192 protein-coding genes, 7 tRNA genes, 6 pseudogenes and 1 riboswitch (2 of these 206 running past the window's edge) are annotated in these 230,686 nt (G+C 43.3%); of the genes and pseudogenes, 154 read left to right on the plus strand and 51 right to left on the minus strand.

Annotated features, from left to right (window positions below; all coding sequences use genetic code 11):
* From pyrF to MKX60_RS11375, 7 genes are all read left to right on the plus strand, one after another.
* Positions 1–232: the 3' portion of an orotidine-5'-phosphate decarboxylase gene (pyrF, locus tag MKX60_RS11345; RefSeq protein ID WP_076284747.1), read on the plus strand. The gene continues 515 nt to the left of window position 1, outside the view; the window shows 232 of its 747 coding nt (coding positions 516–747); its start codon lies beyond the left edge, outside the window; the stop codon is at positions 230–232.
* A complete protein-coding gene (pyrE, locus tag MKX60_RS11350) occupies positions 229–867 on the plus strand; it encodes an orotate phosphoribosyltransferase (protein ID WP_042190802.1) in 639 nt (212 codons plus the stop codon). The genes pyrF and pyrE overlap by 4 nt, the downstream gene beginning before the upstream one ends.
* 545 nt (positions 868–1,412) lie before the next feature.
* Positions 1,413–2,900, plus strand: a complete 1,488-nt coding sequence (locus MKX60_RS11355; RefSeq protein WP_340972139.1) for an ABC transporter substrate-binding protein — start codon at positions 1,413–1,415, stop codon at positions 2,898–2,900.
* 112 nt (positions 2,901–3,012) lie between these two features.
* Positions 3,013–3,177 carry a hypothetical protein gene (locus MKX60_RS11360; RefSeq protein ID WP_019909365.1) on the plus strand — a complete coding sequence of 55 codons (165 nt, stop codon included), beginning with the start codon at positions 3,013–3,015 and terminating at the stop codon, positions 3,175–3,177.
* Positions 3,178–3,259: 82 nt separating this feature from the next.
* Positions 3,260–3,336, plus strand: a tRNA-Met gene (locus tag MKX60_RS11365).
* Positions 3,337–3,380: 44 nt separating this feature from the next.
* Positions 3,381–3,454 (plus strand) — tRNA-Ile (locus tag MKX60_RS11370).
* 542 nt (positions 3,455–3,996) lie between these two features.
* Positions 3,997–4,401, plus strand: coding sequence for an HNH endonuclease signature motif containing protein (locus MKX60_RS11375; RefSeq protein ID WP_341059809.1), 405 nt, complete (start codon positions 3,997–3,999; stop codon positions 4,399–4,401).
* A gap of 96 nt (positions 4,402–4,497) precedes the next feature.
* Here MKX60_RS11375 and MKX60_RS11380 read toward each other — a convergent pair whose 3' ends face one another.
* Positions 4,498–4,881, minus strand: coding sequence for a hypothetical protein (locus MKX60_RS11380; protein ID WP_340972134.1), 384 nt, complete (start codon positions 4,879–4,881; stop codon positions 4,498–4,500).
* Between the two features lie 433 nt (positions 4,882–5,314).
* On the opposite strand from MKX60_RS11380, the gene MKX60_RS11385 reads away from it, so the two are divergent.
* The 6 genes and pseudogenes from MKX60_RS11385 to MKX60_RS11410 form a co-directional block, all read left to right on the plus strand.
* Positions 5,315–6,010, plus strand: a complete 696-nt coding sequence (locus tag MKX60_RS11385) for a hypothetical protein (RefSeq protein ID WP_340972132.1) — start codon at positions 5,315–5,317, stop codon at positions 6,008–6,010.
* Positions 6,011–6,273: 263 nt separating this feature from the next.
* Entirely contained in the window at positions 6,274–6,816 is a 543-nt protein-coding gene (locus MKX60_RS11390) for a hypothetical protein (RefSeq protein WP_341059811.1), read from the plus strand.
* Between the two features lie 238 nt (positions 6,817–7,054).
* Positions 7,055–7,300, plus strand: coding sequence for a hypothetical protein (locus MKX60_RS11395; RefSeq protein ID WP_340972126.1), 246 nt, complete (start codon positions 7,055–7,057; stop codon positions 7,298–7,300).
* A 763-nt stretch (positions 7,301–8,063) separates the two neighbouring features.
* Positions 8,064–8,915 carry a hypothetical protein gene (locus MKX60_RS11400; protein WP_340972122.1) on the plus strand — a complete coding sequence of 284 codons (852 nt, stop codon included), beginning with the start codon at positions 8,064–8,066 and terminating at the stop codon, positions 8,913–8,915.
* 74 nt (positions 8,916–8,989) lie between these two features.
* Positions 8,990–9,523 carry a ParB N-terminal domain-containing protein gene (locus MKX60_RS11405; RefSeq protein ID WP_341059813.1) on the plus strand — a complete coding sequence of 178 codons (534 nt, stop codon included), beginning with the start codon at positions 8,990–8,992 and terminating at the stop codon, positions 9,521–9,523.
* Between the two features lie 98 nt (positions 9,524–9,621).
* Positions 9,622–9,955: pseudogene (locus tag MKX60_RS11410) on the plus strand (DNA cytosine methyltransferase); the annotation flags it as partial.
* A gap of 516 nt (positions 9,956–10,471) precedes the next feature.
* Here MKX60_RS11410 and MKX60_RS11415 read toward each other — a convergent pair.
* On the minus strand, positions 10,472–11,254 hold the full coding sequence (locus tag MKX60_RS11415; RefSeq protein WP_341059815.1) for a hypothetical protein: 783 nt from the start codon (positions 11,252–11,254) through the stop codon (positions 10,472–10,474).
* Positions 11,255–11,655: 401 nt separating this feature from the next.
* Here MKX60_RS11415 and MKX60_RS11420 point away from each other — a divergent pair.
* A tRNA-Met gene (locus tag MKX60_RS11420) sits at positions 11,656–11,721 on the plus strand.
* Between the two features lie 291 nt (positions 11,722–12,012).
* On the opposite strand, the gene MKX60_RS11425 is transcribed toward MKX60_RS11420, so the two are convergent.
* Positions 12,013–12,294, minus strand: coding sequence for a site-specific integrase (locus tag MKX60_RS11425; protein WP_340972113.1), 282 nt, complete (start codon positions 12,292–12,294; stop codon positions 12,013–12,015).
* A 213-nt stretch (positions 12,295–12,507) separates the two neighbouring features.
* Between MKX60_RS11425 and MKX60_RS11430 the strand changes: the two genes are divergently transcribed.
* The 5 genes from MKX60_RS11430 to MKX60_RS11450 all read left to right on the plus strand — a co-directional run bounded on the left by MKX60_RS11430 (position 12,508) and on the right by MKX60_RS11450 (position 15,504).
* Complete coding sequence (locus tag MKX60_RS11430) at positions 12,508–12,771, plus strand: GNAT family N-acetyltransferase (protein WP_076284744.1); 264 nt, start codon at positions 12,508–12,510, stop codon at positions 12,769–12,771.
* A gap of 76 nt (positions 12,772–12,847) precedes the next feature.
* Complete coding sequence (locus MKX60_RS11435; protein ID WP_341059817.1) at positions 12,848–13,324, plus strand: GNAT family N-acetyltransferase; 477 nt, start codon at positions 12,848–12,850, stop codon at positions 13,322–13,324.
* Positions 13,325–13,540: 216 nt separating this feature from the next.
* Positions 13,541–14,143, plus strand: a complete 603-nt coding sequence (locus MKX60_RS11440) for a restriction endonuclease (RefSeq protein WP_341060296.1) — start codon at positions 13,541–13,543, stop codon at positions 14,141–14,143.
* Between the two features lie 453 nt (positions 14,144–14,596).
* Positions 14,597–14,683, plus strand: a tRNA-Ile gene (locus MKX60_RS11445).
* Positions 14,684–15,000: 317 nt separating this feature from the next.
* Entirely contained in the window at positions 15,001–15,504 is a 504-nt protein-coding gene (locus MKX60_RS11450; protein ID WP_341059819.1) for a hypothetical protein, read from the plus strand.
* 337 nt (positions 15,505–15,841) lie between these two features.
* Here the strand turns inward: MKX60_RS11450 and MKX60_RS11455 are convergent, their stop codons facing one another.
* The 6 genes from MKX60_RS11455 to MKX60_RS11480 form a co-directional block, all read right to left on the minus strand.
* Positions 15,842–16,831 carry a hypothetical protein gene (locus MKX60_RS11455; RefSeq protein WP_341059821.1) on the minus strand — a complete coding sequence of 330 codons (990 nt, stop codon included), beginning with the start codon at positions 16,829–16,831 and terminating at the stop codon, positions 15,842–15,844.
* Entirely contained in the window at positions 16,828–17,322 is a 495-nt protein-coding gene (locus MKX60_RS11460) for an RNA polymerase sigma factor (RefSeq protein ID WP_042190786.1), read from the minus strand. The genes MKX60_RS11455 and MKX60_RS11460 overlap by 4 nt, the downstream gene beginning before the upstream one ends.
* Positions 17,323–17,499: 177 nt before the next feature.
* Positions 17,500–17,832 (minus strand): hypothetical protein, encoded by a 333-nt coding sequence (locus MKX60_RS11465; RefSeq protein ID WP_042190784.1) that lies wholly within the window; start codon positions 17,830–17,832, stop codon positions 17,500–17,502.
* Positions 17,833–18,152: 320 nt separating this feature from the next.
* A complete protein-coding gene (locus MKX60_RS11470) occupies positions 18,153–18,314 on the minus strand; it encodes a hypothetical protein (RefSeq protein WP_179085777.1) in 162 nt (53 codons plus the stop codon).
* A gap of 76 nt (positions 18,315–18,390) precedes the next feature.
* Positions 18,391–18,933 (minus strand): ImmA/IrrE family metallo-endopeptidase, encoded by a 543-nt coding sequence (locus tag MKX60_RS11475; RefSeq protein ID WP_231573332.1) that lies wholly within the window; start codon positions 18,931–18,933, stop codon positions 18,391–18,393.
* A 140-nt stretch (positions 18,934–19,073) separates the two neighbouring features.
* On the minus strand, positions 19,074–19,250 hold the full coding sequence (locus MKX60_RS11480; RefSeq protein ID WP_076098563.1) for a YjfB family protein: 177 nt from the start codon (positions 19,248–19,250) through the stop codon (positions 19,074–19,076).
* Positions 19,251–19,399: 149 nt separating this feature from the next.
* On the opposite strand from MKX60_RS11480, the gene MKX60_RS11485 reads away from it, so the two are divergent.
* Complete coding sequence (locus tag MKX60_RS11485; RefSeq protein WP_156113170.1) at positions 19,400–19,546, plus strand: hypothetical protein; 147 nt, start codon at positions 19,400–19,402, stop codon at positions 19,544–19,546.
* A 78-nt stretch (positions 19,547–19,624) separates the two neighbouring features.
* Here the strand turns inward: MKX60_RS11485 and MKX60_RS11490 are convergent, their stop codons facing one another.
* Positions 19,625–20,056, minus strand: a complete 432-nt coding sequence (locus MKX60_RS11490) for a NucA/NucB deoxyribonuclease domain-containing protein (protein ID WP_076284862.1) — start codon at positions 20,054–20,056, stop codon at positions 19,625–19,627.
* Between the two features lie 107 nt (positions 20,057–20,163).
* On the opposite strand from MKX60_RS11490, the gene MKX60_RS11495 reads away from it, so the two are divergent.
* Both MKX60_RS11495 and MKX60_RS11500 read left to right on the plus strand, forming a co-directional pair.
* Positions 20,164–20,580 (plus strand): cytidine deaminase, encoded by a 417-nt coding sequence (locus tag MKX60_RS11495; protein ID WP_042194350.1) that lies wholly within the window; start codon positions 20,164–20,166, stop codon positions 20,578–20,580.
* Between the two features lie 173 nt (positions 20,581–20,753).
* A complete protein-coding gene (locus MKX60_RS11500) occupies positions 20,754–22,229 on the plus strand; it encodes a glycosyl hydrolase (RefSeq protein ID WP_076284740.1) in 1,476 nt (491 codons plus the stop codon).
* 80 nt (positions 22,230–22,309) lie between these two features.
* Here MKX60_RS11500 and MKX60_RS11505 read toward each other — a convergent pair whose 3' ends face one another.
* Entirely contained in the window at positions 22,310–22,798 is a 489-nt protein-coding gene (locus MKX60_RS11505; RefSeq protein WP_076284739.1) for a PH domain-containing protein, read from the minus strand.
* Positions 22,799–22,915: 117 nt separating this feature from the next.
* Here MKX60_RS11505 and MKX60_RS11510 point away from each other — a divergent pair, with 117 nt between their 5' ends.
* On the plus strand, positions 22,916–23,476 hold the full coding sequence (locus MKX60_RS11510) for a hypothetical protein (RefSeq protein ID WP_076284738.1): 561 nt from the start codon (positions 22,916–22,918) through the stop codon (positions 23,474–23,476).
* Between the two features lie 382 nt (positions 23,477–23,858).
* Positions 23,859–24,194: a YolD-like family protein gene (locus MKX60_RS11515; protein ID WP_042130171.1), complete on the plus strand. Its 336-nt coding sequence runs from the start codon at positions 23,859–23,861 to the stop codon at positions 24,192–24,194.
* Here the strand turns inward: MKX60_RS11515 and MKX60_RS11520 are convergent.
* A complete protein-coding gene (locus tag MKX60_RS11520) occupies positions 24,191–24,355 on the minus strand; it encodes a hypothetical protein (RefSeq protein ID WP_179085776.1) in 165 nt (54 codons plus the stop codon). The two genes, MKX60_RS11515 and MKX60_RS11520, sit on opposite strands and share 4 nt — an antisense overlap.
* Before the next feature lie 298 nt (positions 24,356–24,653).
* Between MKX60_RS11520 and MKX60_RS11525 the strand changes: the two genes are divergently transcribed.
* The 9 genes from MKX60_RS11525 to MKX60_RS11565 all read left to right on the plus strand — a co-directional run bounded on the left by MKX60_RS11525 (position 24,654) and on the right by MKX60_RS11565 (position 30,269).
* Positions 24,654–25,340: a M15 family metallopeptidase gene (locus MKX60_RS11525; RefSeq protein WP_076284737.1), complete on the plus strand. Its 687-nt coding sequence runs from the start codon at positions 24,654–24,656 to the stop codon at positions 25,338–25,340.
* Positions 25,341–25,416: 76 nt separating this feature from the next.
* Positions 25,417–25,887, plus strand: a complete 471-nt coding sequence (locus tag MKX60_RS11530; protein WP_076284736.1) for a WGxxGxxG family protein — start codon at positions 25,417–25,419, stop codon at positions 25,885–25,887.
* A gap of 161 nt (positions 25,888–26,048) precedes the next feature.
* A tRNA-Leu gene (locus MKX60_RS11535) sits at positions 26,049–26,134 on the plus strand.
* Positions 26,135–26,175: 41 nt separating this feature from the next.
* Entirely contained in the window at positions 26,176–26,421 is a 246-nt protein-coding gene (locus tag MKX60_RS11540; protein ID WP_179085775.1) for a TipAS antibiotic-recognition domain-containing protein, read from the plus strand.
* A gap of 30 nt (positions 26,422–26,451) precedes the next feature.
* On the plus strand, positions 26,452–26,883 hold the full coding sequence (locus tag MKX60_RS11545; RefSeq protein WP_076284734.1) for a MarR family winged helix-turn-helix transcriptional regulator: 432 nt from the start codon (positions 26,452–26,454) through the stop codon (positions 26,881–26,883).
* Between the two features lie 125 nt (positions 26,884–27,008).
* Positions 27,009–27,362, plus strand: coding sequence for a carboxymuconolactone decarboxylase family protein (locus MKX60_RS11550; RefSeq protein ID WP_060626660.1), 354 nt, complete (start codon positions 27,009–27,011; stop codon positions 27,360–27,362).
* Between the two features lie 104 nt (positions 27,363–27,466).
* Positions 27,467–29,161, plus strand: coding sequence for a dihydrolipoyl dehydrogenase (lpdA, locus tag MKX60_RS11555; RefSeq protein ID WP_341059828.1), 1,695 nt, complete (start codon positions 27,467–27,469; stop codon positions 29,159–29,161).
* Positions 29,154–30,098, plus strand: coding sequence for a lipoate--protein ligase (locus MKX60_RS11560; protein WP_076284732.1), 945 nt, complete (start codon positions 29,154–29,156; stop codon positions 30,096–30,098). Before lpdA ends, MKX60_RS11560 begins: the two co-directional genes overlap by 8 nt.
* An 85-nt stretch (positions 30,099–30,183) precedes the next feature.
* Positions 30,184–30,269, plus strand: a tRNA-Leu gene (locus MKX60_RS11565).
* 107 nt (positions 30,270–30,376) lie between these two features.
* Here MKX60_RS11565 and MKX60_RS11570 read toward each other — a convergent pair.
* Positions 30,377–30,595 (minus strand): DUF6809 family protein, encoded by a 219-nt coding sequence (locus MKX60_RS11570; protein WP_341060297.1) that lies wholly within the window; start codon positions 30,593–30,595, stop codon positions 30,377–30,379.
* A 76-nt stretch (positions 30,596–30,671) separates the two neighbouring features.
* Between MKX60_RS11570 and MKX60_RS11575 the strand changes: the two genes are divergently transcribed.
* Positions 30,672–30,980: a hypothetical protein gene (locus MKX60_RS11575; RefSeq protein WP_341052373.1), complete on the plus strand. Its 309-nt coding sequence runs from the start codon at positions 30,672–30,674 to the stop codon at positions 30,978–30,980.
* Positions 30,981–31,338: 358 nt separating this feature from the next.
* Here the strand turns inward: MKX60_RS11575 and MKX60_RS11580 are convergent, their stop codons facing one another.
* From MKX60_RS11580 to MKX60_RS11600, 5 genes and pseudogenes are all read right to left on the minus strand, one after another.
* Positions 31,339–31,737, minus strand: coding sequence for a nuclear transport factor 2 family protein (locus tag MKX60_RS11580; RefSeq protein WP_076284730.1), 399 nt, complete (start codon positions 31,735–31,737; stop codon positions 31,339–31,341).
* A gap of 4 nt (positions 31,738–31,741) precedes the next feature.
* Positions 31,742–32,563, minus strand: coding sequence for a cytoplasmic protein (locus MKX60_RS11585; protein WP_341059830.1), 822 nt, complete (start codon positions 32,561–32,563; stop codon positions 31,742–31,744).
* Between the two features lie 26 nt (positions 32,564–32,589).
* On the minus strand, positions 32,590–33,219 hold the full coding sequence (locus MKX60_RS11590; RefSeq protein ID WP_341059831.1) for a DsbA family protein: 630 nt from the start codon (positions 33,217–33,219) through the stop codon (positions 32,590–32,592).
* Between the two features lie 100 nt (positions 33,220–33,319).
* Positions 33,320–33,500, minus strand: a pseudogene (locus tag MKX60_RS11595) (FMN-dependent NADH-azoreductase); the annotation flags it as partial.
* A 121-nt stretch (positions 33,501–33,621) separates the two neighbouring features.
* Positions 33,622–33,825 (minus strand): annotated as a pseudogene (locus MKX60_RS11600) (transposase); the annotation flags it as partial.
* A gap of 159 nt (positions 33,826–33,984) precedes the next feature.
* On the opposite strand from MKX60_RS11600, the gene MKX60_RS11605 reads away from it, so the two are divergent.
* Together MKX60_RS11605 and MKX60_RS11610 are read left to right on the plus strand one after the other, a co-directional pair.
* A tRNA-OTHER gene (locus MKX60_RS11605) sits at positions 33,985–34,077 on the plus strand.
* 435 nt (positions 34,078–34,512) lie between these two features.
* Positions 34,513–34,935, plus strand: coding sequence for a hypothetical protein (locus MKX60_RS11610; RefSeq protein ID WP_149646653.1), 423 nt, complete (start codon positions 34,513–34,515; stop codon positions 34,933–34,935).
* Between the two features lie 148 nt (positions 34,936–35,083).
* Here MKX60_RS11610 and MKX60_RS11615 read toward each other — a convergent pair whose 3' ends face one another.
* Positions 35,084–36,157 (minus strand): Gfo/Idh/MocA family oxidoreductase, encoded by a 1,074-nt coding sequence (locus MKX60_RS11615; RefSeq protein ID WP_341059832.1) that lies wholly within the window; start codon positions 36,155–36,157, stop codon positions 35,084–35,086.
* Between the two features lie 327 nt (positions 36,158–36,484).
* A complete protein-coding gene (locus MKX60_RS11620; RefSeq protein ID WP_341059833.1) occupies positions 36,485–37,327 on the minus strand; it encodes a DNA-binding protein in 843 nt (280 codons plus the stop codon).
* Between the two features lie 364 nt (positions 37,328–37,691).
* Here MKX60_RS11620 and MKX60_RS11625 point away from each other — a divergent pair, with 364 nt between their 5' ends.
* The 3 genes from MKX60_RS11625 to MKX60_RS11635 all read left to right on the plus strand — a co-directional run bounded on the left by MKX60_RS11625 (position 37,692) and on the right by MKX60_RS11635 (position 45,004).
* Positions 37,692–41,582, plus strand: coding sequence for a X2-like carbohydrate binding domain-containing protein (locus MKX60_RS11625; protein ID WP_341060298.1), 3,891 nt, complete (start codon positions 37,692–37,694; stop codon positions 41,580–41,582).
* Positions 41,583–41,666: 84 nt separating this feature from the next.
* Entirely contained in the window at positions 41,667–42,512 is an 846-nt protein-coding gene (locus MKX60_RS11630) for an NAD-dependent epimerase/dehydratase family protein (RefSeq protein WP_341059835.1), read from the plus strand.
* Positions 42,513–42,793: 281 nt separating this feature from the next.
* Entirely contained in the window at positions 42,794–45,004 is a 2,211-nt protein-coding gene (locus MKX60_RS11635) for a helix-turn-helix domain-containing protein (protein WP_341059837.1), read from the plus strand.
* A 179-nt stretch (positions 45,005–45,183) separates the two neighbouring features.
* Here the strand turns inward: MKX60_RS11635 and MKX60_RS11640 are convergent, their stop codons facing one another.
* Positions 45,184–46,107, minus strand: coding sequence for a helix-turn-helix transcriptional regulator (locus MKX60_RS11640; RefSeq protein WP_076284721.1), 924 nt, complete (start codon positions 46,105–46,107; stop codon positions 45,184–45,186).
* Between the two features lie 407 nt (positions 46,108–46,514).
* On the opposite strand from MKX60_RS11640, the gene MKX60_RS11645 reads away from it, so the two are divergent.
* The 7 genes from MKX60_RS11645 to MKX60_RS11675 all read left to right on the plus strand — a co-directional run bounded on the left by MKX60_RS11645 (position 46,515) and on the right by MKX60_RS11675 (position 58,216).
* Positions 46,515–47,399: an ABC transporter permease gene (locus tag MKX60_RS11645; protein WP_143759569.1), complete on the plus strand. Its 885-nt coding sequence runs from the start codon at positions 46,515–46,517 to the stop codon at positions 47,397–47,399.
* 15 nt (positions 47,400–47,414) lie between these two features.
* On the plus strand, positions 47,415–48,311 hold the full coding sequence (locus MKX60_RS11650; protein WP_042190759.1) for a carbohydrate ABC transporter permease: 897 nt from the start codon (positions 47,415–47,417) through the stop codon (positions 48,309–48,311).
* A 111-nt stretch (positions 48,312–48,422) separates the two neighbouring features.
* Complete coding sequence (locus tag MKX60_RS11655; RefSeq protein ID WP_445670757.1) at positions 48,423–50,075, plus strand: extracellular solute-binding protein; 1,653 nt, start codon at positions 48,423–48,425, stop codon at positions 50,073–50,075.
* Positions 50,076–50,173: 98 nt separating this feature from the next.
* Complete coding sequence (locus MKX60_RS11660; protein ID WP_341059839.1) at positions 50,174–51,307, plus strand: SGNH/GDSL hydrolase family protein; 1,134 nt, start codon at positions 50,174–50,176, stop codon at positions 51,305–51,307.
* A gap of 64 nt (positions 51,308–51,371) precedes the next feature.
* Positions 51,372–53,075 carry an alpha-1,3-galactosidase-related protein gene (locus MKX60_RS11665; RefSeq protein ID WP_341059841.1) on the plus strand — a complete coding sequence of 568 codons (1,704 nt, stop codon included), beginning with the start codon at positions 51,372–51,374 and terminating at the stop codon, positions 53,073–53,075.
* A 146-nt stretch (positions 53,076–53,221) separates the two neighbouring features.
* Complete coding sequence (locus MKX60_RS11670; protein WP_341059843.1) at positions 53,222–55,603, plus strand: glycoside hydrolase family 95 protein; 2,382 nt, start codon at positions 53,222–53,224, stop codon at positions 55,601–55,603.
* A 552-nt stretch (positions 55,604–56,155) separates the two neighbouring features.
* Positions 56,156–58,216, plus strand: coding sequence for an alpha-galactosidase (locus MKX60_RS11675; RefSeq protein ID WP_341059845.1), 2,061 nt, complete (start codon positions 56,156–56,158; stop codon positions 58,214–58,216).
* A 71-nt stretch (positions 58,217–58,287) separates the two neighbouring features.
* Here the strand turns inward: MKX60_RS11675 and MKX60_RS11680 are convergent, their stop codons facing one another.
* On the minus strand, positions 58,288–59,157 hold the full coding sequence (locus MKX60_RS11680; RefSeq protein ID WP_341059847.1) for a helix-turn-helix domain-containing protein: 870 nt from the start codon (positions 59,155–59,157) through the stop codon (positions 58,288–58,290).
* Between the two features lie 252 nt (positions 59,158–59,409).
* Here MKX60_RS11680 and MKX60_RS11685 point away from each other — a divergent pair, with 252 nt between their 5' ends.
* From MKX60_RS11685 to MKX60_RS11695, 3 genes are all read left to right on the plus strand, one after another.
* On the plus strand, positions 59,410–61,734 hold the full coding sequence (locus MKX60_RS11685; protein ID WP_341059849.1) for a glycoside hydrolase family 95 protein: 2,325 nt from the start codon (positions 59,410–59,412) through the stop codon (positions 61,732–61,734).
* A gap of 227 nt (positions 61,735–61,961) precedes the next feature.
* Positions 61,962–63,503, plus strand: coding sequence for a response regulator transcription factor (locus tag MKX60_RS11690; protein WP_341059850.1), 1,542 nt, complete (start codon positions 61,962–61,964; stop codon positions 63,501–63,503).
* A gap of 286 nt (positions 63,504–63,789) precedes the next feature.
* Positions 63,790–68,598 (plus strand): S-layer homology domain-containing protein, encoded by a 4,809-nt coding sequence (locus MKX60_RS11695; protein WP_341059853.1) that lies wholly within the window; start codon positions 63,790–63,792, stop codon positions 68,596–68,598.
* A 396-nt stretch (positions 68,599–68,994) separates the two neighbouring features.
* Here MKX60_RS11695 and MKX60_RS11700 read toward each other — a convergent pair whose 3' ends face one another.
* On the minus strand, positions 68,995–70,749 hold the full coding sequence (locus MKX60_RS11700) for a cache domain-containing sensor histidine kinase (protein ID WP_341059855.1): 1,755 nt from the start codon (positions 70,747–70,749) through the stop codon (positions 68,995–68,997).
* 227 nt (positions 70,750–70,976) lie between these two features.
* Between MKX60_RS11700 and MKX60_RS11705 the strand changes: the two genes are divergently transcribed.
* From MKX60_RS11705 to MKX60_RS11715, 3 genes are all read left to right on the plus strand, one after another.
* Positions 70,977–71,933, plus strand: coding sequence for an ABC transporter permease (locus MKX60_RS11705; RefSeq protein WP_042190740.1), 957 nt, complete (start codon positions 70,977–70,979; stop codon positions 71,931–71,933).
* A gap of 27 nt (positions 71,934–71,960) precedes the next feature.
* On the plus strand, positions 71,961–72,851 hold the full coding sequence (locus tag MKX60_RS11710; protein WP_042190738.1) for a carbohydrate ABC transporter permease: 891 nt from the start codon (positions 71,961–71,963) through the stop codon (positions 72,849–72,851).
* A 137-nt stretch (positions 72,852–72,988) separates the two neighbouring features.
* On the plus strand, positions 72,989–74,602 hold the full coding sequence (locus MKX60_RS11715; RefSeq protein ID WP_188114672.1) for an extracellular solute-binding protein: 1,614 nt from the start codon (positions 72,989–72,991) through the stop codon (positions 74,600–74,602).
* A gap of 68 nt (positions 74,603–74,670) precedes the next feature.
* Here the strand turns inward: MKX60_RS11715 and MKX60_RS11720 are convergent, their stop codons facing one another.
* Positions 74,671–75,522: a helix-turn-helix domain-containing protein gene (locus MKX60_RS11720; RefSeq protein ID WP_339243035.1), complete on the minus strand. Its 852-nt coding sequence runs from the start codon at positions 75,520–75,522 to the stop codon at positions 74,671–74,673.
* A 131-nt stretch (positions 75,523–75,653) separates the two neighbouring features.
* Here MKX60_RS11720 and MKX60_RS11725 point away from each other — a divergent pair, with 131 nt between their 5' ends.
* Together MKX60_RS11725 and MKX60_RS11730 are read left to right on the plus strand one after the other, a co-directional pair.
* Positions 75,654–78,119, plus strand: coding sequence for a beta-mannosidase (locus tag MKX60_RS11725; protein WP_341059857.1), 2,466 nt, complete (start codon positions 75,654–75,656; stop codon positions 78,117–78,119).
* A 267-nt stretch (positions 78,120–78,386) separates the two neighbouring features.
* The gene (locus MKX60_RS11730; protein WP_341059858.1) at positions 78,387–80,570 is read left to right on the plus strand and encodes an alpha-galactosidase; all 2,184 of its coding nucleotides are present in this window, start codon (positions 78,387–78,389) and stop codon (positions 80,568–80,570) included.
* Positions 80,571–80,614: 44 nt separating this feature from the next.
* Here the strand turns inward: MKX60_RS11730 and MKX60_RS11735 are convergent, their stop codons facing one another.
* The gene (locus MKX60_RS11735) at positions 80,615–81,493 is read right to left on the minus strand and encodes a helix-turn-helix transcriptional regulator (RefSeq protein WP_042190729.1); all 879 of its coding nucleotides are present in this window, start codon (positions 81,491–81,493) and stop codon (positions 80,615–80,617) included.
* A 318-nt stretch (positions 81,494–81,811) separates the two neighbouring features.
* Between MKX60_RS11735 and MKX60_RS11740 the strand changes: the two genes are divergently transcribed.
* The 13 genes from MKX60_RS11740 to MKX60_RS11800 all read left to right on the plus strand — a co-directional run bounded on the left by MKX60_RS11740 (position 81,812) and on the right by MKX60_RS11800 (position 98,927).
* Positions 81,812–82,009, plus strand: a complete 198-nt coding sequence (locus tag MKX60_RS11740) for a hypothetical protein (RefSeq protein ID WP_042190727.1) — start codon at positions 81,812–81,814, stop codon at positions 82,007–82,009.
* Positions 82,002–83,264, plus strand: a complete 1,263-nt coding sequence (locus MKX60_RS11745; RefSeq protein ID WP_341059859.1) for a DNA polymerase IV — start codon at positions 82,002–82,004, stop codon at positions 83,262–83,264. The genes MKX60_RS11740 and MKX60_RS11745 overlap by 8 nt, the downstream gene beginning before the upstream one ends.
* Positions 83,261–83,734: a hypothetical protein gene (locus MKX60_RS11750; protein ID WP_042190722.1), complete on the plus strand. Its 474-nt coding sequence runs from the start codon at positions 83,261–83,263 to the stop codon at positions 83,732–83,734. Before MKX60_RS11745 ends, MKX60_RS11750 begins: the two co-directional genes overlap by 4 nt.
* 151 nt (positions 83,735–83,885) lie before the next feature.
* On the plus strand, positions 83,886–86,816 hold the full coding sequence (locus tag MKX60_RS11755; protein ID WP_341059861.1) for an insulinase family protein: 2,931 nt from the start codon (positions 83,886–83,888) through the stop codon (positions 86,814–86,816).
* Between the two features lie 258 nt (positions 86,817–87,074).
* A complete protein-coding gene (locus MKX60_RS11760) occupies positions 87,075–87,506 on the plus strand; it encodes a MarR family winged helix-turn-helix transcriptional regulator (RefSeq protein WP_042190718.1) in 432 nt (143 codons plus the stop codon).
* 18 nt (positions 87,507–87,524) lie between these two features.
* A complete protein-coding gene (locus MKX60_RS11765; protein ID WP_076284706.1) occupies positions 87,525–88,907 on the plus strand; it encodes an MATE family efflux transporter in 1,383 nt (460 codons plus the stop codon).
* A 297-nt stretch (positions 88,908–89,204) separates the two neighbouring features.
* The gene (locus MKX60_RS11770) at positions 89,205–90,104 is read left to right on the plus strand and encodes a carbohydrate ABC transporter permease (RefSeq protein ID WP_042190714.1); all 900 of its coding nucleotides are present in this window, start codon (positions 89,205–89,207) and stop codon (positions 90,102–90,104) included.
* A gap of 63 nt (positions 90,105–90,167) precedes the next feature.
* A complete protein-coding gene (locus tag MKX60_RS11775) occupies positions 90,168–90,950 on the plus strand; it encodes a carbohydrate ABC transporter permease (protein ID WP_042194330.1) in 783 nt (260 codons plus the stop codon).
* Positions 90,951–91,089: 139 nt separating this feature from the next.
* Entirely contained in the window at positions 91,090–92,454 is a 1,365-nt protein-coding gene (locus tag MKX60_RS11780; protein WP_340972007.1) for an ABC transporter substrate-binding protein, read from the plus strand.
* 105 nt (positions 92,455–92,559) lie between these two features.
* Positions 92,560–94,359 carry a cache domain-containing sensor histidine kinase gene (locus MKX60_RS11785; RefSeq protein WP_256716403.1) on the plus strand — a complete coding sequence of 600 codons (1,800 nt, stop codon included), beginning with the start codon at positions 92,560–92,562 and terminating at the stop codon, positions 94,357–94,359.
* Positions 94,334–95,932 (plus strand): response regulator transcription factor, encoded by a 1,599-nt coding sequence (locus MKX60_RS11790; protein WP_341059863.1) that lies wholly within the window; start codon positions 94,334–94,336, stop codon positions 95,930–95,932. The genes MKX60_RS11785 and MKX60_RS11790 overlap by 26 nt, the downstream gene beginning before the upstream one ends.
* A gap of 24 nt (positions 95,933–95,956) precedes the next feature.
* A complete protein-coding gene (locus MKX60_RS11795) occupies positions 95,957–97,822 on the plus strand; it encodes a DUF2264 domain-containing protein (protein ID WP_341059865.1) in 1,866 nt (621 codons plus the stop codon).
* Complete coding sequence (locus tag MKX60_RS11800; protein WP_341059867.1) at positions 97,812–98,927, plus strand: glycoside hydrolase family 88 protein; 1,116 nt, start codon at positions 97,812–97,814, stop codon at positions 98,925–98,927. The genes MKX60_RS11795 and MKX60_RS11800 overlap by 11 nt, the downstream gene beginning before the upstream one ends.
* A 175-nt stretch (positions 98,928–99,102) precedes the next feature.
* Here the strand turns inward: MKX60_RS11800 and MKX60_RS11805 are convergent, their stop codons facing one another.
* Complete coding sequence (locus MKX60_RS11805) at positions 99,103–100,113, minus strand: LacI family DNA-binding transcriptional regulator (RefSeq protein ID WP_076284701.1); 1,011 nt, start codon at positions 100,111–100,113, stop codon at positions 99,103–99,105.
* Between the two features lie 345 nt (positions 100,114–100,458).
* On the opposite strand from MKX60_RS11805, the gene MKX60_RS11810 reads away from it, so the two are divergent.
* The 11 genes from MKX60_RS11810 (at position 100,459) to MKX60_RS11860 (ending at position 115,079) form a co-directional block, all read left to right on the plus strand.
* Positions 100,459–101,772 carry an ABC transporter substrate-binding protein gene (locus MKX60_RS11810; protein WP_076300769.1) on the plus strand — a complete coding sequence of 438 codons (1,314 nt, stop codon included), beginning with the start codon at positions 100,459–100,461 and terminating at the stop codon, positions 101,770–101,772.
* Between the two features lie 2 nt (positions 101,773–101,774).
* Positions 101,775–102,653 carry a carbohydrate ABC transporter permease gene (locus MKX60_RS11815; protein WP_179085781.1) on the plus strand — a complete coding sequence of 293 codons (879 nt, stop codon included), beginning with the start codon at positions 101,775–101,777 and terminating at the stop codon, positions 102,651–102,653.
* Positions 102,640–103,479 carry a carbohydrate ABC transporter permease gene (locus tag MKX60_RS11820; RefSeq protein WP_076284699.1) on the plus strand — a complete coding sequence of 280 codons (840 nt, stop codon included), beginning with the start codon at positions 102,640–102,642 and terminating at the stop codon, positions 103,477–103,479. The genes MKX60_RS11815 and MKX60_RS11820 overlap by 14 nt, the downstream gene beginning before the upstream one ends.
* Before the next feature lie 23 nt (positions 103,480–103,502).
* Entirely contained in the window at positions 103,503–105,158 is a 1,656-nt protein-coding gene (locus tag MKX60_RS11825; protein ID WP_341059869.1) for an alpha-glucosidase, read from the plus strand.
* 17 nt (positions 105,159–105,175) lie between these two features.
* Entirely contained in the window at positions 105,176–106,120 is a 945-nt protein-coding gene (locus MKX60_RS11830; RefSeq protein ID WP_445670748.1) for an MTP-1 family protein, read from the plus strand.
* Positions 106,121–106,156: 36 nt separating this feature from the next.
* Entirely contained in the window at positions 106,157–107,218 is a 1,062-nt protein-coding gene (locus tag MKX60_RS11835; protein WP_042190695.1) for a BtaManbiosPhlase, read from the plus strand.
* Between the two features lie 67 nt (positions 107,219–107,285).
* On the plus strand, positions 107,286–109,835 hold the full coding sequence (locus tag MKX60_RS11840; RefSeq protein WP_341060300.1) for a beta-mannosidase: 2,550 nt from the start codon (positions 107,286–107,288) through the stop codon (positions 109,833–109,835).
* Between the two features lie 31 nt (positions 109,836–109,866).
* The gene (locus tag MKX60_RS11845) at positions 109,867–110,880 is read left to right on the plus strand and encodes a zinc-dependent alcohol dehydrogenase family protein (RefSeq protein ID WP_341059872.1); all 1,014 of its coding nucleotides are present in this window, start codon (positions 109,867–109,869) and stop codon (positions 110,878–110,880) included.
* A 202-nt stretch (positions 110,881–111,082) separates the two neighbouring features.
* Positions 111,083–112,267 (plus strand): MGDG synthase family glycosyltransferase, encoded by a 1,185-nt coding sequence (locus MKX60_RS11850; protein WP_341059874.1) that lies wholly within the window; start codon positions 111,083–111,085, stop codon positions 112,265–112,267.
* Entirely contained in the window at positions 112,254–113,465 is a 1,212-nt protein-coding gene (locus MKX60_RS11855; protein ID WP_341059876.1) for an MFS transporter, read from the plus strand. Before MKX60_RS11850 ends, MKX60_RS11855 begins: the two co-directional genes overlap by 14 nt.
* A gap of 321 nt (positions 113,466–113,786) precedes the next feature.
* The gene (locus MKX60_RS11860) at positions 113,787–115,079 is read left to right on the plus strand and encodes a C1q-like domain-containing protein (protein WP_341059878.1); all 1,293 of its coding nucleotides are present in this window, start codon (positions 113,787–113,789) and stop codon (positions 115,077–115,079) included.
* A gap of 220 nt (positions 115,080–115,299) precedes the next feature.
* Here the strand turns inward: MKX60_RS11860 and MKX60_RS11865 are convergent, their stop codons facing one another.
* Complete coding sequence (locus MKX60_RS11865; RefSeq protein WP_341059880.1) at positions 115,300–116,691, minus strand: MFS transporter; 1,392 nt, start codon at positions 116,689–116,691, stop codon at positions 115,300–115,302.
* A 110-nt stretch (positions 116,692–116,801) separates the two neighbouring features.
* Here MKX60_RS11865 and MKX60_RS11870 point away from each other — a divergent pair, with 110 nt between their 5' ends.
* The 6 genes from MKX60_RS11870 to MKX60_RS11895 all read left to right on the plus strand — a co-directional run bounded on the left by MKX60_RS11870 (position 116,802) and on the right by MKX60_RS11895 (position 122,479).
* Entirely contained in the window at positions 116,802–117,686 is an 885-nt protein-coding gene (locus tag MKX60_RS11870; RefSeq protein ID WP_042190664.1) for a LysR family transcriptional regulator, read from the plus strand.
* 421 nt (positions 117,687–118,107) lie between these two features.
* Positions 118,108–118,731, plus strand: a complete 624-nt coding sequence (locus tag MKX60_RS11875; protein ID WP_341059882.1) for a hypothetical protein — start codon at positions 118,108–118,110, stop codon at positions 118,729–118,731.
* A gap of 74 nt (positions 118,732–118,805) precedes the next feature.
* Positions 118,806–118,994 carry a hypothetical protein gene (locus MKX60_RS11880; protein WP_042129995.1) on the plus strand — a complete coding sequence of 63 codons (189 nt, stop codon included), beginning with the start codon at positions 118,806–118,808 and terminating at the stop codon, positions 118,992–118,994.
* 482 nt (positions 118,995–119,476) lie between these two features.
* Positions 119,477–120,460, plus strand: a complete 984-nt coding sequence (locus tag MKX60_RS11885) for an ABC transporter ATP-binding protein (RefSeq protein ID WP_341059884.1) — start codon at positions 119,477–119,479, stop codon at positions 120,458–120,460.
* Positions 120,438–121,211, plus strand: a complete 774-nt coding sequence (locus tag MKX60_RS11890; RefSeq protein ID WP_076284690.1) for an ABC transporter permease — start codon at positions 120,438–120,440, stop codon at positions 121,209–121,211. Before MKX60_RS11885 ends, MKX60_RS11890 begins: the two co-directional genes overlap by 23 nt.
* A 128-nt stretch (positions 121,212–121,339) precedes the next feature.
* A complete protein-coding gene (locus MKX60_RS11895) occupies positions 121,340–122,479 on the plus strand; it encodes a 5-methyltetrahydropteroyltriglutamate--homocysteine S-methyltransferase (protein ID WP_076300776.1) in 1,140 nt (379 codons plus the stop codon).
* Between the two features lie 593 nt (positions 122,480–123,072).
* Here MKX60_RS11895 and MKX60_RS11900 read toward each other — a convergent pair.
* From MKX60_RS11900 to MKX60_RS11910, 3 genes are all read right to left on the minus strand, one after another.
* Positions 123,073–124,014 carry an NAD(P)H-binding protein gene (locus MKX60_RS11900; RefSeq protein WP_341059886.1) on the minus strand — a complete coding sequence of 314 codons (942 nt, stop codon included), beginning with the start codon at positions 124,012–124,014 and terminating at the stop codon, positions 123,073–123,075.
* A gap of 78 nt (positions 124,015–124,092) precedes the next feature.
* Positions 124,093–124,992, minus strand: a complete 900-nt coding sequence (locus MKX60_RS11905; protein WP_341059888.1) for a LysR family transcriptional regulator — start codon at positions 124,990–124,992, stop codon at positions 124,093–124,095.
* An 89-nt stretch (positions 124,993–125,081) separates the two neighbouring features.
* On the minus strand, positions 125,082–126,272 hold the full coding sequence (locus tag MKX60_RS11910) for a coenzyme F420-0:L-glutamate ligase (RefSeq protein ID WP_341059890.1): 1,191 nt from the start codon (positions 126,270–126,272) through the stop codon (positions 125,082–125,084).
* A 204-nt stretch (positions 126,273–126,476) separates the two neighbouring features.
* Between MKX60_RS11910 and MKX60_RS11915 the strand changes: the two genes are divergently transcribed.
* Both MKX60_RS11915 and MKX60_RS11920 read left to right on the plus strand, forming a co-directional pair.
* Positions 126,477–127,424 carry a helix-turn-helix transcriptional regulator gene (locus MKX60_RS11915; protein ID WP_341059892.1) on the plus strand — a complete coding sequence of 316 codons (948 nt, stop codon included), beginning with the start codon at positions 126,477–126,479 and terminating at the stop codon, positions 127,422–127,424.
* 64 nt (positions 127,425–127,488) lie between these two features.
* The gene (locus MKX60_RS11920) at positions 127,489–128,034 is read left to right on the plus strand and encodes a DinB family protein (RefSeq protein WP_445670749.1); all 546 of its coding nucleotides are present in this window, start codon (positions 127,489–127,491) and stop codon (positions 128,032–128,034) included.
* A gap of 61 nt (positions 128,035–128,095) precedes the next feature.
* Here MKX60_RS11920 and MKX60_RS31675 read toward each other — a convergent pair whose 3' ends face one another.
* From MKX60_RS31675 to MKX60_RS11935, 4 genes and pseudogenes are all read right to left on the minus strand, one after another.
* Positions 128,096–128,380: a helix-turn-helix transcriptional regulator gene (locus MKX60_RS31675; protein ID WP_445670758.1), complete on the minus strand. Its 285-nt coding sequence runs from the start codon at positions 128,378–128,380 to the stop codon at positions 128,096–128,098.
* A complete protein-coding gene (locus tag MKX60_RS11925) occupies positions 128,377–129,702 on the minus strand; it encodes a response regulator (protein WP_341060302.1) in 1,326 nt (441 codons plus the stop codon). The genes MKX60_RS31675 and MKX60_RS11925 overlap by 4 nt, the downstream gene beginning before the upstream one ends.
* Positions 129,703–129,716: 14 nt before the next feature.
* Positions 129,717–130,163, minus strand: a complete 447-nt coding sequence (locus tag MKX60_RS11930; protein ID WP_445670759.1) for a sensor histidine kinase — start codon at positions 130,161–130,163, stop codon at positions 129,717–129,719.
* Positions 130,149–131,295, minus strand: a pseudogene (locus tag MKX60_RS11935) (sensor histidine kinase); the annotation flags it as partial. The pseudogene MKX60_RS11935 and the gene MKX60_RS11930, both read right to left, overlap by 15 nt.
* 542 nt (positions 131,296–131,837) lie before the next feature.
* Here MKX60_RS11935 and MKX60_RS11940 point away from each other — a divergent pair.
* The 4 genes from MKX60_RS11940 (at position 131,838) to gnpA (ending at position 137,379) form a co-directional block, all read left to right on the plus strand.
* Positions 131,838–133,316, plus strand: a complete 1,479-nt coding sequence (locus MKX60_RS11940) for a carbohydrate ABC transporter substrate-binding protein (protein ID WP_341059897.1) — start codon at positions 131,838–131,840, stop codon at positions 133,314–133,316.
* Positions 133,317–133,406: 90 nt separating this feature from the next.
* A complete protein-coding gene (locus MKX60_RS11945; RefSeq protein ID WP_341059900.1) occupies positions 133,407–134,372 on the plus strand; it encodes a carbohydrate ABC transporter permease in 966 nt (321 codons plus the stop codon).
* A gap of 2 nt (positions 134,373–134,374) precedes the next feature.
* The gene (locus MKX60_RS11950) at positions 134,375–135,199 is read left to right on the plus strand and encodes a carbohydrate ABC transporter permease (protein ID WP_341059902.1); all 825 of its coding nucleotides are present in this window, start codon (positions 134,375–134,377) and stop codon (positions 135,197–135,199) included.
* A 26-nt stretch (positions 135,200–135,225) separates the two neighbouring features.
* The gene (gene gnpA / locus MKX60_RS11955) at positions 135,226–137,379 is read left to right on the plus strand and encodes a 1,3-beta-galactosyl-N-acetylhexosamine phosphorylase (protein ID WP_341059904.1); all 2,154 of its coding nucleotides are present in this window, start codon (positions 135,226–135,228) and stop codon (positions 137,377–137,379) included.
* Positions 137,380–137,812: 433 nt separating this feature from the next.
* On the opposite strand, the gene MKX60_RS11960 is transcribed toward gnpA, so the two are convergent.
* The gene (locus MKX60_RS11960; RefSeq protein WP_076284683.1) at positions 137,813–138,718 is read right to left on the minus strand and encodes an AraC family transcriptional regulator; all 906 of its coding nucleotides are present in this window, start codon (positions 138,716–138,718) and stop codon (positions 137,813–137,815) included.
* Positions 138,719–138,891: 173 nt separating this feature from the next.
* On the opposite strand from MKX60_RS11960, the gene MKX60_RS11965 reads away from it, so the two are divergent.
* Positions 138,892–139,746: a sugar phosphate isomerase/epimerase family protein gene (locus tag MKX60_RS11965; RefSeq protein ID WP_042190633.1), complete on the plus strand. Its 855-nt coding sequence runs from the start codon at positions 138,892–138,894 to the stop codon at positions 139,744–139,746.
* Between the two features lie 124 nt (positions 139,747–139,870).
* Positions 139,871–140,884, plus strand: coding sequence for a Gfo/Idh/MocA family protein (locus MKX60_RS11970; RefSeq protein WP_042190630.1), 1,014 nt, complete (start codon positions 139,871–139,873; stop codon positions 140,882–140,884).
* Positions 140,885–140,972: 88 nt separating this feature from the next.
* Here MKX60_RS11970 and MKX60_RS11975 read toward each other — a convergent pair whose 3' ends face one another.
* The gene (locus tag MKX60_RS11975; protein ID WP_042190628.1) at positions 140,973–141,191 is read right to left on the minus strand and encodes a hypothetical protein; all 219 of its coding nucleotides are present in this window, start codon (positions 141,189–141,191) and stop codon (positions 140,973–140,975) included.
* 266 nt (positions 141,192–141,457) lie between these two features.
* Between MKX60_RS11975 and MKX60_RS11980 the strand changes: the two genes are divergently transcribed.
* The 4 genes from MKX60_RS11980 (at position 141,458) to MKX60_RS11995 (ending at position 144,438) form a co-directional block, all read left to right on the plus strand.
* On the plus strand, positions 141,458–141,988 hold the full coding sequence (locus tag MKX60_RS11980; RefSeq protein WP_341059907.1) for a hypothetical protein: 531 nt from the start codon (positions 141,458–141,460) through the stop codon (positions 141,986–141,988).
* A 16-nt stretch (positions 141,989–142,004) separates the two neighbouring features.
* Positions 142,005–142,652, plus strand: coding sequence for a hypothetical protein (locus MKX60_RS11985; protein WP_341059909.1), 648 nt, complete (start codon positions 142,005–142,007; stop codon positions 142,650–142,652).
* A gap of 100 nt (positions 142,653–142,752) precedes the next feature.
* Entirely contained in the window at positions 142,753–143,865 is a 1,113-nt protein-coding gene (locus MKX60_RS11990) for a hypothetical protein (RefSeq protein WP_341059911.1), read from the plus strand.
* Positions 143,866–144,438 (plus strand): type 1 glutamine amidotransferase family protein, encoded by a 573-nt coding sequence (locus MKX60_RS11995; protein WP_341059913.1) that lies wholly within the window; start codon positions 143,866–143,868, stop codon positions 144,436–144,438.
* Between the two features lie 56 nt (positions 144,439–144,494).
* Here the strand turns inward: MKX60_RS11995 and MKX60_RS12000 are convergent, their stop codons facing one another.
* On the minus strand, positions 144,495–145,067 hold the full coding sequence (locus MKX60_RS12000) for a hypothetical protein (protein ID WP_042190616.1): 573 nt from the start codon (positions 145,065–145,067) through the stop codon (positions 144,495–144,497).
* Between the two features lie 310 nt (positions 145,068–145,377).
* Between MKX60_RS12000 and rnhA the strand changes: the two genes are divergently transcribed.
* The 3 genes from rnhA to MKX60_RS12015 are packed head-to-tail and all read left to right on the plus strand — an operon-like array spanning position 145,378 to position 147,189.
* The gene (rnhA, locus tag MKX60_RS12005) at positions 145,378–146,040 is read left to right on the plus strand and encodes a ribonuclease H (RefSeq protein ID WP_341059915.1); all 663 of its coding nucleotides are present in this window, start codon (positions 145,378–145,380) and stop codon (positions 146,038–146,040) included.
* A gap of 44 nt (positions 146,041–146,084) precedes the next feature.
* Positions 146,085–146,753, plus strand: coding sequence for a uracil-DNA glycosylase (gene ung, locus MKX60_RS12010; RefSeq protein WP_076284675.1), 669 nt, complete (start codon positions 146,085–146,087; stop codon positions 146,751–146,753).
* Between the two features lie 31 nt (positions 146,754–146,784).
* Entirely contained in the window at positions 146,785–147,189 is a 405-nt protein-coding gene (locus MKX60_RS12015; protein ID WP_042190609.1) for a hypothetical protein, read from the plus strand.
* A 93-nt stretch (positions 147,190–147,282) separates the two neighbouring features.
* Here MKX60_RS12015 and MKX60_RS12020 read toward each other — a convergent pair whose 3' ends face one another.
* Both MKX60_RS12020 and MKX60_RS12025 read right to left on the minus strand, forming a co-directional pair.
* Positions 147,283–148,392 (minus strand): AI-2E family transporter, encoded by a 1,110-nt coding sequence (locus MKX60_RS12020; RefSeq protein ID WP_076300786.1) that lies wholly within the window; start codon positions 148,390–148,392, stop codon positions 147,283–147,285.
* Positions 148,393–148,597: 205 nt separating this feature from the next.
* Positions 148,598–148,885: a hypothetical protein gene (locus MKX60_RS12025; RefSeq protein ID WP_341059917.1), complete on the minus strand. Its 288-nt coding sequence runs from the start codon at positions 148,883–148,885 to the stop codon at positions 148,598–148,600.
* Positions 148,886–149,194: 309 nt separating this feature from the next.
* Between MKX60_RS12025 and MKX60_RS12030 the strand changes: the two are divergent.
* The 6 genes and pseudogenes from MKX60_RS12030 to MKX60_RS12055 form a co-directional block, all read left to right on the plus strand.
* Positions 149,195–149,377 (plus strand): annotated as a pseudogene (locus MKX60_RS12030) (DeoR family transcriptional regulator); the annotation flags it as partial.
* 3 nt (positions 149,378–149,380) lie between these two features.
* Complete coding sequence (locus MKX60_RS12035) at positions 149,381–149,968, plus strand: DeoR/GlpR family DNA-binding transcription regulator (protein WP_341060304.1); 588 nt, start codon at positions 149,381–149,383, stop codon at positions 149,966–149,968.
* Between the two features lie 146 nt (positions 149,969–150,114).
* Positions 150,115–151,026, plus strand: coding sequence for a 1-phosphofructokinase (gene pfkB, locus MKX60_RS12040; RefSeq protein ID WP_341059921.1), 912 nt, complete (start codon positions 150,115–150,117; stop codon positions 151,024–151,026).
* A 38-nt stretch (positions 151,027–151,064) separates the two neighbouring features.
* Positions 151,065–152,993: a PTS fructose transporter subunit IIABC gene (locus MKX60_RS12045; protein ID WP_341059922.1), complete on the plus strand. Its 1,929-nt coding sequence runs from the start codon at positions 151,065–151,067 to the stop codon at positions 152,991–152,993.
* A 274-nt stretch (positions 152,994–153,267) separates the two neighbouring features.
* The gene (locus tag MKX60_RS12050) at positions 153,268–153,768 is read left to right on the plus strand and encodes a Crp/Fnr family transcriptional regulator (RefSeq protein ID WP_076284669.1); all 501 of its coding nucleotides are present in this window, start codon (positions 153,268–153,270) and stop codon (positions 153,766–153,768) included.
* A 317-nt stretch (positions 153,769–154,085) separates the two neighbouring features.
* Complete coding sequence (locus MKX60_RS12055) at positions 154,086–154,757, plus strand: YitT family protein (protein WP_076284668.1); 672 nt, start codon at positions 154,086–154,088, stop codon at positions 154,755–154,757.
* A 258-nt stretch (positions 154,758–155,015) separates the two neighbouring features.
* Here the strand turns inward: MKX60_RS12055 and trhO are convergent, their stop codons facing one another.
* Positions 155,016–155,912 (minus strand): oxygen-dependent tRNA uridine(34) hydroxylase TrhO, encoded by an 897-nt coding sequence (gene trhO / locus MKX60_RS12060; RefSeq protein ID WP_076300830.1) that lies wholly within the window; start codon positions 155,910–155,912, stop codon positions 155,016–155,018.
* 481 nt (positions 155,913–156,393) lie between these two features.
* Here trhO and MKX60_RS12065 point away from each other — a divergent pair.
* A pseudogene (locus MKX60_RS12065) lies at positions 156,394–157,199 on the plus strand (TIGR00266 family protein).
* A 194-nt stretch (positions 157,200–157,393) separates the two neighbouring features.
* Here the strand turns inward: MKX60_RS12065 and MKX60_RS12070 are convergent.
* Positions 157,394–157,885, minus strand: a complete 492-nt coding sequence (locus tag MKX60_RS12070) for a hypothetical protein (protein WP_341059923.1) — start codon at positions 157,883–157,885, stop codon at positions 157,394–157,396.
* Positions 157,886–158,480: 595 nt separating this feature from the next.
* On the opposite strand from MKX60_RS12070, the gene MKX60_RS12075 reads away from it, so the two are divergent.
* From MKX60_RS12075 to metE, 7 genes are all read left to right on the plus strand, one after another.
* On the plus strand, positions 158,481–159,182 hold the full coding sequence (locus MKX60_RS12075; protein WP_042190586.1) for a response regulator transcription factor: 702 nt from the start codon (positions 158,481–158,483) through the stop codon (positions 159,180–159,182).
* On the plus strand, positions 159,179–160,177 hold the full coding sequence (locus tag MKX60_RS12080; protein ID WP_042190583.1) for a sensor histidine kinase: 999 nt from the start codon (positions 159,179–159,181) through the stop codon (positions 160,175–160,177). The genes MKX60_RS12075 and MKX60_RS12080 overlap by 4 nt, the downstream gene beginning before the upstream one ends.
* Before the next feature lie 85 nt (positions 160,178–160,262).
* A complete protein-coding gene (locus tag MKX60_RS12085) occupies positions 160,263–161,033 on the plus strand; it encodes an ABC transporter ATP-binding protein (protein WP_076300832.1) in 771 nt (256 codons plus the stop codon).
* On the plus strand, positions 161,008–162,957 hold the full coding sequence (locus MKX60_RS12090) for an ABC transporter permease (RefSeq protein ID WP_341059925.1): 1,950 nt from the start codon (positions 161,008–161,010) through the stop codon (positions 162,955–162,957). The genes MKX60_RS12085 and MKX60_RS12090 overlap by 26 nt, the downstream gene beginning before the upstream one ends.
* A gap of 17 nt (positions 162,958–162,974) precedes the next feature.
* Complete coding sequence (locus MKX60_RS12095) at positions 162,975–163,598, plus strand: DedA family protein (RefSeq protein ID WP_076300834.1); 624 nt, start codon at positions 162,975–162,977, stop codon at positions 163,596–163,598.
* 49 nt (positions 163,599–163,647) lie between these two features.
* Positions 163,648–164,508 (plus strand): undecaprenyl-diphosphate phosphatase, encoded by an 861-nt coding sequence (locus MKX60_RS12100; RefSeq protein WP_042190575.1) that lies wholly within the window; start codon positions 163,648–163,650, stop codon positions 164,506–164,508.
* A gap of 160 nt (positions 164,509–164,668) precedes the next feature.
* A riboswitch (cobalamin riboswitch) is annotated at positions 164,669–164,874 on the plus strand.
* A 133-nt stretch (positions 164,875–165,007) separates the two neighbouring features.
* Positions 165,008–167,329 carry a 5-methyltetrahydropteroyltriglutamate--homocysteine S-methyltransferase gene (gene metE / locus MKX60_RS12105; RefSeq protein ID WP_076284442.1) on the plus strand — a complete coding sequence of 774 codons (2,322 nt, stop codon included), beginning with the start codon at positions 165,008–165,010 and terminating at the stop codon, positions 167,327–167,329.
* Positions 167,330–167,467: 138 nt separating this feature from the next.
* On the opposite strand, the gene MKX60_RS12110 is transcribed toward metE, so the two are convergent.
* Entirely contained in the window at positions 167,468–167,620 is a 153-nt protein-coding gene (locus tag MKX60_RS12110; protein ID WP_076120659.1) for a DUF1540 domain-containing protein, read from the minus strand.
* A 651-nt stretch (positions 167,621–168,271) separates the two neighbouring features.
* Between MKX60_RS12110 and MKX60_RS12115 the strand changes: the two genes are divergently transcribed.
* Complete coding sequence (locus MKX60_RS12115; protein ID WP_076284443.1) at positions 168,272–169,402, plus strand: DUF4349 domain-containing protein; 1,131 nt, start codon at positions 168,272–168,274, stop codon at positions 169,400–169,402.
* Between the two features lie 172 nt (positions 169,403–169,574).
* On the opposite strand, the gene msrA is transcribed toward MKX60_RS12115, so the two are convergent.
* Positions 169,575–170,561 (minus strand): peptide-methionine (S)-S-oxide reductase MsrA, encoded by a 987-nt coding sequence (gene msrA / locus MKX60_RS12120; protein ID WP_341059928.1) that lies wholly within the window; start codon positions 170,559–170,561, stop codon positions 169,575–169,577.
* Between the two features lie 99 nt (positions 170,562–170,660).
* Positions 170,661–171,281 carry a TVP38/TMEM64 family protein gene (locus MKX60_RS12125; RefSeq protein WP_341059931.1) on the minus strand — a complete coding sequence of 207 codons (621 nt, stop codon included), beginning with the start codon at positions 171,279–171,281 and terminating at the stop codon, positions 170,661–170,663.
* A gap of 165 nt (positions 171,282–171,446) precedes the next feature.
* Between MKX60_RS12125 and MKX60_RS12130 the strand changes: the two genes are divergently transcribed.
* The 10 genes from MKX60_RS12130 (at position 171,447) to MKX60_RS12175 (ending at position 180,534) form a co-directional block, all read left to right on the plus strand.
* Entirely contained in the window at positions 171,447–172,382 is a 936-nt protein-coding gene (locus MKX60_RS12130) for a Gfo/Idh/MocA family protein (RefSeq protein WP_076284446.1), read from the plus strand.
* Between the two features lie 25 nt (positions 172,383–172,407).
* Complete coding sequence (locus MKX60_RS12135) at positions 172,408–172,731, plus strand: hypothetical protein (RefSeq protein WP_076300857.1); 324 nt, start codon at positions 172,408–172,410, stop codon at positions 172,729–172,731.
* Between the two features lie 124 nt (positions 172,732–172,855).
* Positions 172,856–173,173, plus strand: coding sequence for a winged helix-turn-helix transcriptional regulator (locus tag MKX60_RS12140; protein ID WP_042129916.1), 318 nt, complete (start codon positions 172,856–172,858; stop codon positions 173,171–173,173).
* A gap of 250 nt (positions 173,174–173,423) precedes the next feature.
* Positions 173,424–174,155, plus strand: coding sequence for a hypothetical protein (locus MKX60_RS12145; protein WP_341059933.1), 732 nt, complete (start codon positions 173,424–173,426; stop codon positions 174,153–174,155).
* A 202-nt stretch (positions 174,156–174,357) separates the two neighbouring features.
* Entirely contained in the window at positions 174,358–175,107 is a 750-nt protein-coding gene (ric, locus tag MKX60_RS12150; RefSeq protein WP_076284448.1) for an iron-sulfur cluster repair di-iron protein, read from the plus strand.
* A gap of 227 nt (positions 175,108–175,334) precedes the next feature.
* The gene (locus MKX60_RS12155; RefSeq protein ID WP_341059935.1) at positions 175,335–175,775 is read left to right on the plus strand and encodes a hypothetical protein; all 441 of its coding nucleotides are present in this window, start codon (positions 175,335–175,337) and stop codon (positions 175,773–175,775) included.
* A gap of 209 nt (positions 175,776–175,984) precedes the next feature.
* Complete coding sequence (locus MKX60_RS12160; protein ID WP_042190553.1) at positions 175,985–176,695, plus strand: hypothetical protein; 711 nt, start codon at positions 175,985–175,987, stop codon at positions 176,693–176,695.
* A gap of 218 nt (positions 176,696–176,913) precedes the next feature.
* Complete coding sequence (gene nirB / locus MKX60_RS12165; protein ID WP_341059937.1) at positions 176,914–179,337, plus strand: nitrite reductase large subunit NirB; 2,424 nt, start codon at positions 176,914–176,916, stop codon at positions 179,335–179,337.
* A gap of 32 nt (positions 179,338–179,369) precedes the next feature.
* Positions 179,370–179,690 (plus strand): nitrite reductase (NAD(P)H) small subunit, encoded by a 321-nt coding sequence (locus MKX60_RS12170; protein WP_042190549.1) that lies wholly within the window; start codon positions 179,370–179,372, stop codon positions 179,688–179,690.
* Between the two features lie 52 nt (positions 179,691–179,742).
* Complete coding sequence (locus MKX60_RS12175; protein ID WP_076284451.1) at positions 179,743–180,534, plus strand: formate/nitrite transporter family protein; 792 nt, start codon at positions 179,743–179,745, stop codon at positions 180,532–180,534.
* A gap of 272 nt (positions 180,535–180,806) precedes the next feature.
* Here the strand turns inward: MKX60_RS12175 and MKX60_RS12180 are convergent, their stop codons facing one another.
* Positions 180,807–181,532: a Crp/Fnr family transcriptional regulator gene (locus MKX60_RS12180; protein WP_042129903.1), complete on the minus strand. Its 726-nt coding sequence runs from the start codon at positions 181,530–181,532 to the stop codon at positions 180,807–180,809.
* Between the two features lie 418 nt (positions 181,533–181,950).
* Here MKX60_RS12180 and MKX60_RS12185 point away from each other — a divergent pair, with 418 nt between their 5' ends.
* The 16 genes from MKX60_RS12185 to MKX60_RS12260 all read left to right on the plus strand — a co-directional run bounded on the left by MKX60_RS12185 (position 181,951) and on the right by MKX60_RS12260 (position 207,226).
* Entirely contained in the window at positions 181,951–184,257 is a 2,307-nt protein-coding gene (locus tag MKX60_RS12185; RefSeq protein WP_341059940.1) for a glycoside hydrolase family 65 protein, read from the plus strand.
* A complete protein-coding gene (locus MKX60_RS12190) occupies positions 184,254–186,536 on the plus strand; it encodes a glycosyl hydrolase family 65 protein (protein WP_341059943.1) in 2,283 nt (760 codons plus the stop codon). The genes MKX60_RS12185 and MKX60_RS12190 overlap by 4 nt, the downstream gene beginning before the upstream one ends.
* A 32-nt stretch (positions 186,537–186,568) precedes the next feature.
* Positions 186,569–187,204 carry a beta-phosphoglucomutase gene (gene pgmB / locus MKX60_RS12195; protein WP_076300843.1) on the plus strand — a complete coding sequence of 212 codons (636 nt, stop codon included), beginning with the start codon at positions 186,569–186,571 and terminating at the stop codon, positions 187,202–187,204.
* Between the two features lie 556 nt (positions 187,205–187,760).
* Complete coding sequence (locus MKX60_RS12200) at positions 187,761–189,554, plus strand: cache domain-containing sensor histidine kinase (RefSeq protein ID WP_445670750.1); 1,794 nt, start codon at positions 187,761–187,763, stop codon at positions 189,552–189,554.
* A 19-nt stretch (positions 189,555–189,573) separates the two neighbouring features.
* A complete protein-coding gene (locus MKX60_RS12205) occupies positions 189,574–190,902 on the plus strand; it encodes a response regulator (RefSeq protein ID WP_042190532.1) in 1,329 nt (442 codons plus the stop codon).
* Positions 190,903–191,019: 117 nt separating this feature from the next.
* Positions 191,020–191,940 (plus strand): carbohydrate ABC transporter permease, encoded by a 921-nt coding sequence (locus MKX60_RS12210; RefSeq protein ID WP_042129891.1) that lies wholly within the window; start codon positions 191,020–191,022, stop codon positions 191,938–191,940.
* Between the two features lies 1 nt (position 191,941).
* Complete coding sequence (locus MKX60_RS12215; protein WP_042190530.1) at positions 191,942–192,814, plus strand: carbohydrate ABC transporter permease; 873 nt, start codon at positions 191,942–191,944, stop codon at positions 192,812–192,814.
* A gap of 132 nt (positions 192,815–192,946) precedes the next feature.
* Complete coding sequence (locus MKX60_RS12220) at positions 192,947–194,410, plus strand: ABC transporter substrate-binding protein (protein ID WP_341059945.1); 1,464 nt, start codon at positions 192,947–192,949, stop codon at positions 194,408–194,410.
* A 400-nt stretch (positions 194,411–194,810) separates the two neighbouring features.
* Positions 194,811–197,432, plus strand: coding sequence for a bifunctional acetaldehyde-CoA/alcohol dehydrogenase (gene adhE, locus MKX60_RS12225; protein ID WP_042129885.1), 2,622 nt, complete (start codon positions 194,811–194,813; stop codon positions 197,430–197,432).
* 253 nt (positions 197,433–197,685) lie between these two features.
* A complete protein-coding gene (pflB, locus tag MKX60_RS12230) occupies positions 197,686–199,947 on the plus strand; it encodes a formate C-acetyltransferase (protein ID WP_341059947.1) in 2,262 nt (753 codons plus the stop codon).
* 215 nt (positions 199,948–200,162) lie between these two features.
* Positions 200,163–200,900, plus strand: coding sequence for a pyruvate formate-lyase-activating protein (gene pflA / locus MKX60_RS12235; protein ID WP_042190523.1), 738 nt, complete (start codon positions 200,163–200,165; stop codon positions 200,898–200,900).
* Between the two features lie 422 nt (positions 200,901–201,322).
* Entirely contained in the window at positions 201,323–202,732 is a 1,410-nt protein-coding gene (locus MKX60_RS12240; protein ID WP_076284460.1) for an extracellular solute-binding protein, read from the plus strand.
* Positions 202,733–202,859: 127 nt separating this feature from the next.
* A complete protein-coding gene (locus tag MKX60_RS12245; protein WP_042190519.1) occupies positions 202,860–203,744 on the plus strand; it encodes a carbohydrate ABC transporter permease in 885 nt (294 codons plus the stop codon).
* Positions 203,744–204,574, plus strand: coding sequence for a carbohydrate ABC transporter permease (locus MKX60_RS12250; protein WP_042129876.1), 831 nt, complete (start codon positions 203,744–203,746; stop codon positions 204,572–204,574). Before MKX60_RS12245 ends, MKX60_RS12250 begins: the two co-directional genes overlap by 1 nt.
* 29 nt (positions 204,575–204,603) lie before the next feature.
* Positions 204,604–206,460, plus strand: coding sequence for a cache domain-containing sensor histidine kinase (locus tag MKX60_RS12255; protein WP_076284461.1), 1,857 nt, complete (start codon positions 204,604–204,606; stop codon positions 206,458–206,460).
* Positions 206,435–207,226: a response regulator transcription factor gene (locus tag MKX60_RS12260; RefSeq protein WP_340971878.1), complete on the plus strand. Its 792-nt coding sequence runs from the start codon at positions 206,435–206,437 to the stop codon at positions 207,224–207,226. The genes MKX60_RS12255 and MKX60_RS12260 overlap by 26 nt, the downstream gene beginning before the upstream one ends.
* Positions 207,227–207,250: 24 nt before the next feature.
* Here the strand turns inward: MKX60_RS12260 and MKX60_RS12265 are convergent, their stop codons facing one another.
* Positions 207,251–207,385, minus strand: a complete 135-nt coding sequence (locus MKX60_RS12265) for a hypothetical protein (protein WP_341059950.1) — start codon at positions 207,383–207,385, stop codon at positions 207,251–207,253.
* Between the two features lie 337 nt (positions 207,386–207,722).
* On the opposite strand from MKX60_RS12265, the gene MKX60_RS12270 reads away from it, so the two are divergent.
* The 3 genes from MKX60_RS12270 (at position 207,723) to MKX60_RS12280 (ending at position 211,370) form a co-directional block, all read left to right on the plus strand.
* The gene (locus MKX60_RS12270) at positions 207,723–208,700 is read left to right on the plus strand and encodes an ABC transporter permease (RefSeq protein ID WP_256721637.1); all 978 of its coding nucleotides are present in this window, start codon (positions 207,723–207,725) and stop codon (positions 208,698–208,700) included.
* Positions 208,701–208,715: 15 nt separating this feature from the next.
* Positions 208,716–209,678, plus strand: coding sequence for a carbohydrate ABC transporter permease (locus tag MKX60_RS12275; RefSeq protein WP_231573325.1), 963 nt, complete (start codon positions 208,716–208,718; stop codon positions 209,676–209,678).
* Between the two features lie 93 nt (positions 209,679–209,771).
* Complete coding sequence (locus tag MKX60_RS12280; protein WP_341059952.1) at positions 209,772–211,370, plus strand: ABC transporter substrate-binding protein; 1,599 nt, start codon at positions 209,772–209,774, stop codon at positions 211,368–211,370.
* 82 nt (positions 211,371–211,452) lie between these two features.
* Here the strand turns inward: MKX60_RS12280 and MKX60_RS12285 are convergent, their stop codons facing one another.
* From MKX60_RS12285 to MKX60_RS12295, 3 genes are read right to left on the minus strand one after another with little or no spacing between them, the layout of a single operon-like run.
* Positions 211,453–212,730 carry an ABC transporter substrate-binding protein gene (locus tag MKX60_RS12285; protein WP_341059954.1) on the minus strand — a complete coding sequence of 426 codons (1,278 nt, stop codon included), beginning with the start codon at positions 212,728–212,730 and terminating at the stop codon, positions 211,453–211,455.
* A 23-nt stretch (positions 212,731–212,753) separates the two neighbouring features.
* Positions 212,754–213,998, minus strand: coding sequence for a response regulator (locus tag MKX60_RS12290; protein WP_341059956.1), 1,245 nt, complete (start codon positions 213,996–213,998; stop codon positions 212,754–212,756).
* An 11-nt stretch (positions 213,999–214,009) separates the two neighbouring features.
* Positions 214,010–215,779 (minus strand): sensor histidine kinase, encoded by a 1,770-nt coding sequence (locus MKX60_RS12295; RefSeq protein ID WP_341059958.1) that lies wholly within the window; start codon positions 215,777–215,779, stop codon positions 214,010–214,012.
* 351 nt (positions 215,780–216,130) lie between these two features.
* Here MKX60_RS12295 and MKX60_RS12300 point away from each other — a divergent pair, with 351 nt between their 5' ends.
* The 8 genes from MKX60_RS12300 to MKX60_RS12335 all read left to right on the plus strand — a co-directional run bounded on the left by MKX60_RS12300 (position 216,131) and on the right by MKX60_RS12335 (position 225,601).
* Entirely contained in the window at positions 216,131–218,383 is a 2,253-nt protein-coding gene (locus MKX60_RS12300) for a copper amine oxidase N-terminal domain-containing protein (protein WP_042190505.1), read from the plus strand.
* A 223-nt stretch (positions 218,384–218,606) separates the two neighbouring features.
* The gene (locus tag MKX60_RS12305) at positions 218,607–219,068 is read left to right on the plus strand and encodes a Fur family transcriptional regulator (RefSeq protein WP_042190503.1); all 462 of its coding nucleotides are present in this window, start codon (positions 218,607–218,609) and stop codon (positions 219,066–219,068) included.
* A 2-nt stretch (positions 219,069–219,070) separates the two neighbouring features.
* Positions 219,071–219,334 carry a membrane protein insertion efficiency factor YidD gene (gene yidD / locus MKX60_RS12310; protein ID WP_042190501.1) on the plus strand — a complete coding sequence of 88 codons (264 nt, stop codon included), beginning with the start codon at positions 219,071–219,073 and terminating at the stop codon, positions 219,332–219,334.
* 350 nt (positions 219,335–219,684) lie between these two features.
* Entirely contained in the window at positions 219,685–221,697 is a 2,013-nt protein-coding gene (gene metG / locus MKX60_RS12315) for a methionine--tRNA ligase (RefSeq protein ID WP_076284468.1), read from the plus strand.
* A gap of 210 nt (positions 221,698–221,907) precedes the next feature.
* Positions 221,908–222,906, plus strand: coding sequence for a metal ABC transporter solute-binding protein, Zn/Mn family (locus tag MKX60_RS12320; RefSeq protein WP_076284469.1), 999 nt, complete (start codon positions 221,908–221,910; stop codon positions 222,904–222,906).
* A 34-nt stretch (positions 222,907–222,940) separates the two neighbouring features.
* Positions 222,941–223,690: a metal ABC transporter ATP-binding protein gene (locus MKX60_RS12325; protein WP_042190495.1), complete on the plus strand. Its 750-nt coding sequence runs from the start codon at positions 222,941–222,943 to the stop codon at positions 223,688–223,690.
* Positions 223,691–224,020: 330 nt separating this feature from the next.
* Complete coding sequence (locus tag MKX60_RS12330; protein WP_042194307.1) at positions 224,021–224,824, plus strand: metal ABC transporter permease; 804 nt, start codon at positions 224,021–224,023, stop codon at positions 224,822–224,824.
* 63 nt (positions 224,825–224,887) lie between these two features.
* Entirely contained in the window at positions 224,888–225,601 is a 714-nt protein-coding gene (locus MKX60_RS12335; protein WP_042129852.1) for a cytochrome c biogenesis CcdA family protein, read from the plus strand.
* On the opposite strand, the gene splB is transcribed toward MKX60_RS12335, so the two are convergent.
* Positions 225,598–226,674, minus strand: a complete 1,077-nt coding sequence (splB, locus tag MKX60_RS12340) for a spore photoproduct lyase (protein WP_076284470.1) — start codon at positions 226,672–226,674, stop codon at positions 225,598–225,600. The two genes, MKX60_RS12335 and splB, sit on opposite strands and share 4 nt — an antisense overlap.
* 193 nt (positions 226,675–226,867) lie before the next feature.
* Between splB and mntR the strand changes: the two genes are divergently transcribed.
* The 3 genes from mntR (at position 226,868) to MKX60_RS12355 (ending at position 230,267) form a co-directional block, all read left to right on the plus strand.
* A complete protein-coding gene (gene mntR, locus MKX60_RS12345) occupies positions 226,868–227,293 on the plus strand; it encodes a transcriptional regulator MntR (protein WP_042190488.1) in 426 nt (141 codons plus the stop codon).
* A gap of 303 nt (positions 227,294–227,596) precedes the next feature.
* Complete coding sequence (locus MKX60_RS12350) at positions 227,597–229,246, plus strand: family 10 glycosylhydrolase (protein WP_341059960.1); 1,650 nt, start codon at positions 227,597–227,599, stop codon at positions 229,244–229,246.
* Between the two features lie 91 nt (positions 229,247–229,337).
* Complete coding sequence (locus tag MKX60_RS12355) at positions 229,338–230,267, plus strand: patatin-like phospholipase family protein (protein WP_076284472.1); 930 nt, start codon at positions 229,338–229,340, stop codon at positions 230,265–230,267.
* A gap of 79 nt (positions 230,268–230,346) precedes the next feature.
* Here the strand turns inward: MKX60_RS12355 and MKX60_RS12360 are convergent, their stop codons facing one another.
* Positions 230,347–230,686: the 3' portion of a hypothetical protein gene (locus MKX60_RS12360; RefSeq protein ID WP_042190481.1), read on the minus strand. Its footprint extends 2 nt past the window's final position; the window shows 340 of its 342 coding nt (coding positions 3–342); only part of the start codon is in view: it crosses the right edge, with 1 base visible at position 230,686; the stop codon is at positions 230,347–230,349.

The raw sequence follows: 230,686 nt of genomic DNA on the forward strand, positions 1-230,686 counted from the left end.
ATCGCCACAAGAGTCCGCAGCTATCGCAGAAGCTTGCGGCCCAGCATTTTGCACGGTTACACCGGGTATCCGGCCAGCAGGTGCTTCCTTGGACGATCAGTCCCGGGTTATGACACCTGGAAAAGCCATTCGTCAGGGTAGTCACTACCTTGTTGTAGGACGGCCGATTACAGCTTCACCAGATCCACGTCAAGCAGCACTAAACATTATTGAGGAGATGACCCTAGCATGAGCTCATTAAATAGAAGTGAACAAGTAGCAAGTTATCTGTTGGAGATTGGAGCAGTAGCACTGCGTCCCCAGGAGCCTTTTACATGGACCTCTGGTATCAAATCGCCGATCTATTGCGACAATCGTCTGACTATGGCTTACCCAGAAGTTCGTAACTATATTGCAGATGCCTTCGCGCAGCTTATTAAGAGCGAGTATCCGGACGCTGAAGTGATCGCAGGTACAGCAACCGCAGGTATTCCACACGCGGCTTGGGTAGCAGATAAACTGAACCTGCCAATGGCTTATATCCGTGATAAAGCTAAAGGCCACGGCAAGCAGAATCAGATCGAAGGTCTGATTAAGCCGGGACAAAAGGTTGTTGTTATTGAAGATCTGATCTCCACAGGTGGAAGCTCCATCAAAGCGGCTCAGGCCGTGCAAGAAGCTGGCGCAGAAGTGCTGGCTGTACTCGCGATCTTCAGCTATGAGCTGGATCGTGCAGTGGATGCTTTTGCTGCAGCTGAAATGCCATTACAAAGCTTGTCCAACTACAGCACGTTGATTGATGTGGCTCTTGCACAAGGTAAAATTGAATCGACGGACGTAGAAGTACTGAAGTCTTGGAGAAAAGATCCTTCATCATTTGGTGTTTAAGCTTAAATAAATGATTATAGTTTAGGCGAGCCTCTCACTTTTTAGTGAGGGGCTTTTATTTTTTAACAGACACAACATACTCAACTGTCATTCAAGACACGAATAGTTGTATTTTGTACACTTAAACTAACTTTTCTTAGAGGAATTGGCACTATAGTTGCACTTTGTGCAATTATAATCAGCCTAGTATCCACCGAAACCTTCTAGTAACGGTTTTTAACTGTACAGAGTGCAATTAAAAGGAAAAATAAAATAAATGTAGCTCTAATAGTTGCAGAAAGTACAACTATCCAGTCGTGGAGGGTAGGATTGTGTCGGTCAGCGGAGATGTAGCAAGTGAGCAAGTGTGAGTGGGAAAGTGGAGATTGTGTATCTGCAAAAGTTCCTAGTAACATTTTTATGAGAATAATATGAAGAAATCGTAGTATAACTTTAAACGTCCTGTAACTTCCCCTCTTGATTAAAGCTTTATACTGTTACTAGGATTATGGATTATTTATCCATAAGATGTAGAAGAATCAAGTATTTTATAGGAGGATATAATAATGAATCATATAAACAATAATAAACGGCTGTGGCGCCGCTGGTTAAGCCTTGGGGTATGCGCTGCGCTGATACTACCACTAATCTCTGATGGGTGGAATACGGCTTGGGCTGAGCCTTCTAAGGCTTCAGTGGAGCAACGTGTATTGCGTATTGGGAGTCTATGGTCTGGGGAGGACGATTCGTTTTTTCGTCAGCAGTTTACGGATATGTATGAGTTGCAGCATCCAGAAATCAAATTGGAGATTATTCCCGCTATAGATACGAATGACCTTCGGTACAATAACACCTCCTCAGACGCAAGCTCTGACAATTTGGAAAATATCCGGGCGATTATGGGCGGGGATAAGCCTGTTGATGTGATCGTCGGTGATAGCGCATTAGTGAAGAGTTTGGTGGATCATAATCTTGTCCAATCGCTGGAGCCGCTTATAGCGCGTGATCAGTATGATTTAAGCAATATGGCGCCTACGATGCTGAATGGAGTTCGTGAACTGGGTAGAGGAAGTCTTTTTGCGTTGGCACCGATCTTCTCGTCTAGTGCGCTTTTTTATAATAAGGAAATCTTTGATGCTGCTGGTGTGGGCTATCCAACGGACAAGATGACTTGGAATGAACTGTTTACGCTGGCAGATAAGGTGACGAAGAAGTCATCTAATAAAGAAACTCGGATATACGGGTTCTCGATGAACCGTTACTTAAGTGATCCATTCTGGGATATGCAGAGCTATGTCGCACCGCTAGAACTTACGATGTACGATAATAAGGGTCAGCACATGACTGTAAATACCACACAGTGGAATCAGGCTTGGACTACTTACAGCCAGTTGGTTAAGAAACAAATTGTACCTGAGTTAAATGGGTTGGATTTTGCAGGAACAGAAGGGAATGCCTACAGTCCAATCCAAGGCGATCTGTTCCTCACAGGAAAAGCAGCAATGGTCGTTGGAGAATATGGTTATCTCAATGAACTGGCGGGAGTGGCCCGTAATGCTGCTAAGATCAAAAATTACAGTCCCATCAAATGGGGAGTGGTTACTGTACCTACCTTTCAGGAAAAACCGGATGTTGCCATTGGAACATGGCTTGGTAATATGATGGCTATTAGTTCTACGGCTACTAATAAGGAAGATGCCTGGGATTTGATTAAGTTCGTCAACAGTAATGAGGTTGCGAAAATTAAAGCCCATAACAAGAGTGAACTGACTTCCCGTAAGGATTATATTACCGCTCAGACCCCTTCTGTAAATTTGGAAGCTTTTTATACGCTTAAGCCTTTACCTGCAACGGATCCTTTATTGATCAGTTTACAGATGCAGAAGCCTGGGATTAGCCGAATTAGTGATGTTGGACGTCAATTATTCATTGATGTTTATCAGGGTAAGAAAACCGTCGAGAATGCACTCAAAGCCTGGGAGAAGCAAGGGAATACCATGCTGGATACACTTGAAAAAGATCCCACGGTCTATTTTGACTCGATCGGTGAATGACTCTGGAATATGCCCTTAGCCACCAGTTTTCTGGTGGCTTATTTTGTGGAACTTGGGCATGATAAGTTCAGAGCGGTGTATCATAAATTTGCGAAAAGGAGAAGAGGGCATCATGAATTGGATATACTTCGCGAAACTGTTCAGGACCAGATTTCAAGCAGGTTGTTTGGCTAAAAGATTGGAGCAAGATGGCTGGATTTACGGTTATCATGACCCGCGTTTTGTAGAAATTTATCGATCCCGTAAGGGAAGGTACGGGGTTAGATTTCTGCCTTGAGAACTTTTATAAATTCTTCCTTGACGTAGACCCAATTTGTAATGTATATTATTTATTGTCGCTGTTTGAATATTTTTTCTGACGCGGGGTGGAGCAGCCCGGTAGCTCGTCGGGCTCATAACCCGAAGGCCGCAGGTTCAAATCCTGCCCCCGCAACCAATTTATTTACAACAGCAATTCTACATTCGGATATTTTTAGATCCGGGCCCTTAGCTCAGTTGGTTAGAGCGGTCGGCTCATAACCGATTGGTCGGGGGTTCGAGTCCCTCAGGGCCCACTTATCAAAAACCCTTACTTTGTAAGGGTTTTTTGCTGTCTACAGGATTAGTGATATAAAGAAAATAGGATGGGGAAAGACCAGAATTTTGCGCTTGCTAACGGATTTGCTAACGGAAATTATTTTTCTGCAGTTTCGAGCTGTTTTTCAGCGTATTTATTCAGTTCTGCTTCAATTTTGTCAACGGCCTCTTCCTGCATGATTGGGAGTAGGTGTGAGTATCGTTTGTTGAACAACGCTGGAGTCATACCCAGTGGTTCAGCAGAGCGAAGGCAGTAACAAGCGTTGCTTCCCAAATCATTGCAAACGGATCTCTGGTGTTGGATGCCATCAAGCTGACTGACGACAAGATGAATGCTAATATGGCTATCCCTAAGATGCTGGAGGGATGATTGATGTTTCGATACAGTTTGGAGCACAAGGAATTTATCAGCACCAACATTCATGGACGATATGTTCTGGAATTGACTTCAATGTTTAATGAGAAGTTCGAAGTGTAGATCCAGCCTTCGCAAATGCGAGCCTTTATCAAAAATAACGGGTTGAAGAGCGGAATCGATGCCAGGATCAAACTAGGTAGCGTTCCACCCAATAAGGGAAAGAAGAAGTTATGGACCGGTGGCGAGGATACTCAATTCAAGAAGGGCCATAAGCCGCACAATTATGTTCCTGTAGGCTCTGAGAGGGTTAACGGGGATGATTATGTAGATATAAAGATTGCTGATCCGAATATGTGGCGCGGGAAGCACCTACTAATTTGGGAGCAGCAATGCGGGCACGCCGTTCCGTGGGGACATGCTGTCATATTCGGGGATGGGGACAGGCGAAATTTCGATTCGGATAATTTGATTCTGGTTACCCGCGGACAGCTGGCCATCATGAATAACAGAGGGTTTATTCAAAAGGATGCTGAGCTCACGAGGACCGGTATTATTTTGGCTGGGTAAAGGTGCTGAACTTATTGAAATGCACCTGCAGTAAGACTGGAATTGGGAGGGGCATGAAAGTCAGCCTCATGAAGATGAATGAGGCCGATCAAACCATTACCCATAAACTGTTGCAGTAGCGTTAATAGGACCACCTACAATAAATTCATTAGCTGTATCCGCGTAACCGAATACTTGGATAACATGGTGGCCTGGAGTTACATTCGACACTATCGTTGAAAAAGTAATCTGTTGGGATTCGTTCACGGCCTCAATCATCGTTTGTCCCGTAAGCACACCATCAAGGTAGACTTCAAAAGTTGCAACAACTGAATTAGTGGGTGGATCGGAACCAATACACGAAAGAATGTTTAGAACGTTTATTGGTGTTGCTACGAATATACCAAACTCGAGTAATAACCCCGGTACGGTAGTAAGAGAGATTCCAGTGTCGTCCAAATTCGTAAGCAGAGAACTATTAAAGTTGATAACACTAAGCATTTTTGTTCCTCCTTCTTTTAGTTATATAAAATAATATGTTTGGATATGAAAAAAAGAGTGGTTAAAACGGAAAAGAAAAATATCAAAACGCAACCTAGGTTGAAGTAGAGAGCTTTTGGCGAGGTCCGGGTGACCCTGAGAAAAAGGGAAGAGGAGAAGACAGATATACAGTGCAGATAAGTGTATGGAATGCGGAAAACCCATCGAATATGAGCCTGAATACTGTTGCGATGGACGGGAGTGCGGATGCAGGGGCTTGCCTATTGAACCACCATTATGTAATACCTGCTGGGATAAGTTCTTGATAAATAAGGGAGGAGGAGGGAGTTATGACAATCAGAGCATTAACGAATCGTCATAAGTGGTCCTTATTTTCATTAGTTGATTTCCGATATATAGTAATATAGGGAAATAAGTACTGAGGAGAAATAAGATGACAAACTCAACGATCAAGAAGTACAAAAACATTGAAAGCTACTTTAAAGAGGAATTTGGAATAAAGATGATTTCATGGAAAGGAATAACAATAAAGGGGTTAGAAGCAGCCAAGAAAAATTTGCTGGATAAGGAAGTTAGTGAGCTTAGAGTACTGAAATCCGATGCCAGTTCGTTAAGTGAGTGGATTAAAACTTTAACAATCTTATTCACGGTTTTGGGTCTTGTTTTTACAATGGTTGCAGGAGTAATTACTAATACTAATCAGAGTTACGACAACATTGATAACTCTATAACCGATGCTGCTAGAGATATGACTATAGAACAAATCAAAGAAGCTAATGTTCCTAATCTAAAAAATAAACAAATCGCCAACGCTTATGATGAAGCGGCAAAGATTAAGCGTGAAAGAACTGCTGATACTTACTTTTTAACCGCTGTAATGTATCTTGTTTTTATTATATTTATTTTAATATGTTTAATGTATTTCAATTTCATGGCAAAAAAAATTTTTGCTATGAATAACATCATTAATGAAGCTATAGAGGAGAAAAAGGAAATACTTCATATTGTAAAGGAATTAAAAAGAGAAGATGATGCACGTAATAAAGAAATCGAAGCTGAGACGGCAAAAGAGAAACTTAGAATTGTAAAACTGAGACAAGAACGTCTTGATATGAAATATAAAAAATAGCCGCTTTTTGACCGTTATTTGACCGCACATTGACCGTTCATTTGGCTTTGATCATGATATATTTGTATTGTGAAAATTAGGCGAGAGTGACACGCACGGCTACAGAAATGTAGCAGTAACCGGGGCGTACCTCCTCTCGCTTTTTGTATTTTTGATTTTCTCAAAATAGTGGGTAAAACATAGAAATAGAAAGGAATGCACTATCAGAGTGTCTCTTTTCGAAAACAGCAAGTTTTCTGACAGTTTGTGATTACAGCGCACTCTTGTTAGGATTATTTCAACAATATTCCAGAAAGAAGGCGAAGAAAATAACTGTCCAAAATATAACTTTAAACGAAATACTACCAAATACAAAGCTAGGAATTAAATGGGCCATAGAGTGGTTGAAGTCCCAAAAAGCAAAAGAAGTAAATAGCACTGGATCATTGGTTACGGGCCTTATTGGTGATATTTCATATGGTTTTTGGATAATTCCCCGTGATCATAAGGATATTAAAAACCCTCTAGAACAGGTCACAATCAAAAAAACAGAGTACAACAAGTTTAAAGAAAATTTAATTAGAGTTGATAAGGCTTTTTTACTAATACCACGAACTTACAGACGGCTAATAAGCGAGGGGAAAAGCGAATATTGGAAGGATATATCCTATTTCGTTCAAATTCCACACCAAGTATTAGTAGATGAGATCGTAAATAAAAAACCAAGAACTCCAACATCTGAAACTACAATAAATATTGGATTCTCTGAGAAGCAAATTGATAAATGGGAGGCAAGAGGGGTTTTATATTTCCCCTTCTTCGAATAGCGAGAGATTAAGAGTTTTAGATACAACCATAGTTAAGACATTTCTTTGATCTTTTCTACTTGACTCTAAATTATATCTAATATTAAAATGGTCTTGTTCTCCTTTGTAACAATGGAGATAAAGATTTTAAGCAAAGAGCACAGCGCATTTGCTACGGACCGGAGCGGACGCCATGCTTTTATTTTGTATTGCAGGAATTTTATTCCTTCTGTCGAAATTCAGTGGCAGGAGGTGTTATATGATCAATTTTGGAGATTCAGTGGGAAAAACTTTTAATGCGATGGCTTGGGCAATAGCTGAAGGATTAGGTTTGTATTTGGTTTTTCCTATGCTGGTAACTGCGATACTCTTACGGATTTTGAGAGTAAAAGGTGAAGCGCATAAGTTTTTAGTTGGGATTGTTGGTCTAGTAGGGCTTTATCTCTTCTTCCAATATGGAATAGATGATTTTGGCGCAAAAATACAGCAAGTTAGCACACAATAATACATATTCGTGAAGTCGCTCATTACTGGGCGGCTTTTTTTCTATTGGGGGTAATTAATTTGAAGAAGCAACAGCAGCGGCGTTTAAAAGATCCGCCTCGGCAGCCAACTAAGTGTAAGGGTTGCATATGGGGGCGCTGGGAAGGAACTGCACAGTTTTGTTCTAGGGTGAAATGCCAGAAGGGAAAAACTCCCTGAGTGTCGAAATATGATGTCGAAAGGAGATGCAGTGATGCAAGCAAAAAAGCCTATTGAACTTTTAGGGAAGATGATCAGAGGAGTATTTACATCGTTCAAAGTAAGCTGAAGAATGGAACTGCTGATTTTTCTGACCTTGGAGAAGTAATGAGAGTTGTACAACAAAATCCAACTGCTTTAAATTCTTTCGGGATAACTATGATTGTAAGAATAGCAGAACTTCATTTCAAAAGACCGGATTTCGTGGATTATGGATACACTCTCGATAATTTAAATTCAGCTTTTGGAATCCGATAATAATTAAGAGTAGCACCTAATGTAGAGTTGGGTGCTTTTTTCATGCTTAGAATTGACCTTCTGTGAGCCATTCTCAGGCTTTATATCAAGAACGTGTGTTTGTGTGGTGAAGCTCAGAAAAAAGCATGATGAGCAGGTTCTCTTCGTCTCCGACTGAGTTTGCGCCAATCCCTAGATGGAAAACCAACTCAACACAAATAATTGTAAAAAGAATTAAAAAAGGATATTAGGAAACGATAATTCCATTACGATATGGAGGTAATTTGATAATGGGATTTCGAAGTTTAAAGATATCTACCGATGTTGTTACACATGCAGCGAAAAACCTCGTGCAAAGTACAAATGATGCTGCTGCAAAAGCTGCTTCAAGAGCTGCTGCAAGAGCCGCTCGAATAGCTGAGAGAGAAGCACGTAGAGCTATAAGAGAAGCGGAGGAAAGAGCAGAACTTGAAGCAAAACGAATAGCCGAGGAATTGGAAAAGAAAGCACGTGAAGCTGAAGAAGCAGCGAAAGCTCAGGCAGCAGCTCAACTTGAAGCTGCTGCAAAAGAATTAAGGGAAAGAACAGAGGCCTTGATTAAAAACCAAGTAAATAGTGCACTATCAAATATTAATCAAAATCTGGAAGGCCTTAATGAACAAGGAAAACAATTAGTAGCAAAGCTTCAGGAGTTACGAGACTTAACTGATTTAGATAAGCTAAAAGCTGAAGTGCTTAACAGAGCGGAAGAACTCGGTGAAGAATATTTAAAAGAAAAATTAGCACCAATTGAGAGTCAACTTTCAATTAGTGCTATTCCGGATCTGGAACTCAACTTAGATAAAGCTACTTTATTAGTGCAGCTAAACATTTACTTTTTATTACCAGAAGACAAAGATAAATCTACCTCTGAATTTGCTATTGCTTCAATTAATTCGGAAATTTCACAATCAATATCCCAACTAACTGCTCCAAGTGTTTCTGCTAAGTTTAATTTTAATAAAGAAAGAATTTCAGACGTAATACAAAATAAAATTGAATCAGAGAAGGACCAGCTTGTACAAATGTTTTTTGAAATGTTTTTCTCTGAATATTTAACAGTATTCAAAAAAATACAAGAAGTATTGCCTGACCTTTTTTAATAAGGATAATCGTGTGACAGTACCCTAATTTGGGTGCTGTTTTTTAATTTGTTTTTATTTAATTGGAGGTTTCTATGGACATCAGAATTATTCCGATCGAGCAGCTCAATGCAGCTGTCTATAACCCCCGGGACCTTAAGCCAGGCGACTCAGAGTATGAAAAGCTTCGACGCAGCCTAGACGAATTCGGGTATGTAGACCCGATCGTTTGGAACGAACAGACCGGCAACATGGTCGGCGGCCATCAGCGGTATAAGGTGCTTGTCAGTGAACAGGGTCTCACAGAGTTGCCCGTATCCGTGGTCAATCTGGATCCTGAGCGTGAACGGCTACTGAATCTGGCACTGAATAAAGTGTCTGGTCGCTGGGATGACGAGGCGCTGGCGCAATTACTAGGTGAGCTGCAAGAGGGTGGGGCTGATCTGGCGCTGTCCGGTTTTGATGCGGGAGAAGCCGAAAGATTAATTGCTGATTTCACAGAGCCGGCTGCCGATCAGCTTGGAGACTTTCAGAACCGTGAGTTAGATGTCAGTGAATTCGATGAGTCACGCTTTGACTGCAAGTGTCCTCGTTGCGGATTCGTCTTTGATAAAGAGGATGTATCATGAGTCGCCCAGCATGGGATTGGCGGTTATCAGATCTTGCCAGCGTGCCGAAGCATGGACATACCGTGTTCTCTTGCTTCAGCTGCGGTGGTGGCTCAACGATGGGATATAAGTTGGCTGGATACACGGTGCTGGGTAATGTAGAAATCGACCCGCAAATGATGCGGATCTATCGGCAGAATCATAATCCCCGTTATCCGTACCATATGCCTATTCAGGACTTTTAAGGAGGTGTCAGATTCAGAGCTGCCGCCGGAATTATTTGACCTGGACATTCTGGATGGTTCGCCGCCATGTAGTGTGTTTTCCATGGCAGGAGATCGAGAGGACAAGTGGGGTGGGGTGCATGCTTTCCGCGAGGGACAGGCAGTGCAGCGACTGGATGATCTTTTCTTTGATTTTTTGGATGTTGCAGAGAAACTCCGACATAGGTTAAAGAGAAGAAGGAAAAATGAGCAATTTCAACACGATTCTGCTTAAAGATCAGAAGGTAGCAAACACTTATTTTTTCTTAGTCTTAATATTAAAATGTAAGGTTGAAATAACAACTATTAATAAAATCACACCTACTACATTAATAAATATAGGCTCATTATTCGAAAGTGACCTTATTAAAATTTTTATATTGATTCCTAGAGCAGCGAACCAACATAAATATACAAATAATTTATTGGTTTTTTTCATACATTTACCTCTCGCTCGTGTGATTACATTAATTATATAAAATTTCGAAAAAATATACATTAAAATAGTCAGGTTGTCGAGAAAACCTGGTTTTACGCAGGGGGGTTAAATTCATCTTGTTATTCTAAAAACTAAGATCCTTAGATCGTTTTAAATCAATTTTTGTTTTGAAAGATGAATCTACCCATATAAAAATCGAAGTGCCGAAAAGTCCTACGGACTTTTTCGGCACTCTAACTGCATTGAAAATACAGTTTTTTTTAAAATCTAAAGAAGGGAATAGGCATTTGCCATGGCTTGATTCATAGAACTCCAAGCGCTATATCCTTGGTAGGCAGTCCATACCACAACACCCCCAGCAGCTATTGCGGCTATTGCATTTGCAAAAGGTATAGCTCCAACTACCCCAAGAATTTCTAAGGCATACATTCCCCCGTAATTATTATAACTATCATAAGAATTTGAAACTTGTGTGGCATACATTTTGAAATCTGAAATCTTAGGATTGTTAGTAGTATTCTTCATTAAGTATACCTCTTTATATGCGTTTTTGACGTCTCTCATATCAAAAGAAACGCCTGAGCCAGTATACATGTAGACTTGAGTTGATGGGTTATCACCATTGTAATATGTATACTTCCAATGCCCGCCTGAGTCCCTTGTAGAAATTTGGGGTTGCTCATAAGGTTCTTGTACCACTAATTCGTTGTTAACATAGTTGTTACCATCTTTATCTACAGAGAAAACAGTTACGATGGTTTCACCTTTTATTTTATCTTTAAATTCAAAATCATTGTCAAAATTATAGGAAACAGTTTCTGAAATAGTAATACTTTTTGTACCTTCGGAGTCATATACAGGGGTATCTATTGTGATTTTTTTAGTCTCTGTGCCCACAATATTCCCATCATAATCCTTGTAATCAGAAGTGAATACTTTTGTTCCCGAATCAACGCTTGTCTGTGCTTCTGCAGCTGAAACTGGAATACTGACACTTAATAAAAATACGACTAGAGCAAGTGGCAAAATACGGTAAAAAAACCTAAACATAATTAAATCCTCCTAATATTTTATTTTTGGAACAAATTAACTATACATATTTTAGGAGAATATAGCAAATTTATTAGAAAAATATTTTATCGTGTAAATAATAGAATATATAGGAATTTTTCTGAAATCTAGTGAAAATAGAGCTTTTTGCAGTAGTGATTATAATAGAATTCTGAAATGTAGTTAAGCACTTTAGTGTTTTGCTAATATTAACTTAGCGACGTTTATTATTTGTTTTGGAATCTATGATAAAGTAGTAAGTATAGTTAAGATCCGGGGATCAAGCTGCAAATGGAATATGGCTATGATTGGATTAAGATCGACGATGGTGTCTCAGTTATAGGTAATTTTTTCTATAGAAGAAATAGAAACGCAGTTAAGCTCATTTTAACCTTTCCCCAAGCTCAGTTGGTTAGAGCGGTCGGCTCATAACCGATTGGTCGGGGGTTCGAGTCCCTCAGGGCCCACTTAGAGAAAACCCTTAATTTGTAAGGGTTTTTTGCTGTCCATAGGTTCCCTTGTAAGTAGAAGTAGAAGTAGAAGTAGAAGAGTTGGAAAAGCGATAAAATTGGAAATGGTCACATTTTGGTCACGGCGTTGTTTGATCCTCTGGTTTCTTGCTCATTTTCATCTTCGTATCTATCAGGTCTGCAGCATCTCTTTGCATATCGGGGAGTAGATGGGAATAAAGTTAGTTTAACATCGCTAGAGTCATACCCAGCCGTTGAGCTACCTTGGATCTATATAGCCTCCACCAGCTAGCAACATACTAAGTGATTTTCCCCGAATAATTTCCCATATTCTTTTTTTATAATCCTCGATTTGTTTGTAGCGTTCTTAAGGTCATCAATAATATTCTGAAAAAGTTTTACCCGTCGTATGGAATCATTCGTCTTCGGGCGTTGAATGACTAAACCATCACGTGTCCAGTTGGCCGTCTGAATCACCTTGAGTTCTTTCTTTTCGAAGTCGATATCACCCCAGCGAAGTCCAAGGATCTCACCACGTCTCATTCCAGTATAAATTGCCAATGAAAACACAATAGACTGGCGGGCGCCTCATCAAGCTAACAGGCAGTAAAGTTTAACTTAAAATAAACTTTCCGTTTCCCGCAGTTAACTTAAGGTGTAATCTGAAAGCACCTTTTTTTGAAGGTGATACTCATCAAGAACCGTATTTATGAAGGAGTGACTTAATGCAAGCTATTAAATCTATAATAGAGTGTCCAGAGCGTCATATAGAGATTGCTGAATATGTTAAAGAAAAATAAAATTCGAAAAGATTTATCGCCATGGATTGCTCCTTTGTTCATTGACGAGAATGAGCGAGGGCAAGGTTTAGGTTCAGTATTGTTGGAGCATGCCAGAAAAATGGTGGGGCAATTGGGATATACGAAGGTTTATATAACGACTGACCATATTCGTTACTATGAGAAATATGGATTCAGAGAAATCGGTTTGGATAATTTCGAATGGGGACGACCCACCAAAATCTATGAGCACGACACTATAAAATAATTTATCGCAACATGGTTTGTTTGGGACTTAACTAATGGGAAACGATAGTTGAATCTACAGAGGGATGGTATCAAACATGGACTATGAAATCAAAATAGCAACCTTGGAACATAAAGAAATACTCAGCAACCTGTTACAATTCTATATTTATGATTTCTCAGAATTTATGGAGTTGCAGTTTGAGGCAAACGGTAAGTATGCTAATTATCCAATTGATGAATATTGGTCTAAAGACCCCAATTATCCATATTTAATCAGTCTCAATGGGAAAATTGTTGGATTTGTCTTAGTCAAATTAAAAAATTGGGAAGAAGATGACGCATATTTTTCTATTGCTGAATTTTTTATTGCGAAGAAGTATCGTAGGCTGGGATTAGGGAGATTGGTTGCTAAAGATATATTTGATATGCACCAGGGAAAATGGGAAGTTTACCAAATAGATAACAACAAGCCCGCTCAACTCTTTTGGAAAAAGGCAATAGAAGAATATACAGGAGGAAAATTTACTGAACGAATTGAAGTAGGAAGAAGAACACAAGTATTCATTAGTTAATGATATTCAGGACTAGCAAGGGCTTAAGCTAACGGGAAACGTGAGTCCAAAAACCAACAGTAGTCTAGGACTTTTTCTTACCAGTCATATATACATAATGTTCCAAATAATTTATATTAAGGTTCTAGGGTTTGGGAGTAATGGCATTGCAATTTGGAAGAACCTCGCCGGCATTGGCGAGGTTCTTATATTAATGGGGGTTGCTGGTTGACAAAAATGATAATTTTGTTGGTTATTCTTGCTATCATTACTGCTGTTTTTGTATTCAAAGTTTTATCTAGAAAGAAGAGTTACCCTCCCCAAAGTATAGTAATTGATCCACTTAAGATTACGATCCAGGACATAGACCGAATGGAAGACGGAACTGGCTTTGTAGAATATCTGTATCGTTTATTTTTGGCCATGGGTTATAGTGATGCATATAAAACGAGAGGAGGCAGAGACTTTGGATCTGACTTAGTGTTTACAGACGGGGAGGGGGTTCGAAATGTTGTTCAGGCAAAGTGTTATTCTTATCCAGTAGGGTTAGAAGCTGTTCAAGAGATCTATAGTTCCATGAGATATCACAGGGCAAAAAAGTCCATGGTAATATCCTCAAATCAATATACCTCAGCGTGTGAAGAACTTGCTAGTTATAACGCCGTAAGATTACATAGTAGAAGTGACCTTATAGAAATTATAAACTTTTTCAAGTCAGGGCAGATTGATAAAGCAAAGGATATCCTTGAGTCAGAGCCCAGGATTATACTGGAGTCATGGGATAATAAAGTAATTAAGAAGGACTTCAAAGTTGAAAAACGATGGGTTGCGAAGAAATAGATAGTTCGTAGAACAAGGAGTTTTTATACTGATGAACAATGAAGATTTTCAATACAGAAATACATACTTTTTCGTAGGGAATCCAACGATTCTATGGATCACCATACTTGGCTTGGTGTTGTTAGGATTTGTATTGTTTTATTTGATTAAGAAGTACATAAAGCAGAGAAAATGAAACCAGGTATTTCATTATTGTTCAATAATTATGATGTTGCGAATGAGGAACGACAATCTTTGATGGTTGTAATGATGTGTGGAGCCCTCATATCTATTGGTGGATATAACTATTTGAAAAACAGAAAATGTTGAGTTTGTAGTTGTGCTTAAAAGCCCATAAAGAAACCCAAGACAAACTCCAGGTCTAATGGGCACATTGGTCACAAACTCATTTTAATTAAGTTTAATCGATATTAGCTAATCCCAATAAAAACAAGAGTTCTTAAATAGAGTTTAAGGCATTTATCCCTTTCCTCTATATCAGTTGGTTAGAGCGGTCGGCTCATAACCGATTGGTCGGGGGTTCGAGTCCCTCAGGGCCTGCTTATCAAAAACCCTTACTTTGTAAGGGTTTTTTGCTGGCTATAGGTACATAAATGAAGGCTGGAATTTTGAGCTTGCTAACGGATGCACTGATACCAGATTTATCGCCATGCGCTTGCAGGGATAGTTTAAATCTTTTGAATGCACTAAAGAGCAGAGGGATTTAATAAATCTTAAATAGAGGTCTGACATTCATTTGAAAAAAGTGCTATAATTATTAAATCAGTGTGTAGAGATATTGGTCTTTTTATTGGGCCAAAAATATATGTCTCATGATACGTCTGCCATCTGAAATATGATTCACGGAGATGACAAACATGCATGGAGACACAAGACTGCCCAGAAACGGAAAAGAAGGTATATTATTTTTACTCATTATTTCAATCATTTCAGTAAACACTATTGCCCCTATTATTGTGGGGTTGGAACGGGGCTTCAGTAAGGAAGTGTATATAGATACACTAAAGGTTATTCCGTTTATGTGGATGATCGTAGTTTTATCCGTAAGATTAGTTGCCGGGCCGATTGTTGGGAAAGTGATGCCGAAATTCATGGGACAAACCGATGGATTTAATGCTAGGGTGCTGTTGAATACTTTATTGAATGTTACGGTGTTATCTATTTTACTATCGATAATCGGTACATGGGTTGGGACGAAACAAATAAGTCTAAAGCCACTTAAAAACTTCCTTCATATCTGGCCAAGAAACTTTGGTATAGCATTTTGGATTGAACTGTTGGTTGCTCAGCCGATAGCAAGATTTGCGATGAAAACATTACACACAAGACAGGATCGTAAAACAGAAAGTGTAAATGCGTAACTTGCTGAAACGTTGTATACGAATAAGAATCTCAGGAACGTCCATGGTGGGCGTTCTTTTTTTGAGTCCCGTTATCATAGCAGTATTGAACATGTAAAAGAGCCATCATAGGATTAATCTACAACGGCTCTTTTATACTTAGAATCTGATATTCTGACATGACGCAATGTAAACCATACAGCCAACACAAAAAGGGCGCTATCGCAAAGCCATGAAATGGTTTTGCAGCAACGCCTTTTTTTTGTATCCAGCTAGACTTTTCTAATGGGTATGGTGCCCGAAAAGTTGTCCCAATCGTTGTTCCTATCGCTGTACTCTCGGTTTTCGACCATCATTTTTATGGTTTCATACTATCCCATAGCTGCTGGAATGCCCCGGACTCAACCTCGAAGAATACAGGTGCCTGACCGTAACGTACTAGCCCTTGACCAAACAGCGTCAGCTCTACCCTGGCGTTGTCTTCCAGCTGGAGATAGAGAACCTTGCGGTCTTCGCTGTCGTAGATGCCTTGCGCGGTAAGAGGCTCTGCTGCCAGAGGTTTGGCCGCTTGGAGCGCCTTCACGAAGCCATTAAGGGCCTCGTCGTCAGCGAGCGGTGTGTACTGCTGCTGTCCGTTGTTCCAACTGTCGAAGCTTTCCCACTGTGCGGAAGTAATTCGACCTTCAAGATTTAGCTTGCCAAATAGATCAGCGCCGCTGTTTACGGTGATCCCGTTTGTATGCTCATACAGTTCGGCGAATACCTCGCCGTTGATTTCCGAATAGGACATAATCAGGAAATTGGAGTCATATCCCTTTACGGAATAGATATCTGTTTCGCCGATGTTAGAAGCTAACTCAATATATTTGTCTTTACCGCTCCACTCATCGATGCCACCTGTAGTACGTCCAAGCTTGTCACCGCGCAGAGCGGCAGCATCGGCTGCGTTGATTCGAGTCGCAGACTGTGTATAAATGTTATCTTTATATACGACTAGAGCGATCATATCTGCCATAACGCCAGATTTGGTATCCGGCAGTTCCAGCTTGGGGATGACAATGCTTCCGGACGCATTTGTGCCAGAATTGCCTTGTTGGCTTGGACCTGGAGTTACCTGAGCGATTTGCCCTTGAGTACTCTGGCCGTTTAACTGCTGCCATATATTAGGTGCAGCTAAGCCGATCCCGGCGGCGAGGACGATACTTGCCGCGATATAAACCGTCTTGCGTGGACGTTTCCGTTCCTGCTGTTGCTCCAGTTTGTCTATCAATTCTTTTTTCATCTCTTCACCTGGTTTCATAGAATCCACCGCTCTCTTGTATGATGTTCGAAACTGATCTTCTTTCATTGTGATTCCACTCCTTCCAGCTCTAGTTTTAACAGTTGCCGTCCCCGTTGAAGTCTCATCTTCACGGCAGACTGACTAATCTGCAGAATCTTGCTGATTTCCTGGATGGGATAGTCCTCGTAATAATAAAGATGGATTACGGTTTTATACTTCATAGGCATCGCCATAACTAACTGCAGTAGAGCCAAATCCTCGGGGGTGTCTACCGCAATCGGCTCAGCATTTTCCAGCTTAACCTCGCGCTTGCGCCAGCCTCTGCCCAGTAATGTTTTACAATGATTGGTGATTACTCGGATCAGCCATGCTTTTTGATGTTCAGCGTCTTTGAACTTTGGTGCTTTTTCTATCAGTTTGATGAAGGTATCCTGAGTGGCCTCTTCGGCATCTTGGCGGCTGCCTAAATGGACCAAAGCAATCCGGAACAGCATATCTGCGTAGATTTCGTAACTCTTTATCACATGATTTCCCGGCCGGGTCATGGATCGTTGCATGATTCTATGCCCCCTTTACCTATAACACCATTTAGGACGGCATTTGGTCACATTATGTTCCTGAGAAAATTTGTTAGCGTCTAGATCAAGGGTTAGAATCTAAAAAAGGTGCGATTGCCCCAGCAGCCATATCATGACTGTTGAGACAATCGCACCTTTATAATAGAAGTTCCCCCTTTACGGGAGGGTCTCCTCACTATGTTTATATGTATAGTTTGGATCAAACCTTTTTACAAGAGCCATGCTATATTGATAAATCCGATCCTTCTCTTTTCGATAAAAGTATCTTGCGTTAGGTTCATCTGCAAAAATCACCGTTGTACTTACGACGGGAGCCTTACCAATCTGGGTATAGACTTTATAAAGATCTTCATTCTTATAATCTCTCGTAGCTACCAAATAATGAATCACTTCATTATCCATATGATTTCGGAAGGCCTGAAGCGCTAAAGAAGCGACTCCATATACAATAACGAAGGTAATAAGGATTATTTTTGTTCTTTTCTTCATTAATTCCCTCCATTTAGCTAAAATGTATATATTATAAGATAATATATTGTGACTGGTATGTCATATCTATTGTATCTTGTAATCTACAAATTAGAAGGGTACTACCAGGTCTCAGAATCTTATGGTTTATTATTTGGGGAGTTGTGGGTATGTTCCTCATTCTAATTCTTATTGGTTTGATTCAATTTGTCGCATAACAGAGCTTATAATTACATATAAGGCAGCAAATTTCCTGCCGATAGTTAAACCCGCGTAGGTAAAGAATTGCCTGGGTATACTATACTTGCTGCCTTTTTATTATGAACTTACACAAATCATCTTCAGTCTTCTTTGGGTTCTTGCAATAAAATGGAGAAGGTCCCCGTTTCATGATCCACTTCAATCGACTCGATCCCAACAAAATCCGGAATTTCGGGGTGTACTGCATCTACGTTATAATCTGGATGAGTCATCAATAATTCAATTACTTTAATGGCTTCCATATCGATCCCCCTTGCGAGAAATTCCACCATAATTAATGGTCCTTCATTGCGACTACCCTTATTATCTCCGCAGTCATTATTGAATATGTGTTAATCGTTCTTCGTTTCTTCCCATCACGGCCAATAATTGCCCCTGAAAAACACGTCTTTGAATTTGATCAATCCGCTGTAAAGCCAGCTCGCTTGGCACTTGAAATTCTGCTGCAAGATAGCTGATTGCATCTTCCCGTTGCTCAGGCAATGTCATGCGGGAGATCATGGAGTAGGGCATAGCTGCATAAAGAATAAATCGCTCAGATTCATCCTCCTGTGCCCGCGTAAAATGTTCTGGCATCAATATTTGATCAGTACCATGGCGGAGCAGATGACAGAGCTCATGGAGAAACTCTAGCCGCTGCAGACTGGCTGGAAGCCGGTTGTCTATAAACATGGTGTACATCCCCGCTGATGCTTCGATGCTCTTGCTTCTTACATCCAAATAATGAACCCAAATATTAAGCCGTTCTGCAATATAAGCAATCGAAATTTGCGAAGGCTGAGTAAGGTTCAGACGCTTGTATAAATCTTCTGTCCACTTCTCCAGCGCAGTCATTTGATAATAGGATTTCATGTTATTCATATCATTCACCTCATTCAGAATCAGTTATAGGATCGTATGTTCGCATAAATGAGCAAAAGAAAAGCCCGAAGGCTATGTAAAGTAAAAAACATAAGGACACATAAGAACGAGTGTTCTCGTGTGTCCTTAGCATAAAGCAATTAAACACTAATATCAAGTGTTTTTCCTAAATTCGGAGCAACGCTTTTGCCCAGCATTTCCACCATCGTTTGACTCTGGGTTTCAGCCTGATTTTTGGCAATATTCATGACTTGTATTCCTACATTTTGAGCTAAGGATGCCTGGCTCATTGCCATTGATAATGCGGCTATATCCATATTGCACCTCCTTTGTGTATATCCTGTTTATCGACAGTGCCTACCTAATTCATTAGGTGAATAGCATTTGTTTGCCAGTTCGCCCAAACGGCTTATCTCCTTTTTACATATCTTGTGCTGTAGTCATTAATCATTAGGAGGAATTAATTATGGGAATGGAACATTGTGGTTGTAACGTAGGTCCTGTAGTAAGCCCAGTAAATGTAGGTCCGGTGTGTAGTCCTTTTACTTCAACAGGAGCTATTCTGGTACTCTTCATCTTGCTGGTTATCATCACTAAAGCTTGCTTATTCTAAGCTAGCTGATGCACATTGTAGCCCCATCCGGTATACCGGATGGGGCTATTCTTTTGAAGCACTGTTCACGTTAGCTTATTATTTGAACATAAATTCTACGCGGGTTCCATCCGCATAATCTTCTAACTGATTGCCAACCCAGCTTCCTGCGCCGCGGTTATCTTTTGGGGTTATGTATTCAATGTCGGCCCCTTTGCCGCCTTCATTACACATGGCCATGGGCCATTCATCGCGGTCGTAGCCTTTTTTGGTGGGGATCCCTTTTAAGGATTCTTTGCGGTTGTCTTCAGCCTGCTCACGGTTAATCGTGCACGTCGCGGACTCCCCTTTGGCAATCGCGTCCTGAATGTGCTTAGCGGTCTCAGGATAACGATCAGCTGGGAAGATCAGCTGAACAACTTCTGAATCGGATGTGGACGAGGGGGCTGCCGGATCTCCGTTCTGTTCATACCAGTAACCGCCCAAAGCAAGTAACACAACAATGATGAGACTGGTGAGTAATTTCTGTATTTTCAAATCTGCTCCTCCTTTTTTGGAACTTAAAATAGTATATCTTATATCATAATGCAGTGCGATTTAATATACTTAGGAAAAATAAGAGGAGGACGGAATTGGATATGGAGTATTTGATTACGATTGAAGATCAGACGCTTATAGCCTCTGCTGAAGATATTATTACTAGACGCTATGAATGGGGAAGACACCATGTAGGGGCGGCGCTCCGTACTAAGACGGGGGAAATCTTTACAGCGGTACATGTAGAAGCTAGCATGGGACGAATTACAGTCTGTGCAGAAGCGATGGTGATTGGAAAAGCGATATCCGAAGGTTACAAGGAATTTGATACGATTGTTGCGGTAAGGCATTCTGATCCGGACAGCGAGGAAAGAGAAATTAAAGTAGTTTCTCCCTGCGGGATGTGCCGTGAGTTAATTGCTGATTACGGGAAGGATTGCAAAGTTATTGTATCCGAGGACGGCCGGTTAGCTAAATATGATATTTCTGAATTACTACCGCTGAGATATACAAGGTAAATTGGAGATATAGTCAGGAGCCGCCGGGCTCCTTTTTTTATTGAGCCGTGAATTTATTCAGCAGTTCCTTACACTGTCCTAAATTAATTTACAACTTCATGTCCATTCGCTGAGTTCATGTCACTATTGTCCCCATACTATAACTTAAAAAAGTTAAAAGGATGTGAGAGTGGATGGAACAGCGCAATCTTCGAAATATGGTTGATTCGGCATCGAGGTTTGTGAGCGATGTTCAGTGGCAAATCGCGTATCGTAAATTGCAAATGGCTCCGGCGGATTCGGAAACGGTACCTTCTGCTCAGAAATTGTTGAATACCCTTTATTTTCTGCAAGGAAAAGGATGGATTAGTGGACAACATGATTATTTGGAGAGCGCGGATGAGTTCAATGGGAAGCTGAAAAATACTAGCGGGCAATTCGCCGCCCTTCACGGCTATGAGCTGGGGGCAATCAATAATCAGACGGCGGCACTATTAGACAATCAGCGGGATTGGGTCGTTAGCAGTGCTATTCGCTGGTATAAAGCCGGTGGAATCGTAACGATTAGCTATCACGCTCAGTTGCCAGGGACTGCGCCAGCTTGGGATAACGTATCTACGAGCATAAGCAACGCTGATTTTGACAAATATATAACCCCGGGTACCTCTCAGTACAACGCACTGATCGCTGATTTGGATAAGATAGCCCTTTCTTTAAAAAAACTAAATGATGCAGGTGTTCCTGTGCTCTGGCGGCCGTATCATGAAATGAATGGCGGATGGTTCTGGTGGGGGAAGAAGATCAACTACGTGGGACTGTGGAACCTTATGTTTGACCGTTTCACCAGCTATCATAAGCTGCATAATTTATTGTGGGTCTGGAGCCCAAACGCCAAAAATCAGTGGAGTGATGACCCTGCCGAATACTACCCAAGCGGTGACAAAGTAGATGTGCTGGCACTAGATATCTATGATGGGGATTTTAAGGGGAGTCACTATGATAGTCTATGGGATCTGGGTCGTGGAAAAGTGATCGCGATTGGAGAAAATGGAGAGCTACCGTCCCCTGCACTACTATCTAAATCACAGCCTAAATGGTCTTATCAGATGACCTGGGGCAAGCTTCTTTATGAGAAGAATACCGATGCGGTAATTAGAGCCTTTATGAATGACAGCTTTGTATTCACGCGGGAAGAGTATGCTGCTGAGGCGGCAATTGTAGCCGCTAAGGGAGACAGTGTGCTGCAGAGTGGACTATGGGGGCAATATTACAATAACATGACTCTTAGCGGCGCACCTGCGCTGACGCGAACCGATGCTAACATCCAATTTTCGTGGAAACAGGGTTCGCCTGATCCAGCCATTCGTGTCGACGCTTTCTCTGTACGGTGGAGTGGAAAACTGACTGCAGCCTATAGTGAAACCTATATCATTTACTCCTCCTCTGATGACGGGGTGCGGGTGTGGATTGATGGAGGGCTGATCATTGATAGCTGGGTGAATCAGAGTGGACAGGAGCGAAAAGGCAGTGTGAATCTGATAGCTGGCAAGCTACATGAAATAAAAGTGGAGTACTATGAGAATGAGGGGGACGCGCGAATTGTATTGCAGTGGGAAAGTCCTAGCCAACCCAAAGGGATTATTCCAGCAGGAGCTTTTTATCTTCCATAAGACGATATCCGAACTGATTCGAGCATCGGAAAATTAGCGAAAAAGCCCCGGATTTCGGGGCTTTTTAATGTGAAAGGTTCTTAGATTTGTTCACGGTAGCTAATGTTGTTGGCGATCTTCTCGTCACGAACAGCTTTGCGCAGAACATCTTTGACGGTTTGGGCATCATGGATTTTTCGGAAAAGAAGCTGAGGTGCTGAGGCATCATCAGAAAATACAGTTAATGTACCGATGCCGAGCATCCGGTCCATGATAGATTGTGCTACGGATAAATCGCGTACACGCAGTAATTCGATTTCTTCGACATTTTTACCGATAAGTCCGGTCTTTACCATAATGCGCTGGCTTGTAATGGTGTACGTAGTCGTGTTTAGGCGTACGATTCCTTTGAGGCGATCAGAGATACTGGCTGGTTTGCCTTTCCAGAGAACGACTTCTTGAGTAGCATTTTGATTTGCTGATGGACGGCGGGCGATCACTGGAGCAGTGCCGTCAATGCTAGATCCGCATTCTCCACAAAATTTAGCGCCCTGCTTATATTCTGATCCGCAGGTTGTGCAATAAGGCATAAATACTCTCCTTCCCTGATTACAATTGAAATAATTATAACATAATAGTCATTTTACATAAATTTCATTTGCGCTTTACACAAACCGACATTATTCTGTTAAGTGGAGGGATAAATAATGAAAAAAATGTTACTAATAGGAACGCTAATGCTGACTGTCATCCTTAGCGCCTGCAGCAATAATAATTCAACTTCATCGGCTCCTGCCTCGGAAGAAGAAGTGCAGGAAACCGTGCAAAACTTCTACAATGAAATGTCTAAACTTGATGAATTAGGAAAATCATCTTTAGCGGAGTTCAACGAAGCTATTGCTGCTTATTCAGCAGGAGAACTTTCGGACAAGCAGTTGGAGAAGAAGATTAACGAATTCCAAAAGACCGCAACAGACCTATCCAATCAGGCTGAGAAAGTGAAAATTTCCTCTAGCTTGCCCGAAGACATTCGTAAACTGCTTGATGAGTCCAAAATTGCTTTTCAAAGTGCTTATTCTCTAAAAGAACAGGCCTCTCAAGGTGCTGATTCCGCAGAGGTCACTGCTGAGAAGTTCGAGGAATTGAATCAGAACGCTGACGTCGCGATGCTATACGGCATTTCCAAGCTTAATGAAGCAAGAGAAGCAACAGGACTCATCGATGCTGATGGTCAGTCCACCGCTGAATCAGAGAAAGTTCAAGAATAGATCGAAATTTAGACGCTGAACAGTTCAACTGTCAGCGTCTTTTTGATGCGATTTTGAGCTTGAGTAGAGGTAACACTGCCAATCCTATAAATAAGCCAGCTACGATTCCTTTTGTGAGGTCTGAGAGGGTACTGCTTCGATATACGAGGGGGTATAGACATAGGAATAATACGGGAATTAGGATGAGCAGGGCATTGTTTTTTTTCAAGTGGAAAGCTCCTCTCAATTAGATATTCAATATTATACAACTTTTAGATAAAAGAGGAGGATTTTAAAGTGGTATCTTTTTCCTGATTATTGATTATTCAGCGAAGGTGTGGATATAATACAAACATACGTTCGTATGTAGCGGAATAAGTATAGAAATTAGGGAGGGGTTACCATGGGCAAAAAGCTGGAGAAAAACGGACTGTGGGAAAGTAGTCGAATGATGCTGCCGGAGCACAAGGTAAGAATTATTAGGGATGAACGAGAGACGCTGCGCCGCATTAAGCCTATTCTGGATGAGCAGAAGCTGGAGGAGATCGAATGTACACTTGCTTTATCGTTACGGAGTCATGTGCGCGTCACTGTTGTGCTGTTTGATCCTTTTGAGAATACGACAATTAGTGGTTTTGTGACTTCCATTCACACCCACTCGCGTGAGTTTAAGCTGCAGTGGGCGGAGGAATGGAAGTGGATCAATGTAGATGATCTAGTGGAGGTTTACATCGTCTAATGCTGAGAACCGCTGACTTCACTTTTTTCATAAGCAATTAGGGTCACCGTTGGGTTGCCGGTCAGATGTGCAATGGAAGCTTCGGCATTTCGAATAATTTCGAGTGCTTCTTCCTGCTCGCTCAGGGCAGCAACTTTATAGCTATCACTATGAATGTCCATATGTGTTCCCACCTTTCGCTAATATTTTGCCCTTTTTTGTAGAAATGATCCAAGGTGAAGAAGCTATGAGTAGGTGCTTTTCAGGGGAGATCTCGGGGATACCGGGGTCTTTTTTTAAAATATAAGAAAGTATAAGTTATACACCTATCCTTTATGTCTTATATTTCTCGCTTAAACGCTTATCGTCCTTCCTTATAGGGACGCCGAAGACGTTTATGCTTGTATGCTAAGGCAAGGAGGGGTATTAGTACAAGCGAATGGGGAAGCGGGATCATTGATTATACCAAGGGGTGATTCTATGCTGACTTTAGATCAAGTGAGGGACAAATCGGCAGCGAGGCTTGCTGGGCTTCATCCTGTTTTGGCAGCAGGGGCGAAGGCTTTGATTCAGCAAAGCTATGCCAGAGGAGTGCCCATCGTTATTACTCAGGGATTGCGGTCGATTGCTGAACAAAATGCCTTGTATGCGCAGGGGAGAAGTAAGCCTGGACCTATAGTTACCAACGCCAAGGGTGGAACCAGCTATCACAATTATGGCCTTGCGTTTGATTTTGCGCTTTTGCTGCCGGATGGAAATAGTATTTCCTGGGATATGAATCGTGATGGTGATAAAGATAAAATAGCGGACTGGCAAGAGGTTGTACAGGTGGGAAAACAGCTAGGGCTTGAGTGGGGAGGAGACTGGACGTCTTTTAAAGATTATTCACATCTGCAAATGGCCTTCGGCTTAACTACGACTCAACTTCGGGCAGGTAAACGTCCTACGACGGATCAGGTCAATGAAGCTTTAAAAAGAATTACTGGGGAGGATGACCAGGTGAACAAAGACGTTAAAGTAACGATAACCTTAAACGGCACTAAACTTACGGATGGTGTTCTTGATACCGGCGTAACGTATGTACCCGTGCGTGCTCTGGCTGAGGCGCTTGGAGCAAAGGTTACGTATGACGCAGCGAGCAAGACAGTGAATGTTGTACAAGAGTAAAGCTATTCATGTATAGACAGTGCCACCCAAGGGGAAATTATCAGTGATAACTAACCATAAAGGGAGGCATAACACTGTGAATAAGCTGATAACAAGCCTTGCATGCGGTACTGTACTGTCAATGAGTATAATGGGAGCTAGTTACGCTAATCCAATCGGGTCAGCCGCTTTAGGCGGTATCCCGAACGCGAATACGGGCATGGATGGTACCGTGAATAACACTCGGATGATGAATACGGAAGGCAATCTAATGAACGGCACCACGGGAACGATGAATCAGCATGAGAGCATTATGAAAGATAAGATTCGCACAGGGGAAAATTATAGACCTAACACCAATAACTACAATGAAAATTACACCCGGGATAACTACAACAGAAATACGATAACTCCACTATCCAACACTACAACGGACGGTAGATATCGGGCAACCAGTACAACTACAAATACTGGGACTACCAGCAGAGGATCTAACTGGGGCTGGCTCGGATTGTTTGGACTCTTGGGCCTTGTCGGAATGAGAAGCAGAAGTGACGAACGCAGATAATTCACATGCCTATTAACCCGTGTCGGCACACGCTGAAGCGGGTTATTTTTAATGTGATAAAACTTTTTTTGAAAAAGGGATTGCGCGTTATCGATATTCATGATATTATATTTCTTGTCGCGTTATACGTAAACATCGTATGAAGCAACAACACATAATATGCCGGGGTGGCGGAACAGGCAGACGCACAGGACTTAAAATCCTGCGGTACGTGAGTACCGTACGGGTTCGACCCCCGTCCTCGGCATCACAGTGAAAACCTTGAGAAATCAAGGTTTTTTTTCTATTATGATACTTATAGAAACAAGAGAAGCAGTTCTTGGTAACATGGAGAATGTATTTCGTGAATTGGCGAAACATAAAGATAAGTCTCCTGCTTCTCCTGAGGTTCAAAATTTAATAAGTAAATGGAAAAGCTGCCTTGAAGAATTTATGGTCGCTTTATCAATGACTTTAATCATTTTGACAAGCATTGGCGATTATGGCCATATATCAGATAGCCTATCTCATTTCTATGGTATAATTCCATTTTAGAACATCAATCCATTTTGGAAGGGACATTATATGTTTAATTTGAATGATTGTATTGGTTTCATAACGAATACTGCTTCAAAAAAAATAGTAGACGAATTCAACAGGAGACTTAAAGACATTGGAATTACGAAAGTGAAATGGACGGCCCTTTTTTTTATCGGGGAAAAAGATGGAATATCCCAAAAAGAACTATCCCAAAAAATGAATGTTAATGAATCGTCTATAGCCAGGCTTCTTGATCGCATGGAAAGAGAAAAATTATGCTCAAGAGTCAGAGATTCTCAAGATAGAAGAATAATCAGAATTAATCTAACGCAAGAGGGCGAAGCTCTAAGAGCTGAGTTGCTTCCGATAGGTCAAAATTTTCATGATGATGCAACAAATGGAATATCCCAGGAAGAACTGCATATTTTTACGACAGTATTAGATAAGATGGTTCATAATTTGTCAAAAATCCACTAAATCGTTCGATATTATTATAAGGAGGGTTTTTTTTACGTAAATACTTTACATAGCAACTATTGCAGTGTAAAGTATTATTATGAAATCATAAGTGAAATAATTCACATGAAAAGGATGGGATTCAATTGAAGAAGGATGTAAGACAAATGCTTCATGATTTTACAAGCGGGTTAGCTACTCTAGCTGAGACTAATGGGGACAGCGTAAATGCATTTATGAATTTGCTGGGAACCAATTATGCTGATGGTGCCTTAGACACCAAAACAAAAGAACTGATCAGTGTAGCGATTGGCGCGTATAATCGTTGCGAGTACTGCATAGTGTTTCACGTTTATAAAGCCTTGGAAGCAGGAGCGACCAGGGAGCAGATCCTTGAATCTGCTATGGTTGCTGTTGCCTTCGGCGGTGGACCTAGCATGGCGTATTCAGTCACATTACTTAAAGATTCTATTGATGAATTTGAACAAGATTTCAAGTAATGATGTCATTTCATTGGCAATCTCTGCGCAATTGGCGGAGGTTGCCAAATTAATGGATACGGTAAATGTGAATAAAACTACACAGCAGACTAGGGGGAATTTATGTGGATATAAAACTTGAACAGCTTACTGGGCATGAAAAAAAATCAAGAGTGGGAAAGATCAACATTTCTGTCGGAGAATCAGTTTCGGTGGGCCAGACCTTATTGCAATTGGAGAGTAAAAAGGGCAATTCCCCGTTTAATTCAAAATATAAATGCGTTATAAATGAGATTCTGGTTGAAGAAGGACAAGAAATTGAGTTAGGCCAGTGTTTATTTAAAGTTACTGCTGAAAATGCAGGAAAAGAAAAACCTAAGCTGGATTATTTTGGAGGAATGATTTACGGTAAAAAGGAGCAGTTGCAAGCAGACCTGTTAATTATTGGGGCGGGACCAGGGGGGTATGTGTCGGCCATCTATGCTGCTAAACGTGGAATTAAAACGGTTATTGTAGAAAAATTGTCTATGGGTGGAACCTGCCTTAATGTAGGTTGTATTCCGACCAAGGCTTTGATTAAATCCTCGGAGGTCTTTCATAATATAATGAAGGCCGAAGATTTTGGCATTACGGTTAAAGATATTCAGCTTGATATGGCTAAAGTAATTGATAAGAAGGATGAGATCAAGAATACATTGGTTTCAGGGATAGATTACTTGCTTTCAAAAAATAATGTGAGAATTATCAGAGGTAGCGCATCCTTTGTAAATGACAAACAGGTTCTTGTCAAGAATGGAAAAGATGAGTATACCATAGAAGCGACGGATACCATTATTGCAACAGGTTCAAAAATTGCCAATATTAATTTACCGGGGATAGATCATAATTTTGTTCTAAACAGTACATCGGCCCTTAAACATAAGGAGAATATAAGTTCTATCACCATTATTGGCGGTGGTGTAATAGGCATGGAGTTTGCCTTCATCTATTCCAATTTTGGAATTCAAGTAAATGTCATTGAGTTTTGTGATAGGCTTTTGACCATGGTGGATGCGGAAGTCTCAGCAGAAATAAAAGAAATAGCTATGGACAGAGGGATTGGAGTCTACACTGGGGCTAAGGTTACAAGAATTGAAAAAGACCAGAGTGGCAAGGCTATTGTTATATTTGAAATGGACAATGCTGAAAAATTTATCACCAGCGAAAAAGTCTTGGTTGCTATTGGAAGAACGCCAAATATAGATGATCTGGAAATAGAAAAGGCGGGTATTGCTTTAAATGAAAAAGGCAAAGGCATATCTGTTAATGAATACCTCCAAACGTCTGCAGAACATATATATGCTATCGGGGATGTAACAAATCGTATTCAGTTGGCGCATGTAGCCTCTCATGAAGGAATAGCAGCTGTGGACCATATTTTAGGGACGCCTTCTCATGTAGACTATGGTATGGTGCCCAATGTAATATTTACATCGCCAGAAATTGCGTCTGTAGGTTTAACAGAAGAGCAGGCTGTGCTTAAAAATATGGACATATCGATTAGCAAGTTTCCTTTTCAGGCTAACGGAAAGGCGTTAACAATGAGAGAGGAAAAGGGCTTCATCAAATTAATTAAAGATTTGTCCAGTGGCAAAATAGTGGGTGCTTCCATTATTGGGCCGGAGGCTTCTGCACTAATAAGCACACTCACAATAATGATGAACAGCAATATCACTGAGGAAGAAATAATACACACTATATTTGCTCATCCTACTACTGGGGAAGCCATTCACGAGGCTGTTTTAGGTTTTAGCATAGGAGCACTCCACTTCGATGAATAAAATTGTCCTTTCCCAAGAGAATGATCCCTATTTTAATTTGGCCTTGGAAGAGGAGCTGTTGAGAAACGCCTGCCACGACGAAGTTGCGTTATATCTATGGCAAAATGATAAGACTGTAGTGATCGGCAGAAATCAAAACCCATACACCGAATGCGACATCGAACAATTAAAGAGTAATGAAGTGAGTCTGGCCAGAAGAATTTCGGGCGGGGGCGCCGTATATCACGACTTGGGGAATCTGAACTTCACCTTTATTTTCAAAAAGGAGCAGGAAAACCTCGAAAAGCAATTAGAGGTCATTAAAGGTGCCGTTGAGAGCTTTGGATTAGAGGTAGCGTTATCTGGTAGAAACGATATAACTTATCAGGGGAAAAAGTTTTCTGGGCATGCTTTTTACGCAGAAGAAGAAAACGGATTTCATCATGGAACATTAATGGTGGAGGTCAACCTGGAGCAGTTGGAGAGAATATTAAAACCGTCAAAATTAAAGCTGGAAGCAAAAGGAATAAGCTCTGTAAAAAGTAGAGTCATCAATCTGAAGGAACTGAATAATGACATATCTGTTGCCAGCTTGACGGAAGCGTTAATAAAAAGCTTCAAGAATGTTTACGGCAACGTTGCTGCTCCGGTGAGATATAGTAAAATGACATATACACCTTTACTTATGGAAAAATATTTTGATAACAAATGGATTTACGGAGAGAGCCCTAAATACAATGTTATTGTAGAAAGAAGTACGCCTTCAGGCAATATTCAGGCTTTTTTTAACGTGGAGCATGGAGTTGTAAAATTTTTGAAAATTTATTCTGACAGCTTAGCTATTTTGAATTTCGAAGAGTTTGAAAATAAATTCATAAATATAGATTTCCATCAAATCATGGAAAAAAATCTTCTTGAAGAAATTTTTCGGGATTTGTATGAGAATAGTTTTATATAAATTTGGCGGCGCTGATACGCTTTGATGCGATTGTGCCGTCCTTCGCCTAAAAAATTAATCATATAAAGCTTCAGTACATTTCCACCCGGGGTGGCGGAACAGGCAGACGCACAGGATTTAAAATCCTGCGGTACGTGAGTACCATACGGGTTCGCCCCCCCGTCCTCGGCATCTCAGTGAAAACCTTGAGAAATCAAGGTTTTTTTGTTTTTTGGATTAGTTTCAAAAGAGATTTTTATTTAGAACAATTATTAAGCGCACAGGATTTACGCCTTAAATTATGGAGTTTTGTCATGAAAGGTACCCAACTTACTAGCAAGTTCCTCTTCCCCGGTTAAGACCTCGACCATGATGCCCGCCCCCAAGCGAAATCCATACTTGAAAATAGATGTTAACTCCATGCCATGAGTTTGAGCATATAAGTCTAATAACGCTTCCAACTCGTCGAACTCCTCCTCTGAAAGTCGCTCCTTCCAAATCTCTATGATTTCAGATATTTAGCGCCATTTGAAACAATATTTTTTTGAAATTTCTTGCCAACGCATTAGATAATCAGAATGAGAGGCGACTTAATTGACAAAGAAGAGATGGCTAACTATTTTTATGTTGTTTATAGTCTTATTATCGGGTTGTGAAAAAAACAACTCAGATACTTTAAGTGATACACCAACAGCTAAGGATGAAGAGTATAAACTGATGATTACTAATAACAGTTCGTTGGATTTAAAAAGCGTAGTTGTTACTGTTGATGAAAAAGATACCATCCAAATGGACTCTTTGATCGATAGTAATATTAAGCTTGGAGAAGTTGCAAAGTTCCAGATGAAAAATGGAAAACATGTATTTAAGGTTACACTCAATCGAAAAAAAATTACTCAGTAAGTAGAGAATTTACCAAAATTATTGTCATCAATAACTTAGTCTCTTCTGAACAGAACACTAACATAAACGATATAGTCATTAATCTTTCAGATTTTCTAGAGGGTATGACAGGAGAGCTCCTTGTTAAGAATCCGATAGATTACTTGTTCAACTCTACTTTTGATTTAACAGGCATCGAAGATCAAATCGTTGCCCTATATGCCAAAAAAACGCCATCCTTTCCTATAATTCTACAGAAAGAATAACGTCTTTTTTTGCTTTATGGGTAGTGTAAAACCTTAGCTTGATAGCGATGGGTAGCGTCAGGAAAATACGGTTATCCTGACGCTACCCCGTATACAAGTTAAGTTACAAACAACTAATTTGAACTTAATGCATTATTGACAGTTGCGCTGTCCACGATTTGAATAAATTTTTTAACCTTATCATTCTCATCAAATTCATATAGATGGCAAAAGTCTGCTATAAATGATTTTCCTGTTGCTTTATACGTCCCACTATATTTTCCGTAGACGATAACAGTGTGATTATTAAACGCATAGATTTCATCTTTTGCAGAATAGCCATCCCATTCGGTTCCAAGGCGTTCATGTACGTTTTTCACTACTTCATCTGGACCTACATAAGTACCCGCATAAGGAAATCCAGCAGCTTCTGTCCAAGATACATTATCACTTAAATACATTTTGAAGGCATCCAATTTTCCTTCACCGGTTAATACATACGTTTCATGTAATAATTTTTGGTATATATTCATAACATTACCCCCAAGGAATTTCTTTCGTTACAACTTTTGCACTTAATTCTAATACGCCTTTATTTGCATAGCCTGGATATGCTGCTTCAAGCTTTGCAACAAAATCCGTAGAAGTTTTACTTTCTTCAGAAGCTTTAATTGCAGTTTTTAGATAATTGATAGTTGCAATAAGTGCTTGATTATCTAAGGATTTTTCAATTGAACCATGGCTTGGTACGATTATGTTAGCATTTAACCCTTGTAACACTTTCAAGTTCTCAATCCAAGCTTCCATTGCTTCTTTTGAGCTAGTATCTGCTATGAAAACATGTATTTCGTTGAATATATCAATGCCACCAATCAATAATTTCAATTCTCTGTTAAATAAGCTAGTTCTGTAATTATCTAAACCTACAAGTTCAAATGTTAAACCTTGAAAGTCAATAGTTTTTTCTGCAAATACTTGAGGAAATACAACATTACTTGGTGCGTTTTCTCCAAGTGCATCTTTCCAGACTTTTAATTTACCTAAGACAGAATGAACAATATGTTCAACAGTAGATTCTGTGGCATACGCAATGGCTTCTGGATACGCTGCTTTAATACTTTCTAACCCAAAGTAGTAGTCCGGATCTCCATGAATAATAAAAATTTTATCTAAATATAAGTTATTTTTATTTAGGTAATCAACAATTTCTTTCGAATCGGATTGAGTGAATTTCGCATTTATTAAGAATGCATGTCCTGCTTTTTCAACTAAGGTTGCAGTCACCATAAAACTATTTTCTTCAGAACTAAATATCGTCAATTTCACATCATTTTGATTCATTTCGAATGTTTTAAACATAGAATTTTATCTCCTTTTTGGTGAAATTATTTAATAATATAACAATCTTTAAAACGTGCTTCAATTTTATCCGACGTCATTACTCCGCCACCAATAGGAATTAATTGGTTATCCTTGTGTAGAAGTAAAGAGGGATAGCTATTTATACCAAGTTGTTGAACCGTGTTGAAATCATTTTGAACATCTATTATAGTTTCTTGAGATTTTAGTCGCTCTAGTACTTGCTCAGGATCCAAATGATGATCAATAGCTATCTTACGATATGTTTCAGGGTCACTCAGACTTTTTCCATTATAATAAAACGCTTTTTGCATGGCAGAAGTAAATTCTAACAAATGGTTCGGTGCTAATGAACGTAAAGCTGAAAAGCCAATTGCAGCATCTTTTGAATTCATTGTAAAAGTACCTTCTGACAACAAAGCCTGATATGAAGGACCAAATTCTGCACCAGTAAGTTTATTAATTCTTTTATTACCTTCTGATATATATGAGAATTTTTTTATTGGCAGATTATCTAAAAATAATCCTCCGGATAAAACAGTTAACGGAATTTCAGGGTGATTTTTGTAAAAACCTCTAATACTTTCTGAAAATCCATAGCACCATCCACAATATGCATCCCATACATATATAAGGGTGTCTTGTTTTGTCTCCATTAAAAACGCCTACCTTTATTTTTTTATTATTAACCAATCTCGCTGTTACTTAGAAATTCTCAGCTAACTTTTTAGAGCGTAGAATTGCATCTTCTTTAATCTATTGTGCTTTTTCAGGCGCCCTAATATGCCCTTCAACATCGATTGCTTCAAAAGAAGGGACGCAAAAAAAAAATCATCATTACCAAAAGATGGCGATGCTCCATTTCTAGTTCTTCAGCTGGACCTTCAGAGTAGAAAGCACCATGTACTTGAATATGCAGTGCTTTTTTATCTGTAACAGGTACTGTTACTACTAGTTGTAACCATTGTAGTTACAACTAGAATGAAAGTCAATTCTTATTGACGAAAAAATTAACTTCCTATTATTGGGCTCAATCTAAAAATTAGTGGTTGATATGTTCAACTCAATAAACGGTGTCGATTGCATTCAATTAAAATGCCCGTCATATAACAACCACGATTGCGTGTGAAGTAGTGCCGGCGTTGGTAAGCTTTGATACGATTATGTCGTCCTTCTACGGTTGCACTCGTCCAACGGCAATGATGGTAGTTCACGATCTCATCCTGCCAATTACGCATGGTTTTCAAGGTGCTTCGCACGGCGCTTTCATACACAAAGGGCAGTAACGCAAAGCGTCTGCCCTTCATTTTGCTAACATTTTTGTTAACATGGCTACATATACAAATTTCTGAACGCAGAAAGTACAGAACACAAAAAAGTGCCGTCAACCCGCGTGGTTAAAGGATTTGTGTTCGTGCTTTCCGTGGTGTAGAAAAGGGGCTATAAAGGTTGTTTCAGGACTTAAAATCCTGCGGTACGTGAGTACCGTACGGGTTCGACCCCCGTCCTCGGCATCACTAAAAACAAGGGTTTCAGCTCATTTGAGCTGGAACCCTTGTTTGATTTTAAGCGGGTTTGCTGGCATTTTGCTAACGCCGGTTCATTCTGGTTTTATAACGGCAGCCTCCTTTACTGAATTTCCATCAAAGGAGCCGGATGCCAACAATATGCAATGTTCCCTTTTCGTACTCGTTTCTTTCGGTTTCCGCAAAAGGGCGTGTACAAAGATTTAAATTCATCAGATCCAATGAAAGCGCATATTTATAAGGGTTACCAGGTTAGATACAGTCCGGATGCAAGCATAATAACCATCGTATTATCAAGTGCAAACTTGAGCGGAGTCAGATATGATGTTTTCAATTCAAACAACAACTCTGTTTTGAATGGTCTCATTTCCATAGCCGGAAAAGCAGCAGTTGCATGCGCTGGGGTAATAAAAGGAGGCAGTTATGCAGGATTTTGCAATGTCGATGTTATGGTTATGGATTTGCTATTTTATAGTGACTATTATTGGAGTTTTACATACCGTATTTAATATTTATGTGTTAAAAATGAGTCCAATGGACGAAAAAGGTATGGGGGAGGGATATGAAAAAACAAAGCCTTGGCATCCTCTTTATAATGTCATTCTGTTTTCTATCTTTGGTTGGCTATATATGCGGGGGTTATCTGTACCCAACCTTGAAGAAGCTCTTATTACAGGGGCGATATGGGCCGGAGTTTGCATTATAATTGATGTTTTGGGCTGGGTGATCATTAAGCATCCTTGGAGTCTTTCTTTCAAAGAATTCTATATTCATTATCAGCCATGGATTACACTTATATATTTGGTTATTTTTATGGGTCCTGTAATCGGATATTTGTTCGTTTAATTAAATTTCATATGGAGCATGAGGGCATGGCATTGAAATCGGGCGGTCATTGATTTCTGTTTTGCATGCTACACTTGTTCGAGTCATTGAATCGTATACAATTGTTCAGGCACATGAGAAGGCTCTTAACTTTCTCATGTGTTTGTTTTTATTTGGCAGGCCTGATCTCATCTTGCAAAGTTATAGTACTTCCAAGGGTGATGGCTTCATCGACCGCGAATGATAGTCTGATGTCTGTTAAGGCATCCGCTAATGAGTAGGCTGAAGTTCCCGTGTGCAGGAAGCGGGACATATTCAATAAGGCTTGTCCTATCCCAATCTCTTCATCAGAAAGGGGAGAGGGATGAAACGGGTTCTGAAATAGACTAAGCTGTCCTGCACGCAATTCATGCAAGGAGAGACTTTCCAGACTGCCTTCCTGTCCGCCTTGAATCCGACTAATGTTCATATACTCGGTCTCTTCGGTTCCCAGGCGACGGATAATCTCATTATCGCGAATTTCTCCATGTGATCCGCGGATGAGTACCCGGTTGGTACGGAGGGGCGAGAAATATTGGGAGCGAGTGAAGTCAAGCACAGCGCTTTTGCCGGAGGGAAACACCATAATTGCGATATCCTGCTGCTCTGTCTTCAGGTCATCTTCGGCCTCCCTCCCCCTATAAGAGAAGTCCATGATTGGAACCTCTAGCCGGCGAGCTGTGATTTCACATGCTGTGCCAGTGATCGAGAGCCATTTACGGATCAGACTGATTCCATGATAACCATGCGCAACAGAGACTTGAACATGACCTACCTCGCCCAAATGTCCGGTTTGAATATAGGCGGTTCTAGCCTGATGGTGGGGCAACAGCGGATATTGCTCGGCTATTTGAATCAGAGGGAAATCAATGGCGCTGGATCGAAGCAGTTCATATTCAGCCCGCGTAGAGGCGGTGGGTGTTTCGGCCAACACAGGTACTTGCAGCGCTGCAAGCTCCAACAGCAGTGAGGCGGCAGCGGTCTTGGACACCGCCAGGACCACAAAATCGCTCTCGGCCGCAAGGCGTTCTATCGAGCTGTATACGGTCAGTTTCCATTTGTCGATCAGTTGCTGGTATTTGGCAGGGTTGCGGATCAATACACCGGTTACCTGAAATTGCTGCGGAAGCAGGTGAGCCAACTTAAGATACATTTCCGTCCGCCAGCCGCTTCCGATTATTCCAAAACGAATAGGTCTGTTCATCTTTAAAATACACCTCTAATGGTTGATTAGTATGTAAATACCTTCGTAGCACAGGCATCAGTTGTCTCTTATTATTGTATATAAAAAAATGATAGAGTACATAGGATTATGTATAATGTGAAACTATTACTTTTTATTGTCCTTAGCTAAGCTATCTTATGCATTTACATACAAAGGAGCGATTATCCAATAGCCGGATGATCGCTCCTTTGTATAATCCACTTCTGAAATTTCAATCAATGACCCATTCCGTGATTGTTAACGGTGTAAATTGTGGAACCCGAATCGACAGCGGAAGCACTTGCAGAGGCGATCATTAAGCTGGAACTAATCAAGACTACGACTGTAAGTAAGAACATTTTCTTTTTCATTAGTAAACTCTTTGACTATTATTTTTTCCATTATGTTGTGATACATTTGAAGTTGTGATTGATGAGCATGTTCTCTTAGGAGCTCAAAGAGTGCTACTGATTTCTTGAGGTTTGTATCGTTTTCAATTTTGATACTAAAAATCAGAGTTTCTAGAATAGTGTTGATTGCTTCGTTCATATTCTCTTGTTCGTAGTAATACATCACCAGCAAATAAATGTATTCCTCGTAATATCTTATATCCACATTAGTCACATACTTTTCTATGTCATTTACGTTGTTTTTAAGATCACTCAGAATCCAATCTACGGAATAGTTATATTTTATCGAGGATTCCAAGATGGTAATTAGTCCCGGTAGTAACTCTTCCTCAGCACTGTTTCTAATAAATTCAACATACTCCTTTAGGACTCCTGTCTTGCCTTCCAAAAGGTCGAGCACGTAGGTATTGGCTTTTGCAATATTACAGTAGTATTTGACTTCATTAATTCCTTCATCATCTAGTCCTTTGATCCAGCCCAATTCAGCATATTTTTGAATACACATTCTAGCCTCAGGATACTTACCGAGCTTTTGCAGTGCGATTCCTTTTGAACATAAGCTAAATCCAAAATAATAGGGAATACTCCGCTTCAGGTTTTGTTCTCTCAATGTGTCACTGCTTGTCTCATATATGAATGCAATCTGGGTAATCAATCTATCTGCAATTTCAATCATAGCACCCCAATTTTCCAATGAAAAAGATGCCTTAAGCATACTAGTTAAGAAATCAGCATTTAATCCATCCAAATCCAACTTCAATGCGATCTTCCTTTCTTCTGTATATCATTCATCTGTTATTGCTATGTCGTTTGTATCTCTAGACTATTCTTTATTTTACCAATAAAGTAAGTGGTTTTCATCACTGGAACGAGGAAACAAGAGTTTGTTTTGTGATTGTCCAAATATAACTAAGGTACAGTGTTCTCACTAAGTTCCATAGAATCGAGGGAATTATGTTTGTTAGGCTGTTTATTTGCCCCTCTATTTAGGGGTTATTTGTACGTAAAATACCGAAATGTACCTATCTTGGAAATCCATATTCAATTATGATCTTTCCGAAAGAAAGCGCTATCAAAGTAATTTTGACCACATTTCATGAGGGGGTAAGGATGATTTGAAGCGAATGGGAAAAAGATTGGGTATGAGTCTGCTAGTATTCATTATTGCAGCAGCACAGTTCGGTTTTACAGGAATGAAAGGCAATGTTGCGCAAGCGGCGGAAAAGAGTATGGCTCAAAAGCCGTATATGGGCTGGAGCAGTTACAGTATGCAAGTTTATGATGGGGCAGGAAACTGGACATCGGCGGAGAGCGTTAAGAAGCAATCGGATGCGATGCATGAGAAGCTGCAAGCCCATGGATATGAATATATTAATATTGATGCGGGCTGGAATGGAGATATGGATGAATACGGGAGACCTATTCCTAGTGAAGTCCTTTATCCGAACGGATTTCAGGAGGTCATTGACTATGTTCATAATAATGGACAAAAGATTGGGATCTATCTGATCCCGGGGGTATCTATCGATGCATATAACCGAAATCTTGAGGTGTATGGGACAGGCGGCGAATGTCGTATTCAGGATATTACGGCCAAGCCGCTTACCATTATGGATTATTGGAATTCCTACACCTATAAAATTGATTTCACGAATCCCTGTGCCCAGAAGTATGTGGATTCCATTGCAGATATGCTTGGTGAGTGGGGGATCGATTTCGTCAAATTCGACAGCGTAACCCCTGGGTCGGGGATTGACAACTTGAGCCGGGATGCACGCGGCGATGTAGAAGCATGGTCCAAGGCTTTGGATAGAAATAACATCTGGTTTGAGCTATCCTGGGCGCTCGACCACAATTACGTAGAATTCTGGAAAAAATATGCTAACGGTTGGCGAATTGATTGGGATGTTGAATCTTATGACGGCAGTGGGTTGACAGCATGGCCGAGTATTTCCCGATTATTCCCCAAAGCAGCACTTTGGTGGCGGGATGCAGGCCCTGGCGGTTGGAACGACTTCGATTCTCTGAACGTTGGTAACGGCTCCATGGATGGTCTGACCAAGGACGAGCGAAAGACCGCGATGACGTTCTGGTCCATTTCTTCCGTGCCGCTCTATACAGGGAATGACATGACACGGCTGGACAGTTATGGACTAGAACTGCTTACCAATGATGAGGTTATTGCCGTAAACCAAGCCGGACGTCCTGGTCATCCGGTATCGATGGATACCCAGCAGCAGGTATGGTATGCCAATAATGGAGATGGGACTTACAGCGTTGCTTTGTTCAATCTGGGTAGTCGGGGTGCGGAGGTTAAAGTCAAATGGAGTGATCTTGGCCTTGATGGTCCGGCTTCAGTGCGCGACCTATGGAGCCATTCCGAGCTGGGAACCTTTGAGAAGGAATTCAGCGGTGGCATCCTTGAACCCCATGCCTCTCGCATGCTTAAAGTAACCGCGCTAAGCGGCACATCAGCTGTCAATAACGATGATACAGGGATGCGCTACAGCGGAGATTGGAAGCGAAATGGAGGCAAGGAGCTGTTAGAGGGGAAGCAGGATCTGAGCATTACAATTAAGGATTCCTCGGCTGCTGCTACCAGTACTCCTCAAGAGGATGCTCTTAACTCTGGGGCTGACCCTGCTGCGGATTCAGCTTCGGCAAGCAATACCACTGTTACGGATGTGGTTTACATTAATGATAATGACAGCGGCATTAAATACAACGGCATATGGCAGGTAAGCTCATCCCGAGAACATGGAGATTATAATGGCGATGTGCATTATACAGAGAAGGACGGTGATTCTTTCGAGTACACCTTTACGGGAACAGGCATTGAGCTGCTGACGGAAAAGCATGAATCGCAAGGAGAAATGATTGTTACATTAGACGATGGGGTTGCACAGACTGTAAATGCGTATACAAGTGGACCGAGAGAGGTACAACAATCTCTTTATAGTGTATCAGGACTTTCTAACGGCCCTCACACGCTTAAGGTGAGCAAGGGATCGGGAAATTATATGCTGCTCGACGCGCTGAGAGTGACAACAGAAAGTCCGGCTGGGGGTCAGAACAGTTCTATCACTCCGACTTCCGCTGGTTTTGATAAAGCAACGGAACAACAGAAGGATGTCACAGTCACGCTTAATCTGCATGGTAATACGCTGAGTGGTATTGAGAATAATGGAGTGGCACTCCGCGAAGAAGATTATACGGTGACTAATGACAAATTGACCATTAAGAAGGAATATCTTGCACAGCAATCTGCTGGCATAACAAGTCTTAACATCATCTTTAACGCCGGTGATCCACAGACGCTAGCGGTACACATTAGCGATTCTACAGGCATCCGTTATGTGATGGTTAATAATGACGATCCGGGAATCAAATATAACGGTACTTGGTCCCGCAGTAGTGGAAGAGGAATGGGCGACTACAATGACGATGTGCAGTATGCGGAGCAAAATGGTGATTCTTTTGAATATACCTTCAGAGGAACAGGGATTCAACTGTTCACTGAGGTAGACGAATCACAAGGGGATATGGATATCTATGTAGACGATCAATTCAAGGGCACGGTAAGCGCTTATCGAAACGGGCGATTGTCACAGCAGATTCTGTACAGTATCTCTGGGCTTACAGATGGACAACACACACTCAAGGCTGTGAAAAAATCAGGCAGATTCATGCTGCTTGACATGCTCAAGGTAGAGATTCCGAATATGATTAATCCGGTCGCAGCGAGCTTTGATAAATCGCTTTCTGCTCAGCAGGACATTGAGATTACACTTCTACAACAGCCGGAAAGCTTTATAGGCATTACGAATGGATCATATCATCTGGTTCCTGGGACCGATTATACGGTAGCTGGTGACCGTGTTACACTGAACAAATCTTATCTCGCATCACAACCAGTGGGAAAGCTGAACCTCAGCTTTACTATTGGTGGCGATTATCTTAATGATGTGCATTCAACGACAGTGGAAGGCGATTCCTTTGAATATACCTTCAAGGGCACTGGAATCCGCTTGATCACACCTACGGGTCCAGATCAAGGTGAAGTAGATATTTATGTGGACGGACAATGGATTCAGACCGTGAATACTTATAGTCAGAGTCGACTGACACAACAGGAGATTTACAGTATTTCTGGATTGGCAAGCGGCTTACACACACTTAAAGCTGTGAAGAAATCAGGTAATCTCATGCTGACAGATCAATTGAAATTCACAGTCTCAACCAGTGATGGCGGAACAACGAACCCTACAGAACCTCCAACACCAACGCCGACAGCAACACCTACACCGACCGATGCAGGGGGGCCGTCTATACCAGCTCAGCCTTCATCCACACCTACCCTGACTCCGACGCCAACTCCGGCATCTGGAACTGATGGGAAGGATGATGCCGAGACGATGCGACATTCGGCGTATATCAACGGATATCCGGGAGGCTTCTTTAAACCCGATGCTCCCATTACCCGTGCTGAGATGGCAACCATCCTAGCGAAGGTTGCTGAGAAAGAGGCCACTGGATCAGGCGTAACATTCAGTGATGTTCCCTCCAGCTATTGGGGGGCAGATGCTATTGCGAAAGTAGCTAAGATGGGACTAATGAACGGTTATATTGATGGTACTTTTAAGCCTAATCAACCATTGACGCGTGCAGAAATGGCTAGTTTAACAGCCATGCTGAGCCCGAATTCTACAACATCGGGTCGCGGCTTCTCTGACATCACCGGTCACTGGGCACAGGCAGCGATAAAGAAAGCCCAAGATATAGGCATAATGAATGGCTACAGTGACGGAACTTTCCGCCCGAATTCCAAGCTTACTCGTGCGGAAGCCGTTACAGCTATCAACAGAGTTTTGGGCAGGGGCCCGCTTATGGGTGTCACACAGTCAGGGTGGAACGATGTTCCAGTCTCCCACTGGGCATTCGGTGATATTGAGGAGGCATCGACCGACCATATCTCGAAGCCTAGTACACAAGGCGGAGAACAGTGGACAGAATAAGTTGAGCGATGAATGAACGGAGGGGCCTTCTTTGGCCCCTTTTTTCTGAATGATATGAGATGAGAAAAAGAAGGGGAGATGAGCATGAATATTCTAATTACCGGAGCAAGTGGATTTATCGGAACGGCTCTAGCCAAGTATTTGGCAGATAAACATACAGTGATTTGTCTGTCACGCCAAGCTCCGGAAGGGGCTTTTGCGTATGTTCAGGGTTCTTTTGATTCGGCGGAGGATTTGAGCAGGCTGGACTCGTATGATATTCAGGCGGTGATTCATCTTGCCGCAGTTACTGGCGGCTCTACTGAGGAGGAAAGCCTTGCTGTTAATGTGCTGGGAACAAGGAGATTGTACCGATATCTGCTTGACCACGGTTGCCAAAAGTTCATCACAGCGAGCTCCATTGCCGTGGTGGGTGGACTCACTGAGGATTTTATTTCGCTTGAGCTGCCTATCCCAGATGATCATCCCTGTTTGGCAGCGGATGCCTATGGGCTAAGCAAGGCTATGGTCGAGGAGTTGACCCGGTATTTTCATCGCAATCATAAAGATACCGACTTTATCAATCTTCGCTTTGGAGCTGTAGCCTCCCCAGGTTGGATTCCTCCTGTCTTGAAGACAGGATCCAAGCCAACGCTCCCGTTCATCACACTGGGGCATGTCCATGCTGAGGATGTGGTGGAGGGAATTACTGCGGCACTGGAATCTCCACTTAAGCCGGGGGTAAGAACTCTCAATCTGGTTGGGCCGGATGCTAGCAGCAATTTGCCAGTGGCTGAGCTCCTTACCCCGTTGGTGGGGAATGATTATAATTTGGATTATTATCATTTTTCCGGTCAAGAATATAAGCCTTTGTATGCTATGGATCGTTTCAAGGAGGAATTCGGTTTTGTGCCTTCACGTTCTACCCGCCATACGATGGGTACAACTTAGAAGGGTTAACACACTGGAAAGATAAAAAAATTCGGATGGTGAATAAAAAGCAGTGATAACGGCGTATATCGGTGCTTTTTATCCAGTTCTGAAAGTTTTAGCACCTGTAAAATTGGGTTTGCACACTTGACTATTAAGTAAAATGTTTTAATCTATGGTAATGATAGCGCTATCGAAATGATATTAGGGGAGGGGTCACTACGCTTAAATATTCCAATATCTTTCGTAAATTCTTAATCTCCTATGTAGTCATTTTGGTCATTCCCAGCATTGGCGGATATATGTCCTATCTGACTTCGATTTCTGTGACAGAGTCTATCTCTATTGAGAACGGGATCACCCAGCTCCAGAAAAGTCAGGAAATATTGGAGCGCCGCATGGCGGAAGTAGAAGGGTTTACCAGGCAATTGGCAGTCAACCAAGAGCTAAACGTTCTGATGAATGAAAGAGACAATGAGACGAACGTGTATGGCATTTGGAGAACGATGCGGAATGTCCTGACTTTCGGTCAGACGAATGATTTTTTGCAAAACTATTATATTTACCTCGCCAATTATAATCTTATTCTAACCCCAGGTTCTTCTTACCGGCCGGAACATTACTACTCTAATTTCAACTATAAGGATCTTTCGCTACAGGATTGGACCAAAGAAGTGCTTGAGAAAACCCACCGCAGTGAAATCAAGCCACTCAGTGACTATGTTAGCAGGGGCATGCAAACCTCCGTTATTACCTATATGCAGTCACTCCCTCTGGATAGTTTCAACGATTCCTCACCAGCTGTCGCGGTAGTGATCATAGACGAGAAAATCATTTCTAGTCTATTATCTGGTCTAACTGAGCGATACGGAGGCTGGGTTCATATCAGCGATGCTGAAGGAAATACGATTGTTCTGCAGGGAAGTGATGAGCAGAAAATGGCCCATATGACCGCTGATTCGGATTTTGATAAAAACAAGGTTAGTCAGTTCTATGAAGACGATCTAGTGATCACGACTCGTTCTGATTCGAACGGCTGGGTATACCAGACAGGGATTCCCCGGCATATTTTGATGGAGAATGCTAACAAGATCAAGCAAATGTCCATACAAATTACGGGAGGAACATTACTCATCGGCTTGATAGTTGGACTAATATTAGCTTACCGTAACAGCGCTCCAATCAACCATATGCTTAGCGTCATGAAGGAGCAATTTGGCAAGGAAGAGGCCTCCGCCAAGAATGAATTTGACTTTTTAAGCGGAAATATTGCCAATATGATCACCAAGAACAAGTTGCTGGAAACCGAACTTAATCGTCAGCTGCCGTTGGTCAGGGATGCATTTCTGAAGCGGTTATTAGCAGGTGAATTCAAAACGCATGATGAGATTCTCACTGCCGCCGAGCAGGTGGGGATTAACTTGAAACAGAACACTGGATATGTAGGAATTGTTCAGATTAACGGCTATGCCGGTATGGACAGCGTTGAGATTCTCAATGAGCTGAATGCTTCCCGTTTGCTGCTGAAGCAGTCCCTATCGGATCTCGGAGTGGATGTACTAATGACGGATATGGGCTCCGACAAAGTGGTAACTCTGTTTTTCTCCAAGGAAGAAGAGACCGACAAAGCGTATGAGGCAGAAAATATCACTAACATTCTGGAGAATTTGGCGCAGTACGTTTTTAATGAGTACCGTATTACTACTCAGGGGGGCTTCGGTGATCTTTTCACAGAAATAACGGAGGTTAGCCTTTCCTTTGACCAAGCCAAGCAAGCTCTGGAATATGCCGTCTACATGAATAAAAAAGGAATTGTATGGAGTAGCGAAGCCCAAAATGAGAATACGACCTACTATTATCCACTGGATACAGAGCAACGTCTGATCAGTACCATTCGGGCTGGAGAGCTAGAAGAGGCTAAACGGATTGTCCGTGCGATTGTTGCCCAGAACATGGAACAGCGTGAATTATCCATGGAAATGAAGCAACAGCTTGTTGGTGAAATAAAAGGGACGTTTCTTAAGCTTCTGGATCAAAAGGCTTTTACAGAATACCCGGACATCGAGAGTGTGAAGCGGAGGGTCATAGACATTGGTTCATCGGAACGACTCGAAATGATTCAGACCGAATTTTTTGTCATTATGGAAGAACTGTGCGGACTTATTGCAAATAAAAAGAAGGATGTTCATATTCAGATTATTAAGCAGATCAAGGAATATACCGTAGAAAATTATTCGGATACAGAGCTGAGTCTGTACCGGGTAGCTGAACAGGTGGAACGGCCTGAAAAATACATTTCTCAATTGTTTAAAGAGGTTACCGGTGTCAATTTCTCTGATCATCTGATAAAAGTGAGAATGGATCAGGCTGTGATTTTGCTCAAAGATAGTCGGTATACGGTCGATGAGATTGCTATGCGGGTGGGCTATAACAGTTCACATTCTTTCAGACGGGCCTTCAAGCGGTTAATCGGCGTTTCACCGAGCGCTTATAGACAGTCTATTGATGAATAAACAGTTGTTTGGTGAAAATTAAGTATTAGACTGATTCATTAAAAGAAGCAGCGGCGGACCAAGACTTGATAAATAAAGTCTTAGACTGCCGCTGTTGTCGTTCAACTAACGTTTCCCGATAGCTTTGAGGATCGCCGACGGTCTATGGATCACCGATCTCTGATCTCCGATATACGTGTCTACTTTACTTTATTTAATAAGCTTGTCACCATTCTGCTCAATGTCCCTTGATCGACGAAAGGAGCAAGACTTGCCAGCAGATCTGGGCTAAGATGTTCAGCTTCGACTCCACCAATCAACTTCTCGAGATTCTCCCTGTCCAGAAAAGGTGTGAGGCTTATGATCTGGTCCGCATCGATAGTGCCGTCTGCAACCCGGTCTACCAAGCGGTTTAATGTTTCTCTGCTAATAAAGGGTGCCAGCCCTTGAACGGAATGCCAGCTCAAGCTGCTCTCTTCTGCTTGTTGTACCAAGCGATCTACATGTTCTCTTTCCAGAAATGGGGCAATCCCAACAAGATTGTGCACTTCTAAGGAACCGTCAATCGATTTATCTACCAGTCGACTTAATGTGTCGCTGCTGACGAACGGAGCGAGTCCAGTAATGGTATTCCACACAATTTCGCCCTCTTCTGCCTGACGAACCAGTTCATCCAATGTACCTGTTCCAAGGAACGGAGCCAGCTTCATGATCACGTCTAACTTAAGGACGCTGCTGTCTAATCGTTCTGTAACCTTATGCAGAGCGCTTGCTTTTACAAATGGCGCTACTTCTACAAGCTCCTCCACCTCCGCCTCTCCGGTATTGACCATCTCTGCAACTTGTTCCGGCCTGTTCTCTGCGATCTCCTCAACGATCGTTCCTAGGTGCGGGTGCTCCCGATTTTCTGTATTGTCTCCTGCATTTAAAATGTCGTCTACCGTTTTGCCGAATAACCTCGCAAACTTCGGAAGCGTTCCGATATCGGGTAGCGAGTCGCCCCGTTCCCATTTCGATACCGCTTGATGACTTACATTCAGTTGATCGGCAAGTTCCAATTGGGTCAAATCCTGGTCTTTGCGAAGCTTCGAAATATAAGCTCCAATTTTACGCAAGTCGAGCATTGTATACCTCCAATAAAACAAAATGTACAGTGCGCACTGTCAAAAACAGCATAGCATTTCTGCAAACGCAATCCTATCAAGCGTTGGTTGAATTGTCTCATGCGCTTTATTCAACTGCCGGTAGAATTGTCCAGATTGAAAATCTCCAGAGAGGGGCCTGATTCCGGAAAAATGGCCGTTCTACAGCTATTTTGTTCTCCCTGAATAGGGTTATTTGTACGCTGAAATGCCCAAGTGTACCTTTTCTTTGGGGATAAAAGTCAATTATGATCAACTCGTAGAAAGCGCTATCATAAACTACTGGCGGTTGCTTAGGGGGGATTGTTCTGGAGAAAGAAATAGTATTACATCACAAGTCGTTACCGAAGCGTAAGGGCTCTGTATTTTTACAAAATGCTCGTAGAAGTATGAAAAAGCACTGGCAGCTACATTTGCTCGTGATTCCACCTCTGTTATTTTTCCTCATTTTTAAGTATTATCCAATGCTGAACGCGGTTCTAGCCTTCAAGGACTACAACGTGATTAAAGGTATATGGGGAAGTCCATGGGTTGGATTTCATAATTTTCGTTTATTTTTTGATAATCCGCAGTTTTGGACGCTGCTCAAGAACACCATCATGCTTAGTGGTTACCTGCTGCTGGCGGGATTTCCAATTCCGATTATCCTTGCGCTCATGATTAATGAATTGCGCGGGGGAAGGTTCAAAAAGTTCGTCCAGCTGGTCTCTTTTGCGCCTTATTTCATCTCGACGGTTGTCATGGTGTCCATTATTATGCTATTTATGGCACCTCGTCTTGGATTTGCGAACATCGCTCTCAACTTCTTCGGTTTGGAGTCGATCAATTTCCTTGGAGAACCGGGAATGTTTCGTTCGATTTATGTCTGGTCTGATATTTGGCAGACTGCGGGTTATAGTGCCGTTATCTATTTAGCAGCGCTTGCCGGTATAGATCCTACGCTTTATGAGGCAGCCAAAGTCGATGGCGCTTCACGCTTTCAAAAAATTCGTTATATTGATCTGCCAGGTATTGTGCCTACCATCGTCATCATCCTGATTTTGAATGTTGGGAATGTCATGGCTATTGGCTTTGAGAAGGTCTATCTTCTGCAGAACCCGCTCAATCTGGCGAATTCCGAGATCATTGCCACTTATGTCTACCGGGTCGGTTTGCTGAACGCCAATTATAGCTTTGCAACTGCGGTTGGTCTATTCAACTCGGTAATCAACCTTATTTTGTTGCTTACGGTGAATGGCTTGGCTAAACGCATCACAAACAACAGCATCTGGTAGGAAAGGAGCAACCACATGGCAGCAGTTCAACAAAAAATTAAAGAATCAACTGGCGATAAGCTATTTCTGACCACTATTTATATTCTACTCAGCCTCGTGGTCATCGCGGTGATTTATCCGCTAATTTTTATCATCAGCAGCTCGATTAGCAGTCCAGCAGCCGTTACCTCCGGTCGAGTCTGGTTATGGCCTGTAGATATTTCCTTCAAAGGTTTCAAGGTTCTGCTAAATACACCCGAGATCATTACAGGCTACGGCAACTCCATTTTTTATACAGCCGCAGGGACGTTCATTAGTGTTGTGCTTACGATCATGATCGCGTACCCTTTATCACGCAGAGGTTTCTTCGGACGCAACACTTTGATGATGATCATCACCTTTACGATGATATTCAGCGGCGGGCTGATTCCGACCTATATGGTCGTGAAGGAACTCCATTTGATTGATACCCGCTGGGCACTGCTGATACCAAACGCGATTTGGGTATGGCAGGTCATTATTGCCCGGTCATTCTTTCAATCCTCCATTCCGGAGGAGCTGCTGGAAGCCAGCGAAATCGACGGTTGCAGTGATATGCGGTTTGTCTGGAGCGTTGTCATTCCATTATCGAAGCCCATTATCGCGGTGTTAGTCCTTATGTATGCGGTAGGACAGTGGAATGCATACTTTGACGCTTTGATTTATTTGAAATCAGCGAATTTGTTCCCGCTTCAGCTTGTCTTACGAAGCATCATTATCCAGAACAACAGTGCAGGTACAATGGATGCGATGAAAATGGTGGAGCGGCAGCAGCTTGCTGAGCTACTCAAATATGCACTTATAGTTATCGCTACTCTGCCTGTACTTGTTATCTATCCGTTTGTTCAGCGTTATTTTGTCCAAGGAATGCTGGTCGGTTCAGTTAAAGGCTAATTCACAGCTTTCAGAATCTGGAGAGGGGGAGAGGCACGCAGTAAAATGACAGAAAGATATCGTACCTGCCTAAATTATAAAAGGGAGTGATCGGATTTGAAGAAAAGTGTGATGACCTTGTCATTGGTGCTGGTATTAATTCTTACGGTGGTGTTAAGCGGATGTGCTAATAAAAATACAGATAACACATCCTCCGCACCTGCTGACTCAGGTAACTCGGAATCAGCAAGCAAACCGGTGGAAATCAGCGTGTTCTCGGTTCAGGAATCCGGGATCGATGTTCCTACCAATAAATTTTCGAAATTTGTGGAAGACAAATTCAATATTAAATTCAAATGGGAAATCAACCCTTCAGACGGAGCCAAGGAAAAGCGCCAAATCTCACTTGCTAGTGGCGATTACCCTGATGCTTACCTGCTCACTCACTATATCGATCAGTTCTCACAGGCAGATCTTTTGAAGTATGGCAAACAGGGCGTACTGATTCCTCTGAACGATCTAATTGATAAATATGCTCCGAATATTAAAGCGGCTATGGAAAAGAACGATAATTTGAGAACTCTTAACACAGCGCCTGATGGTAATATCTACGGGCTTGTCGCTTACACAGAGTGCTTTCACTGCTCCTATCCGAGCAAAATGTGGCTCAATACCGAGTGGCTGAAGAAGCTGAATCTGGAAATGCCGAAGACAACCGAAGAATTCAAAAAAGTGCTGGAAGCTTTCAAAACACAAGATCCGAACGGGAATGGAAAAGCAGATGAAGTGCCGCTAAGTGGCTCCATTGAGGAGTTTGGTGTACGCATTGTACCATTCCTCATGAATGCATTTGTATACGATGATGACCGCAATTATCTGAACATGATGGATGGAAAAGTTCAATCGGCGGCTGTCACACCGGAGTGGAAGGAAGGCCTGACCTATATCAAATCTCTGTTTGACGCAGGTTTGATTGATCCAGGGGCATTCACACAGAATGCGGAAGCCTTTAAGAAAATCGGTGAAAATGCCGATGCGGAAATTCTGGGCGCTGGTGCGGGCATGCACCCTGCGATTTTCGTCAATATTGATCCGGGCAATAGAAGCTCGGCACACTACAATCCTGTACCACCGATTAGCGGACCGGAAGGTATCTCCTATGCGACTCATGATGCAGGTGGCGTATCCCCAGGAGCGAAATTTGTCATCACCAACAAAGCTAGCGAGGAAGCACAGATCGCTTTAATTAAAATGGTAGACTACATGTTTACTTCTGAAGGACAGACCAATGGTGGCAGCGGTATGAAGGGCATTGATTGGACTGATCCAGAAGAAGGCGATGTAGCACTGGACAAAGATGTTAAACCAGTGATCAAGACCATTCCTATGGCGGAGGGCGAAGCGCCGCGCAATGCGGGCTGGAGCGGCATGGGTCACTTCTATATGCCAAAAGAGTACCGTGATACCTTCGTTCAAGCTACTGACATCTACGCTTCCAGCGGTTATGAACGTAGATTGTATGATGCGACTCTGCTGTATGAGGGACATGAGCCTAAAGAATTATTCCCGATCTGGTCGATTTGGATTGATCCAAGCGAAATCGATGAAGCGAGCTTACTGCAAACCAACATCAAGAATTACATTGAGCAAAATCAGCTTCAATTCATCACGGGCAACAAGGATCTTAATAAAGATTGGGATGCTTATATAAAAGGTCTGAAAGACTTGAAGCTAGATCGTTATCTCGAAATCTTGCAAAAGGCTTACGAAACTTCTAAAAAATAAAATATTGAAATCAGAATCAGGTGCTGTAAGATATACCCCAGCACCTGATTTCTTGATTTCAAGGAAAAATATACATTTTTATTTACGGAGGATCAATCATGACAGAAGAGAAACATTGCAATCATCAATTTGTGGTTCCAAGACGGGGACTACCGAATACAAGCGTAAGACTTGCGGGAAAGGAGCCGGTGACTGTCGCCTTTTTGGGTGGTTCCATTACAGAAGGGGCAGGTGCTTCCGACGCGGACACATTTAGCTGGAGAGCGCTGACTGGTAAGTATCTGCAGGTGCGATTTGCGAATCATGAATTCCGCTTCATCAATGCGGGAGTGGGTGGAACGAATTCCACGCTGGGCGCTCACCGATTACAGTCGCATGTCCTGCAATACGGCAAGATTGATCTTCTATTCGTTGAATTTAGCGTCAATGACGGCAACGACCGGGAAGAATCCATTAGAGGTCTGGAAGGAATTGTGCGCCAGTGCAGACGGTTGTCGCCCGGCACTGACATTTGCTTCTTGTATACGGCAGCAGAGAAGAATCTGTCAGGGAACAATCCCTTTAACATTGCCGTCCACGAAGAAGTAGCTGAGCATTACGATCTTCCATCTGTTAATTTTGCAGCTAGAGTTTATGCACAGACCCAGGCCGGACAAATGGAGTGGACTGAGCTGGCTCCGGATGGATATCACCCCAATGATGACGGACATGCGCTGTATGCTTCTTTTTTACAGGAATATTTGGATGCAGCTCTTGTTCCTGACAACACACATTCAAATACCGGAAGCGCGTTAAGTATTGCTCCTCTGGAGGAGCAAAATTATGAATACGGTAATTTACTGGATTTCAGAGGCGCTGATCATGCAGATGGGTTCGAGCTACGCGAGCTTACCCCTGATGATCCACTGATGAACTGGCGATTTGGAACGGAGCATTTATATACAGATAGCAAAGAGGCATCTTTTTCTTACACAGTAACCGGACAGAGTGTGGGTCTGCTGCTGCTCTACGGCCCGGACAGTGGGATATTCGAATATTCGCTCAATGGCGGTCCCTTTCATGCGGTTAACTTATTCGATGAATGGTGTCCGCTTGCGTTTCGGCCTATTATTGCTATGTTCGGAATCGAGGAACAACGTCAGGAATTGCAAGTAACCGTGCGAATTACAGGGGAAAAGGATGAACAGAGTAAAGGCACCAGTCTGCGCATTTTGCAGCTAATGTACAATTGATTATTCTAACCTAGAGGATTATACTGCCTCTTATTAAGCGTTTATAATTCTAAGAAAGTTGGTGTTGATCATTTCTTTTACAGAACACAGCGTCGATTCTTCTCCTATCGTAATCCGCCTGACTGATTATGGTGTTCTGCCAGATTCCGGCTTGGATGCTCAGCCAGCCATGACAAGAGCTATTGAGGCAGCCGCCGAAATAACTGGGCCGGTCCTGCTGGATTGTCCAAAAGGCTGCTATCATTTCTATCCGGAAGAGGCCATCCGAGCACCCTACTACATTTCCAACACTACCAGTGAAGAAGAGAATCCGGATGTCACCAAGACTATAGGAATTCTCTTAAAGGGGCTGCACAATTTAACATTTGAGGGCAATGGCTCTCTATTTATCTTCCATGGCAAGCAGACTATGTTCTTGCTGGATGGATGCAAAAATGTAGAGATTCGTAATTTACATACCGATTATGCTCGGCCGACTGTGACAGAGATGGAGATTACTGAAAGCGGTACTCATTATTTCGATGTCCAGGTTCACCCCGATTCGCGTTATGAGATCAGGGATGGCAAGCTGGTCTGGATCGGTGAGGGCTGGAACTTCTCGGAAGGACCAATGCAGACCTATGATCCATTGCGCAATACGACTTGGCGGGTGGACAACTGGTCGGAGCTGGCTGATTCGGTTGAAGAGCTGGAGCCGATGAAGCTCCGCTTGCATTTTGATCATCAGCCTGAGGTTGTCCCCGGGCAGGTCCTGCAAAGCCGTGATGGTATTCGCGATCAGGTAGGTGTCTTCATTGTGGAAAGCTCTAACATCACCTTCAGCGATGTGGGGCTGCATTTTTTACACGGACTTGGTGTTGTAGGGCAGTTCAGCGACAATCTCACCTTTCAACGCATGGATATTTCGCCGCGCCTGGAGACAGGCCGAACGGTTACTGGCTTTGCGGATTTCATCCACATGTCCAGCTGCCGAGGTAAAATAACTGTTGCGGACAGCCGTTTTGCCGGTTCTCATGATGACGTCGTCAATGTCCATGGTACCTATCTACGGATCGTGGAGCAGCTGTCTGCGAATAGGGTGAAGGTTCGGTTCATGCATCCGCAGACTTACGGTTTTACGGCCTTCCATCCGGGAGACGAAATTGAATTTGTTCGTTCTGGCTCTCTGACTACCTATGCGGCTAATGAAGTGATAGAGGTTACGCGTCTCAATCCACGCGAGCTAATATTGACTTTAGCACAGCCTATTCCTGAGGCGATTGGCAGCCATGATGTGATCGAGAATGTAACCTGGACACCGAAGGTTGAAGTCGTAAATAATCACCTTGCGCGGGTACCGACCCGCGGTATCCTTGTGACAACACGGCGTAAAGTAGAGATTAAGGGGAATGTTTTTGATCGGATGCAAATGAGTGCGATTCTGGTTGCCCTGGATGCGGAGTCTTGGTATGAGTCTGGCAAGGTGGAGGATGTAACCATCGCTGAGAATCATTTTATTGAATGCGGGGGCATCGAGCATCCGATTATTTTCATTTCGCCAGAGAACACAGAGGTTGATGAGAGCACTCCTGTTCATGAGGGTATAGTTATTAAGAACAACAGGTTCGAGACTGGTGAAACGTTAGTCCTTAGTGCCAAGAGCACCCGCGGACTGGTCTTCAGTGCTAACGAAATTGTCATGGGTGGGGAAAGTACGAACTGTCTTTCCGGTGTTGAGGATGCGATACGTTTAACCGCCTGTAGCGAGGTCGATATTCAGGATAATTAATTCAATGAGCTAGGGCAGGTTGTGTTAGATCGCGATATGGATCGGTAGATCGATGTATAGAAAACGCTTTATCTGATCTTTATAATGATGGCAGACTTGGGGGAATACATTATTTAATTCATGACAGATCGTGAGGGAGAGAACCAATGAAACTTCAATATGACAAGCCAGCAAATGTATGGACCGAAGGGCTTCCGATTGGGAATGGCCGTCTGGGTGGTATGATCTTCGGCGGTGTGGAGCAGGAGAAAGTCAGTCTAAACGAGGATACATTATGGTCGGGATTCCCGAAGGATGGGAACAATCCAGGTGCTAAGGAAGCTTTGCCAAAGGTTCGAAAGCTGATTCAGGAGGGCCGGTGTACAGAAGCGGACACCCTGACTAGAGAGATGCTAGGTCCGTACACCCAATCATATCTGCCTTTCGGAGATTTACTACTTCGTTTTGAGCATGGTGGTGTTTATCAATCGTATCGGCGGACATTAGATATTGAACATGCGGTTCACCGCATTGAATACAAGATTGGTAATGTTACTTATACCCGTGAGATGTTCGCTTCACATCCTGATCAGTTGCTCGTGCTGCGTCTGACTGCAAGTGCACCGGGAGCGCTGAATGTACATGCTACACTAGATAGTTCGCTTCGGCATAGCCTTCACGCTCAGGGTGATAACTTTGTACTCTCGGGAACTGCACCGGAGCATGTTGATCCAAGCTATTTTTGGAGTGACAATCCGATCCAATACGGAGAACCTGGCAAGAGCAAGGGCATGGCCTTTGAAGGACAACTCTCCGTAGTAGCGGAGGCTGGGGAAGTTACCGTTGACGGTAGTGGAATTCATCTGTTGGGAGGAACGGCTGCAACCTTCTATTTCAGCGCGGCTACAGGCTTTAATGGCTTTGACAAAATCCCGGGAACTGAGGGGAAAGATGCTTCTGCTATTGCAGCTTCTTACTTGGCAGATGTGAATGGAAAGTCTTACGACAGCTTGCTTCAAGCGCATGTCGAGGATTATCGATCACTTTTTGACCGAGTGAAGCTTCAATTAGGTAAGACGCAAGCCCCGGAGTCGATGTCCACGGAGCAACGGATTACGACATACGCGGCACAAGACCCTGGTCTTGTCGAGTTGCTGTTTCATTACGGGCGCTATTTGATGATCGCAAGCTCGCGCCCCGGAACACAGGCTACTAATCTGCAGGGAATATGGAATGCGGTTACCCGTCCGCCGTGGAGTAGCAACTATACACTGAACATCAATACAGAGATGAATTATTGGCCAGCTGAAATTTGTAATCTGGCGGAATGTCATGAGCCGCTGCTGGATATGATCGGAAATTTGGCGAAGATGGGTGCAGAGACTGCTCAAGTCAACTATGGTGCCCGAGGCTGGGTGGCTCATCATAATACGGATCTATGGGCACAGACAGCACCGGTGGGGGATTATGGTGACGGAGATCCAAGCTGGGCTTACTGGACGATGAGTGGCGTTTGGCTGACACAACATCTCTGGGAGCATTATGCTTTTGGCGGGGACGAGGAATATTTACGGACTTCCGCTTATCCTGTGATGAAGGAGGCGGCTCTGTTTGCACTGGATTGGCTTATTGACGATGGTAACGGAAGGCTTGTGACCTCCCCATCCACTTCACCAGAGCATAAATTCCAGACAGCGGAGGGCTTGGCTGCAGTCAGCGCAGGTGCTACTATGGATATTTCGCTCATCTGGGAGCTGTTTACGAATTGTATCGAGGCTTCGGAAACGCTTGGAATGGATGAGGATTTGCGTGCAGAATTGGTAAGTGCTCGTGAACGTTTATTGCCACTGCAGGTTGGTAAGTACGGACAGTTGCAGGAATGGTCCTTAGACTTTGAGGATGAAGATATGTATCACAGACATACCTCGCATTTGGTCGGTATCTATCCGGGCCGGCAGTTGTCAGAAGAAGAGACCCCTGAGCTGTTCGCTGCCGCCAAAACTTCGCTTGAACGGCGTGGGGACGAGAGCACGGGCTGGAGTCTGGGCTGGAGAGTTGCGCTCTGGAGCCGCTTCCGGGATGGCAACCGCTCAATACGACTGCTCTCAAACATGCTGCGGCTGGTGAAGGACGGGGAGTCCGAACAGTATAGTCACGGCGGGGTTTATGCCAATCTGCTTGGCGCACATCCACCGTTCCAAATTGATGGTAACTTCGCCGCTTCTGCCGGAATTGCTGAGATGCTACTGCAATCTCACCTCGGGTATCTCGATCTGCTGCCTGCACTGCCAGATGAATGGCAGGAGGGAAGCGTGGCGGGGCTACGTGCCCGCGGTGGCTTTGAAGTTAGCATTCAGTGGGATAGAGGCCATCTCGTGGAAGCACAGATTACCTCCCTTCTAGGCAATGAATGTGTGATCCGCACAGATGCTTCGCTTATGGTGAGTAATGGCGGCAGCGAGATGGAATATGACCGCTCCGTAGATGGAACGGTGAGCTTTCCAACGACCGCAGGTCAGACCTACAAGCTTATAGTTGGTAAGCAATAATAGTCAGTTTCATACGAATATGGACAGCAGCAGGGACCTGAAAAACAGGATCCTGCTGCTGTTTTTTTGTACGAATATAATGCTGATCAACAATTAGGGAAAAACTCCCTGAAATTCGGAGATTTTTGCTCGCAAGACTAACAATCAGGGAATTTCTCCCTGAAATTCATCCGATCTGGTGGTGAATTTGGAATTCACTCTGTTTTTTAGGGAGGAATTCCCTCATTACATTGAAATATAGTGTTTTCTGGCTTTTTTTAGGGAGGTTTTCCCTAATCTATCTCTTCTAGCTGCCCGAAGGTGAAAACGGAGTGTGGATACGAAATTGTTGAGCATGAGTAGTATTTTATGTACATCCTCTTCTTCTTGTCATCGACATGAATACTAGGGGGATTTAGGTTTGTGCTAGATGTGTTAGATCGCGGTATGGATCGGAAGATCGTTGTATAGAAAACGCTTTATCTGATCTTTATAATGAGGGCATACTTGGGGGACACAGGTACAGAGCCTGCCGCCTTCAAGGTCCAAAACGCAGTAACAAGGAGGCAAATCATGCTAACTGATAGTGCTACAACGGTAAAAGTGAATACGGACACAGCATCTCTTATCCGTGTAACCAATGATGAGGTGAATCTAGAGATTGATCTCGGGACGGGTGAAGCATCCGTTGCCCGCGGAAACACTTCTCATGTAAAAGGGATTCGCAGTGCATTCCGCTGGCAAGGTCGGGAATATAACACTGAACATTATCAGAGCCACACACTGAAGTCTCAGGAAGTGGTAGTTCGTGAGGGCTTTGGAAAAGGTGTTCACGTAGTCATTTTGCACGAAACGTCCCTGCTGCCACAGCTGGAGCAGCATTTCTATATTTATGAATCTTCATCATTTGTATTGATGCAAATCGTAATCGCAAGCGATGAAGAGATCAAGGCAAACCGGATGGCTGTCCTTCAGACCAAATCGGTGTCACTTGGCGGGGAGTCAGGGCAACCCGAAGAACCAAGCATTCTGCGTGTGCCGTACGACAACGACAAGTGGGTCAGATATACAGTAGTGAAGCCGCCGATGGATACGGAAAGCTATGAAGTAACTGCATTGTTCGCGCCGGAAAGCCGGCAGGGAATTATTATGGGTTCCATTACGCACAAGGTGTGGAAGACAGGGATTCGTATCAAAAGCGAACGGAGCGGAGGGATCGAGGAGCTGGATCTTTACGGCGGCGCTGTAAGTGAAATGACCCGCGATTTCCAGCCACATGGTTATGTGAAAGGAACAAGAGTAGAGTCACCGCTCGTTTTCGTAGGGTTCTATGATGATTATAGAAAAGGGCTTGAAGCGTACGGTCAGGCTAATACCTGGATAGAGGCTCCTCTGTCATGGGATGGCGGCGTTCCTATCGGCTGGAATAGCTGGTCTGCGGCAATGGCTGAGCTTGATTATGATCTGTATACATCCACCAGTAATTTTCTGAAAAATGAAGTGCAGCCGCTAGGATTCCAGAATGAGGACACACTGTACATCAACTTTGATGCTTTCTGGGACAATTTCACACCAGAAGAAATGAAGAATGCACTGGACCTGGTTCGGGAGAATGGTCATAGACCGGGAACTTACTGGACGCCTTTTGCCTTCTGGGGAAGTCCGGCTCAGTTTGGAGATCTCGTGGAAGGTACAAACGGCAAATACACTTATGGTGATATCTTGCTGCGAGACAGCGAAGGAGAAATTTTGCCGGATGTTGATGGAGGGCTGGCCATTGACCCGACACATCCAGGCAACCTGCAAAGAATAGATTGGTATACGAATAAATTCATCTCGGAAGGCTTCGAGTATGTCAAGCTAGACTTCTTGGCACATGGTGCACTGGAAGGGCAACATTACAATCCGGAAATTACGACGGGAATTGCGGCATATCACTATGGGATGACTTACTTGCAGAACAAGCTCTCACCAGAGGTGATCGGTCGGCCGTTCTTTATCAATCTATCCATCGCGCCATTGTTCCCTTATGCATTTGCGCATAGCCGCCGGGTATCCTGTGATGTCTTCGGCACGCTACACGATACAGAATATCTGCTGAATTCGTTGACACATGGCTGGTGGATGAGTCATACCTTGTACCATTACAATGACCCGGATCATTCCGTGCTCTACAAGAGCCACAACCAAGATGCCACTGGCTGGCATGAAGGACGGAGCCGACTGACTGCTTCGGTCATTGCTGGAACGGTACTTCTGCTAGGCGATGATTTCCGAAAAGAAGAAGCAGCCGCACGGGCCAAAGCGTGGCTGGGCAATAAAGAGATTATGGATGTCGCCCGCCTAGGGAAGACTTTCCACCCTGTCGAAGGGGATCTTGGCAAGCAAGCTTCCGATACTTTCGTACTTGATGATGCAGAAGATGATGTATTCTATCTTGCTGTCTTCAACTATGATGCTGTGAATTCTGCTCATAAATCTATCTCCTTGGAGCGTGCAGGGTTGAAGGGTCAAACAGCTTACCAACTGCTTGATCTATGGGAAGGCACACAAGGGGAAACAGCGGGAGAGCTTGTAGTAACGCTCGAACCGGCAGAGTCCAAAATCTTCAAATTAACGGCAAAAGCCAACTGATTATACACATTGAAAAAAGAATACGCGTAACCGCTTCTCGCGGATAGCGCGTATTCTTTTTTGTTGGAGTCTTACATTCGTATTCGGCTTTGCGGATTAAGGCGGTATTGTGTTGGATTAATGCCGTAGCAGGTACTGAAATGTCTGGAGAAAGGATGGATGGAAGGATAACCCAGCTTCTCAGCGATCGCAGTCACACTAAGCTCACTCTCCAGAAGCAGTCCTGCCGCCCGCCTCATGACTAAATTATGATGATAGACGCGTGGCGTCATTCCGGTCTCCCGTAGAAACAGCTCATGGAAATATGTCCGCTTGAGCCCACAGAACCGTGCCCAATCTTCGATAGACTTACCACGCTCGGGGTGGGTGTTCAAATATTCCAGCAGGCGGACAATACGATAATCACTTGGCTGATGCTGATGGAGGGCATTATACCAGCTCAAGATCCAGCCGTACAGATAGCTATTGGCCGTCTCATTACGATAGAACAGCGCGTCATTGTAAGACTTGGCAATCATCACAAGACTATCGTATAGTAGGGGATATTTAGCTAGTGGAAATACGCAAGGCAACTCATTCAGCTCGGCACAGGGTGCTTCGGTGGCTTTTTTTTCAAATTGTAAGACTTCAGGGGCATGGATAAATGAAAGGTTATTGGATACTGGAGAGCGGTTGTCCCATAAATCAAAATAGATGTTGTAGGACGACAGTGGATGAGAAGGCATGATATGAAAAGCATGGGGTTGACCGGGACGGAGAAAGACCAGCGTCCTCCGTTCAATCGGATAACGTATTCCGTCGATTTCCATCTCACCGGGGCCATCTGTAAACAAGTGGAACGCATATGCATTACCGACTCTCAGATGCTCATTGCTGCTGCCGTCGTACACATAAGGCATGATTGCGCCGACATACGGAGTCATTTCAGATAGTTTATTCATGCGGCCCCTCTTTTCTTAACTTACCGTACAAATCATCAAATAATCGAACAGGTCAACAAAGACAGTAGTTCATCCAAATGATACGATAAATACAATAAATCCGCAACATATTGGATAGGTTTAAGAAAGTATGATTCATCTTGAAAGAGATGGGATTAGGAATGGTTTTACACTATATAGCGGATTAATTAACAACATTTTTAGAGGGTTATCGCGCTTGCACAGATTCTACTATGGACAGGAGAAAATAAAATGAGCGATTTTAGATTATGGTATTCTACCCCTGCAACGGATTGGTCACAAGGATTGCCACTGGGCAACGGAAGAATAGGTGCAGTAGTGATAGCTGCTCCGTATCGTGAGGTATGGAACATGACCGAGGTTACCTACTGGTCGGGTCAAGCTGAGTCAGAGCCTGCTCCTTTCGGCGGCAAAGCTGCGCTGGAAGAGATGCGGAAGTACTTCTTTGCTGGCGATTATAACGAAGGTGACCGTCTAGCCAAACAACATCTGCAGCCGAAGAAACGAAATTTTGGTACGAACCTTGGTTTATGCGAGGTTGTCATTGACTTTGCAGAACAGGACACGGATTCCGGGTCAGCAGCGGCTATCGAGCGAGAGCTGGATTTGACCTGTGCGGTGGCCCAGACAGTGGTTCGAAGTAGAGGAACAACGCTGCATCGTGAGATTTTTGCCTCCCATGCTGATGATCTGGTGGTCTCAAGAATTTGGAGCGATGAACCGGGAGGAGTATCCTTTACGATCGGTCTGGAGGGGGGTTCAGAGTCGTTTACGACTGAAGTCGTGAATGATAACACCATTGAATTCAAAGGACAAGCCACAGAGAATGTGCATAGTGACGGCACTTGCGGGGTATGGGCAAAGGGACAAATTAAGGTAAGAATTTCCGGCGGTACAATGTACAGAGGGGACGGCCAATTGAGAATTGCGGGAGCCAATGAGGCTCGGATTTATTTTGCGGTCAGCACTGATTACCACCGTAGTAACTCGGAGTGGGAAATGGAGAGCAGCAGCACATTACAGCAGGCTTTGATTAAAGGATATGCGCAGTTAAAAGAAGATCATATCGAAGATTATGAGCAAGAATATGGTAAGGTGGATATCCAATTAGGTACCACTGGGAAGGTGAATCTGCCGACTGACCAACGTATTCGATTACTGGCACAGGGCCAGGAGGAAGATTCGCAGTTGTTCGCGTTGTTCCTGCAGTACGGACGTTACCTGACTATTGCTGGAGCACGTGCAGACTCCCCGTTACCGCTGAATTTACAGGGAATATGGAATGATGGTGAGGCTTGCCGTATGGGGTGGAGCTGTGACTATCATTTGGACATCAACACGCAAATGAATTACTTTCCGACGGAAGTCGTAAATCTTGGGGATAGTCATTTACCATTAATGCGCTATATTGAGGGTTTGTCTCATGCTGGAAAGTCAAGCGCTCGCGATTTCTATGGCAGCAAAGGCTGGGTAGCGCATGTATTCTCGAATGTCTGGGGATTCACGGCTCCGGGATGGGAGACATCTTGGGGGCTAAACGTTACAGGTGGACTATGGATTGCGACGCATCTGATGGAGCATTATGAATACAGTCAAGACCGTGTGTTTCTGGAGCAACAGGCATATCCAGTGCTAAAAGAAGCCGCAGCATTCTTCCTAGATTATATGACCATTCATCCAAAATACGGCTGGCTGGTGACCGGACCTTCGAACTCGCCGGAAAACCATTTCTATCCTAGGGATAGCAGCGATGGGGCACAGCAGCTGTCTATGGGTACCACTATGGATCAGATGCTGGTGAAAGACCTTTTTGAGTTCTGTTTGAAGTCTGCGAAACTACTGAATACGGACGAGGAACTACAGGAGCAGCTGGAGCAAGCGATATCCAAGCTGCCACCGTTTCAGATCGGCAAGAGAGGACAGCTGCAAGAATGGCTCGAGGACTACGAGGAAGCGCAGCCGGAGCATCGGCATTTGGCCCATTTGTTCGCGGTATATCCAAGTAATCAGATCACACCAGGTAAGACACCTGAACTTAGCGCTGCGGTGAGAGTAACACTTGAGAACCGGATGGTTCAGGAAGAACTGGAGGATGTGGAATTTACCGCTGCATTGTTCGGTCTCGGCTTTGCCAGATTGTATGACGGGGAAAAGGCCTTTAATCATATTTCTCATTTGATTGGTGGACTCAGTTTCGATAATTTATTTAGCTTTTCCAAATCGGGCATTGGAGGAGCGGAGTGCAATATTTTTGTGATCGATGGGAATTTCGGGGGTACGGCTGTTATTGCCGAGATGCTGCTGCAAAGTCATGAGGGTGAGATTCATCTGCTGCCTGCACTTCCAAAAGCATGGGGTACAGGATCGGTATCTGGACTGCGGGCCAAAGGAAATGCTGAGGTTGATGTAGCTTGGGACAATGGTCAATTGGTGGAAGCTACGATCCGTACCTACTCACCAGGAACCGTGACACTTCGGTTGGGAGATAGAAGAGCTACTGTTCAAGGAGAAATAGGAGGAAGCTACTATTTTAACAGTCAGTTAGAGTTGGTATAATGATTCAGCGGGGGTGATATGAACCCCCGCTTTAATTATGCTGGGTTATTAGCGCATGATTAAAGGGCTATCCGGTCTGTTATGGACCGGATAGCCCTTTTGCCGATGTCTGCAAATTAACGATTTATGCCTGAAAATAACTTTCATTTATTTGGATCATAGTAGCCTAAGGGGAAAAGAATATAATAGAAGAAACAGATGCAGACAACAAAGAGGAGGGGACATCAGTGTATAGTATTTTTCTAGTTGATGATGAAGAAATAGGCCTTGAGATGATGAGAGATTATATCCGCTGGGGAGAAATGGGTATTTATGTCGTCGGAACTGCGAGTAATGGTAGAGAGGCTCTAGAGAAGATAGAGGCCATTAGACCTGATATTATTCTTACAGATGTCCAGATGCCGATTATGAACGGTATTGAAATGGCTAAAAAAATACATGAAAGCTATGACTGGATGCAGTTAATGTTCCTGACTGGGCATGACGAATTCAACTATGTAAAATCGGCTCTAAATGTAGGTGCTGTTGGATATTTACTGAAGCCCCTCGACTTGAATGAAATTGGAAGCGTTATCGCAAAGGTGAAGCAGCGCTGTGAGGAAGTTCAAATGAAGAAACGTTCCATGGAGGCGGCTAAAACGAACCTTCTTAAGGAGCTTTCCTATGAAAAAAATGCGGAACATGCCGCTGATCTGGCGACCAGCTATTGCAAGCTTACCCGTGAGTCTGAGAGGAATCGCTACGCAATGGCGCTGTTCAGTATCGATCCGATTGAGGCAGAGGGGGAACAGCAGAGTCTGGAGGATTGTAAGAACCGGTTGGTAGCTTTTCTGGATCATTTCTTCAAGTCGAAGAATATAGAGACGGTATTTGTGCCCTACAAAGATGGGGAGGTAGGTGTGTTTATGGAAGCACTCCAACAGCCTGGGTATTATGCGTGGGAGGATTTGGCCGCGGCTATCCGAAGTGGACTAGATTTCACAGTGACGGCAGCAGTCGGTGCGCAGGAAACCGAATTAACGGAGGTACATTGTCTGTACAAGCAGACGCGTGAAATCCTAAACGAGCGTTTCTATAAAGGTACGGGTTCAATTATTCATGCCTTGGCGATTTCAAACCAGTTTGATAGTGAGTATGTGCCACCTTTTAATAGAAAAGAGTGGTTTGAAGCTATCAATCAGCTAGATTTCGAGCAAGCCGCACAGCAGCTGCATCAGTATTTCGAGGGGCTAGCCCTACTAAGAATCAAGAAAAAAAATATCTGCGATTGGGCGATTGATCTTGTCGACGAACTGCTGGAGCAACTGCATCAACCTGTTCCTGAGGGGGTTAAACGGGCGGAGTTATATCATTCCATCTATAATGCACTGACTTTAAATGAGATTGAGGATTTGATCCTGGGCACTGCAGGCAATGCCATGAGCTTGCTGGGTGAGCGTCTTATGGACAAAAACACGAAGCTAGTTCACAAGGTTCGCAGTATGATCGACCAGAATTTTGATCAGCCGATTACGATCAATAGCTTATCTGATCAGGTTTATTTGTCGCCCAACTATTTACGCTCCATCTTTAAAGACAAGACTGGTATCACGATTCACGATTATTTAACACGTATCCGGCTCGATAAGGCTACAGAGTTGCTGGCTGACGGCTCGCTCAAAATTCAGGATATCGCCCAAAGAGTCGGTTACGAAAGCACATCTTATTTTATCTCCCTATTTCTGAAGAACCAAGGGGTTACACCTAACGAGTATAGGAAGAGTCTATAATTGTGCCAGCGCTTCAGTTCGGCAAATAGGAAATAAAGTTACTTTCCCTTACGAATAGTAAACTTGCGATATGGATATTAATCCCTCTGCTTTTTACAATTAAGCATGTATTATAACTAGCACATGTGAGGGGCTTCATTCATCAAGGCAATCAAAGGAGTTTTAGTTCATCGAAAATCGGTAGCGCTTTCAAGATGCTTCTTAACCAACTCCTTTAATGACTTGATGGACAGATATAGCCCGAATATCACAAAAGTGCAAGGAGACCTACAAACGGAGGGATTAAATGTTTGGGAAAGCAATGAAAAGAGGATTTTTGTTCTTTGTCATCATCTGCTTGGTAATAGGCAGTGGCGGTCAGTTTGTCAGTACGGTTTTTGCCGATGATACGGAGAATACTACCTATGAAGCTGAAGCTGATGGAAATGCTATGACTGGCAATGCTTCTATTTCTGAACACCCAGCGGCTTCCGGGGGGCAGAAAGTCGGAGGCATGTATCAAGGAAGCACTTTGCAGTTCAATCATGTGACTGTAAGTGAGAGTGGGAATTATAAAATTACAGTGTACTATATCTCTGGCGATTCGCGGCCATTCAATATCAGTGCCAATGGCGGCGATAAGCAGTTTGAAGAACCACCCAAGACAGTGGACTGGGATACGGTGGGAACTTATGATGTGACACTTCCGCTGAATGCTGGAGAGAACAGCATCCTGATTGATGACAACAACTGGTATTCTCCAGACATCGACAAGATCGTAATTCGTGGACTGGACGACAGCGACCCAGGTGAAGGATCTGGAGGCGACTGGAAGGAGAAGCTGCATGGTGCAATCATAGAAGCTGAGGCGCCTGAAAATATAATTACAGGCAACGCCAAAATAGCGGACAGCAGCGTGGGTTCCGGTGGAAAAATAGTAAAGGATATGAATAAAAACAGTACTTTACAGTTCACAAATGTCACTGTGCCGGCAGCGGGAACGTATTTGATCCGTATTTCCTATATTTCCGGTGACCAGCGGCCTGTCTATATGCAGGTGAATGATGGACTGGATGAATTGGTTGATCTGCCAAAGACAGTAAGTTGGGATACGGTAGGAACTTATGATGTAGAAGCCTCCTTGCAGGAAGGGCTGAACACGATCACTTTCTCGGATCATGACTGGTACTCTCCAGATTTCGACCGGATTGAAGTCATTCCGTATACGATCAGTTATGAAGCGGAGTCTCCGGTCAATGATTTAACTGGAGAAGCGCGAGTTGGCGATAGCCCGAATGCTTCCGGTGGACAGAAGGTAGGGTATCTGAATGGCGGCAGTTCCTTAACTTTCAATAAGATTACGGCTCCGATGACAGGGGATTATCGGATCACGGTAGCTTATTTCTCAGGTGACCCGCGCAGCTTATACCTCAGCGCTAATGGTGGGGCAGAGCAGTATTATGAACTGCCAAAGACACCAGACTGGGATACGGCGCTCACATATGAGCTTACACTGCCTCTGAACGAAGGCGAGAATACAATCAAATTCTCAGACGGCAACTGGTACGCGCCAGATCTGGATCGAATTATTGTAGAACCGGCATTGGGTACAGATCCTAATCCTCCAGTTGAAGAGGATGGTGATCTGGGGACACCAGGGACTTCGAATAACTACGGGGCCATCACCGTTACCGAATATACTTATGGAACGCTCGTATCGAATGGACAATATGAGGTTTCTTTTAATACTAAGTCTGGATACGCAAGCTACAAGTGGACGGATGGTCAGAAGCTGCAAGGAATCTATAGCAGCATCAAACTCGGTGATACTCTCATTGAGACTACAAGCTATGAGAATCATGCAAGTGCTGGTGCTCCAGTAGAAATTCAGGATGGCTTTGGCAAAGGAGTGAAGCTTACTTTTGTTCATACCTCAGCTGGACAGCCAACGCTCAAACAGGTTTACAAGTTTTATGACGATCAGAAGTATTTCTTAACTCGTCTGGATGCCATTAGCGATACGGCGCTACAGACTAATTATATGTCGCCTATTACCGTAAAACGTTCAGGTGGAGTAGATATCGGTGCCAGTGCAGATAACCGGGTACTGACCGTTCCTTTTGACAATGATGCTTGGATTCGTTATAAATCTCAATCTATGAACCGAGCGGATACCAGCTATGAAATGACGACTATTTTTAATAACTCGACACGCAGCGGCCTTGTGCTCGGGTCGGTAACTCATGATACGTGGAAGACCGGGATCGATTGGAAAGGTTCTTCTAATCGGCTGAATGAGCTAGCGGTTTATGGCGGGGCAGCCAGCGACGTTACACGGGATACCCAGCCTCATGGCATGCTTACAGGTGCAGAATTGTCTTCGCCGATGATTATGGTGGGGGCATTCAGTGATTACCGCACAGGACTCGAGGAATACGGAAAAGCTAATGCGATCATCACACCTCCACTGTTGCTGAATCCTGAGTTGCCGCAAGGCGTACCTGTTGGTTTTAACAGCTGGGGAGCTTACGAAGGTACACTTTCATACCAAGACGTTGTGGATGTCTCCAATTATTATAAGGAGCACCTAAATGATTTCAATAATAACGGTAATGTATTTATTAATATGGATTCCTATTGGGACAATTTGAATGATAAGCAGCTTGCTGACGCTGTATCAGTAATTAAGGGCAATGGTCAGCATGCAGGTATTTATTGGGCACCATTTGTATATTGGGGCAACAATATGAGCCAGCCGGTAGAGGGTACCGACAATAAGTATACGTATGGCGATATTGTCCTCAAAGATGCCGAGGGTAAACCGCTGCCGACGCTGGATGGGGCTTTTCCTCTGGATGTGACACATCCAGGTGCTAAATTGCGCATGAATTATTTTTTGGACAAATTTAAGGATCTGGGCTTTACCTTCATCAAATTGGATTTCTTGACGCACGGTTCGCTTGAGGGACAACATTTCGATCCAACCATAACGACAGGGATTCAAGCTTACAATGAAGGAATGCTTTATGTGAAGGATCGTTTGGATGGAAAAATGTTCATTAGCGCATCTATTGCGCCAATCTTTCCAAGCCAATATGCACACAGCAGACGTATTTCCTGCGACACCTACGGCAAGATCAATGAAACGGAGTACATGCTGAACTCGTTAACTTATGGCTTCTGGCAAAATGGCACGATCTACACCTATACGGATCCCGATCATTTGGCGTTGGCCCGCGCTTCCAGCTTAACTGAAGCTCGAAGTCGAATGAACTCTGGCGTCATCGCCGGTACCGTACTTCTCGGCTCTGATGATGTTAACGATCCAAAGGCACAGGAGTACATGACTGCCCTGTTTAACAACAAGGAGGTTCTCGAATTAGCATTAAAAGGAAAAGTGTTCAAGCCGCTGGAAGGAAATACGAATGCAAATGCAGCGGATACTTTTGTGATGAAAGACGGCAACGATTATTATCTGGCTGTATTCAACTATAGCGCCAATGCTTCTGCAGACAAAACGGTGAATCTTGGTAGAGCCGGACTGGACGCAGCGGATTCGTACACGATGCAAGACCTATGGACGGGAGAGGTTTCGACTATTTCAGGAACACTCGCGTTGTCTTTGCAGCCGACTGAATCGAAACTGGTAAAATTGACAGCTGCACCTAAGAAAGTAACAGGTGTATCGCTAGATAAGACAGAGCTAACATTAACCGCTGGTGAAACCGGAAAGTTGACGGCAACGCTATCTCCGGAAGAGGCGGCGAATAAAGCAGTACACTGGACTTCGAGCGATACATCTGTAGCTACCGTAGTGTATGGAACGGTAACGGCTGTAAATGCTGGGAAAACCACAATTACTGTGGAAACAGTAGACGGCGGCTTCAAAGCTACGGCAGAAGTTACAGTCAAAGCAGCCTCCACTGTAGAACCGGAAAATCCTGAAGTTCCTGCGAATCCGGGTAATAACAACGGTACTCCTGGTAGCATTGTAGATCAAGAGAATGGCACGGGCACTCTAATCCTTACACCAGAGATGCTGAAAGTGGATCGTGCATCTGGTAATGTCATCGTGGAGATTAAGGGAGATACACAGCAGATACAATTATCCTCTGATGTAGTTCGCCAGTTGGCGAATCACACGCTGGTTCTGAAGTCCGGTAAGTTCTCCATGAAGGTGCCGGCGGATCTGCTCCGCCAGTTGCAGAGCAAGCTACCGGAAGGTCAGCGGGATGATAGCACGATAACCCTGAAATTAGCACCACTCAGCAGCAAGGCTAATGAGATCATTGCTGCAGCGGAGGGAACTACTCAAGCACAGGTTAGACTCATGGGTGATATCTATGAGTTCAGTCTGTCGGTGACCACGAAAACTGGCACATCAGAAACGCTTTCTGCGTTCGATCAACCCATTACGCTAAGCCTCTCAGTAGGAGAAGGTTTTGATTCCAAGCGTGGAGGCATTTACTATATTGCGGATAACGGTAAGCTGGAATATATCTCTGCGAATTATGCTGATGGTGTATTGACAGCACAAGTTAACCACTTCAGTAAATATGCTGTGCTGGAGCTCAAACGGACCTTTGTCGATGTGCCAGCCAATCACTGGGCTAGTCCTGCAATCCAAGAGCTGGCGGCGAAGCTGTATGTTCAAGGGACTGGCAAAGACAAGTTTGAACCAAACCGTGCGATTACGCGTGCCGAGTTCACCTCTATGCTCGTTCATTCCCTAGGGTTGACCACAAGGGGAGATGTTAGCTTTGCTGATGTTGCACCGTCTGCTTGGTACGCGGAGTCCATTTCTATCGCTTACAAGGCGGGCATCGTGAGCGGCAGGAGTGCGACCAAGTTCGAGCCGGCTGCACAGATTACCCGTGAAGAAATCACGGTCATGTTAATGAAAGCCTATGAGCTGAAGAATGGCAAAGTAACTGTTGCTTCAACTGACGTGGCATTCAAAGATATGAAGCAGGTCTCCTCTTGGGCAGCCGCTTCTGTAAAGGGAGCAGCCAGCCTAGGACTGGTTCAAGGTCAAAATGAAGGTCTATTTGCACCAAAAGGGATCGCTTCCCGAGCAGAAGCGACCCAAGTGATTTATAACTTGATTATGAAGTAAAACATTGCAAATATACAAATGAACGAAGGAGTTAAGCAATCTCTAGATGCTTAGCTCCTTCGTTTTTGGTGTTCACTGAAGCTTTATTAAAATGATAATGGTTATATCGAGGGGCTCGTGGCAAGCTCGTGGTAACTAGGCTAGGTGAGAGCGATTAGGGAAAATCTCCCTAAAAATAGCCAAAAAATTCTTGGATGCGATGTAATTAGGGAAATCCTCCCTAATAATCGGGCGAATTCTGAATTTACCTCCAAATCAGCAAATAATCAGGGAGGATTTCCCTGATTATCAGTATAATGAGCAAAAATCGCCAAATTTCAGGGAGGATTTCCCTAATTGTTAATCAATATTTCTGATTTCTCAATAAGCTTTGCGGTTATTCAGATGCGTCGTTCCCTACATTTCCTTTTGCGGCAAACGAATTTGCACAGTGGTTCCTATTCCGAGCCTACTAAACACTGTAACGCCGTAATGCTCACCAAACCTCAGTTTTATCCGTCGATCTACGTTTGAAATCCCATACCCTCGCCCGGGTTTATCGTCAAGTAAAGTGTGAAGTGTCTCACGACTCATCCCCATGCCATCATCAATTATAGATAGAATAATATCACTATTTTCGACTATGCCTTTGATATGAATATTTAGCGGGCTTTCCTGATTCCACACCGCATGAAGCACCGCATTTTCTACAAAAGGCTGCAAGGCTAGCTTGACTGTAGAGTAAGGTAAGATCGCTTCATCAATATTGTAGGTGATGTTCAGTTGTCCTTTGAATCGGATCAGTTGAATGGCATTGTAACTTTGCGTCAGCTTCAATTCTTCATTAATAGTTAAGATGCTCTTTCCTTTATTCAGGGAGATGCGATAAAACTTGGCGAGATGAAGCACCAAATCCTGAATGCGAGTATCTTGATGTTTTAGGGCAAGAGACGAAATGGAGCCCAATGTATTGTACAGAAAATGGGGGTTGATCTGGGCCTGAAGCAGGTCAAGCTCTGCCTCCTTATTCTGTAGCTCCTTCTGATACACTTCGGTGATTAGACTCTTTAAGCGTGTAGTCATTTGCTTGAAGGCAAAATGAAGCTGGCCAATCTCATCATTGCCTAAATATTCATCATTCGTAGGGTTGAAGTCACCACGTTCTAGCCGCCGGATCATTCGGATTAACATTCGAATACGCTTGCTAAACATCGATGCAGTAATATAAATCAGCAATAATGCGACGACTATAAAGCCTAAAGAAATTTTGATGATGAGCTCTGACAGTGATTTCGCATCCTGAATGATACTGTCATAAGGGAATATAGAGACGGTTTTCCATCCATTTGTGAGCGTGTTATAGACGGCGAAAGCCTTTTCCCCTTTATATGTAGTATCAAATCTGCCAGAAGGCAATTCATCAAAGTTCTGATCAAGCATTTCCGGCAGACTTGTATTTAATAATTGTTTGTCGGCGGCTGATAAAATAAGGCCCTTGTCATTAACAATAAAAATATCTTTGCCGCCTGCTTCTTTCTCCATTAAAGAATAGATCACCGATTCGGATATTTCGAAGACCAGAATACCGTAGGGATATTGGTTGCGATTATTGTTCAGTAACCTAGCCAGTGTAAACATTGCGGGATTATCTTGTGACTGTGGTGAGGACAGATGAATAATATTCCCATGAGACTGCATCAGCTGCTTGTACAGCTCTGTCTCTTTCACTTCGGGTGTAACCGGCTTGATATAATAATTATCCTTGGGCAGTGATGGATTGTCGGAATAAATGAAAACGCTACCAAAATCGGGATAGGCAGCCATTACCGTGTCTATACGATTGCCAATATATTGATAGACGTCTAGATAAGATGGATCATCTTGATATTCGCTCGTGAGGTAAGTGGCTAGCCTATTATCCAAGTAAATAGAAGCGGAAATATGCTCATAGCTGTCCAGTTTGTTCTCCAGGTTCTTGTTGATCTGGGCCGTTGAATTCATCATATTGATGTAGATTTGATCGGTCAGCTTTGATTTTGTAAGTTCGAATGAAAAATAGACAAAAAGCATCATTGGAAGAATGGTGACCAGAACGAACACGAGGAATAGCTTGGAGCGAAAGCTAAGGTCGATAAAAGGCATATAAATATACTTTTTGTAAAAATGACGCATCGTAGAAGTCCCTTCTTTACTGTGAATTCACGGAAAGCCAAGTTTATCATATCAGACTGAATATCGAAATCCAATGCTCGAATGTTAAGAAACTCCTTTAAAAAGCGCTATCATTCGGAGGATTGAAGTATAGAAAGGAGCCCTATACGGACTTAAGATAAATAGGAGAGAAGCTGAATCGAGATGTAGCAGGGCATGCTGCACTAAATAAAAAGGGAGGGTATTTGATGCATAAAGCAAGCGCTATCAAAACAGTCAGGGGCAATAATTTTTGGTACAGATTAAAAGAGCAGAAATGGTTATTTTTGCTAATGCTCCCTGCCATAATTGCGACATTGCTATTTTCCTATGGACCTATGTTTGGTATGTATATGGCATTTACAAACTATCAACCGGGTGGAGGAACATTTTTTCAACAATTTTTCCATGCTGACTTTGTTGGCTTTAAGTGGTTTGAATATTTCTTTACCACAGGAGACTTCTACCGTGTAATGCGTAATACGCTTGCGACAAGCCTCTTGACCTTGTTATTCGGGTTTCCTGCGCCGATCATACTCGCGCTTGTGCTGAATGAAGCCAAACAGGGATTTTTCAAACGCTTTACGCAGACGGTTTCTTATCTACCGCATTTTATCTCATGGGTTATCGCCGCTAACATTGTAATTACGCTGCTAGCTTCCGATGGGATGTTCAACAATCTTCTAGTAACGCTCGGCATTGTTAATGAACCAGTAGCTTTTCTACAAAACGGACCTTTATTCTGGTGGATTATCGCCTTGTCTAATATGTGGAAAGAAATGGGTTTTAGCGCCATTATGTACCTAGCTGCAATATCCGCTATTAACCCGGAGCTTTACGAAGCCGCAAGAGTAGATGGAGCTAGCCGATTCAAGCAAATGTGGAATATTACGCTCCCTGCTTTACGTCCAACTATCGTGATATTGGCCATTCTTGCAGTCGGAGGTATTTTGAATGCCGGCTTTGAACAACAATATCTGTTGCAAAATAACACTGTACTTGAGTACTCGGAAGTTATCGATATTTATGCATACAAATACGGGTTACAAAACAGCATGTTCTCATACGGGGCTGCCGTGGGGGTATTCAAATCCGTTATTGCCTTCATTCTTGTTGTAATCGTGAATCGAATTTCTAGAAAAGTGAACGACCAAGCGTTGTTCTAAATAACAAAATGGAGAGGAGCGCTTGAGATGTTTTTGAACAGATACGGAGATCATATCTTTAAGTGTTTTGTATATTTGATTCTTATCCTTGTATTGCTAGTTACCTTCTTACCTTTTTGGAATATTCTCGTTCTTTCATTAAATGCTGCTGAGGATACTGTTCGTGGTGGCGTCTACTTTTGGCCAAGAGATATCACCTTTGATAGCTACAAACAAATTTTGAAAGATACCGAAATTATGAACGGGATATGGGTAACGGTTAAACGGACCGTAATTGGTGCACCACTATCAGTTCTTGTGATTACGATGCTTGCTTATCCGCTAAGCCGGCGGAATTTGATGGGACGCAAGGGTTGGAACCTTTACTTCGTCTTTACGATGTATTTCGGAGGCGGGCTGATTCCTTATTACATGGTGCTTAAAGCCCTGAATATGATCGACACTTTCTCCGTTTTTATTCTGCCAGGCTTGATGAATGTCTTCTATATGATTATTGTCCGTACGTTTATGGAAGGATTGCCTGGTGAGATTGAGGAATCAGCGAAGGTAGATGGAGCGAATGATTTAATGATTTTCTTCCGGATTGTACTGCCGTTAACAACACCAGTACTCGCTACGGTGGGCCTCTTTCAGGCAATATCGCATTGGAACTCGTGGTTTGACTCCTATGCATTTACTTACAGCTCAGACCTGAAGACCTTGCAAGCGGTCCTCGTCAAAATACTGAGTCAATTCCAGACCGGAGGTATGGTATCGCAATCGCAAATGCTGGCTAACTCCGCTAAGCGAAATGCTGTTTCAAGCGATACGATCCGGATGGCAGCGACGATGGTTGCAACATTGCCTATCGTTCTAGTATATCCGTTCCTGCAAAAGTATTTTGTTAAGGGTATGACTTTAGGAGCTGTTAAGAGTTAATATGATTAAATAACCGAACGCCAGCAGGTGAGGAGTTGTCCAGCTGGCGGCCCTGAAGGGGGGTGAGCGGATAGACTTGCTTGGTTGCTTGATAGACTTGTGACGTAACTTAATTAATGGGAGGAATTAGGGTGTCTATGATAAAGAAAAACAAATTGTTGAGCGTAAGTATAACTGCTGCATTATCTGCTTCACTATTAGCGGGCTGTGGCTCTAATGGTGGAACAGACAATACAAACAAAGCGGCTGGAGACAATACAAAACAAGAGCCGATTACACTTACATGGTTTGATTCGAATACTAAGGGAGAGCCTTTTACTGATGCTGTCGCCCAAGAAATCACTAAAAAGACTGGCATTGAGATCTCCATTCAGCAGCCAACAGGAAATCCGACAGAGAAGCTAAGCTTGATGCTTGCCAGCGGTGACTATCCAGATGTGGTCGTGATGAGCCGTGGGGATGCTTCACTTGATAAATACATCACAAGCGGTGCCTTCATTCCACTCGATGAATTGATTGAGAAGAATGGCCCTGATATCAAGGAAATGTATGGCGACACACTGACCAAGACTCGTTATAAAGACGGAAAGAACTATTACTTGGCTAACTGGTATGGACTAGATAGTGATCCAGTCTTCGGGATGCTGATGAGAAAAAATCTGCTTGCAGATCTGGCTCCGGACAAAGCAGATGGCAGAGCACCGCTTACAACAGATGAATTAGAAGCGATTTTGAAGGATTTTAAAGCAAAAAACAAGACGATTGATGGAAAAGAATCCATTCCAATGACCATGAACGGCGAGAATATGGGCGCCAACCTTGGAACATTCAAAGGCATGTGGGGTCTGAAAACTTACTATGATAACAATGGAACATTGCAATATGATGTTAAGGATCCAAAGTATCGTGAAATGTTGCTCTACGTAAATAAATTATACAGAGAAGGTCTGATTGAGAAGGAATTTGCGATTAGCAAAACGCAAACTTGGGTTCAAAAGCTGGCTACTGGCGCAGTATTCTCCACACCAGGCGCTTACTGGGATCCAGGTAACGGGAACGGAACTTTGAAGAAGGATGGCGGAGAAGATAATCAGCTCTTCCCATACAAGGTTGTTGCCCCTGGAGTAGACCCTGCCCAAACGACATTTGGACCAAGAAGCTCACTTGGATGGGATGCTATCGCTATTACGAAGAACAACAAGCACCCTGAAGAAACAATGAAGCTGTTCAATTTCTTGGCAAGTGATGAAGGACAGCATTTGCTGCTGTGGGGCCAAGAAGGCGTTCAATACACCATGGTGGATGGCAAGAGACAACCGGACCCTGCATTCTTGGATAGCTTCAAGGAAAACTGGGACGACACAGTCAAGAAGAGCGGTGTCCGCAAATGGTTGTGGTTTATCAAGAATGGTCTGGATGCAAATGAACAGCCTTACGATATGGCCGTTAAATATCAACGCAGTGAAGTAGATCAGATGGCAATCAAGAGTCTTGGGGATTCCGTATGGGATACAGCGGCATATGACAACTTGAGCCCTGATGGCGGAACACCTGAAGCACTGACTGCACAGAAGGTAAAAGATATTATGGATCAAAGCATTACGAGAGTAATCATTGCTCCTACTGAAGCCGAAGCCAACGCGACATTCGATAAGATGCTTGCGGAAATGAAAAAGGCTGGGGATGAGAAAGTAGAAGAAATCATTAACCAAAAGTACGCAGAGCGTATGGAGCTGTGGAATTCAAAATAATTATTGTAAGGGCTTCCTCTCTGCATTCAGGCAGAGGGGGAGCCTTTTTCTATGTTTTCAAATGTTAATTAAACTAGTCTATTAGCATGCGCATTTTTGCGGAAATCCAGCGGGGCCTGGTGATAGTACTTTTTGAATTGATGATAGAAATGGCTGACATTGTCAAAGCCGGACTCCAGAGCAATTTCGACCACACGTAGTTCTGTAGTAAGTAGCAGATTACGTGCCACGTTGAGCCTAAGTTGGTTGATATATTCTGTTGGTGTCTGGTTCAAGTACTGGCGAAAGGCCCGGTTGACATGACCGGCGCTTCTGCCCGATAACTCGTACAGGGCATGAAGGCCTTTGTTTAAGTTTTCTTTTAGATGCATCTTGGAAACGGCATGTTCGAGCCACAGTGGGAATTCTGGCTGCTCGATGGTTTCTGGAGAGAAAAAATGCTGGGTAAGTGTATCTACGAGTATTCCTTTCAGATAAATCCTGGACTTTACTTTGTCTAAGGTAGAAAGCATTCGGATGCGTTCGAAAGAACGAATGAAATCATCCATCTCCATTTGAGATAACATGGCGATTCTAGGGAGCGGAGTATGTAATAGCCCGTGCAGGAATTCTTCTTCATTCAGGTAACTAAAGGCATCATTAATGAGGCTTTTTCGGCAGGGAATGTTCAGAAAGCGGCAATCGCTATCCCCGTCAGCTTCATAGCGATGGGTATCATCGGGCCGGATGAAGACAAGGCAGCCAGATTGAAGAAGCTGGGCAGCCCCGTTGACGATATGCCGGCATCGGCCTTCAGTGAGTATGAAAAATTCATAAAAATCATGCGTATGTTCTGGGGATACCTGACTCAGAGATTCTACCCAGAAGGGATCAGCTAGCAATTCGGGGTTTATATGGCTTGCCTCAGTGTATTTGATCATGTTTTTCCTCCAGTGTTAGTGATGTCAAAATAGCACACTATTTTTGCGAACACAATAGAAGAAATGTATACATATTATTGTTAAAATTTTAATACAAGAAGTCAAAATAGCACATTTGTGGAGGCGGAAATATGCAACTTGTCAATCTAAACGGAAAATGGGAAATGAAACGGCTTCATGAACCGAAATGGCTGGAAGCCAGCGTGCCAGGCTCTGTCTACCATGATTTGTTGAATGCCGGTGAAATGCCAGATCCGTTCTACCGCGAGCAGGAGTATGAGGTTCTGGAACTGTCCAATTACGATTACGAATATAAGCGTAGTTTTCAGCTGGAAGCAGGCGTACTAGAGCATGACCGAGTATTTCTGCTGTGTGAAGGGTTGGATACGCTTTGTGAGCTTTCCCTGAATGGAACTAATATTCTGAACAGTGACAATATGCACCGGACGTATGAAGTGGATATCAAGGCTGTATTGACGCCTGGTGATAATACTATCCACGCCATTTTTCGCTCCCCAGTAGAATTCACTCTACGGAAGCAAGCAGAATTGCCGCTCAGTGGATGTGCTGATGCGGTAGAGGGGATATCGCATCTGCGCAAAGCGCACTCCATGTTCGGCTGGGACTGGGGTCCAAAGTTACCCGATCTAGGAATCTGGCGTAGTCTCTCTATTCAGGGTTACAACAGTGCTCGCCTTGATGATGTTTATATTACGCAATTCCATGAGAAGGATAAGGTCATGCTGGATGTTCGAGTTAGAACAGAGAGCTGGCAAGCGGCTGATCGAGAAATTGTGGTTAAAGTTCACACACCAGCGGGTCTGTGCATTGAGCATCGTGTGTCTGAAATGATTGGGACGGATCAACATATTGCACTGGAAATTATGGAGCCAGAGCTGTGGTGGCCGAATAATCTCGGTGCTCAGCCACTGTATATCGTAGAGGTTGTAATTGAGGAAAAGTCACAGGAGTTAGATCGTAGAGAATTTCGGATTGGACTTAGAACCATTACTGTGAAGCAGGAAGAAGATCAGTGGGGAGAATCGTTTGCTTTTGAAGTCAACGGTGTGCTTATTTTCTCTACAGGTGCCGACTATATTCTGGAAGACAATCTTCTACCTCGCGTGTCTAGGGATCGCACGGATCGCTTGCTCCAAAGCTGTGTCGCTGCCAATTTCAATACGATTCGCGTATGGGGTGGCGGGTATTACCCGGATGATTATTTCTATGATCTCTGCGATGAATATGGCCTCATTGTCTGGCAGGATCATCTGTATGCCTGCGGCATTTATGCTCTGACGGAAGCCTTCGAGGAGAATATCACTCACGAGACCATCGATAACATGAAACGTCTTCGCCATCATGCTTCGCTAGGCTTGTGGTGCGGCAACAACGAGCAGGAGCTGGCTTGGGACGAATGGGACTGGGAGAAGCATTACTCACTGCAGCTTAAGGCAGATTATATTAAGCAATATGAGGTGCTTCTACCGGCAATCGCTAAAGAAATTGATCCGAATACCTTCTACTGGCGTGCTTCACCATCCTCCAAAGGTAGCTTTGACAAGCCAAATGACGAGAATTACGGAGATATGCATTATTGGGGAGTCTGGCATGGGAAGGAACCGTTTACCGATTACCGGAAGCTATATCCGCGCTATATGTCTGAATTCGGGTTACAGTCGTTTTCGGGCCTGAAGACCATCGAGTCGTTCACGCTGCCGGAGGATCGCAATATCTTCTCTTATGTCATGGAGTCCCATCAGAAGAACAATACCGGGAATGAGAAAATTCTCTATTATATTGGGGAGACCTACAAATATCCGAAAGATTTTGATTCTGTATTGTATGCCTCACAGCTGATCCAAGCAGAAGGGATGCGTTGCGGCGTTGAGCACTGGCGTAGACATAGAGGTCGCTGCATGGGTGCATTGTACTGGCAGTTGAATGACTGCTGGCCGGTAGCTTCTTGGTCCAGTATCGACTATTATGGCCGGTGGAAGGCTATGCATTATGCGGCTAAACGTTTCTTCGCGCCGATTCTTGTTTCTGCCCATGACGAAGGAACGAAGGTCTCCCTTCATGTCTCTAACGAAAGCAGAGAACAAGTTATTGGTGAACTGAGTTGGAGACTGCTTACTACGACATCGGAGGTCTTGCTGGAAGGCACAAAGCCAGTGGAGATTGCCGCGTTAAGTACTGCTGAGTTCGAACAGCTTGATTTCGGCCACATACTGGATACGAAAGGGAAGAAACGTGAGACTTATCTGGAATATTCTTTTGAGGTAGAGAGCGAGACAAAGAGTGGCGGCACGGTCCTGTTTGTTAAGCCGAAGCATTTTAGCTTCGTTGACCCTGAGCTTGAAGCTATGCTTACCGAGGAAGAAGAAAAATTTGTCATTACCGTGAAGGCTAAGACGTATGCTCGTTTTGTCGGCCTAGACTTCAAGGAGAGAGATGCCATCTTCAGCGACAACTATTTTGATATGTCGGGTGGTACAACTAGGACCATTACCATCGCTAAAAAAGATCTCGACAAGCCAGCTACGGTGGAAGAACTTCGTGCACAGCTTACTGTACGTTCCGTATTTGATATTTAATTAGGAAGATTCACAGGAAGTAGGCCCTTATCTTGGGGCCTCTTTTTTTATGTATTTTTTTTACTATAGCCGCTAATAATCATTTATTGGTCTGCAAAGCTTAATAACATGAAATTGAATTTTTTATAGATCAATATTTTACTACTTAAGGTATAGATATTAAGATTGTATCCCCTTCCAATTATCTTTAAAATAGACTTCAAACAACAAGATAAATTAAGTCAGTTATATTACAACAAGATCTGATAAGAAGAGTAGGAGGATATTATGAGCATTTATTATGATGACAGCCGCAAGGTGTTTCATTTACAGTCTGAGCAGTCCAGCTACGTTATTGAAGTCGTTAGAGGTGAGCTTCCAGCGCATGTCTATTGGGGTCCTAAATTAGAAGGAATAGTGCAACCGCTGAATTTGGTGGAACGTTGCTCTTTTAGCCCGACCTACACAATGGAGGACAAGAGAATCTCCCTCGACACTATTCCGAGTGAATTTCCGTCTTATGGGAATGGTGATTTTCGGGAACCAGCGCTTGAGGTTCATTTGGTAGATGGTACGACCGTTACGGATTTCCTTTATAAGAGCTATAAGATCAATAAAGGGAAGCCTGAGTTAAAGGGATTGCCTTCCACTTATGTTGAAAGTGAAGAAGAAGCAGAGACACTGGAGCTTTTTCTTCAAGATGACAAAAGCGGGCTGATTGCTGTATTGAGCTACACCGTGTTTAATAATGAGGATGTGATCACACGTTCTGTACGGATTGAGAATCAAGGTAAGGACAATGTGGTGCTGAAGCGTGTGTTAAGCGCAAATGTTGACTTCCATGATTCTGATTATGACATGCTGCAATTATCTGGTACTTGGACAAGAGAACGTCATATCCACAAAAGACCACTCGTGCCTGGTATCCAACGAATTGACAGTAAGCGCGGCGCTAGTAGCTCCACGCAGAATCCTTTTATGGCTTTGCTTGCAAAAGATGCAACAGAGGACCACGGTGAAGTATACGGGTTCAGCCTTGTGTACAGCGGAAGCTTTCTTGCGCAAGCAGAAGTGGATCCATACGGTATTTCCAGAGTGGGCATCGGCATTCAACCGTTTAATTTTCAATGGTTGCTTGAACCGGGAGAATCCTTCCAGGCTCCTGAAGCAGTGCTGGTAAGATCCAGCCAAGGCCTTGGCGGATTATCAAGAACATATCACCGTCTGTACCGGACCCGGTTATGCAGAGGTGAATTCCGTGATCGGAAGCGCCCTATTCTCATCAACAACTGGGAAGCGACCTATTTTAATTTCAACGCAGATAAAATCAAAGAAATTGCTCAAGCAGGTAAAGATCTTGGCCTTGAACTGTTTGTCTTAGATGACGGCTGGTTTGGGAAACGAGACAATGATGATAGCTCCCTCGGAGATTGGGTAGAGGATCGCCGCAAGCTTCCAGAGGGTCTCGGAAAACTCGGGGAAGACATTACGGCAATGGGCATGGAGTTCGGATTATGGTTCGAACCGGAAATGGTGTCGCCAGAAAGCGATCTTTATCGCGAGCATCCGGATTGGTGTCTTCATGTACCAGGTCACAAAAGAACGTTAGCTCGCCAGCAGCTTGTTCTGGATTTATCCCGTAAGGATGTATGTGATTATATCGTAGATTCGGTTAGCTCCGTGCTGTCATCGGCTCCGATTACTTATGTGAAATGGGATATGAACCGGAATATGACGGAGATTGGATCTGCTCTTCTGCCAGCGGAACGTCAACGCGAAACGGCTCACCGCTATATTCTTGGACTTTATGATGTGCTGGAGCGTATCGTCACCCGTTTCCCTCATATTTTGTTCGAAAGCTGCTCCGGCGGCGGCGGACGATATGATCCGGGAATGCTGTACTATATGCCACAGACCTGGACCAGTGATGATTCGGACGCGATTGAAAGATTGAAGATCCAATATGGAACAAGCATGGTGTATCCTGCAAGCTCTATGTGTGCTCACGTATCGGCTGTTCCTAACCATCAGGTGCACCGTATCACACCACTCGAAACACGCGGTCATGTTGCGATGTCTGGTAACTTTGGCTACGAACTAGATATGACCAAGCTAACTGATGATGAGCGGGAGGATATCCAGAAACAGGTTTCTGAGTACAAGGAACTGAGAATGCTGATTCAGTTCGGTGATTTCTATCGACTGCTTAGTCCATTTGAGGGGAATCAGACGGCGTGGATGTTTGTTTCGGATGATAAAAAGGAAGCTTTTGCCACGTACTTCAGAGTTCTGGCCGAGCCTAATGCACCTCTCTGTAGATTGCGGTTGAAAGGACTCGACCCAGCTAAGAACTACAAACTTGAGCTTAACGGTGAAGTGTACAGAGGGGATGAGCTGATGCACTTCGGACTCTCACTTCCACAGCTTGAGGGCGATTTCAAAAGCTTATTATTTGTACTCAAAGAGGTTTAATAAGAAAAGGAGTAAGCCACTGGCTTGCTCCTTTGTTATATGGATCAATTTTCGAAAAATACATGTTTGGTTTGGAACGCCAGATCCTGTTCGCGGTAAGTCGAAGGATTGACCCCAAAATAGGACCGAAAAACCTTTCCGAAGTAGCTGGCATTATCAAATCCGCTCTCCGTCGCAATCTGGTTGATACTCAAATCTGTTGTTTTAAGCTTGGAAGCTGCCAACTCGATCCGCCGTCTTTTTAAATATTCAAAGGGTGAAAGATTGATGTTTTTTTGAAACAGTCTGCAAAGATGATGTTTGGAAACACCAACATGAGCGGCAACATCGTCTAAGCTTAGATTATTATTATGCAAATCATCTTTCATGAATTGAATAGCGGCGTGAAGCTTGTCATTTTTTATATAGGTGGTTAACAAATTTGGTTTCTTGAGGTATTTCTCCATGGACAAGATCCACTGAAAGACTTTTCCCGTTAAAAGATGCAAATCCCTTTCTTCATGAACCTGAATGTCCTTGAATGTACTCCACAATAAATCTATCGAAACCGATTCTTGGGGGAGTTCTACAATTGGACCACAATGAGCAGCGAGTTGGTTCCAAAGTGAAATCGCTAAAGGCCCCCGTAGATTGAGCCATAAAACTTCCCAAGGCTCGGTGCCTTCTTCCGGATAATAGTACCTGTGTATGCTGGGGACAGTCACTAGAAAAGCTTTGCCCTTCGTTAACCGATGAACAACCCCATCTATTTCAATTCTACCCTCTCCCGATAATGTGTACTGAAAAATAACACAACTTCTCTCCGTCCGGTTCTGGCCGTTGAAGGAGTAGGCAGGTGAATCGAGTTGTTCCCAACCGATAGAATCAAACAGAAGCATGGAAGCTTCTTCTTCCGAGCGAAAGGTGTAGGAGGAACGGAACATTAGCAAAATTCCTTTCTAGAAAAAGCTTTTGAGTACAGATCAATAATTTACTACTGTTGTTTACTCTATCAAAGTGTAAACTTTTTTCGTTGTCTGTTCAATCTCTGTTGAATACGCAAGTCTGGATACTCATTTTTTATAGCACATGGATGCAATCTAATGAACTGTGATCTCGTTCGGTCTGGATTAGATTATTCTCAGCTTTAAAAAATCAGATCCGGTATGGTGGGGGAAATTACCTCACCTTTTTTGTTGCTTAAAATTCCCGATTACGCATATAATACAAACAAGTGTTCTTATTTTTATGGAGGCGATCGCATGCAAATCAGCATCGGCCAAATAATTGAAATTATATATCAGGATAAGGCGAGAAATATCAGCCAGCGGAAAATTGAAATACACAGTATCCGTGACGGACGCATACGAGCAAGCTGTCTGACTACAGGAACGCCTCGCATGTTCTTGGCAGCAAATATTCTTTCATGGCAACCCGTGCAGGAACAACGCCATGCCTAAGAATCGCGTCATTCTACTGTCTGATTGCCAGGCATTTTACGCCTCTGTGGAGAAAGCTGCCCACCCTGAATATCGAGATAAACCTGTTGCAGTGGGGGATCCAGCAAGAATGAACGGTATTGTGTTGGCGGCCTGCCCGCTTGCTAAAGCGAAGGGGGTAACAACGGCTTCGCGTGTAGGTGAAGCTTTAGCAAAATGCCCAGAGCTAATCGTAATAAGGCCACGCATGGGGACTTACATTAAAGTATCACTCTTGATATCAGAGATTTACCGAACATATACCGATCTGGTAGAACCCTACAGTATCGATGAGCAGTTTCTGGATGTCACAGGATCTCTTGCGTATTTCGGAGGAACGCTGCAGGATATGATTCATAAAATTCAGCACCATGTTTTACTTTCGACGGGAGTCTGGACACGGGTAGGTATTGGATCTACAAAGGTTATGGCAAAGATGGCGACAGATAACTACGCCAAAAAGATGAAGGATGGGATATATGAACTTTCTTTTGACCAATTAGAGACGACCCTTTGGAAACTTCCCGTACAGGATATGTTTATGGTAGCGGCTAGAATGACCAAGAATTTTTGGCGTATGGGTATATCCACAATTGGAGATATTGCGCGAATGGAACTGTCAGAATTTAAGCGACGAATGCGAACTACCATGGGTAAGCAAAGTGATATTCAAGCGGAATATTATTGGCAAACTGCGCGCGGGCTAGATCCTAGTCCAGTGGTCACAGGAATGCGTCATCAAATCAAATCAGTGGGACATGGTAAGGCTCTGCGCTGGAATTTATACACCAGGCATACGGATATTGAGGTTGTGCTGCTTGAGCTCGTCATTGAAGTATGCCAGCGAGCCCGGCGGTATGGTTATATGGGATCGGTAGTATCTATTTCAGTTTTAGAGACGGACGGAGAGCGTTCAAATGCTTACGAGCGTCAGATGACATTGCCCGAACCAACATCACTAACCCACGAAGTAGCTGCTGCTGCGCAAAAATTATTTGCAGACAACTGGTCGGGCCTTCCCATAGGTCGATTAGCGATTTCCTTGACTAACCTATCAGATGATAGCGTCATCCAACTTACACTCTTTGATGACAGGGTTCGGGCTTACAACAAAGAACGTGCAATCGATCAAATAAAAGCTCGTTATGGCAGTAAAGCTCTAATCAGAGCTTCATCTATGCTTGAATCCGGTGTTGCCCTAGAAAGAGCTGAACAGATTGGAGGTCACTATAAATGAGTAAACTTGAGGGTAATGAACGCTGGAAAACGAAAATGATCATGACCGAGCATGTTGAGCAGTATGAGGAACAGCAGCGTGAGAACCCAGATAAAATGATAACTATGGAGGAACGTACGATGGTTCGAGACCTCATTTTGCTTCCTTATATAGATACTATGGTTAGCAAGAGCCTGAAAGAGATCGAGCCCTCCAGCAACATTCTTAAACGTGCCTATCTGATGGCTGGTCAAGCCATTCAACGCCGGATCATGCAGGATACTTATCGGCTGCAAAAAGAGCTGAAACAGCGGAATATCAGGGTGCTGGCAGATGAACAGGAGGAATTCTTGGTGTATTACAAAATCTTTTGCCGTGGATATCAGGAACGCTTTGGTTTAACTCGAGATGTTATGCGTACAGAGATAAGCTTAAGGTTGACTAAATACACAGCTGAACTCGGAGCAATATTAAAAGATCATTTGAAATAAAACAAGGCTTTGTCAGTAATTATACTGGTGTGGTCTTGTTTTGTGTGAACCAGAAATTAATCCCGGAGACCTTCTACTGATGGAATAATCGCCCAGGGATATGATAAGCTCATGTAGAGTTATCATATCCCTAAACAGAGGAGGGAAATCTATGAGCCGTTTGATCACAGGGAACACTTATTATGGATTTCAGGTTGTTAATGAGGAATTTATCCCGGAGAACGAATCCAACGTATTCACGCTGGAACATCTGAAGAGCGGCGCCAGGCTGCTGTTCGTGCAGAATCAGGATGACAACAAGGTATTTAGTGTAAGCTTCAGGACCCCGCCTGAAGATAGTACGGGGGTCTTTCATATTTTGGAGCATTCCGTATTATGTGGTTCAGAGAAATATCCGGTCAAGGAACCTTTTGTAGAATTACTGAAAGGCTCGATGCAGACGTTCCTGAACGCATTTACGTTTGGGGATAAGACGATGTATCCGGTAGCGAGCCGGAACGATCAGGACTTCTCTAATTTGGTGGAGGTTTATCTGGATAGTGTTTTTCAACCGAATATTTATAAGCAACAAGAAATTTTTGAGCAAGAGGGCTGGCACTACGAGCTTCAGCATCCCGAAGATGAGTTAATCTATAAAGGCGTGGTTTACAACGAGATGAAGGGTTCATATTCCTCGCCGACTACGGTATTGATGGATAGAATCAAAAAGTCATTGTATCCGGACACGATTTACCGTCATTCTTCAGGTGGAGATCCACAGGAAATTCCTGCGCTAACCTATGAGCAGTTTCTCAAGGCGCACAGCAACTATTATCATCCGTCCAATAGTTATTTTTATCTCTACGGAGACGTTAATATTGAAGAGAAGCTGCAATTTATAGACCAGGAATATCTTGGTTCTTATGAACGAAATAGCTTCGATACTTCCATTGCCCTACAACAGCCCATTGGAATGACGGAGCTGGTAGCGGATTATCCGATTCTGGAAGCAGAAGCAGCCACTGATAAGACTTATTTGAGTCTGAATTATGTGATTGGAACTTCTACTGATCGGGAACTGAACCTCGCTTTTGATATTTTAAAAAGCATGCTGATGGAGAGCAACGCAGCTCCGCTCAAGCAAGCCTTGCTTGAAAGTGGACTTGGCAAAGACGCGTTTGCTTTTTATTCCGACAGTATGGTTCAACCGCTGCTAGGTATTACGCTGACGCATTCCAATGCCTCCTCCAAAGATGCCTTTGTGGAGCTGGTGAAGACTACATTAAAGCGTTTGGTCCAGGACGGACTAGATGAGAAGCTGGTGCTGGCAGCGGTCAACAGTAAGGAATTTGAACTGCGGGAAGCGGACTTTAACCAGTATCCGAAGGGTCTTACTTACAATATCGAAGTGATGAAATCCTGGCTCTATGACGGTCAGCCGACTACTCACATGCGCTATGAAGAGGTGCTCACGGCCATTCGGGAAAAGCTTGCGGACCGTTATTTTGAGAAGCTGATTGAGGACTATTTGCTGAACAGTGATCATTGCAGTGTAGTGGTACTGAACCCGTCCAAGACGATCGCAGCGGAAAAGGAAGCATCTACTCAGCATCAATTGAGTGAATACAAAGCGTCACTGCAACCAGATCAGTTGGAGCAGCTTGTTCAGAGTACACAGCATCTTCTGGCGCGGCAGAGTCGTGCGGATGCAGCCGAAGATTTACAGAAGCTACCGAGCTTGTCTTTACAGGATATTAACCGCAGCGTAGAACCTCAGGTGCCGACCCATGAACAAATCCATGAGGGCATAAAGGTGATCCACCATGAGGTAGCTACCCATAAGATTGCCTACTGCAAGCTTTATTGGGATACGGGTGTTATAGCTCCTGAACGAATTCCTTATTTGGTGCTATTGGCAGAGGTATTGGGCCAAATGGAGACTGCCTCTTACAGCATTGAAGAGCTCACCAGTGAAATCGGGATCAAAACCGGGGGCATATATTTCAGGAATGAGCTCTATGGCGCTGCAAAAGTTACGGGGGCGAGTTATCAGCCTAAATTCTCTGCGCTGGTGAAGGTGATGGCGGGGCATATTGGTGAATCACTGGACCTACTGCGAGAGATACTCTACACAAGTGCGCTCGACAATCTGACCAAGCTGCAGGAAATCGTCCGCCGGGAAGCCTCGCAGATGGAATCGATTCTGAATCAAAGAGGGAATGAGATTGCGGCCAGCCGCCTGATGTCCTATTTCTCGGATATGGGAGCTTATCAGGAACAACAGGGCGGTGTTACTTATTACCGCTTTATCCGCGAGCTTGCGGAGACGTTCGATCAGCAGGGAGCTCAGGTGGCAGACACACTGAAGGGCATCTGTGGGGATTTGTTCAATAAAAACAATTTGATCATCAGCGTGACTGGTACGCCTGATTTGTATGAAGAATTCATAGCTAATGCAGCGAAGCTGGGTATCCAGGATCGGCCAGTAGTAAATAGGCCTAAGATTACGGCACAGGGACATGCGGACAATGAAGGATTCATGTCTTCCAGCCAGGTGCAATATGTGGTTAAGGGATACGACTTCACTAAGCTAGGATTCACATATTCAGGCAAAATGCAGGTGCTCAAGAAAATCATGAGCCTTACCTATCTGTGGAATGCCGTACGTGTGAAGGGCGGTGCGTATGGCGGAAACCTGGTTCTGCGCAGAGATGGGATAATGATGTTCACCTCCTACCGTGATCCGAATTTGCAGGAGACGCTGGAGGTTTATGATCAGGCTTATCGATTTGTTGAGGGGTATGAAGCAGATCCCGATGAGATGACCAAAGCGATCATTGGCACCTTATCTATGCTGGATCAGCCTCTTAGTCCCAGCGCACAGGGACGGCGGGCGGACCGACATTATTTTGAACAGGTGACAGAGGCCGAACTGCAGCGAGAGCGGGATGAAATCTTGTCGACAACACCAGAAGATATCAGACAGTACACCGATTTACTTAAGGCTGTGACGGAACAGAACTATTTCACTGTAGTCGGCAATGCTTCAAAGCTGAAATCGAAAACCGCTTTATTCGGAAAGCTGGAAGAACTTGTGAAGTAAGTTTCTCTAATCGCTCCTTTTCAGTATATGTCTACGGGCATGTGCTGGAGAGGGGCGTTTTTTAATAAGGTGAACTAAAAAAATATTCTACAAAGGAACAGCGGCCGGAAGTCCAAACATTCACCGCAGTCATGTACTTACCTTAAAGGAAGAATAAAATCAGTTTATTTAGTTAGAACATTGACAGTTAGAGTTCTAACTATTATGATAATGATGTTACTTAGAGTTCTAACTAATACGAATGCGGAGGAAATAATAATGAGCAAACCCGTTGAAAATACACCATTTTCTAATTTGATTCGAGAGATCGGGATGAAACTAAAAAGTACAGCTGACGCCAGGCTGAATGAGCTAGGGCTGAATTCACAGCAAGGACGCATGATCGGTTATATTTTTGAGCATCAAGAAAAAGGTGTAATTCAAAAGGATTTGGCGGAAGTCTTTAATAGAAAAGGGGCGAGTATCACCAGCATGCTTCAAGGGTTAGAAAAGAAAGGCTATATCAAGCGTGTCACACCTGAAAATGATGAACGGCAGAAGAGCATTTTTGTTTTGGAAAAGGGCGCTCTTTTGGTCGAAGAGTTCAATGAGATTTTCTCAGGGGTAGAAGCAAGCATTACAAAAGCACTCAGTCCGGAAGAAACAGCAAACTTAAAGTCTTTACTGCAAAAAGTTAATTCAAGTCTATAAACGTTCGGAGGGTTAATCATGGAAACAGAAGTCTCCAATCAATATTATTTAGAATCGGCGCCGATCAAGAAGGCAATTGCTCATTTATCCATTCCTATGATGATCGGGATGTCTGTTGGTACCATCTATAATGTAATCAATGCTTATTTCATTGGCTTACTTCACAATACTAGTATGCTGACTGCCATTACGCTGGGTCTACCCATTTTCACAGTCTTAATGGCCTTTGGGAATATGCTTGGCGTAGGTGGCGGAACATTTATTACAAGGCTCGCGGGGCAAAAGGATACGGAGAAGGGAAAGAAGGTTGCCGGATACACTTTTTATGGAAGCATTATAGTGGGTATTCTTATTGCTCTAATAGCGATGTTAGCGATTGATCCAATTACGCGATTACTAGGCGCAGATGCTGCTACTCTAGACTTTACTAAGGCTTATGCTTTGACTCTTTTTGCCGGTGGATTTGCCATTGTGCTTAATTTTGCCTTGGAACAGCTAGTCCGTTCCGAAGGTGCCTCCAAAGAATCGATGTACGGTATCTTTATTAGTACGGCTTTAAGTTTAATTTTTGATCCACTCTTTATTCTTGTGCTGAAATGGCATGTGGCAGGTGCTGCGTTGGCGATGGTTTTAGCGAATGTGGGTTCCGCGATTTATTATGTCTATTTTTTAGAAACGAAAAGTGAGCATTTAAGGGGATTTTTGAAGCATTTCAAGATATCTGTTCGAGATCAATTAGAAGTATACAAAATAGGTGTATCGGAGTTATTACAATTCAGTTTTGTGATTGTGAGCACGCTTTTGTTAAATAACTTCGCGATTCAATATGGAGAAAATGTGGTTGCCGGATTTGGTGTGGCCTTAAGAATTGTGCAAGTTCCGGAGTTCTTATCAATGGGCCTATTCTTAGGTTTAATTCCACTATTTGCGTTTAACTTTGCTAGTCAAAATATGGCGAGACTTAAATCAACGATTAAACATGCTTTTGCCTATATCGGAGGTATTGCTTTTGTCTTTGTAGGTCTAGTGTTTCTGTTTAGAGGAACGATCCTGCACTTCTTCTCGAATGACCCTTCAGTGTTAAGTATGGGAACTTATATTTTGGTAGCCATGCTGATTTCCGCTTTATTTAATGGATTTACAGGTTTGTTTATGAGTATTTTTCAAGCGACAGGACAGGGAGTACCAACCAACATTATGGCCATCACACAAGGCGTATTGTTTATTCCTATGATTATCGTGTTACATTCTGTTTTTGGACTTCATGGCGTGATCTGGTCAATGACCATAACAGAAGTTATAACGAGCTTAATGGGCGTCATCTTGTTTATGATTTTTAGTAAGAAGCTGAAAAGCACGGGTGGGGATGGAAAAGGTGTTGTAGAGGTTGCGTCCGTGTAAAACGATCTTTACTTTACGTGGAAAAATAGAAATGTAGTGGATGGCGGGAGCTTGGCTCGCGCTTTTTTTGCAAATATAAGACATAAAGTATAAGTTTTACAATATACTTTATGTCTTATATTTCTCGCATAAACGCCTTTGGCGTCCTTATAAGGACGCCAAAGGCGTTTATACTTGGTTGTCTAGAAAACTTCGCAACTAAAGGATCGGTAAAATTAGTTCCAAAATGAACAATTCTAGTTCTTATGATTACGGCTTACTTTTTCTACAATTATGGATAAGTAAAGGAGGAGAACTATGATACGAAAATTTCATCTTAAAATGGATACGCGCGAAGCAATCGCTGGGTATTTATTCGTCGCTCCACTGATGTTGGGGCTGATCATCTTGACGTTGATCCCAGTGCTGGGCTCACTGCTGTTAAGCTTCACGAACTGGAACTTTGTAGCTGGGTTAGGGGGGATTAAGTTCGCGGGCGTGGATAATTTCATAAGACTGTTTCATGATGATGCTTTTATGAAAAGCTTGCTGAACAATCTGCTCTTTATTATCACGGTGCCGGTTACGATCATCGTTGCTCTGCTGTTAGCGATCCTGATTGATAAACAGGTGTTCCTGAAGGACTTGTTTAAAGTGATTTACTTCCTTCCCTACATCTCCAGTGTAGTTGCCATCGCTATGGTTTGGCAGGTAATGTTTCATCCCTCACTAGGACCTGTCAATCAATTCCTGATGTCACTGGGGTGGAGTAATCCGCCAAAATGGTTAGCTGATATCCATTATGCTTTGCCGTCGCTTATGTTGATCCAGATTTGGATTCAGCTCGGTTACAACATTATTATTTTTATCGCTGGGTTACAGAGTATTCCGAAGGACCTTTATGAAGCAGCTGATATTGATGGGGCCAATAGCTGGCGGAAATTCCGCAATATCACGGTTCCCTGCATTTCGCCAACTACCTTTTTCCTGCTGGTTACAGGGGTCATTGGTTCATTTAAAATCTTCGATCTGATCCAAGTGCTGACACAGGGTGGACCGGCCAATTCCACGACCGTTATCGTTTATGAGCTATATGACACAGCCTTCAATCAATTGAAGACTGGTTATGCCTCTAGCATGGCACTTGTCCTGTTCCTCATCTGCCTGATCATAACAGCCCTGCAGATGTTAGCGCAAAAAAAATGGGTCAATTATTAAAGGCAGAAAGGAGAAATTACAGTGAGAAAAGAGCTTCTATCCAGAACGTTCTGGACAATCGCAATGGGACTGTTAGGTATCGCATTTCTTTTACCGTTTCTATGGATGTTATCCACTTCCTTTAAACTGGAGAAAGATGTGTTTGATTTTCCGATACAATGGCTGCCGCAGCAGTGGAACCTCATTGAGAATTATAAACAGGTTTGGTCAGGTGATTTCGCTCGTTATTACGGAAATTCCATTTATATTACGCTGGCAACGACTATAATTAATGTGCTGATATGCGCACTGGCTGCTTATGGGTTCTCCAAGCTGCGTTTTCCGGGTAGAGATGCGATGTTTGTAGTTGTATTGGCCCTTTACATGGTTCCTCCGCAGGCTTCGCTGGTTCCACAGTTTCTACTATTTAACTGGCTAAATCTGATTGATACGCATTTAGGATTGATCTTAATTAACAGCTTTAGTATTATCGGTGCATTTATGCTCAAGCAATTTTTTATGGGGGTAAACAACGAGTATCTTGAATCGGCGCGGATGGATGGAGCAGGTCATTTTCGTTCTTTTCTACAAATTGCATTTCCTCTGATCCGTCCCGCTGTAGCTACTTACGCTATACTGCGTTTTATCTGGACCTGGAACGACTATCAGTACCCACTCATTTTTTTGAAATCTAAAGAGCTGTTTACTATTCAGTTAGGTATTCGGTTGTTTGGGGACCAATACGGGGATGTTTATTCCCTCATGATGGCTGGTGCGGTATCTGCAATTCTGCCACTGCTGATTATTTTTGCTCTCGGTCAGAAGCAGGTTATTGAGGGGATTGCCCTCGGAGGCGTGAAAGGATAATAAAAGTCAAAATAGTTTCTCTTCGGTAGAATATGAGAACTTTACTCGTCTATCCTGCATGTTAGGATGTTCTTGTAAGCAGTTACATAGCTTTGGCTGTAAAGCGAGGTATACCCAACACATTTATAGGAGGGTCTATATGAAAAAGAAATTATTATCCGTGCTTATGATCACATCTATGGCGTTGTCATTGGCCGCTTGCGGTGGAAATGCGAAAACAAATAATGCAGGAGCAACAGATGCGCCTGATGCTGGTGGAAATAAGGAGCCTGCAGCAGAGAAGGTTACGCTGAAGCTGAGTACTTGGCAGACGGAAGCCAAAGCGAAGTGGAGCACGATTATCGCAGAGTTTGAGAAGGCGCATCCCGACATTCATGTAGAAGTGGATCTACTGAATGAAAAAGGGGATTCTGTAGCCTCTATGCAGAAGCTGGATTTGATGGCCGCTGCAAGTGACCCGCTGGATATTGTCGAACTGCCGTATACCAACTATTCGCAGCGTGCAGATATCGGTGTGTTAGCGCCGATGGACGAATATATTCAGAAAGAAGGGTATAAGCTCTCCGATGAATATCTAGTGGACACTACGGTCAATGGCAAAGTCTATGCGTTACCGTCATCTATGCAGCGCTGGTTCGTGCTTCTTAACAAAGAAATGCTAGATGAGGCTGGTCTGCCGGTTCCGACCGACTGGACATGGGCGGATTTCGAAGAGTATGCCAAGAAATTGACCAAGGGTGAGGGCGCAACGAAGCGTTTTGGCGCCTATCTGCACAATTGGCCGGATTATTTCCAACTCCAGCTGATGAGTAAACCTGAGGATAATACTTTTCTAAAATCTGACGGAACCTCCAATGCCCTAGACCCGCAATTTAAGGCTAATCTGCAGATGATGAAGAAAATGATGTACGAAGATAAGAGTGCTACTCCTTACGAGGATATTATTTCGCAGAAGCTTGCCTACCGGAATCAGTATTTTAATGGTTTAGCAGCGATGCTTCCGATGGGTGACTGGATGGTTGCGGAATCGGGTGGAACGGATGCCATTCCAGCAACCTTCGTTACCGCGTTTGCGCCGATCCCTCGACTGGATAGTGAGAGCAAACATTACTCACCTGTTCAGCCAACCTACATGGGGATCGCTGCTAAATCCAAGCATAAGGAAGCTGCTTACACCTTTGTACGCTGGTATACCTCAGAAGGACTGGAAATTGGCGGACGTGTCTTCTCTGGCTGGGCGAAATCGGATACGAACAAATTGGTGGATACGATTGTGAGTGGTTCTAAGGATCCATCTATGATTGATGTTGAATCCCTGAAATATACGATGGAGAATTCGGCACCTGGTGCGACGCAAGTTCCGGCTAAATATGCGGATGAAGCTAAGAACAACGTTATTCCAGAAGCGGAAATGTATCTCCTTGGCCAACAGGATCTGGATGTCACCGTTACCAATATCGATAAGAAAATTACGGAAGTCGTTCAGAACAACAGCGGAAAGTAGGCGGAGACTGATTGTACGCTTCCCCAAGGGGGCTTATAATGTGGGGGCAGGAAAGCATTTCTGCCTCCTGCTCCAAATTTAAAACAGATATGGGGCCTGTCATCCGTGTTTAGAAAGCATCAATCACTTCGAATGAAACTTGTCTGGTCTTCAATGATTTGCGTACTGATCCCGCTAGTCTGCATTTACATGGTTACAGATTATTTAACCCGGGATCTGATTCTGGAGAAGGCCGTTGGCAGCGCAAGAGAATCTCTCAATGCGTCCAGTGCCAATATGAATGCCATTTTTGAACAAACGCTGGAGCAGTCCAATTTTGTGCTTCAGAACAGCGAAATCAGGCAGATGATGTCTGCTGTTCCAGAGTCGCTCCATTCAGCGAAAGAGATCATCCAGTATAACCGTATGTCGCGGATGCTGGATGATATGTTCGTTCTTTCAGAGTATTTGAAAGTGACGCTGATCGGTAAGAATGGATTTATTTATACGAGTTATCCTTATAGCGACTTTAATCCGAAAACCTTTTATAGCGAGCGTTGGATGTCACTATTGAAACAAACTCAGCCGATTTCGACTTTCTGGAGAGCGGAGCACGACACATACTACAACTATTCTGATAAGGGCTCAGCCAATTGGGTAACTATTGCGAGACCTATACAATCGACCTCCAGCAGCACGATCGGATATATGATTATCAACATCAATGAGCGTAAACTCCGCCCTTATCTGAACAATGACAATGGCAAAGAGATGATGCTTTTGGATGACAAGGGAACTGTAGTCTCACATGCTGATCCAGCCCGAATTGGTGAAACAATGACGTGGTGGAAAAAGGAAGGTCGGCTTGATACTGTCGAGATCAGTGGGGAGAAATTTTTGTATGTTGACCAGGAGCTGAGCAGCAACAGATGGCAGATGGTGAGCATTATCCCTATGAAGGCGGCATTGTCAAAGAATAAACAGATTTTATTTATCAGCTTAGCCGTGCAAATTCTATTCTTTACCTTCTTTTCCGTTCTCTTAACCGTTCTAATCTCTAAGCTGACTCAACCCATCGTGAAATTAAGTGCTTTTGTAAAGCGAATAGGTCGTGGTCAATTGGACGAACGTTCGCTAATCCGTGGGAATAATGAGGCGGCTCAACTGGCCCGTACCATCGACCAAATGCTAGATCGAATCGAATCCATGATTGAACAAATCACCTATGAGCAAACAGGAAAAAGAAAAGCTGAACTGGAAATGCTGCAGGCACAGATTAATCCGCACTTTATGTTTAATCTGTTGAATTCGATCCGGTTAAATATTCTGATGCAAGGAGACAAGGAGAACGCCGAGTTGATTGGTTCGTTGTCGTCTTTGCTCCGTATGACCTTTAACAGAGACAATGAGTTTATCCCGCTTCGTGAGGAGACAGATACGATATCTCATTATGTGACTTTGATGAATTTTCGTCATGCCAATCAGGTCAGGCTGGAAATGAATTTAGCAGACGGAACTGCTGAAGCACTGGTGCCTCGGTTTATGATTCAGCCTATGATCGAGAATGCCATCATCCATGGTTTCGAGCAGTTTGGTGGTGAGATCTTTATTGAAGCTCGTATTATTGCAACTACAGGAACCTTGGTTATCACCATTAAGGATAATGGCATCGGAATGTCACAGGAGAATTTAAAAAGACTTCGTGAAACCGCATACAGTAGTGAGCAAATTGCAGAAGAGGACAGAAAAGGATTCTCTGGCATAGGCTTACGTAATGTGGCCCAACGCCTCAGTATGATTTATGGTGCTTCATTTAAGTTGAATATATCAAGCGAACCTGATGTGGGTACGGAGATTTGTTTGGAGTTTCCACTGAACTACGGAAAGGTGGGTATAGAGAATGCTGACGGCAATTTTGGTGGATGATGACTATCCGGTTATCCGTTATTTGTCGCAAGCCGTGTCATGGAGTGAGCTCGGGATTGAACTCACCGGATGTTATTATAGCGGTCTTGAGGCTTGGGAAAAAGCACGGCAGAATCCACCGGATCTGATTATCACCGATATTGGTATGCCTAAGATGAACGGACTGGAGATGCTTGAGAAATTCAGAGCGATGAAGCCCGGAATTCGTGCGATTATTCTGTCCTGCCACAACGAGTTCAAATACGCTCAGCAGGCGCTGAAACTAAACGTAGGAGAATATATTTTAAAAGAATCACTGAATATCGAGCAGCTGGAACATGCACTCAGAACACTTGTGAAGGAAGTGGGTCTGAACAGGCAGCAGCATACCGAGATGCTGGTATATAAGCAAAAGCAATCACAAAACCGTGCTGCGCTAAAAGAAAAGTTTCTAAAAGATACGTTATACCAATCTTGGGACAAGGTAGCTTGGATCGAGCAAGCCCGGTCAAACGGAATTATGATCCATGCCAAGACCTACATTCCAATGCTTATAGTGATTGACCGTCCAGAGGAAGCCTCACGGGTGCGGCGTATGAGTGAATATACGATTTCTTTTGCCGTCGAGAATATTATGCAGGAAGTGCTTGAGGCTGATCACAGTTTATTTATTTCGAGATACAGCCATAAGGAGATTGTTATTCTTTTCTGCAGCGATCAGTCTTCCAGAGACCACCAAGCGATCTATCATTCCATTCAAAATGCAGCCTCTGCAGTACAGAAATATCTCAAGCTGTCTGTCTCCTGCATATTTGGTGCTGAGGCGCGCAGTCCTGAGGAAATTCGCGGAACACTGCAGCGGATGCTAAAGGAGAAGATCCAGCGGTTTTATTTTCCGGCGGCGGGCATTCACCGTTTTGAAGAGATTAGCTTTTCGCGGGATGATATTTATGCCGAATATGGAAGTCTGTACGCTGTTATTAATGATGATATTGCCCTGAATAGGGAAACAGAGCTTCGTGTTCATGTAAAGGAATGGCGAGAATGGGTGGCAATGCAAAAGTTTCATCCAAATGAGGTTAAGGAATGTGTTCTCCGGTTGCTGATGGACTTGCAATTGAAGACGAAACAGCTGCTCCAGTCTCCATTGCCTATGGCCGAAGAAAAGCTGTTTAGCGTGGTGAGTGACATTGATACCCTCGAGCATTTGGAAGAGTGGCTAGTTCAGTACTTGGAAGAATTAGCGCGGAAAATAAGTATATTCTCTATTAAGTCCAAACGGAGCGAAGTTATTAAAGCCCAGCAGTTCGTGATCAGTCATGTAACGGAGAAAATAACGCTGGAGGACATGGCTGGACGCTTGAACTTGAATGCCAGCTATTTCAGCCGCTTGTTTAAACGGGAAACAAACCAGAATTTCATCGAATATGTAAATATGCTAAAGCTTCAGAAGGCAAAAGAGCTGCTTAATCAGTCTGGAAAGACTGTGGAAGAGATCTCCGAGTATCTGGGATATGCCAACAAAAGTTATTTTATCAAGCTGTTTAAACGGGAAATGGGCATGAGGCCTAGTGAATATGCGGCTTGGCATTGAGTTTGGATTGGAGGAGCCATTACTGTGGAACTGAAGGGTACTAAAAATGAATTACAAATGTTCTTAAATGACCTATATGCTCCGCTGGATAGTCGATTTACTTCTGGATGTGCAGGAATCGATATGGGAGCTACAGGATCAATATACAATGAAGCTACCGCACTTATGGAAGCCTTCGCTCGTCCGTTATGGGGGCTTGTTCCCCATGCCAGCGGGGGAGGGGAGAGTGCGCTTTGGCCGAAGTTCCTCGAGGGGATCGTCAATGGGACTGACCCTGAACATGAAGAATACTGGGGTGAATTCTCAACCAAAGACCAGCGTATGGTGGAACAAGCTGTGCTGGGACTGGGGCTTGCTCTTGCGCCGCATAAGCTGTGGGAGCCGCTGAGTGATGTTCAGAAAATGCAGGTATATAACTGGTTGAACCAGATCAATCATGTGGATCGTTCGAACCCGAATAACTGGCTGATGTTCACGGTTCTTGTGAATGTGGGCTTTAAGAAAGTCGGATTGCCCTACGATCAAGAGATAATGAATCATTATTTGGAGAAGATTGATACCTACTACTTGAGTGATGGCTGGTATTCCGATGGGCTGACCGATCAGAGAGACTATTATATAGCTTTTGCTATGCATTATTATACGCTGATATATGCTAAATTGATGGCGGATGATGATCCTCAGAGGGCTGCAGTTTACCGGGAAAGATCCGCGCAATTTGCCAAAGATTTTATGTATTGGTTTGCTGAGGACGGAAGTGCGATTCCTTTCGGACGTAGTCTGACCTATCGTTTTGCGCAGGTCTCTTTCTGGAGTGCGCTGGTGTATGCTGAGGTCCTTCCTTTTTCATATGGCGTTCTCAAAGGAATTATAATGCGTCATTTTCGTTGGTGGTTTGAGAAGCCTATTGTGGGAATAGACGGATTACTAAGTATCGGATATGCTTACCCGAATCTGGTAATGACGGAGAACTACAATGCCCCCGGATCACCGTATTGGGCCTTTAAAGCTATGCTTATTCTTGCCTTGCCGGACGATCATCCTTTTTGGCAAGCGGAAGAAGAACCACTGCCTGTATTGAAAGAGATGTTACCACTCGAAGAGGCACGTATGCTGGTGAGTCGTCCGGAAGGAAATAAGCATGTTATTGCCTATACCTCTGGTCAGATGGCTAACTTTGATATGGCCCATAGCGCAGCTAAATATTCCAAGTTTGCTTACTCCACGCTGTTCGGATTCAGTGTGCCGAAGGCGGGTTATGGCTTAGTTCAAGGCGCTTACGACTCTACATTAGCATTGTGTGAATGCGATGAACATTACCGGGTACGCAGATTCTGCGAGACGTGGGAAATTGGAGAGAATTATGTATATTCACGCTGGCATCCCTGGAGCGATGTACATGTGAAGACATGGATTATTCCAGCGGGTCTGTGGCATGTCCGTATTCACAGCATTCATAGCGCCCGGTGTCTCGACGTAGCGGAGGGTGGATTTGCCATTGGCCAGTCTGCTGGCTTCTCACGCAGTGATCGGGAAATCATTCATGTATCTAACACTGCTGTCTCGGTGCAATTGCCCTGGGGAATCAGTGCCATACATATGCTAAGCGGTTTTGACCGGGGAGAATGCGTGCTACCCGAACCGAATACTAATCTGCTGAAGCCTCGGACGTTTCTTCCGAGCTTGATCTCCAGATTGGAGCCGGGAGATCAGGTACTGATATCTGCTGTCTTTGGAGCAACGAATACTCCGGAGAATCAGGCCAGTCTGGCTTCGCCGCCGCTTATTCAGTGGCAGTCAGACGGAAGGATTGCTGTATACGATCCTAGTAACGATGCACTTTTGCATACTGTTGATTTATTGGAAAGGAGCAACAAAGATGTGGACTAAGGCCATTGAGGATGCGATTCACAAAATTGGGAGTAACATTACTAACCATCCGGGCAAACTGCCCCATATCGCCGAGGGGCAACAGTACGAATGGGGAGACAATGATGATTGGATAGAGGGATTCTATGTGGGCATGATGTGGCTTGCCTACGAATATGGTAAAGATTCATTCTTTAAGGAGGCGGCAGCCTCATGGCTAGGGGACTTCAAGCATCGTTTGGATCAGCACATCGCTTTAGACCATCATGATATTGGCTTTTTGTACTCACTGACTGCAGTAGCAGAGTGGAAAATAACAGGCAGCGAAGAAGCCCGAGCTGTCGGTCTACAAGCTGCGGATACACTATGTAAGCGCTGGCGTGAAAACGCTGGAATCCTCCAGGCCTGGGGTTTAGAGAGTGACCCCGAGAATGCGGGACGTATCATTATTGACTGTTTGATGAATTTGCCTCTGCTGTTCTGGGCTGCGGAGGAAACGGGGGACAATCGCTATTATGATATAGCACTCGAACATGCGTTAAAGAGCCGGAAATTTCTTGTGCGCGGGGATGCTTCCTCTTATCATACTTTTTACTTTGATCCAGCTACAGGAAGTGCAATTCGTGGAGGAACACATCAAGGCTATGAGGATGGATCGACCTGGACACGTGGTCAAGCGTGGGGAATATACGGATTTGCCCTGGCTTATCGTTATACACGAGAGGAAGACTTTCTTAATACCTCTAAAAGTTTGGCTCATTACTTTATCAGCCATCTTCCAGAGGATAATGTGGCATATTGGGATTTTGATGTGCCGGTGGAAGCGAGTCCCCCTCGTGACAGCTCAGCTTCTGCGATCGCGGCTTCCGGCCTCTTGGAACTGCTGGACATTCTGGACGCAGATGACCCGGACCGGGTTATTTATGAAGAGGCACTACTCCGCAGCATGAAATCTCTGCTGGAACATTATGCGACATCTGGAGATCCAGAGGCGGAGGGACTTCTAAAGCATGGCTCCTATCATGTCAGAGGCGGACGCGTGCCTGATGGCCATATGATTTGGGGAGATTATTATTATTTAGAAGCTTTGATCCGCATGCAGACCGGAATCCGAGGATATTGGTAGTAGGATGAATGGAACAACGGTCCATTCACGTAGTGACCACAACGAGCGTCAACATACATCCTAATCTGAAACTAAAGGGAGAGTTCCACAGCCATTTCATGGCTTGTGGGACGCTCCCTTTTTGTGATGTGCGTGTATTTATTCTCCATACAACATTCCTGTCTATATGAACTGATTATGTATTTGGATGTTGTGTGGATTCCCGAATGATCAGATGGGTAGGAAGGAGAACTTCTATAAAAGGCTCCTCGGGATGATCAATGCGCCAGAAGAGTTGTTCTATAGCTTTTCGTCCAAAGTAAGACAAATCTACATCCATCGTTGTAGTCAAAGGAGTTGTTATCCGCGATAACTGTCCATTATCAAAGCTCACAATAGATACATCTTGGGGGATCTGATACCCAAGCTTGTACATCACGGAATTGATCAAGAACCCAAAGCCGTCATTGACACAGAACCAAGCCGTAGGCTGCTTATCCAACTTTTGTACAGCGTTGAACACATCATCCATTTCTTCAATGGCACGATCGAACACCCATATTGGGTTGTATTCAATGGCAGATTGGTATAGAGCCAGGCGATAACCTTCTAAACGCTCGTAATAGCTTGGTGAGAATTGAATATTGCCGATGAAGCCAATACGGGTATGTCCCAATTCAATTAAATGCTGCACCGCTGTATAAGCGGCATAACGATTATTGGTAAGAATACTATCGGCCTTAAGATCAGGGTGATGGTGATCAATTAACACGGTGGGAATCCCTGTGCCCGTCACTGCTTGAATATATGGGGTCGTAATATGGGACAGAATCAAGATTCCTTCTACGGAAGGATCAAATAATATAGGAGGCAGAATCAATTGTTCGGAAGCGTGATGATCAATAGATTGAATAACCATACGCTTATTTCGCTTCGCTGCTTCCTTCTCAATACTCAAATAAATTTCTCCGAAAAAGTTACGTTTGGAAAATGCAAATTCTGATGCCAAAATGACAAAGGTTCCAGCTTCTTCTTCTGTGCTTTTGCGCCCTCGCGAATAGGTGTAACCCATTTCATTCGCAGTATCGATAATTAACTGTCTCGTTTCCTCACTCACACCGTCTTTACCGGACAGAGCCTGAGAAACAGAGTTCTTCGATATATTCAATCGATCGGCGATATCTTGCATTGTTACCTTCACCTTCATGCGAAGATACGTCCTTTCTAATTAGAAGTGTAATGAATATTCTTCCATACTGTCTCTCATAATACTAAAGATTATGCTGTAAAACTACATTACAACTATAAATTATTTTAACATTACAAACCATTTAAGTAAAGTTAATTTGTAATGTGATTAATTGTGTCTTTTTCATTAATATTCGAACAACAGGTTGACATTTTCGCTAAAAACTATAATAATAGCAATTGTAACGCTTACAAAGTCGCTTACAGGTATATATTCATCTGATTTTGTAACGTTACAAAATTATATCGAGGAATTACAAAATGCTGCACTGATGTGCATCGATACTCAGGGAGGGTTTATTTTATGAAGAAGAAGCTTTCAGTAATGCTTGCACTTACGCTTGTATTCACGATTCTTGCCGGTTGTGGATCAAAGAGCAGTAATTCAGGCACTTCAGCAGATGGAGTAACAACTATTGAGTTCTGGGCTGCACCTAACCCGACTCAACAAGCATATTGGCAGAAAATCGCCAAAGAGTACGAGACTGTTAACCCTAAGGTGAAAATTAACGTAAGTGCGATCAAGGAGTCCCCTACTTCTGAGGCAAGTATCCAAGCCGCAATCGCGGGTGGAAGCGCTCCGACGATGACTGAGAATATTAGCCGTGGTTTTGCAGCACAACTTGCGAACAGTAAAGCGTTAGTTCCTTTGGATACAATAGCAGGCTTCGATGATATTGTGACAAAACGTAATATGTCCAAAACGATTGAGCCTTGGGAATTTGCGGATGGTCATCAATATGTTCTTCCAATCTACTCGAATGCGATGATGTTCGGATGGAGAACGGATATCTTGAAAGAAGCTGGTGTGAACGAAATTCCGAGAACATACAGTGAAGTGATTGAGGCAACGAAAAAATTAAAAGCAAAATACCCGGATAAATATCTTTGGGCGAAACCAGACTTAGCAGATCCTACATCATGGAAAAGATGGTTCGACTTCTTTATGTTGTACAATGCAGCATCTGATGGTAACAAATTCATTGAGGGTAGCCAATTTGTTGGCGATGAAAAAGCTGGTGTAGACGTACTTTCTTACGTGGACAATCTTCGTAAGGAGAAAGGGCTCTTGACTCAGAACGTAACGGAACCTTTCGAAAATGGCGTGGGTGTATTTACGGATGTCGGTCCTTGGACATTTAACATGTGGGCTGAGAAATATCCGGAACTTGAGTACAAAAAGAACTTTGAAGTCACATTGCCTCCTGTTCCGGACGGTATGGATCCAGCAAATGCGAAAACTTTTGCGGATGCTAAAGGAATTGTTATCTACGCATCGGCAAGCCCAGAGCAACAGGCTGCTGCAATAGAATTCATCAAGTGGGTATACTCGGATGTTCAAAACGATGTTGCCTTTTTCCAAGAAACGAACTTGCCTCCAGCACGTGATGATGTAGGTACGAATGAAGCATTTAAACCTGTATTTGAAAAAACGCCTGTATTGCAAGAGTATGCAAAAGCAATCCCGAATGCTGTTCCATCCATGGACAATCCAAAATTCAACGAATTGCAAACCTTTATTGGTCAAGAGGCCTTTAACAAAATCGTTCGTGGTGAGATTGATCCAAAAACGGGTTGGGACAATATGAAGAAGGCGATTGAAGGGGAACTTCAATAATGATTGAAAAAAATAATAATCGGTTAGGCTGGCTTTTTGCCAGCCCTTACCTTATTTTTTCGACTGTGTTTTTCTTGGGCCCGCTTATTTGGTCTCTATATTTGTCTTTTACTAACTGGGACTTGATTTCACCAACTTATGATTTTGTAGGATTCAAGAACTTTACCAAAGCATTAGGCACACCAGGGGTAAGATCGGCATTTTGGGTAACGTACAAATTTATGATCGTATTTGTACCGATTGTCACAGCCATGTCGCTTTTTGTAGCGGTAATTGTAAAAGGCTTACCTAAATTAAAAACCGTATTTCTTATTGGATTCTTCTTGCCTTACCTATCCTCAGGGGTTGTTGCATCCCTTATTGTTAAAGGTTTTTTGTCACATACAAGTCCTGTTCAGACGTTTCTAAGGGATCGGTTAGGTCTTGATATTGACTGGCTCGGCGGATCTTTCTCGGCATTGTTCGTCGTTGCGATGATTATGGCTTGGAAATTTACAGGTTACTATGCGTTAATTCTTACTTCAGGTTTAGAAAGCATTGATCAGGAAGTATATGAAGCAGCGGCAATTGATGGCGTGAAGGACAGCCAAAGGTTCTGGAGAATTACGTTGCCTTTGCTTTACCCTGCGATTTATACAACCTTAATTTTATCCTTTGGTGCAACATTCGGTATCTTTACTGAGGTCTACCAATTAACAGGCGGCGGACCGAACTATGCAACGAATACATGGCAAATGGAAATATACAGTCAAGCATTTAAGAACCTGCAGGCAGGTTACGCATCAGCTATCGCGATTATGGCTGCGGTTGCGACATTTATATCTATATTCGTAATCCGAAAAATTCTGGAAATGTGGGGTAAGCGCAATGGTTGGGTCTAATTCAAACATCAAGCTCCGGCTGTCGATCCGCTATCTGATTGCGATCGTACTGCTCGTGATTATGGTATTCCCCTATTTATATATGGTATTGAACTCACTTGCAGATTGGTCACAGGTAGACCGGAAGCTGATACCGACGAAATTTACGCTGCGCTCGTATCAATGGCTATTTACAGGTGGTGAGACCGGGATTACAAGACCATGGATTCACGCCTTCTTTAACAGTGTGTTCGTTTCCCTGGTATCTACAGCCTTAATGATGATGTTCGCGATTATGGTCGCTTATGCGTTGGCGAAGCTGAAATTCCGCGGGAGAGACTCTATTAACAACTTTGTGTTGTTTCATATGTTCTTTCCGGCAATCATTCTGATCATCCCTAACTTTTTGATTATTCAAAAAGTAGGACTGTTCGATACGTATTGGGCGCTCATTATTCCCAAGGCGATGAGTTTATGGGGGATCTTCATGTACACCAACTTCTTTAAGGCGGTACCCGACGCTTTCATTGAAGCCGCCAAGCTGGATGGGGCATCCGATTTCAAAATCCTGTATAAGATTATGATGCCGATGTCGAAGTCCATTACGACCGTTGTATTCCTATTCCTGCTAATGGAACGCTGGACAGAGCTCCTATGGGATATGATCGTCGTCCGAAGTGACGGCATGTTAACATTGAACGTTTTATTATCTCAGATGTTCGGTCCGTATCAATCGTATCCGGGTCCGATGTATGCCGGTGCAGTGATGCTCACCTTGCCAATCATTATTTTGTTTATTATTTTCGGCAAGAAGTTCCAGGAAGGCATGCAATTTAACTTGAAATAGGTCTGCACAGGAGGGGTTATCGGTTGGAACAGCCGTGGTGGAAAGGGACGGTATTCTATGAAGTGTATATGCCAAGCTTCTGTGATAGTAACGGGGATGGGATTGGTGATTTCTACGGTCTTACTTCCAAGCTGGATTATTTGCGGGAACTTGGCATCGGGGGGATTTGGCTAACGCCGTTTTATAAGTCTCCAAAAGTAGATAACGGGTATGACATTGCGGATTATTATGAGATTGATCCAGACTTTGGAACGATGGAAGATTTCGAACGGTTTATTCAGGAAGCGAAGGCTCGCGGGATCAGAGTGATTGCCGATCTTGTCCTGAATCATACGTCTTCAGAGCATGCATGGTTCAAGGAATCCCGATCTTCAAGGACGAACCCGAAGCGGGATTGGTACATTTGGATGGACGCTGTGAACGGCGGCGTACCTAATAACTGGGAATCGTTTTTTGGTGGAACCGCGTGGGAATGGGATGCTGCAACAGAACAGTATTACTATCATGGGTTTGCGAAAGAACAGGTCGATTTGAACTGGGCGAATCCCGAAGTTAAAGAAGCGATGAAGGATATTATGGCTTATTGGCTGGGCAAAGGCGTAAGTGGCTTCCGGTTAGATGTTATCAACTTCTTATCGGTGTCCGATCAATTCCCGGATAACCCGATGGATGAAGTAACGGGTGAGCAGAAGCATGTACATGATCAGAATCAAGATGGGATTATGGATGCCATCGAGGAAATTAGCAGGTTTGTTCATGCGCATAGCGGAATGTTCATGGTAGGTGAAGTCGGCTCTGAAGATATGGACATGCTGAAGCGTTACAGCGGAACGGGTAAGTTTGATGTGGTCTTTAATTTCAATCTGGGAAGCCAGAAGGAATTTAGTCCAGAGAATTTGTTCGCCGAGCTTAAGACGATGGAGAAGGTGCACCGTGCAGATCAGATTCCAACGTTATTCTTCGGTAGTCATGATATGGACCGCGTAATTTCGCGTTTTGGTGAAGGGGACGCGGAGATTGAGGAAGAACGGACCCGCCTTATGGCAACGTTGGCCTTGACCGCAAAAGGGGTACCTTTCTTATATTTCGGTGAAGAGATTGGGATGCGGAATTTCGTAGCCCATAAGCTGGAAGATATGCGGGACATCCAAGGATTGAAGGCATATGAAATCGCACTACAGCGGGGGATAACCCGGGCGGAAGCCCTGAAAATTGCGAATGCAAAGGGAAGAGATGCGTCTCGCTCACCAATGCAATGGAACGCAAGTCTACATGGCGGGTTTACGTCAGGTACACCATGGATTGGCATGGGCCCAAATTATCAGCAATTAAACGTGGAGTCCGAATGCAATCAACCGAATTCATTATTACATTATTATAAAAAGCTTCTCCACTTGCGCAATACACAGGATGTATTTCAATTCGGGGATTATGACGTACTGGAACGCAGAGGCAATCTTATTTTATATGTAAGAACATTGAAAGAAACCAATACCAGAGCGCTAGTAGCCTTGAATTACGATAATCAGAGCATACAGATTGATCCTAGTGAGCTGCTGGATGGGCAAGCAACTAATATATTATCAAGCCGCCGAGACATAGTGAGCGGTACAGACTTGGTAACTCTGTTGCCGAATGAAGCCGCAATATGGATGCGTGCGCCGCTATTATTTGACTAGAGAGGAACTTTATTATTATGAAACTGCTCAAGAATGCTGTGAAGACATGTGAACAACTGCTCATGGAATACGCGATGAAAGACGTATCCGTAACCAATACACAGAAATTAACATTCACAGGTGTAGATCATAAAGATGTCTACAATATTACAGCTCCATTCCAAGATGAGGGTGAGTGGGTGATTGCGGGTCGGGTTGAATCCCGTGACAGCGAGCATTCCGATGTCGTTTTTTTTGTCGAACGTGATGGACAATGGGTACCCCGTGAAGGAGCGCCTACCCTTGAACTTCAAGATCCTTTTTTCACGAAAATTAATGGCGAATTGATAGTTGGAGGCGTTCAAATTTATCCGCATCCGGTAAAGGCTGATGCCTTAATGTGGCGTACAGTATTCTACCGCGGGAAGAACATCGCGAGCTTAGAACCATTTTTTAAAGGACCGGATGGCATGAAAGATCTACGCCTAGTGGATCTGAAAGATAGCATCGGAGTACTGACCCGCCCTCAAGGAGATAAAGGAGGACGCGGTAAAATCGGCTTTACCCGCATTGCATCGTTAGAAGCGTTATCCATTCCATTGATCGAAGAAACACCGTTATTGGATGGACAGTTTGTTGATGAAGAGTGGGGCGGTGCGAATGAAGCACACTTGCTAAAGAACGGACTTCTCGGTGTTCTTGGGCATATCGCATCTTTTGATGATTCGGGCGATCGTCACTATTACCCGATGGTATTCGCTATCGATCCGGCAACAGGTGAGTACTCGGATATTCAATTAATCGCTGTACGCAAACAGTTCTTGCCAGGCGTTGCCAAACGTCCTGATTTGGAGGATGTCGTGTTCAGCGGCGGGCTCGTACGTCATGAGGACGGTACAGCTAATATATATGCAGGAATCAGCGATGCGGAAGCACAACGAGCAACAATCCCTGATCCTTTTGCTCAATTTGAAATTTTATAAGTATGAAATCCATTTGGTTAAGGGAGTTATTACAAGATGAAAATCTATCGTTATGAACAAAATCCACTTATTACACCGGCGGACGTTAAGCCGTATCACGATGACTTTGAAGTGATTGGTGCATTTAATGCCGGTATTGCTAGCTATAATGGTGAAATATTAATGTTTCTCCGTGTAGCAGAACGCCCAATTAGCAAGGATCCAAAAATTGTGAAAGCTCCGATTTATAATCCGGAGACCAATGAATTGGATATTTTGGATCTGAATACAGATGATGAGCGCTTCGACTTCTCTGATCCGCGTGTGATTAAGAATAAATCCGCTAGTGCTACATTTCAGTACTTGACTTCATTATCTTATATCCGAATCGCTCGAAGTAAGGATGGACATCATTTTACGGTGGATGAGAAGCCATTTGTTTACCCTTCCAATTCACTGGAGACCTTCGGGGTAGAAGATCCTCGGGTAACCCAAATTGGGGATACCTACTATATTTATTTCTCGGCAGTCTCCCCTGTGGGCGTTGGAGAATCGCTGGTATCAACTAAAGATTTCGTGAATGTAACTCACCACGGCATGATCTTTGGGCCGGATAATAAAGACGTATTGATTTTCCCAGAGAAAATTAACGGCAAATATTATGCATTGCACCGTCCAACAACAAAAAGCACGGGAGATCCGGAAATATGGATCGCAGAATCGGACAACTTATTATATTGGGGTAACCATAAGCATCTGATCGGTTTGCGTGAGGGGATGTGGGATAGCGGCCGGATTGGCGGCGGTGCGGTTCCATTCAAGACCGAGAAAGGCTGGCTGGAGCTGTATCATGGAGCCACGCTGGAACATCGTTATTGCATGGGAGCAGTTTTGTTAGATCTAAATGACCCCTCGAAGGTGATTGCGCGCTCCAATGCTCCTATCATGGAGCCGGAAGCGGATTATGAGAAGAACGGATTCTTCGGCGATGTTGTATTCTCTTGCGGTGCACTCGTGGAAGGCGATGTTGTTAAAATGTATTACGGAGTCGCGGATACATCAATGGCTTGCGCAGAACTTAGTGTACAAGAAATTTTAGATAGCTTGATATACGTATAACAATAAAACGTCAAAACCGAAGTGGTTTTGGCGTTTTAATTTGGGAGAGAGGATGAAGAGAATGAACATTAAATTAACTGAAAACTGGAAACTTCGTGATTTTCATGTGGGGGAAGCCCGGGATCTTGAAGTTGCATCGCCAGAGTTTATTGATTATTTCTGGATGACCACCTCAGTGCCCGGTGATATCCATACGACGCTTCGGGAGAAAGGTATTATTGATGATCCTTTCTTTGGCCACCAAGATCAGAAATGCCGTTGGATTGAAGAAAAGGTATGGTGGTATCGTACGGTCTTTTCATACGATTCTGATCTTAAACCTGGTGAGAAGATGGAGCTATTATTCGAAGGGTTAGATACCTATGCAACCGTATATCTCAACGGCGTGGAGCTTGGATCAACAGATAATATGTTCATTAGCCATTCATTTGATGTAACCCGTGAATTAAATCAAGGGAAGAATACGCTTGCCGTAAAATTTGATCCTATTCATGTGAACGCAGGAGATAAGGTCCAATATTATTGGTCAGGCTTTAGCAAGAAGCGGATCTGGACACGTAAAGCGCAGAGTCATTTTGGCTGGGACTGGGGTCCACGTCTGGTCTGTGCAGGGATTTGGAAAGAGGTACAGTTGATCAAACGGCGTCATGCACATTTAGATCATGTGTTTGCCCGTACAACTTCGATAGAGGGTCAAGTAGGTGTTGTTGATGTGGATTTATGCGCACATGCCTTTGATCGCGGATGTTCGTATACGGCGCGTGTGGAACTATTAGACGGGACGGAGCGCGTTGCGGAAGCGAATGTCGCTTTGGACAGAGCTTCAGGAATTGCAGTTGACGGGGCGATTACAGCGCGTACGCTTCATCATTCAGTTACCTTGCAGGTGATGGATCCAAAGTTATGGTGGACCCATGATCTAGGAACGCCTTTCTTATATCATCTACGCATTACGTTATTTGCTGATGGGGAGCAAATAGATACCTATGAGCAGCCATTTGGGATTCGAAAGATCGAATTGATGCAGCTGGATGAAGAAGGGCACCATGCTTTCACTTTTGTATTGAACGGCGTAAAAGTTTTTGCTAAAGGTGCTAATTGGATTCCTATTGATAGCTTTATTGCGACCGTGCCAGACAGCCGCTATGCACATCTGCTTCAGATGGCCAAGGATGCCAATATGAATATGATTCGCGCTTGGGGTGGAGGCATTTATGAGCGGGATATTTTCTTTGATGAATGTGATCGGTTAGGAATTTTAATCTGGCAGGACTTCATGTTCGCTTGTGCATTGTATCCAGATTACAATCGTAATTTCATGAATAATGTTCACCGCGAAATTGAGCAGGTCGTCAAACGTCTTCGCAGTCGTACGAGCCTTGCTCTATGGTGTGGGAATAACGAGAATGATTGGTTGTATGAGGCACTGTCCTCTAACGGCGAGATCACACATCCCTTTTATGGAGAAAAAATTTATCATGAGCTCATGCCCGCAGTACTAGAGCAACTCGATCCCACACGAACGTTTTGGCCTAGCTCGCCTTTTGGCGGCAATGATCACAATTCACGTGATGTGGGCGATACCCATAACTGGCAAGTCTGGCATGGGAATAATGAGCCGCGTCAGTTTGGTGAACCGCAGACACAGGATTATAGTGTTGAAGGGATATCGTTCAAACGATTCAAGTCAGACTTCACGAAATTCGCCAGTGAATTCGGGTTGCATGCCGCTTCCAATCGTTACACCTTAGCAAAGAACATGCCGGACAATCAGTTCTATTGGGATAGCGATGAAATGAAGTATCGTAATAAAGATGTCCATTATCCAAAGGGCATTATGCTCATGGAGGGTTATACAGGAGTTCCGAAGGATATCAATGAATATATTCAATTCTCGATGCTGACCCAGGCAGAGGGATTGAGGTATGGCATTGAGCATTACCGCCGTAATAAGCCGGATACAAGCGGGGCTTTATTCTGGCAGTTCAATGATTGCTGGCCGGGAACAAGCTGGTCTGTTATCGATTATTATGGTTTACCAAAGGCGAGCTACCACTATGCGCGTAAATTCTTTGCATCGGTACTCTTATGTGTGGATCATGATCCGAATGGACTGCTGCAGTTATGGGCTCTCAATGATCGCCGTGAAGCTTATCAGGATGAGGCGGAATTAACGATCTATCGGATGGATGGTACAATTGTATATCAGCGTGCATTCGACGTTACCGTTGATTCGAACAGTAAAGTTAATTTTGCCAAGTTAACTGAAGCTGAGGTACTGCAGCAACATAGCGCTTGCGAGGTTGTGGTCGTACTTCGTTCGAAGAAACGGTTAACAGAAGATTATGTACTCTATTTAAGAGACTATAAGGATATGGATTATCAACCCGCACATGTTCAGATCTCCGTGGATGAAGCGAAAGGACATATCCACTTGATCTCAGATCGCGTTGCCCGGATGGTGATGATCGAACTAGATACACCCTGGGTGATTATGGACGATAATTTCTTTGATCTGATTCCGGGTGAGGAGAAGACGGTTCGTGTGCATCATGTGGATGCCGGGGCACTGCCTTGGGAGACTTTACGTGTAACGGCAATGAATGATGCGGGTTAACAAAAACTTGGATTTAAGGAGATGAGTTAAGATGAAGGCGGCTGTATTTCAAGGAACTAAGCACATTGAATTTAAGGACTGGGAAGCTCCGGCTGTTGGCTCCAAAGAAGTTAAACTTCGTGTGAAATGCTGCGGGATCTGTGGTACAGATCAGCATATTTATCATGGATACCCAGGGTCTGCGGAGGTGACAGCTCCGATTGTGTTAGGACATGAGCTTGCGGGCGAAATAGTGGCTGTGGGGGATGAGGTTGCGACCTTGCAAGTGGGGGACCGTGTATCGGTTGATCCGAACATCTATTGTGGAAACTGTTATTTTTGCCGGAATGGAAAAGTGCATTTATGCGATAACTTGCAGGCTGTTGGGGTGACTCGTGACGGTGGCATGGGCGAGTATTGTGTTGTTCCTGTAGCGAACTGTTACTTGCTACCTGATGAAATGAGCTGGATCGAAGGGGCGATGATTGAACCTTTAGGTTGTGTACTTCACGGTTATAAGAAGCTGGATATCCGTAAGGCACACCAAGTCCTGATTATCGGCGGAGGTTTTATTGGTCAATTGTTCTTGCAGCTCGTCAAGGCTGCGGGTGTTAAAGGGATTATTGTCAGTGAGCCAGAAGTGTTCAAACATGACCGATTAGTCGAATTAGGTGCGGATGAAGCCGTATCTCCTGCAGCAGAAGGTGTGATGGAAGCTCTCCATCATCAATTTGATATTGTGATCGAATGTGTAGGCCGGGCGGATTCCATGGAGCTGGCGGTTAAGGCATCGCGTAAGGGTGGACAAGTCTTAATGTTTGGAGTTGCTTCCCCGGACACGTTGATTCAAGTCTCACCATTCGAAATTTTTACAAAAGAGTTGAACATCATGGGCTCTTTCATTAATCCATATACACATGAGGAATCGATTGCGTTAATTGAGAAGGGGATCGTTCAGATTGAGTCGTTGATTAGCCATCAGTTTTCGCTAAAAGATATACCGGAAATCATGGGCGAATATCCGAAACTGCGTGTTTCTAAAGGGATTATTGTGCACGAGAGGTAGTATTTAATCATAGTAAGCGTACAACAACGATGACTATTGGCTATTTGCCATAGGTCATCGTTTTTTTGTGGGCAAAAACTGGCTGCGACGAGGTCTCTCTTTATAAAATATTGAAATTAATATTCAGTTGAGAATCCCTTCACTATCAGTTTACGATTCAGAGTTAGAGTTAAAGGAGGCCGTGAGAAAAAGGAGCTTTGTCATGAACACAGATCCTAAAGTACTTATTGTTACGTCGGCATTTGGGGACGGGCATATGAAAGTGGCTGACGCCATCGAACATTCATTTAGACGTCGGGGGATTAGTAGGATTACAACTATGGATCTATTCGCTGCAGTCCACCCTACCTTGAATGAGCTATCCCGAAGATTCTATTTAAACAACACGGGGTATACGCAAGAATTTTATGGATTCTTGTACACAATGACGAGCAAGATGAGACCAGAGCAGTTCATGGGTAGACTCATCCATTCTATGGGCAAACGAAAAGTACAAAGGATCATCGACGAGATACAGCCGGATATTATTATTCATACCTTTCCTTATTTGGCTGCTGCTGAACTAGCTTCAACAACAGGAAGTCGAACACCTCTGTTCACGGTTATGACGGATTATGTAGTTCATGGCAGGTGGCTTCACCCACGAACGACGAAATATTTTATCGCTTCAGAAAGCATGAAGGCGACTCTGATGTCAGCAGGGATCGCTGAAGAGAAGCTTGTGGTCAGTGGGATTCCCATTCGCGAGGCTTTTGAACAGTCTCAGGATCGTGAAGCGCTTTTGCGCAAACATGGGTTAAACGGAAATCGTCAATATCTATTACTAGCGGCAGGAGCTTACGGCGTATTAAGTGACATTGGCGGTTTAATAAAACGAGTACTGCTTCAATCAAGCTTCGATGTCATCGTATTGTGCGGGAATAATCATAAGCTTCGAGAAGCTACGGGGGAGCTTTTTCAAGAGAACCCTCGAGTTCACATTTTGGGATATACCGAAGAAATGCAGGAGCTGATGTGCATAGCTTCCTGTCTATTGACCAAGGCTGGCGGGATTACCTTGACTGAGGCGATGGCTCAAACACTTCCAGTTATCGTCTACCGACCTCTCCCCGGTCAGGAGACAGGCAATGCAGAATGGTTATCTGGGCAGCATTTGATAGAGATTGCACGAAATGAGGAGCAGGTAGTAGAGCAGCTCCAGCGATTGGAGCATATGGCGTACAGAGATGAAAGGGAACAGCATATGAAGGTCTTTTCGCGGAAATCAGCCTCGGATGCTATCGTTACCGAAGCTTTAGAGGCTATTAATTTGCGTCAGCCCTCTGTTCCCGCAGCAAAATCCATGCTTGTTGAAGGGCAGGCGAAGACGATTCATGGATATTATTAGGAACAAAGAAAGACAACAGCAGACGTTTACCCGCCTCGCAATGATTCTCTTTTTTATAGAGTGGATAAGAGGGGCTGTCCTAATCACGTTCTTACCCACTTATATATTCACGAGCTGGGGGCTTACAACGTCAGTAGTTGGCATTGCGGTCTCCGTACACTATTTAACGGACAGCTTGATCAAAAGCTTCATCGGCTATCTCTTGGATAAATATCCTGGGCGTACCGTGCTTCATGGAGGGTTCTTTCTTGGGTTCATTGGACTGTTATTGATGGTGACAACGCATAGTCCGTGGATGCTTATTGTAGCCTCTGCTTGCTTGGGTGCTGGATTCTCACCGATCTGGATCCTATGTATGAGCCAGGTATCAGAGGAAAAACGAGCACAACAGATGGGAACCTTGTACGTATACTGGATGGCTGGTCTAGGTCTGGGTCCCGTAATGATGAATTTGTTAATTGGTGGTGGGCTGTCACTGTCCCTTGCTGTCATTGGATTGTTTTTTGTAGCGGGCTGGATCATGGTAGGTCTTGTAAAGATGAACAAGGTCTCGGTGCAGAGTGTGAATATATCCGTAGGTGAGCAGTTTGTATCTCTATGGAACAAAGTAAAAAAGGGAGGATTTCTGGTCCCTGGCATGCTGCTGCAGACTACAGCGGGCGGGATACTAGTCCCTTTTCTAACAAGCTTTGCTATTTCGCATCTGGGTCTGTCCCATTCTCAGCTGTCTATCGTGTTATTTATGGGAGGAGCAGGCGTAGTTCTATTTCTTGTGCCCATGGGAAAATGGTTTGATCAAGTTGGAGGGAAGTGGTTCCTTGTCATTGGGTTCGGCGTATTTGCGGTTGCCTTGTTCGGCTTAACTTCTATTAATTCCTTCTCCGCCGCCATTGGGCTCTCGCTTCTGCTAGGGTGTGCTTATGCTGCTTTGCTTCCCTCTTGGAATGCTTTAATGGCCAGTTACATTCCCGAAGATTCTGTAGGGATCAGCTGGGGACTATTGTTCTCCATAGAGGGTTTAGGGGTGGTTATTGGTCCGCTAATTGGAGGCTGGCTGGGAAGCTCAGGAAATCAATTGCTGCCTTTTCAAGTCAGTGCCTGTTTGTTTGGATTGATTAGTGTTGTCTACTTGCTATCCCCCGCCCGATTATTTATTCACAGAAACAGAGGGATGGAGAAGCTTCCAAATGTATCGTAGTTAAGATTTATTTAATAGACTCTTCACAACGAATTTAGGAATTGCACCTAAGCTTAATATACAAGACTAAATAAGTAATGAAGGGAAGGAACAAAGAATTTCAATAAAATTATTAGTATATCTTCCTTAGGACAATCAAACAGACATTTTAGTAAAGTCGATAATACACTATAAAGTAAACCATTCCTTCCATAATGTAGAACTGATCTTTCTCAATACGCTCAATCACGCTTCAGTACTTATATAGGATTTTTATGTAAAGGGAACATGAACCGATACGAAATCGAATTCAAATTCTTTCGGAAAGGAGGGAATAAAGGAATGGTAATTTTGTCGACTGGTCCCATTTCCAATAATCTCATTGGTGGTGTTAGACCGTCCAGCTTCGTTACGATTAAAATAGATAATCGAAACGAGGCGGATTATTCAACGATCTTAATTGAGGGATTTTATTTAAACGGTACGAGAACTATATATGTTCAAGAATTGATGTTAGTACTAACAAACACTGTAATCACTCGTAACTATTCTGTAGAATTTGACGCTTTCGAATTTGTGTTTACGATCGTAGGTCCAGCTGAAAATGAAACGCAGGTTTCCTTATGGGGTAAAGATGAATCCCGGGAATTGGTAGCAGCCCATCGTATTCTATCGGACGAACTTTTAGGTAGCGTTGAAGTTGTAACGGGAGCAACGGGAGCGACAGGTGCAACGGGAACAACCGGAGTGACGGGAGTGACTGGAGTGACAGGAGCAACGGGAGCAACCGGAGTATCGGGAGCAACAGGAGCAACGGGAGTGACTGGAGCGACAGGAGTAACGGGAGCAACGGGAACAACAGGATTGACGGGAGTGACTGGAGCAACAGGAGCAACGGGAGTGACGGGAGCAACAGGAGCAACGGGAGCAACGGGAGTGACGGGAGCAACAGGAGCAACGGGAACAACGGGAGTGACGGGAGCGACAGGAGTAACGGGAGCAACGGGAACAACAGGATTGACGGGAGTGACTGGAGCAACCGGAGTAACGGGGGCAACAGGAGCAACGGGAGCAACGGGAGTGACGGGAGTAACTGGAGCGACAGGAGCAACGGGAGCAACGGGAGTGACTGGAGCAACCGGAGCAACAGGAGCAACGGGAGTGACGGGAGCAACAGGAGCAACAGGAGTAACGGGGCCTGTACCTGTATCGGCATTTAGAGTTAATAAAGATGATCAGCAACAATTAATTGGAGACACTGTTATCACCTTCCAAACTGTAGAATTTGATTTAAATGGTGAGTTTAACCCACTAACCTCAACATTTACGCCTATTCAGAATGGTATATATTTAATTATCGGATCGATATTCTTCGTAAATAATCTAGTTGCTGATTTCAAAGCATCTGTTCGTATTGAGAAAAACGGAGTGGTTGTTGCTGAAGATTCAGAAGTAAGTCTTGGTTCCTTTGGTAACGCAATTTACGTGGAAGTCTCTTCTATACTTCAATTACAGTCTGGTGATCAAATACGTATTAGGGCCAACGCGTTGTCTGGCACAATATATGCACAAGGCGTCACCGATCGACCAGAACGTTGCCACTTTGAAGCTGCGAGATTTCCATCGCCCACATAGAATCTTTTCTGTATCCCACTACCTGCCCATCGGAAGATGATGCAATAGGGAACTTTCTTAACGCGGGGGCTTGCTCTCGCTTTTTTTTTGCGTTTCTCTGAGAAATATCTATTTATTGAAGGCGAAGTTAAGCAACATCTGAGGTAGTTCTATGGTTTTTGAAGTATAAAAAATGTATTCGACTCTTACCCGGATACGCGGGACTATTTGGAGTAATTAATCAATTTATCCTCTCCTGCAACTCCCCTGACTTCCGGCGCCGCCGACTCATGAATACCAAAGACAATGCAATGATCGTGAGAATAATCCCAAGTACTTGAAATCCCTCAAAGCTGAACTTGCCTCTCATTACGATGCCTATCAACAAGGAAGAGAGAATGGTTCCCAAATATCTTGAAGTATTAAATAAACCGGATGCTACGCCGATCATTTCCTTGGGTGAACTTTGGAACAAAGCTGCTTGCATACCTACATTATTCAACCCATTGCTAATCCCGAATGCAGCCAAAGCCAGGCACACGCTAATAACCGGTGAAGATTGATTCAATGTCACGAGCCATACCGATCCCGCAGTCATCAATATTGCAGACACTAGTAGTGCCGGTCCTGGTCCGGATTTATCGATCCATCGTCCTGCTATTGGAGAAGTAACTAGAGAGCATAGGCCTAAGGTTAGCATAAGTATCCCTGTTTGATACTCGCTGACATGGCGAACCATTTGCAAGTAGGACGGAACTCCGAAAAAGAGTGAGTAAAAGAGTACATTAACGAGCATGAATTCCACATTAACCCATGTCATTGCAGGATATTTGGCGAATGTGCGTAAAGGGATAAAAGGCGAAGTCGCTTTTAACTCATGTCGTACGAACACCCCTAGCAGAGCGAGTCCTATCAGTGAAACAATAACATTTCCTAAAGCAATGTGTCCGGATGATTTTGCTGAGAGCAATCCAATGAGCAGGGCAACAAGACCCATTGTGAAGAGCAGAATCCCTGATCCATCTATCCAAACGAACCATTTGCGAAGAGACATGCCCGGTGCAACGGTTAATGACGAGTTTTCCTTAGGGATATTTCTCCAAGACAATAGAAAGCTCACTACCACAAATGGAATATTGACGAAAAAGATAGCGGGCCAGCCCCACCAGTGTATAATAACCCCGCCAATAAAGGGTCCAATGGCTGCCGCACCAGATAGGAAGATGGACAAAACAGACAGCGCTGTCGCTTGTTTTTCCGTTACATGAATTCGCACTATAGCCATCCCAACGGCAACCATCATGCTTGTTCCAATGGCTTGCACAATGCGGAACACGAGGAGCCACGCGAAGTTTGGTGCGAATGGAGCTAATAATGAGGCAATGAAGGCTACTACAAGCCCTGTAAGAAATATCTTCCTCCTACCAAATAAATCGCTGGCCTTTCCCATGACGGGTTGAGCGATGCTACTAGCGATGTAGAAAGAAAAAATAATCCAGGAAACACCTGTATAGTCAAGTTGGAATACATTTTGCAATCTTGGAATAGCAACAGAAACCATTGAAGAGTTTAATGGGTTCAATAGTATCCCTAGACCCACTGAAATCATTAACCACCAATTCCGAGCACTCATTTTGTGTCCCCCTAAAGCGTATTAATGTCATCCTACTTGATTTTAATTATTCATTCCAACGCATTTTATGTTATATTCTCATTGACTTAAAGGAATGAATGGGGTGCGAAATGGAACTTCTACAGCTGCAATATTTTCTCGCGGTAGCTCGGTTGGAACATGTGACTGAAGCTGCGCGAAATCTGCACGTTACTCAATCATCACTTAGCAAAACAATACAGCGCTTGGAGGAGGATCTAGGAGTCCCTTTATTCGATCGAGTAGGGCGGAACCTGCGTCTGAATGAGTTCGGAAGCAGATTCCTTCGCCGTGCAGAAAGAGCTTTGTTTGAATTGGAGCAGGGGAAGCAGGAGCTTAGCGATTTATCTCACCCGGAACATAACACGCTTGAATTAGCAGTGACCACCGCCAGTACATTACCCAATATCCTTCGCGAGTTTCGAAAAAAGCGACCTGATATTCAATTTCATGTGCAGATGCTGACTACGAAGGAAATGGTTACACTTTTGGATAGAGGAGAGGTGGATTTCTGCTTGTCCTCACCCCCTTTAGAAGGGGACGACATCGAATGCCAAGTCGTATTTATCGACCCAATCCTTGTAGCGGTTCCTAAGGGGCATCGGTTGGCAGATCGAAGCAGCGTATCTTTGATAGAGCTGAGAGATGAATGGTTCGTCGGGGTTAAGAGTGGTTATGGAACTCGGGATTTAATAGACTCTGTGTGCCAATCGGTTGGATTTACGCCTAAATATGTATATGAGGGGGATGAACCTGCAAGGTTGATCACTCTTGTGGAAGCTGAGATTGGACTGGCCTTCATACCAAGTACAGCAAGAAATTCACGGGAAGACATCAAATATCTCCAAATAAAGAATCACGAATTGGTACGGGAAATTGCTTTAATATGGCACAAGAGTCGGTATATTTCGCGAGCTGCTCTGGAATTTCGTAAGGTAGTTGTAGAATATTTCGGATCGTTATCCAAAGAGGCTTAAGACAATTGGGGATGGTTATCTAGAGGTATTTAACTGGATGCAAAAGAACAATTGCATCCAGCTCAAGAACGCATAGTCAATAGAAATATTTTATAATGAAGATGTAGAAGAATCAGGTAGTGTTTAGTTATCTGATGTTGGTTCTTCCATAAACCATGAGATATGGGTGCATCTCTTACAAATAAGTATAGCAGCGTTTTTATTCGCCCAGTCAAATCCTAGAAAGGATGCTCCGCTTGTGTTAAGCAGTTTATAATCCAGATGAAAGGTATCGTTTTGACAACAAGGACAGGTTATTCGCGCGCCTGCAGCACTGTATCTCATTTTAAAAACCTCCTGTGAATTTGTATAGTTCTTTAACGCATCTGAGGTTATTAAGGTTTCATGTACTCGAACTTACTAGTCAATTTGGGGTGGAATTATGAATAGCTGGGAAATAGCTTTGTCAAAGGTATGTGAGCTTTATTTTTCATCGGAAGTGAATTCGAAATTAGAATGGATCTTGGTTGGCTCGGTGGGTTCGGTTTTACAGGGCTGTGAAATGACTCCGGGAGACGTTGATATTTATACAAAAAATAAAGAAGGGATTGCACAATTTGCAGAACTTCTGAAGGAATATTCCTTGCTGGATAAATGTGAATTCCCTCATGGGGAGAACTGGTTATCCTCTTTAGAAGAACCTACATACACTCAGACCTTTTCTTCAGGCTTTTCATGGACAAAAGGGAGTTGGGTCATCGATGGGTTTAAAGTGGAAGTCGTTCATATCTCCAATTCAGCGGGAATTCCTGATTCTATGGATGGCGATGGGATATGGGAAGGTGGACAATTCATTTGGAATCATTTTAGGAATGTGACAATCGGACGGTACACTATTCCTACGGTTCCTCTAGAAATACAGCTAGAATCTAATTTAAGAAGACAACGATCAGACAGGACACAAGCGATTATTACTGCATTGCAAAAATATGGCTACGATCATGAACTAATCGAAAAAGCTCTATCAAAGAAACACTTACCTTATTTTCATTCTCAAATGAATTGAGCAAAGGAGATTATTTTTAAAAAGGGAATTAACTGGTATAATATGGTTTATAATCGAGAAAGGTGTTGATTTCTATGTCTGACTTTTTTGATCCAGGACCTAATCCAAATGTGACGGACCCTGGCGGTCATAAAGCAAACCATGATGTCAATGCGCAAAAATATCATACACAAGGTGTTCCTGGATTTTGGAGCGAGGTAATCAATCTCTTCATCGTGGTGGCAATAATTGCAGTTATTTTCTTACTCATATGGATCTTCTAATGGCCATGTAATGAAAAGATGACAGTCCTCATTTAACTTGAGGGCTGTCATTATCGTTATTGGGCTGAGTATCCTCCATCGATGACTATTTCCGAACCTGTAATGTATGAAGATTCATTGCATAAACATTCAAAAATAGCCCGCCTGCTGTCATAACGCCACTTTTTGCAACGCCAACCATTTAAGCAAGTACTACTAATACCCACCACGCAAAATGGATTTTTTTTTGATTCATGATGTCCTCCTCGTTTTCTCTATGATGAAATAACCTACATTTGCTCCATGCCGGACATTCACCCAATCATTCTTAAAAAATGCGATATTTCCTATAGACATATCATAGTTGTCGTCTATACAAATCTCATTCCTCAGACGGAGAAAGTATCCATCTGGAGCCAGTTATCTAAATTTAGATACTCAAATAAAATAAATTTAACAATGGAATCACTCTTTTAAATCGTACGGGAGAGGATGGTTATAAGGTGGAGAAAATTATAGAAGTACGGGGGATTAGCAAGGTCTACGAGAAAAGAAAGACGAAAGAGAAAATACATGCCGTTCGTGATGTTTCTTTTCATGTAAATCGTGGAGAGGTTCTAGGTTTACTAGGCCCCAACGGTGCTGGGAAAACATCAACGATAAAGATGCTCTGTGGTTTGTTAGAATCGGATGGGGGTTCTATATCCATTAATGGCTTAGATATTTGCAAGAAGAGACTTAAAGCGCTAGAGCATATCAGTGCTGTATTAGAAGGGAACCGGAATTTATATTGGCGTCTTACGGTTCGGGAAAATTTAGAATATTTTGCAGGTAACCGGGGGTACTCTCGGAAGCAAATTTCCGATCAGACAGATAAATTATTAGAGCAATTCAACCTTAAAGAAAAGGAGAATGAGCTGGTTAATGGATTATCTCGGGGGATGCAACAAAAGCTGGCAATCGCTGTGGCGTTATTAGCTAATACGGATGTCATCTTGCTGGATGAGCCAACGCTCGGTTTGGATGTTGAGGTTAGTTATGAATTACGAAATATTCTAAAAACGATAGTGAGGGAAGAGAAACGTACGATCATTATTAGCTCACATGATATGCCTGTCGTTCAGGAGCTGTGTGACCGTGCCATTATCATTAACAAAGGTGAAGTTGTGATTGACGACAGGGTGGAGAATTTACTTAAGTTATTTGAAACAAGGGCATATTCCATTAAATTAGGTGAGCAATTAAGCCCTGAACAGGAGAATAAACTGTTGAGTATATTCCCTTTAAGTACTTATAAAGCAAGCTCTCATGAAACGATCGTGGAAGTAAATTTAGAGCATGGTCAGGATATCTACGAGTTGTTCGATCTTCTGAAAGAGGAAGGAACGATGGTGGAAAGTATTGATCGAATAACCATTGATTTTGAACAAGTGTTTATTCAGATTGTGAAGGGAGGTAAGACTCATGAAATGGCTCCATTTATTTAATGCTAATTTTCGTAAGGAATATATTGAATTGAAACGATATTTACCGAACACGATTGCATTAGTAGTCACTTTTTATATTATATTTCTGGCTGCATTTTTTGGAATTATGTTCATAGGAGATCCAGCTAGTTTTGATACGAATGTTCAATATTCAATTGTAAGTGTGGTCTTTTGGAGCTTAACGATGATGACGATGAACTTTATTGGTTATTCGGTAATCACAGAAGCGACGCGTGGAACGTTAGAGCAGTTATATATGTCTCCCATGGGTGTGTGGAAAATTATGCTCACGCGGATCGTCAGTCAATTGGGCTTACAGTCCGTCATTATGATTCTCTTGCTGTTTGGTGCGATGCTAACCTCGGGACAATGGTTGAGTCTTAATCCCATGACAACGATCCCAATCATTATAGTTACTATGATAAGTATGGTAGGCGTTAGTTTTATGATTGCTGGTTTGGCTATTATTGTGAAACAAATTCAAGCATTTCTACAGATTTTCCAATTTGTATTGATGGGACTTGTATTTGTTCCGATCACTGTAGCTCCGTTTTTAGCTTTTGCCCCATTCGTTAAAGGCGTGAATATGGTAAGAACGGTGATGCTGGAGAATCTAACGTTAACGGATCTATCTTTATCTGACTATGGCGTATTAATATTAAATTCGCTGGTTTATTTGATTCTAGGGCTCGTTGTGTTTGATCGCTGTGAGAAAATAGCCATGAAGAAGGGGCTTCTGGGGCAATACTAGCGCACACAATCGTTTATTTATTAGGTATAGCTAATACTTATAACCTGCCATAACTCATTGGTGTAACGGTATAGGCAATCGGATATGCTATATTAATTTTAATAATTTGTTCACGAGGAGATTAATATATGAGCACTCAAACCGAACCTAAAAAGCGAACCGTTACTCCATTTCGATATGATATTGTTGGCAGCTTCCTGCGCCCTCAGGCGTTGAAAGAGGCTAGATTAAAATTCAAGAACAGCGAAATTACAGCAGAGCAGTTGAAGGAAGTAGAGAACGACGAGATTGTGAAGCTCGTGCAAAAACAAAAAGAGGTAGGTCTTCAAGCGGTAACCGACGGCGAATTCCGCCGCTCTTGGTGGCATCTCGACTTCTTCTGGGGCTTTGACGGTGTAGAGCGGACCATTATTGATCAAGGCTACCAATTTAATGGCGCGGAGTCGAGACCAGAAACTGCCCGACTGACCGGGAAAATAAGCTACAGCAGCCACCCTTTTGTATCACATTATGAATTTTTAAAAGGCGCTGCTGGTGAGGACGTTGTTGCGCGTCAATCGATTCCTGCGGCTGCGCAATTCCTGTTTGAGCTGGATCGGGTAGAAAATAAGGAAAGCACGAATGAATTATACCCGAATCGTGAAGAGCTAATTTCGGATATTGCCAAAGCATACAAAGCGTCAATTCTAGCCTTTTATGCAGCGGGCTGCCGCAGCATTCAAATCGACGATTGCACGTGGGGAGCGCTGTGCGACGAACAGTTTATAGCATTTATGAATCAGGTTGGTGTGAATGTAGCTGAATATGCGAACGAGCTTGCGAAGTTGAACGAAGAAGTGGTATCCGGTCTGCCGGAAGATCTCGTTGTAACGACACATGTATGCCGAGGCAATTATGTTTCTACTTATGCTGGAGTAGGCGGAGGTTATGAACCTATCGCGCAAACACTTCTGAACATCAATAACTACTCAGGTTACTATCTGGAGTTTGATACTGAACGTGCAGGTGACTTCAAACCATTACGCTTCCTAAAAGACAATCAGCAGGTCGTGCTTGGTCTGTTCTCTTCCAAATTTGGTGAGCTGGAGAGTAAGGAAGATATTCTAAAGCGTATTGAGGAAGCGAAGCAATATGTCGATCTAAACCGGATTTGCCTGAGCCCGCAATGCGGCTTTGCTTCCACGGAAGAAGGTAACCACCTTACAGAGGAGCAGCAATGGCGCAAGCTTGCTTATATTAAAGAGATTGCTGAAGAGATCTGGAATTAACTCTAATTAAAAAGTAGACAGAGACAATACACCTTTAACCATTCGGATGTTCATCCGTACGGTTAAAGGTGTATTTTGATTTAAAGAGTGTACATGGATTTACTTGGCGTGCTGTCACTATACCAGTGGATTGTGAGTAATTAGGGAAAAGCTCCCTAATAAAAGCCGATAATTGCTTTAAATGAATGGAATCAGGGAATTCCTCCCTAAAAAACAGAGTGAAATCAAGTTTTACCGTCAAATCAGTCGAATTTCAGGGAGGAATTCCCTAATTATTAGTCTGATGACCAGAATCCTCTGATAATAAGGGAGGAATTCCCTAATTATCTCCAGGGCGAGCATATGATTGAGCTTTACGGAGCAGAGAGACAGAGAATTAATTTGGAATTATTAACTAGGGGCACTTGTTGAGTTGCCCACGATTGTGGTTGCAATGGCAGAAAATTGTGAGTGTTCAGTAAGTAGAGGAAGCTTGGAATGCTCCTTCTGACCTTGGAGAACGAGTTGTTTTTGTGCCAACCTCAGCATAAAAGAAATCACCCCCGTTTATTAAACGGGGGTGATTTAGCCTAAGAGGTATGAGGTGCCACTTATTAATTGTCTTTAGAATGTCTTTCGCCAACCTGAAATTCATCGGCATGTTCAAACATGTATTTCACGGTCAGTGGCTCTTGCCCCGTCAAATTTTTAAAGTCGTCTGTGTAAATATCCATTTTCCCTTCACGGATAGCCTGTCCAAAAGTAACCATACCTTCGGAAGAAAAGGGTGCTTCGGAACCTTCTTTAAATGCACCGTCGGTAGTTCTAGGCATACCCATGGCTTCGAATACGGCATAATTCTCTTCATCCGTATTTTCTTTGTAGGTGATATGATTACCGGTTACTACATTACCGATCTTAATGAAGTCAGTAATCGTCATTAATTCTTGTCCATTGATATCAAGGATCGCTTCATGATAATTTTTGGAGGCTAGGACATGAGCAACGGCCTTTGCACAATCCTTCCGCGAGATATAAGCCATTTTACCGTCACCCTGATTGTTTGTTAATACCCCGTCACCCTTCACATAAGTGAAGTAATTGGTAATCATCGCTTCCGCGTATTGGGAATTACGAAGGAAAATATAATCGAGCCCTACGCTTTGAACATAACGTTCGGTATAAATATGATCAATTTTTTCAACGCTTGGATTGGTTTCATCAGCCGCATTTACTAGAGAAGTATAAATGATCTGTTTGACTCCGGCTTCTTTGGCAGCATCAACCACATTTCTGTGTGCATTTTGGCGTTTCTCCCCAACAAAAGGCATGGAGATCAGAGCAAGTTTATCAGCATGAGCAAAAGCTTCGGCAAGGCCTTCCTTGTTATTAAAGTTGGTCACATGTGTTTCAATCCCTTGTTCCGCATATTCTTTCAAACATGCTGGATCGTAAGCGCAAAAAATGATTTGGTCCTTATCTACCAGCTCTAACAAATATTCCGCAGCTTGTTTCCCTAGATTTCCATCGACACCCGTCAACAATAATTTACCCATGATCATCGTCACTCCTTGTGGATATGATTTATACCCTTATAGTATGTGAAAAAATGAACATAGTCTAACACATAAAACTTATGGTCGATTGCTAAAACCAATTTGGATCTGCTGAAGGAAGGAGGGCAAAGCAGGGTTTGTATTATTTCTGAGATATCCTGCTTCGATTGCAAAGGTATGGTGTGAATCCTCTAATGGGATTAACCGGACTTTATCTTGATGATAGGCGAGCTGATAGTTATCCGGAAAAAAGCCAATCAAATTCTCCGTGATGATATAAAACAATTCTGTCTCCACATCGTCTGCGGTTCGAAGGATGTTCGGCTGATAGCCGTCTTCAATTGCATGCTGGATCATTAGATGATAAGAGTTTCCAATAGCTGTTGGATTCAGCATGACAAGTGGATGTTCATATAACTCCTCTTTGGCGATCGATTGATGATGAAAAAGAGGATGGTGATGACTCACAGCCGCACAATAACGTCCCTTATATAAGGGGTAGGTTACAATGTCCTCTTTTCCCTGAAACTCGGAGTCAAAGGCAATAGCTACGTCGTAGATCCCCTTTTGCAAGTATTCTGCAATATCTTTTAGCAATACTTTATTCAGTTCCAGCTTAATATTCGGATGATGATCCTGAAATGAGGGAATCAATTTCAACAAACTTTGGATATCCGTCATCGCCGCATATTCGATACTCAGGGATTGCGTATTATACTTTTGAAAGTTTTCCATGCTCATCTTCATATGGTTATATTGCTTCCAGAGGATGAGAGCTTCGCCATAGAAAAGCCATCCGGCTTTGGTTGGTTCGATAGGGATTTGCTTTCTGTCAATCAATTGAATGTTGAATTCCTCTTCAAGCGCGGCGATTTGTTGACTAATGGTGGTCTGCGATACATAGTTCTTTTTAGCTGTTTCGGTAAAATTTCTGCATTCAACGAGATCAATAAAATATTTAATCCTTCTTATGTTCATAGGATCCTCCGCTTACCGCTGTTTGCTTTATTATACCCCAGATAGCAAGAAGAGAGCCTCATTTACGAGACTCCCTTTTTGTACTCATCCTATTTTGTATAGTTATCGAAGTAACCTTGAATATAAATCATCGGTGTTCCTTTATCGCCACTACCAGAAGTCAAATCAGATAATGAACCAATCAGGTCCGTTAATCTACGAGGAGTAGTCCCTTGTGCTTCCATCGCACCAACCAGGTCATCATTTTTATTCTGGATGTATTTAGAAATGGCTTGTTTCAGCTCTTCACCACGAAGATGAGAGAAGTTGTTATCGGCCAAATATTTCAATTTCACTTCATTTGGTGTTCCATCAAGTCCGGCAGTGTAAGCAGGGGATACAACTGGATCTGCCAGTTCCCATATTTTACCGACTGGATCTTTGAATGCTCCATCGCCATAAACCATAACTTCTACAGTTTTACCTGTAATTTCTTTGATTTTTGCTTGGATACCATCTACGATAGGTTGGCAGTTGTTTGGAAATAGTTTTACGCTTTCTTCTGTTGCTTTATTGGATCCAAGCAGACCATAAGCTTCGTTAAAGCCACTGCCATCAATGGATTGTGTAAGAATATCATCCAAGCCAAATACTTTTTCAGCACCGTTGTTTGTGAGAATGCGTTTGGTTCTGAAGCGAGTGTGAATATCGCAAGTTAATACATTTTTTGTATAGTTTAAAATGGTTTTTGGGTTGTTGGAGAAGATGACTTCGCAAGCCACACCTTCAGCTTCAATCAAACCTTTATAATATTCGATATAGTCAACACCTGTGAATGGGTGCTTAATATAGCCGAAAAGCTCACGGAATTGAGCCTCTGTTAACACATCCGTCCATGGATTAACGCCCTTAGCATCTAATTCGTCGATGTCTACAAGATGGTTGCCCACTTCATCAGATGGATAGCTTAGCATTAAGACTACTTTTTTTGCTCCTTTGGCAATTCCACGCAAGCAGTTAGCAAATCGGTTACGGCTAAGGATAGGGAAAATAACACCCACAGTTTCTTCACCGAATTTTGCCTTTATATCAGCAGCAATATTATCAATTGTCGCATAGTTTCCTTGTGCCCGAGCCACAATGGATTCCGTTACGGTTACAATATCACGATCCTCGATCGAGAAACCTTCGACTGTTGCTGCATTCAATACCGTTTGCACTACGATTTCTTCAATGTTATCCCCATTGTTAATGATAGGCCCGCGGAGTCCACGTACCACTGTTCCAACTACTCTTTCCAATATGATCTCTCCTCTTATAAGGGTATACTCTATATATAAGTAACGGTTATAAACCCTATATTACTATACCCTTTTAGAGCGATATAAGTAAAATTAATGTTTATAATATCTAATATAAAAATGATTTATAGATATAGAAGCTTTAGAGATTTTTAACATTGCCGTTAGAGATAGAAAAACAATTTCTCGGGGAGGGAGAGTCGTATGAACAAAATGGACCGTTTGTTAGCTATAGTGCTTGAATTGCAGCGTAATAAAGTGTTGCGAGCGGAGGATTTGGCGGCTACGTTTGAAACGAGCGTGAGAACTATTTATCGGGATATTCAGGCACTTAGTGAAGCGGGCGTATCCATAATAGGAGCGCCAGGGCAGGGCTACTCCTTGATTGAGGGCTATTTCCTGCCACCCGTTAGTTTCACGCTGGACGAAGCAGTGACATTGCTTATCGGGACTGACTTTATCGAGCAGTGGTTTGATGCCCACTATGGCAATAAGGCTAGAAGTTCTAAAGCGAAAATAGAAGCTATCCTGCCAGAAGCCATCCGCAGTGAAGCATCACAGATCCGCAAAAGTTTTCGTTTATTTGCATCCGCAGCAGATATAGCACCAATACAAGAAAAGGCATGTCTGGAAGCCATTCGTCGAGCGATATTAGAGGAAAGGAAAATAAGATTTCGTTATTCCAAAAGAATCGCCGAAGCCGATGGGAACCGTCAAAGTATTCGTACGGTTGCTCCTTACGGACTTGTGCTTCATCAAGGATCATGGGTACTCGTCGCCTGGTGTGAATTGCGTCAAGACATCCGTCATTTCCGGTTATCCCGAATGAGGGAGCTTATTGAACTGGAAGATAAATTTATACGGCCAGCGGATTTTCAATTGGAGGTATACCAACCTCCTGATGATCGCAACGTTCATGTGGTTATCTTAGTCCATTCTGACATAGCTGATAAGGTAAGGGAATCGAACAATTTCTATATGGAAACTATAGAGGATCATGCGGAAGGCTTACGGGTTACTTTTCGAGTTCGAGAGCCAGCGGAATTGCTGCAATGGGTGCTGGGCTGGGGAGGTGGCATGGTTGTGCTAGAGCCGGAATCTTTTCGCCATCAAGTAAGAAACGAACTAGAAATAATGTTAAAACGCTACTGACATAACGCTGTCAGTAGCGTTTTTGTATACTTGGATAATCAATGACTACAGGAGCTGATATATAATGATTACAACAAAAGAAGCCTTACAACGTTTCGAAGAAACTGCGACATACTATATTCATGAAGTAGAGCGATTCAATCTGGAGCAGCTGAAGCAAAAGCCAAGTGAAAACGAGTGGTCCATCGGACAGATGGTTCAACATCTCATTAACTCGGCACTGTATATGCAGCTTCGTAATATTGATCAATGTCTGGTGCTCAACCAAGATCCCTTGGTATCTCATGTGGGGAAAACCGAGGATGGTGCGGCTATATTTGCACAAGGCAGTTTTCCGTCCATTCGTATTCAGGTTCCGCCTTTCGCCCAATATACGCCGGAGCAGCCGGAGAGCAAGGAACAATTAAGTCAAGGGTTACATTCAGTCATCCAAAGAATGAGAGAGATCGAACCGTCTCTTGAAAAAGCGTCCAAACTTAATACCGTATCTCACCCGCGATTCGGTGGACTATGCGCGGAGGAATGGTTCCTGCTTATTGAGATGCACTATCGTCATCATCTTCTGCAGCTGGAGCGATTAAACAATGAATTATTTCGGAAAGTGTTGTAATACCAAAAAAGAGGCCGTTGCTGATCTACAGCAACGGCCTTTCGTCGTAAAAGAAAGGATCTTAATTTCCTGAGCCAAGCGTCGCTTGAACATAATCTTTATATTCACTCGGATTAACTCCAAAATGCTTCTTGAAAAGTCTGGTGAAATAAAATTGATCATGTATACCGATTTGCGTAGAAATCTCTTTGACATAAGGGTTGCCCTTTAGAATTAACTCTGCGGCTTTCTCCATTTTTACGGTGTTAATGTAATGAATGATACTCTGGCCGACTTCTTCTTTAAAGATTCTGGATAGATAGTTCTCACTTAAGTTGACCTGCTTGGCAATCAGAGATAAGGTCAGCTTTTTCTGATAATTGCATTGATATAATCAATTGTTTGTTTAACATCCCTATTATGGGTAGTCACAATCTGTTGTTTTTGATGTGAGAATAATTGAAATAAAAGCTCCATCTGCGTTAGAATCTCAGCACTTCGTTTACTGTTTGCAATATTCTCAATAGTTGTTTTCAAAAGCTTTGGATCTTCAACGATAATGTGAGCATCGCATAATGGAAGATAGTGCAGACAATTGACGATGAATGTTTTGGCTTCAGCCGGCTTTATTTGTTTCGATCTGCAGGTCTCAAGGAAATTTTGAGTGGCTTGATTAACGGCTTCAACGCCCGAACGTTTCCAGGCCTGTATTAAATTCGTAGAGAACTCATGAACGTTTTCGAAATCGAGCGTATCATTTAAATGGACAATCTCGGGATCAATAATCGTTATTTCGTTGTAAAATTGGATTTCCAAGGATTCTTTACATCGTTCTAGCATTACTTTCGCCTCAGCGTATCCTCTAATGGGCTGGGAATAAACAATGGTAGGGGTAATGGAAATATACATTTTGATCAACTGAATGACTCTATGGATAAAGTCGGTACGGATAATTTGCTGATTGTCCAAGGTATCAGTGGAGATTAGCAGCAACAATGCATTCGATTCAAGCTGAATAATTTCGAATTGATCTACGGTTTCCAGGATATCTAAGATGATGTTTTCAATGAAGGATACCGATAGCTGGTTTTTCCGTTGGCTAGGGCTGGCGCTATTTTGCTCAAAGGTGATGTAGAACAAGTAGCAGCTATTTTCACTAAAAGCGAGTGTTATAGAATTTTGCTGCTCAAGCTGATTCATATCATAATATGGGTCGGTAAAATAATCTTTTAAAATCGCATTCTTCACACTCTTTAAATTGTGTTGCAATAGCTGAGATTGTGTCTCTAGCTGCTGCTTGGACTGAAGCTGTTCTTGGATTAGCTGCGTGGATTTCTCCAGCAACTGGATGAGGTCCGCAGTCTTCATACTAATCTTAAGCATATAATCTACAGCGCCAAGAACTAATGCTTCACGAACCAACTCATACTCCCCATGGTTACTTGCCACCAGGATTTTTCCGGCAAACCCTCTGTTATTGAGTTCTTTTATCAGCTGCAAACCATCCATATTGGGCATTTTGAGATCTGTAATGATGATATGTGGATTAAACTTCTCAACAAGGGTTAAAGCTTCAACTCCGTCAGAGGCTGTAGCACAGATCATATATCCAAGCTCTTCCCATGGAATCATGGTTCTGAGCGCGACTTTTACAATAGGTTCATCATCCACCAGCATTACATTATACATTGGATACACTAGTATCACCCCTTATCTTCTTCGTAGGTTTGTTTGGGGATAATCAGGCGGCAACAGGTTCCTTGACCCACCAAGCTTGTGATGAATAGTCCGTAGCTCTCACCATATTGAAGCTTAATGCGATCGGCTACATTAGAAATTCCGATACCGGACAGCGTATCAGCCTTTTCTGATTTTTTCGTGTCAAAGCCTTTTCCGTTATCAATGATTTCTATAACAAGTGTATATTCATTTTTTGCGTAAGCCTTAATGCGGATAAGAACTTTTCCTCCAATATCCGTAACCCCATGGATGATAGCGTTCTCAGCGATCGGCTGCAGAATAAGTTTAGGGATCAGACTATGTAATACCGATTCATCTAGATCATATTCAACGTCAAATCGATCAGCATAACGTATTTTTTGAATAGCAAAGTAATTGTCCAGATTATTAAGCTCTTGTTTGATGGTTATTTCCTCATCTTGATCGATGATGGTTACTGCGCAGTAATTCTGCGAGAGAGGAGATACCATCACTTAGCACCGGAACCTGGTTAATCATAGCGAGCCATCGCAAGGAATTTAGAGTGTTGAATAAAAAATGAGGGTTAATCTGTGATTGTAGCATTTGTAATTCAAGCGAACGCTGCCTCTTTTGATCTTTCTGTTGATCCTCTATCAGTTGCTCAATCCGGCTGACCATGCTATTAATCCTATTAGCCAGAACACCCATCTCATCGTTGCTGTGATCTTCTATACGATTGGATAAATTGCCATAAAAAATTTGATTACAGAAGACAATAATTTGTTTGATAGGCTTTAGGATACTTTTATACAAGACGATGATAATTAGGATACAAAGGATTACAATGATGCTGACGACGATAAGGAGTCCAGTGGTGATTTTACTTGTCTCAGAATTAATATAAGAGAAAGGAACCGTAGAAATCATGTACCAGCCTAATTGATTATTATTGATATAGGAGATCTGATGCATTTTGCCATTGACTAAGCCTTGAAAGGAATGGTTCTTCTGAGCCTCTTGTTCCTTGATTTGCTTAAACAGTTGACCTTTATCATACGCTTCTCCAAGTGTTGTACCCTTTAGGTTGGAGGACATCACTATTCCTTCTCTATTCATGATAAGTAGATTAGAACCTGTTCCTAAGTCCACACTGGAAAGAATGACTTTTGAGAATAACTCCCCGCCGATAAAAACAAACACATAACCTAATGGAACGCCAATGTCTTCTTGATCAAAAATTTTACGCCCCAGGACAATCGTATGGGAAGCACGATAGCTTTTTACATAATTAAGACTGTCATAAGGGGCATTCAGATCTACCTGTTTCATGATTTCCCCATACTTTGGATTGGGAATGCCATCATAGCCTAATTCATAAATAGGTTCGTTCTTGGAATCTATGATCCGAACGTTCTGAACATATCCCGGATAAATGGTTCTGTACACATTATCCATAGCGTGGTTAATAGTAGCATTGCTAGGAGCGGGTTCATTAGGTGCTGCCGTTAAACGCTCCTGAATAATAGGATTGGTAGAAACAGATCCGGCAAGATATTGATAGTTATTAAGCTCGCTTAACATCGTTCGATTGAGCAGTGTCAAAGCCTGAAAGGTAGATTTGCTTAATTTATTGTTAATGGATTTGGAGTAGATAGTATAGGAATAGAAACCTATAAAGATGATTGGAATCACGGAAACGATTAAGAAGATAACGGTTAAGCGATTTTGAATTTTAATTTTTCGTATGATTTGTGGGGGACTAGGAAAATACCGCTTCCCTTTGTTATGACTCAGGTGGATGACCTCCCATTCGATATCCTTTACTTACAAGTTAACATAAAAAGAAGAATGGAATATATATGCATGGGCGAAAAGCAAGAATAATCTATGGAATCGTTAGTATTATCCATTCCTTTAATCGCTAAGTTTACAAGTCATGTGATTCTGATGAATAAGCATATCTGAAACCTGAATGAGAGATGGATAAAATAATACATAGGTACGTTTGTATTGTAAATGTAAATAAAACGTAAACACTTCTATACTTAAGTTATCAGATAAAGCGTTTTCAATATTTAATCTGTGGTTGGGTCATTAGTAAGAACATCATAAGGAGGGCGTTTATGAGAAAGACAATGAGTACGTTATTAGCAGTTTCGCTGCTGGGTGTGGGATTGATTGGCTGTGGGAATAGCACGAATACACCAGCTGCCTCAAAGGATTCGAATTCTACAAAAGCTACGAGTACAGCGGAAGCGACGAGTACAACGAACGCCGAGAGTACTTCTAAAGAGGATGCTAAGAAGGATTTTGATAACAAGGAACTGAGTATTGCTGTATTCCAAGGGGGATATGGCGCCGATTATTGGAATGAAATTGTCAGTAAATTCGAGAGTACTTATCCAGGGGTAAAAGTGAATATGACGATCAACCCTAAGGTTGGTGAAGTGATCAGACCACAGATTGTTGCCGGTAATCCTCCTGACTTCCTATCTGTTACGGATACAGAGCAAAGTGGGATTATGCTTTCCCTCATTAAAGAAAAAGGACTTCTAGATATCAGTGATGTATTCGAAAGCAAGGCCTTAGACAAAGATGAGACGCTAAAGGATATGATTCTTCCAGGAATGCTGGACAGCACAAGATTTCAGCCGTATCAAGACGGGAAGATCTATCTGGCACCTTTTAACGCTGGACCGATGGGCTTGATTTACAACAAAACTTTGTTCGTGGAAAAAGGCTGGAGTGTTCCTGAGACTTGGGACGAGTTCTTTGCATTAGGCGATGAGCTGAAAAAAGAAGAGAACTTCTTGGTCAATGCAGATGGAACGAAAACGAAAAGAGCGTTGTTCACTTACCAAGGTATTTATCCGGACTATTTGGAAGAAATTCTGTATCCTGCGATTGCTAGTGCGGGCGGTAAAGAAACGTTGGATAAAGTCTTTGCTTATGAGGAAGGTTCATTTAAGAACGACACGATCAAAAAAGTATTGGATATATTCTACAAAATATCTAAAGACGGATATCTGATGGATGGCACGGTCGCCTTGAACCATACCCAATCGCAGACCGATATGATGATGGGGAAAGCGTTGTTTATTGTAAACGGCAACTGGATGGAAAATGAAATGAAGGATTCACCAAGAGAAAATGGCTTTGAATTTGGGATGACAACCGTCCCTGTATTTAATAAAGGAGATCAGAAGTACGTGCTTTCCAGCTATGAGCAATTCTCCATTCCAGCAAAAGCTAAAAATCCAGAGCTGGCTAAAGAATTCTTAAAGTTCCTGTATACGGATGAGTCCGTTAAATTATTCGCGGAAAAAGCTAATGGTGCGTACGCACTTAATGGTGCGAAGGAGCTGTCGAAGCCATACTTGACCAAAGGTGTATATGACATGTTTGAGGCTTACAATGGTTCCATTTCAATTCTGCAAGGCTGGCAATCCTTACCGAAGGGCTCCAAAGTTAGTGTAGTCACTGAAATGTTCAAAAATACGATGACGCCAGTCATGACAGGTCAAATGACCACTGACCAATGGATGGATAATGTTGAAAAAGCTTTTGCACAGATTCGTAAAGAGAAAGCAGCTAGTAAATAATTTATAGCATCTCATGCCAATGCATCCTGTTAAGAATGGATACAGACATCTATGAACAGGATGCATTTTGCATGAAGAGGAGTGAGAAAGATGTCTGAGATGCAACTAACGGAAGTAGCTCCTAGAAACAGAAAATTAAAGACTAAGTCAACGAAAACTAAAAATCCGAAGCTATTCATAGCCGTATGTACCATTCCTGCGCTCCTGTTGACTCTCGTATTTATGATCATTCCAACCTTTCGGGCATTCTTTATGTCTTTTACGGATGCAACCGGGATGAGTGATGAGAACAAGTTTATCTTTCTGGATAACTATAAATATATGTTCCAAGATGAGATGTTCCTCAAAGCGCTTAGTAATACGTTCAAGCTGATGCTGGTCGTGCCGGTGGTTACCTTAGCCTTTGGCTTAGTGCTTGCTTTTCTATTGACGCAGACGAAGCTGAAAGAGAGAGGCTTTTACCGGACGGTATTCTTTTTCCCCAGCATTATCTCTTTGACGGTAGTCGGGATCATATGGTCCTTTGTGTTTCATCCGAACATGGGGATCTTGAACAATATTCTCTCAAGTATTGGGCTAGATCAACTGACTATGACTTGGCTTGGGGATAGCCGAACTGCATTATGGTGCGTAGCGGTTACTCTGATCTGGCAGGCGGTTGGTTACTATATGGTGATGTATATCGCTGCAATAGATGGGATTTCTGCGGATGTGTTCGAGTCGGCGACCATTGATGGTGCAGGATATTTCCGGAAGCTTGTCAGCATTACGATCCCACTGTTAAAAGAAATCATTGGAATAACCTTCGTGCTGTCCCTGGCGGGTACGATCAATTTAAGCTTTATCGTCGTAACAATCATGACCGGTGGTGGGCCGGCCGGTGGTACTACTGTATTACTCCATTACATGTACACTCAAGGGTTCCAAAATGCGAACTTTGGTTATGCCATGGCTATCGCGATTTTTACGCTTGCGTTTGCCTTTGTCCTTTCTTTTCTGTCTAGACTACTTACAAATCGAGCAGAAGGGTGCATAGTAATCAACAGAGTCTTATAAAAATGAACATTATCAATTGGATCACTCGGCTGTTTCTGATTGTAGCTACTATTGTTTTGTTATATCCGTTTGTATGGAATCTTTTAGCCTCATTTAAGAGCAACACGGAATTTCTAACCGATCCTTTCTCCTTTCCACAAGCCTTACACTTGGATAACTATGTACGTGCTTTTCAGAAATCCAAGATGGGAAGTTATTTCCTGAATTCTATCTTTCTAGTGGTACTTTCCACAGCGATTCTAGTTATTTTTGTGGTCCCTATAGCTTATGTATTAACGAGATTTAAGTTTTGGGGTTCTAAAATGATTCTTAATATTTATATGGCCTGTATCTTTCTCCAAGCTTCTTATATCATGGTTCCTTTATTTATTCAGGTGAATTCTTTCGGGATGCTGGACAATCGCGGGATGCTCAGTTTGATCTATGCTGTCCTTCAGTTTCCTTTTGCGATCTTTGTGTTAAGCGGATTTCTGCGATCTGTCCCTAGAGATTATGAAGAGGCCGCCAAGATTGACGGTTGCGGGAATACAGGGGTACTCGTCAGAATCATTGCGCCACTAGCTCAGCCGGGAATTGTAACGGTCTGTATGCTGGCAGCGATGGGCTTTTGGAATGAGTATCCACTGGCATTAGTTCTAATTCAATCGGATAGCAAAAAAACATTACCGGTGGGATTAGCCAATCTGTTTGAGGTTCAAAGGTATGCTACAGATTGGAGCGCACTATTTGCCGCATTGATCTTGGTACTCATTCCAACGATTCTCCTATATGTGGTAGGACAAAAACAATTGCTCCAAGGAATAAGCGCTGGTGGAATTAAGGGCTGAACTACAAAGTTATGGAGGGAATTTGTGTGGACAAAGGAAGATTTACACTACCTGGTGAAACAGGAATGGAAGAGGTCATAGCCGATCTTGTAGAGAGATGGGGTGTAGATGCTGTACGTGACAGTGATGGCACGAGTCTATCGCAGGACATTCTTGATATGGGTCTGCAAATCTATTCAACGCTTTGTCTGGTACGTGAGGACAACGAGTGGGCAAAGCAGCATCCACAGTATAGACAGCAGATTTATCTGATGTCTGCACCATTGATTGTCACACCGAAGGTGAAGACCATCGATATTATGGCAGATTTTTTTGCAGATCAATTTGTTCCTAATACAGATGTGGATATTAAAAAGTATTGGCAGGTTGTAAACCGGACCACAGGAGAAATAGTACCTTCGGCACATTGGAGTTATGCAGAGGGGATCGTCACGCTTGAGCAGGCGGAACAGTTTCACAAATATACCGTCAGTTTCTTGGCCTATCAGATTTGGGAACCGGTCTCTATGTACAATCACATCACGAATAACTGGACGGAAGAGCATCGCTTACCACTGGATGTTCGTTATCCCGAGGCGCAAGAGCATGTATTGAAGGTGCTGAAAGATTGGCTAGCAAAGCATCCGAAGACTGATATCGTTCGTTTTACTACCTTCTTTTATAATTTCGACTTGATTTTTAATAAGGAAGGTAAGGAGAAGCAAGTGAATTGGTTTGGCTATCTAAGCTGCGTAAGTCCATTAGCATTAGATCAGTTTGAACAAGCTTATGGATATCGTCTGACTGCGGAAGATTTTGTGGATCAAGGACGATATAATACACCGTTTATGAATCCGACGCCAAGGTATTTGGACTGGATGGAATTTAATCAGAAATTCATTGCAGGTTATGCCAAACAATGTGTTGATATGGTGCATGATTTCGGTAAAAAAGCCATTATGTTCTTTGGGGATCACTGGGCAGGGACAGAGCCTTATGGTAAATATTTTTCCGAGATTGGGCTAGATGCAGTGGTCGGGGCTGCCGGAGATGGGGTTACGACCCGTATGATCGCGGATATTCCTATTAAGGATACCGAAGCCCGGTTCTACCCTTACTTCTTCCCAGATATATTCTTTGAAGGTGGAGATCCTGTTGGAGAGTCCATGCCGATCTGGATAAAATGTCGCCGGGCACTTATGCGTAAATCGGTTGGAAGAATGGGGTATGGCGGATATCTAAGTCTGGCGTACCAATTCCCTAATTTTATTGATCATGTGACGGAGATTGCGACTCAGTTTAAAGGAATTCATGCAAATGCTGAAGGGACTCAGCCGTATAAGGCATCGTTTAAAGTGGCGATTCTTAATACTTGGGGCTACATTCGCAGCTGGCAGACGCACCAAGTGGCTCACTCTTTATGGAATCAAAGATGTTATTCCTACATAGGGGCACTGGAGTCACTCGCAGGCTTGCCTTTCGACATTGAATTTATAAGCTTTGATGATATTAGACAACACGGGATTGATCCTAGTATCGGTGTGATCATTAACGCGGGTGATGTCCATACTTCTTGGAGTGGCGGAGATCATTGGAGCGATCCAAAAGTGGTGTCTAGCATTCGTGAATGGGTGCATCAAGGCGGCGGCTTTATTGGAATTGGTGATCCAACGGCATATGAGCATCAAGGGGTTCTCTTTCAACTAGCGGATATTTTAGGTGTTCAAAAGGAAATGGGTTTTACAGCAAGCGTTAATAAGCCTAAGGTAACGCCAGTAAAGAAGCATTTCATTACGGAAGATCTGGAAGGCGACATTGATTATGGTGAAGGGATGACCATGATTTATCAAGCGGAGATTGGAGCACAAGTCTTGGATGTGCACGACAATAGCTGCAATCTTGCCGTGAATTCATTTGGGCAGGGTCGAGGCGTTTATATTGCAGGGCTGCCGTATAGTATCCAGAATACTAGATTACTGAGCCGGGCGATCTTTTGGGCTGCACATCAAGAGGAACAATTGTATTCTTGGTTCTCATTGAATCCGAATGTAGAGTGTCATGCTTACCCTGAGACTGGCCGCTATTGTGCTGTAAATAACACAGCGGAGACCCAAAAGACGACGATCCTTATGGAGAACGATTTGAGAATAGAGCTCGAATTGAACGGAATGGAAAGTGTGTGGCTGGATATGAATATGTAACTTCACTTTAAGACATACATTTAAGGAGTCAGTCGTAACTACGGAGAATATTTGGACTTGCGGCCGCTGTTGTCTCAAACTTTCCTGAATTGTACCGCTTCGATAGAGTAATTGGGGGATTTCTCCCTGAAATTCCGGGATTTTTGGTCATTAGATTAATAATCAGGGAAAACCTCCCTAAAGTTTTGCTGATTCGATAGCAATTAAAGGAATCCCCCTTATTATTAGGGAGGAATTCCCTGATTTCGTTCGTTTAGAGCGAATTTTGATTATTTTCAGGGAGTTTTTCCCTAATTAGTTTTAGAGCCGCCCCCTTCTTCGATTTTTCAGGGAAGGGGGCTTTTTCTTTTTAATCATAAGCATGAATCCATCAACCGCAATGTTTTTGGCGAGTTCTTCTTACTTGGATTGAGATGTTCTGGGGTTTCCGTATCTAGAGAATCCGAGACAACTTGCGATACGCCCGCGGAGAAATCCCCTCATTTGCCGTGAACACCCTGCTGAAATAATGGATATCGGGATAGCCGACCTGATCGCCCACCCTCTCAATCGGCCAATCCGTTTCTCGCAGCAGCTTACGCGCTTCCCTATGCCGGATCGAGCGGAGGTATTCTCCGGGGGGCATACCTGCAACCTCACGAAAGAGCTTGGCAAAGTGATCCTCATGCATATTCATGGATGTGGCCATGGATTTATTGGTCCAGCGTTCTGCTAACCGCTCTTCTAGCTCGTCTATTAATGCCCTGATCCGCTCAGTATGAACTGAAGACTTAGCTGCAACGCGGGAGTTTTGCGTTCGAAGCAGCGAAGTCAGAATACCAAGTAGTAGCCCTCGACAGACCCACTCATAACCGGCAGGCCGCATAGTGAATTCATGAACGAGCTGTTCCATGGCATGAACACATTCGGGTGGCGGGGAGTAGATCGGTTCTTGTGACAATGGCATGAAGGGGACGGTTACGGCTTCAAAGGCGAATTTATCGTGTATGACTTCATCCTCATTAACTACCATATCTTCATCATGTGTAATAATTGATTCCCCAAAGAAATCAAAATGGATTCCAATAAGCTTAGTATCTGAATCTGACAGGATAACATTCTGATGATATACCCCAGATGAGAGGAAAATTAGCTGCCCAGCGTTCAGTATATATTCTTCCGTATCCATCTTTGTTAATAATTTGCCCTGGCGAACATATAGTAGCTCGAAGTCATATAGCCTTCTTCTTTGGAAGGTGCAAGGCGGAAGTGTCTGCAATTGTGCATAGTGAATTCCGGGTGCCCAATCACGAGAGGGTACCTGCTTTCTCAGTGGGTAAGAGGGATCTTTGTCAGACATGTCACTGCCTCCTGAATCTTTAATAGAATAGACCGGAATAATGCAAAAAGTCTCTTCTTCGCCTAAATAAATCGAATTTTAAATCTAGTATAATATAAATAGTTAAAGGATACAAAGTGCATCTAAGCCTAGGGAGTGGAAAACGGAAAAGAACAAATAGGAGGAGGATTCAAATGAAAAAGGGAATAAACATCTGGTCGTTTCGCGAAGGAACTGAAATTAAAGAATGCGTACGTCTAGCCAAAGCGGCTGGATTTGAGGGGATCGAGCTGTCATTAAATGAGTCAGGTGAACTTGGCCTGCAAACCACTGAGAAAGAAGCGCGTATCCTTCGTGATTCTATTAATGAAACGGGTCTGGAGATCGCGGGGCTGGCAACAGGTCTATATTGGTCTTATGCGATGACTAGTGAATCTGAAGCGAATCGAACCAAGGCAATCGACGTATGCAAAAAGCAACTGGAGCTGGCAGCTGCGCTTGGTGTAGATACGATTCTTGTCATTCCTGGCGCTGTTGGTGTGGATTTCATCGAGGGCTGTGAGGTTGTTGATTATGAAAAAGCTTATGATAGAGCGCTGGAAGCGATTAGTCATTTAGCCAAGGATGCTGAGCAAGCAGGCGTTTCTATTGGTCTTGAAAATGTGTGGAATAAATTCCTGTTGTCTCCGCTTGAATTACGTACTTTTATTGATACGGTCGGTTCCAGTTATGTAGGTTCCTATCTTGATGTTGGGAATATCGTGCATTCCGGTTATCCAGAGCAGTGGATACGGATTCTAGGCCATAGAATTAAAAAGGTGCATTTCAAGGATTACCGTCGGACGGCTGGTGGGCTTCACGGATTTGTTGATCTGCTCGCTGGGGATGTGGATTATCCAGCAGTCATGAAAGCGCTTGAAGACATTGGATACAACAATTATGTTACCGGTGAAATGATACCGTCATACACACATTATACGGAGCAAATTATTTTTAATACTTCTGCAGCTATGGATGCCATTCTCGGACGTACCACTTTCAAAGCTTAAAGTAAGGGGGAAGGCGATGCTCAGCCTATAGCAAACATTGAGGCTGAGATACAATCCGCTGGGCTGGAAGGTGCTTGGATAGAGCTTGTTTAATTATTAATCATTTAGCTGGGGAGGCTTCACTATGTTGAAAATAGGTTTGATTGGCTTTGGATTTATGGGCCGGATGCATTTTGATAATTATGTTCGCTTAACGGAAGAGGGGCATCCCATCGCCCTTAAAGCCATCTGTGACTTGCGAATTGAGGAATTGAAAGACGGTAAAGCGGACGGCAATATGAGTACCGCTCGAGAAGTGTATGATTTAACAGCTTACAGTCTCTATGATGATCTGGAGAAAATGATAGCGAATGAGGAACTTGATATGATCGATATCGCAGTTCCTACTTACCTGCATGCTGAAATGGCTTGTTCTTTGCTGGAACGAGGATATCATGTCTTTTGTGAGAAGCCGATGGCTAGAACTTCAGTAGAAGCACAGAAAATGGTAGAAGCAGCGGAGCGCAGTGGAAAGAAATTGATGATCGGACAGTGCCTGCGTTTTTGGCCAGGGTATGAATATTTGAAAGAAGTTGTGGAAACTGAGCAATTTGGTAAAGTGACAGAAGGATATTTCTACCGTGGTTCAGGGGCTCCTAAAGATTGGTTTCTGGATGAGAAGCTAAGCGGTGGATGCATTGTGGATATGCATATTCACGATACGGATATGATTAACTATCTGTTCGGCAGACCGGATAAAGTATCGACCTTGGGACGGAATGTTCTACCGGGAAGCGGATATGATATTGCTTCTACACACTATTTTTATAAGGATGCAAAGGTGATCAATGCTCAGGTGGACTGGACGCTGGAGGGCGACTTTGGATTCTACATGGGGTACAGGGTTAACTTCGAGCGAGGAAATGTTGTATTTGATGGTAGTGGAGTCAAGGTGAATCCCAATGATGGAGCAGGCTTTACGGTAGAGCTTTCCCCGGATGCGGGTTACTACAGAGAGCTGGTCTATTTCTTGGATGCGATTATTCAAGATAAGCCTATTATCATTTGTACGCCTGAGAGTGCAGCAGATTCTTTGGAAATCATAGAGGCGGAAGTACAGTCAGCAAATGCCGAAGGGGAATGGATTGTACTTAACTAGCAGGATATAGAGGATGCAAAGGCGTGACGAGAGGAAAGATCATTGTAGATGATTTCTCCAGTCACGTCTTTTTGGCATGCATTCTCATCTAACCTTTATTGCGCTGGAATTTTGTATTGTCCCTAGCATAGTGTGATACGGAGCCGTCATATCTTCTAAGGCGTACCTGTACATCGGAGAACTCTTCAACGATTCCTGAGGCAACCTCAGAATACATTCCATCAGGATCAAGCTGTAGGGCAGTGATATAAGTTTGGGATAAAGCGGCTATGAAAAAATCAATATTTTTATTAAGTGTATGTGGCATGGTATTCCCTCCGGTGATATCTTCAACATGTATGAATATAAATAATCCTAAGGAACTATTTTACCACGATTTGCGGATGAATTTGAGGAGGAATTACTTGATTTCGGTCAAAAATATGCGAAATTTGGTTGTAATTGTATTAAAATCCGAAGATCATCCGAGGGCAGGTAGCGAGGTTGTTTCGCTGTCTGTCTTTTTTTTACTTTCTGGTTTGAAAAGAAACCTGCGGACGGATATGATTTGTGTAGTGAAAGGATGATCGCCAAATGACTGAACAGCTACAAAGAGCCAAGGAGTTATACACACGATTTCTGGGCCATTTTTTAGATATGCATAAGGCAGGTTTGCTTAAGGAGTATAAGCGTTTTGAAATTCCTAGAGAACAAGAGATAGAATGGCTCAATGAAATGGTCTTGGCGTACGCCGAACAGTTGTCGATCCGAGATTGGGATGCAATTACTGCACTAGACGCTTTATCGAGAAACTATCAAGACAGCTGGATTGTGGAGAAGGTTTCTTCTTTTGCCTCGCGGAATATGATGAGTGCGGATAGTCTGGTTAGATTGATCTACGCAGAGAAACTGGTAGGGATTATTGGTTCTCATAAACAAGTGATCTCAAAAGAGCTGTTATTTGGGGCCTGTAAAGTTGCCGTCCAAATCCTCGAAAATGTAATTTCACAGCCGATGGTCATTGACCCTGGACATGAGCTTAAGGAGCTTGGCCTTAAAGATAAGAGAGCTTTGAACAGTCGTGCAGAGCAAAGCTTAGAACAGGTGAAGGTGCTAATTAATTAACCGTTGGAGGGGAAATATGAGATTACTCGTAGCGCAACCTAATCACGAACCCCATTTGGAGCATTTGCTCAAAGAAATGAGCAGACAGGATTCTTTTGACGCGGTGTTGTATCCAGAAGGTTATGTAGCAGATGAAGCCAGTGTAAAGACCTTATGTGAAGTTGCCAAAATATATAAAAAGCTGATCATTACAGGATATAGGAACAGCAATAACAAGGATAGAGCGCTAATGATTCATCCTTCTGGGGACATCATTTTGGAACGAGCCAAATCGCCGATGGATGAACAGCTGTATCGCCCGTCAGTTGCGGAAGCGGATGGCCTCAGTATTGGTTATTTGCTGTGTGTTGAGCTTCTGCAAGGATACGTTGGTTTGGAAGGACAGGCTAAGTCGTTAGATTTCATCGCACATCCGATTGGGGTAGGCATGTTCAGCGAAGAACAATTTGAATTATGGATCGAGGAAGCCACTAGGATTGCTGTGAAATATAACACGATGATTATTGGGACAAGCCATGCTGACGGATCTTACCGAAATTGTGGAATTTCGATTCCCATCTCATATTGGATCGACTCTACCGGACAACCTATTTATATTTCGCGTAATGATACGAGAAGTCGAATGATTAATCTCGATACTAGGCAGGTTAATGTTCTAGATTAGGGAATAGCCGAAGTTGACACACTGTTGTCAAATTGGGTGTGCTACGATTTCATAACAGATTAACTTCTGATGATTTATAGAAGAAAATGAGGGATACACAATGGCTGAACCTTTAAAAGCGATGTACAATGAACAATTCCTGCATGGTTTTGGCGAAAAGATTCGCAGTGTACATAGTGTTTTCGACACTGATGCATTTGTAATTTCGGCTATGGCGGAACCTTGGGATGCGCTCGAACTGAAGGCAAGGATGCGGAGGATTACGGAGACATTGGGAAGTCATTTACAGCTTCCTTATGAGGAAGCGCTGGCGATTTTGTTCGCCATTACTGAGGATTGTGTGGGATTTCCATACTTGATCTTTCCAGATTTTGTTGAGGTATTTGGTCAAGGGGCTGAGCATTGGGAGTTGTCTATGCAGGCGCTGGAAAGGTTCACACCGAAATCATCAGCAGAGTTTGCGGTTAGACCGTTTCTCTTGCGTGAACCGGAGCGGATGATGGCGCAAATGCTAGTATGGTCGAAGCACCCCGATGAGCATGTGCGACGATTAGCAAGTGAGGGTTGTCGCCCTCGTCTACCATGGGGACAGGCGCTCCCAATGTTTAAGGTAGATCCAGCCCCTGTGTTACCTGTACTTGAGCAACTGAAGAAGGATTCCTCCTTATATGTGCGCAAAAGCGTGGCTAACAATCTGAACGATATTGCTAAGGATCACCCGGAGGTGGTACTTGAGACAGCTCGCCGCTGGATAGGTATAAATCCCCTCACAGACTGGATTGTGCGGCATGGTTGTCGTTCTTTAATCCGTAAAGCTAATCCGGAGATTATGGCTTTATTCGGATATGCGGAGCAAGCAGACGAAGCAACACCACTCATAACGAGTGCTTCTATAACGATTGATCCTACCCTATTGCGAATTGGAGAAAACTCTGAATTACAATACAAACTTCAAGTTTGTGAAGGAACTCCTGCCCGTGTTCGAATAGAGTATGGCATCTATTTCGTGAAGGCTACAGGTCGAACCTCTCGTAAATCTTTCTTACTATCGGATAAAACAGTACCTGGGGGTACAATTCTGACAGGCAAACGGACACATCGCTGGGCGGATTTAACCACTCGTCGTCATTATCCCGGGGAACATCGGATTGTACTGTTGGTTAACGGGCGGGAAGTTGCAGATACGTTGTTGAAACTTGAGGGGGATCAGTAAATGAAAAAAGAAGTATTGATTTTTATTTCTAATGGATATGCAGATTGGGAAGCTGGCTATATAAGTGCTGAACTAAACAAGCCAGAAAGTGAATACAAAGTTAAGACAGTTTCTTTAAATAGCGACAATGTACAATCTATGGGCGGATTTACTGTTATTCCAGACTATACTATAGATAGTTTACCCGCCCAGTTTGAAATGTTAATTTTAATTGGGGGTACAGGCTGGAAAGATAATTCAGCGATTACTCCAGTGATTGAAAGTTGTATACAGAATAGAACTCCTATAGCGGCTATATGTGACGCATCAACCTTTTTGGCAGAACATGGCTATTTAGATGAGATTCCTCACACTGGAAATTCATTAGATTACTTAAAAGAGTTCGCTCCTAATTATAAAGGACACGCAAATTTTTTAGAAAAACAGACCGTTTCGAGTGACGATATCATTACTGCTAATGGTACGGCTTCTTTGGAATTTACAAGGGAAATCTTGAAGAAGTTAAAGGTTATGCCATTAGAACAAATCGATGGATGGTATAACTTTTTCAAAAATGGGTTTTATCAAGAATAATGAAGTCATGAAAAAAGGTGTTCTCAGGTCTTATCGACTTGAGAGCACCTTTTTACTTATTTTTTCACTTCTGTAACACCCGTTACTTTTCCTTGATCCGAGGTATCGAAGGTGGATTGATACTTAGCATCTGCGAAGTAAACATTCCCTTCAACCGTTGCATTTACTAAACTGAAGCCATCTGCTTCGACGTATACATCACCAATAAATGTGCCGCCTTGAATACGGGCGTTTTTACTTTTGATCGTAAGTTTTGGTGCAGTTAGTTTATAGGAGTTAGTAATATTGTGCTCTGCATCTTGTGTGTAGAGAGCGATTTTTCGAGCAGGTTCATCTTTATTCGTGAATTGTCCGTCCAGCACGAGATCCTCGGTGAAGGTTAAGTCTTTCAGCGTAGCAGCAATCCAAGTACCGTCCGCACTGATTGCCTTTTTAAAGGCCTCTTCATTATCCACTACCGACGCTGAGGTTACAGCATCAGTGGTGTTATTAGTGTTGCCAGCGTTATTTGTGTTACCAGGTGTAGTAGTGGCGGTAGGGGTAACGTTGGCATTGTTATTGGTTGAGTTTCCGCATCCGACTAACAGCACAATTGCAAATACTGCGGCTACGCTTGCTATCTTTCTCATCTGTATAACCTCCCTGAGTAATTGTACTGATATCCTACGAGCTTAATATAGACTGATTAGTTAGTATTAATGTGGTGTAAGCACAAACGCTTACCGTCCTTGAGAGACGATGAAGACTTTTCTGCTTGAGTACACAATAATATTTACCGATCATTCTACAAATGGTAATATAGGCCTGGACATCTCTGGCGTATAGTATGACCTGGAAAATATGAATTATTCGAAGGAATTCACGAAAAATAACATTCTTCTTTTGATGAAGAAGCATTTTGGATTACAATAAGTTAAGGTGAAAAAAGGAGCTGTACCAATGGCTAAACAGAAATATTATGTAGTATGGGAAGGCAAGCAGCCGGGAGTCTATAGCACTTGGGCGGAATGCCAGGCGCAGACCGATCACTATACCGGAGCCAAATATAAATCGTATGAATCTAAAGCGGTGGCAGATGCGGCATACACAGCGGGCTGGAAAGGTAATTGGGGAACAGGGTCATCAGCATCCGGTGCGGCTAAGTCCAAGGGGACAAGTTCTTTTAAACGAAGCGCTACAGTGGAGACCTCAGCGGAGATCGATTACAACAGCATTTCTGTGGATGTTGGAACTCGTGGCAATCCGGGTCCAGTCGAATATAAGGGTGTGGATACGCAAACCGGAGATATTATCTTCTCTTGTGGGCCGATCAAGAAGGGCACTAATAATCTAGGTGAGTTTTTAGCGATTGTGCATGCCTTGGCGCTCCTGAAGAAAGAGGGAAGTAATAAGACAGTCTACAGCGACTCTGTAAATTCAATGAAGTGGGTAAAGCAGAAGAAAGTAGCGACAACCTTGCCACGTGATGCTTCAACAGAGGAAATATGGGTACTTATTGATCGGGCAGAACGTTGGTTGCAAACCAATACATATGACAATAAAGTGCTTAAGTGGCAGACTAAAGAGTGGGGCGAAATTAAAGCAGATTATGGTCGGAAATAGTTAGAGTAAGGTTCTGGGTTTCGGCTAGAGGAGGAGAATTGGGGATGTTCGGCAACGATTGGGATGAGATATTACAAGATGAAATGCAAAAGCCCTATTTTCTGGAGCTAATGGCTAATCTGGAAAGTGAATATAAGGAACATACAGTCTATCCGCCAAAAGAATTACTGTTCACGGCGTTAAAGCATACACCTTATAGTGAGACAAGGGTTGTTATTTTGGGACAGGACCCATACCATGGAGCGGGACAAGCACATGGTTTAAGCTTCTCGGTAAATCCGGGGGTGCGTATACCTCCTTCACTGCGTAATATATATACGGAGCTATCGGAGGATATCGGTGTACCAATTCCAAACCACGGATCCTTACTGCGCTGGGCAGAACAGGGAGTGCTTATGCTCAACTCGGTACTAACGGTACGTGAGGGAGAGCCGAATTCTCATAAAGGTCTAGGCTGGGAGACATTCACAGATACCATAATGAAGAAGTTAAATGAAAGAACTACGCCGATGGTGTTTATTTTATGGGGAAGTCATTCACAGAAAAAAGGTGCCTTCATAGACCAAAGTCGTCATGAGGTTATTCAGTCTCCACATCCTAGTCCGCTCTCGTCGTATCGTGGATTCTTTGGTAGCCGTCCTTTTTCGAAGGTCAATCAGTTTTTGGAGTCGAAGGGAATGAAAGGTATCGATTGGTTCATTTCGGACATATAACTAATGGGATGTTGGGAAGGGGGAGGGAGCAATGAAGCATTGGGTTGGTAAACCGGTTATCATGTACTGCGGGGACGAACCTTACACGATCATGAAAGGCATTCTGCGCAAATGGGATCTTTCCGCTTCTGTAGCGGTCATCGGTCATCAGGAAATTGCCGTGCCATTTCGGGATATTGTGGTCATCAAAGCTTTGGCTCCTAGAGAAAGAGCACTGCCTCCAGTCTTGCATTCTGTGGGTTATGTGATGAGGGAACGGCAGCAATTTGATAATGCAGTATATTTTAAATCGGCTGTAAGTGTTTGGAAAGAAGATCGGCTGATTGCTCTGAATACGACCATCATTTCGCATACCAAAGGTTCAGTTACACTTCAGGATGGACAGAACCTTATGAAAGGCAATCATATTTTTGTAGTTCGTTCTTTGCGAGGTTAATTTCAGTAATCCTATAAAGAAGCACGAAAAGGTACATCTCCAATTGGAGATGTACCTTTTTTTATTTATGGAATCTCATTCAGTTCGTAAGTGCTATAGATTCTCATGCTTGAGAGGCTCAGCCTCTTCCTCTCGATCTGCAACAATAATCTCATACACTCGCAGAAAAATAATTTTGGCAATCATATAGACGGGCAGCGCAATAAGCACACCAATAATACCGTAGAAATCTCCACCTATAAGAACAAGAAGGACCGTGGTCAGTGGATGAACATCTAATGATTTTCCGTAAATGATCGGTGAGAGTACATTATCTTGGATTTGCTGTGCAATGAATATGACGACCAGCGACCATATTGCCATCGTGGGCGATTCAATGAATCCAACAATAACTACTGGTACTCCCGCAAGGAAAGAACCCACATAAGGAATGAAATTGAGCGGTACTGAAATTACTGCGAGCAGCAGTGAATAAGGCAATCCGATGATAAGGAAACCGATATACAACATAATACCGAGTACGACGTTTAGCACCACACGTGTGACGATGAAACTGCTCAGTGCGCTGTCGATATCCCCGAACATTTCTTTGCCTTCTTTACGGTACTTTCTAGGGATTAAGCCCTGTAGTTTTGGTGACAGCTTATAGTCATCTTTTAGCATGTAATACAAAATGATGGGCAAGGTAGCGATTAGAATAACAATGCTGGAAACTACGCCGATCAAATTGGACATCGAATTGGTCACCCAAGTAATAGCCTCGCTAAGATATTCTGATATACGGGCAGCTACGTCGGAGTCCCCTTGGAAAAAGCGTGAGAGTGTCGGATTATCCCTTAAAGCATTGAACTGATCCTGTAATCCCTGAACAAGGTAAGGCGTGTTATCAATAAAGTTCTGAATTTGTTCTTGCAGTGTCGGCCAGACTAGAACCCAGAAGAGAATAAACAATCCAGCAAACAAGAAATAAATGAGCAGGATGGAGAATGCCCGGTTTAATTTTCTTTTCTCAAGAACTCTTACTAACGGTCGTAGTAAGTAGTACATGAAACCTGATAGTACCATGGGAACGAGTAATAATCTGATAATGGCAGCCAGTGGTGCGAATAGAAACATTACTTTGGAGCCCAAGTACAAAATAAGTAAAAAAGCGATAATAGCAAGACTTGTCCGAAAATACTTCTGTTGTTGCAATAGGAACATCCCCCAAGTTCAAAATATAATCTATGTAGTTTAATAACCCTAATTCACATGACTTGATTCAAAAGAATGGATTACTCTCCTATAGGTAGTTCTTGGCATATCCGTGGAGGATGACCCAATGACTGAGGCTACGCCAAGTAAGTTGTTCACAACACATAACTGTACATCATCATATAAATCGCTCATCGCTCGGGGGCTTTGTGGATCATCTTAACTTCCGTCTAGAAGGTTTCTTTGTGGAAAGGGTGAATATTTCTGGTACTTCAACCTCGCCTCCGGTTTCCTTCGTAACTTGTCTTGCCTTGACGAGAGATAAAAAAGCAAAAAAATCCCCTAAAGTGGCCAGTGCGGCAGCAATGATTTCATAATCTTCAGCACTTAATTCTGCTGTTTCCTCACTATTACCGTTCCCGTTGTTTTTTCCATTACTATTTCCGTTACTCTTAGCGTTGCTGTTACCGCCCATTTTTTTGTTATTTCTTCCGTTGGCCATTTCTGATCACCCGCTTTTTCCTATATGTAGTATTAATATGTTTTAAACATCAGTGAGGAGATAGGCAATTGGTATGTAATTTTCTTATGGGCCTGTTTCACCTTGAGCGAAGCATGAAATCATTCCATTTATTACATTTTGCCGGAGTATCATTTTTAATGTTAAAGCGCTTTACAGATGATGAAAACGCTGTTAAAATCATAAACGAGCACAAATGATCAATAACAGTCATATATAATCAAATAATGGTCATGGATTTCCAAAGATAAGCGCATTTAATAAATGGGATAGCACTGTAACTTAAAGGAGCGAACCACGATGTTGTTTGAGGAAGAGAGAAAACAAAGAATCGTGCTTTTTGTGGAAAAGAATTCAAGAGCTTCGGTACAGGAGTTAGGTCAGGAACTGGGCGTGTCTGAGTCTACTGTGCGCCGTGACCTGAAAGAGCTTGAAGAAGCCAAGTTGCTGAAACGAACGCACGGTGGGGCAGTATCCCTGCAGAGTGTTAACTTTGAGGCGACTTATCCAGATAAGGAAGATCGATTGTTGGATGAGAAGCAGAGAATAGCACGCAAGGCCGTAGAGATGATTCAGGAAGGCGATGCTATTCTGCTGGATGCTGGAACCACAACGCTACAGATTGCCAAAGAGCTGAGGGCTTTTTCTAATATCAAAGTCATTACGAATTCGATTATGGCGCTTAATGAACTGCGGGATTGTCGCAATATAGAAGTCTCGATTACAGGCGGAATGTTGCGGCCGGATACATTGGCTTTTGTAGGACCGATGACAGAGCGCTCTTTAGAGATGGTAAGAGTTGATAAAACCTTTCTTGCAACCAACGGATTAGACTTACGAGAAGGAATCACTACACCTAATATGCTTGAAGCAGCGACCAAACGTAAGATGATCTCGGTTGCGAAGCAAGTAATTCTTCTGGCTGATCATAGCAAGCTCGGTCAAGTATCCTTCTGTAAGGTTGCCGACGTGACGGAAATGGATCACTGCATTATTGATTCTGGTGCGTCTGATAAGTTCATCCGTGAGATTACGCAAATGGGCGTAGATTTCTCGTTGGTATGACCTTAGGTGGAGGATGTTCTACGGTTAGAAAATGTCTTAATTTGAGTGGTATGGAATCATTGTAAGATCGTTTGGAGAAATTACATTTGCCGCATGTTTAGCCGGTAATCTATGGCTTAGAAAACCAAAATAATTGAGGGATAATTATGATCTATACAGTAACGCTTAATCCTTCCATCGATTACATCGTGGAAGTTGAAGATTTGAGACTAGGTGGCTTGAACCGGATGAAACGTGATTTGAAGCTTCCTGGAGGTAAAGGGATCAACGTATCACGCGTGTTAAATCAGCTTGAGGTTCAGAATAAAGCTATAGGCTTTCTTGGTGGATTCACTGGACGATATATTGAGGAATGGTTGCGGAAAGAGTCGATTTCAAGTGATTTCGTATTTGTTTCTGATGATACCCGAATAAATATCAAGCTTAAGCATGGAGAGGAAACGGAGATTAATGGTGCAGGGCCCGTCATCCGAGATACGGAGGCAGAGGCATTATTACAGAAGATGGCTGTTCTGAATGCAGGTGATGTTGTGATATTGTCCGGAAGTGTTCCTCCTTCACTGGGTGCTGATTTCTATGACAAGTTGATATCTGTATGCAAGCAAAGAGGGGCCGAATTTGTCATTGATACTACAGGTTCAGCGCTGAAAAAGGCACTCCCTCATCAGCCGTTGCTCGTTAAGCCTAATCATCATGAGCTTGCAGAGCTATTCGGCGTTACGATACAGACTAAGGAAGAGATTATTACTTATGGCCGCAAGCTGCTCGAAGCTGGCGCGAAGCATGTGTTAGTTTCAATGGCTGGTGAAGGTGCCTTGTTCATTACGGAACAGGGGGTATACCACGCCAATGCTCCAAAAGGAGCATTAAAGAATTCTGTAGGCGCAGGCGATTCTATGATCGCTGGATTCGTTGGCACTTTTTCTTTGACTGGAGATTTAATGGAAGCTTTCCGTGCAGGTGTTGCCTCAGGTAGCGCAACAGCTTTCTCTGATGACCTGGCAGATAGAGCATTCATTGAGCAGCTGAGACCGCTGATCAACATCTCAGAAGTGTAAGCTAACAGCATTCAAAGTACTCAAGGGAGTTGGAAGATATGAGAATTACGGATTTGATGATAAAAGATACAATGATTATGGATTTAAAAGCAACCACTAAAGAAGGTGCAATTGATGAATTGATTGCCAGTCTTGCCGCAAGTGGTCGTATCAATGATCCAGTTCTATTTAAAGAGATGATCCTGAAGCGTGAAGAGCAGTCCAGTACTGGGATTGGTGGCGGTATCGCAATGCCACATGCCAAGACTAAAGCGGTGAATGAAGCGACAGTTGTGTTTGCCAAGAGTGCGACGGGCGTCGAATTCGAATCGCTTGATGATGAGCCGGCTCGGGTCTTCTTTATGATTGCCGCCCCAGAAGGAGCGGGCAACATGCATCTTCGTACATTGGCCTCGCTGTCCAGACTGTTGATCGATAGCGAATTCATTGAACAGCTGATGAATACCCGAACGCCAGATGAGGTATCCGCCTTGTTCGATGCGAAGCAGGCAGAAGGAGAAGCCAAGGAGAAAGAGAGCGAAGCTGCTGAAGCTGTCAAGAAGTCAGAACCTGAAAAGCTAATCGTCGGCAACCCGGATTCCCAAGCATTCGTCGTAGCTGTTACTGCTTGTCCTACTGGAATTGCGCATACCTTTATGGCTGAAGATGCGCTCAAGAAGAAGGCTCTGGAAATGGGAGTTAATATCCGTGTAGAGACAAATGGTTCAGAAGGTGCCAAAAATGTCTTAACACCCGATGAGATTCGGCGTGCAAGTGGTGTAATTGTGGCAGCAGATAAACAAGTGGAAATGGCCCGTTTTGATGGTAAGCCAGTACTGCAAAGACCGGTTAGTGACGGTATTCGCAAATCGGAAGAGCTCATTCGCAAAGCAATGAACGGCGATGCACCGATTTACCATAATGAAGGTCGTAGTGGTAATGAAGGAGAGTCGAAAGAGAAGTCCGGCAGTATCGGGAGTAAAATATACAAGGACTTAATGAACGGTATCTCCCACATGCTGCCGTTTGTAGTCGGCGGTGGTATTCTGCTGGCGATCTCCTTCCTGATTGAACAAGTCGGTGGAGAGAATCACCCTCTATTCCAACTGCTGCAGACGATTGGTGGCGGTGATGGTGCCTTCCATTTCCTAATTCCGGTTCTTGCTGGATTTATTGCGATTAGTATTGGTGACCGTCCAGCCCTGATGCCAGGTATGGTTGGCGGTTACATGGCCTTGAATTCCAACGCTGGATTCCTCGGCGGTCTGGCTGCAGGTTTCTTGGCTGGTTATGTTGTTATCGGTCTGCGCAAACTGTTTGCAGGTCTGCCAAAAACGCTCGACGGATTAAAGCCGATTCTGTTATATCCGGTATTTGGTCTATTGATAACCGGTGGATTGATGTATTACCTGTTCGATCCGATCTTTAGCTGGATGAACGTAGGACTCATTAATTGGCTTAACGATCTTGGAACCGTTAATGCAGTAATTCTGGGTCTCGTTCTCGGTGGAATGATGGCTATTGATATGGGAGGTCCTTTCAATAAAGCGGCCTACACTTTTGCCATCGGGGTATTCACTACCAGTGGAAATACTAACGGATTCATGATGGCGGCTGTAATGGCAGGCGGTATGGTTCCTCCACTTGCAATAGCGCTGGCTACTACCTTCTTCAAGAACAAATTTACAGAATCAGAACGTAAATCAGGGTTAACAAACTATGTATTGGGCTTATCGTTCATTACAGAAGGGGCGATTCCATTCGCCGCTGCCGATCCACTGCGTGTCCTGACTTCTTGTATCCTAGGTTCAGCTGTAGCTGGTGGTCTCACTCAGTTTTGGAATATCAACGTTCCAGCACCGCATGGTGGGATCTTTGTAGCCGCGCTTTCGAGTCATGCGTTGTTGTTCCTATTGGCCGTTCTGATCGGATCTGTTATTTCCGGATTAATGCTCGGATTATGGAAGAAACCTCTTGAGGCAAAGTAATAAAATAAATAATTTGAACTGCTGGGTGCCAGACGCTTCTTCTGTTGCTCGGCAGTTTTTTGAAATATAAGAATTTTTAAGTTTACGCTAAAAACTATCCTTCTATTTTTCGCAGAAACGATCATCGTCTCTAAGAGGAAGCCAAAGGCGTTTCTTCTTACCTAAACTTTGACCACTTATGCCCCTCTACCCTTACGAGAATAATCTCCTTCATTGAGGTTTATTTTTGTATAATTGAAAATATATATAACAAGAGGGCAAAGGAGCGAGCGAGATGATACTGCACAAGGGGGAGGTCTTGTTCCGTCAAGGGGACAGCTGCGAATTCTTATATAAGGTGAAAAGTGGGCTGTTCAAGGTAACAAGGCTTCATGAAAATGGGAACATGGTGTTATTCAACATCTTGTATCCTGGTGAGATGGTTCCCCATCATTCACTCATTTCGCCAAAGGAGGCGCATGGAACAGCGGTTGCGATGATGAAGAGCGAGGTGGAGGCAGTTCCTTCAGCGGAATGGTATCAACAGGTACGGGATGAGCCAGGTCGAGCGATGGAGATCGCTATCCTTCTTCAGGAGAAGGTACGGTTTATGCAGACTCGGCTAGATCACCTTACTGTTGGAACACCCGCAGAACGTATGGAGCTCTTAACCCGTTGGTTCAATGACTACTCTCATGGCGCAGCGCTAACAGAGCTTTTGACACAGGAAGAAATTGGACAATTGATCGGTGTGAGACGCGAAACAGTCAATCGTTTGTTGCGTACCGTGGAGTGATTCCTGCCTATTTTTATAGCGAAGTGTTTAGAGTGGGGGATCTCCGTGGTATAATGTATTCAGAACTTATTAAATTACAGAAAGGATCAGGATACCATGTGTCCCCGAAGGACGATTCCCCAAAGGACGATTTGGAAACGTTATGATCTGTCTTATACTTAGCTTCCCTGTAGAAGGTGCGTGAACCGTTGTTACTCGACGAACCGCCTCTGCGAGGGGAAGGAGTATATATATGCGAAGGAGCAATACCTCCGGTTTTACCCGTCGTAGAGGTTGGTGGGACGTTTAGCCGCCATATACGATAAGGGGAGACCTGTATGAGGAACCACAATTACGGAGTGAATGTACTGCTCCGGTTGACAGTCATTTTGTTTGGAACATTTTTGCTTGCATTTGCTTATTATCACATCAATTTTCAGAACCATTTGTCTGAGGGCGGATTCGTAGGATTATCGCTACTCGGCAAATATGTATTAGGAATTTCACCTTCAATTTCAACTCTGCTTCTAGACGTTCCAGTACTCTTGATTGCATGGATGTTCAAAGGGAAAGCGTTCGTGTGCAACACCTTTGTTTCTGTAGGAGCTTTTACAATCTTTTACGGACTCATGGAACGTTATTCCGGTTTGGTCATCAACTTGCAGAGCAACTTGGCATTAGCAGCTCTTTTGTCTGGCGTACTGACAGGTTTAGGCGCGGGAATTATTCTGCGAAGCGGCGGCGCAAGTGGTGGAGACGATATTTTGTCGCTGCTGATCAGTGAATGGAAGGGAATTAAAGTAGGTACAGTATTCATCATGTTGGACGTAGTCGTTCTGGCATTATCACTCTTTTATATGCCTGTTAGAGAAACGATGTATACGGTGATGGCGGTAGTTGTAGCTGGTTATGTGATTACCTTTACAACCTCTTTAGGTAAACCAAAGTTAGTGAAGGCGCCAAAGATTCAGTCTACGCTGCGTAAGCCACATGATGGTACGGTAATATGAATAAGACTGTATAAACAGCTTATTTCGGGGATATACTATATTTAAGGTCAGCCAGAATTTCTGGTTGACTTTTTTTTGTTGTATAAGTGACGTGATTTAAAGGGTTGAAGATCTCAGGGGCGTTGCTTGGACGTTTCGCTCATAACAAAAGGTGGCGTACAGTGAAAATCCTGTACGCCACCTTTTAGTTAATTTAAGACTCTCTTGTGCTCGTCTTTGAATCGTGTAGAGACATTTGCGACCAGCTTGCCCTTTTATTTAGCCCACGGCATTCGTGATAGCTTCGCATTCGTCCGAGCAATGACCACTGTGCTGTGCTTCACAGTCCTCACAGCAAATATGCTGAAGGTGGCAAGCATCGTTGGCGCAGTTGATGAATTGGTCAGCTGGCTGACCGCAGTGATGGCAACGACCAACAATGATATCCTCGTCGGTATGATTAATCTGTACGGAGATCCGCTCATCGAAGACATAACATTTTCCATCAAACAGTTGGCCCTGTACCTCAGGGTCTTTACCATAAGTCACAATGCCGCCATCCAGCTGGTACACCTGCTGGAAGCCTTCCTTCATCATAAACCCGCTTAATTTCTCGCAGCGGATTCCGCCTGTACAGTAGGTTAGGATTGGTTTATCTTTTAGCTCGCTCATATTCTCGCGAATCCAGTCCGGGAATTCTTTGAAGCTGTCTACTTCAGGGCGGATGGAACCGCGGAAATGACCAAGATCGAATTCGTAGCCGGTACGACCATCCAGAATTACCACATCATCGCGCTGCATCATTTCATAGAAATCTTTAGGCGCCAGATGCTCTCCGGTGATCACGTTAGGGTCCAGTTCATCCTCGACCCGGAACGTCACGAGTTCCTTTTTATAACGAACGAAGATTTTTTTGAAGGCATGACCATCAGCCTCATCGATCTTGAAGACGATATCGCTAAACAGCGGATTTGCGCGCAAATCCTTCATGTATTGCTCGGTTTGGGCAATCGTACCGGACAGTGTCCCGTTAATGCCCTCATCTGAGATGAGAATTCGTCCCTTTACGTCAAGCTCTTTGCAGTAAGCCAAATGCTCCTGAGCGAATTGTTCTGCATCCGGCACTTTTACAAATTTATAGTATAGCAGAATTGCATATTCCGATTGTGGTTTCATTCTTTTCACCTTTATCATTAGAATTAGACTACTAAATAAACGTTTAAGTATAAAAAGTATTGTAACATATTATCAAGACTTGAAAAAGATACTCTTGAATCGGTAATGGTTAAAACTTGGATATTAGTAAGAAAAACAGCGCAATGAATATGTCTGAATCATCATACCTATGGGGGAAGTCTGCGAAGTGGCGGAGCGAGTGGATGAGACGATATTTTGCCGCTGCTGATCAGTGGATGTAGGAGTCAAAGTAGGTACTGTGTTCATCCTGTTGGATGTAGTCGTTGTGGCGACTGGTATAAACTGCATTTTTCGGGGATACTACGATTAAGGTCAGCCAGAATTTTGGTTGACTTTTTTTGCTGGGAATAGGCGAATAACATGGATAGTTATGATTGGCGAAACCGTGAATCACAACGCGCGTATTAATTTTCATTCGAAGAGTCACATGGTGACTTTAATAATAAGGAGGAACTGCGGGATGAGTGCTCACGAGATTGATTATGTCATTATGGGCGAGGAAATTCAGTGTGTGGAGGTGCAACTTGACCCCGGAGAGAGTGTAATTGCCGAAGCTGGAAGCTTCATGATGATGGATCAGGAAATTACGATGGAGACGATCTTTGGTGATGGTAGTGGGGGGACGCGCGGAAGCGGACTGATGGGTAAGCTGATGGGTGCGGGCAAGCGTCTGTTGACAGGGGAAAGCTTGTTCATGACCGTATTCACACACAGCGGTTCTTATGGACGAAAAAGTGTCACCTTTGCTGCCCCATATCCAGGAAAAATCATCCCGCTCGATCTTCAGCAATATGCTGGAAAAGTGATCTGTCAAAAGGATTCATTCCTCTGCGCGGCGAAGGGAGTCTCGATCGGTATTGAATTTCAGCGCAAGCTGGGCACCGGATTTTTTGGTGGAGAAGGCTTTATTATGCAAAAGCTGGAGGGCGACGGTCTTGCATTCGTACACTCTGGCGGCTACGTTATGGAACGCACACTGCAGCCGGGAGAGACGCTCAAGTTGGACACAGGTTGTCTTGTCGCTATGACGTCTTCCGTGGATTATAATATTGAATTTGTAAAAGGTGTCAAAACCGCCCTATTCGGCGGCGAGGGCCTGTTCTTCGCCACGCTGCGCGGACCCGGCAAGGTGTGGGTGCAGTCACTGCCGTTCAGCCGTATGGCTGACCGCATTCTGTCCGCATTCTGTCCGCAGCTGGTAACAGCGGACGCAAAGAAGAAGGCAGCGTACTTGGGGGACTCGGCAATCTGCTGGATGGCAGATAGGCTTGGGCGAGGTTGATGGGTAGAACATTCGAGGCACAGAATAAGCGGTTTTAGCGAGTGGCTTATTAGGGGGAGACAAGGACAGAAATACCCTTGTCTTGTGCGTGTTGGCCCGAATAGCGCGAAAGAGGGGCAAAAACACCCTAGATTTGTGGGAATTGGCCCAAGTTGAGCGAAAGAGGGGCAAAAATGCCCTAGATTTGCACGGATTGAGCGAATCCAGCCAAAAGAACGGTATAAATCCCGTAGAATGGGCCGGATTGAGCGAATCCAGCCAAAAGAACGGTATAAATCCCGTAGAATGGGCTGGATTGAGCGGATCCAGCCAAAAGAACGGTATAAATCCCGTAGAAATGGCCGGATTGAGCGAATCCAGCCAAAAGAACGGTATAAATCCCGTAGAATGGGCCGGATTGAGCGAATCCAGCCAAAAGAACGGTATAAATCCCGTAGAATGGGCCGGATTGAGCGAATCCAGCCAAAAGAACGGTATAAATCCCGTAGAATGGGCTGGATTGAGCAGATCCAGCCAAATGAACGGTATAAATCCCGTAGAATGGGCTGGATTGAGCAGATCCAGCCAAATGAACGGTATAAATCCCGTAGAATGGGCTGGATTGAGCGGATCCGGCCAAATGAACGGTATAAATCCCGTAGAATGGGCCGGATCGAGCGAATCCAGCCAAAAGAACGGTATAAATCCCGTAGAAATGGCCGGATCCATTTCTAATTGCTTCAGCAAGACATTAGTTACTTATGTTCGATGTGATATTACCATTCGACGTTTGAATTATCGACTCTGTGATGTCCATCGCTACTGTATCTGCAACTAACTATATAGTGAGACCCGTGAATGATTATGCTCATTCACGGGTCTTTTTTAGAGGTTGGGCTTGGGATAGTTTAATTCATAACCATCAAATACCTGCCTCGCGTTAGGCATGACGATTTGCCTCACGTTACGCTTGGCGACCTGCCTAGCTTTACGCTGATGATCTATCACACAATCTTCCTAACAATTTGACTAACCCTGTCCGCGATGTATATATTATTTGGCAAAGCCCTTATAAGAGGTTGTTCAAAAAGTCCGCTTTTGATCACGAAGTATTCCAAGAAGATTATTCGACATCGAATATTGAATTCAGGCGAAACTTCCGGTGCTCACGTAGCTTCCACTACGCTCCGCTCCTCAGTTTCTACTTTCGTCCAATCTTCTCGGTGCTGAAAACCGTACTTTTTGAACACGTACTATAATGTTAAAGCTGTGACCGGAGGCATGATATGTTCAAAATATTTATTATAGAAGATGACCGTGGACTGGTGGCTCTGCTGCAGGATTATTTACATAAGTTTGGATATGAAACACAGGCTGTGAATGATTTCGAGCGTGTTCGCACTCAGTTTGAGATGTTCGCTCCGCACTTGGTTCTTTTAGATGTTAATTTGCCAAAATACGATGGGTATTATTGGTGCCGCCAGATTCGTGGGATTTCCACCTGCCCTATCCTTTTTATATCTGCCCGCGATGGCAAAATGGATCAGGTGATGGCGTTGGAGAACGGAGCCGACGATTATATTACGAAGCCCTTTGATTACGAAATTGCGATGGCCAAAATTAAAAGCCAGCTGCGACGCGCCTACGGTACCTATGCGGGAAGCAACAATGAGCGTACCCTAACCGTTGCCGGAATGGCACTGGATGTGGAGCGACTAGTCCTTACCCGAGGAGAAGCCAAAGTGGATTTAAGTCACACGGAAGCCAAGATACTAGATGAGCTGATGCAAAAGTCGGGAACTATCGTTACCCGCGACAGACTGCTCGAAAAAATCTGGGATGATCAAGCCTTTGTGGATGAGAATACGCTTAATGTCTATGTCACCCGTGTACGTAAAAAGCTTGCCGCTCTTGAGATTACGGACGGTCTACAAACCGTTCGAGGTCAAGGCTACCGCTTGATTCCGAATTGGGGGGATGAGGATTGAAGCTATTTTTAAGGGAGCAGATCCCTTTAATTGTTGTCTATCTAGCACAGCTCATCTTGATCACACTAGTATATCGGCTGGATGGGGGCAGTGGGGTGAGTGTTAGTCTGTACGCTGCTCTTCTCAGCACTTGTCTGCTGCTTGGCTACCTCGCTTATCGGTATATCAGCAATCGTACGTTCTATGAACGACTGGAGACTGTACCCACCTCTCTAGATGAAGCTGGCGGTCCATCACAGGATTCTCCGCTTGCCGTGAGTTTACGAGGACTACTAGGGTCACAATTCCGCCTCTACAAAAATGATTTACACAGCTACCGCCACAAGCTGGAGGAACATATTCACTTTATTAATCAGTGGGTGCATGGGATGAAGACGCCATTGTCTGTCATCCATTTGATGATTCAAGATAAAGACGGACCGCCTTTTACGGCGATAGGTGATGAACTGGATCGTCTGAAAAAAGGACTGGACACTGTACTTTATACGGCTCGGCTAGATACTTTTGAGCATGATTTTTACGTGGAACGTTTGGATTTGGAAACCCTCGTACGTAGCGTGACCTCAGAGCAGAAGCGTCTGTTCATACGTAACCGTATATTTCCTACTATTAAAATAGATGAACGAATCGCCGTAACCACAGATGAGAAATGGCTAAGTTTTGTGCTTACGCAAATTATTACGAATGCAATACGGTATACGACGGAAGTCGGCAAACATGTATATTTCCATGGGTACATACAAGAAGAAAAGAGAGCAGTACTGGAGATACGAGATGAAGGGGTTGGCATTCCAGCAGGTGATCTGCCGCGTGTGTTTGATCCTTATTTTACAGGTGTGAATGGACGAACCTTTCAAGAATCCACGGGGATGGGTCTATATCTTGTGAAACAGATCTGCGGAAAACTTGGTCACGAGGTGAGCATTTGCTCAGAAGAAGGTAAGGGCACGACCGTGCGGATAGTGTTTAGGGAGTCCTACCTTACAAAAATGTAAGGTCATTGTAAGTTAGAGAAATGGCAGCCTGTGTATACACTTTGTATAATGAAGGCAATCCAGTCGAAAGAAGGAGAGGTAACGCTTGCCCATTCTAGATGTTCATAATTTATCAAAAATATATGAGGGTAAAGTGTCCACTCAGGCATTGAATCATATCCGTTTTTCTGTTGAAAAAGGGGAGTTTGTTGGCATTATGGGACCTTCGGGGAGTGGAAAAACAACACTGCTCAACACGATCGCAACCATCGACCAGCCGACCTCCGGTCAGATTCTGATCAACGGCCGAGATCCCAATCTGCTTAGCAGAAAAGAAAAGGCACTCTTTCGCCGCCATGAGCTTGGTTTCGTCTTTCAGCATTTCAATCTGCTGGATACGCTCACTGTAGAGGAGAACATTGTGCTGCCTCTCACGCTTGCTGGTGTCCGTGTTACGGAAATGGAGAGCAGATTGAAAGAAGTAGCAAGTATGCTGGACATTGAGCATTTGCTGCAAAAAAGGACATACGAGATTTCAGGTGGACAGATGCAGCGGACCGCCATCGCCCGGGCGATGATTCATCGTCCTTCATTGATTTTAGCAGATGAGCCTACAGGGAATCTGGATTCCAAAGCTTCAGGTGAAGTCATGAATATGCTGACAGAGGTGAATCAGGAAGAAGGGGCAACCGTGCTGATGGTCACACATGACGCAGTGGCCGCGAGCTTTTGTAACCGAGTCATCTTTATTAAAGACGGACGTTTCTATAGTGAAATGTACAGGGGGAGCAGCCGAGGCGCCTTCTTCCAAAGTATCATTGATATGTTGTCTCTGCTTGGGGGAACTAGCCATGACCTTTCGGCAATTCGCTTATAGGAATGTTACACGTAACAAGCGTAAATATGCGGCTTATTTTGTCGTCAGTGCTTTTTCAGTGATGATCTTTTTTGTGTGCGCATTGTTTATTTACCATCCGGATATTTCTAAGAGCTTGGTTTATAGTACAGCTGCTCATACAATGATGGCGGCAGAAGCCATTATTTATGTGTTTTGCTCCTTGTTCGTTCTTGTATCGGTCGGATCGTTCCTGCAGTCACGTAAGATGGAGTTTGGGATTTTATTGATGCATGGAATGACGAAGCGACAGCTGAACATGATGGTATTTTTGGAAAATATGATGATCGGCACCTCTGCCATCCTGACAGGTACTTTACTTGGGTTAATTCTAGGTAAGTTGTTTTTGATGATCGGATCTACTTTTCTAGGGATACCTCTTTTAACGTTTCATCTTCCATGGCAGGCGCTTGTACTAACGATATGTAGCTTTGCGCTGTTATTTATTCTAATCTCGCTAAGCACGTTCTTCTTTATTGGGAATGAATCACTGATGCGGCTGTTTCAGGGAGAACGAAAAGCAGAAGAGGAACCTAAAGTTTCCTTGGTGTTATCTATACTGTCTGCTTTATTGCTGTTAACGGGCTATTTTATGGCAGCTACAGCACAAGCGGCTTCGGTTGAAAAGGTGATGTTCCCCGTCGTTATAATTACGGTTGCGGGTACCTATCTCTTTTATACTCAGCTCAGTATTTACACTGTTAAACTACTTAAGACGATCCGGCGCCTGTATTGGAACCACACGAATATCATTACTTTATCGGGTTTGTCTTACCGCTGGAAAGAGAATGCCCGAATGTTTTTTATGGTGACGATTGTATCCGCAGTATCTTTTACTTCAGTGGGAGTATTCGCATCGATCCATACGCTTTCCAGAGAGTTGAAATTGGACTATCCCGCAGCAGTTGGTTATGTAGCCAAAGGCAATCAATTGCAGGATCCTTTTGATCAGCATTTGGACGAAATTAAGGAAGAGCTTACAACGCTCGGTTTACCCTATGAGACACTTAGTATTCCGATTAAATACGCAGAGGTGGAATCTCAGACCGGGCCAGATCGCACGTTAAGGCTTCCCTTGATTGCTTACAGTGATTATAAGCTTGCTCTGCTTCGTGCAGGGTTTACGACGGATGAGCAGCCTCTAAGTAGAGATGAAGGACTGGTGATGATCGGTTCGCAACGAGACCGGAGTCTGCAAGCGGGTAGAGTAAAGCCGGTATATACCTTGAAGCAAGGTCTTTCCATTCGAGAAATGGGTTATACCCAGCATGTTCCGATTGCTGAATATCTATTGCCGGAGCTGGATGGAAGGGATGGGGGAGATTTCAGTGGTGTTGTGATTAGCGATGAGCTTTACAAGGCTATTCATCCCGTACAGACCGATTTGTATACAGGATTTTACATGGATGACTTCCCGCGAACGGTAGGTATAGCTGCGGATCTTGCTCATAAAGGGAAACGATCCTATGAAAATAACTCGCCATACGCGATTGTTGTTAGCGGCACGCTGTTTGAAATACAAAGAACATTGTACAACACGATGCTATTCGCTTCTTTACTGGTGGGTACTGTCTTTTTCATTGCAGCAGGCAGCTTCCTTTACTTCCGGCTGTATACAGATCTAGATCATGATCGTCAGCAATATTCTACATTGTCCAAAATGGGACTTACAGATCAAGAGCTAAACCGAATTGTAACGATACAATTGTCGTTGTTGTTTTTTGTTCCGGTTGGGGTAGCTATTTTGCATAGTGTGTTTGCCTTTATTGCGCTTCAGCGGTTGTTTTACTTATCTATTGCTGTGGAGACCGGGGCGGTTTTATTGGGATATTTGGCTGTCCAGGGACTTTACTTCTTTTTTATTCGCAGCCGTTATTTACGCAACTTGAAGAAGAACTTGATCTGAATAATGGGGGTTACGAAATGCAAGTATGGATTACAGATTTTATGGAGCAGTTTGGTTACTTTGGTATTTTCCTGATGCTCGCTTTTGAAAATATATTTCCACCGATTCCTTCCGAAGTGATCCTTCCTTTTGGCGGATTCATGACAACCACAACGAATTTGACCATTCCTGGTGTAATTATTGCTGCTACGCTTGGCTCACTGCTGGGTGCAGTAATTCTCTATTATATCGGTCGTTTGTTGGATGTAAATCGCTTGGAAAAGATCGTTGAACGCTGGGGCGGCCTACTCCGGATTAGCAAAAAGGACATCCACAAGGCTGACGCTTGGTTTGACAAATATGGCTATTGGACCGTATTATTTTGTCGGATGGTTCCACTAGTGCGTAGTTTGATTTCGATCCCTGCAGGGATGTCGGGCATGAAATTTGGAGTGTTTATGATCTTCACAACGATTGGTACGCTGGGATGGAATCTATTGCTGGTGCTTATTGGTGCGGCATTGGGTGAGTCCTGGGAAGACATCGCCATGTATATGGATATGTACTCCAACGTAGTGTACGTGCTTCTTGCAGGTGGAGTAGTGATCCTTGGGTATTTGTTCTTCCGCAAGCGCAGCCGGAAAATGAACACCGAAGGTTGAGCCGAGAAGGACATATAGATAAAAGTTATGATTAAAAGGAGGAGAACAAATGGAGCTATTAACGATTATTAAAGCTATTATTTTGGGAATTGTTGAAGGATTGACTGAATTTGCTCCGGTATCCTCCACAGGTCATATGATTATTGTTGATGATATGTGGTTAAAATCGACAGAGTTATTTGGGCAATATACGGCCAATACGTTCAAAGTGGTTATACAGCTGGGGTCAATATTAGCAGTTGTAGTTATTTTTAGAAATAGGTTCATTGAATTGCTGGGCTTAAAGCGCTTCAGCCGCAAGCAGTTGGATCCTGTAACCGAGCAACAACCACAGCTTGAAAAAGGCGGCCACCTGAAGCTTACACAGGTGCTTGTAGGTTTAGTGCCAGCAGGCGTGCTGGGGGTTCTGTTTAATGATTATATTGACGAGCATTTATTCTCTACATCCACCGTGTTAATCGGTCTAGTAGTCGGTGCTGTATTAATGATTATTGCGGATCTATTCGGACCAAAGAAGATTCAAACGGAGAGTGTCGATCAGATTACATATAAGCAGGCGCTAGGTGTTGGTCTGGTCCAGTGCTTCTCCTTGTGGCCGGGATTTTCTCGTTCCGGGTCGACGATTTCTGGTGGTGTTCTTCTGGGTATGAGTCATCGCGCTGCTGCTGATTTCACGTTTATTATGGCTGTTCCAATCATGGCAGGCGCCAGTTTACTCTCACTGATGAAGAACTGGCAATATTTCACCATCGATGCCCTGCCGTTCTTCATTGCAGGCTTTATCAGTGCCTTTGTATTTGCACTATTATCGATGCGTTTCTTCTTGAAATTGATCAACCGGATTAAGCTTTTACCATTTGCTATATATCGCATAGTACTTGCTGCAGTAGTATATTTCGTGTTTTTCTAAATCCGTTATAAGGAATCGATATAACAAAAGCCCCCGTAATCTATTGCAGATGACGGGGGCTTTCACGTATGATGACATCAGATTTAAGACACTCACTTTATCCTTATAATTCTCGCATAAACGCTTACCGTCCTTAAAAGGACGCTGAAGGCGTTTTAGCTTGACAATATCGGAGACAGGTGCTTGCCGGAAATTAGTAATTCGGTAGGCTTAATAGGGAAATTCGGTTTGAAGCCGATGCGGTCCCGCCACTGTAACGGAAGAGTCCATAGCAACATATGTCACTGGCAATTTACTACTGCTGGGAAGACTGCTAAGGATGCTGACACCGCTAGCCAGGAGACCTGCCTGTTTCAACAGCACTGCTTCACCTACGGAGGATAGGAAGGTGTTAGACGTTAACCATAGGTATATTATGGGCGTCTTTCCCTTTGACTTTTTTAGGGAAGGGCGCTCTTTTTTAAAGGAATACAAGTGATATCGAGTCCAAAATAAGAAGATGGAGAAGGGGAGCTGCAAAGTGACGAACAAAGTAAAAGTAAGCAATCTTGGCTATCCAAGAATCGGAAAAAACCGCGAGTGGAAGAAAACGTTGGAAGCCTTCTGGGCGGGAAAAATAAATGAGGAAGCGTTCCGTACTGAAATGACAGGAATTCAGCTTCAGCATTTGAAGACTCAGCAGGAGGCAGGAATTGATTTAATTCCGGTAAATGATTTTACGTTCTACGATCATGTGCTAGATACAGCTGTAATGTTCGGGATCGTACCTCCACGTTATGCGTATGATGGTGGCGACATTGGGCTTGATCTTTATTTTGCGATGGCTAGAGGAAATGCTGAGGCTACCGCTTGCGAGATGACTAAATGGTTCAATACGAACTATCATTACATCGTTCCAGAGATCGGTGCACAAACGCCGCGTCTGACCGAGAATAAACCACTGGCAGCTTATCGTTTTGCCAAGTCCCAAGCGGGAATTGAGGGTAAACCTGTGGTTTTAGGCCTTTATACATTCCTTAAGTTGTCAAAAGGTTTTGCATCTGCGGATATTGCGAAGATTGCTGCTCGGTTTCTTCCGGTTTACGTTCAGCTGTTGCAGGAACTGAAGCAAGAAGGAGTAAGCTGGGTACAAATTGATGAGCCAGCGATTGTTACAGGAATAAATGAATCAGAATTATCATTACTTAACTCGATTTACACAGAAATTGCTGAATCCGTGCCTGGATTAAATATTATTCTGCAGACTTACTTTGAAGCTGCTGAACCGCTGGAGGCACTGTTCAAGCTTCCGGTACAAGGTTTAGGTCTTGATTTTGTCCATGATGGCGGGACGAACCTGGCATCGATTGAACGTCTTGGCTGGCCTGAGGATAAGTGGCTGGGAGCGGGTATTATTGACGGACGCAACATCTGGCGCTCGGATCTGGATGCTAAGCTGCAGCTGATCGAGAAGCTGAGTGTACATGTACCGCTTGATCGTCTTATTCTACAGCCTTCTTGCAGTTTGCTGCATGTTCCGGTTACTGTTCAGGGTGAGGTGAAGCTGAAGGCCACCGTCAAGGCTGCTTTAGCTTTTGCTGATGAGAAGCTTAGAGAGCTTGGCCTGCTTGCTGCAGCCTTAGAGGGTACAGCAGAAGCTGCTGCTGCGTTGACAGCCAGTCGCGAAGCCCTTACTGCCTTCCGTGCACTTCCTGAACGCGGTCGTAAGGATGTGGCCGAGCAAGTTCTCGGACTTGCAGATTTACCAGACCAACGTAGCCTACCTTTTGCTGAGCGCCTGAAGGTGCAGCAGGAGAAGTGGCAGCTGCCACTTCTGCCAACGACAACAATCGGAAGCTTTCCACAGACCGTAGAAGTGCGCCAGGCAAGGTTGAAATGGCGTAAAGGCGTATGGAATCAAGAGCGTTACGACGGGTTCGTTCGTGAGCAGATTGCAGATGCAATCACTTTCCAAGAAAAGCTGGGTCTGGATGTACTCGTGCACGGTGAGTTCGAAAGAACCGATATGGTGGAGTTTTTCGGGGAGAAGTTGGATGGTTACTTATTTACTAGTAATGGCTGGGTTCAATCCTACGGATCACGCTGCGTTAAGCCACCAGTTATTTATGCGGATATAGCTTTTATCCAGCCTATGACTGTAAAAGAAAGCGTCTATGCTCAGTCGTTAACTTCCCTTCCTGTTAAAGGTATGTTGACTGGTCCTGTTACGATTCTCAATTGGTCTTTCGTACGTGATGATCTTAGTCGGGAAGCAGTAGCGAATCAAATTGCCTTAGCGCTCCGTCATGAAGTTAAAGCTTTGGAGGATGCAGGCATAGAGATGATTCAAGTAGATGAACCGGCTATCCGTGAAGGACTTCCTTTGAAGGCGGAAGATCATGAGGCATACTTGAATTGGGCGGTGAAGTCGTTCCGTATCGCGACGAATCATGTGAAGGCTACGACACAAATTCATACCCACATGTGCTATAGCGAATTTAATGACATGATAGACTCCATTTCAGCGATGGATGCGGATGTTATCTCTATTGAGACTTCACGTAGCCATGGGGAACTGATCGTTAGCTTTGAGGAGCAGGAGTATGATAAAGGAATTGGTCTTGGTGTATATGATATCCATAGTCCACGGGTTCCTGCAGTAGAAGAGATGACAGCTAATATTGATCGTGCGCTGCGGGTGCTTGATCCTGAACAGTTCTGGATTAATCCGGATTGCGGTCTTAAGACACGTGGCTGGCAGGAGACAGAAGATGCACTTCGTAACATGGTAAAGGCTGCCGCTATTGCAAGAGAAAATGCAGGAGTTAGTGCTTCCAAATAACATAAGAAGTATACAATAAATCATAGCCGGGGAATTTCTCCCTGGCTTTTTATTTCAGCCACTTGATAATAATTCTCATTCTTGATAGAATGAGAAAAGAAAAGAAGGAACCGTGGAGGGTCCCTTCAAATCATCACCTTATTTGCTTTCGAAAGTCTTGCAATCTGTTTCTTCTGCACGTGTAGGTTCTTGGGAGCTGTGGAAAGCTACAAAGATAGAATCAGCACTGCATTTGTTCTCTTCTGCCCAGTGGGTGCAGGAGTTAACTTCGCAAATTACGTCTTTTGCCATGAGGGTTCACCTCCCCTTTTAGTAATAGACAGCATTATTAAAAAACTTCTCTGTTCAACAAGGTGGAGCTTGTCCGAACAGAACCGTGTTCTGCCCTCATTCATTATGAATAGAGGGTTTTTTGGTATTTTTTTTACGTGTTTAGACGTGGTAATTGTACCAAATAAAGTGCGTGTAAGCAAATGAGTTATTCGAATGGTTATGGTGTCCCATATGTCACTAGAAGTGGTTTGACTAGAAGAATCTCTCAGCCTGTATACAACAGTGCTTCTGTAAATTCGTTGTTAAACATTAGCTTTTCAGTATCTCAAGGCTATATTGCGAATACAAGCTTTAGTGTAACCGCAAAACAAACAGTGGCAAGCTTATTAAGCGGTTTTATGCCATTAAACAAAGCACTTCTAACCCAGGTTGATTTTTGCTCGAAAAATAATAGCTTAAACTAAAAGAGTTGCAGAAATGCGACTCTTTTTTTATTTAGAGAGCATAATTCAAAAGAAACTGTTCACAATTCCATTTTTCAGTGCAACCTTCCAAGTTTTGGAACGTCTTAGTAAAGAGTGACGGAAGAGATCTGCTTAGAACAAGACATTCCGTAACGATATTATGATCCGTGCAAGCGGTATCTATTACATTTTTGGAGGAATGAGAATGCGTAAATGGGGTCTGCATTACTTATGTTTATTAATTCTTGCGGTAGTCTTGGCGGGTTGTGGCTCATCGGATAGGAATTCAGCGGCAGATAGTTCGGCAAAAGAAAATGGTAGTACGAGTAACGACGCAGCAGTAGAGGTACAATCGCAGAGCTCGATGGCCTCAACAGCGAATCAAAGCACTTCGGCAGCTCCTGAGTCAGAAGCAACTGGCAGCGAGAACTTGGCTGTAAAGGGCTCCACATCAGAAAATACAGTTCAAGCAAGTGCAGGATTTACTGGTAGTGATGTAGTAGCGGGCTTGAACAAGAAGCTGATCTATAAAGCGAATCTTAATATGGAAGTAGAAGACTATGGAAAAGCACAGACTGAAATACGTAATTTAGTAACCATGGCAAATGGATATATTATTGAGTTTAATGAAAATATGTCGCAGTACGAGCAAGGCGGGACGTTTATCCTTAAGGTGCCTGCCTCCGGATTCTCACCTTTTCTGAATAAATTAGAACAAGTAAAACACGAATCTCTACAGCGCAGCATTCAAGGTCAGGATGTCTCAGAAGAGTATGTTGATCTGGAGTCACGTTTGAAGGCAAAGCAGCTAATGGAAGCACAATATACAGAGTTTATGAAAAAAGCGACGAAATCCACTGATCTGGTCGCCTTCGCGAACGAGCTTGGTTCGATTCAAGAAAGTATTGAGCAGATTAAAGGTAGAATGCGTTATATCAATCAGAATGTATCCTTCTCTACAGTAGAATTGAGAGTGTATCAGACGGATGAAAGTATTGCTGTCAAGGAGAAGAAGGAGCAAGGGCCGTTACTGGAACGTGCTTCAGATGCTCTAAATGGAAGCTTAAATGCACTATCTGTGATGTTTCAGTGGATTGTCGTTATCCTTGCAGGAGCGTTACCGATACTTATCGGGGCTGCCATTATTTTAGCTATTGTATTAGTTTCCCGTAAAAATATCCGCGAGCGTCGGGAGCAGCAGACCGAGAGAATTCGTCAGCGAAATAAGGAGCTGAACAGAGAGCAAATCATCCCTGCGGCAACAGAGCCTAAGGAGGCAGTTTCAGAGGATAATTCGAAGTCTAATAAGGAAACAGAGGACTCAAAGAAAGAATAGCCCTGCAAGCATAAACGCCCTCGGCGTCTTCATAAAGACGGTAAGCGTTTAAGCGAGAAATATATGAATAATGTATAACGTGAAAATTATACTTTCTTATATTTTAAGAGAAAAAAACGGTTGTCATCCTAAAAGGACGACAACCGTTTTTTTATGTGCTGAGGATTGATGTTTAGGCAGGCTGGAAGAGTATACGATACTCCCCGTATCCTTCCTTCTCCAAATCCTCTTTCGGTACAAATCGTAGCGCCGCCGAATTTATGCAGTAGCGTAAACCGTTTTCTCCGGGACCATCGTCAAAGACATGGCCTAGATGGGAATCCGCTACTTTGCTGCGCACTTCAGTGCGGACCATCAAATGACTGAGATCCGTCTTTTCTTTCACAGCGTAGTCCCGGATGGGACGAGTAAAGCTTGGCCAGCCGCAACCGGAATCGTATTTATCCTGCGAGCTGAATAACGGTTCGCCAGATACGATGTCTACATAAATACCATCTCCATGGTGATCCCAAAAATCATTCCGGAAAGGAGATTCTGTTGCACTGTTCTGAGTGACTTCATATTGAAGAGGGGTTAAACGTTCTTTCAAACTTTGTTTGTCCTCTTTATGTGTCCAGTGGGTTTCGATAAAATCCTCTCGGCCAGAACCTTTACGATAACGTTTGTAGTGGCCTGGATTCTTATGATGGTAGCCTTGATGATATTCTTCGGCAGGATAGAAGGTGGTTGCCGGGAGAATCGGGGTTACAATCGGACTAGAGAATCGACCGCTTGCTTGCAGAGCTGCCTTGGAAGCTTCTGCTTGTTCTTTTTGTTCGTCCGAATGGGTAAAGATTGCTGTTCCGTAAGAAGTCCCGCGATCATGGAATTGTCCACCTGCGTCGGTAGGGTCAATTTGCTGCCAGAACAGCTCAAGTAACTTGCTATAAGGGAAAATATCTGGGTTGAACGTAATTTGTACAGCTTCAACATGTCCTGTCGTTTCAGAACAAACCTCTTCATAGGTTGGGTTCACTGTATGACCGCCGGTATAGCCAGAGACGACACTAATGATACCTGGCAATTCTTCGAACGGCGAGACCATGCACCAGAAGCATCCACCTGCAAAGGTTGCTTTTTCTGTCTTGGTATTTATATGGTTAGTCTGATGTTCACTCATTGATATCCCTCCATTCACATAATGCAATTAAATAGATCACAATTTAATTATAAAGCAAATACTAACTGCCTGCCAGTTTGTAACCGATAAGTTCTTTCGCTATCGGTTATTCTTCGCTTCTTGAGAGCGCGGACGCAAGCTCAGTCCAGCGATAATTAGCACAGCGACATAGGCGATGATGGCAATAACCGCACTTACAGGGTCCTGGAACAGATGATCTCCGAGGAAAGCGTATAATGCAATCCCTGGTATTTTTCCTATGCCGGAAGCTGCAATATAGCTCCAAAAAGGCAGACCAGCTGCTCCAGCGTAGATGTTAACCGCTGTTTGGGGAATGATAGGCACGAGTCTTGCTAGGACAATCGAAGCGAAAGGTCGCCGCTCAATGCCTACTGTGAACTTTTCGAGTGCGGGAATAGAGGCTAAATAAGCTCTCGCTTGGCTTTGAAACAAGTACTTCACAACGCCAAAAAGGATTGCAGCAGCCAAATTAGTAGCTAGCCAGCAAATCAAGGCTCCCGCTAAACTTCCGTATGCATAACCGAAGAATCCGATGACAGCTTTATAAGGAACAACTGGAAACAAAGCAAGTAAAGTTGCGATCCCTATAGAACTTAAAAGATTATGATCCTCTTTCATCCAGCTTAGGATGTCATATCTGTAGATAAACGCAAGGATTGTACCCGAAACATAAAGAATAATCGAGAACCATTTCTTCATAGATAATATGCCCCTTCTTCCACTCATTCATCTCATCATACGGGATATGAAGTAAATATTGAAGCAAAGATCAATTGTCAGAGAATGAGAAGCAGGTATAATAGCATTTGTAGAGAACAAAGAGAAAAGAACGATATATTGAAGTGTTAAGAGGGGGATGGATCAGTGATTGTACCTGAACGTAAAAGAGTCGCCATAATAGGAATCGGCAATATAGCCCGCAAAGTATATTTACCACTGCTCTCTCAGCATGATTATGCCGAGGTAGTTGGTGTTCTTAGTCATTCACCGACAACGGTGGAGCAGGCCGTTCATACCTACCGTTTTCCTAAAGGGACGACTAATCTGGAAGAGCTGTTATCTTGGGATCTGGATGCAGTATTTGTACATAGCCCAACAACTACTCATTATGATATAGTAACAAAATGTCTCGAACGTGGGATTTCGGTATATGTAGATAAACCACTTTCCTATGATCTTGAAGAGTCCAGAAGGATGGCAGAGCTAGCACAAGATAAGGGGCTTTTGCTAGGAGTGGGCTTTAATCGCCGTTTTGCCCCTATGTATGTCACCGCCAAGCAATGGCTTGAAGAAGTCGGCGGAATTAGCCATTGCAGTGCGATTAAACATCGAACGAAGCTACAGACAAGCACCAGCCGCGAAACCGTGCATGATGATCTTATCCATATGCTTGATTTGCTGTTGTGGTTGTGTGGAGATCAGTATGAATTGCTTCGTAGTCATCTTCACTCTAGTGGAGAAGGTCGTCTGCTGCAGGCATCTGGAATGCTAGGCTGGAAAGATAGTGCAGTTGGGATGTACAGTATGGTTCGTGAAGCTGGTGTGGATTTGGAGAAGCTTGAGCTGCACGGAAATGGCAGATCGGTGGAAGTAGTGGATCTAGAAAAAGCCATTCTTTTTGAAAAAGATACCTTACCGCATATTCAAGGCTTTGGAAGCTGGGATACTGTACTCGATAGAAGAGGTTTTAGTGGAGTGGTGAATAATTTTCTTAGCAACATAAATACACCGGAGCTATGCAGCATTGCTGCTTCAGCGGTACTGCCTAGTCATATGCTGGCGGCACAGCTTGCTGAATGAGGTCTCTGAGAAAGGAGAAGAATATATGGAGGATAACCGTAAATTAGTGGAGGAACAGATCATCGAAAGCTATAAGCGCGAAGAAGAGATGATGATTCTTGTATTCGCTCAGTGGTGTGTAAATAATGGACTCGATCCACATGCTCTATACTTGCAGGCTTATCCGCAGCAGGAAGGGAATGAAGCCTTGCGTCAGGCACTTGCCCTCACGGTTTCCGCAGAGGAAGCGGGGGACATTTCTGATGACACCGTTTTGGGTGTACTTTCGCTTTTTGGAAATGATGACTTGGCACAAATCGTAACTGAAGCGATTGCTCAAAGGGGATCTAAAGGACCTCTGGGGGATTGACATTGGGGATATAATAATAGAGTCAGATGAACTTTTTTCGGTAAACGATGTTCATCATGGTTAAAATGTGTTAATATTATATATACTAACTAATAGTAAGTTTCGCTAGTGAGAGGTGAGAACAATGGAAGAACATCAATTTGCGATGTGTCCCAGATTTGAGACAGCCTTCTCTTTCTTAGGCAAACGTTGGAATGGACTTATTATTCAGACATTGATGAGTGGACCGAAGCGTTTTAAAGATATCTCCGGCCTCATTCCTTCAATGAGCGATAAGATGCTGTCCGAGCGGATGAAGGATTTGGAAGGTGAGGGTATCCTGGTTAGGCATGTATACCCAGAAACACCCGTACGTATTGAGTACGAATTAACAGACAAAGGCCGTGCATTGCAGCCTGTTATGCAGCAGATTCAGTCTTGGGCTGAGAGCTGGGTAGACTAAAATTCACAGTGATGTTGTGGCCCTTTTTCCGGAATGGTGGAAAAGGGGCTTTTCAATTTCTAAATATTAGACAGTGACAGTATTGTTCCAATCCTTTATGCTTGAAAAAAACTTGCACAGTTTAAAAATAATTGTAATATAATAGAAAAACATTGTATGATCCTTGAATGGAAACGCTCGCGTATTGGTTTTTGCTCAAATCTACTCAGCTGGAGTACAGGCATAGCAAAACTATTAGGAGGCGAGGGAGATGAAGATGAAGACGACCCTGTTTTCCCGGGAAATAACGTATGGAAAAAAGGATGTTGCTGAGCTAGAGAATGCTTCTATCAAAGTACAGCTCATCTATGACAAGACGTTGTTCATGCTGCATAGCCATCTTCCTGATTCCTTATGGGATGCGTGGATTGGCGTGCCTTACAGCATTATCTCTTCACTCTACAAAGGAAACAATGATAGTGGGACTATTTTTCAAAAATGGATTCAAAGTCCGACCGGCTGGAAGTGTATTGGTTGTGAACGGCACTGTCTGGAGTCCACGGAACCTCCACAGGATGTAAATGCGGCGAATCATGGGCGACAATATAAGTTTCATAACGGCATTCGCCAGAGTATGGTGCTTCAAGCCTTAATTTGGTCCATGTACGAGAATACCGTATTATTCAAACCCTTTTTAGGCGACGAGCCTTTTTTTGACGATGATGATTTGCATACGATATCCTCTTATTTCGTTCCAACTTATCTTAATGAGTTCCACCTTATTGAGCGGTCTAAGCCATGTAAAGAATACAAAGATCAGGATATACGAGTCTTTCAGGAATGGATTTCCGCACCTGATCTTGTCCTTAAATGGAATGGTGGCTTGACGGAAGGCAGATGGATGACCGGTGTTTATATGGATCACTCCCGTTTTGCCGGATTAGGACCTTATTTGAAGGATTCAAAGGGACAGCGGACGTATATGCAGGCTTATGTGCAATAAAGTGAGTTGAAAAAGCACCTTTGTAGGCAAAGGTGCTTTTTTTTGCGTTTACTTTGCATGTACATCAATCTCCAATTTCGTTCAAAAATAAGATACAATTTCCGTGCGTACAATCACAAGTCAAAGTTCCTTTCAGGGTTAAGGTGAAGAAGTGGATAAGATTTATTCAGAACCTAATCCCATAACCCAAGGAGGAGCTATAATGGAAACTAAACAACTTAATGATAGTATTTCGGATTCGAAGCAAGCACAATCGGTACAAGCTGGGTTTACCCCAGATGCACTAGTGAGGGATATTGTATTACAGTTCCCTAAAGCGGCAGATTATTTCAAAGCAAAACGGATTGATTTCTGTTGCGGTGGAGCTAAACCTCTTGCTGAAGCAGCTGCTGAGCGTGGTCTGGATCACGAGATAATCATCGGCGATCTAAACAAGCTGTTCGAAGAGTATCCAGTACCCCAAGAGGAAATCGTTTGGAATACTGCACCTTCAGAAGAATTAATTGACCATATTATTAACAAACACCACCGTTATCTTCGTGAAGAGCTACCCCTCATTAGCCAAAATGTAACTAAGGTATATCGAGTGCATGGCGGAGATTCTCCCCATTTGGTGGAGTTATATAACTTGTTCAACACACTTAAGGAAGATTTACTTGAGCATACGGCTAAAGAAGAAGAAGATGAGTTTCCTAAGCTGTTGACATACGCTGCTAATCCTAGTGAAGAAGGCCTGACATCGCTTCGTGAGTCATTGTCTGAGCTGGAGAGTGAGCATGATGGTGCGGGCGATATTTTGAGAAAAATACGTAGTATTACAGATGATTTCACTCCACCGGCGCATGCTTGCACGACCTATCGATTGACATATGCCCGGCTGGAAGAACTGGAGAGTATGACTTTTGAACACGTACATTTGGAGAATAATATATTGTTCCCTAGGTTTCAGTGAAGGTGAATAGCGTTCTAAAGAGTCCCTTAGGGGGCTTTTTTTATAGGGAATTATAGAAAGTAAAGAAATGCGGATAACTCCGTTGAAAAAGGTAGAAGAAATGATCGTGAAAAATATGGGTAAGATCGATTGATGGATGGATGGCGGAAGGATTGCTTAAAAGCGGACTACGAGATAGCGCCGAATGAGCAAAAAGAGGGGGGGATAAATCCCCCAGAAAATGTGAAATGACGCCATATGAGCAAAAAGAAGGGGATAAATCCCCCAGAATATGCGAAATGACGCCGAACGAGCAAAAAGAGGGGGATAAATCCCCCAGAATATATGAAATGACGCCAAATGAGCAAAAAGAGGGGGATAAATCCCCCAGAATATGCGAAATGACACCGAATGAGCAAAAAGAAGGGGATAAATCCCCCAGAATATGTGAAATGACACCGAATGAGCAAAAAGAGGGGGATAAATCCCCCAGAAAATGTGAAATGACGCCATATGAGCAAAAAGAAGGGGATAAATCCCCCAGAATATGCGAAATGACGCCGAACGAGCAAAAAGAGGGGGATAAATCCCCCAGAATATGCGAAATGACGCCGAATGAGCAGAAAGAGGGGGATTTATCCCCCAGAATATGTGAAATGGCGCCGAGTGAGCAGAAAGAAGGGGATTAATCCCCCAGAATATGTGAAATGACGCCGGATGAGCAAAAAGAGGGGGATAGAGGTTAGCTTTTTAAAAAAAATTGTCAATTTTAGAAGTAAGCTTGTTATTACTTATTTGAGAACATGGCTTGTTTAAGTTATCCTTAAAAAGACAGTATACATAACTTTACAAGCCTGAGACGCTATATGGTCATTAGGCGGGACAAGGCGGTGCCAGGATGCCCATGCGATCTTTGTGGAAATTGATGTTAGGATTAGTCATTGTATTCATAATAGGTGGATGCTCTACTAACAATGACGGCAATAGTAATGCTAATAATGGTGTGGCAGGATCAGAGGGACCGACAATATCAATAAGGGTTGGAGATAATGAACTGCTTACTAAACCATCAGATAGGTTACTTAGTGGGAGTTATAGAAATGGAATATCGATCATGGAGCTACTGAAAGGTAGTAATGTTGCCACATTTGCTGAGGATAACTCAAGCATTGTTTCGGTAAAGGATTTTTCGCTAGAGGCGGGAATGGTTTGGGAGCTTCAGATGGGCGGTCAAATCATTGGGAATGCGGATTGGAATAATACTGTAGGGTATGATTCACAGCTAGTCTTCACCGCGAAGTCGAAGGACCATCAAGCACCACTTCAAACTGTAAGGCTGACCTTGAACGGTGGAAGTGTTGAAGTAGACTTGCATCATACGTATATTATGTTATTTGAAGAGGATTTAACTGTAAGAGATTTGCTCAAAAGCTGTAGTAGCGTACAGTTGGCCGATGACAATAAAAAGGTGCTTTCCGTCGACGATTATACTCCTCTTAGTAATGAAGAATGGAAGCTGAAGGTGAACGGAAAACAACTACTCGATGATGGAATGGATATGAAGCTCAGGGCTCAAGATGAATTGGAGATTTTATTGACTTTACGCTAAAAAAACGTACATTAAGCCAGATCAACGGTTGTTCAGAATCGTTAATCTGGCTTTTTATGTGGAAAAGATATCTAACAATTATCAGTACACTAAAGTGTGAAAATATTCACAATTGAAGTGACTGCAATCACAATGGCGACTTGAATTTGAACCGTATAATTCCAATATGTAGAAGAGAAATTGATCAGGTATTCATAAGCTTGAGGAGGCACCTAACCATGACAACGATAAGAGAAAAACTAGTATTAGTCGGCAACGGTATGGCAGGCATAGGTACGATTGAGCAGATATTGAAGCTGGGTGGAGCTTATGACATCACGGTTTTTGGAAGTGAACCTCACCCCAATTACAATCGGATCATGTTGTCTTATGTTCTTGAAGGAAGTAAGACCCTTAATGATATCATCCTAAACGACTGGAATTGGTATGAAGACAATAATATAACTCTACACACGGGAACAACGGTGACACGAATTGATGAAGGTTCGAAGCAAGTTGTTACGGATAGTGGGATGATAGTCCCCTACGACAAGGTAATTATTGCGACAGGCTCGAATTCGTTTATTTTACCTGTACCTGGCAGTGATAAAGAGGGCGTTGTAGGATTCCGAGACATTTCAGACTGTGATGCGATGCTGGCAGCGGCCAAACAATACAGCAAAGCAGCTGTTATCGGCGGAGGTTTGCTTGGGTTGGAAGCGGCAAAAGGTCTTGTGAACCTTGGTATGGATGTTACCGTAGTTCATTTGATGGAAGATCTGATGGAGCGTCAGCTTGATCGGAATGCCTCCTCGATGCTGCAAGCTGAGCTGGAGCGTCAAGGCGTGAAATTTGCTATGGGCAAACAAACGGTAGAATTGAGCGGGGAACAGAGAGTAAGTGGATTGCGTTTTAGTGATGGCAGTACGCTTGCTGCAGATTTTGTGGTAATGGCTGTTGGAATCAAACCGAACGTGACATTGGCAAAAGATAGCGGAATCTCCGTAAATCGTGGGATCGTGGTGGATGATTATTTGCAAACTTCCATGCAGAATGTATATTCCATCGGCGAATGTGCTGAGCATCGTGGTATGTGTTACGGACTGGTGGCTCCACTATTTGAACAAGGCATGGTTCTAGCTAAACATTTATGTGGTAGCGATACCAAGCCTTATGAAGGTTCGATTGTTTCCACGAAGCTTAAAATATCTGGGGTGGATGTATTTTCTGCAGGTGAGTTTTTGGATTCTCCTGAACACACTGTGATTTCAAGCAAAGATGAATGGAAGAGAACTTATAAGAAAATTTTGCTCAAAAATAATGTGATTGTCGGTGCGGTTTTGTTCGGTGATGTAACGGAGTCCGCGAATCTGCAAAAGCTAGTAAAACAAGGCGCGGTAATGACCGATGAGATTTATACGGAGGTTATGGGAACAGGCTGCTGCGGTGGCGGAGCTAAGAAGAGCACATCCGTGGAAGCAATGGCGGACGAAGAAATTGTCTGCGGCTGCAATGGTGTAACTAAAAAAGCGATCGTAGATGCTGTTACTGAACATGGTTTTACTACTGTGGATGAGATCAAAGCATGCACTGGCGCTACTCGCTCTTGTGGTGGTTGTAAACCCGTAGTAGAACAAATCCTGCAATTTGTCTTAGGTGACAGTTTCCAGCAAGCTGCTAAGCAAGGTATTTGTGGGTGCACAACGCTTAGCCGTGATGAAATTGTTGCTGAAATTACAGCTAAAGGTCTTAAAACAACAAAAGAGGTCATGAATGTACTCGGTTGGAAACAAGAGGAAGGCTGCTCCAAGTGTCGTCCGGCGATTAACTATTATCTAGGGATGATGAACCCTGATACCCATCAAGATGAGAAAGAATCCCGATTTGTAAATGAAAGAATGGGTGCCAATATTCAAAAAGATGGAACCTACACCGTGATACCACGCATGTATGGTGGGGTAACTACGCCGGAGGATTTGAAGAAAATCGCCGACGTCTCCCTTAAATATGACGTGAAAGTTGTGAAGGTAACTGGAGGGCAACGCCTGGATCTAATCGGTGTGAAGAAGGAAGATTTGCCTAAGGTATGGGAAGAGCTGGATATGCCTTCAGGCTACGGTTATGCCAAATCCCTGCGTACGGTTAAGACTTGTGTGGGCTCCCAGTTCTGCCGCTTTGGCACACAAGATTCGCTGGGAATGGGCGCGCTCATAGAACGTAAGTATGAACGTCTTGATTTTCCTGCCAAGTTTAAAATAGCTGTCAACGGCTGTCCACGTAACTGTGCGGAATCCTGCACGAAGGATATTGGCATCGTTGGAAATGATGGTGGTTGGGAAGTGTTTATCGGTGGTAACGGTGGGATCAAGCCACGGATCGCAGACTCCTTCTGCAAAATTAAGACCGATGAAGAGTTGATCGAAGTGTGCTCCGCAGTGATGCAATATTACCGTGAGACCGGCAATTATTTGGAGAGAACTTCCGAGTGGGTTGAGCGTATGGGACTTGAGCGGATTCAAATGGTTATTTTGAATAATGACGATAACCGCAAAGAGCTGGCCGCACGGATTGACTTTGCTCTGACTCAGGTTACGGATCCTTGGAAAAAAATGCTCAATGACAGCAGCACTCGTGCTGCGCTTTTTGAAGAAACAAGAGTCTAGCGGATATAACGCACACAGAAGGGGAGAGACCAATGAATAAGACAACACAAACGTATCCAATAGGATCAGTACAGGATTTCCTGCTGCAGATTGGCCGTGTGGTGATTGCTGGAAATGTGGAGCTGGCTGTATTTCGTACCTCTGACGGAGCGATCTATGCACTTGAGAATCGGAGCCCTCATCCAAAAGGGGGGCCGCTTGCGGAAGGGATCGTTTCGGGTCACTTTCTTTATGATCCACTGTATGATTGGAAAATAGATCTTCGCACGGGTGAAGTTCAGGCACCGGATCAAGGTATCGTTATGACTTATCCAGTCTCCCTTGTCGGAGACATTGTGACAGTGAGCTTGTAGACACCGAAGCTTGTAGTAAAGGATGAAATAGAAAACGGTGGGGTGGAGTACTATGTTTACTCAAAGTGTGGAAAACATTGTCGAGGCGGCAGTCAGCAAGCGAGACCAAATGAATGAAAGTTTACCAAGATATTTTCTAGCAGCCCTTTTGGCAGGAGCATATGTAGGCATTGGGATTATCCTTATTTTTTCGCTGGGAGCGCCTCTAGCGGCTGCCAAATCGCCTTTCCAACCCCTCATTATGGGTGCATCCTTCGGTATTGCCTTGACTCTTGTTGTGTTTGCAGGCTCAGAGCTGTTTACCGGAAATAATATGTTCTTTACGGTTAGTACACTAGCTGGTAGAACAAGTATCTGGGATACTGTCAAGAACTGGGTGCTTGTGTTTGTAGGGAATGTGGTAGGGGCAGTGATTTTAGCACTTTTGATTCGAGGAACTGGACTATTCAGCGCGGCTCCCCCAGAGCATCTGATCTTTGCGGCTGCAGCCAAGAAAATGAGCCTTCCGTTTTCGGAGCTATTTTTCCGTGGAATTCTATGTAACTGGCTGGTCTGTCTAGCGCTATGGATGGCCTCACGCGCTAAAAGTGAAACTGCGAAGCTGGTTCTAATCTGGTGGTGTTTGTTTGCCTTTATTGCGAGTGGATATGAGCACAGTGTGGCTAATATGACGCTGCTGAGTGTTGCTGTGTTGCTCCCGAATCACCCGGACACCGTTACAATTGCCGGATGGGTACACAATATGATACCCGTTACGTTAGGGAATATAATTGGCGGTGGCGTATTCGTCGGCATGGCCTACTGGATGATCTCTCCCGTGCGTGGTACTCAGATCAAGCGTTAAGAGTATATTTATGGTTATAGGGCTGACCTAATTTCGGGTTCAGCTCTTTTTCTAAATATAAGAAAGTATAAGTTTCACGCTATAAATTATCCTTATATTTCTCGCATAAACGCTTACCGTCCATTAGGGACGCCGAAGGCGTTTTTGCTTGTCTTGTGGGATAAAAAAAGACGCCTATGTTAGGCGCCTTTGACCACTCTATTTTATAATGTGCAGAATAATTGGGTCATGTATGTTTCATTGAGGAGAATAGAGGGTACATTATAATGGAATTAAATTCGGCAGATCTCGTTTGGACACATTTCGCAGTGGCAAATTTCCTGCAGCATGCCAAGATCCTTGATGACAATCATACCGTTCTCGTACTCAACCGCGTCTTTTTTACGCAAGTCACTCAGCATCCGGTTTACACTCTCACGAGTGGCACCGATCATGTTGGACAGATCTGTATGCGTAATTTTTTTGTTGATGAGGATGTTCTCACCATCGCTGCTCTTCTCACCATAAGTATTACCAAGTCGAATGAGAGTGGAGCAAAGTGCGCCTGGTTTGCCATACATCATCAGATCACGGAATTTCGTTTGAGTTAGACGGTGATGAATGCCCATCCATTTCATAAAGTCGATGGCAAAATCACAATGTTGGCAAATGAGAATTTCTAAATCCTTTTGCTCGATAACGCCAACTTCACTTTCTTCAATCACTTCTGCAGTAAAGCTGTGCTTGGTGCTGAAGAATGGGTCCGCTTGACCTACCATATCGCCGGCTTGGTACATATAAAGAATAAGTTCTTTACCTTCATCCGTTGATTTAGTTAATTTCACACGTCCACGTTTGATATAAAACAATTTATCCGAGTAGTCGCCTTCCCAGAAAAGATGTGAACCCTCTGGAACAACGCGTTCTTTCATAGTAACAAGAAGTCTGTTGAAATTCTGTTCGGAGAAACAGTTTGTATTTCCGTGGGCTTCGATGACATTGTAATGTTCTTTTAGCATAATCGACATCCCCTTTATTCCCTCAGTTTTTCAGTAAATTTTAAATTAATTATACCTCTAAAATCTTCGATTTGGTTAAGAAAAACCATTTAAAAGTGTCGAATTTTCAACATTGTGATTATTTTCACTTCAAAAGTGCAAGATGTAATATGATTTTTAACTAAAAAGGAGTAAGAAGTATATGTTCTTTATATATCCGCAGTGGCAATCCATTATTCTCAAATAATGGGTCTGTTGCTGTTTTTTTTGTTCTTATTAGATTCTACATATTATACTGCAAAAATTCATGATATAGAAATCCGTTCGATTTCAACTCCGTATAAACGCACACATCTTCATTAAGGTCAGACATTGGCGCAACGGGTATGGAACGATATCCTGAGAATGGAGCAAAAACCAGGAGAAGGGGAAATCATACATGGCTAAAGTGGCTGACAAATATCTTAAGGTAGATCCTTGGGCAATTATTGAAGAGGGCTTTGATCCAGAACGAAATCGGACCTCGGAATCTATTTTTTCACTAGGAAATGAGTATATGGGTGTGCGGGGGTATGCTGAGGAAGGTTACTCTGGGGATTCCCTGCAAGGCAGTTATTTCAACGGGTTAAATGAACAATTGGACATTGGCAATCATTATAAAGGGATTATTCGCTCGCTGAGATATATGGTAAATGCGGTGGACTGGCTGTATACGCGGATCACTGTGAATGGTGAACAGCTTGATCTGGCAAAAAGTAAAATATCAGATTATGTGCGCAAACTGGATCTTCGTAGTGGGACTTATCGGCGGGAGCTAATCTGGCACCTAGATGATGGGAAAAGCTTAAAAGTTGTCTTTACACGCTTGGTAAGTATGACGATGTCTCATCTGGGACTACAGCGGGTGGAATTTGAGCCCCTTAATTTCTCGGGCAGCGTGGACATTTGTGCAGGTCTTGATTTCAGCATTATTCATGAGGAACGCGGCGAATGTATGTGGAGTAGTCTCCGCAGTGGAGAACAAGGATCTACCACAGCTATTATGGCGAGAACAGTGAATACAGCTAACAAGCTATTCTCTAGCTTTTCGTTACAATCTTCACAGCCGCTTCAGCTTACGCGAGTTGAACATGATAAATTTATTGGACAAAGCTTTACTATGGATCTTGCTCAGGGAAAAGAGACCCATTTTACAAAGCTGGTTATCAACTGTTCGGATAGTGAATCTGCCCATACAGCTGAAGAGCTGTGGAGCAAAGGGATAGCTCTTGCTGAAAGTGCAAGCCAACTGAGCGATACTCAAATATTCGCGGATCAGACGGCATATTGGAATGGAATCTGGGAGACAAGTGATATTCGGATCGAGGGCGATCCTGAGAATCAGCAGGGCATTCGTTTTTGCATTTTCCAGCTTTATCAGACTTATCATGGTGATCATCCTGGGTTCAACATCGGCGCTAAAGGATTGACGGGAGAAGTGTATCGTGGTTTGGCGTTTTGGGATACAGAGTCGTATTGCTTACCATTCTATATGTTTAATAATCCTAAGGCTGCACGGAGTTTACTGGACTTTAGATATAAGACATTACCTCAGGCTATGCAACGTGCTAAAGATGTTGATTGCGATGGCGCTTGCTACCCTATTGCTACAATAGACGGAACTGAAAGCTGTGATCTCTGGCAGCATTCGAATCTTCAGCTTCATGTAGGGACTGCTATTTCCTATGGTATCTGGCATTATGTTAAAAATACTGGGGATAAAGAATTCCTGCACAGTAAAGGCACTGAAATGCTGATCCAGATCAGTAGATTCTATGCTACACGCGGTCAATGGGGTCAACAGAGCGGGAAATATGGATATTTTGGCGTAATGGGTCCTGATGAGTTCCAATTGATGGTGAATAATAACTGCTATATTAATTTGATGGCCCAAAAATCATTTGAATACACCTTAGACACCCTGAGTGAAATGAAAGAACAGGCACCAGAGGCTTTTGCAATGGTTGCGGAAAAGACGGGACTCCGTGACGAAGAGCTTAGCGATTGGAAAAATAAAGCAGACAATATGAAGATTCCGGTTGACGAAGTGACAGGAGTATTTGAGGAGCATGATGGATTCTTCGATATGCCACATATTGATATTCATTCCATTCCTGTAACAGAGTTTCCGCTCTACTCGAACTGGTCGTATGATCGATTGTACCGTTATGACATGATTAAGCAACCGGATGTTCTCATGTTTATGTTCTTATATAATGGACAATTCTCTAAAGAAGCGAAGCTTGCTAACTATGAATATTACGAGTCTAGATGTATTCATGAGTCTTCACTTTCACCTTCGATCCATTCCATACTGGCAAGTGAAATCGGTAAGCCAGAAGAAGCCTATTCGTTCTTTGAATTTGCGACAAGACTGGATTTAGACAATTACAACCGTAACACACGCGAAGGATTGCACACGACTTCGATTGCAGCCGCTTGGATGAATATTGTGTATGGCTTTGGAGGTATGCGTTCAGATGGGGATCGTTTGTCCTTCCAGCCTTCATTGCCGGAGCGCTGGAACGAGTATAGCTTCCAAGTGATGTATGAAGGGGTATTACTACGTATTTTGGTCAACAAGACTTCAGTAACGCTCACCGCAATTAATGGGGGTAGCACTGATATTACAGTGTATGGGCAGTCAATTACGGTGGACGCATCCGGGACGACGCTTCCGCTAGGTGAAGGGATGTTGGCTCGATGAGCTGGGCGGTTAGGGATAGCTGTTTTGAAAAGCTACTTGTGACGACGAACGGGAACAAATATATGTTAGGCAATGGCTATATGGGATATCGCGGGACACTTGAGGAATTCGGTAAAACTGAGTTAGTTGCCGTAACTTTAGCTGGTCTATATGACAAAGCGGGAGATAAGTGGAGAGAACCTGTCAATGCTCCTAATGGATTATGGACCAAGATTGTCTGCAACGGTCAACCTTTAAGTGTGCTAGAGCAAGAACCGAGCTCTCATGTTCAGGAGCTGAATATTCGTAGTGCCATTCATCATCGGAGCACTGGTTATAGTCTATCTGATGGTGGGATGTTGACATTTACAGCAGATCGTTTCGTAAGCCAGGACAATCTTCACCTGCTCGTTAGTAAATACTCTATCCATAGTACACAGGACTGCCAAATTGTGATTGAGACCGGGATTGACGTAGATGTATGGGATATCAATGGTCCCCACCTCTATGGTCAAAAAGTAAAGTCACAGGGTGAGGTACTAGTCTCTTCCTCCACTAGTGGAGAATTGAACATTCCGGTAGTTGTGGCGGAGAGAGCCGTATTTAATTTCGGAGATCAGCAACTGGATGAGGGCGCTAGTATTCGCCGGATTTCTTTTGAAGCGCGTGCGGGTGAGACCTATGAATGGTTTAAGTACGTTGCGGTATATACTGGACTTGATGTTAGTGTGCCGGAGTCAGAAGCAGTAAAGTCTGTCCTAGCTGCTGAAGCGCTCGATTATGACGAGTTATTAAAGGCTCATCGCCAGCAATGGGAAGAAAGATGGTCACTTAGCGATGTCATTATCGAAGGCGATGAGGATGCCCAGTTTGCTCTAAGATACAGTATTTATCAGCTGTTAATTATTGCACCTACAGTTTCGGAAAAGGTTTCTATCCCGGCTCGAGGTTTATCGGGTCAGGTCTATAAAGGGGCCGTATTCTGGGATACGGAGATGTTTATGTTGCCTTTCTTCCTGCATACTGATCCAACGGTTGCTCGCAACCTGATGATGTACCGGATTCATACCTTGGACGGAGCTCGCCGGAAAGCCGCGGAATATGGTTTTTTGGGAGCATTCTATGCTTGGGAAAGTCAGGATACAGGAGACGATGCTTGTACACTGTTTAATGTGAATGATGTATTTACCGGTCGACCAATGCGGACTTATTTCCGTGATAAGCAGGTTCATATCAGTGGGGATGTTGTACATGGGATCTGGAAATACGTTCAATTTACAGGTGACGAGAGTCTGCTGACTAGCGGAGGGGCGGAAGTGATCTGGGAATGTGCCCGGTTCTTCTACTCTTATGCTTACTATAATTCAGTAAAAGAACGCTTCGAGATTCTAGATGTAACAGGTCCAGATGAATATCATGAGCGTGTGAACAATAATGCTTTTACGAATGCTCTGGTTAAGGAGACACTGGAGATTGCCTTGCGCACAGCAGAATTGCTGCAAGATAAGTATCCGGAAGTGTACAATCAACTCTCTACAGAGTTTAGCGAAGGTCCGTTTCTGACAGAGTTCAAAGCTATGCTGGATAGCTTCTATGTTCCGCAGCCAGACCCTGCCAGTCTTGTCATCGAACAATTCGACCGTTACTTCACCTTAGAAGATGTTAGGCTGCCAGATTTGAAATCCCGTGTACTCAACAAAAATGAGTATTTGGGTGGCGGTAATGGATTAGCCACAACCACAACAATACTGAAGCAAGCGGATGTCGTATTGATGTTAAATTTATTCAAACATTCCTTCACCAAGGAAGTGAAACAAGCGAACTGGGAATTCTACGAACCGCGCACCGAGCATGGGTCAAGTCTTAGTCCTTGTATCTACGCTTTGGTAGCTGCCGATATTGGTTCGCCTGATTGGGGATATCCATATTTTATGCGCACGGCTACTGTTGATCTCACGGGAGAATCTAAGCAGTACGTAGGCGATCTTTATATCGGTGGTACCCACCCAGCCGCTAACGGTGGTGCTTGGATGGCTGCGGTGCTTGGTTTTGCAGGGTTGGATTATGATGGGGGAACTGTCCATATCAAACCTTCACTGCCTAAACATTGGCAGTCTGTTGAGCTTCCGGTTACGCTTCGGGGAGATACCTTTAAACTGCGGATCAGCAAGGATGAAGTTACAGTTACCACAGCAGCTGACTACAGCGGGACTCTGGTGTTCTCGGTACAAGGGGGAGAAGGAAAGTCCTGTGGTGCAGGTGAGAGCTTGCGGCTAACCTTGGCTGAAGCAACAGTATAGACATTAACTAACAACGGAGAGGAAGTAAATCCATGTTGCAAAATATGAAGGGTGCCATTTTCGATCTGGACGGTGTTATCGTAGATACGGCCAAATATCATTATTTGGCTTGGGCGAGTCTTGCTGACGAGCTAGGCTTTACATTTACAGAGGAGGATAACGAACGTCTTAAGGGCGTGAGCCGGATGAGATCGCTCGATATCCTTCTGGAAGTTGGTGGCCTACAATTTGAAGAAGCGGAGAAGCTTGCGATGGCGGAGAAGAAGAATCGCTTATATGTAGAGTACATCTCTAAGCTTGAGGAGTCGGAACTGCTTCCTGGGGTCAAAGAATACTTAACTGGACTGAGAACGCGCGGAATTGGAATTGCGTTAGGTTCAGCTAGTAAGAATGCAGAGTTTATTTTGAATAAGCTGAACATTACGGATCTGTTCGATGCCGTAGTTGACGGTAACAAAGTGTCACTTGCCAAACCGGACCCGGAGGTATTCTTGATCGCTGGTCAGGAGCTAGGCTTACAGCCGGACGAATGTGTCGTGTTTGAGGATGCGGAAGCGGGCGTTCAAGCAGGTAAGGCTGCAGGTATGAAGGTAGTAGGCATAGGTAAGCCGGAAGTGCTGAAGGAAGCCGATATGGTTGTAAAAGGATTGTATGAGTTGTTGAGTTAAATAAAAAGGTGACCGACTCCAAAGTAGCTGATGCTACTGTGGGGTCGGTCTTTTTTTGCTTTAAATTCCTGTGCTCACGCTGTGTATTCAGCTATCAATTACAACTGCGCACACCAAGTAGTAATGTCGCTCATTGGGTAATCCAATCGCTCATCCAAAGGCTCAATAAATGTGAAGCCCACAACAGTGTAAAACAGAGGCGAATAATACCTCTCATAGCCCCACGCAGTGGCCTTCACTCTCCCTCCCTTTTTTCTGTTTTCGGTTTTTAAGAATTCCGGTGATGGAGTTGCGGAGTGGAGGTTTGGAGCTGGAGAAACGAAGTGGTCGCCTTTATCCTCGGATTTCTACCGCCAAGCGGTATAAAATCAGGAAATCTGAGGATAACAGCGATCGTAAGCCCAAACGCTCCACGCAGTGACGTCTATATCACATGCTCTTATAATCCGCACAACAGAAAAAAACTACATACAAATGACCATAAAAAACTTTAAAATGAACATATGTAAGCGTTTATCCCTTTGATATAGTTATTTAACCCGGAGGTGTGACTATAGTGTTGTCTAGGCTGATTAGATTGATTCGAAAGCTGAGCGTCAAGCAGCAGCTCATCCTACTATTCCTGATTATGATTTCTCCTATTTTCTTTTTGAACATATATGGGAATTTGAAGGCAGAACAAATACTGAAGCGCCATGTTACGAATGCATATGTGGAATTGAACAAGCAGAACTTTACGATCATTAATCGGGATATCGATACAGTAAATAAAATCACTACCACCGTGATTCAAAATCCTCTGATTCAGCAAATGAATATGACTGGCTCGGATACCATACTGGAGCGGGTCAAACGATATGAGACAATAGAGAAGCTGTTGCTCAGTTACTCTCAGGGGGCTGAACGTGGTGATGGCATCTATTACTCCCTTTATATATACGATCCGAATGATTATTACTTTTTTGCTCCCAATTTTCCACAGGTTAAGAAGGCGGGAGTTTATTTCTTTTCTAAAGCCGAAGAGCCTTACTGGTTTGAGGAGGTTGTTCAGAAGAAAGGACGCGGCTCACTGAAGTTCACGGAGAGGCTAAGCGCTCAAGCGGAGAATTTAAAGACACTTACTTACATGAGAGCTGTAAACAACATTTCCAGAAAAGCGGAGACTATAGGGGTTTTAGTCATCACCAAAATGGACTCTAAAATTGGAGAATCTCTCAAATCGATATCTTTGCCTGACGGCGAAATTTACTTAACAGACTTAAACAACCGTGTTCTCGCCTCTACTACGAATAATACTGGAGAAGTAATTGCGTTGCCGGAGACGGTTGTTGCCGAGGATCTGGAAGGTACTGTGGATGTGATTACCTCCGATTTTATCTATGTGGTTAACAATAACCATGCGCTTGGACAAAAACTGGTCTACAAAGTTCCGGTAAAGGCGCTACTGCAGCAACAGAACGAAATGAAAAGTGTTATTCAATATATCACCGTGGCTTATGCAGTATTTGGACTAATTATGATTACGTACTTCTGGCGTTCATTAATGACTCCTTTGCAAAAGCTGGCTTTTTTCGTGCGAAAATACGAGCCGGGTAATCGAGTTCCAGAGACACCACGGAGGGGGAGTAACGATGAGGTCAGTGTGCTGATTGCTTCTACTTATGATATGGCCCGAAGGCTGAACGGATTAATCACATACAAATATCAGATGGAGCTTAAACAGAAGGAATCCCAGCTTCAACTTCTATATCAACAAATCAACCCTCATTTGCTTTACAACACCCTAGAGAGCATTTATTGGAAAAGCTCTTTAGAAGGAAATGTCGAATCCGCCGAGATGATCAAGGAATTGTCCAAACTAATGAAGATCAGTCTTAGTCGGGGAAGGGAGCTGATCAGCCTTGAAGAAGAGCTGGAGCATGCAACGGCCTATATCAAGCTACAGCAGCACCGTTATGATTATGTATTTCAAGTTGTGATGAATATTCACCCGGATACGAAAAGCAACCTAATTCCAAAAATCACGCTGCAGCCATTAATAGAAAATGCTATTATTCATGGGGTTAAAAATATGGGCGAGGATGGTGAGATCACCATCACAGCAGTATGTGAGGATGAAACCGTTAGGATCTCTATTGAAGATAACGGCTATAAGTCTGTTGACTATGAAGCCATAGAAGCTGTATTGAATGATGAAAGCCCCAATCCCACTAGCGGTTATGGTATCCGCAATATTAACCAGCGTATTCATTTACATTTTGGCTCTGATTATGGCATCAGCTATACCCCTCGTACAGAAGGCGGAACGCTAGTAACAGTTAAGCTTCCGAAATCGGAGAATCAGGACTAAGGAAGGGGAGCATGCAGATATGTTCAATATATTGGTTGTGGATGACGAACCATTGATTTGTAAAGGATTGAGCAATTTATTAGCTTCATCCGGGCTGGATATTTCTAATATCTATACAGCTAATAGCGGATTTGAAGCACTAGACTGTATACGTATGGAGGAAATTGATCTGCTCGTTACGGACATACAGATGGGTGCGATGAGTGGAATTGATTTGATGCAGCATGCCAAACTAGCCAAACCATGGGTACAGACCATCGTGATTTCTGCTCATGAGACGTTTCAATATGCTCAAATGGCTGTTAGGCTCGGGGCAAAGGATTATTTAATCAAGCCTTTGAATAGTGAGCAGTTTTTGGATTCGGTCCGAAATGTGCTCCTTAAGATGGGGAAGCCCTCACCAGAACTAGATGTCTTCATGTCTGGAATTAACGAAAGCTTTCGACTGGAAGAGCCGCTGCCGGAATATAGCAAGCTCTTGAACGAATTGCTCATTGACCCTGGGGTTGTACTAGCTGAAGGAGATAACCTGCTGAAGCTGGATAACCTGAAGCTACAAGGGCCGTATTTTTCCGTCTTAAAACTTAAGGTACCACTGACTGGAGTAAACCAGGAGAAGCAGTATACTATTCGGGACAGACGGCTTCTTTGTTATGCTGCGCTGAACATTGCCAAAGAATTAATGGATCAGGAATGGAACTCGATAGCCTTTTATGCGCCGGATGGAGAAATTACGATCATTATTCAATGGGATGAAAAAAGCTATGAGGATTCTTCTGCCGGCCAAATCAACAGGCTAGATATACTTGGTCGCAGTCTTCATTTTAATATCCATAAGTATTTACATCTGAATGTGGTCATTGGCATTAGCCAGATTTTAAAGGGGCTTTCGTTTATGGCCGTGTTGAACCGTCAGGCCTCTAATGCAATTCTCTGGAATAATGAGCATAGTGACCATTACGTGTTCTATTATGGGGATTTCAACTGGAACAGTTACACGAGTGATCCTTCTGTAGAAGAACTTCATACGCATAGCAATCTGATCGTACAAAAAGCAAAAGAATATATTGACGAGAACTATGCGCAAAAAGGACTGACGATTCACGATGTGGCTAAAAAGAATCATGTTAGCCCCAATTATTTGAGTTACCTATTTAAGAAAAATACAGGTTATAACCTGTGGGAATATGTAATTAAGCTCCGGATGGAAGAAAGTCGGGAGATGATTTTGAATACCGATCTTCGCAGATACGAAATTGCGGAACGTGTGGGTTATGAATCGCCCGAGCATTTTAGTAAAATTTTCAAAAAATATTATGGGATTAGCCCCAGCGAATTGAAGAAGTAAAAACACTCATGACTTCGGTAGATATAGACATGTTCAGTACAACCCTCATTTCCTACAATTTAAGGTAGGAAGCATTTTGCGAAAAATGCTGATAGAACAATGGAATGAGGGAGCCTGATGAATCAAACCGCAGTTGTAACCGAAAACCCGGCGACGCTGAAGGGGACACCGTACAAGCAAAACCGCTGGAAGAAAAACTTTTGGGGATATATGTTCCTCGTACCTGCCGTAATTATTTTTATTATGTTCTTGTGGGTTCCAATTTTTAAGGGCTTACTGTACAGCTTCTACCATGTTGATTTTGTGAAAGGGAACAGCTTTGTAGGCTTTGAGAACTACAGTAGAGCACTTAGTGATCCAGATGTTTTGACCGCATTAAAGAACACTGGGTATTACATGTTTCTATGTCTTATTATCGGTTTTTGGGTTCCGATTGCTTTTGCCATCATGATCTCGGAGCTGAGAAAGTTTGGGGGCTTTGTACGTGTAGCGGCTTACCTTCCTTTCGTAATGCCTGGTGTGGTTCTCTATGGATTGTGGAGATGGCTTTATGATCCGGTGGGCCCGATTAATGCGTTACTAGGCACAATGGGTGTGGATCAGGTTGCCTTCTTAACAGATACAAGATGGTCGATGATTTCCCTTGTGTTTATGGAAACATGGCAGCAGTTCGGATCAGGGATGCTAATATACTTAGCTGCTGTACTCAGCATTCCAAGAGATTGGTATGAAGCCGCTGAGATTGATGGAGCAGGTATATGGGCACGTATAAAGTACATCACATTGCCTTCACTGCGTAATTTAATCTTTTTGATGCTGATCCTGCAAATTATTGGTACTTCACAAGGGTATCAGTCACAGATGGCGCTGCTTGATGGCGGTCCAAATAATACTACGCTTACCTATGCGCTGTTGATCGTGAAATATGCATTTACAAGACTCGATTATGGAACAGCTACTGCGCTTGGCATGTTAATGTTCATTGTCCTAGGTGGTTTGGGCATTTTACAGTTCAAGCTTAACAAGGAGGACTACTAAGATGAAAAGCGCAGATAGAGGAATTCTTTCAGAACACGATTTGAAAAAAACAAGTAATAAGATTGTTTATGGCTTGATGTGCGTAGTCATTTTGGTTATGGTTTTTAGCATGCTGTACCCGATTTGTATGACGTTATTCAACGGGTTGAAGTCGAATCAAGAAGTGAATTCATTCCCGCCGCATTTTTTCCCTCAGGAATGGCACTTCAGTAATCTTAAAGATGCGATGAATTACATTGATCTACCCATGTTCCTTAGAAACACCATTTATATCTTTTTAGGGAATATGGTCGTGACGCTTGTCGTATTGGGAATGTCAGCATTTAGTATTTCTCGTATGAATGTTCCTTACAAAAGAGCTATTTACTTCTTCTTTCTGATGACATTGTTTATTCCGGCTACCAGTTACATGATCCCGAACTTTGTCAATTTGAAGGAGCTCGGATTGCTGAATCAGTATGCGGCTTTCTGGTTGCCAGCGGGTGCGAACACTTTCTACTTTCTATTGTTAAAGAACTTTTTTGACGGAATTCACCCGGAAATCTTTGAAGCAGCACGAATTGATGGGGCCTCTGAGCCGAGAAGCTTTTTCTCCATTGCCGTGCCACTATCCATTCCGATTTTTGCTACATTAGCGATCTTTATCTTTTCTACTGCATGGAATGACTGGTTCTGGCCATCTCTGGTTATGCACAGTGAAGAGAAATATACGCTTGCGACAGCCATTTATAAATACGTTATTAATGTGAAGGCACTCAATACTAATATTAAATTTGCAATCCTGTTTATAGTATCCTTGCCTCCAATCATTGTCTTCTTGATTTTCCAGAAATTCATTATGCGTGGGGTTGCTTTGTCGGCAGTGAAAGGATAAGCAATTATCGACGAATTTAACCATGGATCGTAAACATGCACATGAAAGGAATATAAATGCACCTCGTTTGTAAACGGTTTCTAATTTATGATCGATATGTAAGATAATTATGAATTGAAAAGGGGAGTTTCAATGCGTAAGTACTCTAGCGTTCTACTAAGCGTACTTGTAGCCGGATCGTTGCTGTCTGCTTGCAGCGGCAACAATAACGGAAACACAGCGGGGAACAAAGGCGGGGAAGCATCTACTGCGCCAACAAATGCGGTAACGGATAATACAGCAACCGCTACAGATGCACCAGTGGATGACATTACTCAAAGAAAAGTGACGATCAAGATTCACTATCCAACACCTGACTTAACTGAAATAAGAGCACAGGAAGACGACAAAATCAAACGTTTCCAAGAGGTATATCCGAACGTAGAAATCGTTAAAGATGACTGGCAGTACAATGTAAGTGAAATCGGAATTAAGATGGCTGCGAATGAAGCACCAACCTTCTTTAATACTTTTGCTACAGAAGCTAAATTCCTGGTTGAAAAGGGCTGGGTTGCTGACATCACAGATTTATGGAACAAATATGAATTTAAAGATCAAATTAACACAGTGCTTCAAAATCAATTTATCATCGACGGCAAAGTTTTCGGAGTAACACAAAAAGGTTATGTAACAACCACTATGATCAACAAAAAAATGCTGGATGAAAAAGGCGTAGCCATTCCGCCTATGGATTGGACTTGGGATGATATGCTGAATACGGCTAAAGGTGTAGCTGATGCCAAAAAAGGAATTTCCGGTATTGCTCCAATGGGTAAGGGGAACGAAGCAGGTTGGAACTGGACCAACTTCCTGTTTGAAGCTGGCGGAGAGATTCAAAAGATTGAAGGCGGTAAGGTTATAGCTACATTTAATTCCGATGCTGGCGTTAAAGCACTGGATTTCTACAAGAAACTTAGATGGGAAGCTAACGCGATTCCACAGGACTGGGCACTTGGTTGGGGCGATGCTGTAGGTGCGTTCCAACAAAGTCGTACAGCAATGGTAATGGCCGGGTCTGATGGCGTTATCGAGCAAGCGTTGAACCAAGGTGGACTGAAACCTGAGGATGTGCTTACGTATCCTATGCCAGCTATGGAAAAAGGCGGAAAGCACACAGGGGTACTTGGTGGTGACTATCTAGTAATTAATCCAAATGCTACGCCAGATGAACAAGAAATGGCATTCCGCTACATTACTTTTGATTATTTCTCTGACAAAGGTTTGGAAGCGCTGGATGCAATTCTTCAACAACGTACAACCGATGGCAAATACTTTATCCCGCCGCTCTTAGACTACTACTCAGCTGATTCTGAGTTTGGTAAGAAGACCAAAGCGGTTTATGACAAGTACACAAATGTATACCAATATAGCCCTGACATTATGGGACTTTTGGATGGTAAACCTGAAGCTCAATACAACACACAGGACTATTACGCAACCATGTCCAATGTTATTCAAGAGCTGTTCTCCAAAAAAGGAACGGATTCCAAGAGCCAGCTAGAAGCAGCAGCTAAAACAGTGCAAGAGAAATTCTTTGATACGATTAAAGCGGAATAGTTTAATGCAAAAGCCGGCCCCTTTGGGGTCGGTTTTTTGTTGTGAAGATTTATAAATTTATAAATCTTCAAAAATAGTGATAATCAATTGGAAATTATTACAGTGTAGGAAAATCGTAATTGACTGTGATGAAGAGAATACATTTTTGTGTTCTGATTTTAGATATATGGAATAAAGAGGAGCTGAAATTTTGCTTATTAAAGTATAATTCTAAGATTTAAAGGGTTTTATAGCACATAATATGGTAAAAAGACTATAATATGATCGAATGAAAGCGCTTTGAAAACAAATCAAAAAAACTTTATACTTTGTGAAAGATTTCACTATACAAGGTGGAAATCATGTGATAAGATAAATGTGTAGAGAAAAACAACTAAAAATTGACAGGAGGACGAGGGAGATGGCAGTTAAGAACGAAGTCGCCGCCCAAGTTAAACAAGTTACCGCTGAAGAGTATATTCAGAATTTAGTGGATAAAGCAAAAAAAGCGCATGAGGCGTTCATGGCGCTAGACCAAGAGCAAGTTGACACAATCGTTCATGCAATGGCGTTGGCTGGACTCGACAAACATATGTACCTCGCAAAATTGGCCGTAGAAGAAACTGGACGCGGCGTATACGAAGACAAAATTACGAAGAACATCTTCTCAACTGAATATATCTGGCACGGAATTAAATACGATAAAACAGTAGGCGTTATTGAAGACAACGCTTATGATAGCTTCCAAAAAATTGCTGAACCCGTCGGAATTGTTATGGGTATCACACCGGTAACCAACCCTACATCCACCACGATGTTTAAAGCGTTGATTTCGATTAAGACACGGAACCCTATTATATTCGGTTTCCACCCATCTGCGCAAGAGTGTAGTGCAGCTGCTGCAAAAATTCTTCATGATGCTGCCGTGAAAGCTGGCGCTCCTGAGAACTGTATCCAATGGATTGAAATGCCAACAATGGACAAGACAAACGCATTGATGAACAACCCAGACGTTGCTCTTATCTTGGCAACTGGTGGTTCTGCAATGGTAAAAGCAGCTTATAGCTGTGGTAAACCAGCACTTGGCGTAGGCCCTGGTAACGTACCTGCTTTCATTGAAAAGAGCGCGGATATTGATCAAGCCGTAACGGACATCATTCTTTCTAAAACATTTGATAATGGTATGATCTGTGCTTCCGAGCAAGCTGTTATTATCGAAGAACCAATCTTCGATCAAGTGAAGAAAAAGATGATTGCTAATGGCTGCTACTTTGTGAATAAAGAAGAAGCTGCCAAACTGACTAGTGGAGCAATGAACGTAGATAAATGTGCGGTTAACCCAGCAATCGTAGGTCAATCCGCAGTGAAAATTGCTGAAATGTGTGGCATTCAAGTCCCTGCCGGCACAAAGATTCTGGTAGCAGAACTTGAAGGTGTAGGCACTAAATATCCACTTTCCGCTGAAAAATTAAGCCCGGTTCTTGCTTGCTACAAAGTTAAGAATGCAGATCAAGGTATCGAACGCGCAGCTCAAATTGTTGAATTTGGTGGTATGGGACATAGCTCGGCTATCCACTCCAACAACGAAGAAGTAATCATGAAGTTCTCTAACCGTCTGCAAACAGGACGTATTCTCGTTAACTCGCCTTCCACACATGGTGCGATCGGCGATATCTATAACACTAATATCCCTTCGTTGACTCTGGGCTGCGGATCTTATGGACGTAACTCCGTGTCGCAAAACGTTACAGCAATCAATTTGATCAACGTGAAAAGGGTGAATCGTCGTACCGTGAATATGCAATGGTTTAAAGTACCTGACAAGATCTATTTCGAAAAAGGCGCTACTCAGTACCTGACCAAAATGCCTGATATCACACGTGTCGCAATTATCACTGACCCAATGATGGTTAAGCTTGGATATGTTGAAAGAGTTGAACATTACCTGCGTCAACGTCAAACCCCTGTAGCTATCGAAGTGTTCTCTGAAGTTGAACCAGATCCATCGACAACTACAGTTGAAAAAGGTACTGCAATGATGAACAGATTCCAACCGGACTGCATTATCGCACTTGGCGGCGGTTCCCCAATGGATGCTGCAAAAGGAATGTGGTTATTCTATGAACATCCAGACGCAGACTTTAATGGTCTGAAACAAAAATTCATGGATATCCGTAAACGGGTATACAAATTCCCTAAACTTGGTAACAAAGCTAAATTTGTAGCTATTCCAACTACTTCGGGTACAGGTTCGGAAGTAACATCTTTCGCAGTTATTACCGATAAAACAACTGAACAGCACACTAAATATCCTTTGGCTGACTACGAGTTAACTCCAGATGTGGCTATCATTGATCCAGAGTTCGTATACAGCTTGCCAAAAACTGCTGTTGCTGATACAGGTATGGACGTATTGACACATGCTATCGAAGCTTATGTATCGGTTATGGCGAGTGACTATACTGATGGCCTAGCTATTAAAGCGATCCAACTGGTATTCCAATACCTTGAAAAATCAGCGCTGGAAGGCGACAGAGTAGCACGTGAGAAAATGCATAACGCATCAACACTTGCTGGTATGGCCTTTGCCAATGCATTCTTGGGTATTAACCACAGTTTGGCGCATAAATGGGGCGGACAGTACCACACTGCTCATGGTCGTACTAATGCGATCCTTATGCCACACGTTATCCGCTACAATGCTAAAAAACCTACGAAGTTCGCTTCGTTCCCTAAATATTCGCACTTCGTAGCTGATGAGCGTTATGCTGAAATTGCCCGTATTCTGGGATTGCCAGCTCGCACAACTGAAGAAGGTGTAACTAGCCTGATCAATGCTATTCGCGATATGAATAAAAAATTGGGCATCGAAGAATCGTTCCAACAACTGGGCTTTGATCCTAAGGACTTCGAATCCCGCGTAGATTACTTGGCTGACCGTGCGTTTGAAGATCAATGTACAACTGCCAATCCTAAGCTGCCACTGGTATCTGAGCTTGCTGATGTATACCGTAATGCGTTCTACGGAAGATTTGATAATTAATAAGTGGTTAAATAGAGAATAGGATAGTTGTGGACTTAGATAAAGGTGACAAATATCACTCGAAAGGTGATATTTGTCACAGTGTTTTTATAGAAAATAAACTAGAATGTTTATATAAACAACGGTCCCACATATGAAATGTTGATTGTGAAATTTGGAACAACCACATCTTTTTGGGGATCACGAGACACGGGATCAACCTTCAAGCCCGCGATCTCTACAAATATAATAAATATAGATGGAGGGATTTAGCATGTCGGTGATTGAAAAAGAAGTAAATGAAGTGAAATCCGGTTGGAGAAGTTTTACAAAAGGTAAATGGTCCAAGAAAGTTGACGTTAACAACTTTATCGCTAGTAACATTAAGCCTTATGAAGGTAACGAAGAGTTCCTCGTAGGTCCTACTAGTAACACAACTGAACTGTGGAAGATTATTTCCCAACTGAGCAAGGAAGAAAGAGAAAGAGGCGGCGTATGGGATGTTTCCCTAGATACTGTCTCCACAATCACTTCACATGCTCCAGGCTACATTGACAAGGACAAGGAACAAATTGTAGGCGTGCAGACTGACGCTCCTTTCAGACGTTCCATCCAGCCGTTCGGCGGGATCAAGATGATGGTTGATGCTACGAAGGCTTATGGCTTCGAGCTTCCACAAAACATCGTTGACATGTTCACGAACATTCGCAAAACGCATAACCAAGGCGTATTTGATGCATATACACCAGACATGAGAGCAGTGCGTAAATCCGGCGTTATCACAGGTCTTCCTGATGCTTACGGCCGTGGACGTATTATCGGCGACTACCGCCGCATAGCTCTGTACGGTATTGATTTCTTGATTAAAGACAAAAAGCAACAACTAGCTGAGCTTGAAGTTGACTCCATGACAGAAGAAATAATTCGTTTACGTGAAGAGCTGTCCGAGCAAATTCGTGCACTGGGCGAATTGAAAGAAATGGCAGCTGCTCACGGCATGGATATTTCCAAACCAGCGATGAACTTCAAAGAAGCTACTCAATGGGTATACTTTGGATATCTGGCAGCAGTTAAAGAACAAAATGGTGCAGCGATGTCCCTGGGACGTGTTTCTTCCTTCCTAGACATCTATGCAGAACGCGATATTGAAGAAGGTACTTTGACTGAAGAACAAGTCCAAGAAATTGTCGATCATTTCGTAATGAAACTGCGTATCGTGAAATTCTTGCGTACACCTGACTATAATGACCTGTTCTCTGGAGACCCTACTTGGGTAACTGAATCCATCGGTGGTATGGCTGAAGATGGAACCACTCGTGTTACCAAGAACAGCTTCCGTTTCCTGAACACCCTGTACAACTTGGGTCCAGCTCCGGAACCAAACTTAACTGTACTTTGGTCCGAAAGATTGCCTGAAGGCTTCAAAAAATATTGTGCTAAGGTTTCTATCGAAACTAGTGCAATTCAGTATGAAAACGACGATCTAATGCGTCCATACTGGGGTGAAGATTATGCGATTGCATGCTGCGTATCTCCAATGCGTATCGGTAAACAAATGCAGTTCTTCGGCGCTCGTGCCAACCTGGCAAAAGCTTTGCTGTATGCTATTAATGGTGGTAAAGACGAAAAATCCGGAGCACAAGTTGGACCGGAATTCCCAGCTATCACTTCTGAATATCTAGATTATGACGAAGTAATGAAACGTTTCAAACCGATGATGGAGTGGTTGGCTAAGACTTATGTTAACACTTTGAACATCATTCACTATATGCATGACAAATATTCTTACGAACGTATCGAAATGGCACTGCATGATCGCGACATTCTGCGTACAATGGCTTGCGGTATCGCTGGTCTGTCCGTTGCAGCTGACTCACTGAGTGCTATTAAATACGCGAAGGTTAAACCAATCCGTAACGAACAAGGTATTGCAATTGACTTCGAAACTGAAGGCGAATTCCCTTGCTACGGTAACAATGACGATGCTGTAGACAACATCGCAGTAGAATTGGTTGAAACCTTCATGTCTATGATCCGTAAACACAAAACATATCGTGATGCTGTACCGACTCAATCGGTATTGACCATTACTTCGAATGTAGTGTACGGTAAGAAGACAGGTACAACACCTGACGGACGTAAAAAAGGCGAACCATTCGCACCAGGTGCTAACCCAATGCACGGACGCGACAAGAAAGGTGCTCTGGCTTCACTGAACTCTGTAGCCAAACTGCCTTACTCCGATGCACAAGATGGTATCTCCAATACGTTCTCTATCGTACCTAAGGCACTAGGTAAAGACGATGAATCCTGTAAGTCTAACCTGGTACACATGATGGACGGATACTTCCATAATAACGCTCAGCATTTGAACGTTAACGTATTTAACCGTGAACAGCTGATGGACGCTATGGATCACCCAGAGAACTATCCACAATTGACTATCCGAGTATCCGGTTATGCAGTTAACTTCATCAAGTTGACTCGCGAACAACAAATGGACGTAATTAACCGTACTTTCCACGGTTCAATGTAATTTGTTTATATTTATAAAGATCTTTCATTGAGATATGCACTAAAATATTTGCAAGGAATTACCGCTCTTGTTTCAAGGGCGGTAATATCTTGTTCAAGAATCATTAAAATTTTAAATTTTACGGTCGCGATTAAGGAGAACACAGTCTTAAGGGCAGGGATTCTTCTTCGTGAAAGATGGACTGTTAGTCAGTCCTGGAGAAAGGATGACATCCTATGATTAAAGGTCGCATACACTCCTTGGAAACCTTTGGAACCGTTGACGGACCTGGTATTCGATTTGTCTTATTTATGCAAGGGTGCTTGCTGAAATGCCAGTATTGCCATAACCCTGATACTTGGGCTTTAGATGAAGGTAAGGAAATGACTCTAGAAGAAGTGCTTTCGGAGATCGAGCCATATTTAAACTACTATCGTTCATCCGGTGGTGGGTTAACTGTATCCGGCGGAGAACCAACTTTGCAGGCACAATTTGTAAAACAGTTATTTACGGAAGTTAAGAAGCGTTGGAATTTGCACACCACATTAGATAGTAATGGTTATAACGAAGGTGACAAGATTAATGACTTATTGGATGTTACGGACTTGGTGATGCTCGATTTGAAGCATATTGATGAAGAAGCACACATTAAGTTAACTGGTAAATCTAATGATCGGACCTTGAAGCTTGCACGTTGGCTGTCAGATCATAACCGTAAGATGTGGATTAGACATGTATATGTTCCAGGCATTCATGACCGTGAAGAGGACCTTATCAATCTAGGTCGTTATATTGGAACCTTAAATGGCGTTGAGAAATTTGAAATCTTACCTTATCATCAAATGGGTATCTATAAATGGGAAATGCTCGGTAAGGCTTATGAATTGGATGGAGTGCCATCCCCTACGGATGAAGAAGTTCAGCGGGCATACCGCTTAGTCGAAGAAGGTCGTAAGCAGACAGCGTTGGTATAATTTATACCTACATTAAGTGGAGCCGTTCCTTCAGTGATTTACTGCTGAAGGAACGGCTTTTTTTGTTATGAGGGACGTCTGATGTCATTTAAAGGGGTAATTTTGTATTTTCGCTTTAAAAAAATGGTATATTTACTGCTGTTAATTAACGACTTGGAAATCTGTTATGATATATATTGTATCATTGCATTGAGTTTTTATGATTATTTTCAAAGTATATGTATGGTTAAATCACGCTATAAAGCTTTTAATCGTAATTATTACTGAAATAAAGTTATATTATATTACATATTGTGTAGTTGATTCCGCTTTCATTAGAGATTTTTATCCCTATAGTGGATGAATCTTAACCTTACGAGAATGGAATCTGTTTTCTATAATAAGAAGTGTAAAGCACAACATTATATGGGGGGTCACAAGAAATGAAAAAAGGTATGACTTTGCTATTGTCCCTGATTTTTGTATCATCAGCTTTACTGGCAGGTTGCGGAGGCAACAACAATGCATCTTCTAACAAAGGAGATGGAAACGCTACCGCGACGAATGCAGCGGATGCTACAAATGCTCCAGCAACAGAAGAACCGGTTAGTAGCGAGCCGTTCGAAATGACGATTCGTCACACTCAAATCGGTGCCGACAAACAGAAACGTTTAGCTATTCTGCAAGAAGTAGTGAAAAAGGTAGAAGGCGATGTACCGGGTCTGACCTTTAAGCTTGATGGAGTAGATTCAGATGTAAACCGTAAAGAAAAATTACGTGGTGAAATGGCTGCAGGTAATCCACCAGAGATCTTCGATCTTTTCGGAAGCCCTGACTCTAAGATCTATGCTAAAGAAGGTAAATTACTCGATCTGACTCCAATCCTAGAGGAACTTGGAATTAAGGATAAATTCTCAAATCTTGATCCTTTCACTTATGAAGGAAAAATTTACGGATTGCCTATCGGTGGATCTGGTGAAGGGTTCTTCTACAACAAAGAATACTACAATAGCAAGGGTTGGAAAGCTCCAACAACATTTGCTGAATTGGAACAACAATTGGCTGACATCAAGGCTGACGGAAAAGTACCTTTGGCTGGTGCATCTAAGGCTGGTTGGGTACCACTTATGTTAGCTAACCACTTGTGGTCACGTTATGCAGGTCCAGATGTAACCGCTAAGTTTGCAACAGGCGAAGCTAAATGGACTGATCCAAACGTTGTAAAAGGTTTTGCAAAGTACAAAGAATGGGTTGACAAAGGATACTTCAAAAAAGGCGAACTTGGTTTCGAGTATGCTGAATATACAACACAATTCACTAGTAGTGAAGCAATCCTCTTGTATGATGGTACTTGGAAATCTTCCGTATTTAAAGAAGGACAATCTGGCGAAGGTTTGATTGGTAAAGTTGGATTCTTCAATATTCCTCCAGTTGATGGTGGCGTAGGCGACCAAACTGCATTGATGCGCGATGTAAACAATGGCTACGGTTTCTCTGCTTCTGCTGAGAAAGATCCACGTCAATTGGCTGCTGTGAAATCTTTCATCAAAAACTTGTTTAACGAAGAAATGCAATTACGTGGTCTTGTTGAAGATGGCGTACTGCCAGCAATGAAAATTGATCAAAACGTGCTGAATGAAAATATTACGGATGATCTGATGAGCGAAATCGTAGGTGTACTTAATAACTCACAATCTTCGTTCCCAGCATTTGACTCACTTGTTCAAGCTGATGTAACTACAGAAATCAGTAACATTCAAATTCAAAAGCTAATTGGTGGTCAGACAACTCCAGAGAAAATGGGCGAAGCTTTACAGAAGGTACAAGAAGAAGCAAACGCAGCAGTTGAATAAGTAGCTGCAAATTGAATGTACCCTGGTGCCAGAACCAGGGTACATTTTTAAACTCAAAGAATTTATGTGTTTGCAAAGCTCTAAAACATTCATTGTTCGCCAGATGTCAAAGCAACCGGAGGTAGTCATGAATAAAGCACTAAGAAATCCATTGGTATTTTTCCTTTTTATTCTTCCAGCACTGATCTTGTTCACGATGTTCTTCATCTATCCCATCTTTAGTTCAATCTATTACAGCTTTACTAGCTGGAATGGGGTATCTGACACAGTCAAGTCTGCCGGAATCAGTAATTTTGAGAAGGCATTAGGAGACGAACGATTCTGGATATCTGTCAAAAATAACGGTTTCTTTATTCTTTTCTCCTGTTTTGTACAGGTACCGTTAATCATATTCTTCTCGTTATTGATATCGAATGTAAAGAAGCTAAAAGGCTTGTATAAGACAGCGGTCTTCATGCCTTCTATTATGTCTACAGCAGTTATCGGTATTCTATGGGGCTTCATTTATGAGCCCAACATTGGACTTTTAAATAAGGTTCTAGGCTTAGTTGGTATTGATCCACTTTACTGGCTGTCGGATGAAAGATTCGCAATGTTATCCATCCTGATCACGAATGCTTGGCAATGGACCGGATTCTACATTGTAATGGTACTTGCAGCTATTCTGTCGATACCAGGTGAATTGGATGAAGCAGCTGCCATTGATGGCGCAACTGGATTCCAACGTGCTACACGCATCACGCTTCCTTTAATTGTTCCGATCATTTCTGTTGTAATCATGTTGTCCATTGCTGGAGCAATGAAAGCGGCGGATATCGTCATTGTAATGACTAAGGGTGGACCTGCTGGTTCAACCGATGTAATGGCAACTTACATGATTAAATATGCTATCACTAACTTTAAGTACGGGTACGGTAATGCCATTGCAGTCCTGATCTTTGTATTTACACTGGTGGTTACAGCCATTTATCAGCTGCTGATAGCCCGACGCACAGAAAGGATTGAATACTGATGCCACGCGCCCTGAAAAAAAGTCTGCCACACGTCGCACTATTGTCCTATCTGCTAGTTATTCTATTTCCTTTCCTGTTCGTGTTATTCTCCTCTGTGAAAAAGGATAACAATGCAATAGCACTTAACCCTTTTGGGATTCCAAAGGAGTTCGTCTTCAATAACTACGTTGAAGCTTGGGTAAATGCCAAGATCAGCACCTACTTTTTTAACAGTTTGTACATTTCCATATTGGCTTCTGTAGTATCTATCATTCTAGCGTCTATGTTTGCTTTTGCAGTTACTCGGATGCGCCAAGGCAAATGGAATACGATTTTGTTCACCTTAGTTATGGTGGGAATGCTCATTCCAAACAACGCATTGATGCTTCCTATTTATACGATTGTACGTAAGATGGGGATTCTGAATACGCACTGGGCGTTGATTATCCCTTATATCGCGAATGCAATTCCGTTTACGATAATTATATTGGCTGCATTTATGCGCTCGTTGCCTAGAGAAATTGAAGAGGCAGCGGTCATGGATGGGTTGAAGGCACCAGGTATCTTTGCTAAAATTATTGTACCTCTAACCGTACCTGCCATGGTTACTGTATTCATTGTTAATTTCCTGGGCAATTGGAACGAATTCTTGCTGGCAAACTACTTCCTATCAAATGATGAACTACGTACGCTCCCAGTGGGTATGGTTCAATTCCGTGATCAATATCAGATGAACTATGCACAAATGTCAGCGGGTATCGTCTTCAGCGTTCTGCCAGTAATTGTGATTTATGCGATTTTACAGGAAAAAATTATTGAAGGCGTAACTGCGGGTGGCGTAAAAGGATAACTTTTTTTCTCAGTCAGGAGCACTAGCCGATGAATTTGCGCTATAAATTATTTACGGCATTTTTGGGCCTGATAATCATTCCCTTATTTATTCTAGGCATGCTTATGTTTTTCGTGACTTATAACTCTATTGAGAAGAAGTACAGTCAACAGTCGGAATACTCGCTCAAAGCAATTAGTTACAGTATTTCAAATGTGTTAAAAGATATGGATAACGTTACAGACAACGGAATTGCTACCTCGGTTTTTCATATGGCACTTAGCGCAGAAGATCCTTCTAATCAAGATTTGACTGATGCTGAGCAACTCAATTTGAATGCAAGCCAGCGCAATTTCCGTAGTCTGTTGTTTAACCATCCATCGATTAGCTATGCTTTTTTATACAATTTTAACGGTAGAGGTAACTCTGAAATCGTGTCGCTTTTTAATAAGGAAAATTTCCGAACGCTACCCTATGATACTTTCAAAAAAAGTGATTTGTACCAGGAAGTAATGGATTTGAATGGCGTGCCAAAATGGCTGGCTCCTCATGAGTATCCTGAACTTACAGGAACTGAACCTGTGTTTACACAAATTCGACTCGTGAAGGAACTGAGCTTCTTTCAGAACATAGGTATCCTTGTTGTACAGATCAAAAATTGGGAGCTCGAATCGATATTTCGCAATTTAAAAATTGGGGATAGTAATCAGGATGTTTCGTTTATGCTAGTAAATGATGACGGAATGATTCTATTTGACCCAGATCAAAAGCTGGATGGGCAGGATATTCAGTCATTCGCGAATAAAGAGATTACCTTCAAAAAAGGGTTTCAGAGTTTTAAAACAGAGTATAACGGGGAGAAGAGTATTCTCTCCATGTATCATTTGAAAGATTATCCTTGGAGTCTAGTGTCTGTAACCTCATGGGACTCTTTATCTCGAGAAGTTACAGTATTTGCACGCTGGTTTGTAGGGGTTATCTTCCTTTGCTTTTTGGCAGCGGTGATCTTCAATCTATTCTTTATGAATCGCATTACTGGTGCAATAGCCGTAATTGTTCGTTTTATGCGACGTGTTGAGGATGGAGATCTAACTTCGCGGGTAGAAGTGAAGGGGAATGATGAGTTAACGCTTCTTGGTAAGGGCTTTAATGATCTTATGGATAAAATTAACCGATTGTTTAACAGAATCCATTTGGAACAGCGTCGCAAGAATCAAGCCGAGATGCGTGTTCTACAGGCTCAAATTAAACCGCATTTTTTATTCAATACGTTAGAGTCGATTAATGTTCTGGCTATACAGAATGAAGGCAAGAAAGTCAGTGAGATGGTCTACCGACTGGCAAGTATTTTACGAATTAGCATTCAGGATCGAGAAGAAATTACACTGGATGAAGAGATTAAACATCTGCGCAATTATTTGGATATTCAAAAATTTAGATTTGAGGATTTATTTGAATACGATATTGATATCCCACAAGAATTGATGAGTTGCGGCATTTTAAAGCTTACTTTGCAACCGCTTGTAGAGAATAGCATTCAACATGGATTTGAGGGTATTGATTACAAAGGTCAAGTTTCTGTGAAAGTTTGGGAGAAGCAAGGGGACTTAATTTTACGAATTGAAGATAACGGTATTGGAATTACACCATCTCAGTTGTCTATTTTCCAATATATTGTGAATGATCCTGTGGAGCAAGAGGTTGAAGTTGAACGGGAAAACCGGATGAATCTTGAACGTAGAGGCCTTGGCATTCGCAGTGTAGCGGATCGCATCCGCATTGAATACGGTGACAGATATGGAATATTTATTTGTTCCAGTCCAGGATATGGTACTATTATTCAATGTGTCATACCTAAATACGAGCAGGGGGAAGATCATTATGCTAAAAGTATTATTGGTAGATGACGAAGCCCCAATTCTGAATAATCTGAAGAGAGTGTTGCCATGGCAGGAGATGGGAATGGAGGTCGTCGGTATGGCGCGAAGCGGTATGGACGCCTTGCGCATTGCTGAAGAGGAGCAACCCGATCTTGTGTTGAGTGACATTCGTATGCCAGTGATGGACGGGTTAACTTTTGTAGGAAAGCTGCGGGAATTGGGATTGGATAGTGAGGTACTGCTTCTTACCGGGTATCAGGAATTTGACTATGCACGGGAAGCGATCCGGCTTGGGGTAAAAGAATACATTTGTAAGCCGATACATTATGAGGAGCTTGGCAATAAGGTACGTGAGATCGGAGCTAATATCCGTAGTAAACAGTTTAAGAATAAACTGTATAATAGCATCCCTTTGTTTCAAGAGATTCCTGAAGTTGACAATGGCAAAAAAACGCCGGATCAGCTAATGAACTTGGCCGCTCAATACATCACTGAACATCTTCATTCAGATATCGGGATTGAGGAAGTGGCGAATAAGATCGGCATCAGTGGCAGTTACTTCTGCCTCTTGTTTAAGAACCGTTTTGCAATGACTTTCGTGGAATACGTAACACAACAGCGAATTGAAGCTGCCAAGTTTATGCTTACTAACAGCGATAAGAGCATTACGGTGATTGGTTCCGGAGTCGGTTATCAGGAACGACGTTATTTCACGAAGGTATTTCAGAAGCAGACGGGGATGTCTCCTAAGGAGTATCGTGACCGAAACGCGGTGAGGTCGGCTTCACTCTGAGGATGTTTGGACTTCCGGTCGCTGTTATCCTCGGATTTCTTGATTGGAAACCGCTGCTCGCGGTTGAAATCCGAGGATAGCATATGCTTCCGAGGTAGCTTTCCAAGGAAAGCTTTTAGGCGAACGCTCCGCTCCTACAGTTCCAAACTTCCTCTCCATTCCTTCTCCCTCACCACACTTCGTTGTGGATATGGGGTCGTCCCACTCCTGCGGTTGTGGGGACTCCTTAGGGGAAAGAAGGGATTATCGATCAGCCTGCGGCTGTGATAAAGGTACATAAGTTATAACCAATTTAATGATTTTAAACAGTAGAGATGATTATCCTTAGTTATTGAGGATAATCATCTCTTTTTTTATAGAAATATAATATGCTCCCTATACTCCCAAAATTTATCATGTGTTTTAATTAGAGTGTAAGAAGGAAGTGCAAGGCGATAGCCAAGCAAGCGTGAAAAAGGCTCTAGATTGGGATGATGATGAAATGGGGGAACAGAACATGAGTGTGACGAATCCTTCCGTCAGCTTATCAGAAGTAAAAAAACGCGGCAGGGGGAGAGTGCCGAATTTTCTGAGAGTGATGAAGAAATATTGGGTGTTCTATTTGATGATGCTCCCAGCCATTATTATTCTGATCATCAATAACTACATACCGATGTTAGGGACGGTAATTGCTTTTAAGGATATTAATTACCAGAAAGGGATTCTAGGCAGCGACTGGGTGGGGATAGCGAACTTTAAGTATCTATTCTCTACGGAGACGGCTTGGGTCATTACAAGAAATACCCTATTGTACAACACTGCGTTTATTGTACTTACACTATTTTTTTCACTGGCTTTTGCGATTATGTTTAACGAAATGCGCAGCAGATGGCTATCAAAATTCCATCAGAGTGCGATGTTTCTCCCATATTTTCTCTCATGGGTCGTCGTCAGTTATTTAGTATACGGCTTTCTAAGTGCTGAGCACGGGTTCATGAACAAGACACTGCTTCCGTTCTTTGGGGTTGATCCAATTGAATGGTATTCGCAGTCGCAATATTGGCCGGGGATTCTAGTGATAGTAAAGCTGTGGAAAGAGATTGGCTATACGACGGTCATTTATATGGCTGCGATCATCGGCATAGATCACGAATATTATGAGGCTGCGCTGATTGACGGTGCTTCTAAATGGAAGCAGATTCGCAAAATCACGCTGCCGCTGATCAGTCCGGTTATCATCGTAATGACGCTACTGCAGATTGGTAGGATTTTTAACGCAGACTTCGGATTGTTCTTTCAGGTGACTAGAAACGCAGGAGCATTATACTCCACTACGCAAGTTATCGACACCTATGTATATCAGACCTTCCTGGCGATTGGTGATATTGGGATGTCCTCTGCCGCGGGTCTCGTTCAATCTATTGTAGGATTTCTACTGATATTCTTAGCAAATCTAGCAGTACGACGAATAAGTAAAGATGATGCGTTATTTTAGAGGGAGGTGGGCGTGTTGAGCCAGACAGAAACTGCAATCGGGCCGTCGGGTCGTACAGGAAAGAGAGCTAAACGGCAAAGACAACCCAATGAAATTTCTAATATCTCCAATTTGTTAATTAATATATTCTTCTGGATCTATACGGCGATTTGTGTGGTCCCACTGATCCTCGTGATTATCGTATCGTTCTCAGATGAACAATCGGTTGTGCAGCACGGCTACAGCTTTTTCCCGAACAAGTGGGATATCTCGTCATATGAATTTCTGTTAAAAGATTATTGGCAAATCATAGATGCGGCTGCCGTTTCCTTATTTGTGACGGTGGTTGGAACGATTCTGAGTCTCGTAATTATGGCAATGTATGCCTATCCTATCTCGCGTGGGGATTTTCCACATCGTAATTTCTTTTCGTTCTTTATGTTTTTTACACTTTTGTTTAATGGAGGCTTAGTGCCCTGGTATCTAGTTTATACTCAAATGATGCATTTGAAAGATACGCTATGGATTCTGATTATGCCACTGCTGGTTTCAGCATTCTTTGTCATCATTTTACGAACCTTTTTTGCAAACACAATCCCGCCGGCACTAGTTGAATCCGCTAAAATTGACGGGGCACCGGAGTTTCGGATCTTCGTTCAAATCATTTTGCCTTTGTCGTTACCGGTACTAGCTACAGTGGGATTATTTCAAACCTTGGCGTATTGGAATGACTGGTATCTAAGCTTGATCTTTATTTCACCCGAAGGGCATGTCAATCTGCAATATCTAATGTATAAGACGATGTTGAACGTTCAGTTCCTGACTGCAAGCCCTCAAGCGATGGCTGCCTTAGCTGCACAAGGTGTAGAAATCAATCTGCCGACAGAGACAGTAAGAATGGCAATGGCTGTTATTGGGATCGGTCCTATCGTATTCGTTTACTCCTTCTTCCAAAAGTATTTTATCAAAGGACTTACCGTTGGTGCTGTTAAAGGCTAATGAGGATTGGAGTGGCTTAATTCGGCGTTCCATGCAAGTGTGTGAACGTCCGATTCAGCATATATAAATATTTTGAGGGAGGTTATGGTGTACATGAAGGCTATTCGAACAAGCGCACTTTTAACGCTGATGCTTATCGTAGTACTCAGTCTTAGCTTAGCTGGATGCGGAGGGAATAACGGGAATAATGAAGGAGCCTCACCAGCGCCAAGTGAAAATGCAACCGCTACCAATGCTGTGGCAACAGATGAGCCCGCTGCAGATCCTACAGCTGAACCGGAGAAGAAATTAGATCCTTATACTGTTAAGTTAATCTATGTCGGTGCCGTTCAAAAGGATGAGCAGGTTGTAGAAGACGCTATCAATAAGCTTCTGGAACCTAAAATTAACGCCAAATTGGATATCGCACCGATCGACTGGGGTCCATGGGACAATGATGTTAATCTGAAGATTGCCAGTCAGGAAAAATTCGATATTATTTTTACAGCCCAATGGAAAAATTATGTAACGAATTCAGCTAAAGGTGCTTACCTCCCACTTAATGATGATAACGGCAAGTACGGTAATCTATTGAACGAATATGGCCAAGGGATTCTTAAAAATCTCGACCCGCAATTCTTAAAAGGTTCTGCGATCAATGGTGTGAATTATGCCGTTCCTACGAATAAGGAGCTAGCAGCACAAGGCGGGATCGTTTATCGCTCGGATATAGCTGATGAACTAGGCATTGATATGTCGAATGTAAAGACCATTCAAGATCTGGATGCCGTTCTCAAAGTTGTAAAGGAGAAGAGACCAGACCTTACTCCACTGTATTTCAAACAAGGAGAGACCTTTAACTCTCAGTACATGGCCCAGTACGATACGCTTGGTGATGCTTCAATTCCGGGCGTTCTGCTTAAGGATTCATCGGACACTAAAATTCAATCTATGATTGAGCTGGACCGCTATAAGGAAATCATCAAACTTACCCGTGAATACATGAAGAAAGGTTATATTAACAAAGATGCGGCCGTGGCTACAAATTCTACACAAGATGCAATGAAGGCCGGTAATGTCTTTATGACAGTACAATCACTGAAACCTGGTAAAGATAGTGAATTGGCTAATGCTACAGGTTTGGTCGGAAAACTGAAACAAATTGCTTTTAACGAACCGACGATTTCTACTAGTGATGCAGCAGGATCAATGTTAGCGATCTCCGCTTCGTCGGGTGATCCAGCTCGTGCCATGATGGTATTAGATCTTTTGCACACGGATAAAGAAATCAATAATCTGCTCGTATTTGGTGTAAAAGGTGTCCATTATGATGTCGTTAGCGGTGATACGATTAAAGCTACTGACAAAACGGGTGACTATAATACCGCTGCCGCCTGGATGCTTGGAAGCCAATTCCTGAATCCTGTATGGGAAAGTGAAGCTCCAGACAAATGGGAGCAATTCAAGGCCTTCAACTCCAAAGGTAAAGCTTCTGTTGCGCTCGGTTTTAACTTCGACGCATCCTCTATGAAGACTGAAATGGCAGCTTGTAAAGCTGTTATGGATGAATATGACATCAGTTTGGATACGGGTTCTGTTGATCCCGATACCGTATTGACTAAGTACGCCGACAAGCTGAAGAAAGCCGGACTTGATAAGATTATTGCAGAGAAACAAAAACAATTAGATGCTTTCTTAGCTGCTCAAAAATAAATACTTTAAATGAAACTAAAAGGCTATCCCCGGCATGATTACTGCGCTGGGGATAGCCTTTATTGTACGCTTGGTGAATAGGTTAGCGGAAAGAAGTATCTATTTTTTGCGCTACCTGAATGGCAAGTGACCAAGCCTGCTCTGGATCTAGCTTACCTTGCTCGGCTTTGGTTAAATACTCGAGCATATTTGTTTCTACATCGGCGTGGTGCGGACCGTAGTAGGTGGGAACTACTTCTTGTGCTGCTGTAGAGAGGACACGTCCAACCTCAGAATTAGGAAAATAGGGATCAGACAGGTTATGGATCTCGGGATCGTCATAAATTTCGGGCGTGGAGGGAAATGCCCCTTCTGACTTAAATGAAATTAGCTGTTGTGCGGGCTCGGTTAACCATTTGATAAGCGCGAATGACTCCTCTGGATGACTGCCTGTTCTAGGCAAGGTAAGGACGGAACCTCCTCGATTAGCGCTATTTCCTGGGATGGTCGTTACATTCCATAATCCGCTGGCTGTTGGAGCACTGCTCTTGATATGATCAATCATCCAAGCCGGACAGAGCATCACTGCAAAGTCGCCGTTTAGCAGACCTGCGCCCCAGCGCTGTGTATCTACAGCAATACCTGCGGATAGATTCAGCTTCAGAGCTTGAATTGCAAAGTCCCAAGCCCCTTTTACTGCTGGATTATTTCCTATGATCAGCTCTTGGGAAGTGGGGCTGTAATATTGAAGCTTGGACTGACGCAGAAGGGTTAGATAAAGATTCTCTAAGTCATTGACAAAGGCTTTGCCTGTTGCCTCATGGACTCTAGTGCCGGCTTTGAGGAATTGGTCCCAAGTTTGGATTCGCTTTGCTACTTCTTCAGGTTTGGTAGGGAGTCCAGATAACGCGAAGATATCAGTCCGATACAACATAGCATAGGGACCAATATCAGTCGGTAATCCGAAGATAAAATCATTACCGAGCACCTCCTGCCATTTCCAACTCAGAAATTGATTCTTTAGATCATTCGCTCCAAATGTTGTTAGATTATAAAAATAATCGGGGAACTGCTTGAAACGATCCAAATAGCTAATATCAATGGCCGCCACATCAGGGGAACTATATCCTGCTGCGAATGAAGTTTGCAGCTTGGCGGGAAGCTGCGTGGAGGTTGAGGTCTGAATATGGATTTCTAGCTCGGGATGCTGCAATTGATACTCTGCTATAAGCGGCTCAAGACCTGATCCAGCCGTAAGCCAGATGTTCAGCTGGATCGGGTCTTGAAGGTCGATATCTTCCTTAGAAGGAGAGATCTGGCAACCGCTTGTATGAAGCAGCAATCCAAAGCTTAACAGGATAGTCAACAACTTAGCATTCACATGCAAGAGAACACACCTCGTCTTTATTTGTTGTGCTTCTGAAATTCCTGAGGAGTCATACCCATGTATTTCTTGAATATGAGGCTGAAGTACGCAGGATCTTTAAAGCCAACTAATTCGCTAACTTCGTAAACTTTGAGCGTAACATTATTTAGCAGTTCTATCGCTTTTTGAATACGAAGCTTGGTAAGAAAACTAGAGAAGCATTCTCCTACATCGTCTTTGAACAGACGGCCTAGATAGGTTGGATTCATGTATAATTCATCTGCAATCATTTTGAGAGAGAGGTTCTCTTGGAGTCGCGAATTCATAGCCTCAATCATTATAGAGATTACCCTGCGTGTAGCCTTCACCTGTAGTTGTTCCGTAAGCTGAGGAGAAGCTGAGCACATGGATACATCACTATAATAGATAACGGGTCGGGTACTATCCTTTTTGAGCTGTTGGCATGCCTGCAGGCTCTCATGATAAGCTGTTGCGAGGGCTCCAAGATCATAGTGAGGGTTGGAGACACCCGCGCTGAAAGGCGATTTCAAGAGGCTAGACAGCTTAATCATCATTTCCTGAGTTAGCGCCTCATCGATTCTTTCGGATTGTTCATGGGGATAAAACAACATGATTATCGCTTCCTGTTCCTCTTGAATGCCGACAACATTAGCGTAAAGCGAAAAACACTCTTCTAATATATTGATTACGGCTGCATACATCGCTTGTTCAGACCAGTATTGTGGCATAACATCACCTAGGTGATTTACAGTAATGATGACAAAAGAATGAAAGGGAGGTATGAGCTGTTCTTCAAAGTAGGGTAATGGAATGCCATAAAGTAGATCAGAAAGGCGTTTCTCTCGAAGATTCTTTTCTCGCAGCTGCGAGACTTGCCTGTGTTGCTTCTTCAATTCCAGACGTTCATACACACTTGTTACGACTTCGAGGATATTTTCAACTGAATTTGGCTTGACCAGATATTCTCGTACACCGTACCTTATGGCTTGGCTGGCATAGGAGAAATCCTGATAACCAGTGAGCAGTATCGTCTCGGTGTCAGGGTAACATTCATGGATATGCTTAGAAAGCTCGAGTCCATCCATGCCAGGCATACGTATGTCTGATATTACAAGGTCAATTGCCTGCTCTTTTAACAGTTGTATCGCTTCTAATCCGTTCTCTACTGAACCAATGATGCTAAAATTATGGTTCGCACTTCCCAGCATTTCTGACAGGGATCGTCGGACAAAACTTTCGTCGTCAACAATTAACACTTTCATCACTTCGCCCCCTACCCTTGATCGAACTGTAATGGAACAGTGACTTTTACGAGTAAGCCTCCGAGCTCGCTGGTTGATAAATGAAGGCCAAATCCATGTCCATAGATTAGTTCTATACGATGATTCAGATTGGAGAGACCGATACCCGTGTGGAGCAGCTTCTCCGGATTAACCTCGCCGCTGATTAAGGCCTCTGCCATTCTTGCCTCGCTCATGCCTTCTCCGTTATCTTCTACTGTTAGCACAAGTGAGTTGCCTTCACTATAGGCCCGAATACGTATAAGCCATACTTCGCGTAGTGTAGGTTCAAGTCCATGCGTGATAGCATTCTCTACAAGGGGCTGAAGGGTTAGCTTCATGAGCTGCCTATTCATGACCTCAGGATTCACGTGCAGATCAACCTGTAGTTTGTCCTCGTAGCGTAGTTTTTGCAGGTAAATGAACCTTTCAAGTTGTTGTAAATCTTCCTCAACCGTAACAAATTCCGATCCACGATCAATGCTGTATCGAAGCAAATCGCTTAGTGCAATAACCATCTGTGACTCTTCTCGCATATGTTTATTAGCCAGTGACCAATAGATGGTGTTCAATGTATTGTAGAGAAAATGAGGGCGAAACTGTGCTTTAAGAGCTACGATCTGAGCTTGTTTTTCACTGATTTGTTTGCTTGAGAGGTCAGCAATCGTATGGTCTAGGTTTTGAAGCATGGAGTTATAGCTTGAGTATAGGATAGCCATTTCTTTATTCATGGTTGTTTTTACAAACGGTAGCGTGGTTCCGCGTTCAACGTTGCTTAGCTTGGTTGCGAGATTACGAAGCGGCTTAGACAGTGTCCACGAGAAAAAGAAGGTAAACAATAACGCTGCGGCCATCCCGAGCAGGCCAATTAAAATAATATTTCTGCGAATGCCATTTAAATCTTTAACAGCTTCTTTAGAATCAATGTAAGCAAAAATGCTCCACTCGCTGTAGGGGGAATAAGCGTAGGATACGAACATATTGCGGGAGTTTATGGTATTTGGGATGATTCGTGCTTTATGATTACTGAATTGACTTAGAATTCTATCATCCATATACAGACCTATCTCATCTGGATCGGTGGAATAAACAATGGTGTTGAAGGAATCAACAATTTGGATTTTCTCATTCTTACCAAGATGAAATTGGCTGACAGCGTTATGGATAACCTCCACAGGAAGGACGAGAAATAGGGTTCCTAGCCGATTTAAATCATTCCAATCATTAATTTGCCTAGCTCCCATGACCACAGGGATCGTGCCGTTCTGCCATACATCTACACCAAACCAGAGCATACGGCCGTTATTCTGGGCTATAGCTGGAAACCAATAGGCGCCGCGGATTTCTCTCTCGCTGTCCCAGATTACTTTTAAGGAGCTGCTATTGGTATATACCTGATTATCTGAAAGTCCGAGCAGCTTGAACTGGATGTCATAATTGATGGAACGTGTCTGTTGATCGATGTAGCGGGTGATATCCATAGCGTCAGTAGGAGGTGTGCGGGATTCTGCTAAGTCTCCTAGTGTTTCTTGAATCAAGGGACTGAACATGATCGTAGAAGAGAGTTTGTCGTTATCTTGAAGGATAGCGTCCATTTTACCTTGAAGTTGTTTGACGGACTCCAGAATATATTGGTTCGACCGGTTAAGAACGGCTTGGGATGACGATCGGTAGGACAAAAAAATCGTAAAGGCTACGATAGTGAAAATGATCAGTGAGAAACCCATGATTAATTGAACGAGGATGGAGATTTTCTTGGACATGTCATCACCCGCATGAAAAGATATTCTTCCATACATTGTAACAAAAGCAAATGAAAGCGAATATACCTTGCCGTAAAATACACATATTTATATGGATAATCTCATATTTTTCGGGTAGCGGATGAAAGGTTGTTTTTGCTTGTTTTAATACTGGGTTAATCTTTCTTTACTTTAAAATGAAACTTTTTGCGGTCGGATGCGTCTAATACTATGTTTTGTTATAACGAACGTGGCAAAAAGCAATTCTTCCGCTCCGCTGAGAGCGGTTGCGTTTTTGCGGGGAATATAAGAGGAGTATGAAAAAGACAGAGACCTACTTATATTTACAAATAGGAGCAGAGGAGTCATATCATGGATTTGAAGAAATTAACGTTAGTTGCTGTTTTGGCCATATCTCAGGCCGCCTCGGCAGTGCCGGCTTTTGCTGAATCTGTCAATAGTACCTCAGGTAATACCAATGCAGTAGGAGCAGCTGCCACATCCGCGACGGATGTAATGCCAGAAGCTACTGACCCATTACCGCCAATGCCAACTGAGGTACCAGGGGGAGTCGTATCACCTACACCAACTCCAACTCCAATCCCTGGGGCAACAGCTGAACCGACGACAACAACTGAACCGACAACAACATCCGAACCTACAGCAACAACTGCACCAACTGCTACACCACTCCCAAGTGCAACACCTGAAACCACTACACAACCTACACCAACGGATGGTGTTCGTGCTGCAGCTAGTAATCAGCTTGTACTTATGATGAACAGCAACAAAATGTACCAAAACGGCGTTGAGTATTTGGCTAATCAGCCAATGGCCGTGAAGAATGGCGTCTCATACGTTTCGATCCGAGCTATGGTAGAACGCGTAGGTGTGAAATACATTTACGATTATAAAACGAAAGAGACCATTGTTACCAAAGGAAGCGACGTAATGCGCTTTAAAACGGACAGTAAGATCTATTCCGTTAATGGTAAAAATGTGACGATGAAAGGTCCAGCTTACCAAACTAATGGTACATTCATGGTTCCTTTGACGTCCATCACCGGGGCATTAGGCATTCCTTATACCGTTGATAATGTGCAAAAACGAGTAATTCTTACGCTGAACACGAAGCCAAAAGCTTCTTTTACAGTGCCAACTGAAATTTATGCTGGTGATCCTGTGAATTTTGTAACTTCCAGCTCTTCACCGAATGGTACGGCCATTGTCGATGAACGCTGGGAAGGAAATAAGCAAGATATCTATGATACACCAGGATTTTATGTAGTATCCTATTCCGTTATGGATGCGAATGGACAGTGGAGTGATCCTTACTCTGTGACCATCAACGTACTAAAACCAAATACCCCGCCAGTCGCTAATTTCACGACAGACAAAGATTCTTACAAGATGGGTGAAATGATCACTTATTCGGATCTAAGCAGCGACCCAGACGGTGATCCAATTGAAGTGACTTGGACGAACAAAGCAGAAGCTTTCTTTACACCAGGTCCAGCAACAGTCGCTATTCAAGTCAAAGATTCACATGGCGCAATCAGCACTTTTGAGAAGACCATTAATATTTCAGATGAAATCTTGTACAGTAAAGAAGATTTCTATAGATTATTCGGTGCTCCGGGTAGCGTATTTAACATCGACGGATCGATGGTTCCAACTTGGCAGAAGGTAGCTTATAATCTTTCTTCTGAGCCATATAACCTTATTCGCAGTAATAGTCCAGAAACAGTGAATACGGAAGGGATCACGTATAAAGAAACATCATTCGGCGGAACTCGCTTTTTGGTCCACCACAAGAATAATATGAATATTAAAACGAAGGTGTATGTGATTGCTAAGAATAACAATCTGTACCCTACGACAATTACAACAGAGTATGTAGGCTTTGGCGGTCCAAGTTCATTTCCAGAAGGCACTGGTAAAATGTCTGTGGAACGTTACTGGAAGTCTATGATTACTAGGGAACATTATAAGACAACGGTCCTTCAACCAGGAGAAAGCGTATCGATTCTTACGGACCTAAACAAAATTGCAATGAAACCAGGCGAGATTGTATCCCTCCAAGCGGATTTATTTAGCGATTATCCTATTGAATATAATGTCATGATGATCGAAGCGAATAAAGATCCTCTAACTACACTTCCTACACTTCCAATATTGGATCGTGATGGGGTGCATAACCGAGGAACTTATGCTGATTCTACACGCATCATCACGGTTACCGACGAAGTAGGAACAACTCCTGCGAGACTTCTTCTCGGTGACAATTCGAGTGATTTGAATTTGACCGGTGTAGACCCAATGAATGGTACTGAAGCATCCAATGCAGGTAATTTTGGTGTGTTATACAAAATCAAATTCGACCGTGTTGCACCTAATTCATTGATTACGTTTAATCCACGTGGCGGTAATTACATGGGACCAGTCATGGTTAATGGTCAAATCGTACAAATGCCGAATTCAGGAAGTCTCTCTAGTGCTGACATGAACAGTGTGATTTATCGTACTGGCGATTATGGCGGCTCCGTGGAGATTTTGTTCACAGCAGCTTCTGGTAGTAACTTGCCGGTGAATTTCCTGGTTACACCGCTGCCAGCGAAAAAATAACAAAATAGGTCCATCCATTAAGTTATTTGGGATTCACCTGAAATAAAAGTCCGGCTGAATATTCCGCAAAGGAATACTCAGCCGGACTTTTTGTATTTATATGTATGATTTTACTCTGATGAGCGCTCATACGCTTGGTTGTTTCATTGACGGGGCATTTATTTTGGGGCATTATTAAGAGAGTGAAATATAAATGAACTGAAATGTTATGGGAGATGAGCGTATGCTGTCGACAGAACAAATATTAGAGGTCATGTCGGGGCAAGGTCTGCGAATCACCGACCAACGCAAAACGCTTGCCAAGTTATTCGGCGAGAATAAGGGTTATTTGTCAGCGAAGGATGTCTATGAGCATATGGGCCGCAAGTATAGCGGACTTAGCTTTGATACCGTGTACCGCAATCTGCGTGTAATGGAAGAGCTTGGTGTACTTGAACAAATCGTCTTTGAAGACGGAGTGAAATTCAAGGGAAGCTGTAATCATCAGGATCACCATCATCATATGATCTGCCTTCAATGCGAGAAAACCTACCCGATTAATTTCTGCCCGATGAATTTAACGGATACTCCTGATCAATTCCGGGTAGTCAAGCATAAATTTGAGGTGTTCGGTTATTGCAAGGAATGTGAAGAGAACCGGGAAGAAGAACTAGTCGCAGCAGCTAATCGCAAAAAAGGGGTCTAAGAATGGCGACCCTTCGTAGAACGATTCAGGCTCCCATTCGGGTGTACCGCAAGTACATTTCCCCGATTAAGCCTGCCACTTGTCGCTTCTATCCAACCTGCTCTGCCTATGCACTAGAAGCTATTGAAGTCCATGGTCCACTTAAAGGTTCATGGCTTGCTGCCAAGCGGATTGCTAGATGCCATCCCTTCAATCCAGGGGGACTTGATCCGGTTCCGCCTCTTGAGGAACACCCCACAAAGAAGGATTCTGCTCGCGCGACTTGACACGAGCCCTTGCCATTGGGTATATTCACAGGTAATAGTATGAATTCCGAGGAACGGATGAGTAAATCGGTACGCCCATTACAGAGAGCCGGAACGAGCTGAAAGCCGGTATGGAGCGTTAGATTGAATATGGTCCGGGAGGAACTGTGTTCGAGCGGGAACTGCAATTGAGGTTCACGTAAGATAACGGCGTGTTCCAGCGTTAATGGACAGTTCCCGAGAGGGAACTGGCGAAGCCTGATCTCTGTGAAGAGACAGGAAATTTGGGTGGTATCGCGTGAGTTATACTCTCGCCCCATTAAAGGGGCGGGAGTTTTTTGTCTTTTTATGAAAGAAAGGATGATTAATCAATGAGCGAAAAGAAAACTTTTTACTTAACTACACCTATCTACTATCCGAGTGATAAGCTGCATATCGGACATGCTTATTCTACCGTAGCTGGAGATGCAATGGCCCGCTACAAACGTCTACGCGGCTATGATGTAAGGTATCTTACAGGTACAGACGAGCATGGTCAAAAGATTGAACGGAAGGCAGAGGAAGCAGGTAAAACCCCTCAGCAGTTCGTAGATGACATCGTTGTTGGCATTAAGGAATTATGGCGCAAGCTAGACATCTCCAATGATGACTTCATCCGTACAACGGAAGAGCGTCATAAAAAGGTTGTTCAGGATATTTTTGATCGACTGCTCAAGCAAGGTGACATCTATAAAGGCGAATATGAAGGCTGGTACAGTATTCCGGATGAAACCTTCTATACAGAAACACAATTGGTTGATATCGTTCGAGATGACAATGGCGTAATCATTGGTGCAAAAAGCCCTGATAGCGGTCATCCGGTTGAACTGGTGAAGGAAGCGAGTTATTTCTTCCGGATGAGTAAATATGCAGATCGATTGCTGCAATTTTATGAGGAGAATCCGGAGTTTATTTTGCCGGAATCCCGTAAAAACGAAATGATCAACAACTTTATCAAGCCTGGTCTGGAGGATCTTGCGGTTTCCCGTACGACTTTCGATTGGGGTGTTAAGGTTAAAGGCGATGAAAAGCATGTAGTGTACGTATGGATCGATGCATTGACAAATTACATTACTGCTTTGGGTTACGGTTCCGAGGATCGTAGTCTGTACGATAATTTCTGGCCTGCTGATGTGCATATTGTCGGCAAAGAAATCGTCCGTTTCCATACGATTTACTGGCCAATCATTCTAATGGCGCTGGGTGAGCCTCTTCCGAAAAAGGTATTTGCTCATGGTTGGCTGCTCATGAAGGATGGCAAAATGTCAAAATCCAAAGGGAACGTAGTAGATCCAGTTACATTAATTGATCGTTACGGCCTGGATGCACTTCGTTATTACCTGCTACGGGAAGTACCATTTGGTTCGGATGGTACATTCACACCGGAAAGCTTTGTAGATCGGGTTAACTATGATCTTGCTAATGACCTTGGTAACCTGTTGAACCGGACAGGTGCGATGGTAGAGAAGTATTTCGGTGGAGAGCTTCCAGCGTATGAAGGAAATGTAACAGCATTTGATGGTGAGCTTCAAGCTGCGGCAGAGAATACTTATGCCAAAGTAGAAGAAGCGATGGAAAAAATGGAGTTCTCCGTAGCGCTAACAGCGATCGGGATCTTTATAAGCCGCACCAATAAATATATTGATGAGACACAGCCTTGGGTGCTTGCTAAGGATGAGAGCAGAACAGCTGAGTTGGCTTCCGTAATGAGACATCTTGTGGAAGGTCTTCGCACCGCTTCCATTCTACTGCAGCCGTTCTTGACGCAAACCCCAGCGAAGATTTGGGAACAGCTTGGCATCGAAGTTGGTGAATTAACGACATGGGACAGCGGCAAGACCTTTGGTCTGATTCCGGCAGGAACAAAGCTGGTGAAAGGCAATCCAATCTTCCCTCGTCTGGATGTGGAGCAAGAGGTAGCTTATATCGCCGAAGCCATGGGCGCTGGTAAACCGGCTGCTGAAGCGACCGAAGCAGCACCTGCGGCTCCTGTGGTATCCGAGCCTGAGGAAGAGCATAAAGAAGAGATCGGCATCGACGATTTCGCCAAGGCTGAGCTTCGGGTAGCTCAGGTCATTGCAGCTGAGCCTGTGAAGAAAGCCGACAAGCTGCTGAAGCTGCAGCTGGATCTAGGTTATGAGCAGCGTCAAGTCGTTTCTGGTATCGCGAAGTTTTACACACCGGAAGAGCTGGTAGGCCAAAAAGTGATTTGTATTGTGAACCTGAAGCCAGTGAAACTGCGCGGAGAATTGTCCCAAGGGATGATTTTAGCGGCTTCTAAAGGTGATCAGTTAACCATCGCTACAGTTCCAGACAGCATGCCAAATGGAGCTATTGTGAAGTAAGAATCGTTATGTAGAATCTATATATGTAATTGTTATATAAGAAAGGGAATGCTCCTTCAGCCAGCTAGGCTGTGGGAACATTCCTTTTTCAACGTATAAGCAGGGATAAAATTCAGAATCATCTTATTAGGATTTATTGTTGACTTATCGTAATGATTACTATTATACTTCTAATAGTAAAGATTACGATTTGAGAGGGAGATCAATTTAATGGTTGCTATGAAGTCACGAATAAGTCTGCTTATACTTGCATTGGTGCTTGTATTTACACTCACTGCATGTGGACCTAAGAGCAGTGGAAGTATAGTTGAAGGGAAAGTAAATGTTGTAACTACTTTTTATCCTATTTATGAGTTTACTCGGGAAATTGGTGGAGATGATATAAATGCCATTAACCTTCTTCCGGTTGGTGTAGAGCCGCATGATTGGACACCACGCAGTCAGGATATTGTCAATACCTCCAAAGCGCAATTGTTCTTGTACAATGGAGCAGGGCTTGAGGGATGGGTTCCTAATTTTCTAAAAGGACTTGATAGCAGCAGTAAAGTGGAAGCTGTTGAAGTAAGTAAAGGTGTTGATTTAATAATGACCGATGAAGATGACGGACATGATCATGGGGGAAGCGGCGAAGAGGATCATCACGAAGATGATGCTGATCATAATAGCCATTCTTCTGAGGACAGCCTTCATACGGACCCGCATACCTGGGTAAGTCCGAAATCAGCGATCATCATGGCGCGCAATATAAAAGAAAGCCTTCAATCTGTGGACCCTGAGCATAAAGATGGTTATGAAGAGCGTTACAATAAGCTTGCTGAACGTTTACAGGCTTTGGATAGTAAATTTGAACAGGAGCTTACCAAGCTGCCTAACCACAAAATTGTAGTTTCACACCAAGCTTTTGCCTACCTTGCCCGTGACTATAAGCTTGAGCAGCATGCGATTATGGGATTATCCCCAGACGCTGAGCCGCGTGGACAGGATTTAGTAAACCTGGCGAAGATGGTTAAAGAGGAGAAAATTAAATACATCTTTTTTGAAGAGCTTGTCTCCGATAAACTGGCTAAGACGTTAGCGGCTGAAGCTGGTGTGTCTACTATGGTTCTTAATCCTGTAGAGGGTCTTACTGCGGAGCAAGAAAAGAACGGGGATAACTACTTCACCTTGATGGAGAAAAATTTGCAAAATCTGATTATGGCTTTACAATAAAAAGGAAAGTATAAGGAAAAGGCGGTGCTAAAGCATGCAATCGGTATCCTTGGACTGCCATCAGCATATCATCGATATACAGGATCTTTCTTTTTCATATGGTGAACAGAAGGTGATCTCGAATCTTAACTATAGTGTAAGAGAACGAGACTTCCTTGGTATCATTGGTTCTAATGGCGCTGGTAAAACTACACTGATGAAGATGATCGTCGGTTTGCTTCCGGCAAGCAGTGGTGAAATCAAATTATTTGGAACGCCTGTCCGCAAGTTTAAAGACTGGGAACGGATAGGTTATGTTCCACAAAAGAACGCCTTCAACCCGCTGTTTCCAGCAACGGTGCGTGAAGTAGTGCTATCTGGTTTGTACAACAACAAGAATCTTATTCGAAGAGTATCTAAGGCTCAGCATCGTCAGTGCGAAGATGCACTAGAAGTGATGCGGATACAGGATATTGCGGAGAAAAGAGTAGGCCAGCTGTCGGGCGGCCAGCAGCAGCGTGTATTTCTAGCACGTGCGTTGATCAACCATCCGGATCTGCTGATTTTGGATGAGCCTACAGTCGGTATTGATGCTGAATCACAAGCAGGATTCTTTGAATTAATTACACATATGCATGCCCATCATCATATGACATTCCTAATGGTGTCGCATGATATTGACATGATTAAGAATTACTTAGGGAATGAACCTGTGCAAACGAACGGTAAGATTAACTTTTTCTCCCGTCATTCTCATGATTTGCAGAATTGTACAGAGGAGAACCTGCAGCACACGCTCTCTTAGGTCATAGTTAAGCTCTGGTAGAAAAAGGGAACTCTCGATTATTGTGGGCGTACATAGAGCGTGGGAGCAGGGTTTCCCTCATCTTTAATCCTTTCCGTATACTAAATACCGCGACGCTGTAAGCGTGCCCCGTTAGGGGTGAAAGCGATCCTTCTTCGTCCTGACTATGTTCAGTAACCCCACCTCCTACGCCAGTTGCACTTGACGGGTGTCCAGAGGGCAGAGCCCTTGGGGCCCTCCCTTGGAAGGGAGGGTTTGGGAGGGATCGAAAAAAGATTTTAATAAAAGATTTTAAAAATGTTTCAATTGTTCTACGGAGGAGAGTTAAAGTTGGAAATTCTATTTAGCGATTTTTTTCAGCGAGCGCTTGCGGGCGGTCTTCTGATTGGCATTACAGCGCCGCTTATAGGCGTTTTTCTTGTGCTCAGACGTTTATCTATGATTGGGGATACGCTGGCTCATGTTACGATAGCCGGTGTGGCACTTGGTTTTTTGACAGGATTTTACCCGCTGGGAGCAGGTCTTATTTTTGCAGTGGTGGCTTCCTTCGCGATAGAGAAGCTGCGCAAGGCTTATAAGAGTTATGCAGAGCTCTCGATAGCCATAATTATGTCGGGCGGAGTGGCTTTAGCCTCACTCTTTTTCACTTTAGGAAAAGGTTATAATGCAGATGTTATGAGTTACTTGTTCGGTAGCATTTATACGCTAGACAATACCGATTTAATCGTAGTAGGGATCGTAACGATAGCAGTTGTAGTAGTAGTATCTCTGTTCTTTAAGGAGTTCTTCTTACTTAGCTTTGAAGAGGATGCTGCGAGTGTCAGCGGACTCCCAGTGAAGCTGCTTAACATGTTGATTACCATTCTGACGGCGCTTGTAATCAGTACTGCGATTAAAATTGTTGGATCTTTGCTGGTATCAGCTCTACTGACCATTCCTGTGGCCATCAGCTTATTGTTATCTCGAAGCTTTAAATCCTCAGTCATTCTATCCGTCATCATTTCGGAAATTGCTGTTGTAGGCGGACTAGTGGTTGCAGGAGTTTGGAATCTGGCGCCTGGTGCAACCATTGTGCTTTTACTCATATCACTATTAGTGTTGACTTTGATTGGTAAAAAGGGTTTGCCAGCATAAACAGCGAATAAAATATAGGGTATGCCCTGAAGTGACTCGAATGCTGGAAGGAGAGCCGCTACCTTGTCTAATATCAATGCAGGAATAGCCTTAGCAGCAGGGGTAGCATCATTTATATCACCCTGCTGCTTACCGCTTTATCCCTCTTATTTATCGTATATTACCGGATTATCCGTTCAGCAATTGAAGTCAGGCAGCAATACCAAAGAGGTCCGTATACGCACAATAACCCATACATTGGCATTTATTTTAGGTTTTTCAGCGGTTTTTTACACCTTGGGATTTGGTGCAGGACTATTTGGACAATTTTTTAATGGACAGCGTGATCTGATCCGGCAATTATCGGCGATTTTGATTATTGTGATGGGATTATTTTTGCTTGGGATCTTTCAGCCGCAATTTCTACTTCGCGAACGTAAGCTTGATTTAAAATGGAAGCCGGCGGGTTATGTGGGATCCTTTATTTTTGGGATCGGTTTTTCAGCGGGCTGGTCTCCATGTATTGGACCGATTCTGACTGCGATTATCGCACTTTCTGCAAGTGAGCCTGGCACGTGGTTTACGTTAATTACGGCTTATAGCATAGGGTTCGCATTGCCATTCTTTGTCTTAGCCTTCTTTCTTGGGGGAGCCAGACGTATCCTTAAATATTCAAATGTGCTGATGAAGATTGGTGGCGTTCTCATGGTATTTATGGGCGTTCTGCTCTTTACAGATCAAATGTTTCGGATCACAGTTTGGCTACAGGGAATCACACCAGATTGGCTCATTTTTTAAGTGAAATAATCAATTCCTGCTTCTGGAAAATGTTCGAATATCCGCTCTGTGATAAACTCTCGCAGGGCGGTTTGCTGTTCATCTGGATAAACATATTTATTTTGTCCCCAGCGTCCCCATTTCTTCTTACGCTTCTCCATGTCCATTTCTAGCTTGGATTTGGGGTAGCGCTTCTCTATAACCGTCTTTGCGGTTTTGGTGAATCGATGCTGAATCATTTCGAAGGTTAGTCCTTTTCCGATTTCAGGGGGAAGGGTCTGGGCTAACTTGGCCAGTAGCTCAGCATAACCTTCTTGCCAGCCGTCATACCAAATAATTGGAGCAATGATAAAGCCAAGTGGATAACCCGCCCGTGCTACCTTTCCAGCGGCTTCAATACGCTCCTCAAAGCGGGAGGTGGCAGGCTCGAAATTTTTGATTACATAATCTGCGTTGACGCTGAAGCGAACTCGGGTATGTCCGTTATGCTCCAAAGCAAGCAGTGGTTCAACATGTTGGTATTTGGTCACAAAGCGCAGACGGCCAAGGGGTTCTTTTGCCATAAATGTAATTAGTTCTGCTAGAGAGCCGGTAATATGCTCAAGTCCTAAAGGATCTGATGTGCAGGCAGCTTCAAAAGTGGTGATTTCTGGATTGCGCTCCTCAATATATTTTTTGGCAGCATCTATAATGTCATCTGTGTTTACATATACGCGAATGTAGGGCTTTGCTCCTAAGGTAGTCTGCAAATAGCAATAATGGCAGTGCCCCATACAGCCGGTGGCAATGGGAATAGCATAATCAGCCGATGGCTTGGATTGGTCAAATTTCAAAGTTTTGCGTAGGCCGACAACAAGCGTTCTTTTGGCAATTTTATATTGCTCGACCTCAGTTTCACCAGGGAAATTCATAATACGATTATGTGATGTGGTCATACGATATGGGATATTGTTAGCCTTTACCCATTCCATTATTTTTTCACCTTTAGGGTAATTTAAAGCATTCGGTTCGAAGAAAACAAGCTCTGGAAGAAAAAGTGCAGTAGGTTTTCTGGGTCTTTTTACAGTAGAGGGCTCTGGCGTCACTATAGTCATAAATTCACGCTCCTTTTGAATGACGAGTATGTTTATTATGTCTAACTCAGCCCCAATAGAAGCATGGCAAACATGTGCAACTCATCTGTAAGTTCCTTTGAAGGACTTGCCAAGGTGCGTTAGAAACATGTATCATTGTTAGAGCAAGGTTTGGCCCGGCGCCATGCTCATTATAGAAAAGAGGTAAAGTTTAATGCCAACACCCAGCATGGAGGATTATTTGGAGCGCATATACAAGCTCATAGATGAGAAAGGTTATGCGCGGGTCTCGGATATTGCCGAGGGACTGGAAGTACACCCCTCCTCTGTGACCAAGATGATCCAAAAACTGGATAAGGACGAATATCTCATCTATGAGAAATATCGTGGGCTTGTCCTAACCAACAAAGGGAAAAAAGTAGGAAAACGTCTGGTTGATCGCCATCAACTATTGGAGGAATTCCTCGGGTTGATCGGAGTACAGCAGGAATACATTTATAATGATGTTGAAGGAATCGAGCATCACTTAAGTTGGGATTCGATTACGCGTATTGAAACATTGGTAGAATATTTCCGCCGCGACGAAGAACGTGTACAGACTTTATATGCGATTCACAACGAACTGACAAGCGATTCTTGAAATGTTTTTCCCGAAACGGATACTGTCCTAAAAGTTATGCGCAGCAAGGCTTTCGTGAGCATAATCAGTGGATAGTATAGCCGTTTCTATTTTGTTTAGTGCAACCTTTCCCAGTTTTTAGCGTCAAAACGGATACAGTCCTTTTAAAAATATAAGAGAGTATGAGTTTTATTCGGTACTTCTTATATTTTTTGCAGAGACAGATACCCCCTTTTTAGAAGGAGGCATTCTCTCATCTGCTTGAAGGATTTATCCGTTTTTTCTTATTTTTGGATACATATTTTTTAGATTTGGGGAGGAATTATGAATTATCGTAAATGGATGTTGAGCTTGTTAGTACTTATGTTGTTTCTGCCTTTATGGTCTCCTGGTGCACGCGCGGCAGCGGTGCAAATTACGATTGAACTGGATGGAGAGGCGCTGATTAGTGATGTGCCTCCGTATATCACAACTTCTAATGTAACGATGGTGCCAATAAGTGTGATCAGTAAAGGATTAAATGCCGGCGTAGTATGGAATCAAAATAGTAAGACTGTAACGATCACTCAAGGAGATACGGTTCTTAAGCTGACCAGTGGCCTGAAAAACGCATGGGTAAACGATACTTCGGTAGCGCTGGATACATCCGTGCAGATTAAGCAGGGGCGGGTAATGGTACCCATTCGTTTTGTAAGTGAGCAATTGGGACTGCAGGTGTTATGGGATCAGGCTAATAAGCATATTTCCTTGATCTCCAACACTGAACCACCACAATCTGTCGATCCAGAAACACCAACGACACCAACGAAACCGACGACACCGACGACACCAACAGTGCCGACGTTACCGACTATCCCTGGTGGATCGACTGGTAAGGAGATGAAGGGGGCTTGGATCTCTACCGTATTCAACCTGGACTGGCCTTCAACGTCTTCGGCAGGAAATGAAGCGAAACAAAAACAGGAGTTTGATAATTTGTTAGACAAGCTAAAGGCTGTTGGCTTTAATGCTGTATTTGTTCAGGTTAGACCTTCAGCAGATAGTCTGTATCCATCGACTTTAGTTCCTTGGTCTAAGGTATTGACGGGTACACAAGGGAAGAATCCAGGATATGATCCTCTAAGCTATATGGTCAGTGCTGCGCATTCCCGCGGCATGCAGTTTCATGCTTGGTTCAACCCATTCCGTGCAACGACGGATGCTTCCACCTCAGCGTTAGCAAGTAACCATGTGGCAAAAGCACATCCAGAATGGATTGTGAATGCCGATGGTAAGAAATACATTAATCCAGGTATTCCAGAGGCTCGCCAACATATCATCGACACGGTGATGGAAGTGGTTAAAGGTTACGATATCGATGGTGTCCATTTGGATGATTACTTTTATCCTTCAAATGTTACTTTTGCCGATGATGCTGCTTATTCTACCTATAATACGAAAAAGCTTTCTAAAGCTGATTGGCGCCGAGATAATATTAATGAATTTGTCCGTCAGTTGGGAGAACAGATTCATAAGGTGAAGCCAAAGGCTTCTTATGGAATCAGTCCTTTTGGAGTATGGCGAAATATTAAAAATGATAGTACAGGTTCGGACACGACTGCAGGGGTATCTGCTTATGACAGCATGTATGCGGATGTTCGGACATGGATTAAGCAGGGCTGGATTGATTATGTCGCTCCGCAAATTTATTGGAGTTTGTCCTTTAGCACAGCTCGTTATGATAAGTTAGTTGATTGGTGGGTAAAAGAAGTCGAGAATACGAATGTTAAACTCTACATCGGGTTAGCTGGTTATAAGGTCGGAGCCAGTGATCAAAAGGCTGAATGGCAAAGTGGAGATCAAATTATTAATCAGCTCAAATATAATGAGAAGTACGAAGAGGTTGCAGGTAGTATTATGTTTAGAGCGAATGACGTCGTAGTCCGCAATCCGTTCGGATTGTCGAGCTTACTGACCTTTTATTTTAAATCCTAATAGTTTAGTTGTTATTCATAAGGAGTCATGAATGTTCCCCCGTGCTCATAGATAAGCAATAGAATCTATGGGAAACGGGGGATTTTTGTGTATGGAGATTAACGCAGTATTTGAAGGAGGAGGCGTAAAGGGGATTTCTCTTGCGGGAGCAGTTGAAGCTACAGAAAGGGCAGGCTGGACTTTTAAAAGGGTAGCAGGAACCTCCTCAGGTTCGATTGTAGCCACTTTACTAGCAGCGGGCTATGAAGGGGAGGAAATGTGTCGGATAATCCAAGGGACATCCTTTTCATCGTTTCTGAAGCGAGGTCCCATTTATAATACGGCTATCGTTGGTCCTGCGCTGCGAGTGTTATTGAAGAAAGGATTATATTCTGGGGAAGCCTTGGAGTCCTGGATAAGAGCATTATTACTAAAAAAGGGGATCATCACCTTCCGTGATCTGCCTCCCGGTAAATTATCTATCATCGCATCCGATATCACAAATGGAAGGATATTGGTCTTGCCAGATGGCTTGGAGCAGTATGGGATTTCTGCGGAGCATTTTGAAGTGGCCAAGGCAGTGCGAATGAGCTGCAGCATTCCTTATTTTTTTGATCCTGTGATGTTAAGACTAAACGGGCAGGCAGCAAGAGGGAAATCCTTTGCCGAGCAGTTTGTGTATGTTGTAGATGGTGGGCTCTTGAGTAATTTCCCTTTGTGGCTATTTGACGGCAAGAATAATGGGAGCAAACAACCTGGGAGCAGAATTCCTACGGTAGGTTATCAATCGGTAGGTAAGACCGATCCACAGCCGCATAAAATTAGAGGGCCATTCAGTATGCTCCAAGCTATGGTAACCACCATGCTCTCTGCTCATGATGAGAAGTTTATTGAAGGGGATAAATTTGTTCGTACGGTAAAAATTCCTACGCTTGGGATTGGAACGACTCAATTTGAAATTACAAAAGCGCAAAGCGATGAAATGTATGCTGCTGGACTCAAAGCAGGAGAAGATTTCTTTAAGGAGTGGCGACCAAGATAACGAGCGAGGTATCCATATGAGAAAAAAGCATCCCGCACGTTACTAAAACGTGGAGATGCTTTTTGGAGTTCTTATGAAGTTAGTGATACTTCGGAAGCTGATCATCATTTTTCCCTTTACTTCCTTCGATCACTTGGAAAGGATAGCTTTTGCGTTTGCCTGGTGCAGCTTGAGTCTTGCGAATTCCTGCTACCTTTGACATGGTCTTCTGGGAAGGCTTCACTTTAACCTTAGATCCACTGCTGCTACGAGCGTATTTGCCTGGTCCCATTTTTTTGTAAGCATAATAAATGATTGCTAACAGTACTAGGGGGAGAATCAGCTTCGACAGCGTAAAGAAGGGCTCGGTCAAGACTCCAATCACAAAACCGAAAATCGCAAGCGTAACCGTAATCCAAAAAATTAAAGCATGCCTGATC

The sequence above is a fragment of the Paenibacillus sp. FSL R5-0914 genome (assembly GCF_038004525.1).
Taxonomy (GTDB): Bacteria; Bacillota; Bacilli; order Paenibacillales; family Paenibacillaceae; genus Paenibacillus_AQ.

Coding starts and splice junctions, on each gene's coding strand:
- pyrE (WP_042190802.1), top strand. CDS start 229: ATGAGCTCATTAAATAGAAGTGAACAAGTAGCAAGTTATCTGTTGGAG.
- MKX60_RS11355 (WP_340972139.1), top strand. CDS start 1,413: ATGAATCATATAAACAATAATAAACGGCTGTGGCGCCGCTGGTTAAGC.
- MKX60_RS11360 (WP_019909365.1), top strand. CDS start 3,013: ATGAATTGGATATACTTCGCGAAACTGTTCAGGACCAGATTTCAAGCA.
- MKX60_RS11380 (WP_340972134.1), bottom strand. CDS start 4,881: ATGCTTAGTGTTATCAACTTTAATAGTTCTCTGCTTACGAATTTGGAC.
- MKX60_RS11385 (WP_340972132.1), top strand. CDS start 5,315: ATGACAAACTCAACGATCAAGAAGTACAAAAACATTGAAAGCTACTTT.
- MKX60_RS11395 (WP_340972126.1), top strand. CDS start 7,055: ATGATCAATTTTGGAGATTCAGTGGGAAAAACTTTTAATGCGATGGCT.
- MKX60_RS11400 (WP_340972122.1), top strand. CDS start 8,064: ATGGGATTTCGAAGTTTAAAGATATCTACCGATGTTGTTACACATGCA.
- MKX60_RS11405 (WP_341059813.1), top strand. CDS start 8,990: ATGGACATCAGAATTATTCCGATCGAGCAGCTCAATGCAGCTGTCTAT.
- MKX60_RS11415 (WP_341059815.1), bottom strand. CDS start 11,254: ATGTTTAGGTTTTTTTACCGTATTTTGCCACTTGCTCTAGTCGTATTT.
- MKX60_RS11430 (WP_076284744.1), top strand. CDS start 12,508: ATGTTAAAGAAAAATAAAATTCGAAAAGATTTATCGCCATGGATTGCT.
- MKX60_RS11435 (WP_341059817.1), top strand. CDS start 12,848: ATGGACTATGAAATCAAAATAGCAACCTTGGAACATAAAGAAATACTC.
- MKX60_RS11440 (WP_341060296.1), top strand. CDS start 13,541: ATGATAATTTTGTTGGTTATTCTTGCTATCATTACTGCTGTTTTTGTA.
- MKX60_RS11450 (WP_341059819.1), top strand. CDS start 15,001: ATGCATGGAGACACAAGACTGCCCAGAAACGGAAAAGAAGGTATATTA.
- MKX60_RS11455 (WP_341059821.1), bottom strand. CDS start 16,831: ATGAAAGAAGATCAGTTTCGAACATCATACAAGAGAGCGGTGGATTCT.
- MKX60_RS11460 (WP_042190786.1), bottom strand. CDS start 17,322: ATGCAACGATCCATGACCCGGCCGGGAAATCATGTGATAAAGAGTTAC.
- MKX60_RS11465 (WP_042190784.1), bottom strand. CDS start 17,832: ATGAAGAAAAGAACAAAAATAATCCTTATTACCTTCGTTATTGTATAT.
- MKX60_RS11470 (WP_179085777.1), bottom strand. CDS start 18,314: ATGGAAGCCATTAAAGTAATTGAATTATTGATGACTCATCCAGATTAT.
- MKX60_RS11475 (WP_231573332.1), bottom strand. CDS start 18,933: ATGAATAACATGAAATCCTATTATCAAATGACTGCGCTGGAGAAGTGG.
- MKX60_RS11480 (WP_076098563.1), bottom strand. CDS start 19,250: ATGGATATAGCCGCATTATCAATGGCAATGAGCCAGGCATCCTTAGCT.
- MKX60_RS11485 (WP_156113170.1), top strand. CDS start 19,400: ATGGGAATGGAACATTGTGGTTGTAACGTAGGTCCTGTAGTAAGCCCA.
- MKX60_RS11495 (WP_042194350.1), top strand. CDS start 20,164: ATGGAGTATTTGATTACGATTGAAGATCAGACGCTTATAGCCTCTGCT.
- MKX60_RS11500 (WP_076284740.1), top strand. CDS start 20,754: ATGGAACAGCGCAATCTTCGAAATATGGTTGATTCGGCATCGAGGTTT.
- MKX60_RS11505 (WP_076284739.1), bottom strand. CDS start 22,798: ATGCCTTATTGCACAACCTGCGGATCAGAATATAAGCAGGGCGCTAAA.
- MKX60_RS11510 (WP_076284738.1), top strand. CDS start 22,916: ATGAAAAAAATGTTACTAATAGGAACGCTAATGCTGACTGTCATCCTT.
- MKX60_RS11515 (WP_042130171.1), top strand. CDS start 23,859: ATGGGCAAAAAGCTGGAGAAAAACGGACTGTGGGAAAGTAGTCGAATG.
- MKX60_RS11520 (WP_179085776.1), bottom strand. CDS start 24,355: ATGGACATTCATAGTGATAGCTATAAAGTTGCTGCCCTGAGCGAGCAG.
- MKX60_RS11525 (WP_076284737.1), top strand. CDS start 24,654: ATGCTGACTTTAGATCAAGTGAGGGACAAATCGGCAGCGAGGCTTGCT.
- MKX60_RS11540 (WP_179085775.1), top strand. CDS start 26,176: ATGATACTTATAGAAACAAGAGAAGCAGTTCTTGGTAACATGGAGAAT.
- MKX60_RS11545 (WP_076284734.1), top strand. CDS start 26,452: ATGTTTAATTTGAATGATTGTATTGGTTTCATAACGAATACTGCTTCA.
- MKX60_RS11560 (WP_076284732.1), top strand. CDS start 29,154: ATGAATAAAATTGTCCTTTCCCAAGAGAATGATCCCTATTTTAATTTG.
- MKX60_RS11580 (WP_076284730.1), bottom strand. CDS start 31,737: ATGAATATATACCAAAAATTATTACATGAAACGTATGTATTAACCGGT.
- MKX60_RS11585 (WP_341059830.1), bottom strand. CDS start 32,563: ATGTTTAAAACATTCGAAATGAATCAAAATGATGTGAAATTGACGATA.
- MKX60_RS11590 (WP_341059831.1), bottom strand. CDS start 33,219: ATGGAGACAAAACAAGACACCCTTATATATGTATGGGATGCATATTGT.
- MKX60_RS11610 (WP_149646653.1), top strand. CDS start 34,513: ATGCAGGATTTTGCAATGTCGATGTTATGGTTATGGATTTGCTATTTT.
- MKX60_RS11615 (WP_341059832.1), bottom strand. CDS start 36,157: ATGAACAGACCTATTCGTTTTGGAATAATCGGAAGCGGCTGGCGGACG.
- MKX60_RS11625 (WP_341060298.1), top strand. CDS start 37,692: ATGGGAAAAAGATTGGGTATGAGTCTGCTAGTATTCATTATTGCAGCA.
- MKX60_RS11630 (WP_341059835.1), top strand. CDS start 41,667: ATGAATATTCTAATTACCGGAGCAAGTGGATTTATCGGAACGGCTCTA.
- MKX60_RS11635 (WP_341059837.1), top strand. CDS start 42,794: ATGTCCTATCTGACTTCGATTTCTGTGACAGAGTCTATCTCTATTGAG.
- MKX60_RS11640 (WP_076284721.1), bottom strand. CDS start 46,107: ATGCTCGACTTGCGTAAAATTGGAGCTTATATTTCGAAGCTTCGCAAA.
- MKX60_RS11645 (WP_143759569.1), top strand. CDS start 46,515: ATGAAAAAGCACTGGCAGCTACATTTGCTCGTGATTCCACCTCTGTTA.
- MKX60_RS11650 (WP_042190759.1), top strand. CDS start 47,415: ATGGCAGCAGTTCAACAAAAAATTAAAGAATCAACTGGCGATAAGCTA.
- MKX60_RS11655 (WP_445670757.1), top strand. CDS start 48,423: ATGACCTTGTCATTGGTGCTGGTATTAATTCTTACGGTGGTGTTAAGC.
- MKX60_RS11660 (WP_341059839.1), top strand. CDS start 50,174: ATGACAGAAGAGAAACATTGCAATCATCAATTTGTGGTTCCAAGACGG.
- MKX60_RS11670 (WP_341059843.1), top strand. CDS start 53,222: ATGAAACTTCAATATGACAAGCCAGCAAATGTATGGACCGAAGGGCTT.
- MKX60_RS11675 (WP_341059845.1), top strand. CDS start 56,156: ATGCTAACTGATAGTGCTACAACGGTAAAAGTGAATACGGACACAGCA.
- MKX60_RS11680 (WP_341059847.1), bottom strand. CDS start 59,157: ATGAATAAACTATCTGAAATGACTCCGTATGTCGGCGCAATCATGCCT.
- MKX60_RS11685 (WP_341059849.1), top strand. CDS start 59,410: ATGAGCGATTTTAGATTATGGTATTCTACCCCTGCAACGGATTGGTCA.
- MKX60_RS11695 (WP_341059853.1), top strand. CDS start 63,790: ATGTTTGGGAAAGCAATGAAAAGAGGATTTTTGTTCTTTGTCATCATC.
- MKX60_RS11700 (WP_341059855.1), bottom strand. CDS start 70,749: ATGCGTCATTTTTACAAAAAGTATATTTATATGCCTTTTATCGACCTT.
- MKX60_RS11705 (WP_042190740.1), top strand. CDS start 70,977: ATGCATAAAGCAAGCGCTATCAAAACAGTCAGGGGCAATAATTTTTGG.
- MKX60_RS11710 (WP_042190738.1), top strand. CDS start 71,961: ATGTTTTTGAACAGATACGGAGATCATATCTTTAAGTGTTTTGTATAT.
- MKX60_RS11715 (WP_188114672.1), top strand. CDS start 72,989: ATGATAAAGAAAAACAAATTGTTGAGCGTAAGTATAACTGCTGCATTA.
- MKX60_RS11720 (WP_339243035.1), bottom strand. CDS start 75,522: ATGATCAAATACACTGAGGCAAGCCATATAAACCCCGAATTGCTAGCT.
- MKX60_RS11725 (WP_341059857.1), top strand. CDS start 75,654: ATGCAACTTGTCAATCTAAACGGAAAATGGGAAATGAAACGGCTTCAT.
- MKX60_RS11730 (WP_341059858.1), top strand. CDS start 78,387: ATGAGCATTTATTATGATGACAGCCGCAAGGTGTTTCATTTACAGTCT.
- MKX60_RS11735 (WP_042190729.1), bottom strand. CDS start 81,493: ATGTTCCGTTCCTCCTACACCTTTCGCTCGGAAGAAGAAGCTTCCATG.
- MKX60_RS11740 (WP_042190727.1), top strand. CDS start 81,812: ATGCAAATCAGCATCGGCCAAATAATTGAAATTATATATCAGGATAAG.
- MKX60_RS11745 (WP_341059859.1), top strand. CDS start 82,002: ATGCCTAAGAATCGCGTCATTCTACTGTCTGATTGCCAGGCATTTTAC.
- MKX60_RS11750 (WP_042190722.1), top strand. CDS start 83,261: ATGAGTAAACTTGAGGGTAATGAACGCTGGAAAACGAAAATGATCATG.
- MKX60_RS11755 (WP_341059861.1), top strand. CDS start 83,886: ATGAGCCGTTTGATCACAGGGAACACTTATTATGGATTTCAGGTTGTT.
- MKX60_RS11760 (WP_042190718.1), top strand. CDS start 87,075: ATGAGCAAACCCGTTGAAAATACACCATTTTCTAATTTGATTCGAGAG.
- MKX60_RS11765 (WP_076284706.1), top strand. CDS start 87,525: ATGGAAACAGAAGTCTCCAATCAATATTATTTAGAATCGGCGCCGATC.
- MKX60_RS11770 (WP_042190714.1), top strand. CDS start 89,205: ATGATACGAAAATTTCATCTTAAAATGGATACGCGCGAAGCAATCGCT.
- MKX60_RS11775 (WP_042194330.1), top strand. CDS start 90,168: ATGGGACTGTTAGGTATCGCATTTCTTTTACCGTTTCTATGGATGTTA.
- MKX60_RS11780 (WP_340972007.1), top strand. CDS start 91,090: ATGAAAAAGAAATTATTATCCGTGCTTATGATCACATCTATGGCGTTG.
- MKX60_RS11790 (WP_341059863.1), top strand. CDS start 94,334: ATGCTGACGGCAATTTTGGTGGATGATGACTATCCGGTTATCCGTTAT.
- MKX60_RS11800 (WP_341059867.1), top strand. CDS start 97,812: ATGTGGACTAAGGCCATTGAGGATGCGATTCACAAAATTGGGAGTAAC.
- MKX60_RS11805 (WP_076284701.1), bottom strand. CDS start 100,113: ATGAAGGTGAAGGTAACAATGCAAGATATCGCCGATCGATTGAATATA.
- MKX60_RS11810 (WP_076300769.1), top strand. CDS start 100,459: ATGAAGAAGAAGCTTTCAGTAATGCTTGCACTTACGCTTGTATTCACG.
- MKX60_RS11820 (WP_076284699.1), top strand. CDS start 102,640: ATGGTTGGGTCTAATTCAAACATCAAGCTCCGGCTGTCGATCCGCTAT.
- MKX60_RS11830 (WP_445670748.1), top strand. CDS start 105,176: ATGAAACTGCTCAAGAATGCTGTGAAGACATGTGAACAACTGCTCATG.
- MKX60_RS11835 (WP_042190695.1), top strand. CDS start 106,157: ATGAAAATCTATCGTTATGAACAAAATCCACTTATTACACCGGCGGAC.
- MKX60_RS11845 (WP_341059872.1), top strand. CDS start 109,867: ATGAAGGCGGCTGTATTTCAAGGAACTAAGCACATTGAATTTAAGGAC.
- MKX60_RS11850 (WP_341059874.1), top strand. CDS start 111,083: ATGAACACAGATCCTAAAGTACTTATTGTTACGTCGGCATTTGGGGAC.
- MKX60_RS11855 (WP_341059876.1), top strand. CDS start 112,254: ATGGATATTATTAGGAACAAAGAAAGACAACAGCAGACGTTTACCCGC.
- MKX60_RS11860 (WP_341059878.1), top strand. CDS start 113,787: ATGGTAATTTTGTCGACTGGTCCCATTTCCAATAATCTCATTGGTGGT.
- MKX60_RS11865 (WP_341059880.1), bottom strand. CDS start 116,691: ATGAGTGCTCGGAATTGGTGGTTAATGATTTCAGTGGGTCTAGGGATA.
- MKX60_RS11870 (WP_042190664.1), top strand. CDS start 116,802: ATGGAACTTCTACAGCTGCAATATTTTCTCGCGGTAGCTCGGTTGGAA.
- MKX60_RS11875 (WP_341059882.1), top strand. CDS start 118,108: ATGAATAGCTGGGAAATAGCTTTGTCAAAGGTATGTGAGCTTTATTTT.
- MKX60_RS11880 (WP_042129995.1), top strand. CDS start 118,806: ATGTCTGACTTTTTTGATCCAGGACCTAATCCAAATGTGACGGACCCT.
- MKX60_RS11890 (WP_076284690.1), top strand. CDS start 120,438: ATGAAATGGCTCCATTTATTTAATGCTAATTTTCGTAAGGAATATATT.
- MKX60_RS11895 (WP_076300776.1), top strand. CDS start 121,340: ATGAGCACTCAAACCGAACCTAAAAAGCGAACCGTTACTCCATTTCGA.
- MKX60_RS11900 (WP_341059886.1), bottom strand. CDS start 124,014: ATGGGTAAATTATTGTTGACGGGTGTCGATGGAAATCTAGGGAAACAA.
- MKX60_RS11905 (WP_341059888.1), bottom strand. CDS start 124,992: ATGAACATAAGAAGGATTAAATATTTTATTGATCTCGTTGAATGCAGA.
- MKX60_RS11915 (WP_341059892.1), top strand. CDS start 126,477: ATGAACAAAATGGACCGTTTGTTAGCTATAGTGCTTGAATTGCAGCGT.
- MKX60_RS11920 (WP_445670749.1), top strand. CDS start 127,489: ATGATTACAACAAAAGAAGCCTTACAACGTTTCGAAGAAACTGCGACA.
- MKX60_RS11925 (WP_341060302.1), bottom strand. CDS start 129,702: ATGTATAATGTAATGCTGGTGGATGATGAACCTATTGTAAAAGTCGCG.
- MKX60_RS11940 (WP_341059897.1), top strand. CDS start 131,838: ATGAGAAAGACAATGAGTACGTTATTAGCAGTTTCGCTGCTGGGTGTG.
- MKX60_RS11945 (WP_341059900.1), top strand. CDS start 133,407: ATGTCTGAGATGCAACTAACGGAAGTAGCTCCTAGAAACAGAAAATTA.
- MKX60_RS11950 (WP_341059902.1), top strand. CDS start 134,375: ATGAACATTATCAATTGGATCACTCGGCTGTTTCTGATTGTAGCTACT.
- MKX60_RS11960 (WP_076284683.1), bottom strand. CDS start 138,718: ATGTCTGACAAAGATCCCTCTTACCCACTGAGAAAGCAGGTACCCTCT.
- MKX60_RS11965 (WP_042190633.1), top strand. CDS start 138,892: ATGAAAAAGGGAATAAACATCTGGTCGTTTCGCGAAGGAACTGAAATT.
- MKX60_RS11970 (WP_042190630.1), top strand. CDS start 139,871: ATGTTGAAAATAGGTTTGATTGGCTTTGGATTTATGGGCCGGATGCAT.
- MKX60_RS11975 (WP_042190628.1), bottom strand. CDS start 141,191: ATGCCACATACACTTAATAAAAATATTGATTTTTTCATAGCCGCTTTA.
- MKX60_RS11980 (WP_341059907.1), top strand. CDS start 141,458: ATGACTGAACAGCTACAAAGAGCCAAGGAGTTATACACACGATTTCTG.
- MKX60_RS11985 (WP_341059909.1), top strand. CDS start 142,005: ATGAGATTACTCGTAGCGCAACCTAATCACGAACCCCATTTGGAGCAT.
- MKX60_RS11990 (WP_341059911.1), top strand. CDS start 142,753: ATGGCTGAACCTTTAAAAGCGATGTACAATGAACAATTCCTGCATGGT.
- MKX60_RS11995 (WP_341059913.1), top strand. CDS start 143,866: ATGAAAAAAGAAGTATTGATTTTTATTTCTAATGGATATGCAGATTGG.
- MKX60_RS12000 (WP_042190616.1), bottom strand. CDS start 145,067: ATGAGAAAGATAGCAAGCGTAGCCGCAGTATTTGCAATTGTGCTGTTA.
- rnhA (WP_341059915.1), top strand. CDS start 145,378: ATGGCTAAACAGAAATATTATGTAGTATGGGAAGGCAAGCAGCCGGGA.
- ung (WP_076284675.1), top strand. CDS start 146,085: ATGTTCGGCAACGATTGGGATGAGATATTACAAGATGAAATGCAAAAG.
- MKX60_RS12015 (WP_042190609.1), top strand. CDS start 146,785: ATGAAGCATTGGGTTGGTAAACCGGTTATCATGTACTGCGGGGACGAA.
- MKX60_RS12020 (WP_076300786.1), bottom strand. CDS start 148,392: ATGTTCCTATTGCAACAACAGAAGTATTTTCGGACAAGTCTTGCTATT.
- MKX60_RS12025 (WP_341059917.1), bottom strand. CDS start 148,885: ATGGCCAACGGAAGAAATAACAAAAAAATGGGCGGTAACAGCAACGCT.
- pfkB (WP_341059921.1), top strand. CDS start 150,115: ATGATCTATACAGTAACGCTTAATCCTTCCATCGATTACATCGTGGAA.
- MKX60_RS12045 (WP_341059922.1), top strand. CDS start 151,065: ATGAGAATTACGGATTTGATGATAAAAGATACAATGATTATGGATTTA.
- MKX60_RS12050 (WP_076284669.1), top strand. CDS start 153,268: ATGATACTGCACAAGGGGGAGGTCTTGTTCCGTCAAGGGGACAGCTGC.
- MKX60_RS12055 (WP_076284668.1), top strand. CDS start 154,086: ATGAGGAACCACAATTACGGAGTGAATGTACTGCTCCGGTTGACAGTC.
- trhO (WP_076300830.1), bottom strand. CDS start 155,912: ATGAAACCACAATCGGAATATGCAATTCTGCTATACTATAAATTTGTA.
- MKX60_RS12075 (WP_042190586.1), top strand. CDS start 158,481: ATGTTCAAAATATTTATTATAGAAGATGACCGTGGACTGGTGGCTCTG.
- MKX60_RS12090 (WP_341059925.1), top strand. CDS start 161,008: ATGACCTTTCGGCAATTCGCTTATAGGAATGTTACACGTAACAAGCGT.
- MKX60_RS12095 (WP_076300834.1), top strand. CDS start 162,975: ATGCAAGTATGGATTACAGATTTTATGGAGCAGTTTGGTTACTTTGGT.
- MKX60_RS12100 (WP_042190575.1), top strand. CDS start 163,648: ATGGAGCTATTAACGATTATTAAAGCTATTATTTTGGGAATTGTTGAA.
- metE (WP_076284442.1), top strand. CDS start 165,008: ATGGAGAAGGGGAGCTGCAAAGTGACGAACAAAGTAAAAGTAAGCAAT.
- MKX60_RS12110 (WP_076120659.1), bottom strand. CDS start 167,620: ATGGCAAAAGACGTAATTTGCGAAGTTAACTCCTGCACCCACTGGGCA.
- MKX60_RS12115 (WP_076284443.1), top strand. CDS start 168,272: ATGCGTAAATGGGGTCTGCATTACTTATGTTTATTAATTCTTGCGGTA.
- msrA (WP_341059928.1), bottom strand. CDS start 170,561: ATGAGTGAACATCAGACTAACCATATAAATACCAAGACAGAAAAAGCA.
- MKX60_RS12125 (WP_341059931.1), bottom strand. CDS start 171,281: ATGAAGAAATGGTTCTCGATTATTCTTTATGTTTCGGGTACAATCCTT.
- MKX60_RS12135 (WP_076300857.1), top strand. CDS start 172,408: ATGGAGGATAACCGTAAATTAGTGGAGGAACAGATCATCGAAAGCTAT.
- MKX60_RS12140 (WP_042129916.1), top strand. CDS start 172,856: ATGGAAGAACATCAATTTGCGATGTGTCCCAGATTTGAGACAGCCTTC.
- MKX60_RS12145 (WP_341059933.1), top strand. CDS start 173,424: ATGAAGATGAAGACGACCCTGTTTTCCCGGGAAATAACGTATGGAAAA.
- ric (WP_076284448.1), top strand. CDS start 174,358: ATGGAAACTAAACAACTTAATGATAGTATTTCGGATTCGAAGCAAGCA.
- MKX60_RS12155 (WP_341059935.1), top strand. CDS start 175,335: ATGACGCCATATGAGCAAAAAGAAGGGGATAAATCCCCCAGAATATGC.
- MKX60_RS12160 (WP_042190553.1), top strand. CDS start 175,985: ATGCCCATGCGATCTTTGTGGAAATTGATGTTAGGATTAGTCATTGTA.
- nirB (WP_341059937.1), top strand. CDS start 176,914: ATGACAACGATAAGAGAAAAACTAGTATTAGTCGGCAACGGTATGGCA.
- MKX60_RS12170 (WP_042190549.1), top strand. CDS start 179,370: ATGAATAAGACAACACAAACGTATCCAATAGGATCAGTACAGGATTTC.
- MKX60_RS12175 (WP_076284451.1), top strand. CDS start 179,743: ATGTTTACTCAAAGTGTGGAAAACATTGTCGAGGCGGCAGTCAGCAAG.
- MKX60_RS12180 (WP_042129903.1), bottom strand. CDS start 181,532: ATGCTAAAAGAACATTACAATGTCATCGAAGCCCACGGAAATACAAAC.
- MKX60_RS12185 (WP_341059940.1), top strand. CDS start 181,951: ATGGCTAAAGTGGCTGACAAATATCTTAAGGTAGATCCTTGGGCAATT.
- MKX60_RS12190 (WP_341059943.1), top strand. CDS start 184,254: ATGAGCTGGGCGGTTAGGGATAGCTGTTTTGAAAAGCTACTTGTGACG.
- pgmB (WP_076300843.1), top strand. CDS start 186,569: ATGTTGCAAAATATGAAGGGTGCCATTTTCGATCTGGACGGTGTTATC.
- MKX60_RS12205 (WP_042190532.1), top strand. CDS start 189,574: ATGTTCAATATATTGGTTGTGGATGACGAACCATTGATTTGTAAAGGA.
- MKX60_RS12210 (WP_042129891.1), top strand. CDS start 191,020: ATGAATCAAACCGCAGTTGTAACCGAAAACCCGGCGACGCTGAAGGGG.
- MKX60_RS12215 (WP_042190530.1), top strand. CDS start 191,942: ATGAAAAGCGCAGATAGAGGAATTCTTTCAGAACACGATTTGAAAAAA.
- MKX60_RS12220 (WP_341059945.1), top strand. CDS start 192,947: ATGCGTAAGTACTCTAGCGTTCTACTAAGCGTACTTGTAGCCGGATCG.
- adhE (WP_042129885.1), top strand. CDS start 194,811: ATGGCAGTTAAGAACGAAGTCGCCGCCCAAGTTAAACAAGTTACCGCT.
- pflB (WP_341059947.1), top strand. CDS start 197,686: ATGTCGGTGATTGAAAAAGAAGTAAATGAAGTGAAATCCGGTTGGAGA.
- pflA (WP_042190523.1), top strand. CDS start 200,163: ATGATTAAAGGTCGCATACACTCCTTGGAAACCTTTGGAACCGTTGAC.
- MKX60_RS12240 (WP_076284460.1), top strand. CDS start 201,323: ATGAAAAAAGGTATGACTTTGCTATTGTCCCTGATTTTTGTATCATCA.
- MKX60_RS12245 (WP_042190519.1), top strand. CDS start 202,860: ATGAATAAAGCACTAAGAAATCCATTGGTATTTTTCCTTTTTATTCTT.
- MKX60_RS12250 (WP_042129876.1), top strand. CDS start 203,744: ATGCCACGCGCCCTGAAAAAAAGTCTGCCACACGTCGCACTATTGTCC.
- MKX60_RS12255 (WP_076284461.1), top strand. CDS start 204,604: ATGAATTTGCGCTATAAATTATTTACGGCATTTTTGGGCCTGATAATC.
- MKX60_RS12260 (WP_340971878.1), top strand. CDS start 206,435: ATGCTAAAAGTATTATTGGTAGATGACGAAGCCCCAATTCTGAATAAT.
- MKX60_RS12265 (WP_341059950.1), bottom strand. CDS start 207,385: ATGGAGAGGAAGTTTGGAACTGTAGGAGCGGAGCGTTCGCCTAAAAGC.
- MKX60_RS12270 (WP_256721637.1), top strand. CDS start 207,723: ATGAGTGTGACGAATCCTTCCGTCAGCTTATCAGAAGTAAAAAAACGC.
- MKX60_RS12280 (WP_341059952.1), top strand. CDS start 209,772: ATGAAGGCTATTCGAACAAGCGCACTTTTAACGCTGATGCTTATCGTA.
- MKX60_RS12290 (WP_341059956.1), bottom strand. CDS start 213,998: ATGAAAGTGTTAATTGTTGACGACGAAAGTTTTGTCCGACGATCCCTG.
- MKX60_RS12295 (WP_341059958.1), bottom strand. CDS start 215,779: ATGTCCAAGAAAATCTCCATCCTCGTTCAATTAATCATGGGTTTCTCA.
- MKX60_RS12300 (WP_042190505.1), top strand. CDS start 216,131: ATGGATTTGAAGAAATTAACGTTAGTTGCTGTTTTGGCCATATCTCAG.
- MKX60_RS12305 (WP_042190503.1), top strand. CDS start 218,607: ATGCTGTCGACAGAACAAATATTAGAGGTCATGTCGGGGCAAGGTCTG.
- yidD (WP_042190501.1), top strand. CDS start 219,071: ATGGCGACCCTTCGTAGAACGATTCAGGCTCCCATTCGGGTGTACCGC.
- metG (WP_076284468.1), top strand. CDS start 219,685: ATGAGCGAAAAGAAAACTTTTTACTTAACTACACCTATCTACTATCCG.
- MKX60_RS12320 (WP_076284469.1), top strand. CDS start 221,908: ATGGTTGCTATGAAGTCACGAATAAGTCTGCTTATACTTGCATTGGTG.
- MKX60_RS12325 (WP_042190495.1), top strand. CDS start 222,941: ATGCAATCGGTATCCTTGGACTGCCATCAGCATATCATCGATATACAG.
- splB (WP_076284470.1), bottom strand. CDS start 226,674: ATGACTATAGTGACGCCAGAGCCCTCTACTGTAAAAAGACCCAGAAAA.
- mntR (WP_042190488.1), top strand. CDS start 226,868: ATGCCAACACCCAGCATGGAGGATTATTTGGAGCGCATATACAAGCTC.
- MKX60_RS12350 (WP_341059960.1), top strand. CDS start 227,597: ATGAATTATCGTAAATGGATGTTGAGCTTGTTAGTACTTATGTTGTTT.
- MKX60_RS12355 (WP_076284472.1), top strand. CDS start 229,338: ATGGAGATTAACGCAGTATTTGAAGGAGGAGGCGTAAAGGGGATTTCT.